Annotated in this window: 215 protein-coding genes, 8 tRNA genes, 1 riboswitch and 1 other annotated feature (2 of these 225 only partly in view); of the genes, 123 read left to right on the forward strand and 100 right to left on the reverse strand. The window is 40.9% G+C overall.

The features are described 5' to 3' along the window. Positions 1 to 25: the 3' portion of a tRNA/rRNA methyltransferase gene (locus M1E86_RS04810; protein ID WP_426099267.1), read on the forward strand. It extends 1,070 nt beyond the left edge of the window; the window shows 25 of its 1,095 coding nt (coding positions 1,071–1,095); its start codon lies beyond the left edge, outside the window; the stop codon is at positions 23 to 25. Between the two features lie 107 nt (positions 26 to 132). Here M1E86_RS04810 and emrB read toward each other — a convergent pair whose 3' ends face one another. The 11 genes from emrB to nrdH all read right to left on the reverse strand — a co-directional run bounded on the left by emrB (position 133) and on the right by nrdH (position 13,567). Then, complete coding sequence (gene emrB / locus M1E86_RS04815; RefSeq protein ID WP_125894240.1) at positions 133 to 1,668, reverse strand: multidrug efflux MFS transporter permease subunit EmrB; 1,536 nt, start codon at positions 1,666 to 1,668, stop codon at positions 133 to 135. 14 nt (positions 1,669 to 1,682) lie between these two features. Next, the gene (gene emrA / locus M1E86_RS04820; protein ID WP_213914218.1) at positions 1,683 to 2,864 is read right to left on the reverse strand and encodes a multidrug efflux MFS transporter periplasmic adaptor subunit EmrA; all 1,182 of its coding nucleotides are present in this window, start codon (positions 2,862 to 2,864) and stop codon (positions 1,683 to 1,685) included. Between the two features lie 216 nt (positions 2,865 to 3,080). Beyond that, complete coding sequence (gene mprA, locus M1E86_RS04825; RefSeq protein ID WP_125894236.1) at positions 3,081 to 3,596, reverse strand: transcriptional repressor MprA; 516 nt, start codon at positions 3,594 to 3,596, stop codon at positions 3,081 to 3,083. 654 nt (positions 3,597 to 4,250) lie between these two features. Continuing rightward, positions 4,251 to 5,450, reverse strand: coding sequence for an MFS transporter (locus M1E86_RS04830; RefSeq protein WP_213914219.1), 1,200 nt, complete (start codon positions 5,448 to 5,450; stop codon positions 4,251 to 4,253). 130 nt (positions 5,451 to 5,580) lie between these two features. Next, positions 5,581 to 6,576: a glycine betaine/L-proline ABC transporter substrate-binding protein ProX gene (gene proX, locus M1E86_RS04835; protein WP_102138282.1), complete on the reverse strand. Its 996-nt coding sequence runs from the start codon at positions 6,574 to 6,576 to the stop codon at positions 5,581 to 5,583. Positions 6,577 to 6,678: 102 nt separating this feature from the next. After that, the gene (gene proW / locus M1E86_RS04840) at positions 6,679 to 7,854 is read right to left on the reverse strand and encodes a glycine betaine/L-proline ABC transporter permease ProW (protein WP_125894232.1); all 1,176 of its coding nucleotides are present in this window, start codon (positions 7,852 to 7,854) and stop codon (positions 6,679 to 6,681) included. Next, complete coding sequence (gene proV, locus M1E86_RS04845) at positions 7,847 to 9,046, reverse strand: glycine betaine/L-proline ABC transporter ATP-binding protein ProV (RefSeq protein ID WP_213914220.1); 1,200 nt, start codon at positions 9,044 to 9,046, stop codon at positions 7,847 to 7,849. Before proV ends, proW begins: the two co-directional genes overlap by 8 nt. 742 nt (positions 9,047 to 9,788) lie before the next feature. Further along, positions 9,789 to 10,760, reverse strand: coding sequence for a class 1b ribonucleoside-diphosphate reductase subunit beta (gene nrdF / locus M1E86_RS04850; RefSeq protein WP_125894228.1), 972 nt, complete (start codon positions 10,758 to 10,760; stop codon positions 9,789 to 9,791). A gap of 13 nt (positions 10,761 to 10,773) precedes the next feature. Continuing rightward, the gene (gene nrdE / locus M1E86_RS04855) at positions 10,774 to 12,906 is read right to left on the reverse strand and encodes a class 1b ribonucleoside-diphosphate reductase subunit alpha (protein WP_213914221.1); all 2,133 of its coding nucleotides are present in this window, start codon (positions 12,904 to 12,906) and stop codon (positions 10,774 to 10,776) included. A gap of 11 nt (positions 12,907 to 12,917) precedes the next feature. Further along, the gene (gene nrdI, locus M1E86_RS04860) at positions 12,918 to 13,331 is read right to left on the reverse strand and encodes a class Ib ribonucleoside-diphosphate reductase assembly flavoprotein NrdI (protein WP_125894224.1); all 414 of its coding nucleotides are present in this window, start codon (positions 13,329 to 13,331) and stop codon (positions 12,918 to 12,920) included. Positions 13,332 to 13,339: 8 nt separating this feature from the next. Further along, the gene (gene nrdH / locus M1E86_RS04865) at positions 13,340 to 13,567 is read right to left on the reverse strand and encodes a glutaredoxin-like protein NrdH (protein WP_125894222.1); all 228 of its coding nucleotides are present in this window, start codon (positions 13,565 to 13,567) and stop codon (positions 13,340 to 13,342) included. A 288-nt stretch (positions 13,568 to 13,855) separates the two neighbouring features. On the opposite strand from nrdH, the gene M1E86_RS04870 reads away from it, so the two are divergent. Together M1E86_RS04870 and cspE are read left to right on the forward strand one after the other, a co-directional pair. Further along, positions 13,856 to 14,314 (forward strand): methylated-DNA--[protein]-cysteine S-methyltransferase, encoded by a 459-nt coding sequence (locus M1E86_RS04870; protein ID WP_125894220.1) that lies wholly within the window; start codon positions 13,856 to 13,858, stop codon positions 14,312 to 14,314. Between the two features lie 216 nt (positions 14,315 to 14,530). Then, positions 14,531 to 14,740, forward strand: coding sequence for a transcription antiterminator/RNA stability regulator CspE (gene cspE, locus M1E86_RS04875; RefSeq protein WP_004257099.1), 210 nt, complete (start codon positions 14,531 to 14,533; stop codon positions 14,738 to 14,740). Positions 14,741 to 14,873: 133 nt separating this feature from the next. Here cspE and lipA read toward each other — a convergent pair whose 3' ends face one another. From lipA to rsfS, 9 genes are all read right to left on the reverse strand, one after another. Then, positions 14,874 to 15,839: a lipoyl synthase gene (gene lipA, locus M1E86_RS04880; protein WP_213914222.1), complete on the reverse strand. Its 966-nt coding sequence runs from the start codon at positions 15,837 to 15,839 to the stop codon at positions 14,874 to 14,876. 122 nt (positions 15,840 to 15,961) lie between these two features. Further along, positions 15,962 to 16,591 carry a lipoyl(octanoyl) transferase LipB gene (gene lipB / locus M1E86_RS04885; RefSeq protein WP_125894217.1) on the reverse strand — a complete coding sequence of 210 codons (630 nt, stop codon included), beginning with the start codon at positions 16,589 to 16,591 and terminating at the stop codon, positions 15,962 to 15,964. 229 nt (positions 16,592 to 16,820) lie between these two features. Then, positions 16,821 to 17,084: a DUF493 family protein YbeD gene (gene ybeD, locus M1E86_RS04890; protein ID WP_125894215.1), complete on the reverse strand. Its 264-nt coding sequence runs from the start codon at positions 17,082 to 17,084 to the stop codon at positions 16,821 to 16,823. A 154-nt stretch (positions 17,085 to 17,238) separates the two neighbouring features. Continuing rightward, positions 17,239 to 18,450 (reverse strand): D-alanyl-D-alanine carboxypeptidase DacA, encoded by a 1,212-nt coding sequence (gene dacA / locus M1E86_RS04895; protein ID WP_213914223.1) that lies wholly within the window; start codon positions 18,448 to 18,450, stop codon positions 17,239 to 17,241. Between the two features lie 172 nt (positions 18,451 to 18,622). Further along, positions 18,623 to 19,597 (reverse strand): endolytic peptidoglycan transglycosylase RlpA, encoded by a 975-nt coding sequence (gene rlpA, locus M1E86_RS04900; protein ID WP_213914224.1) that lies wholly within the window; start codon positions 19,595 to 19,597, stop codon positions 18,623 to 18,625. Positions 19,598 to 19,610: 13 nt separating this feature from the next. Beyond that, positions 19,611 to 20,723, reverse strand: a complete 1,113-nt coding sequence (gene mrdB / locus M1E86_RS04905; protein WP_213914225.1) for a peptidoglycan glycosyltransferase MrdB — start codon at positions 20,721 to 20,723, stop codon at positions 19,611 to 19,613. Positions 20,724 to 20,760: 37 nt separating this feature from the next. After that, complete coding sequence (gene mrdA / locus M1E86_RS04910) at positions 20,761 to 22,650, reverse strand: peptidoglycan DD-transpeptidase MrdA (RefSeq protein WP_125894207.1); 1,890 nt, start codon at positions 22,648 to 22,650, stop codon at positions 20,761 to 20,763. A gap of 32 nt (positions 22,651 to 22,682) precedes the next feature. Further along, positions 22,683 to 23,153 carry a 23S rRNA (pseudouridine(1915)-N(3))-methyltransferase RlmH gene (gene rlmH / locus M1E86_RS04915; protein ID WP_004908925.1) on the reverse strand — a complete coding sequence of 157 codons (471 nt, stop codon included), beginning with the start codon at positions 23,151 to 23,153 and terminating at the stop codon, positions 22,683 to 22,685. A 2-nt stretch (positions 23,154 to 23,155) separates the two neighbouring features. Further along, entirely contained in the window at positions 23,156 to 23,482 is a 327-nt protein-coding gene (gene rsfS / locus M1E86_RS04920; RefSeq protein WP_080641496.1) for a ribosome silencing factor, read from the reverse strand. A gap of 263 nt (positions 23,483 to 23,745) precedes the next feature. Between rsfS and M1E86_RS04925 the strand changes: the two genes are divergently transcribed. Beyond that, the gene (locus tag M1E86_RS04925; RefSeq protein WP_213914226.1) at positions 23,746 to 24,468 is read left to right on the forward strand and encodes a YbgA family protein; all 723 of its coding nucleotides are present in this window, start codon (positions 23,746 to 23,748) and stop codon (positions 24,466 to 24,468) included. Here M1E86_RS04925 and nadD read toward each other — a convergent pair. Genes nadD through leuS form a run of 4 tightly spaced genes read right to left on the reverse strand, consistent with a single transcriptional unit; the run spans position 24,459 to position 29,300 of the window. Then, the gene (gene nadD / locus M1E86_RS04930) at positions 24,459 to 25,124 is read right to left on the reverse strand and encodes a nicotinate-nucleotide adenylyltransferase (protein WP_125894203.1); all 666 of its coding nucleotides are present in this window, start codon (positions 25,122 to 25,124) and stop codon (positions 24,459 to 24,461) included. The two genes, M1E86_RS04925 and nadD, sit on opposite strands and share 10 nt — an antisense overlap. Further along, the gene (gene holA / locus M1E86_RS04935; RefSeq protein WP_213914227.1) at positions 25,117 to 26,148 is read right to left on the reverse strand and encodes a DNA polymerase III subunit delta; all 1,032 of its coding nucleotides are present in this window, start codon (positions 26,146 to 26,148) and stop codon (positions 25,117 to 25,119) included. The genes nadD and holA overlap by 8 nt, the downstream gene beginning before the upstream one ends. Beyond that, a complete protein-coding gene (gene lptE / locus M1E86_RS04940) occupies positions 26,148 to 26,687 on the reverse strand; it encodes an LPS assembly lipoprotein LptE (RefSeq protein ID WP_036957952.1) in 540 nt (179 codons plus the stop codon). The genes holA and lptE overlap by 1 nt, the downstream gene beginning before the upstream one ends. Before the next feature lie 30 nt (positions 26,688 to 26,717). Next, positions 26,718 to 29,300 (reverse strand): leucine--tRNA ligase, encoded by a 2,583-nt coding sequence (leuS, locus tag M1E86_RS04945; RefSeq protein WP_213914245.1) that lies wholly within the window; start codon positions 29,298 to 29,300, stop codon positions 26,718 to 26,720. Positions 29,301 to 29,752: 452 nt separating this feature from the next. On the opposite strand from leuS, the gene M1E86_RS04950 reads away from it, so the two are divergent. After that, on the forward strand, positions 29,753 to 30,163 hold the full coding sequence (locus M1E86_RS04950; RefSeq protein WP_125894199.1) for a GFA family protein: 411 nt from the start codon (positions 29,753 to 29,755) through the stop codon (positions 30,161 to 30,163). 76 nt (positions 30,164 to 30,239) lie between these two features. Here M1E86_RS04950 and M1E86_RS04955 read toward each other — a convergent pair whose 3' ends face one another. The 4 genes from M1E86_RS04955 to M1E86_RS04970 all read right to left on the reverse strand — a co-directional run bounded on the left by M1E86_RS04955 (position 30,240) and on the right by M1E86_RS04970 (position 33,393). Beyond that, positions 30,240 to 30,965: an amino acid ABC transporter ATP-binding protein gene (locus tag M1E86_RS04955; protein WP_004257041.1), complete on the reverse strand. Its 726-nt coding sequence runs from the start codon at positions 30,963 to 30,965 to the stop codon at positions 30,240 to 30,242. After that, positions 30,962 to 31,639 (reverse strand): glutamate/aspartate ABC transporter permease GltK, encoded by a 678-nt coding sequence (gene gltK, locus M1E86_RS04960; RefSeq protein WP_109913215.1) that lies wholly within the window; start codon positions 31,637 to 31,639, stop codon positions 30,962 to 30,964. The genes M1E86_RS04955 and gltK overlap by 4 nt, the downstream gene beginning before the upstream one ends. 4 nt (positions 31,640 to 31,643) lie before the next feature. Next, positions 31,644 to 32,384: an amino acid ABC transporter permease gene (locus M1E86_RS04965; protein WP_102138300.1), complete on the reverse strand. Its 741-nt coding sequence runs from the start codon at positions 32,382 to 32,384 to the stop codon at positions 31,644 to 31,646. A 115-nt stretch (positions 32,385 to 32,499) separates the two neighbouring features. Continuing rightward, on the reverse strand, positions 32,500 to 33,393 hold the full coding sequence (locus M1E86_RS04970; RefSeq protein ID WP_213914229.1) for an amino acid ABC transporter substrate-binding protein: 894 nt from the start codon (positions 33,391 to 33,393) through the stop codon (positions 32,500 to 32,502). Between the two features lie 584 nt (positions 33,394 to 33,977). Between M1E86_RS04970 and M1E86_RS04975 the strand changes: the two genes are divergently transcribed. From M1E86_RS04975 to M1E86_RS04995, 5 genes are all read left to right on the forward strand, one after another. Next, the gene (locus tag M1E86_RS04975) at positions 33,978 to 34,388 is read left to right on the forward strand and encodes a metal resistance protein (protein ID WP_125894265.1); all 411 of its coding nucleotides are present in this window, start codon (positions 33,978 to 33,980) and stop codon (positions 34,386 to 34,388) included. A gap of 48 nt (positions 34,389 to 34,436) precedes the next feature. Next, positions 34,437 to 36,509 carry a protein-disulfide reductase DsbD family protein gene (locus M1E86_RS04980; RefSeq protein ID WP_426099268.1) on the forward strand — a complete coding sequence of 691 codons (2,073 nt, stop codon included), beginning with the start codon at positions 34,437 to 34,439 and terminating at the stop codon, positions 36,507 to 36,509. Further along, on the forward strand, positions 36,506 to 37,237 hold the full coding sequence (locus tag M1E86_RS04985; protein WP_125894190.1) for a DsbA family protein: 732 nt from the start codon (positions 36,506 to 36,508) through the stop codon (positions 37,235 to 37,237). Before M1E86_RS04980 ends, M1E86_RS04985 begins: the two co-directional genes overlap by 4 nt. 283 nt (positions 37,238 to 37,520) lie before the next feature. Further along, entirely contained in the window at positions 37,521 to 38,021 is a 501-nt protein-coding gene (locus M1E86_RS04990; protein ID WP_213914231.1) for a redoxin domain-containing protein, read from the forward strand. A 115-nt stretch (positions 38,022 to 38,136) separates the two neighbouring features. Next, on the forward strand, positions 38,137 to 38,658 hold the full coding sequence (locus tag M1E86_RS04995) for a protein K (RefSeq protein ID WP_213914232.1): 522 nt from the start codon (positions 38,137 to 38,139) through the stop codon (positions 38,656 to 38,658). A 48-nt stretch (positions 38,659 to 38,706) separates the two neighbouring features. Here the strand turns inward: M1E86_RS04995 and M1E86_RS05000 are convergent, their stop codons facing one another. Further along, a complete protein-coding gene (locus M1E86_RS05000; protein ID WP_125894184.1) occupies positions 38,707 to 39,420 on the reverse strand; it encodes an NUDIX hydrolase in 714 nt (237 codons plus the stop codon). A gap of 150 nt (positions 39,421 to 39,570) precedes the next feature. On the opposite strand from M1E86_RS05000, the gene M1E86_RS05005 reads away from it, so the two are divergent. Together M1E86_RS05005 and M1E86_RS05010 are read left to right on the forward strand one after the other, a co-directional pair. Next, the gene (locus M1E86_RS05005; RefSeq protein ID WP_166266301.1) at positions 39,571 to 40,590 is read left to right on the forward strand and encodes an SPFH domain-containing protein; all 1,020 of its coding nucleotides are present in this window, start codon (positions 39,571 to 39,573) and stop codon (positions 40,588 to 40,590) included. Continuing rightward, a complete protein-coding gene (locus M1E86_RS05010) occupies positions 40,590 to 41,513 on the forward strand; it encodes a sugar kinase (protein WP_125894180.1) in 924 nt (307 codons plus the stop codon). The genes M1E86_RS05005 and M1E86_RS05010 overlap by 1 nt, the downstream gene beginning before the upstream one ends. A 47-nt stretch (positions 41,514 to 41,560) precedes the next feature. Here M1E86_RS05010 and lnt read toward each other — a convergent pair whose 3' ends face one another. The 5 genes from lnt to miaB form a co-directional block, all read right to left on the reverse strand. Beyond that, positions 41,561 to 43,090 carry an apolipoprotein N-acyltransferase gene (gene lnt, locus M1E86_RS05015; protein WP_213914233.1) on the reverse strand — a complete coding sequence of 510 codons (1,530 nt, stop codon included), beginning with the start codon at positions 43,088 to 43,090 and terminating at the stop codon, positions 41,561 to 41,563. Further along, the gene (gene corC / locus M1E86_RS05020; RefSeq protein WP_125894263.1) at positions 43,090 to 43,974 is read right to left on the reverse strand and encodes a CNNM family magnesium/cobalt transport protein CorC; all 885 of its coding nucleotides are present in this window, start codon (positions 43,972 to 43,974) and stop codon (positions 43,090 to 43,092) included. The genes lnt and corC overlap by 1 nt, the downstream gene beginning before the upstream one ends. 491 nt (positions 43,975 to 44,465) lie before the next feature. Further along, complete coding sequence (gene ybeY / locus M1E86_RS05025) at positions 44,466 to 44,939, reverse strand: rRNA maturation RNase YbeY (protein WP_213914234.1); 474 nt, start codon at positions 44,937 to 44,939, stop codon at positions 44,466 to 44,468. Beyond that, positions 44,940 to 45,992 carry a PhoH family protein gene (locus M1E86_RS05030; protein WP_125894261.1) on the reverse strand — a complete coding sequence of 351 codons (1,053 nt, stop codon included), beginning with the start codon at positions 45,990 to 45,992 and terminating at the stop codon, positions 44,940 to 44,942. Positions 45,993 to 46,031: 39 nt separating this feature from the next. Beyond that, positions 46,032 to 47,462 (reverse strand): tRNA (N6-isopentenyl adenosine(37)-C2)-methylthiotransferase MiaB, encoded by a 1,431-nt coding sequence (gene miaB, locus M1E86_RS05035; RefSeq protein WP_213914235.1) that lies wholly within the window; start codon positions 47,460 to 47,462, stop codon positions 46,032 to 46,034. A gap of 461 nt (positions 47,463 to 47,923) precedes the next feature. On the opposite strand from miaB, the gene ubiF reads away from it, so the two are divergent. After that, a complete protein-coding gene (gene ubiF, locus M1E86_RS05040) occupies positions 47,924 to 49,111 on the forward strand; it encodes a 3-demethoxyubiquinol 3-hydroxylase (protein ID WP_213914236.1) in 1,188 nt (395 codons plus the stop codon). 70 nt (positions 49,112 to 49,181) lie between these two features. Here the strand turns inward: ubiF and M1E86_RS05045 are convergent, their stop codons facing one another. The 10 genes from M1E86_RS05045 to nagB form a co-directional block, all read right to left on the reverse strand. Then, a complete protein-coding gene (locus M1E86_RS05045; protein WP_248468419.1) occupies positions 49,182 to 50,525 on the reverse strand; it encodes a dicarboxylate/amino acid:cation symporter in 1,344 nt (447 codons plus the stop codon). A 586-nt stretch (positions 50,526 to 51,111) separates the two neighbouring features. Continuing rightward, positions 51,112 to 51,186: transfer RNA gene (locus tag M1E86_RS05050), tRNA-Gln, on the reverse strand. A gap of 11 nt (positions 51,187 to 51,197) precedes the next feature. Beyond that, positions 51,198 to 51,274: transfer RNA gene (locus M1E86_RS05055), tRNA-Met, on the reverse strand. Between the two features lie 46 nt (positions 51,275 to 51,320). Continuing rightward, positions 51,321 to 51,395: transfer RNA gene (locus M1E86_RS05060), tRNA-Gln, on the reverse strand. A 32-nt stretch (positions 51,396 to 51,427) separates the two neighbouring features. After that, positions 51,428 to 51,502 (reverse strand) — tRNA-Gln (locus M1E86_RS05065). 31 nt (positions 51,503 to 51,533) lie between these two features. Beyond that, positions 51,534 to 51,618 (reverse strand) — tRNA-Leu (locus M1E86_RS05070). Between the two features lie 7 nt (positions 51,619 to 51,625). Continuing rightward, positions 51,626 to 51,702: transfer RNA gene (locus M1E86_RS05075), tRNA-Met, on the reverse strand. 370 nt (positions 51,703 to 52,072) lie between these two features. Further along, positions 52,073 to 53,296 (reverse strand): DNA-binding transcriptional regulator NagC, encoded by a 1,224-nt coding sequence (nagC, locus tag M1E86_RS05080; RefSeq protein WP_213914238.1) that lies wholly within the window; start codon positions 53,294 to 53,296, stop codon positions 52,073 to 52,075. A gap of 11 nt (positions 53,297 to 53,307) precedes the next feature. Then, complete coding sequence (gene nagA, locus M1E86_RS05085) at positions 53,308 to 54,471, reverse strand: N-acetylglucosamine-6-phosphate deacetylase (protein WP_213914239.1); 1,164 nt, start codon at positions 54,469 to 54,471, stop codon at positions 53,308 to 53,310. A 74-nt stretch (positions 54,472 to 54,545) separates the two neighbouring features. Beyond that, positions 54,546 to 55,349, reverse strand: coding sequence for a glucosamine-6-phosphate deaminase (gene nagB, locus M1E86_RS05090; RefSeq protein ID WP_004909001.1), 804 nt, complete (start codon positions 55,347 to 55,349; stop codon positions 54,546 to 54,548). Between the two features lie 416 nt (positions 55,350 to 55,765). Between nagB and nagE the strand changes: the two genes are divergently transcribed. The 5 genes from nagE (at position 55,766) to glnS (ending at position 62,119) form a co-directional block, all read left to right on the forward strand. Next, positions 55,766 to 57,793: an N-acetylglucosamine-specific PTS transporter subunit IIBC gene (gene nagE, locus M1E86_RS05095; protein ID WP_213914240.1), complete on the forward strand. Its 2,028-nt coding sequence runs from the start codon at positions 55,766 to 55,768 to the stop codon at positions 57,791 to 57,793. A 271-nt stretch (positions 57,794 to 58,064) separates the two neighbouring features. Continuing rightward, on the forward strand, positions 58,065 to 58,172 hold the full coding sequence (locus tag M1E86_RS05100) for a colicin E3-like toxin immunity protein (RefSeq protein WP_213914241.1): 108 nt from the start codon (positions 58,065 to 58,067) through the stop codon (positions 58,170 to 58,172). Between the two features lie 275 nt (positions 58,173 to 58,447). Further along, positions 58,448 to 59,254 (forward strand): sel1 repeat family protein, encoded by an 807-nt coding sequence (locus M1E86_RS05105; RefSeq protein ID WP_426099269.1) that lies wholly within the window; start codon positions 58,448 to 58,450, stop codon positions 59,252 to 59,254. Between the two features lie 211 nt (positions 59,255 to 59,465). Then, entirely contained in the window at positions 59,466 to 60,281 is an 816-nt protein-coding gene (locus tag M1E86_RS05110; protein ID WP_213914248.1) for a sulfite exporter TauE/SafE family protein, read from the forward strand. Positions 60,282 to 60,451: 170 nt separating this feature from the next. Beyond that, positions 60,452 to 62,119, forward strand: a complete 1,668-nt coding sequence (gene glnS / locus M1E86_RS05115; protein WP_148099020.1) for a glutamine--tRNA ligase — start codon at positions 60,452 to 60,454, stop codon at positions 62,117 to 62,119. Positions 62,120 to 62,340: 221 nt separating this feature from the next. On the opposite strand, the gene M1E86_RS05120 is transcribed toward glnS, so the two are convergent. The 7 genes from M1E86_RS05120 to kdpF form a co-directional block, all read right to left on the reverse strand. Beyond that, positions 62,341 to 62,730, reverse strand: a complete 390-nt coding sequence (locus tag M1E86_RS05120; RefSeq protein WP_125894257.1) for a DUF5329 family protein — start codon at positions 62,728 to 62,730, stop codon at positions 62,341 to 62,343. Positions 62,731 to 62,833: 103 nt separating this feature from the next. After that, positions 62,834 to 63,523, reverse strand: a complete 690-nt coding sequence (gene kdpE, locus M1E86_RS05125; RefSeq protein WP_213914249.1) for a two-component system response regulator KdpE — start codon at positions 63,521 to 63,523, stop codon at positions 62,834 to 62,836. An 11-nt stretch (positions 63,524 to 63,534) separates the two neighbouring features. Then, positions 63,535 to 66,222 (reverse strand): two-component system sensor histidine kinase KdpD, encoded by a 2,688-nt coding sequence (gene kdpD, locus M1E86_RS05130; RefSeq protein WP_213914242.1) that lies wholly within the window; start codon positions 66,220 to 66,222, stop codon positions 63,535 to 63,537. Between the two features lie 8 nt (positions 66,223 to 66,230). Then, entirely contained in the window at positions 66,231 to 66,824 is a 594-nt protein-coding gene (kdpC, locus tag M1E86_RS05135) for a potassium-transporting ATPase subunit KdpC (RefSeq protein WP_125894154.1), read from the reverse strand. A gap of 10 nt (positions 66,825 to 66,834) precedes the next feature. After that, complete coding sequence (gene kdpB, locus M1E86_RS05140; protein WP_213914243.1) at positions 66,835 to 68,898, reverse strand: potassium-transporting ATPase subunit KdpB; 2,064 nt, start codon at positions 68,896 to 68,898, stop codon at positions 66,835 to 66,837. Positions 68,899 to 68,911: 13 nt separating this feature from the next. Then, on the reverse strand, positions 68,912 to 70,615 hold the full coding sequence (kdpA, locus tag M1E86_RS05145) for a potassium-transporting ATPase subunit KdpA (protein ID WP_125894149.1): 1,704 nt from the start codon (positions 70,613 to 70,615) through the stop codon (positions 68,912 to 68,914). Position 70,616: 1 nt separating this feature from the next. Beyond that, positions 70,617 to 70,706 carry a K(+)-transporting ATPase subunit F gene (gene kdpF, locus M1E86_RS05150; RefSeq protein ID WP_125894147.1) on the reverse strand — a complete coding sequence of 30 codons (90 nt, stop codon included), beginning with the start codon at positions 70,704 to 70,706 and terminating at the stop codon, positions 70,617 to 70,619. A gap of 440 nt (positions 70,707 to 71,146) precedes the next feature. On the opposite strand from kdpF, the gene M1E86_RS05155 reads away from it, so the two are divergent. The 21 genes from M1E86_RS05155 to M1E86_RS05255 all read left to right on the forward strand — a co-directional run bounded on the left by M1E86_RS05155 (position 71,147) and on the right by M1E86_RS05255 (position 90,381). Then, the gene (locus tag M1E86_RS05155) at positions 71,147 to 71,353 is read left to right on the forward strand and encodes a YbfA family protein (RefSeq protein WP_036957942.1); all 207 of its coding nucleotides are present in this window, start codon (positions 71,147 to 71,149) and stop codon (positions 71,351 to 71,353) included. Positions 71,354 to 71,584: 231 nt separating this feature from the next. Further along, positions 71,585 to 72,328 (forward strand): type 2 GTP cyclohydrolase I, encoded by a 744-nt coding sequence (locus M1E86_RS05160; protein ID WP_125894146.1) that lies wholly within the window; start codon positions 71,585 to 71,587, stop codon positions 72,326 to 72,328. A gap of 1,049 nt (positions 72,329 to 73,377) precedes the next feature. Further along, on the forward strand, positions 73,378 to 73,896 hold the full coding sequence (locus M1E86_RS05165; RefSeq protein WP_004246976.1) for an Hcp family type VI secretion system effector: 519 nt from the start codon (positions 73,378 to 73,380) through the stop codon (positions 73,894 to 73,896). Positions 73,897 to 73,965: 69 nt separating this feature from the next. Beyond that, positions 73,966 to 76,074: a type VI secretion system Vgr family protein gene (locus M1E86_RS05170; protein WP_426099270.1), complete on the forward strand. Its 2,109-nt coding sequence runs from the start codon at positions 73,966 to 73,968 to the stop codon at positions 76,072 to 76,074. Next, positions 76,067 to 77,014 (forward strand): DUF4123 domain-containing protein, encoded by a 948-nt coding sequence (locus M1E86_RS05175; RefSeq protein WP_319862037.1) that lies wholly within the window; start codon positions 76,067 to 76,069, stop codon positions 77,012 to 77,014. The genes M1E86_RS05170 and M1E86_RS05175 overlap by 8 nt, the downstream gene beginning before the upstream one ends. A 129-nt stretch (positions 77,015 to 77,143) precedes the next feature. Beyond that, positions 77,144 to 77,413, forward strand: coding sequence for a PAAR domain-containing protein (locus tag M1E86_RS05180; RefSeq protein ID WP_213913229.1), 270 nt, complete (start codon positions 77,144 to 77,146; stop codon positions 77,411 to 77,413). A 238-nt stretch (positions 77,414 to 77,651) separates the two neighbouring features. Then, positions 77,652 to 79,274, forward strand: coding sequence for a hypothetical protein (locus M1E86_RS05185; RefSeq protein WP_426099271.1), 1,623 nt, complete (start codon positions 77,652 to 77,654; stop codon positions 79,272 to 79,274). After that, on the forward strand, positions 79,243 to 80,157 hold the full coding sequence (locus M1E86_RS05190) for a hypothetical protein (RefSeq protein ID WP_213914670.1): 915 nt from the start codon (positions 79,243 to 79,245) through the stop codon (positions 80,155 to 80,157). Before M1E86_RS05185 ends, M1E86_RS05190 begins: the two co-directional genes overlap by 32 nt. A gap of 299 nt (positions 80,158 to 80,456) precedes the next feature. Then, the gene (locus M1E86_RS05195) at positions 80,457 to 80,957 is read left to right on the forward strand and encodes a hypothetical protein (RefSeq protein ID WP_213914669.1); all 501 of its coding nucleotides are present in this window, start codon (positions 80,457 to 80,459) and stop codon (positions 80,955 to 80,957) included. A gap of 86 nt (positions 80,958 to 81,043) precedes the next feature. Continuing rightward, positions 81,044 to 81,526, forward strand: a complete 483-nt coding sequence (locus tag M1E86_RS05200; RefSeq protein WP_213914668.1) for a hypothetical protein — start codon at positions 81,044 to 81,046, stop codon at positions 81,524 to 81,526. A 24-nt stretch (positions 81,527 to 81,550) separates the two neighbouring features. After that, positions 81,551 to 81,790 (forward strand): hypothetical protein, encoded by a 240-nt coding sequence (locus M1E86_RS05205; RefSeq protein WP_426099272.1) that lies wholly within the window; start codon positions 81,551 to 81,553, stop codon positions 81,788 to 81,790. Continuing rightward, positions 81,787 to 82,698 (forward strand): hypothetical protein, encoded by a 912-nt coding sequence (locus M1E86_RS05210; RefSeq protein WP_213914667.1) that lies wholly within the window; start codon positions 81,787 to 81,789, stop codon positions 82,696 to 82,698. Before M1E86_RS05205 ends, M1E86_RS05210 begins: the two co-directional genes overlap by 4 nt. Then, entirely contained in the window at positions 82,691 to 82,960 is a 270-nt protein-coding gene (locus M1E86_RS05215; protein WP_213914666.1) for a PAAR domain-containing protein, read from the forward strand. The genes M1E86_RS05210 and M1E86_RS05215 overlap by 8 nt, the downstream gene beginning before the upstream one ends. Positions 82,961 to 83,164: 204 nt before the next feature. Beyond that, a complete protein-coding gene (locus tag M1E86_RS05220; protein WP_185746872.1) occupies positions 83,165 to 83,419 on the forward strand; it encodes a hypothetical protein in 255 nt (84 codons plus the stop codon). Beyond that, on the forward strand, positions 83,412 to 84,359 hold the full coding sequence (locus tag M1E86_RS05225; protein WP_426099273.1) for a DUF4123 domain-containing protein: 948 nt from the start codon (positions 83,412 to 83,414) through the stop codon (positions 84,357 to 84,359). The genes M1E86_RS05220 and M1E86_RS05225 overlap by 8 nt, the downstream gene beginning before the upstream one ends. Before the next feature lie 11 nt (positions 84,360 to 84,370). Next, a complete protein-coding gene (locus M1E86_RS05230) occupies positions 84,371 to 86,257 on the forward strand; it encodes a hypothetical protein (RefSeq protein ID WP_426099274.1) in 1,887 nt (628 codons plus the stop codon). 70 nt (positions 86,258 to 86,327) lie between these two features. Next, positions 86,328 to 87,173: a hypothetical protein gene (locus tag M1E86_RS05235; RefSeq protein ID WP_285316247.1), complete on the forward strand. Its 846-nt coding sequence runs from the start codon at positions 86,328 to 86,330 to the stop codon at positions 87,171 to 87,173. A gap of 11 nt (positions 87,174 to 87,184) precedes the next feature. Beyond that, complete coding sequence (locus M1E86_RS05240) at positions 87,185 to 87,454, forward strand: type VI secretion system PAAR protein (protein ID WP_213913423.1); 270 nt, start codon at positions 87,185 to 87,187, stop codon at positions 87,452 to 87,454. Between the two features lie 117 nt (positions 87,455 to 87,571). After that, entirely contained in the window at positions 87,572 to 88,168 is a 597-nt protein-coding gene (locus tag M1E86_RS05245) for a LemA family protein (protein ID WP_213913424.1), read from the forward strand. Continuing rightward, the gene (locus M1E86_RS05250; protein ID WP_213913425.1) at positions 88,165 to 89,358 is read left to right on the forward strand and encodes a TPM domain-containing protein; all 1,194 of its coding nucleotides are present in this window, start codon (positions 88,165 to 88,167) and stop codon (positions 89,356 to 89,358) included. Before M1E86_RS05245 ends, M1E86_RS05250 begins: the two co-directional genes overlap by 4 nt. Positions 89,359 to 89,898: 540 nt before the next feature. Beyond that, positions 89,899 to 90,381: a hypothetical protein gene (locus M1E86_RS05255; RefSeq protein ID WP_125895160.1), complete on the forward strand. Its 483-nt coding sequence runs from the start codon at positions 89,899 to 89,901 to the stop codon at positions 90,379 to 90,381. 207 nt (positions 90,382 to 90,588) lie between these two features. Here M1E86_RS05255 and M1E86_RS05260 read toward each other — a convergent pair whose 3' ends face one another. Continuing rightward, positions 90,589 to 91,722, reverse strand: coding sequence for a multidrug effflux MFS transporter (locus M1E86_RS05260; RefSeq protein ID WP_125895162.1), 1,134 nt, complete (start codon positions 91,720 to 91,722; stop codon positions 90,589 to 90,591). A gap of 130 nt (positions 91,723 to 91,852) precedes the next feature. On the opposite strand from M1E86_RS05260, the gene M1E86_RS05265 reads away from it, so the two are divergent. Beyond that, a complete protein-coding gene (locus M1E86_RS05265) occupies positions 91,853 to 92,614 on the forward strand; it encodes an AraC family transcriptional regulator (RefSeq protein ID WP_213913426.1) in 762 nt (253 codons plus the stop codon). Between the two features lie 81 nt (positions 92,615 to 92,695). Here M1E86_RS05265 and M1E86_RS05270 read toward each other — a convergent pair whose 3' ends face one another. Next, entirely contained in the window at positions 92,696 to 93,982 is a 1,287-nt protein-coding gene (locus M1E86_RS05270; RefSeq protein WP_004909058.1) for a citrate synthase, read from the reverse strand. A gap of 671 nt (positions 93,983 to 94,653) precedes the next feature. On the opposite strand from M1E86_RS05270, the gene sdhC reads away from it, so the two are divergent. The 21 genes from sdhC to M1E86_RS05375 all read left to right on the forward strand — a co-directional run bounded on the left by sdhC (position 94,654) and on the right by M1E86_RS05375 (position 114,552). Next, positions 94,654 to 95,043 carry a succinate dehydrogenase cytochrome b556 subunit gene (sdhC, locus tag M1E86_RS05275; RefSeq protein WP_004909059.1) on the forward strand — a complete coding sequence of 130 codons (390 nt, stop codon included), beginning with the start codon at positions 94,654 to 94,656 and terminating at the stop codon, positions 95,041 to 95,043. Then, positions 95,037 to 95,381 carry a succinate dehydrogenase membrane anchor subunit gene (sdhD, locus tag M1E86_RS05280; protein ID WP_004256832.1) on the forward strand — a complete coding sequence of 115 codons (345 nt, stop codon included), beginning with the start codon at positions 95,037 to 95,039 and terminating at the stop codon, positions 95,379 to 95,381. The genes sdhC and sdhD overlap by 7 nt, the downstream gene beginning before the upstream one ends. After that, the gene (gene sdhA, locus M1E86_RS05285; RefSeq protein WP_125895166.1) at positions 95,382 to 97,148 is read left to right on the forward strand and encodes a succinate dehydrogenase flavoprotein subunit; all 1,767 of its coding nucleotides are present in this window, start codon (positions 95,382 to 95,384) and stop codon (positions 97,146 to 97,148) included. Between the two features lie 35 nt (positions 97,149 to 97,183). Next, positions 97,184 to 97,900 carry a succinate dehydrogenase iron-sulfur subunit gene (locus tag M1E86_RS05290; protein WP_004256824.1) on the forward strand — a complete coding sequence of 239 codons (717 nt, stop codon included), beginning with the start codon at positions 97,184 to 97,186 and terminating at the stop codon, positions 97,898 to 97,900. Positions 97,901 to 98,396: 496 nt separating this feature from the next. Then, on the forward strand, positions 98,397 to 101,210 hold the full coding sequence (gene sucA, locus M1E86_RS05295; RefSeq protein ID WP_213913427.1) for a 2-oxoglutarate dehydrogenase E1 component: 2,814 nt from the start codon (positions 98,397 to 98,399) through the stop codon (positions 101,208 to 101,210). A 14-nt stretch (positions 101,211 to 101,224) separates the two neighbouring features. Then, a complete protein-coding gene (odhB, locus tag M1E86_RS05300; RefSeq protein ID WP_102138330.1) occupies positions 101,225 to 102,436 on the forward strand; it encodes a 2-oxoglutarate dehydrogenase complex dihydrolipoyllysine-residue succinyltransferase in 1,212 nt (403 codons plus the stop codon). 132 nt (positions 102,437 to 102,568) lie between these two features. Beyond that, positions 102,569 to 103,735 carry an ADP-forming succinate--CoA ligase subunit beta gene (gene sucC / locus M1E86_RS05305; protein WP_004909077.1) on the forward strand — a complete coding sequence of 389 codons (1,167 nt, stop codon included), beginning with the start codon at positions 102,569 to 102,571 and terminating at the stop codon, positions 103,733 to 103,735. Then, a complete protein-coding gene (gene sucD / locus M1E86_RS05310) occupies positions 103,735 to 104,607 on the forward strand; it encodes a succinate--CoA ligase subunit alpha (RefSeq protein ID WP_125895170.1) in 873 nt (290 codons plus the stop codon). Before sucC ends, sucD begins: the two co-directional genes overlap by 1 nt. An 843-nt stretch (positions 104,608 to 105,450) precedes the next feature. Further along, complete coding sequence (gene cydA / locus M1E86_RS05315; protein WP_213913428.1) at positions 105,451 to 107,019, forward strand: cytochrome ubiquinol oxidase subunit I; 1,569 nt, start codon at positions 105,451 to 105,453, stop codon at positions 107,017 to 107,019. A gap of 13 nt (positions 107,020 to 107,032) precedes the next feature. Then, the gene (gene cydB, locus M1E86_RS05320; protein WP_213913429.1) at positions 107,033 to 108,172 is read left to right on the forward strand and encodes a cytochrome d ubiquinol oxidase subunit II; all 1,140 of its coding nucleotides are present in this window, start codon (positions 107,033 to 107,035) and stop codon (positions 108,170 to 108,172) included. 11 nt (positions 108,173 to 108,183) lie between these two features. Further along, a complete protein-coding gene (cydX, locus tag M1E86_RS05325; protein WP_004909083.1) occupies positions 108,184 to 108,297 on the forward strand; it encodes a cytochrome bd-I oxidase subunit CydX in 114 nt (37 codons plus the stop codon). Positions 108,298 to 108,302: 5 nt separating this feature from the next. Continuing rightward, positions 108,303 to 108,590: a cyd operon protein YbgE gene (gene ybgE / locus M1E86_RS05330; RefSeq protein WP_004256791.1), complete on the forward strand. Its 288-nt coding sequence runs from the start codon at positions 108,303 to 108,305 to the stop codon at positions 108,588 to 108,590. A gap of 134 nt (positions 108,591 to 108,724) precedes the next feature. Continuing rightward, positions 108,725 to 109,120, forward strand: a complete 396-nt coding sequence (gene ybgC, locus M1E86_RS05335) for a tol-pal system-associated acyl-CoA thioesterase (RefSeq protein ID WP_004256789.1) — start codon at positions 108,725 to 108,727, stop codon at positions 109,118 to 109,120. After that, positions 109,117 to 109,800 (forward strand): Tol-Pal system protein TolQ, encoded by a 684-nt coding sequence (tolQ, locus tag M1E86_RS05340; protein WP_004256787.1) that lies wholly within the window; start codon positions 109,117 to 109,119, stop codon positions 109,798 to 109,800. The genes ybgC and tolQ overlap by 4 nt, the downstream gene beginning before the upstream one ends. 17 nt (positions 109,801 to 109,817) lie before the next feature. Next, positions 109,818 to 110,240, forward strand: a complete 423-nt coding sequence (gene tolR, locus M1E86_RS05345) for a colicin uptake protein TolR (protein WP_102138335.1) — start codon at positions 109,818 to 109,820, stop codon at positions 110,238 to 110,240. Between the two features lie 51 nt (positions 110,241 to 110,291). After that, on the forward strand, positions 110,292 to 111,386 hold the full coding sequence (gene tolA / locus M1E86_RS05350; RefSeq protein ID WP_213913430.1) for a cell envelope integrity protein TolA: 1,095 nt from the start codon (positions 110,292 to 110,294) through the stop codon (positions 111,384 to 111,386). Positions 111,387 to 111,532: 146 nt separating this feature from the next. Then, positions 111,533 to 112,825 (forward strand): Tol-Pal system beta propeller repeat protein TolB, encoded by a 1,293-nt coding sequence (gene tolB / locus M1E86_RS05355; protein WP_426099275.1) that lies wholly within the window; start codon positions 111,533 to 111,535, stop codon positions 112,823 to 112,825. Between the two features lie 44 nt (positions 112,826 to 112,869). Beyond that, positions 112,870 to 113,367 (forward strand): peptidoglycan-associated lipoprotein Pal, encoded by a 498-nt coding sequence (gene pal, locus M1E86_RS05360; RefSeq protein WP_047756402.1) that lies wholly within the window; start codon positions 112,870 to 112,872, stop codon positions 113,365 to 113,367. Between the two features lie 22 nt (positions 113,368 to 113,389). After that, positions 113,390 to 114,172, forward strand: coding sequence for a cell division protein CpoB (gene cpoB / locus M1E86_RS05365; RefSeq protein ID WP_125895179.1), 783 nt, complete (start codon positions 113,390 to 113,392; stop codon positions 114,170 to 114,172). Positions 114,173 to 114,368: 196 nt separating this feature from the next. After that, positions 114,369 to 114,444: transfer RNA gene (locus tag M1E86_RS05370), tRNA-Lys, on the forward strand. A 32-nt stretch (positions 114,445 to 114,476) separates the two neighbouring features. Further along, a tRNA-Lys gene (locus M1E86_RS05375) sits at positions 114,477 to 114,552 on the forward strand. 984 nt (positions 114,553 to 115,536) lie between these two features. Here the strand turns inward: M1E86_RS05375 and M1E86_RS05380 are convergent. Continuing rightward, positions 115,537 to 116,406 carry an aminoglycoside 6-adenylyltransferase gene (locus M1E86_RS05380; protein ID WP_213913432.1) on the reverse strand — a complete coding sequence of 290 codons (870 nt, stop codon included), beginning with the start codon at positions 116,404 to 116,406 and terminating at the stop codon, positions 115,537 to 115,539. Positions 116,407 to 116,657: 251 nt separating this feature from the next. Here M1E86_RS05380 and nadA point away from each other — a divergent pair, with 251 nt between their 5' ends. The 4 genes from nadA to M1E86_RS05400 all read left to right on the forward strand — a co-directional run bounded on the left by nadA (position 116,658) and on the right by M1E86_RS05400 (position 121,043). Beyond that, positions 116,658 to 117,698, forward strand: coding sequence for a quinolinate synthase NadA (gene nadA / locus M1E86_RS05385; RefSeq protein ID WP_125893434.1), 1,041 nt, complete (start codon positions 116,658 to 116,660; stop codon positions 117,696 to 117,698). 66 nt (positions 117,699 to 117,764) lie between these two features. Then, positions 117,765 to 118,487 (forward strand): nicotinamide riboside transporter PnuC, encoded by a 723-nt coding sequence (gene pnuC, locus M1E86_RS05390; RefSeq protein ID WP_213913433.1) that lies wholly within the window; start codon positions 117,765 to 117,767, stop codon positions 118,485 to 118,487. Between the two features lie 353 nt (positions 118,488 to 118,840). Next, the gene (aroG, locus tag M1E86_RS05395; RefSeq protein ID WP_213913434.1) at positions 118,841 to 119,896 is read left to right on the forward strand and encodes a 3-deoxy-7-phosphoheptulonate synthase AroG; all 1,056 of its coding nucleotides are present in this window, start codon (positions 118,841 to 118,843) and stop codon (positions 119,894 to 119,896) included. A gap of 202 nt (positions 119,897 to 120,098) precedes the next feature. After that, positions 120,099 to 121,043: a hypothetical protein gene (locus tag M1E86_RS05400; RefSeq protein ID WP_213913435.1), complete on the forward strand. Its 945-nt coding sequence runs from the start codon at positions 120,099 to 120,101 to the stop codon at positions 121,041 to 121,043. A 47-nt stretch (positions 121,044 to 121,090) separates the two neighbouring features. Here the strand turns inward: M1E86_RS05400 and M1E86_RS05405 are convergent, their stop codons facing one another. The 5 genes from M1E86_RS05405 to modE form a co-directional block, all read right to left on the reverse strand. Continuing rightward, complete coding sequence (locus tag M1E86_RS05405; protein ID WP_213913436.1) at positions 121,091 to 121,837, reverse strand: hypothetical protein; 747 nt, start codon at positions 121,835 to 121,837, stop codon at positions 121,091 to 121,093. A 160-nt stretch (positions 121,838 to 121,997) separates the two neighbouring features. Next, positions 121,998 to 122,750 (reverse strand): 2,3-diphosphoglycerate-dependent phosphoglycerate mutase, encoded by a 753-nt coding sequence (gpmA, locus tag M1E86_RS05410; protein ID WP_125893426.1) that lies wholly within the window; start codon positions 122,748 to 122,750, stop codon positions 121,998 to 122,000. A 177-nt stretch (positions 122,751 to 122,927) separates the two neighbouring features. Beyond that, positions 122,928 to 123,758: a CPBP family intramembrane glutamic endopeptidase gene (locus tag M1E86_RS05415; protein WP_125893424.1), complete on the reverse strand. Its 831-nt coding sequence runs from the start codon at positions 123,756 to 123,758 to the stop codon at positions 122,928 to 122,930. Between the two features lie 204 nt (positions 123,759 to 123,962). Then, on the reverse strand, positions 123,963 to 125,432 hold the full coding sequence (modF, locus tag M1E86_RS05420; RefSeq protein ID WP_213913437.1) for a molybdate ABC transporter ATP-binding protein ModF: 1,470 nt from the start codon (positions 125,430 to 125,432) through the stop codon (positions 123,963 to 123,965). A gap of 138 nt (positions 125,433 to 125,570) precedes the next feature. Next, entirely contained in the window at positions 125,571 to 126,359 is a 789-nt protein-coding gene (gene modE, locus M1E86_RS05425; RefSeq protein ID WP_213913438.1) for a molybdenum-dependent transcriptional regulator, read from the reverse strand. A 218-nt stretch (positions 126,360 to 126,577) separates the two neighbouring features. Between modE and M1E86_RS05430 the strand changes: the two genes are divergently transcribed. Next, positions 126,578 to 126,730, forward strand: coding sequence for an AcrZ family multidrug efflux pump-associated protein (locus tag M1E86_RS05430; protein ID WP_004909125.1), 153 nt, complete (start codon positions 126,578 to 126,580; stop codon positions 126,728 to 126,730). Positions 126,731 to 126,812: 82 nt separating this feature from the next. Here M1E86_RS05430 and M1E86_RS05435 read toward each other — a convergent pair whose 3' ends face one another. Next, positions 126,813 to 127,847: an ElaD/SseL family deubiquitinase gene (locus tag M1E86_RS05435; protein WP_213913439.1), complete on the reverse strand. Its 1,035-nt coding sequence runs from the start codon at positions 127,845 to 127,847 to the stop codon at positions 126,813 to 126,815. A 274-nt stretch (positions 127,848 to 128,121) separates the two neighbouring features. On the opposite strand from M1E86_RS05435, the gene modA reads away from it, so the two are divergent. The 3 genes from modA to modC are packed head-to-tail and all read left to right on the forward strand — an operon-like array spanning position 128,122 to position 130,682. Further along, positions 128,122 to 128,898, forward strand: a complete 777-nt coding sequence (gene modA / locus M1E86_RS05440) for a molybdate ABC transporter substrate-binding protein (RefSeq protein ID WP_420793951.1) — start codon at positions 128,122 to 128,124, stop codon at positions 128,896 to 128,898. A 25-nt stretch (positions 128,899 to 128,923) separates the two neighbouring features. Next, the gene (gene modB / locus M1E86_RS05445; RefSeq protein ID WP_004256724.1) at positions 128,924 to 129,613 is read left to right on the forward strand and encodes a molybdate ABC transporter permease subunit; all 690 of its coding nucleotides are present in this window, start codon (positions 128,924 to 128,926) and stop codon (positions 129,611 to 129,613) included. Position 129,614: 1 nt separating this feature from the next. After that, a complete protein-coding gene (modC, locus tag M1E86_RS05450; RefSeq protein ID WP_213913440.1) occupies positions 129,615 to 130,682 on the forward strand; it encodes a molybdenum ABC transporter ATP-binding protein ModC in 1,068 nt (355 codons plus the stop codon). Positions 130,683 to 130,814: 132 nt separating this feature from the next. Here modC and M1E86_RS05455 read toward each other — a convergent pair whose 3' ends face one another. Next, entirely contained in the window at positions 130,815 to 131,633 is an 819-nt protein-coding gene (locus M1E86_RS05455; RefSeq protein ID WP_125893412.1) for a pyridoxal phosphatase, read from the reverse strand. A 300-nt stretch (positions 131,634 to 131,933) separates the two neighbouring features. Between M1E86_RS05455 and pgl the strand changes: the two genes are divergently transcribed. Then, positions 131,934 to 132,914 carry a 6-phosphogluconolactonase gene (gene pgl / locus M1E86_RS05460; protein ID WP_213913441.1) on the forward strand — a complete coding sequence of 327 codons (981 nt, stop codon included), beginning with the start codon at positions 131,934 to 131,936 and terminating at the stop codon, positions 132,912 to 132,914. A gap of 180 nt (positions 132,915 to 133,094) precedes the next feature. Here the strand turns inward: pgl and bioA are convergent, their stop codons facing one another. Continuing rightward, the gene (bioA, locus tag M1E86_RS05465) at positions 133,095 to 134,363 is read right to left on the reverse strand and encodes an adenosylmethionine--8-amino-7-oxononanoate transaminase (RefSeq protein ID WP_213913442.1); all 1,269 of its coding nucleotides are present in this window, start codon (positions 134,361 to 134,363) and stop codon (positions 133,095 to 133,097) included. Between the two features lie 93 nt (positions 134,364 to 134,456). Between bioA and bioB the strand changes: the two genes are divergently transcribed. The 5 genes from bioB (at position 134,457) to uvrB (ending at position 140,729) form a co-directional block, all read left to right on the forward strand. Further along, on the forward strand, positions 134,457 to 135,494 hold the full coding sequence (gene bioB, locus M1E86_RS05470; RefSeq protein WP_213913443.1) for a biotin synthase BioB: 1,038 nt from the start codon (positions 134,457 to 134,459) through the stop codon (positions 135,492 to 135,494). After that, a complete protein-coding gene (bioF, locus tag M1E86_RS05475; RefSeq protein ID WP_213913444.1) occupies positions 135,494 to 136,651 on the forward strand; it encodes an 8-amino-7-oxononanoate synthase in 1,158 nt (385 codons plus the stop codon). Before bioB ends, bioF begins: the two co-directional genes overlap by 1 nt. After that, positions 136,629 to 137,414 carry a malonyl-ACP O-methyltransferase BioC gene (gene bioC, locus M1E86_RS05480; RefSeq protein WP_426099276.1) on the forward strand — a complete coding sequence of 262 codons (786 nt, stop codon included), beginning with the start codon at positions 136,629 to 136,631 and terminating at the stop codon, positions 137,412 to 137,414. The genes bioF and bioC overlap by 23 nt, the downstream gene beginning before the upstream one ends. Beyond that, positions 137,407 to 138,084 carry a dethiobiotin synthase gene (bioD, locus tag M1E86_RS05485; protein ID WP_125893400.1) on the forward strand — a complete coding sequence of 226 codons (678 nt, stop codon included), beginning with the start codon at positions 137,407 to 137,409 and terminating at the stop codon, positions 138,082 to 138,084. The genes bioC and bioD overlap by 8 nt, the downstream gene beginning before the upstream one ends. 626 nt (positions 138,085 to 138,710) lie before the next feature. Then, the gene (uvrB, locus tag M1E86_RS05490) at positions 138,711 to 140,729 is read left to right on the forward strand and encodes an excinuclease ABC subunit UvrB (protein ID WP_426099277.1); all 2,019 of its coding nucleotides are present in this window, start codon (positions 138,711 to 138,713) and stop codon (positions 140,727 to 140,729) included. A gap of 225 nt (positions 140,730 to 140,954) precedes the next feature. Here the strand turns inward: uvrB and M1E86_RS05495 are convergent, their stop codons facing one another. Continuing rightward, positions 140,955 to 141,863, reverse strand: a complete 909-nt coding sequence (locus tag M1E86_RS05495) for a gluconeogenesis factor YvcK family protein (protein WP_426099278.1) — start codon at positions 141,861 to 141,863, stop codon at positions 140,955 to 140,957. Positions 141,864 to 142,155: 292 nt separating this feature from the next. Here M1E86_RS05495 and M1E86_RS05500 point away from each other — a divergent pair, with 292 nt between their 5' ends. From M1E86_RS05500 to M1E86_RS05535, 8 genes are all read left to right on the forward strand, one after another. Then, on the forward strand, positions 142,156 to 142,653 hold the full coding sequence (locus M1E86_RS05500; RefSeq protein WP_125893394.1) for an RNA polymerase sigma factor: 498 nt from the start codon (positions 142,156 to 142,158) through the stop codon (positions 142,651 to 142,653). 2 nt (positions 142,654 to 142,655) lie between these two features. Then, the gene (locus M1E86_RS05505; protein WP_213913446.1) at positions 142,656 to 143,597 is read left to right on the forward strand and encodes a FecR family protein; all 942 of its coding nucleotides are present in this window, start codon (positions 142,656 to 142,658) and stop codon (positions 143,595 to 143,597) included. A 135-nt stretch (positions 143,598 to 143,732) separates the two neighbouring features. Next, the gene (locus M1E86_RS05510; RefSeq protein WP_213913447.1) at positions 143,733 to 146,399 is read left to right on the forward strand and encodes a TonB-dependent hemoglobin/transferrin/lactoferrin family receptor; all 2,667 of its coding nucleotides are present in this window, start codon (positions 143,733 to 143,735) and stop codon (positions 146,397 to 146,399) included. 431 nt (positions 146,400 to 146,830) lie between these two features. Then, positions 146,831 to 146,970: riboswitch (molybdenum cofactor riboswitch) on the forward strand. Beyond that, positions 146,960 to 147,940 (forward strand): GTP 3',8-cyclase MoaA, encoded by a 981-nt coding sequence (gene moaA, locus M1E86_RS05515; RefSeq protein WP_125893389.1) that lies wholly within the window; start codon positions 146,960 to 146,962, stop codon positions 147,938 to 147,940. It overlaps the preceding riboswitch by 11 nt. A gap of 25 nt (positions 147,941 to 147,965) precedes the next feature. After that, on the forward strand, positions 147,966 to 148,442 hold the full coding sequence (gene moaC, locus M1E86_RS05520; RefSeq protein ID WP_125893387.1) for a cyclic pyranopterin monophosphate synthase MoaC: 477 nt from the start codon (positions 147,966 to 147,968) through the stop codon (positions 148,440 to 148,442). Further along, entirely contained in the window at positions 148,442 to 148,687 is a 246-nt protein-coding gene (moaD, locus tag M1E86_RS05525; RefSeq protein ID WP_213913448.1) for a molybdopterin synthase sulfur carrier subunit, read from the forward strand. The genes moaC and moaD overlap by 1 nt, the downstream gene beginning before the upstream one ends. 1 nt (position 148,688) lies before the next feature. After that, a complete protein-coding gene (gene moaE, locus M1E86_RS05530) occupies positions 148,689 to 149,141 on the forward strand; it encodes a molybdopterin synthase catalytic subunit MoaE (RefSeq protein WP_102138368.1) in 453 nt (150 codons plus the stop codon). Positions 149,142 to 149,274: 133 nt separating this feature from the next. Next, positions 149,275 to 149,982: a Bax inhibitor-1/YccA family protein gene (locus tag M1E86_RS05535; RefSeq protein WP_004256664.1), complete on the forward strand. Its 708-nt coding sequence runs from the start codon at positions 149,275 to 149,277 to the stop codon at positions 149,980 to 149,982. A gap of 190 nt (positions 149,983 to 150,172) precedes the next feature. Here the strand turns inward: M1E86_RS05535 and M1E86_RS05540 are convergent, their stop codons facing one another. From M1E86_RS05540 to cecR, 5 genes are all read right to left on the reverse strand, one after another. Continuing rightward, positions 150,173 to 151,279, reverse strand: a complete 1,107-nt coding sequence (locus M1E86_RS05540; RefSeq protein WP_125893385.1) for an ABC transporter permease — start codon at positions 151,277 to 151,279, stop codon at positions 150,173 to 150,175. Between the two features lie 9 nt (positions 151,280 to 151,288). Further along, on the reverse strand, positions 151,289 to 152,428 hold the full coding sequence (locus M1E86_RS05545) for an ABC transporter permease (protein ID WP_213913449.1): 1,140 nt from the start codon (positions 152,426 to 152,428) through the stop codon (positions 151,289 to 151,291). Next, entirely contained in the window at positions 152,425 to 154,164 is a 1,740-nt protein-coding gene (locus M1E86_RS05550; RefSeq protein ID WP_213913450.1) for an ATP-binding cassette domain-containing protein, read from the reverse strand. The genes M1E86_RS05545 and M1E86_RS05550 overlap by 4 nt, the downstream gene beginning before the upstream one ends. A gap of 9 nt (positions 154,165 to 154,173) precedes the next feature. After that, on the reverse strand, positions 154,174 to 155,169 hold the full coding sequence (gene hlyD, locus M1E86_RS05555; RefSeq protein WP_426099279.1) for a secretion protein HlyD: 996 nt from the start codon (positions 155,167 to 155,169) through the stop codon (positions 154,174 to 154,176). Positions 155,170 to 155,321: 152 nt separating this feature from the next. Next, the gene (cecR, locus tag M1E86_RS05560; protein ID WP_125893377.1) at positions 155,322 to 156,020 is read right to left on the reverse strand and encodes a transcriptional regulator CecR; all 699 of its coding nucleotides are present in this window, start codon (positions 156,018 to 156,020) and stop codon (positions 155,322 to 155,324) included. 282 nt (positions 156,021 to 156,302) lie between these two features. Here cecR and rhlE point away from each other — a divergent pair, with 282 nt between their 5' ends. From rhlE to M1E86_RS05575, 3 genes are all read left to right on the forward strand, one after another. Continuing rightward, on the forward strand, positions 156,303 to 157,643 hold the full coding sequence (rhlE, locus tag M1E86_RS05565) for an ATP-dependent RNA helicase RhlE (protein ID WP_125893376.1): 1,341 nt from the start codon (positions 156,303 to 156,305) through the stop codon (positions 157,641 to 157,643). 167 nt (positions 157,644 to 157,810) lie between these two features. Further along, a complete protein-coding gene (gene dusC / locus M1E86_RS05570) occupies positions 157,811 to 158,752 on the forward strand; it encodes a tRNA dihydrouridine(16) synthase DusC (protein ID WP_125893374.1) in 942 nt (313 codons plus the stop codon). Positions 158,753 to 158,913: 161 nt separating this feature from the next. Further along, entirely contained in the window at positions 158,914 to 159,162 is a 249-nt protein-coding gene (locus M1E86_RS05575; RefSeq protein WP_125893372.1) for a GlsB/YeaQ/YmgE family stress response membrane protein, read from the forward strand. A gap of 80 nt (positions 159,163 to 159,242) precedes the next feature. Here M1E86_RS05575 and sseA read toward each other — a convergent pair whose 3' ends face one another. Both sseA and M1E86_RS05585 read right to left on the reverse strand, forming a co-directional pair. Beyond that, on the reverse strand, positions 159,243 to 160,082 hold the full coding sequence (gene sseA / locus M1E86_RS05580) for a 3-mercaptopyruvate sulfurtransferase (RefSeq protein ID WP_213913452.1): 840 nt from the start codon (positions 160,080 to 160,082) through the stop codon (positions 159,243 to 159,245). Between the two features lie 38 nt (positions 160,083 to 160,120). Next, complete coding sequence (locus M1E86_RS05585; RefSeq protein WP_004256593.1) at positions 160,121 to 160,282, reverse strand: hypothetical protein; 162 nt, start codon at positions 160,280 to 160,282, stop codon at positions 160,121 to 160,123. 257 nt (positions 160,283 to 160,539) lie between these two features. Between M1E86_RS05585 and dinG the strand changes: the two genes are divergently transcribed. Beyond that, positions 160,540 to 162,648, forward strand: a complete 2,109-nt coding sequence (gene dinG / locus M1E86_RS05590) for an ATP-dependent DNA helicase DinG (protein WP_213913453.1) — start codon at positions 160,540 to 160,542, stop codon at positions 162,646 to 162,648. A 140-nt stretch (positions 162,649 to 162,788) separates the two neighbouring features. Here dinG and dps read toward each other — a convergent pair whose 3' ends face one another. Both dps and rhtA read right to left on the reverse strand, forming a co-directional pair. Continuing rightward, positions 162,789 to 163,292, reverse strand: a complete 504-nt coding sequence (gene dps, locus M1E86_RS05595) for a DNA starvation/stationary phase protection protein Dps (protein WP_426099280.1) — start codon at positions 163,290 to 163,292, stop codon at positions 162,789 to 162,791. A gap of 324 nt (positions 163,293 to 163,616) precedes the next feature. Beyond that, positions 163,617 to 164,504: a threonine/homoserine exporter RhtA gene (rhtA, locus tag M1E86_RS05600; RefSeq protein WP_125893366.1), complete on the reverse strand. Its 888-nt coding sequence runs from the start codon at positions 164,502 to 164,504 to the stop codon at positions 163,617 to 163,619. A 323-nt stretch (positions 164,505 to 164,827) separates the two neighbouring features. Between rhtA and M1E86_RS05605 the strand changes: the two genes are divergently transcribed. The 3 genes from M1E86_RS05605 to M1E86_RS05615 all read left to right on the forward strand — a co-directional run bounded on the left by M1E86_RS05605 (position 164,828) and on the right by M1E86_RS05615 (position 167,728). After that, positions 164,828 to 165,403, forward strand: coding sequence for a TIGR00730 family Rossman fold protein (locus M1E86_RS05605; protein WP_426099281.1), 576 nt, complete (start codon positions 164,828 to 164,830; stop codon positions 165,401 to 165,403). 33 nt (positions 165,404 to 165,436) lie between these two features. Then, positions 165,437 to 165,895, forward strand: a complete 459-nt coding sequence (locus M1E86_RS05610; RefSeq protein WP_213913504.1) for a GNAT family N-acetyltransferase — start codon at positions 165,437 to 165,439, stop codon at positions 165,893 to 165,895. A gap of 234 nt (positions 165,896 to 166,129) precedes the next feature. Then, a complete protein-coding gene (locus tag M1E86_RS05615; RefSeq protein ID WP_125893362.1) occupies positions 166,130 to 167,728 on the forward strand; it encodes an ABC-F family ATPase in 1,599 nt (532 codons plus the stop codon). Between the two features lie 66 nt (positions 167,729 to 167,794). Here the strand turns inward: M1E86_RS05615 and M1E86_RS05620 are convergent, their stop codons facing one another. The 3 genes from M1E86_RS05620 to moeA form a co-directional block, all read right to left on the reverse strand. Further along, positions 167,795 to 168,130 (reverse strand): zinc ribbon domain-containing protein YjdM, encoded by a 336-nt coding sequence (locus M1E86_RS05620; RefSeq protein WP_004909208.1) that lies wholly within the window; start codon positions 168,128 to 168,130, stop codon positions 167,795 to 167,797. A gap of 208 nt (positions 168,131 to 168,338) precedes the next feature. Further along, positions 168,339 to 169,091, reverse strand: coding sequence for a molybdopterin-synthase adenylyltransferase MoeB (gene moeB, locus M1E86_RS05625; RefSeq protein WP_213913454.1), 753 nt, complete (start codon positions 169,089 to 169,091; stop codon positions 168,339 to 168,341). Between the two features lie 5 nt (positions 169,092 to 169,096). After that, entirely contained in the window at positions 169,097 to 170,338 is a 1,242-nt protein-coding gene (moeA, locus tag M1E86_RS05630) for a molybdopterin molybdotransferase MoeA (RefSeq protein ID WP_125893358.1), read from the reverse strand. A 449-nt stretch (positions 170,339 to 170,787) separates the two neighbouring features. Here moeA and folE point away from each other — a divergent pair, with 449 nt between their 5' ends. Next, entirely contained in the window at positions 170,788 to 171,447 is a 660-nt protein-coding gene (gene folE, locus M1E86_RS05635) for a GTP cyclohydrolase I FolE (RefSeq protein ID WP_004256561.1), read from the forward strand. A 3-nt stretch (positions 171,448 to 171,450) separates the two neighbouring features. Then, positions 171,451 to 172,596 carry a DUF418 domain-containing protein YeiB gene (gene yeiB / locus M1E86_RS05640; protein ID WP_213913455.1) on the forward strand — a complete coding sequence of 382 codons (1,146 nt, stop codon included), beginning with the start codon at positions 171,451 to 171,453 and terminating at the stop codon, positions 172,594 to 172,596. A 20-nt stretch (positions 172,597 to 172,616) separates the two neighbouring features. Here yeiB and sanA read toward each other — a convergent pair whose 3' ends face one another. Continuing rightward, positions 172,617 to 173,321: an outer membrane permeability protein SanA gene (gene sanA, locus M1E86_RS05645; RefSeq protein ID WP_125893354.1), complete on the reverse strand. Its 705-nt coding sequence runs from the start codon at positions 173,319 to 173,321 to the stop codon at positions 172,617 to 172,619. A gap of 367 nt (positions 173,322 to 173,688) precedes the next feature. Between sanA and M1E86_RS05650 the strand changes: the two genes are divergently transcribed. From M1E86_RS05650 to M1E86_RS05670, 5 genes are all read left to right on the forward strand, one after another. After that, a complete protein-coding gene (locus M1E86_RS05650; protein WP_213913456.1) occupies positions 173,689 to 174,384 on the forward strand; it encodes a carbohydrate-binding family 9-like protein in 696 nt (231 codons plus the stop codon). A gap of 167 nt (positions 174,385 to 174,551) precedes the next feature. Further along, positions 174,552 to 175,469, forward strand: a complete 918-nt coding sequence (gene murQ / locus M1E86_RS05655) for an N-acetylmuramic acid 6-phosphate etherase (RefSeq protein WP_213913457.1) — start codon at positions 174,552 to 174,554, stop codon at positions 175,467 to 175,469. A 60-nt stretch (positions 175,470 to 175,529) separates the two neighbouring features. Then, positions 175,530 to 176,891: a PTS transporter subunit EIIC gene (locus M1E86_RS05660; RefSeq protein ID WP_213913458.1), complete on the forward strand. Its 1,362-nt coding sequence runs from the start codon at positions 175,530 to 175,532 to the stop codon at positions 176,889 to 176,891. Between the two features lie 15 nt (positions 176,892 to 176,906). Next, positions 176,907 to 177,752 carry a MurR/RpiR family transcriptional regulator gene (locus M1E86_RS05665; RefSeq protein ID WP_213913459.1) on the forward strand — a complete coding sequence of 282 codons (846 nt, stop codon included), beginning with the start codon at positions 176,907 to 176,909 and terminating at the stop codon, positions 177,750 to 177,752. Continuing rightward, positions 177,752 to 178,534 carry a sulfite exporter TauE/SafE family protein gene (locus M1E86_RS05670; RefSeq protein WP_213913460.1) on the forward strand — a complete coding sequence of 261 codons (783 nt, stop codon included), beginning with the start codon at positions 177,752 to 177,754 and terminating at the stop codon, positions 178,532 to 178,534. The genes M1E86_RS05665 and M1E86_RS05670 overlap by 1 nt, the downstream gene beginning before the upstream one ends. 66 nt (positions 178,535 to 178,600) lie before the next feature. Here the strand turns inward: M1E86_RS05670 and M1E86_RS05675 are convergent, their stop codons facing one another. After that, entirely contained in the window at positions 178,601 to 179,482 is an 882-nt protein-coding gene (locus tag M1E86_RS05675) for a rhomboid family intramembrane serine protease (RefSeq protein WP_213913461.1), read from the reverse strand. A 161-nt stretch (positions 179,483 to 179,643) separates the two neighbouring features. Further along, positions 179,644 to 181,341 (reverse strand): NAD-dependent malic enzyme, encoded by a 1,698-nt coding sequence (locus tag M1E86_RS05680; protein ID WP_102138392.1) that lies wholly within the window; start codon positions 181,339 to 181,341, stop codon positions 179,644 to 179,646. 425 nt (positions 181,342 to 181,766) lie between these two features. Here M1E86_RS05680 and M1E86_RS05685 point away from each other — a divergent pair, with 425 nt between their 5' ends. The 10 genes from M1E86_RS05685 (at position 181,767) to M1E86_RS05730 (ending at position 187,774) form a co-directional block, all read left to right on the forward strand. Continuing rightward, positions 181,767 to 182,390 carry a hypothetical protein gene (locus tag M1E86_RS05685; RefSeq protein ID WP_213913462.1) on the forward strand — a complete coding sequence of 208 codons (624 nt, stop codon included), beginning with the start codon at positions 181,767 to 181,769 and terminating at the stop codon, positions 182,388 to 182,390. Between the two features lie 59 nt (positions 182,391 to 182,449). Beyond that, entirely contained in the window at positions 182,450 to 183,148 is a 699-nt protein-coding gene (locus M1E86_RS05690) for a hypothetical protein (RefSeq protein WP_213913463.1), read from the forward strand. Positions 183,149 to 183,291: 143 nt separating this feature from the next. After that, on the forward strand, positions 183,292 to 183,675 hold the full coding sequence (locus M1E86_RS05695) for a hypothetical protein (RefSeq protein ID WP_213913464.1): 384 nt from the start codon (positions 183,292 to 183,294) through the stop codon (positions 183,673 to 183,675). Beyond that, positions 183,668 to 184,042, forward strand: coding sequence for a hypothetical protein (locus M1E86_RS05700; RefSeq protein WP_213913465.1), 375 nt, complete (start codon positions 183,668 to 183,670; stop codon positions 184,040 to 184,042). Before M1E86_RS05695 ends, M1E86_RS05700 begins: the two co-directional genes overlap by 8 nt. Further along, entirely contained in the window at positions 184,035 to 184,178 is a 144-nt protein-coding gene (locus tag M1E86_RS05705; protein WP_213913466.1) for a hypothetical protein, read from the forward strand. Before M1E86_RS05700 ends, M1E86_RS05705 begins: the two co-directional genes overlap by 8 nt. Positions 184,179 to 184,209: 31 nt before the next feature. Next, positions 184,210 to 184,932, forward strand: coding sequence for a hypothetical protein (locus M1E86_RS05710; RefSeq protein ID WP_426099282.1), 723 nt, complete (start codon positions 184,210 to 184,212; stop codon positions 184,930 to 184,932). 8 nt (positions 184,933 to 184,940) lie between these two features. Further along, positions 184,941 to 185,165, forward strand: a complete 225-nt coding sequence (locus tag M1E86_RS05715; protein ID WP_213913467.1) for a hypothetical protein — start codon at positions 184,941 to 184,943, stop codon at positions 185,163 to 185,165. Between the two features lie 28 nt (positions 185,166 to 185,193). Then, positions 185,194 to 186,318 carry a serine protease gene (locus M1E86_RS05720; protein WP_213913468.1) on the forward strand — a complete coding sequence of 375 codons (1,125 nt, stop codon included), beginning with the start codon at positions 185,194 to 185,196 and terminating at the stop codon, positions 186,316 to 186,318. Between the two features lie 153 nt (positions 186,319 to 186,471). Beyond that, on the forward strand, positions 186,472 to 187,140 hold the full coding sequence (locus M1E86_RS05725) for a hypothetical protein (protein WP_213913469.1): 669 nt from the start codon (positions 186,472 to 186,474) through the stop codon (positions 187,138 to 187,140). Continuing rightward, complete coding sequence (locus M1E86_RS05730; RefSeq protein WP_213913470.1) at positions 187,127 to 187,774, forward strand: hypothetical protein; 648 nt, start codon at positions 187,127 to 187,129, stop codon at positions 187,772 to 187,774. The genes M1E86_RS05725 and M1E86_RS05730 overlap by 14 nt, the downstream gene beginning before the upstream one ends. Before the next feature lie 157 nt (positions 187,775 to 187,931). Here the strand turns inward: M1E86_RS05730 and cdd are convergent, their stop codons facing one another. The 4 genes from cdd to metG all read right to left on the reverse strand — a co-directional run bounded on the left by cdd (position 187,932) and on the right by metG (position 192,359). Further along, positions 187,932 to 188,819, reverse strand: coding sequence for a cytidine deaminase (cdd, locus tag M1E86_RS05735; protein ID WP_004256516.1), 888 nt, complete (start codon positions 188,817 to 188,819; stop codon positions 187,932 to 187,934). Positions 188,820 to 189,025: 206 nt separating this feature from the next. Next, a complete protein-coding gene (locus tag M1E86_RS05740) occupies positions 189,026 to 189,721 on the reverse strand; it encodes a CidB/LrgB family autolysis modulator (RefSeq protein WP_102138398.1) in 696 nt (231 codons plus the stop codon). Continuing rightward, positions 189,721 to 190,188: a CidA/LrgA family protein gene (locus M1E86_RS05745; protein WP_125893324.1), complete on the reverse strand. Its 468-nt coding sequence runs from the start codon at positions 190,186 to 190,188 to the stop codon at positions 189,721 to 189,723. Before M1E86_RS05745 ends, M1E86_RS05740 begins: the two co-directional genes overlap by 1 nt. Positions 190,189 to 190,331: 143 nt before the next feature. Beyond that, positions 190,332 to 192,359 (reverse strand): methionine--tRNA ligase, encoded by a 2,028-nt coding sequence (gene metG / locus M1E86_RS05750; RefSeq protein ID WP_213913471.1) that lies wholly within the window; start codon positions 192,357 to 192,359, stop codon positions 190,332 to 190,334. A 259-nt stretch (positions 192,360 to 192,618) separates the two neighbouring features. On the opposite strand from metG, the gene apbC reads away from it, so the two are divergent. The 6 genes from apbC to asmA all read left to right on the forward strand — a co-directional run bounded on the left by apbC (position 192,619) and on the right by asmA (position 198,966). Next, complete coding sequence (apbC, locus tag M1E86_RS05755) at positions 192,619 to 193,731, forward strand: iron-sulfur cluster carrier protein ApbC (protein WP_102138401.1); 1,113 nt, start codon at positions 192,619 to 192,621, stop codon at positions 193,729 to 193,731. Between the two features lie 223 nt (positions 193,732 to 193,954). Then, a complete protein-coding gene (locus tag M1E86_RS05760; RefSeq protein ID WP_125893320.1) occupies positions 193,955 to 194,515 on the forward strand; it encodes a LemA family protein in 561 nt (186 codons plus the stop codon). A gap of 86 nt (positions 194,516 to 194,601) precedes the next feature. Beyond that, the gene (htpX, locus tag M1E86_RS05765; RefSeq protein WP_213913472.1) at positions 194,602 to 195,558 is read left to right on the forward strand and encodes a zinc metalloprotease HtpX; all 957 of its coding nucleotides are present in this window, start codon (positions 194,602 to 194,604) and stop codon (positions 195,556 to 195,558) included. A 178-nt stretch (positions 195,559 to 195,736) separates the two neighbouring features. Next, on the forward strand, positions 195,737 to 196,381 hold the full coding sequence (udk, locus tag M1E86_RS05770) for a uridine kinase (RefSeq protein ID WP_125893316.1): 645 nt from the start codon (positions 195,737 to 195,739) through the stop codon (positions 196,379 to 196,381). Between the two features lie 38 nt (positions 196,382 to 196,419). Next, positions 196,420 to 197,001, forward strand: a complete 582-nt coding sequence (gene dcd, locus M1E86_RS05775; RefSeq protein ID WP_004909269.1) for a dCTP deaminase — start codon at positions 196,420 to 196,422, stop codon at positions 196,999 to 197,001. 126 nt (positions 197,002 to 197,127) lie between these two features. Then, the gene (gene asmA, locus M1E86_RS05780) at positions 197,128 to 198,966 is read left to right on the forward strand and encodes an outer membrane assembly protein AsmA (protein ID WP_426099283.1); all 1,839 of its coding nucleotides are present in this window, start codon (positions 197,128 to 197,130) and stop codon (positions 198,964 to 198,966) included. 71 nt (positions 198,967 to 199,037) lie between these two features. Here the strand turns inward: asmA and M1E86_RS05785 are convergent, their stop codons facing one another. Continuing rightward, positions 199,038 to 199,589 carry a hypothetical protein gene (locus M1E86_RS05785; RefSeq protein ID WP_213913474.1) on the reverse strand — a complete coding sequence of 184 codons (552 nt, stop codon included), beginning with the start codon at positions 199,587 to 199,589 and terminating at the stop codon, positions 199,038 to 199,040. A gap of 184 nt (positions 199,590 to 199,773) precedes the next feature. Beyond that, a complete protein-coding gene (locus M1E86_RS05790) occupies positions 199,774 to 201,357 on the reverse strand; it encodes a TerC family protein (protein ID WP_213913475.1) in 1,584 nt (527 codons plus the stop codon). Between the two features lie 242 nt (positions 201,358 to 201,599). Here M1E86_RS05790 and gndA point away from each other — a divergent pair, with 242 nt between their 5' ends. Both gndA and M1E86_RS05800 read left to right on the forward strand, forming a co-directional pair. Continuing rightward, positions 201,600 to 203,006 carry an NADP-dependent phosphogluconate dehydrogenase gene (gene gndA, locus M1E86_RS05795; RefSeq protein WP_125893308.1) on the forward strand — a complete coding sequence of 469 codons (1,407 nt, stop codon included), beginning with the start codon at positions 201,600 to 201,602 and terminating at the stop codon, positions 203,004 to 203,006. Positions 203,007 to 203,196: 190 nt separating this feature from the next. Beyond that, positions 203,197 to 204,378, forward strand: coding sequence for a multidrug effflux MFS transporter (locus M1E86_RS05800; protein ID WP_213913476.1), 1,182 nt, complete (start codon positions 203,197 to 203,199; stop codon positions 204,376 to 204,378). Positions 204,379 to 204,466: 88 nt separating this feature from the next. Here M1E86_RS05800 and M1E86_RS05805 read toward each other — a convergent pair whose 3' ends face one another. Both M1E86_RS05805 and M1E86_RS05810 read right to left on the reverse strand, forming a co-directional pair. Further along, positions 204,467 to 207,610, reverse strand: coding sequence for a M66 family metalloprotease (locus tag M1E86_RS05805; protein WP_213913477.1), 3,144 nt, complete (start codon positions 207,608 to 207,610; stop codon positions 204,467 to 204,469). Between the two features lie 321 nt (positions 207,611 to 207,931). Beyond that, entirely contained in the window at positions 207,932 to 208,429 is a 498-nt protein-coding gene (locus M1E86_RS05810; RefSeq protein WP_213913478.1) for a YbaK/prolyl-tRNA synthetase associated domain-containing protein, read from the reverse strand. Positions 208,430 to 208,761: 332 nt separating this feature from the next. On the opposite strand from M1E86_RS05810, the gene M1E86_RS05815 reads away from it, so the two are divergent. Both M1E86_RS05815 and M1E86_RS05820 read left to right on the forward strand, forming a co-directional pair. Further along, positions 208,762 to 210,939 carry a TonB-dependent receptor gene (locus M1E86_RS05815; RefSeq protein ID WP_213913479.1) on the forward strand — a complete coding sequence of 726 codons (2,178 nt, stop codon included), beginning with the start codon at positions 208,762 to 208,764 and terminating at the stop codon, positions 210,937 to 210,939. A gap of 62 nt (positions 210,940 to 211,001) precedes the next feature. Beyond that, positions 211,002 to 211,988: an ABC transporter substrate-binding protein gene (locus tag M1E86_RS05820; protein WP_213913480.1), complete on the forward strand. Its 987-nt coding sequence runs from the start codon at positions 211,002 to 211,004 to the stop codon at positions 211,986 to 211,988. A gap of 33 nt (positions 211,989 to 212,021) precedes the next feature. Here the strand turns inward: M1E86_RS05820 and hisIE are convergent, their stop codons facing one another. The 8 genes from hisIE to hisG are packed head-to-tail and all read right to left on the reverse strand — an operon-like array spanning position 212,022 to position 219,098. Next, positions 212,022 to 212,633 (reverse strand): bifunctional phosphoribosyl-AMP cyclohydrolase/phosphoribosyl-ATP diphosphatase HisIE, encoded by a 612-nt coding sequence (gene hisIE, locus M1E86_RS05825; protein ID WP_213913481.1) that lies wholly within the window; start codon positions 212,631 to 212,633, stop codon positions 212,022 to 212,024. After that, positions 212,627 to 213,403 carry an imidazole glycerol phosphate synthase subunit HisF gene (gene hisF, locus M1E86_RS05830; RefSeq protein ID WP_213913482.1) on the reverse strand — a complete coding sequence of 259 codons (777 nt, stop codon included), beginning with the start codon at positions 213,401 to 213,403 and terminating at the stop codon, positions 212,627 to 212,629. The genes hisIE and hisF overlap by 7 nt, the downstream gene beginning before the upstream one ends. Then, entirely contained in the window at positions 213,385 to 214,122 is a 738-nt protein-coding gene (gene hisA / locus M1E86_RS05835) for a 1-(5-phosphoribosyl)-5-[(5-phosphoribosylamino)methylideneamino]imidazole-4-carboxamide isomerase (RefSeq protein ID WP_213913483.1), read from the reverse strand. Before hisA ends, hisF begins: the two co-directional genes overlap by 19 nt. Before the next feature lie 5 nt (positions 214,123 to 214,127). Further along, complete coding sequence (gene hisH / locus M1E86_RS05840) at positions 214,128 to 214,721, reverse strand: imidazole glycerol phosphate synthase subunit HisH (RefSeq protein WP_125893288.1); 594 nt, start codon at positions 214,719 to 214,721, stop codon at positions 214,128 to 214,130. Beyond that, positions 214,721 to 215,788 (reverse strand): bifunctional histidinol-phosphatase/imidazoleglycerol-phosphate dehydratase HisB, encoded by a 1,068-nt coding sequence (gene hisB / locus M1E86_RS05845; protein WP_125893286.1) that lies wholly within the window; start codon positions 215,786 to 215,788, stop codon positions 214,721 to 214,723. The genes hisH and hisB overlap by 1 nt, the downstream gene beginning before the upstream one ends. A 13-nt stretch (positions 215,789 to 215,801) precedes the next feature. Then, the gene (gene hisC, locus M1E86_RS05850) at positions 215,802 to 216,872 is read right to left on the reverse strand and encodes a histidinol-phosphate transaminase (RefSeq protein ID WP_213913484.1); all 1,071 of its coding nucleotides are present in this window, start codon (positions 216,870 to 216,872) and stop codon (positions 215,802 to 215,804) included. Between the two features lie 3 nt (positions 216,873 to 216,875). Then, positions 216,876 to 218,192: a histidinol dehydrogenase gene (gene hisD / locus M1E86_RS05855; RefSeq protein WP_125893282.1), complete on the reverse strand. Its 1,317-nt coding sequence runs from the start codon at positions 218,190 to 218,192 to the stop codon at positions 216,876 to 216,878. A 6-nt stretch (positions 218,193 to 218,198) separates the two neighbouring features. Then, positions 218,199 to 219,098: an ATP phosphoribosyltransferase gene (hisG, locus tag M1E86_RS05860; protein ID WP_004256451.1), complete on the reverse strand. Its 900-nt coding sequence runs from the start codon at positions 219,096 to 219,098 to the stop codon at positions 218,199 to 218,201. 53 nt (positions 219,099 to 219,151) lie between these two features. Beyond that, positions 219,152 to 219,279 (reverse strand) — a sequence feature (His leader region). 268 nt (positions 219,280 to 219,547) lie between these two features. Here hisG and M1E86_RS05865 point away from each other — a divergent pair. Continuing rightward, complete coding sequence (locus tag M1E86_RS05865) at positions 219,548 to 220,375, forward strand: SDR family oxidoreductase (protein ID WP_213913485.1); 828 nt, start codon at positions 219,548 to 219,550, stop codon at positions 220,373 to 220,375. On the opposite strand, the gene M1E86_RS05870 is transcribed toward M1E86_RS05865, so the two are convergent. Then, positions 220,376 to 220,999, reverse strand: a complete 624-nt coding sequence (locus tag M1E86_RS05870; RefSeq protein ID WP_213913486.1) for a glutathione S-transferase family protein — start codon at positions 220,997 to 220,999, stop codon at positions 220,376 to 220,378. Between the two features lie 218 nt (positions 221,000 to 221,217). Between M1E86_RS05870 and M1E86_RS05875 the strand changes: the two genes are divergently transcribed. Then, the gene (locus M1E86_RS05875; RefSeq protein WP_213913487.1) at positions 221,218 to 222,423 is read left to right on the forward strand and encodes a serine hydrolase; all 1,206 of its coding nucleotides are present in this window, start codon (positions 221,218 to 221,220) and stop codon (positions 222,421 to 222,423) included. Between the two features lie 82 nt (positions 222,424 to 222,505). Here the strand turns inward: M1E86_RS05875 and M1E86_RS05880 are convergent, their stop codons facing one another. From M1E86_RS05880 to ybjG, 3 genes are all read right to left on the reverse strand, one after another. Then, positions 222,506 to 223,873 carry an L-serine ammonia-lyase gene (locus tag M1E86_RS05880; RefSeq protein ID WP_213913488.1) on the reverse strand — a complete coding sequence of 456 codons (1,368 nt, stop codon included), beginning with the start codon at positions 223,871 to 223,873 and terminating at the stop codon, positions 222,506 to 222,508. Between the two features lie 75 nt (positions 223,874 to 223,948). Next, complete coding sequence (locus M1E86_RS05885) at positions 223,949 to 225,265, reverse strand: serine/threonine transporter (protein ID WP_004256437.1); 1,317 nt, start codon at positions 225,263 to 225,265, stop codon at positions 223,949 to 223,951. An 852-nt stretch (positions 225,266 to 226,117) separates the two neighbouring features. Further along, positions 226,118 to 226,726: an undecaprenyl-diphosphate phosphatase gene (gene ybjG, locus M1E86_RS05890; protein ID WP_125893272.1), complete on the reverse strand. Its 609-nt coding sequence runs from the start codon at positions 226,724 to 226,726 to the stop codon at positions 226,118 to 226,120. A gap of 196 nt (positions 226,727 to 226,922) precedes the next feature. Between ybjG and M1E86_RS05895 the strand changes: the two genes are divergently transcribed. Beyond that, complete coding sequence (locus M1E86_RS05895) at positions 226,923 to 227,351, forward strand: secondary thiamine-phosphate synthase enzyme YjbQ (protein ID WP_426099284.1); 429 nt, start codon at positions 226,923 to 226,925, stop codon at positions 227,349 to 227,351. A 246-nt stretch (positions 227,352 to 227,597) separates the two neighbouring features. On the opposite strand, the gene M1E86_RS05900 is transcribed toward M1E86_RS05895, so the two are convergent. After that, on the reverse strand, positions 227,598 to 227,861 hold the full coding sequence (locus M1E86_RS05900) for a GrxA family glutaredoxin (protein ID WP_004256424.1): 264 nt from the start codon (positions 227,859 to 227,861) through the stop codon (positions 227,598 to 227,600). A gap of 160 nt (positions 227,862 to 228,021) precedes the next feature. Here M1E86_RS05900 and M1E86_RS05905 point away from each other — a divergent pair, with 160 nt between their 5' ends. The 3 genes from M1E86_RS05905 to rlmC all read left to right on the forward strand — a co-directional run bounded on the left by M1E86_RS05905 (position 228,022) and on the right by rlmC (position 230,145). Further along, positions 228,022 to 228,348, forward strand: a complete 327-nt coding sequence (locus tag M1E86_RS05905; RefSeq protein WP_213913489.1) for a YbjC family protein — start codon at positions 228,022 to 228,024, stop codon at positions 228,346 to 228,348. Positions 228,349 to 228,487: 139 nt separating this feature from the next. Then, a complete protein-coding gene (locus M1E86_RS05910) occupies positions 228,488 to 229,003 on the forward strand; it encodes a YbjN domain-containing protein (protein WP_125893266.1) in 516 nt (171 codons plus the stop codon). Positions 229,004 to 229,011: 8 nt separating this feature from the next. Beyond that, entirely contained in the window at positions 229,012 to 230,145 is a 1,134-nt protein-coding gene (gene rlmC, locus M1E86_RS05915) for a 23S rRNA (uracil(747)-C(5))-methyltransferase RlmC (RefSeq protein ID WP_213913490.1), read from the forward strand. Positions 230,146 to 230,207: 62 nt separating this feature from the next. Here the strand turns inward: rlmC and artM are convergent, their stop codons facing one another. After that, on the reverse strand, positions 230,208 to 230,686 hold the 3' portion of the coding sequence (gene artM / locus M1E86_RS05920) for an arginine ABC transporter permease ArtM (RefSeq protein WP_125893262.1). Its footprint extends 190 nt past the window's final position; 479 of the gene's 669 nt are visible here — the last part of the coding sequence; its start codon lies off the right edge, out of view; its stop codon occupies positions 230,208 to 230,210.

Genomic DNA, 230,686 nt, shown 5'->3' on the forward strand with positions numbered 1-230,686 from the left:
GTGGCAGCAGAACCAAGTTAAATAATACTTTTTCGTTATAAGATATCTAAAGCCATACATAAAAGGATGTGTTTCCTGCTATGTATGGCTTTTTGATATCTCTCATCAAGACGACTTAGTGGGATGGCCTCATTAATGAGCACCACCGTCTTTTGAACCCGCCCCAAATGGTGGCTTAGCGAACCAGACAATAACCATCAGTAGGATAAAGATCCCAGCTGAGAGCCAAAATATCTCATTGGCTGACATGATCAGCCCTTGGTCAGTAATGGTTTTAGCTAGGTAGGCTGCACTTTGCTGCTCATTCATACCCATTTTTGCCAGTTCACTGTACATCTGTTGGGCATTTGGGTTGTATGGGTTAACAAACTCAGCAAGGTTTTCGTGGTGCATTGACTCTCTTTGGGTCCACATGGTTGTGGTTATCGATGTCCCGATCGCTCCAGCTAAGGTACGTGTAAAGTTGGACAAACTTGATGCAGAGGCCATTTTTTCTGGTGGTAAGCCAGATAACGTAATGGTTGTTAAAGGCATAAAGAAGCAAGCGATGGCTAAGCCCTGCACAAATTGTGGCCAAGCGGCTTCAGCAAAACTCATTCCAGGTTCGAAAGTATAAGCACGCCAATAGTAACAAACGGCATAGATAATAAAGCTGAATGTAACTAAATAACGCATATCAATTCGGTTACCAAAGCGGCCTATAATTGGCGTAATCAGTAGCGGTAATAACCCTACAGGAGCAGAGGCTAACCCAGCCCAGGTTGCTGTATAACCATAAACCTCTTGCAGCAATTGTGGCAGTAAGACAATCGTCCCAAAATAGAGCATGTAAGCCAGACTTAGGGACAAACAGCCAATCGTAAAGTTGCGTTCTTTAAACAGGGACAAGTCGATGACAGGATGGTCGTCTGTGAGCTCCCAAACAATTAAAAAGGCAATTGCGACAACGGCAATAACGGTTAGGACGATAATTTCAGTCGAATTAAACCAATCCAACTCTTTGCCTTGGTCAAGCATGATTTGTAACGCACCAATACCGACAACCAAGAGTACTAAACCAATAGTATCAATACGCTGAATAGATATTTTAGTTTCACGGCCTTTTAAGGTATGCATGATGGCAAAAATAATCGCAATACTAAATGGTACATTGATAAAAAATATCCAGCCCCAATGGTAGTTATCACTAATATAGCCACCAAGAATAGGCCCACAAATCGGGGCAATCACGATAGTCATTGACCAAAGCGCGAGTGCCATATTGCGTTTAGCGGGAGGGTAATTATTAAGCAGCAGACTCTGGGACAAAGGAATGAGCGGCCCTGCAACTAAACCTTGTAAAACACGGAATAAGATCAACATCTCTAAGCTGCCGGAAATACCGCACAACCATGAAGTTAAAGCGAATAAGCCTGTAGACCATAAAAATAGCCTGACTTCACCAATCCTACGCGCTAACCAACCAGTAACAGGGATGGAGATGGCATTGGCAACACCAAAAGAGGTTATTACCCATGTCCCTTGTGAGTTGGATGCTCCTAAGTTTCCAGCAATGGTCGGAATAGCTACGTTAGCAATTGTGGAATCAAGAACTTGCATAAATGTTGCCAACGAAAGGGCAATCGTCATCCAGGCGAGTTTTGATCCCGTTAAAGGTGCTGTCGTCACGATTGCACCTCCACCTATTGATTTCCTAGGTTATTATTAATTATCTCAGTAACTATTTTGTCGACAGGAGACATATCCACCGCTAGTGCAGCGGTATGGTAAGCGGGGGTGTCGCGCATCCCTTTAGAAAGTACTTTGCCGTTTTTATCTAACGTATCAACCGTCACTTCGGTGGATAAACCGATACGTAGTGGATGCTCTTCAAGCTGAGTTTCATCTAAGGCAATACGTACAGGAAGGCGCTGGACGACCTTGATCCAGTTACCACTGGCATTTTGTGCAGGTAATAAAGAGAATGCGCTACCTGTTCCCATATCAAGTCCCACAACAGTGCCGTTGAATACGATATCTTTACCGTAAAAATCAGTCGTGACCTTCGCTGACTGGCCGATTCGCATATCTGCAAGTTGTGTTTCTTTAAAGTTCGCATCAATCCACATTCCCTTGGAAGGGACGATGGCCATTAACGGTGTTGAAGGGGTGATTTGTGAGCCCACTTGTACACTGCGACGAGAAACATAGCCATCAACAGGGCTAACAATTTTAGTTCGTTGTAAGGTCAGCCAAGCATTTCTAACTTGGGTCGCTGCTTGTTCTACAGCCGGTTGTTTTTCAATTGAGCTATTTAAAACGATGGCTTGATTCGCATTATACTGTTCTATTGCCATGTCTAACGCAGCTTTTGCACTGACAACGGCTTCTCTAGCGTGTTGCAGTTCTTCTTTACCAATAACATGGCTGCTGCCTAACACTTCTCGACGTTTTAAATCATTCTGTAAGCGGTTTAATTCAGAACGTTTTACCTGAATATTGGCTTGGAGTTGGCGGCTATTAACCATGTGCTGGCGGGTCTGACGCACGCTATTTGCTAATTCTGTTTTTGCTTTATCGAGGGTTAACTCGGCATCTCGTGGGTCGAGTTCAACCAAAACGGTACCACTGGTTACAAAATCGGTATTATCCACATTGACCGTCATGACGCTCCCGGAAACTTGGGATTGTATTTGCACCTGATTCCCCGCGACATAAGCGTTGTCTGTTGACTCATAGTGGCGAAGAACGAGATACCAGTAGACCCCCCAGCCAACGCCTATAATAATAAACAATAGCGTCAAAAAGATAAGCGCATTTTTGCGTTGTCTTTTTTTATTTGGTTGGTGAGTTTGCGTTTGTTGCATTTCCTCAGGGGAACTCATACTCGTATTTCTCCATTTTTATGGATAAGGATCACGGTTGTTTCCAGTAGTTAGGTGTTAACCACTGGAAACTGAGACTACAAATGATTTTGCTGTTTGATGGGATATCGTAAAGCATAAGGGTGAAAGGATAATGATATATTATTGGGTGAAAAGTTTTTTTTCACCGTTGAGCTTAAGAATGGCTCAAATACATTAACCTTACAAAAATAATGGTTAATCTTTTATAGTATCCAGTTTTGTCAGTAATTTACGCATCAGCGTATTAAGTTGTTGTTTTTCATCAATATCTAAAACAGACCAAATATCAATTAATGCGCTGTGTTGAGGTGGTAATAGACCATTTAAAAATTCAGCCCCTTTTTCTGTGAGGTGTAGATGAAGGCAACGTCTATCATTGTGACTCTCTTTGCGTTCAATCCAACCATTTTTTTCCAGTTCATCTGCAATGCGTGTCGCATTGGTTCGAGAGGAACCAAGGGCAGCACTGAGTTCAGATGGCTGAATACTGCGGGAGTCTTTTGTATCAAGGATCATGAGCGCCATAAATAGTGTTTCATTAATACCTTGGGACCTTAACATATTATTTCGCGCTTCAAGTAATTTCCCATGAACATGCATACATAGGCGTGTTAAAAGAATTTCTTGATACGGAATAGGGTTTTCATGTGAATCTTGCTGTTCTACACGAGTATTGAGTAACTCTTCAGTAGGTGTAAATGAACTTTCCATTATTGGGATACCTTATTAGTTTCAGTTGGTAAGATTACAACTGTCATCAACCATCTAAATGGTATATTAAAAGATAGAATTAGCAATTGTACTTAATTAATATCGCCGATTTTATTTTGATAATGATACATGATTCATAAATTTTATGAATGTAATTTACCTATTCTAGTATAGCGTACTAACTATTTTATACTGATAGCGTCACTTTTGGTTGCAAAATAACCAATTTAACACTCAATTAAAGGCTAATTTCAATCATATGAAACAATATATAATCACATGACATTAACTCAATACCATTTTTTTTGTTACCCAATAATTACAACTTAGATAGATACACTTAGCTAATAGGTATAACTACCTATTTTTGTGTAATTAAAACATTATTTGACGTAACAGTAATTTGAGATCTTAACAGTTATACTACCTTTTTATAGAGTCATTGTATTTGTTTAACTGTGTCATTCACTAATATTTACTTTGTTTACTATTACAGTTGATAACTATTAGTTCTATGATAAATGGTTTACTTGTTCAACATATTGGTAGATAAGATTGAGGCTCATCACTTTAATGTATTATGATTTTTTATATATTAAGGAGAGCTCAAAAAATCGTTATCTAAAAAGAGATTGATATCAGTATGAGTAGCAACTAGTCATCAGTTATGGTGATGATGGGATCAAAACGAATACCAATAGCCCAAATGATTAAACTTAGGGTCGTCAAAATTGCCCCTGCAACAGCTACGCCTTCCCAACCTGCATGTTCATAGGCATAACCTGAAAGCAGGGAGCCGAGTGCTCCGCCTATGAAATAACTCGTCATATAGCCGGCCGTTAGGCGATTGCGCGCTTCGGGTAATATACGATATAACGTACTCTGGCTCGTGACATGGACGGCTTGCACCGCAAGGTCTAGCACCAAAACTCCGATGATAAAGGCGACGAGAGAATATTTAGCTAAACCGATGGGTATCCAGGACAATAGTAATAAAACTAGTCCGATTGTTGTGATGATTTTTCCTTTTCCTTTATCGACAAGATGCCCTGCTTGGGAAGCCATGAGTGCACCTGCGGCACCGACTAGGCCAAATAAGCCAATAGTCCCTTCAGAATAGTTGAATGGTGGGCTGGCTAACAAAAAAGCCATTGCTGTCCATAACAAACCAAAATTGGCAAATGATAATGCACCGAGCGAAGCGCGTACCGCAAGTACTGGGGTTCCAAAAAATAGTCGGCCAATAGAGCAAATCAGCTGAAAATAGTTTAGGTTGGTTTTTTGATGGTAACGAGGGAGTTTAATTGCTAGAACAATCATTAACAGCATCAATAATGCAAAAGCCACCCAATAGATAGCACGCCAACCACCGACCATAGCAACAGCGCCTGAAACGGTTCTTGCAAGTAGAATTCCCAGTAATAACCCACTCATGATCATTCCTACCGCTTTACCGCGTTTATGTGGCTTAGCAATAGATGCAGCGAGTGGGATCAGGACCTGTGCGACAACAGAAAACAGCCCTGTCAGGGCGGTACCTAAAAGGATTTGCCAAACATTATTTGAAAGCGCTGTAATTAATAACCCTAATGCCGAAAGAAAGGTCATGGTTAAAATTAAACGCTTACGTTCAAACAAGTCGCCCAAAGGGACTAAAAAAAGTAAACCTGCCGCATAGCCCAGCTGGGCCGCAGTGACAATAAACCCAGCCATATTCGTGGTTAAATTAAACTGCCCCGCAATAGTGTCTAAAAGCGGTTGAGCATAGTAATTACTGGCAACGACGAGACCTGTGGCAATGGCCATTAAAATAGTGAGGCCTGTTGTTAGCTCTGCAGTTTGGGTCTGTTTCATGAGGATTACCTATTATTAGCTAGGCGACTACTATAAACAAAATTTATTACCTTGGTTTATTTCTTTTTGTCATTGATACAAAAAAGCCACCGGCTAGGGTGGCTAAGGTTATTAATTGGGTTGTTTGTTCTTATTTAGCGGCTGCTTGGGCTTCCTTTACCCAACCATCAAAAGTGGATTGGTGAGCTTTGATCCAAGCATTTGTGTGGCGCTGAATGTCTGATTGTGATGCTTCACCGTTATGCATTCTTAAATTCTGCGCATTAATATCGGCAATAGGCAGCTTCATTACTTCAAATAATTTTGCTGCAGCAGGGTTATCCGCAGCCCATTTTTTATTGGCGACGATATGCATGGTATTCGGTGGGAAACCATAGTTTTTTCCGTTAGGTAATGCGGTATCTGTTTTTTCACCATTTGGCATTGAAGAGAATGGTACTTCTAACCAGACCACGTCACGACCCGGCTTGAGGACATCACTTATCCAGTAAGGCGTCCAAGTATAATATAAAATAGGCTTACCTTCTTTATATCGGGTAATGGTATCCGCCATCATCGCGGCGTAGTTACCTTGGTTATGGTCGACCGTTTTTTCTAGGTCATAAGCTTTTAAGTGGTTATTAATCGCAGCTTCACAGCCCCAACCTGGGTTACATCCCGTTAAATCCGCTTTACCATTACCATTTGAATCGAAGAGTTTAGCAATTTTAGGGTCTTTGAGTTGCTCAACATTGGTAATGTTGTATTTCTCAGCCGTTTTTTTGTCAATAAGGTAGCCTTGGGCCGCATTGACAACATAGTTGCCTTGGCGGTAGAACACATTATCACCGCCAGCGGCGTCATATTGCGCATTATGTAAAGGAACCCAGCTGGTGGCTAAGTAAGTTGCATCACCGTTCGCAATAGAGGCGTAAGCCACGTTATAGTCGACCTCTTTGATAGGTTGAACATCATAGCCGAGCTCTTCAAGGGCTTTCGCCACAATCAGTGTTTGGAACGTTTCCTCACTGATCGTACTTTGAACAGGGTTAATTTTTATCCCTTTGCCCGGTAGGTCGTCAGCACTTGCTAATGGGACGGTAAATATGGCTGTTAGTGCAGATGCAAGAATGATTTTATGTTTCATTATATTGTTCCCTCTGTTTTTTCGCAGCGAGCTTGGCTTTAAAGTTAAGAGCCAAGTTAGGTGCCACGTGAATGGCACTCAGGTGAATGGAGGATGTTTTGATTAATGGTTTTTTTTACAAAATGGGCGCATAACTAACCCAATAGGGCCTTTTTGATACCAACGACATGATGTTTTGCCGCGCGTATCTTGCCCCAAAGATTGGGTAAAACGGTCTAAAATGATAGCTAGGATAACAATACCGACCCCTCCGACAGATGCGAGACCCATATCAAGGCGACCAATACCCCGTAAGACCATTTGGCCTAAGCCTCCGACGGCGATCATTGATGCGATAACAACCATCGACAGCGCTAACATTAAGGTTTGGTTTACCCCGGCCATAATGGTTGGCATTGCCAGTGGCAATTGCACTTTAAATAGCATTTGGCGGGGACTTGCACCGAATGACTCAGCGGCTTCAATTAAGTCAGCTGGGACTTGTTTGATCCCTAAAATGGTTAAACGAATGATTGGCGGTAGAGCAAATATTATGGTGACGACGACACCAGGCACATTACCGATACCAAATAACATAACAATCGGGACTAAATAGACAAATGCGGGTGTGGTTTGCATCGCATCAAGTAATGGGCGAATAACTTTAGCGGCTCTATCACTACGCGCTAGCCAAATACCTAACGGTAGTCCTATCACAATACAAAATAGTAAAGACGTGAGGACCAGAGAGAGTGTCACCATGGCTTCCGACCAAGCCCCAATTGCTCCGATGACTATCATCGAAATAAATGTGGCCACACCCATTGCACGTCCTGCTAATTGCCAAGCGAGTAACGCGAAAATGATAATGGCAACGGGGGACGGAAGTGAGGTAAGAAATTGTTCAAACCCACTCAAAATGAAATCAATAGGGGCTCGTATCCCTTGGAATACCGGACGAAAGTTGAGGACAACCCAGTCAATTGCATGCGCAACCCATGAATCAAGGGGGATCAGTGTGTGCTGGAAGGGATCCATAATATTAAACTGGTCAGGTATGATGCTATCTGTTGGGGCGGCATCAAGCCAATCACTCGAACTGGTATCAGCAGGTGTTGTTGTGTCCGATGCATTGCCCCAAGGATCATCCGCAGAGGTATTTGTCTCGCTAGAGCTTGTTGCTGCCCATGGGTCATCAGCTGGTGTATTTTCAGTACCTTGTGTTGGTGTATCAGTGACTTCAGTATCAGCCCATGGATCTTGTTGGTTCGTCGTTGTTTCTTGATTTTGCTTACTCATTTGGTGTCTCCTTATCCAGCGCTTGTAACAGCATTCCTTTTGAAATCACGCCCAAATACCGGTTTTTTTCGTTAATAACCGGAACGGCGCAAGGGGCCTGTGCTACTGTAGAAATAACTTCATTTAAGGATGTATCACCTTGAATGGGTTCGATATCAGTTAAAATTGCGGCTTCAATACCTGCTTTTTCATGAAGCGCTTTCTCTAAGGATTCAACAGAAACCACACCAGCAAAAGTATGTCCTCGAGAGATTAAATAACCGTGATAGCGATCTTCATCGTTGAGGACTTTTAGCGCGGAACGGGGACCAAAACCCGGTGCGATGTGCAATAGAGCATTTGGCCGTCTGCGTGCGATGTCCTTAGCACTGAAAACTTGGCTGATATCTACACCGCGGAAAAAGGTCTTAACGTAGTCATTCGCGGGGTTATTGAGTATCTCATCAGGTGTGCCGACCTGAACGACAACGCCTCCTTGCATAATGGCAATGCGGTCACCAATTCTCATGGCTTCATCAAGATCATGGGAAATAAAGACAATCGTGCGTTGTTTGTCCCCTTGCAAGGAGAGCAGTTCATCTTGCATTTCAGTACGGATTAATGGGTCGAGAGCTGAGAATGCTTCATCCATTAACAGAATATCAGGATCATTGGCGAGTGCTCTGGCTAACCCGATACGTTGGCGCATCCCGCCAGATAGCTCATCTGGATATGAATTTGCCCATTTTTCAAGGTTAACTTGCTCAAGCGCATTCATGGCTTTCTTATGGCGCTCTTCTTTTGGGATACCAGAAAGTTCCATGCCAAAAGCAGTGTTATCGATAACGCTCATATGTGGCATCAATGCAAAGGATTGAAACACCATACTAATTTTTGTTCGCCTAACTTCGCGCAGTGCTTTGTCAGAGATATTGGAAATATCGTCTCCATCTATCATGACTTGCCCGCTAGTCGGTTCTATCAGGCGATTGAGGAGGCGCACCAAGGTCGATTTCCCTGAGCCAGAAAGTCCCATGACAACAAAGATTTCGCCTTCTTCAATCGTCAGATTAACATCTTGAACACCTACGGTAAGGCCTGTTTTTTCAAAGATATCATCTTTATTCATACCTGATTCTAATAGCTTAAATGCTTGATCAGGGTTATCCCCAAATATTTTATATAAATTTTTAACTTGTAATTTTATTGCCATATATTATTTACCCAATTTTCAATCAACAAGGAAGATAAATTACCTATATTGAATGTGATGAATTCTATAGTGATAGTTAACACTATGTTTCCTAACTATGCTTTCTAACTATGATTATCCTTTGAAAATTATTAGGGCAGAGATTCCTATATTTAGTTTAATGGGCTAGTTAATTATGGATTAAATTCAAATTCCTCCGTTTGAGTTATTAGTAAAATTTGCAAGCAATAAACCCTAGCATAATAAAATCAGCTGACAACCCTAGGTTAAGTATAATTAATCAAAAAATTAGAGAGGAATAATGATTTTATTCGTGTAAATAAAATCGATATCTAAGCTATATACTAATGACCTCTATAATATTCATGTTAATGTTAACTTGCTGGTGAGATTGAATTTATTTAAAAATAATTTACATTTAATTTATCAATGTGGGGATTACATGTTCTGTTCTATTTTTAGGTGAAACAGATGCTAGGTTGATAGGTGAAAAAAAAAGAAATTAACAGTGAATACATTAATTAAATTTATCTAAAATGAGGTGAAACTTGATTGAATTGAGAAATAAGGCCAGGTTAACTCATTAAAAATGAACAATTGAACAGATATACATATAAAAAACGAACGAAATTGTTCGTTTGTTGAACTAAAAAATACCATGATAAATAATTTCGTTATAATTCATCATGGTATGATTTTTATTGTGAGTTATTTTTATTGATAAACCAAATTAACGATTTGGTTAAAAATCCCAGTCATCATCTTCGGTACTGACTGCTTTACCAATAATATAAGATGAACCTGACCCTGAAAAGAAATCATGATTTTCATTTGCATCAGGAGATAATGCCGATAATATCGCGGCACTCACATCGGTCACAGTATCTGGAAATAAGGCTTCATAACCTAAGTTCATTAATGCTTTATTTGCATTGTAATGAAGGAATTTTTTGACATCTTCCGACCACCCTACAGAGTCATAAAGTTCTTGGGTATATCTCACTTCATTTTCATATAAATCGAATAATAATGAAAATGTGAAATCCTTAATTTCTTTTTGGGCATTCTCATCATATTGTGTTAATGATTTTTGGAATTTATAACCAATATAATAGCCATGTATAGCTTCATCTCGAATAATTAAACGTATAAGATCGGCGGTATTAGTTAACTTCCCTCTACTTGACCAATACATCGGTAAATAGAAGCCTGAATAAAATAGGAATGACTCTAAAAAGACGCTAGCGACCTTTTTCTTTAAAGGGTGTGAATCACAATAGTAAGATAGGATGATCTTCGCTTTATTTTGCAATGCAATGTTTTCTTCACTCCAGCGGTATGCATCATCGACATCAATCGTTGAACAAAGTGTTGAAAATATTGAGCTATAAGAGCGTGCATGTACGGCTTCCATAAAACTAATATTTGATAAAACCGCTTCTTCATGAGGTGTTTGAGCATCTGGCATTAAACAAGGCGCACCAACCGTATTTTGAATGGTATCTAGTAGAGTGAGGCCAGTAAATACACGTATAGTCAGCTGTTTTTCTGCAGCAGTTAGGGTATTCCAAGAAGGAATATCATTAGATAATGGCACTTTTTCTGGAAGCCAGAAATTACTGGTTAATCGGTTCCATACTTCTAAGTCTTTATCATCCTGAATGCGGTTCCAATTAATGGCTTTTACTGGTGTGTTAGATGTGCTGGTGGTCATAAATATTTTCCTATTACAAAGTGCAAGATACGCAGCCTTCGACCTCTGTTCCTTCGAGGGCGGTTTGGCGTAATCGGATGTAATACAATGTCTTAATTCCTTTTCGCCAAGCATATATTTGCGCTCGGTTAATATCTCGTGTAGTGGCATCATCTTTAAAAAAGAGTGTCAGAGATAAACCTTGGTCAACGTGCTGAGTTGCCATGGCGTAAGTATCAATAATTTTTTCAGGACCGATTTGGTAAGCATCTTGGTAATATTCTAAGTTCTCATTCGTCATAAAAGGAGCAGGGTAATAAACACGACCAATTTTACCTTCTTTACGAATTTCAATTCGTGAAACAATGGGGTGGATGCTTGATGTTGAATTATTGATGTATGAGATAGACCCTGTAGGCGGGATCGCTTGCAAGTTCTGGTTATAAATCCCATAGGTAATGACAGACTGTTTTAAGGCCTGCCAATCTTCACGAGTTGGAATTTCGATACCCGAACGCCGGAATAATTCCTGAACGGTTTGTGTTTTTGGTAGCCAAATATTGTTGATATATTTATCAAAATAATCACCAGAGGCATAAGTTGAATGTTCAAAACCAACAAATGCAGTTTTTCTTTCAATAGCTAATTGATTGGATGTTTTTAATGCGTAATAGGTGACGGCATAAAAATAGATATTGGTGAAATCGAGCGCTTCTTCTGAGCCGTAATAGATATGCTCCCTTGCCAAGTAGCCATGTAAATTCATTTGCCCTAATCCAATCGCATGTGATTGCCGGTTACCTTCAGCAATGGAAGGGACAGAACGAATATCACTCATATCTGAAACCGCACTCAATGCTCTAACAGCAGCAGCTATTGATTGTGCGAAATTTGGTGAATCCATCGTTTTAGCGATATTCATGGAGCCTAAATTACAGCTAATATCTTTACCAATTTGTTGATAGCTTAAATCGTCTTCATAAACACTTGGGCGATTAACTTGCAGTATTTCTGAGCACAGATTGCTCATATTAATGCGCCCTGCGATAGGGTTAGCTCGGTTGGCCGTATCTTCAAATAAAATATACGGATATCCAGATTCAAACTGGATCTCAGCTAAAGTTTGGAAAAACTCACGCGCATTAATTTTGTATTTTTTTATCCCTTTGTTATTGACCATTTCATGGTATTTGTCTGTAACACTAATCTCAGACATAGGGACACCATAGATGCGCTCAATATCATAAGGGGAGAACAAATACATGTCCTGGTTATCTTTCGCTAGTTGGAAAGTGATATCAGGGATCACGACCCCTAAAGATAGTGTTTTAATCCGTATTTTTTCATCCGCATTTTCACGCTTAGTGTCAAGAAAACGCATAATATCAGGGTGATGAGCGTTCAAATAGACTGCACCAGCACCTTGCCTAGCACCGAGTTGGTTCGCATAAGAAAATGCGTCTTCCAACATTTTCATGACAGGAACAACCCCAGAAGATTGGTTTTCAATCAATTTTATTGGGGCGCCTTGCTCGCGTAAATTAGTCATCAGAAAGGCGACACCACCCCCGCGTTTGGATAACTGCAAAGCGGAATTTACTGAGCGACCAATGGATTCCATGTTATCTTCGATTCTTAAAAGAAAACAAGAAATTAGCTCACCGCGTTGTTTTTTTCCGCAGTTCAGGAAAGTGGGCGTTGCAGGTTGAAAACGACCCGTAATAATTTCATCGACATATAACTTAGCAAGGGACTCATCTCCTTGAGCAAGTGTTAAGGCAACCATACAGACGCGATCTTCATAGCGTTCGAGATAGCGTTTGCCATCAAAAGTTTTCAGTGTATAGCTAGTGTAATATTTAAAGGCACCTAGGAATGTTTGAAAACGGAATTTGTGAGCGTATGCCTGTTTAAATAATGCTTTGATAAATTCAAAGTCATATTGTTCTAATACACTTTCTTCGTAATAATTTTCTTGTACTAAAAAGTCTAATTTTTCTTTTAAATCATGGAAAAATACGGTGTTTTGGTTCACATGCTGTCGAAAATAGTGGTGAGCCGCTTCTTTGTCCTTATCAAATTGAATACGGCCTTCGTTATCATATAAATTTAACATTGCATTGAGTGCATGATAATCGACATCTGATGTATTTTGCATTTTATCCATTTGAAATAACTCTAGTTGTTTGTACGTTGCCAAAATGTTTTTAGGCCTCGTTGAACGGATTGAACATCTTTATCAGTACCAAGAAGTTCAAAACGATATAGGTAGGGGACATGGCATTTTTGCGCGATGATATCTCCAGCGATCGCATAGGCATCACCAAAATTGGTATTACCCGCGGCAATAACACCACGGATAAGTGCGCGATTGACGTCAATATTAAGAAATTGGATCACTTCTTTTGGAACGGCACCTTTTGTTCCGCCACCACCGTAGGTCGGTAGTAATAAAACATACGGCTTTGTTGCAATTAGGCTACTTTCATGATTGCCAATAGGTAGCCGTGTTGCAGGGACATCTAGCTTTTCAATAAAGCGATGACAATTTTCTGAGCGACTTGAAAAATAGATGAGTGATTCCGTTTCCATGACGTCACCTAAGCGGCTAATAGGCTAATCATGTCTGGCCGAAAACCCGCCCAATGTTTGTCACCCGCAATAACGACAGGGACTTGCTGATAGCCTAATTTTTTTACAAGTTCAAGGGCTTGACTATCTTCAGTAAGGTCAATTATTTGGTAGGGAATCGCTTTGCGATCTAAGGCTTGATAAGTAGCATTACACTGAACGCAGTTAGGTTTACTATAAATGGTAATCTCAGCCATGTTATTTACCTTTTGAATGTTTATTAGCATTAAAAATAAGATATGCGATACACAAATACTATATATGGATTTTAAATTTATCAACCATACAATATGTAGTGAATATGAAATGTTGAATGATAATTATTCTAATTGTTGGCTAGGTGGTTATTAACATTGAAAATAAAAAAATAGTGTATTAGATGATTCAAAGAGACACTCTAAGAAAAAAGATCATTGCAAAGTGGAAATAATTTACTCTATAACTGTATATACAATCAGGTAATTGAGTCCTTTTGAGGAGATACTATGTACCATCAATATTTAGCAACCCCGGATAAATTTCCTAAACCGTGGATCCATATTACGGCTGATGATGACGGAGTAACTAGCCTCTATTTTGTTGATGAAAAAACAGAAAAAGAAACGAAGAATGATCATTCCAAGCTTTGCGTGAAAGAATTAAAGGAATATTTTAATCACAAAAGAACCGCGTTTACGGTTGCATTAAACCCACAGGGAACAGAATTTCAGAAAAAAGTCTGGAAACACCTTTGTGGGATCCCTTATGGGGAGCGATGGAGTTATAAAGATTTGGCCTTAAAGCTAGGATCCGTTAATTATTGCCGTGCAGTCGGTATGGCAAACTCCCGTAATCCAATCTCATTAATTGTTCCTTGTCATCGAGTTCTTGGACACGATGGGAAATTAGTGGGATATACAGGGGGCTTAGATATTAAAGATTGGTTACTGTTGCATGAGAAGTAAAATCTAAATAATTAACTATAAGTAATACTATTAGTTGTGATAATTACTATTGTTAAGAATTATTATCGAAATTAGAGCCTATTCTGTCGATAAATAATATTTTTTTACCTTTTTAGTCCATTTTCGTGATCTAGGTTGTAGACAAGTAACTGAGAAATCTGATGTACTGAGCTCGATACAGATGGTGTGTCTATTTTATTTTAAAGGTAATATTTGATGTCTAAAGTTAAAGGTAACGTTAAGTGGTTCAACGAATCTAAAGGTTTTGGTTTTATCACTCCAGAAGATGGTAGCAAAGATGTATTTGTTCACTTTTCTGCGATTATGGGCGATGGTTTTAAAACCTTAGCTGAAGGCCAAAAAGTAGAATTTGAAATTACTGAAGGTGCTAAAGGCCCATCTGCTGCTAACGTTATTCCTCTGTAATTTTTATAATTACGATTAAAACGAACAGCTGAAAACTCGCCCTAGCTATCTAGGGCGAGTTTTTTTATCTATAAAAAATAAAAAAGGCCTGATATAAACCAGACCTTTTCATCTATAAATTAACCCGTTGAGACTATTTAACTTCTTCACCTTTAGCTTGTAAATCAGCGTGGTAAGAAGAGCGAACGAATGGGCCACAAGCCGCGTGAGTGAAGCCCATAGCCATGGCTTCTTCTTTCATTTCATCGAACTCAGCAGGGCTGACATAGCGTTTGACGGGTAAGTGATGGCGACTTGGTTGTAAGTATTGGCCTAGTGTAAGCATCGTTACACCATGGCGACGTAAATCGCGCATAACTTCAATGATCTCTTCATTGGTTTCACCAAGACCGACCATTAACCCAGATTTAGTTGGGATGTCGGGGTGCGCTTCTTTAAATTTTTCGAGTAATTTTAAAGACCATTCATAGTTAGCACCTGGACGAACTTGGCGGTAAACACGCGGCACGTTTTCAAGGTTATGGTTAAACACATCTGGCGGTGTTGCGGTTAAAATCTCTAACGCGCGATCCATACGACCGCGGAAATCAGGAACCAGTGTTTCAATTTTAATTGATGGGCTTTTTTCACGAATAGCACGAATGCAATCAGCAAAATGTTGTGCTCCGCCATCACGTAGGTCATCACGGTCAACTGATGTGATGACAACATAGCGTAATGCCATATCTTTAATTGTTTGCGCTAATTTTTCAGGTTCGTTTGCATCCGGTGCATTGGGTCGACCATGGGCCACATCACAGAATGGGCAACGGCGGGTACAAATAGCGCCCAAAATCATAAAGGTCGCAGTACCGTGGTTAAAACACTCAGAAAGGTTAGGGCATGAAGCCTCTTCACACACAGAGTGTAAGCCATTTTTACGCATGGCGGCTTTAATACCTTGAATACGAGTGGAATCAGCCGGCAGCCTAATTTTCATCCAGTCAGGTTTACGTAGAATCTCTTCTCGTTCAGTCACAACGTTTTTGACAGGGATCAGCGCCATTTTGTCGGCGTCACGATATTTAATTCCGCGTTCTATCTGAATTGGTTTACTCATAATATGACGGTTCCAGTTATCTTTTATGCTGATGGATAAGTGATAATTCTAAATAAAACTAAATGGAGGCTGTTATCCATTCATTAAAATAATTTTTAAAATTGTTAAAAATTATAGCATTATTATTGAACAATATGAAATCCCAGTGTGTCACAGAATTGGCGAATTAGCACAGGCTGAACATCAGAAACTGACACTTTGGGAGCAAGGTCACTCACCTGAGTCATTTTTAATTCGCTGTAACCACAAGGGTTAATGCGGTTAAAGGGTTCAAGATCCATATCAATATTTAATGCGAGACCATGAAAAGAACAACCTTGCCGTATGCGTAATCCGAGGGAGCAAATTTTATCGCCATTAACATAGACACCAGGAGCATCAGGGCGAGGATACGCTGCAATATTAAAATGGGCAAGGGTATTTACGACGGTATTTTCTAGTGCGCTGACGAGTTCTCTGACACCAATTTTATTGCGTTTTAAGTCAAGCATCACGTACATCACTTGCTGTCCTGGGCCATGGTAGGTGACTTGGCCACCTCTATCACTTTGAATGACTGGAATATCCCCAGGCGCCAGAACGTGTTCTGCTTTTCCGGCTTGGCCTTGAGTAAATACGCGAGGATGTTCAACCAGCCATATTTCATCATGAGTTTCAGGCGTACGGTGTTCAGTGAAATGGTGCATCGCATCAGAAACAGTTTGATAAGGAGCAAGGCCGAGTTGGCGTATGGTTATACATCTATCTGACAAAATTTAGGTGTCCACGTTGTCTTTATCGTTGCGGGCAGTATAACGCCTATGTTTGCCATACTTCAAGCTAACATCGTATCTGGTACTTGCATAAAATGTGATTCAAATTGGAATCAAATGTTATTTAGGTGTAAATGTAATCCACGCTAAAGTAGAGGAACAAAACGAAAAAAGGCCGAATAGCAACAGACTATTCGGCCTTTGATGTGGGTCTTTAATACAGTTTTGATTAAAGCACTACTTTCACTAACTCTAATGCACCTAACTCAGTATACAAGGTTTCAACTTGTTCAATATGAGTTGCATTAATAGTAATAGAAACTGAGTGATAATTGCCTTTGCTACTTGGTTTTACGTCTGGGCTATAGTCACCTGGCGCATGGCGCTGTACCACTTCAACCACTTGATCAACCAGTTCAGGCTGTGCCAAGCCCATTACTTTGTAGGTTAATGGACATGGGAACTCAAGCAGTTCACCTAATTTCGTTTTCATGGGCACTCCTAATTTTTAAATTGGGCTGCTGGCTGAAAAAGATTGGCTGGTATTATTAAACCAGCCAATGAGAAGTATTCATCCAACAAACATTTCGATACTTACTATATTTCAATATTTACTATATGAGGGCGACTTGTTTTAGTTTCAAGTCTTAACCAAACCAGCGATGAAAGAGTAACTTGATGTAGTCAATTAATCGGCTGAAGAAACCACCTTCTTCAACATCTTTTAACACCGCTAGAGGGTGTTGTTCGATGATTTTGCCATCAAGCTGAAAGCTAATTGTTCCGACTTGTTGGCCTTTGGTTAACGGGGCTTCGAGCTCAGCTGTCGATAATTCATAGCTAGCTTTTAAATCTTTTAAGCGGCCACGTGGGATTGTGAGGTATAAATCTTCTGTGACACCTAATTTTACTTCATTTTCATCACCAAACCAGACTGGCACACTGGCAAAGTCAACATTGGCTTGTAATGGCTTAACGGTTTCATAAAAACGGAAGCCATAAGTGAGTAATTTTTTGCTCTCTGCATCACGGCCTTTGCTGCTTTTACCCCCCATAACAACGGAGATCAGGCGCATGTCGCCTTCGGTTGCTGATGCGACAAGGTTGTAGCCCGCGGCATTAGTATGGCCTGTTTTGATGCCATCAACAGCTAAGCTCTTATCCCACAGCAGCCCATTGCGATTTGTTTGGCGGATATTGTTAAAGGTAAATTCTTTCTCTTTATAGATAGCGTATTCTTCAGGTACATCACGCACTAGCGCTTGGCCAATAAGGGCCATATCACGGGCTGAGCTGTACTGACCATCCGCATCTAAACCATGAACCGTTTCAAAATGGGTGTTTTTTAGCCCTAATTTGTTCACGTAGCCATTCATTAATTGTACAAAGTTGGTTTGGTCACCTGCAATATAGTCGGCCATTGCAACACAAGCATCGTTACCTGATTGCAAATTAATACCCCGAGTTAACTGGGATACGCTAACGCGATCGCCAGGTTTTAAGAACATCAATGATGAGCCTTTAAATATTGGGTTACCCGTCGCCCACGCATCATTTCCAACCGTGACAATATCATTTTCACCAATTTTGCCTGACTTAATTGCCTGACCGATAACATAGCTGGTCATCATTTTAGTCAAACTCGCAGGGTCGCGACGTTGGTCTGCATTACTTTCAGCAAGAACTTTGCCTGAATTATAATCAATTAATATATAAGCTTCTGCATCAATCGCAGGTGCAGCAGGAATTGATGGGGTCGGGAAAGTTTCATTAGCATTTGCAATATTAGCAGTCATAAGAAGGAGTGAGGAGCCCAGCACTGTATGACGCACGATGCGTGATGGAGCGACATTATTCATGGTTTTACCATTACATCCGAAATTCGGTTAACACAAGGAGGCGCAGTTTAGCAAAAGAAAGGGGTAAGAAAAAAGTGACTTTTGCGCTGCACCAATGATTTTTTTGTCAGTTCAATATTGCCTGAATTTAGGTTGCTCCAAATAGACGTGAGCGACCTAAGTTAGCATCGTTTTATGGCGCAACGACCATTGACGATTGATTTTTTTCAGACTGTAAACGGCCTTGAACCTCAACAGCTTGCTGTCTTGTACTAAATGGCCCTAATTGTACTCGGAAAATACCGTTGTAGGGTTGTAACCGTCCAGGGACATTAAATTGCGTTTTCAATTCATTCAGCATGTTTTGTGCATTAGTTTGGTTACTAATCGCACCAGCTTGAACGAGAAAACCACGTTCTGGCACCGGTTCTTCAGCGGTAGTTGTAGCTGGCGGCGGTGTAGGGGTTTGCAGGTTCATATCTGGCATAGTAGGCTGCATTGGCTCTTTTGGCTGCTGAACGGGCAATGTATTTTCTGGCGTTGGCAAGTTCTCCATTACAGGGGTACCCATTGGGCCAGAACCTAATTGTGGGCGCCCTGGTAATGCATAACTTTGTTTCACAAAATTAGAACCTACGGTCCCAGGACCTGACAAGGTACCATCTTGGGCAACTTGAATAGCATCAATTTTAATTTTTGTCGTCGGCATTAAATTCAGGCGGTCAGCGGTCGCTCTTGATACTGCAATACTTTTACCCGGGACATAAGGGCCGCGGTCATTAACACGCACGACCATCATGCGACCATTCATCATGTTAGTGATACGAACATAACTTGGGATAGGCAAAGTAGGATGAGCGGCAGTTAATTCCACAGGGTTAATACGTTCACCTATCGCTGTCATATTGCCGGCAGACTCCGCACCATAAATGGATGCATAGCCTACTTGGCTAAATTGTGATGGGTCACGCACAATTTGGTATTGTTGGCCATTACGTGAGTAATCATTATTTGCGGTTGGATGATACGGCTCATAATGAGGCTCTGCACCTAATACATCTTGAGTGGGTACATTGGTTGGCACTTGGGCTGGTTGTTTAACATTTTCTGTCACACAGCCACTAAGTAGCGCGGCTGTGACGCCAAGCATTATCCATTGTAAACGCATACTAAGCCTCATCTTATAAACTTTTAGAAAGGAATTTTCGGTGTGTATGTATCGACATGATAATACCGAATCCAGCCATTAAAACAATCAAAGCGGATCCCCCGTAGCTCACTAAAGGGAGGGGAACACCAACCACAGGTAATATACCACTGACCATACCGATATTCACAAATACATAGACAAAAAGGATTAATATCAAACCACCAACCATAACCCGGCCAAATGTATTTTGTGCGCTAGCAGCAATATAAAGTCCGCGAATAATCAGTAAAAGATATAGGCCAAGTAAAATAAGCACCCCGACTAAGCCAAGTTCCTCTGCTAACACGGCAAAAATAAAGTCGGTATGTCTTTCTGGCAAAAATTCAAGCTGTGATTGTGTGCCATGTAGCCAACCTTTCCCCACTAACCCACCAGAACCAATCGCAATTTTTGACTGGATAATATGGTAACCAGCCCCTAATGGGTCAGTTTCTGGGTCTAATAACATCATGACGCGGGCTCTTTGGTAGCCATGCATCAAAAAGAACCACAGCAATGGAATAAAGGCAGCGAGAGCAATGGCTGCGACAGCAATAAGCCGCCAGCTCATCCCAGCAAGGAACAAAACAAACAAGCCGGAAGCGGCAACTAAAATTGAGGTACCAAGATCTGGCTGTGCAGCCACTAATAGTGTCGGTACAAAAATCAAGACGAGTGCGATTAAGGTGTTTTTGAATGAAGGAGGGCATAGGTCTCGGTTCATGAAGCGAGCGACCATTAAAGGGACGGCAATTTTTGCAATTTCAGAGGGCTGAAACCGAATAAACCCCAAGTCTAACCAGCGCTGAGCCCCTTTACTTATTTGCCCGAACACATCAACAAAAACCAATAAAATAACGCAAAAGATAAACAGGTGAGGTGCCCAGTTTTCATACATTCTAGGGGGGATCTGCGCCATCACGATCATGACGATGAAGCCTGATGCTATCTGCCCCAATTTGCGTTCCATCATTTCAGGATCTTGACCGCTAGCACTCCACATAATAAATGCGCTGTATGCAAGCAACGCGATAATAATCAGAAGCATAGGCACATCTATATGCAGACGTGTGGATAACGAAATCTTTTTCTTATCGTCTGTCATATTCTTTATAGCCCATGGTTATTCATTAGATTGTGCATCAGCGATCTTCTCCTGGATTGGTTGCTGACACCGGGACATCAGTGCTGTTATCACCAAGAAGAACGTGGTCAAATATTTGCCGCACAATGTCGCCGACTGCAGGGCCCACGCCCCCGTTTTCTAAAATAATCGCAACAGCGATAGTGGGTTTATCATACGGAGCGTAAGCAATCATCAACTTATGGTCGCGTAAGTGTTCAGCAAGTTTACTGGCATTATAGGTTTCATAACTGAAGACTTGCGCGGTACCCGATTTGGCCGCAGCTTTATACGGCGTACCAATGAAACTGCGGCGGCCCGTACCATTTGGTGCGTTGGCAACACCGTACATGCCATGCTTAGCTAATTCCCAAAAACCTGAATTCACGTCGCCAATTTGCTTGGTTTCTTTATCTTCATAAGGCACCATGGCATTACCCAATTTTGTGCCGTAGAGCAAATGAGGTGTTTTAACTTGGCCATCATTAATTAATGTCATCAATGCTTTTGACATTTGAATTGGCGTTGCGGTCCAATAGCCTTGTCCAATCCCTACAGGAATGGTATCGCCTTGGTACCAAGGTTTTTTATAGCGTTTTTGTTTCCATTCACGGGTCGGCATGATCCCTGAGCGTTCTTCAGCAAGGTCAATTCCTGTATAATCGCCAAAGCCAAACCGGCTCATCCACTCAGAAATACGGTCAATCCCCATGTCATAGGCGACTTGGTAGAAGAAGGTATCCGCAGATTCAATAATCGATTTTGATACGTTGAGTTTGCCGTGTCCCCAGCGCTTCCAGTCACGATAACGTTTTTCTGAACCGGGTAATTGCCACCAACCAGGGTCAAAAATGGTGGTGTTGGGCGTGATCACCTTTTCACTTAACGCAGCGACAGAAATAAACGGTTTTACTGTCGATGCAGGGGGATAAAGCCCTTGAGTTGTTCGGTTAATCAATGGCCTATCAGGGTTATTCAATAATGCTTGATAATCTTTATTGGAGATACCGTTAACAAACAAGTTAGAGTCATAACTTGGATTCGACACCAGAGCCAAAATTTCCCCATTACGTGGGTCAGTGACGACGACGGCTGCACGGCTGGTGGTTAACAGCTTTTCGATATAAATTTGCAGTTCGAGATCAATGGTGAGGTAGATATCTCGACCTGCTTGCGGTGGTTGCTCATGAAGTTGGCGAATAACACGCCCGCGGCTATTCACTTCAACTTCTTCGTAGCCTGTTTTACCGTGTAAAATATCTTCATAATAGCGTTCGATACCTAATTTACCGATATCGTGACTAGCGGCATAGTTGGGTAATAAACCTTCTTTATCAAGACGTTCAACATCTTTATCATTGATTTTTGCCACATAGCCAATCACATGGGTTAATGCAGAGCCGTATGGGTAAGAACGACGTTGGTAGCTTTTGACCTCTAAACCAGGAAAACGATATTGATTAACAGCAAAACGCGCGACTTGGACTTCGTTAAGCTGTGTTTTTAGTGCAATAGAGGTAAACCGGCGTGAGCGCTTACGCTCTTTTTCAAAGTTGGTGATGTCTTCGTCAGTTAAATCGACCACACTACGAAGATTATCTAAGGTTTCTTGTAGGTTACTGACTTTTTCCGGCACGATTTCTAGCTGATAAAACGTGCGATTAAGAGCGAGTTGGGTTCCTCGGCGATCATAGATAATCCCGCGGCTTGGTGCGATAGGTACTAATTTGATCCGGTTATCATTTGACCGCGTTTGGTAATCTTCGTGGCGGACAATTTGCAAATGATACAAATTGGTCACAAGAATAGACGTTAAAATGACAATCACACCGAAGGCGATAAGCGCTCGGCGGATAAACAAAACTGATTCAGCGGTATGGTCGCGAAAAGGGGTGCGTTGTGTTTTCATCCCATTGCCATTTTGAACATATTTAAACCTGACTATTCCCTGTGATAAGGGTGGTTAGTCGTAATACTCCATGCGCGATACAGACTTTCGGCAACAAGGACACGAACCAGTGGATGGGGAAGCGTAAGTGGTGAAAGTGACCAGCTTTGCTCCGCGGCCGCTTTGCAAGCGGGTGCAAGACCTTCGGGACCACCGATTAATAAACTGACATTACGGCCATCTTGTTTCCATTTATCGAGCTGTACGGCAAGTTTTGGAGTGTCCCAACGATCGCCTGGAATATCCAGAGTAACGATGCGATTTCCTTTGCCTACCGCAGCGAGCATTAATTCGCCTTCTTTTTCTAGAATGCGTTTTATATCTGCATTTTTTCCACGTTTCCCTGCTGGAATTTCCGTTAATTCAAAGGGCATATCTTTAGGAAAACGGTGGAGGTAATCCATAAAGCCGGTCTGGACCCAGTCCGGCATTTTTGTTCCAACGGCGATGAGCTGTAATTTCAAACTCAGCTCCAGAGCTTTTCTAATTCATACATACGACGACTTTCATCTTGCATTATATGAACAATGGCATCGCCAAGGTCGACGACAATCCAATCAGAAATACCTTGCCCTTCAACACCTAATGGCATTAAACCATTTTTGCGGCAAGCTTCGATTAATCTGTCAGCAACTGACATCAAATGGCGGCTTGATGTCCCTGTACAGATGATCATCTGATCAGTAATACTTGATTTCCCTTGAACATCGATAGTAATGATATCTTCTGCTTTAGCATCATCAAGCTGATCGATAATAAATTGTTGGAGTTCAGTTCCTTGCAAAAGGTTCACCTTTTATTCAAATAAACAGAATATCACGTTAAACACTGTTTGTAGTTTGTCGATAAAATAATCGCTGATAATGAATCAAAAACATTAACAGCCTTGCTATTTTACCCTAGATTTTAAGAAAAATCGGCTAAATTCTTTTTTATTCATTGTGGAGTGAAATTTATAGGGATATCCGTACATTTGAGCAAGAAGTTTGTGCTAACTTTACAAAATAGCGCTAAAAACTGTTCCCCAGATAAATATTTTAGGATGAGATACGTATTGTGCAAATAATTAAACCAAAAGTTTTTATATTTGAAGGGATTAATCACCTGCCTGCTAATATTTATCGGCAAGTGAGCTCTACGGTTGAATTTGTAACGAGTTTTTCCCATGAGGACGTGCAGGACAAAGTTAATGGTATTATCTGCTCTCAGCCGCAATTCAGTGAATTACAAGGGCTATTCCCTGCAAGCATTCCGATATTAACCGATGATAAACTACAAAATGTTGCGTTCTGGGACTGCTTTTTGACGAAATTATATACGATACAAAGATTAAATGGCTTATATCGCGTGTTAACACATCACAATATTATTCAATTTCATAGTTGCCACAAATATCTCATTATGGCGTATTCCCCAGTTGGCTATCAGTATACCGGGCGCTTAGTGGCAAGTATTAAAAGCAATACCGATCTTGAGTGTTTTTTTAATCAATATAAAGCCTGTTTAATGGAAATATTGGCAACGGTACCTTCAAGAAACATTGAAGTTAATGCGCTAAGTCATATGCAAGGCTATTTTAAACACAAAGCTACGAAAGATGAGAAAAAACGCTTATTGTGGCTGATTAATGACTACTTAGCGGGGAATTTACCGTTAAACCGGCCGTTAGCGATGATGAAACAGTTGCTTGTTCAATACCCAGACAACTATTTAATAGAGCAAGTCATTTTTGAACCATACCCTAATTGCAGTTCAATAAGAGAGATCCCTTATTGCTGATAAAGGTGTTGTTGATGAATATATTGCAGAACCGCATCTGGAATTAAATCCTGACACGAGTCACCGGAGCTTAATTTTTCACGGATTTCGGTTGCAGAGATATTTACCAATGGGGTATCCCCAATAAAAATATACCCATTCGCTATTTGGTTTAAGGTAATAGGGTCTGTTGTTTGATGCTCTAACAGCCAATTTTGCATTTTAGGGTCGGCAAACTGCGTGGCATACCCCGGTCGGGAACAAACCAATAAATGGCAGTTATCAAGAATGCGATCCCAACCGTGCCATTTATTAATCGACAATAAGGAATCTTGGCCAATAATAAACGCCAGGGGTTTTTCTGGCCCAATTTCTTGGCGTAATTCAATTAGCGTTTCTATTGTATAAGAAGGGCTATTTTTCGCTAATTCACGGGTGTCGATAGTAAACAACGGCAGGTTTTGAATCGCAAGTTTCACCATTTCTAAACGTTGTGATGGCGTCGCTTCGGGTTGTGGGCGATGGGGGGGGACGTGGTTAGGTAACAAGAGAACTTTTTCGAGACCAACCTGTTGGGCAAGGGCTTGCACTGGGCGTAAATGGCCAAAGTGAATAGGGTCGAATGTCCCTCCGAATAGCGCTAGCAAGTTATGTTGTTTTGGAAAAGAATTACTCATGAATAAAGTTCTCTGCAAATGCTTTACCACATAATAGCATAGACAGTGACTGTAGGTCAGGCCATGGGGAATGGCTAAAATCTTGTTTAATATTGATTTCTGCTTGCGTTAATAACATTAATGCAGATTGCAATTGATGCAGTGTTAAACGTTGTAAAGCTTCCGTGAGCACACCTCGGCGGTTTTGCCACACTTTGTGTTGATCAAATAATGTCTTTAGCGCGGTGGTTGCAGATTGGCGTTTTAATGTAATAAGCAACATGAGATCACGTTGGATTGAACGCAATAAAATAACAGGCTCGACATCTTCTTGTCGCAACTGCTCTAAAATATGCCATGAACGGCGGGATTTACCAGCCAATAGGGCATCAACCCAATGGTAGGGGGTAAAATGCGCAGAATCATTAACGGCACTTTCGACCCGAGGGTAGGTGAGTTTACCGTCTGGATAAAGAAGAGACAGCCGCTCAAGTGCTTGCGCCAAACCAAGTAAATTGCCCTCATAGCAGTAACAAAGTAGCTGGTTAGCTTCAGTTTCTAACGAAAGCCGCATACTGTAGGCGCGTTTAGAAACCCATTGTGGTAACCGCTGATATTCAGGAGTTAGGCAGCTGATATAAATAGCATCTTGGCTAATTGCTTTAAACCAAGCACTGTTTTCTTGTGCTTTAGTGAGCTTATGACCGCGTAACACAAGAAGGAGATCTGAATGCAGTAGTTGTGCTAGTTGGTTCAGCTTTTCTGCCATGGCGGCGTTAGGGCCATTTTCAGGTAATAACAGAGTCAGAGTTTGGCGGCTTGCAAATAGGCTGAGGGCTTGGCAGAGGCTAAAAATTTCATCCCAATCGGTATTTTGTTCAAGAGAAAACGAAAAATGCTCTTCAAAGCCTTGCTCTTGTGCGGCTTTTCGGATGGCATCTTGGCTTTCTTGAAGAAGAAGGGGCTCATTGCCCCAAATTAAATAGCGGCCTCTTAGAGACTCTTGTAACGAAGAGGCCAGCTGTTCAGGGTAAATACGCGTCATTATGGTTGAGTATTCGTATCAGCCGCTTGGTTTTTTGCTTTTTCAAGCTCTGCTGAATGAACAAGCAATAATTTACGCACGATATTACGTGCAGCTTGTTCTTGCATTTCTTGTCTAACAATTTCTTTTTCTGCATCTTTTGCAAGTGCTTCTAAAGGGTTGTCGAAGAAAGTGCGTTCAACACGGCTTTGTAATGGATAGATAGCACCATCAGGCATTAACACTTGCACATTCATTACCAGTGTTAATTGTTTCTCTGCTGCTTTACCATCTTGATAAACGGATACAGTTTCAGTGTTTTCATTAGAACTCAGAACTTTCAAAATGGGAACACCGGCTCTTCCAGTTTCGAGAATGGTCACATTATTGAGCCGCAGTTGCTCCCTAAGCGCTCTTGTGAGGTAGCTATATGGGTCACTTGAACTTAGCTGCAAAGTTCTCAGTTCCTCAGGAATTTGAGTTGTTCCTTGAAGACGAAAACCGCAACCTGCGGTGACTAGCACCGCCAGGCTCAAAAATAAAGTTATCAGATAACGCACCTGGCCTCCTTATCAGCCAACAACCTAATATTAACCTACAACAAGGTTTAGCAATTTGCCTGGGACATAGATTACTTTGCGGATGCTAACACCTTCAAGGTATTTCGCTACGCTTGGCTCATTTTTTGCCATGTCTAGGACAAACTCTTGGGTTGCATCAGCCGGAACGGTGATACGGCCGCGAACCTTACCATTAACTTGAACGACAACCAGCTTGGTATCGTCAATCATGGCTTTTTCATCAGCAACAGGCCACTGTGCAAAGTCAATGTCTGTTTGGTGACCGAGCGCTTTCCACATTTCAAAGCAAGCATGTGGAATGATTGGTGATAACATTAATGTGATAGCTTCAAGAGACTCTTGGACTAATGCACGGTCTTGTTCAGTTTCTTGTGGTGCACGAACTAATTTGTTTAAGAATTCCATGATGGCTGCAATCGCGGTATTAAATGCATAACGACGACTGAAATCATCAGAGACTTTAGCAATTGTCTTGTGCAGATCACGACGTAAGTCTTTCTGTTCTGGTGTCAGTGCGCTGATATCTAAAGGCGAGGTCGCACCTTTTTGAGAATGTTCATGCACTAAACGCCAAACACGACGAACGAAACGGTTAGCACCTTCAACGCTAGACTCTTGCCACTCAAGGGTTAACTCAGGTGGCGCTGCAAACATCATAAACAGACGAACAGTATCGGCACCGTATTTCTCGACCATCAATTGTGGGTCAATACCGTTGTTTTTCGACTTAGACATTTTGCTCATACCGGTATACACCAGTTCATGACCTTCACTGTCTACGGCTTTAGTAATACGGTTTTTATCGTCACGTTCAACAATAGCATCTGCCGGGGAGACCCAAACACGTTGGCCATCGCTGCCGGTGTAATAAAATGCATCAGCAAGCACCATGCCTTGGCACAGTAGGCGTTTTGCTGGTTCATCGGAATTCACTAACCCTGCATCACGCATCAACTTATGGAAGAAGCGGAAATACATTAAGTGCATGATAGCGTGCTCGATACCACCGATATATTGGTCAACTGGTAACCAGTAGTTCGCTGCCTCTGGGTCTAACATGCCTTCGTCATATTGTGGGCAGGTATAACGAGCATAGTACCAAGATGATTCCATAAAGGTATCGAAAGTATCGGTTTCACGTAGTGCAGGTTGACCATTAATGGTCATTTTTGCCCACTCAGGATCAGCTTTAATTGGGCTGGTAATGCCGTTCATTACGACATCTTCTGGCAGAATGACAGGTAATTGGTCTTCAGGAACAGGCACGACAGTACCATCTTCCAATGTTGCCATTGGGATTGGTGCGCCCCAGTAACGTTGACGTGAAACGCCCCAGTCACGTAAGCGATAGTTTACTTTACGTTGGCCTGCGCCCAGAGAAACGAGTTTATCTGAAATCGCATTAAAACCAGCTTGGTGGTCTAATCCACTGAATTCACCTGAGTTAATCAGGGAATTCTTCTCGGTCATCGCTTCTTGGGATAAATCAGGTTCATTGCCATCAGCATCGGCAATAACAGGTTTGATGGGTAAGTTGTATTTGTGGGCGAATTCCCAGTCACGTTGGTCATGGGCTGGAACGGCCATAACCGCACCCGTACCGTATTCCATTAAAACAAAGTTAGCGACCCAAATTGGCAGTTTTTCTTGGGTTAATGGATGAATAACGAATAAGCCCGTAGCCATCCCTTTTTTATCCATGGTTGCCATATCTGCTTCTGCAGTTTTGGTGTTACGGCACTCATCAATAAATTGGGCTAATTCAGGGTTATTTGCCGCAGCTTCTCTCGCCAGAGGGTGACCAGCTGCGACAGCGACATAAGTTGCCCCCATAAAGGTATCAGGGCGAGTGGTGTAAACCGTTAAGGTTTCATCACGGTCTGCAACATTGAAAGTGATCTCAGTCCCTTCGGAACGGCCGATCCAGTTGCGCTGCATGGTTTTAACTTGCTCTGGCCAGTCATCTAATTTGTCGAGGTCGTTGAGCAATTCTTCTGCGTAGTCGGTAATTTTAATAAACCATTGTGGGATTTCTTTGCGCTCAACAGGAGTGTCACAACGCCAGCAGCAGCCATCAACCACTTGTTCATTCGCTAAAACAGTTAAGTCGTGAGGGCACCAGTTCACCGCAGACGTTTTTTTGTATACTAAACCTTTTTCATACAGTTTAGTGAAGAACCATTGTTCCCAACGGTAATATTCAGGGGTACAAGTCGTGACTTCGCGATCCCAATCGTAACCGAAACCGAGCATTTTCAGCTGGTTTTTCATGTAATCGATATTGGCATAAGTCCATGGCGCAGGAGCGGTATTATTTTTAACCGCAGCACCTTCAGCAGGTAGGCCAAACGCATCCCAACCAATGGGTTGGAGAACGTTTTTCCCCAACAAGCGTTGGTAACGAGAGATAACGTCACCCATGGTGTAGTTACGTACGTGGCCCATGTGTAGTCGACCAGAAGGGTAAGGTAGCATGGACAGGCAGTAGTATTTTTCTTTGCTGTTGTCTTCAGTCACTTTGAAAGTTGCTTTTTCATCCCAGTGACGCTGTACTTTAGGCTCTATATCTTCTGGACGATATTGTTCTTGCATGGCACCGATAATCCTATGGTGAGTAAAGGCTACATTAAGTAGCATTAATGTCTTTCTTAAATTAGATCCGCATAGCATAACGGATCATACCCGAAAACAACAATGCCTTATCACAACAATCGTTGATTAGCTGAACCGATAGGGGAAGCTGGATCTTGTTTTTGGGGGGCGAAGTTAGAATTTTACATTCCAATGACCATCAAACTTAACCAAAAAACAGCAAGATTGGTAGTGTTTTGCACAAAAAAAAACGAAACTATCAAATATTTTATAGTGCCGTTTTTAATTGTGGAAGGCATGTATCCAATGAACATCAATTGGGCTTTTAATTTTTATTTGTGCCTTATTAAAAATGGAAAAGGCACAAAATCATTAAGCGGGTGAGTGGACCTTTGCTTTATAGTGGCTGCTATTAATTTATCTGACAACAATTATACAATTGTGGAATTGTTATGGAAAAAAGAGCGCAATGCCACTGTGGTGCAGTGAAGTTTAAGGTTGTATTAACAGATGGACTCAATACAAAAAGACGCTGTAATTGCTCTTTTTGTCGAATGCGTGGAGCTATTGCAGTTTCAGCCCCTTTGTTAGGGATCACTATAATAGAAGGGGCTGACAAACTCACCGAGTATCGTTTCAATACCCAGAAAGCGGTTCACTTTTTTTGCTCTGTATGTGGTATTTATACTTTTCATCAGCGCCGTTCTAATCCTGAGCAATATGGTGTGAATGTTGCGTGTCTTGAAGGTATCTCTCCATTTGATTTTGCAGAGGTTGATGTTATGGATGGCGTGAATCACCCCAAAGATGGCGGGGGAGGCGTTATTGGGAAGCTTATTTATAAAAAAGTAAATGAAAAATAGTGCAGTTAATGGTGAATGATTTTAATCAGGAAAGTGGCAGAAAACCTGATAGTTCTCTGCCAAATAATAAATAAACTTAATGCAAGATTTTCGCTAAGAAATCTTTTGCACGATCAGATTGCGGGTTTGCAAAAAAGTCTTCTTTTTTACTGTCTTCAACAATCTTCCCTTCATCCATAAAAATCACGCGGTTAGCCACTTTCTTGGCGAATCCCATTTCATGGGTCACCACCATCATGGTCATGCCTTCATTGGCTAATTCAACCATAACGTCAAGAACTTCGTTGATCATTTCTGGGTCTAGCGCTGAAGTAGGCTCATCAAATAGCATTGCGATGGGGTCCATACACAGTGCGCGAGCGATAGCGACACGTTGCTGTTGCCCACCTGAAAGTTGAGCCGGAAATTTATTGGCATGGCTAGATAAACCTACACGCTCCAATAATTTCAAACCTTTTGCTTCCGCTTCTTTTTTATCGCGGTTTAATACTTTAACTTGCGCTAATGTCAGGTTTTCAATGATCGACAAATGAGGAAATAGCTCAAAGTGTTGGAACACCATCCCAACTTTAGAGCGAAGCTTTGCAAGGTCAGTTTTTTTGTTATTAACTTGAATGTCATTCACAAAAATCTCACCCTGCTGAATTGGTTCTAAACCATTCACTGTTTTTATTAATGTGGATTTACCAGAACCAGATGGCCCGCACACCACCACAACCTCACCTTTTTTAACTTCAGTTGTGCAGTCTGTAAGCACCTGAAATTGGCCATACCATTTGGATACATTTTTCAGGGTTATCATGAAACAGTCCTTTTCTTAAGATAATTCACTAACATAGAAGCGCCAAAACTGATAATAAAGTACACCAGACCCGCAAACAGAACCATCTCTACTTGTGTTCCATCACGCTCGCCTATATTGGTGGCGGTACGGAAGAAGTCGGTCAAACTGAGCACATACACGAGAGAGGAGTCCTGAAACAGTACAATCCCTTGAGTTAACAACAAAGGCACCATGGCTTTAAAGGCTTGCGGTAATACGACGAGCCGCATGGTTTGCATATTTGTCATTCCCAAGGCTAACGCAGCGGAGGCTTGTCCTCGAGAAATACTTTGAATACCAGCACGAATGATTTCAGAGTAATAGGCCGCTTCAAAAAGAGAGAAGGCTATCATTGCAGAAATTAAACGAATATCATTTTTTGGTGATAAGCCTAGAACATTTTGTAATAAGCTAGGCACAATTAAGTAGAACCACAGTAAAACCATGACTAATGGTATGGAGCGAAATGTATTCACATACAGAGCTGCAAACCAGCTAATGGGTTTGAATGTGGATAACCGCATCACAGCAAGGACAGTACCCCACAAAATCCCCACCACTATCGCGGTCAGTGTAATTTTCGCGGTGACAATAAAGCCATCGATTAAAAAGGGCATACTCGGAGCAATTGAGCTCCAATCAAATTCATACATCATTTTACCGCCCTCCAATGGTGCCAGGTAAGCGAACTTTGCGCTCTAATAACGTCATTAAAATCATAATAATGACGTTAATTCCGACATAAGCTAACGTAATTGCGGTAAAGGATTCCCATGCGTGAGCGGAGTAGTCCAATAGTTTCCCTGCTTGTGCCGCCATATCAACTAAGCCAATGGTTGACGCAATGGCTGAGTTTTTGACTAAGTTCAGCATTTCTGACGTCATGGGGGGCAAAATGACTCGATAGGCGTTGGGTAATAAAACGTAGCGATAGGTTTGTGGCAAAGTGAGCCCCATTGCGAGAGCAGCGCTTTTTTGTCCTCTAGGTAGTGATTGAATGGCTGCACGTACTTGCTCGGTCATTCGCGCTGCAGTGAATAACCCAAGGCAAAGCATTGAAGATATAAAGAATTGATAGTTAGGATCTAAATCCATTTTAAACCAATCCCCGATTGAGCGAGGAAGCAGTTCGGGGATCACCAAATACCAAGTAAAAAATTGCACAATAAGCGGTACGTTGCGAAATAGCTCTACGTAGGCGGTTCCTAAAAAGGCTAAAAAACGGTTAGGTACGGTACGTAAAATACCGAAAAATGAGCCAACTAAGAATGCGATAATCCATGCGCAAATGGAAAGCGTGACAGTGACTTCGAGGCCAGATATTAACCACCCTAAATAGGTGGTATTCCCAAACGGGGCTTCCTGAAGGAAAATCCCCCAATTCCAATTAATAGACATAATATTGACTTCCTGTGGGCAATGAAATTCCCGAATACTGTCGTAAAAGAGGATGCAAGGCGGGGAACGACCGCCTTGCAATTCTTACTTCAGTAATACCCTGTTTGTCTTTTTATTAGTTTAATGCTTTGTCATTCGGTTCTTTAAATAAGGCTTTCATTTCATCGGACAAAGTAAATTTCAGGTTCAGATTTTTCGGTGGAATAGGTTGGTTGAACCAGCGGTCAAAGGATTTCTCAGCGGCACCTGAGGTTTGTGCATTCGCAATGGTTTCATCGATAAGCACTTTAAATTGAGGGTCGTCTTTACGTAACATACAGCCATAAGCTTCTTCAGTTTGTGGCTTGCCGACGATTTCCCAGATCTCTGGTTTTTTCGCTTTTGCTCTCTCACCCGCTAACAATGCGTCATCCATCATAAAGGCGACAGCACGACCAGATTCCAAAGTACGGAACGAGTCACCATGGTCTTTCGCGCTGATAATGCGCATTTTCATATTTTTTTCATCATTTAACTGATTCAACAGAATTTCAGATGTCGTACCTGAGGTCACGACGACATTTTTACCCGCTAAGTCAGCAAAGTCTTTTACACCAGAGTCACCTTTGGTGAGTAAGCGCGTCCCAACCACAAAGATAGTGTTAGAGAAAGCGGCTTGTTTTTGTCTTTCTACGTTATTGGTTGTTGAGCCACACTCAAAATCAAATGTGCCATTTTGCAGGAGTGGAATACGGTTTTGTGATGTAATTGGAATGAGTTTGACCTGCAGATCAGGCATGTTTAATTTTTTCTTCACTGCATCAACAATGGCATTTGAATAATCCTGCGAGTAACCAACCACTTTCTGGCTATTGTCATAGTAAGAAAAAGGTACGGATGATTCACGATGACCAACAACTATTACACCGTTGTCTTTGATTTTTTTCAGAGTGCCGTTTAATTCTTCTGCTTGGACTGCGCAGGTTGCACCTAAAATCATCATCGATAATACAAGTTTACTTATACGCATAATTACAACTCCTTTAGAACATCGGTGTAAGCCCGCTGTAATTTTAAGGGGCTATCGCGAGATAACGCCTGAATTACTGTGGTTTTGTTGTGTTGTGTTTGCAAATATTTCGCTGATTTAGATAACACCGCGATTATCCGCTATATGTTTTATTCTTGTTAAAAAGTAATTAAAATTGTTAATTAATGAAAACAAATTGTTTCAATTTCGGGAGCTGTCTCGCATATTATTTGGGTAATTTTTGAGTTACCGCACTAACATGGTGGTTTGCTATCTAAAATTGTTTGAAACTGATAATCACGCACTATTAAAGTGCAATTTATCTTCGTATCATGGCATACATTGGATTAAGCAATTTACGTGCCGAGTTTTGATGGAGTTGCATGTTTACTGATCTGAAATGGAATAATATTTGTAAAGTTAGCTGATGGTACTTGTACGGAATATTTTGCTGTGTAAGATGTAACCTCTATTTAACTTATAGATAGATGGGGTAATGGTATTAGCCAAAGACTGGTTTTTATCGTTATGGTTATCAAAGTCGCATAATGAGTGTTATTTCAGGAAGTTATACAAAGATGCGCATGAACAGGCATTTAAGATTAGGTAAAGGATTAGTGTTATTCGCCTGTCTGATGGTATTGGTTTGTATAAATCAACGCGCCGTCGGAGAGCGTCTGTTCGCCAATTTTTTTGTGCCGGATGTACTCGCGCAAGCACAAATTAATACGGGAATTAACCTTTCTTACATCAGTGAATTCCAAGTAAATCAAAGTGATAGCGGCAGTGCGCAGCTTTCCAGTTGTGAGCTGAGTGCTAAGTCATTGATGACTTTGCTACCTGCTGTTCTTGAACCTCTCTTCTTCATGTTTCTTTCTTTAGCGGCATTAACGTTATTTTGTACTAATCTATTTATATCTAGAGCAAATAATGAAGAGAAACATGCCCCTCCAAGAGTCAGACGACACTTACAGTTTTGTAATCTTCGGAATTAGCGCACAACGAATAGGGACTTGTTTGTGTAATTTATTCTGGAGGAAGCAATGCGTTTTTTAATTAATTCATTTTTTATATTTTTTGCACTATTTTCGAGCAGTTTATATGCTGCGGATACGGGGTGGTTGCAACCTGCGAATACGGAGTGGATGAGTGATAATACCCCGCAGCATGCGCAGGTCAGGTTATTAAGTTCGGCACAGGAAAATGGCAAAGTCGACATTTTGCTAGATGTAAAGCTTGATGAAGGCTGGAAAACCTATTGGCGCTCGCCTGGTGAAGGCGGAGTTGCGCCTGAAATTGTGTGGTCGTCACCTGTTGAATCAACGGATTGGCAATGGCCAACGCCGGGTCGCTTTGATGTTGCGGGCGTTTCAACTCAAGGCTACATGGGGGATATTGTTTTCCCCATTACAGTCACAAGTAATGAAAAGTTGGATAAACTTGAAGGTACGTTAACATTATCAACGTGCAGTAATGTTTGTATTTTAACAGATTACCCGTTTGAGCTCGATTTAACAGAACCTGTTCCAGCTGACTTTACTTGGGCGTTTAATCAAGCCAAAGGTGCGGTTCCACCATCAAGTGGTTTAGTTGAGCAAACTAAAGTTGGTTTTGCGAATGATAAGCTAATCATTGAATTGCAAAAAAGCACAGGAACCGCGTGGGAGCAACCGAATATTTTCACTGATGTGGTTGAAGGGGCGGCATTAGGCGTGCCTGTAATAGAAACATCAGGTAACCATTTAACAGCAACAATAGATGTCAGCGATGATTGGGGTAGCGATTCTCCTGATTTAACTGGAAAAACCATTTCTTTTGTTGTTGCAGATGGCGATATTTCACAGCAAGTTAGCCATCAAGTTAGCCCATTTACCGGCACGGTAGCGTCTAAAGTGAGCAGTGCTTCTTTATGGCAGGTGATGCTATTTGCTCTTTTAGGGGGCTTGATCCTTAATCTAATGCCGTGCGTACTTCCGGTGTTAGCAATGAAACTTGGTTCTGTTTTGATGGTGCCTAATGGTGAGCAAAAGACCATTCGCCGCCAGTTTTTATTGTCCTCTCTCGGTATTCTAGTTTCCTTTTGGTTACTGGCGCTCTTGATGACGTTATTACGAGTCGGTCAACAAGCAGTTGGCTGGGGAATTCAGTTCCAAAACCCGTGGTTTATCGGCTTTATGGTGCTGGTAACGGCGTTATTTACGGCGAATTTATTTGGCTTATTTGAAATCAATCTCGGCAGTAAGGCCAATACACGCTTGGCGACAGCAGGCGGTCATGGTAACAGTGGCCATTTTTGGCAAGGGGTATTTGCGACATTACTGGCAACGCCTTGCTCTGCACCATTTTTGGGCACAGCCGTGGCATTTGCATTGGCAGCACCAATGGAAGAGTTGTGGTTGATCTTCACGGCATTAGGTGTCGGAATGAGTTTACCGTGGCTACTGATCGCGGCTTTTCCGGTTATCTCTCGTTTACTACCAAAGCCTGGTATGTGGATGCTGAAGCTGCGTGCTGTACTTGGGTTAATGATGCTGATATCCAGCTTATGGTTAATTAGCTTATTAATACCGCATTTTGGTGTCACCACATCGACCGCAATTGCTGTTGTTTTCTTAGTGTTATTGGTGGTCTTTATCGCGATAAAACGGGGTATTAGGGCGGCAATCTTACCATTGATATTATTTGCTGTTTTTGCTGGTGGGTTTGTCTGGATGACACAAGAACAGCATTCCGGTAGCCGCTCTCTCGTTAAAGATACCGTGAATTGGCAGCCGTTAACTGAACAGGCAATTACTGACGCGTTAGCGGATAATAAACGGGTATTTATTGATGTCACCGCGGAATGGTGCGTAACCTGTAAGGCAAATAAATACAATGTACTGCTAAGGGATGATATCCAACAACTGCTCAGTGAACCTGATGTGGTTGCTTTACGTGGGGATTGGACCAAACCTTCACCTGAAATTACAGCATTTTTACAAAAACGTGGGCAGGTCGCTGTTCCATTCAATCAAATTTATGGCCCTAACTTGGCCGAAGGCGAAGTACTGTCAACGATACTTGATCGTGAATCGCTAATATCCATTATGAATCAGGCCAAAGGAGCCACAAAATGAAAAAAACAATTTTAGCTGTCTTATTTTCATCACTAATGATGGGAACAGTAGCACAGGCGGCACCTTTGAGTGCAGACCAAGAAGCACAAGTGCGTAAATTAGTGCGTGATACTTTAGTTGAAAACCCTGAAATTTTAGAAGAAGCCATTGTTGCCCTGCAAGCGAAACAAGGGGAAAGACAACAAGCTCAGATGAAAGAAACGTTAAAAGCGGAGCAGGATGCTCTGTTTAATGACCCAACCAGCCCACTTATCGGTAAAAAAGATGCGAAGCTCGTCTTAGTTAACTTTACGGATTTCAACTGCCCATTCTGTAAGCGTTTCGACCCTCAACTGATGGATATTGTGAAAAAATACCCTAATGATGTGGCTGTGGTAATCAAATATTTACCATTTAAAGGCCAAACATCAATGGATTCAGCTCAGTTAAGCATGACGTTATGGCAAGAAAACCCGAAAGCATTTGAAGCTCTACACCACAAATTTATGCAAAAACAGGGCATGCTATCAGATGCAAATATCAAAGATGCCCTCAAAGCCACTGGTAATGATAAGCTGAAAGCGAGTGATAAGAGCCGTGATGGTATTCGCACCAATATGATGTTGGCAGAGAAATTGGGTGTGAATGGAACGCCAGCAACATTGGTGGGGGATGAGTTGATCCCTGGCGCTATCGATGCGCAGCAGTTTGAAGAGATAGTGAAGGAGCAGCTCGCTAAGCTCAAATAATCCTCGTTATCCTCGTCATACTTCGCGCTGTGGCGTTGTTGGCTGCTCTCGACTACGTGAGTCACATACTTGTGTATGCTCCTCACGATAGTCTCGTTTGCCGCCTAGCCACAACACGAATTATTTAGAGGATAAAGTTAAGCTAAAGATTTACTTAGAAAAGTATTAGCGAATTAGGAAAGAAAGCATTTTAACTTAATAACAAAGCATTAATTTCGATTAAATGCTTTGTTTTCCTATACGTTAAATTTGGGCTATTTGAAAACTAAGTGGTTAAAAACGTATGTCTAGACTAAAAAAGTGGTCTAAAGAAATTATTGTTTTGGCAATTATTTTATTTATTGCTTTTACAGTGATGGATTTATGGCGCAAGCCACAAACCCTTGCACCTGTATTATTGGAACAGCACACGCTAGTGAATGGTGAGAGCGTTTCACTAGCTGAGTTAAGCAAAGAAAAACCAATATTGGTTTATTTCTGGGCGACGTGGTGTGGGGTATGTAATTTGACTTCGCCAACGGTATCAGAATTAAGCCAATCAGGTATGCCAATTATTTCAGTAGCGATGCGCTCAGGTGAAACATCTCGCTTAATCAAGGGAATGGAAAACAAAGAATTAACGTTTCCTGTGATTAACGATACCAGCGGTCAGCTTTCCAATGCGGTCGGGGTCAGTGCGACGCCCACCTTTATGGTGATTGATAACGGCGAATTAGTCAGCTTTACATCGGGTTGGACTAGCTCTTACGGCTTAAAAATGCGTATGTGGTTTGCATCGTTTTAATTTTGCTATATCCCCTTTAGATAAAAAAGGGGACTTTTCTGCCTATAAGTTTAATTTATCATTATGGTAAACTCATTCGGCTATATAAATAATAAAATAGGTGAGTGGGATGGTTATGTTTAAAAAAGTAGTTGGATTATTTTTAGGGGCGGTATTAATCACAGGATGCTCCCCTGAGGTGGAAGAAAAAACAACAACGAAACAACCGTCAGAAACGATAAAAAATTCAAAAATAGACCAGCGCTATGATGAAATAAAAGCCAACTCGACAGAAGATAAAATCAATGCATTTAATGCAAAAGGGGATGATGACCCAACGATGTTACGGGGCATTTTTCTGTCTGATATGGCTAAATCTCTACCTATGTTGATTGATGATGTAACTCTATTGACGGAAGTGACTGCTAAAAATGGCATGTTATTTTACCAATACACGATCAAAGGGATCCCTGACAATATATTGGAAGGTGATAGCTGGCAGCAAAATATGCGTGAGATTTTAAACCGCAACTACTGTGATAAAAATGCAGGTATGGATATTCTGCATGAAATGTTCCCCGAAGGCATTACACATAATTATCATAAGTCGAACAAACTCATTTTTACCTATATTGTGACTCCAGCTATTTGCCAATAGCATTCATTAAAGTGCCTGATAATATTTATTTATCAGGTATATCAATTACTAAAATTCTAAATTACGAATAAAACGGTAATCCGCGGATTGTGGTTTTAAACGATACAAATTAGCGGGACGGCCGCGCTCGTGGCGTTTTTCTCCAGTATCAATCAACAAATCTGCTTGTTCGAGCCGACGTCTGAACGATTTGTTTTGCAAAGGTTTGCCAATCAAAACTTCATGGACATGTTGCAGCTCAGCTAAGGTAAAAACGTCAGGAAGTGCGAAACCTGGCACGATTGAGTAGAGTGATTTTTGCTTTAGACGCTCTCTTGCTTGTTGATAGAGTTTGAAGTGGTCGAATGCAAGAGAAAGCTGATCTATCTCATCAATAGAGACCCACCTGACAGAATCCACCGTATCAATATGCGCTTCGCAGGATTGGTAAGCAATTAACGCCGTATAACAAACAGTGACAGACCAGCCTCGAGGATCCCGTTGATGGTTGCCTTCAGTACAAAGCTGCTCAACATAGGGTGGGATAACCCCTGTTTTTTCTTTCAGCTTACGTAACACCGTCTCTTCTAAATTTTTATCATTTATTTCATCAATAAAACCACCCGGCAACCCCCACTTTCCTTTTTCTGGAAAATTAGCGCGCTCGACAAGTAATACTTTCAGCGTGTTTTCATGATAGGTAAATACTACAGCGTCGACAGTGATAAGCGGCGATAGAAATTTTTTTCTATCGTAGTGAGCTAAAAATTCTTTTTCATTCATTTGGTTATCACTCAAAGTCTGATTGGCATTGATGAATAAACTATACGCTAAAAAACAGTTAATGTCATTAAGACAATTATTGCTTGACTAATTAATGTCTATAGGACAATAATTAATTAAAGTCATAAAGACAATAATGAGGAGCACACTATGATTAACTTTAAATATTTCAAAGCAGATTCATCGACTTTTGTTATTCAATCCGTGAATGGGAAAGTGCGTAAGCAAGGTAAAGGGCTCAGTTTTTGGTATAACTCCGATAAAACCTCCATTGCGGCGCTTCCATTGAATGCACAAGAAGCCCCATTTATTTTTAATTTACAAACAGCTGATTTCCAAAGTTTACGTATTCAGGGGCAAATTTCTTTTCAGGTAAAACAGCCCGAAAAAACAGCGGACGTCTTAAATTTTAACTTATCTAAGGACGGGAAAAGTTACGCTTCAGAAGACCCCCTTAAATTAAATGATCGAGTCGTACGAGCGGCTCAAACGGTGATCCAAGCCAAAATACAAACCACTTCACTGCGGGATGCATTGTTAATTAGTCAATCATTAGTTGTTTTGGTAAGCCAGCAACTCGCCGTGCAGGCGGTCATTGAGTCTCTGGGGATTGAAATCTTGGATGTTTCTATCTCAGCCATTGCACCGTTACCTGAAACGCTTAAAGCATTAGAAGCACAAGCGAGAGAATCCATACTGAAAGAGGCTGATGATGCCATTTATGCAAGACGTAAATTTTCTGTCGAACAAGAACGCACAATCAAAGAAGCGGAATTAGAAACCGACTTATCTGTTCAAGCCAAAGAACAGCAAATTGAAGAGGCGCGCCTTGATAATGAGCGGAAAATATTGCGAGAGCGAGCAGAAATCGAGCAAGAGGAGTTAATCGCACAGGTGAACGCAGAAGCAAAACGCAATGAATTGGTTGCGCTTAGTGTTGAAAACCAACGCATACAGTCGGACGCCGATGCTTACTCTATTGAATCTAAAATGAAAGCCTATAGTCAATTACCGGTTGAAAACTTAAAAGCATTAGCGTTAGCAAAAATGGGACCAGAACAATTGATGGCGATGGCATTCGAATCATTAGCACAAAATGCCGGTAAGATTGGTGAGCTCAATATATCGCCTGATTTATTTGGCCAGCTAATGAAGAAAGGGGGTAAATAATGCAAAGGAATAATGACGTACGTTTTGTCTTAGTAATGCGTAAAACACGTTTGCAGGAATTGATTGAGCGCTTTAATACTTGGCCTCAAGCCAAATTTTACTTGGAACACAACCATGTAGAGGTGAGTGACTACTTAAATGAACATGACTTATATCAACGCCAACTAATACAAGCCGAATCGATATTGAAATCATTAGGTAGGTTTCAATTATTGGAGAGAAAATTATTGCCCAGTTACCAATTTTCTAAACACGATATTGTTATCGTGATTGGCCAAGATGGTTTAGTGGCGAACACCTTGAAGTACTTAAACGGACAACCGGTTATCGCTATTAATCCAGATCCTGAAAGGTGGGATGGTCAGTTGCTTCCTTTTGAAATAGGACAATTGCAGGAAGTGGTGATGAATACCTTAAAAGGAAAAATAGCGCAAAAAAAGGTGACATTCGCACAGGCAACGACCAATGACGGGCAATCCTTACTCGCGGTGAACGATTTATTCATTGGTCCGAAAAGCCACACGTCGGCACGTTATTTGTTAAATTGGAATGGAGAGCAAGAGTTTCAATCATCCTCTGGCATTATTATATCCACAGGACTTGGGTCAACAGGGTGGTTTCAATCTATTTTAGCGGGAGCACAGGCAATTATGGGGGGACATAATCATCCGTTGGCAAAAGGGTTTGGCTGGGGAGAAAGTAAATTACAGTTTAGTGTTAGGGAGCCATTTTTAAGTAAAACAACAGGAACGAAATGGGTATTTGGCACGATTGAGCCAGGGAGCCCGTTAGCCATTGAATCATTAATGCCCCATAACGGTGTTATTTTTTCCGATGGTATCGAAGATGATTTCTTACAATTCAACTCAGGTTGTATTGTGACAGTGAAAATTGCGGATCTACAAGGGTTACTGGTTGCTTAGCGGGTTACCCCACCTCATTGATAGCGACTGAGGTGGGGTCAATATCGTTATTTTTGACGGCGATTCAGAGCAAAACCAAGAATACCAAATATAACGACTACTCCCCACATCGGATAATGGCTCCAACGTGCGTAAGGTGTCAGTCCAGTTGTTGGTGTGACTTCAGTAGCAAGCGTCGCTGCTTTAAATTGTGGCAGCATATCTTGTATTGAGCCATCTGCACTGATCACCGCAGTTATCCCGTTATTGGTGGAACGTAATAATGGGCGTCCCAATTCTAATGAACGCATACGCGCCATTTGGAAATGCTGCCATGGGCCGATAGATTGACCAAACCATGCATCATTGGAGACGGTAAGTAAGTAATCGCTATCAGGTTTAAAATTATCCCTGACCTGTGTACCTAAAATAATTTCATAGCAAATAGCGGCAGTTAGATGAATATTACCAACCGCTAATTGCGCTTGCTCATAATCGCCACGGCTAAAACCTGACATTGGCAAATTAAAGAACGGTGCGATAGGGCGCAGCAAATCTTCTAAAGGTACATATTCACCAAATGGCACTAAATGGTGTTTGTTATAGCGGTTTTTAGATGGGTACAAGTACGGGTTTTTATCGCCTAATACAATGATTGTATTATAAAAAGTATATTCACCATCTATCGGGCGTGCATCCACAATTCCAGTAATTAATTGGGTATTCGACTCTGCCAATAATTGGTCGAGAGATTTAAGCCACGTTTGGTTATCGAGCTCAACAGAAGGGACCGCTGATTCAGGCCAAATAATCAAAGACGCTTTGCCGATATAAGGGCGAGAGAGCGCCATATAGGTGTCTTTGGTTTTTTGTAAGAAGCTGGCTTCCCACTTCATTGATTGGGGAATGTTGCCTTGAACCAATGCCACTTCCATTTTCTTGCCTTCAAGGGGGGTAAACCACTGTACATTTTTGGCGATTAATGGGGCAAAAATGAAGGCAGCTGCAACGGCGAGCGCGATAAAGCTGCGGCGTAGGATAGCGAGTACTAACAGACCACTAATGCTAAATAAAAGCAATGTGATCATTTCTACCCCAAATACAGGGGCGAGTGCTTTCATCGGCCCATCAATCTGGCTATAACCAAATTGTAGCCATGGGAAGCCAGTTAATACCCAACCCCGCAGAAATTCAGTGACTTGCCAGAGCGCTGGCGCCATAAAAACGAAACGCCAAATATTAGCTTTAGGGGCAAGCTTAGCCAGTAAACCACCAAAAAGGCCAGTATAAAGCGCGAGGTAAGCGGCTAATAAAATAACAATAAATACGTTTACAGGGCCCGGCATGCCACCAAAATCGGCAATACTGACGTAAACCCAGTTAACCCCACTACCGAATAAGCCAAATCCCCAAGCGAAGCCAATAGCAAAAGATTGTTTGGCTGTACGCTGCAAGGTCAGTAGTTGGAGGAAAAGGATAGAAAGCAGCGCGGCAGGCCAGATGTCGAAAGGCGAAAAAGCCAGTGTTCCACTGGCTCCGAAAATTAAAGCCAGCAATAACCGCAACCGCTGGCTTTGATAAATAGACGTTGAGTTCATTAAGTCTGTTCTTCTTCCAAAGTTGGAACTGGTGCGTCGTCTGGAATTTTCACGTGAAGCAGAAGGATCCTACGGCTGTCAGCCATCGCAACTTTAAATTGGTAGTTGTCTATCGTGATGATTTCACCACGAGAAGGCAGGTGTCCAAAGGCTTGCATAACGAGGCCACCGACGGTATCGACTTCATCGTCACTAAAATGAGTCCCAAAGGCTTCATTAAAATCTTCAATCTGTGTAAGGGCTCGGACAGAATAAGAATGACGGCTGAGTTGACGAATATCAACATCGTCTTGGTCGTCATATTCGTCTTCAATTTCGCCTACGATGAGCTCTAAAATATCTTCAATGGTCACTAGACCAGAGACGCCACCAAACTCATCGATCACGATAGCCATATGATAGCGTTGAGAGCGGAATTCTTTGAGTAGTCTGTCTACTCGCTTACTTTCAGGGACAACAACCGCTTGGCGTAATACCTTATCAATACTAAAAGGCTCTGCGTCGGTACGCATAAATGGCAGTAAATCTTTTGCCATCAATAACCCTTCGATATGGTCTTTGTCTTCACTAATAACAGGGAAGCGTGAGTGAGCAGAGTCAATAATGACATCAAGGCACTCATCAAGCGTTTGATTACGTTTTAAGGTAACAATTTGGGAACGCGGGATCATAATGTCGCGTACGCGCTGATCCGCAATATCCATTACCCCTTCAAGCATTTCGCGGGTATCAGGATCGATCAAATCGTTTTGTTCAGAGTCGCGGATTAATTCGACTAAATCATCACGATTTTTAGGTTCACCATGGAATAGGTGATTTAACAGTGCAAAGAACCCTTTCTTAGGACCAGGGTTATCGCTACTCGAAGAGTTATCGTCGCTCATGGCGGTTAATTTAATATTCCTCAAAAAAATACTCGTCATACTTCGAACTGCAGCGTTGTTGGCTGCACTCACTTACCCTAGTCACATACTTATGTATGCTCCTAGGGATAAGCCTCGCTGGCCGCCTAGCTGCAATTCGAATTATTTAGAGTATTTACTCGTCGTATCTCGAACTGCAGCGTTGTTGGCTGCACTACTTACCCTAGTCACATACTTGTGTATGCTCCTAGGGATAAGCCTCGCTGGCCGCCTAGCTGCAATTCGAATTATTTAGAGTATTCACTCGTCGTATCTCGAACTGCAGCGTTGTTGGCTGTACTTGGTACCAAAAGTAGGCCAAGTTAAAGTATTTGGAGCTTAGGTTAGTTAATAAAAACAGCTTACTGGATTCTTTTTAGCATAAAATTGACGGTTTATCTGCAAAATAACCGTCAATTTTTTGTAAAGTAATGCTTTCTATCAGAAAGGCATTTCAAAAAATTATAGTTAGGTCACTCTTTTTCTGCAAGATATGGGTCTTCATAGCCCAATTCAGCCAGAATTTCGGTTTCTAAACCTTCCATTTCTTCTGCTTCATCATCTTCAATATGATCATAGCCTAAAAGATGAAGGCAACCGTGAACAACCATGTGTGCCCAGTGTTCTTCTGCCGTTTTTTGTTGCTCAACCGCTTCTTGTTCAACGACTTGGCGACAAATAATTAAATCACCGAGCAAAGGAAGCTCAATTTCAGGTGGGGCTTCAAAGGGGAATGACAACACGTTAGTCGGTTTGTCTTTACCGCGATAGGTTAAGTTCAAGTGATGGCTTTCAGGTTCATCAACTACCCGAATAGTGACTTCACTTTGTGCTTGAAATTTCGGCAACACCGCGGTTAACCAACGCTGAAACTCGTCTTCCGAAGGCAAACCATCAGGGTTTTCACACGCAATTTGTAAATCGAGAATAATTTCGATGTCACTCATTTATGGGTTTTCCTGCTTTTCAAATTGCTTTTGTTGTTCTTTTTCTTCACGTAATTGTTGGCGACGTTTATTATCTTGTTCTTCCCATGCTTCATAAGCCATGACGACTTTTGCAACGACGGGATGGCGAACCACGTCTTCGCTGTGGAAGAAATTAAAGCTTAAATCATCCACTTCAGAAAGCACTTCAATGGCATGACGTAACCCTGATTTACTACCGCGAGGTAAGTCAACCTGAGTAATATCACCCGTCACAACCGCTTTGGAATTAAAGCCAATACGTGTTAAAAACATTTTCATCTGTTCGATGGTGGTGTTTTGGCTCTCATCTAAAATAATAAACGCATCATTCAAGGTACGACCACGCATATAGGCGAGCGGTGCAACTTCGATAACATTACGTTCAATGAGTTTTTCAACTTTTTCAAAGCCCAACATTTCAAATAGCGCATCATAAAGTGGACGTAGGTAAGGGTCGACTTTTTGGCTGAGATCCCCAGGCAAAAAACCCAGTTTCTCGCCTGCTTCAACCGCTGGACGGGTAAGCAAAATACGACGAACTTCTTGGCGCTCTAACGCATCAACAGCCGCTGCGACTGCTAAGTAGGTTTTACCCGTTCCGGCGGGGCCAATTCCAAATGTAATATCATGGTCTAAAATATTGGCGATATATTGCGCTTGATTTGGGGTGCGTGGTTTGATCACACCACGTTTAGTTTTAATATTCACCGCCTTGCCATAGTCAGGCACGCTATCGGCAGATTGCTCTAAAACGCGGCTATCCATAATGGCTAAGTGAATATTTTCAGGGTCGATATCAGGGGTCACACCGCGCACGGGTGCGGTATCGACATACAGTTGACGCAAAATTTTGCTCGCCGCTTGAACATTCAGTGGCTTACCCGATAACTTAAAACGGTTATCACGGCGATTAATTTCGATAGCAAGGCGGCGTTCTAGCTGCTTGATATTATCGTCAAATGGCCCGCAGAGGCTCATTAAACGCTGGTTATCTGCGGGTTCTAGAAAGATTTCTTGTGTTGCGATTTGCAAATTTTTTGTCTCGGTCACTGAATATCCTATGGTTGCGGCTTAGGGTTGAAAGCTACCAACACCTAGCTCATCTTCTTTACGGGTACGTGCAATAACAGATTCTGGCGATTCATGAACGCGAAGACCCATTTGGTCTTCTGTACGAATGACTTTACCGCGTAATGAGTTGGTATAGACATCCACAATTTCGACATCCACAAATTTACCGATCATATCCGGTGTGCCTTCAAAGTTTACCACACGGTTATTTTCAGTACGTCCAGATAGCTCCATAACGTTTTTACGGGATGTTCCTTCAACTAAGATACGTTGAACGGTTCCCACCATTTGGCGGCTGAAGCTTAGTGCCTGCTGATTAATACGCTGTTGCAGTAAGTATAGACGCTGTTTTTTCTCATCTTCAGTTACATCGTCAGGTAAATCTGCAGCGGGTGTGCCAGGACGTGCGGAGTAGACAAAGCTGTAGCTCATGTCAAAATTCACGTCTGCAATGAGTTTCATTGTTTTTTCGAAGTCATCGGTTGTTTCACCGGGGAAGCCCACGATAAAGTCCGAACTGATCAGAATACCAGGGCGTGCTTCACGCAGTTTGCGAATAATGGCTTTGTATTCAAGTGCGGTGTGCGCACGTTTCATCATTGTTAGAATGCGGTCTGAGCCACTTTGCACGGGGAGATGCAAGAAGCTGACTAATTCAGGGGTATCGCGGTAGACTTCGATGATGTCGTCAGTAAATTCAATTGGGTGGCTAGTGGTAAAGCGCACACGGTCGATACCATCAATTGCAGCGACTAAACGCAATAATTCTGCAAATGAGCAAATTTCACCATCAAAGGTTTCACCGCGGTAGGCATTCACGTTTTGGCCAAGCAAATTAACTTCACGTACACCTTGTGCCGCTAACTGCGCGATTTCAAACAAGATATCATCACAAGGGCGACTAACTTCTTCACCTCGGGTGTAAGGTACTACACAGAAGGTGCAGTACTTGTTACAGCCTTCCATTATCGAAACGAAAGCCGTTGGTCCTTCGGCACGAGGTTCAGGTAAACGGTCAAACTTTTCAATTTCAGGGAAGCTGATATCGATAACTGGGCTACGAGTGCCTTGAACTTGGTTAATCATCTCAGGCAAACGGTGCAAAGTTTGCGGGCCGAAAACGATGTCAACACTTGGTGCACGTTGGCGAATAAAATCCCCTTCTTGTGAAGCGACACAGCCGCCTACACCAATAATAATGTCAGGGTTTTTGTCTTTAAAAAACTTCCAACGACCAAGTTGATGGAAGACTTTTTCTTGTGCTTTTTCACGAATTGAACAGGTATTAAGCAGTAATAAATCGGCTTCTTCTGCAATTTCAGTGAGTTGATAACCATGGGTATTTTCTAATAAAGATACCATTTTGGATGAGTCATACTCATTCATCTGGCAACCCCAAGTTTTAATGTATAGCTTTTTATTCGTCGACATGTCGTATATCCGGTGTTTTCGAAGCGGCTAGTGTAATGGACTCCGAAACGCGTTGTAAATCCAAAGTCCTACCCTTTATATTTGGGAAGTCGCATGCATTTTGATTAAGGACATCATTGTATGATGGGATAAATGCAAAGATATTTAAAATAATATCACCACACGAAATCTAAGGGCAGGCAATTTGCCTATTGTTTTAAAATTAGCACGTATTGTATTCATTTGCGGCATCAGTGACCAGAGGATGTTGCGAAATTGTGGTTGTTTTTTGTGCAAATCAAAATGTTTTCAGCAAAATACACTATTTGTAAGGTTATAAAGAAGAGAGAAACGCATGAGCTCTAAGCCTTCAATACCTATATTTCCTGTGACAGCCATCATTTTTCGGTACAATACCTTTATTAACGTGGTCACTGTTATCAAACGATAACCTTTATTAAACAATAAATAGTAGCGAACGTATGAATAAATTAATCGAATCTTATGATGTTGTCGTCGTTGGCGCAGGGATGACTGGCGCGGCAGCAGCATTGGGCTTTGCTCAAGAAGGCATGCGAGTCGCTTTGCTTGAAAAAGCACAACCTGCGGCCTTTGACTCACAAAGTGCTCCTGATGTTCGTATTTCTGCGATTAGCCGCGCTTCTGTTGAATTGTTGGAACAATTAGGGGCTTGGCAACATGTGAAAGCAATGCGGAGTGCGCCATATCGCCAGTTAGAAACATGGGAAGAACCCGATAGCAATGTGGTTTTCGATGCTCAAAGCCTTGGGTTGCCTGAACTCGGTTTTATGGTAGAAAACCGTGTGTTACAACTTGCATTGTGGCAAGAATGTGAAAAATACAGCAATCTAGACCTTGTCTGTCCTGCGAGACTTATCAATTTATATCAATCTAAGCAGCAAAAAGAGTGGATGTTGGCATTAGATGATGGCCGAACTTTACAAGCTAAGCTTGTGGTCGGCGCTGATGGCGCTAATTCGCAAGTCCGTAAAATGGCAGGAATTGGTAGCCGCGGCTGGCAGTATCGCCAATCATGTATGTTGATTAGTATTCAAACACAGCAGCCTCAGCAAGACAAAACATGGCAGCAGTTTTTTCCGTCAGGGCCGAGGGCATTTTTACCTCTGTATGATAATTGGGCCTCATTAGTCTGGTATGACAGTCCCGCAAAGATCAGACGTTTACAAGGTATGTCAATGGAACAATTGACGGGAGCGGTTTCTGAAGCTTTTCCTGAACGCTTAGGGCCGATCACTGCGATAGCTTCCGGGGCGTTTCCACTGACCCGTCACCACGCAAGTCGCTATGTAATGGATGGGCTGGCACTGATTGGCGATGCCGCTCATACTATCAACCCTTTAGCGGGGCAGGGAGTGAATTTAGGCTATCGAGATGTTGATGCATTGCTCAAAGAAGTGACTTACGCGCGTGAATACATACAACCATGGAATTCCATTGATGTATTGAAACGTTATCAACGCCGTCGTTTACCTGATAATTTAATCATGCAAGCTGGAATGGATGTGTTCTATATGGCATTTAGTGAAAAGTTACCGGGATTGAAAATAGTTAGGAATCTTGGGTTGATGGCGGCACAGCGCGCCGGAGAAGCAAAAAAACTGGCTCTGAAGTATGCGTTAGGGTTATAGAACTTATCTTAGATATATAAATAGGCCGCAAAATTAGAGGCCTATTTATAATTAAATGAAGAAGTTAGCGCTATTTATTATTAGCTAAATCAATTGGCTGAATGTGACTTATATCTGTATTGATGCTGTCGTCTTCAGTAATCACTGAATCTATTGTTTCATTTTTTGCTGAAAACGCATGAGCCAGTTTTTCTGTGTCGAGTTCTTTTTCCCAACGTGCAACAACGATACACGCACATGCGTTACCGACTAAGTTAGTTAAAGCGCGGCACTCAGACATAAATCGGTCGATACCTAAAATAAGCGCCATGCCTGCAACAGGAACGCTTGGTACCACCATCAAAGTGGCTGCTAAGGTAATAAAACCTGCACCCGTTACACCAGCTGCCCCCTTTGAGCTTATCATGGCAACTAGCAGCAATGAAATTTGTTCCCAGATAGTCAGCTCAATATTGGTGGCTTGGGCAATAAATAATGCGGCCATCGTCATGTAGATGTTGGTACCATCAAGGTTGAATGAATAACCAGTAGGGATCACTAAGCCTACAACAGATTTTTCACACCCCGCATGCTCCATTTTTCGCATTAAACTTGGTAATGCGGCCTCAGAAGAAGAAGTCCCTAATACTAACCAGAGTTCATCTTTGATGTACTTAATCAGTTCAATGATTGAGAAACCGTTATATTTGGCTACCGCTCCCAACACCAGTAAGACAAATAGCAGTGATGTTATATAGAAAGTCATAATCAGCATCATTAAATTGCCGATAGAGGATATTCCATATTTACCAATGGTAAATGCCATTGCACCGAATGCCCCGATAGGGGCGAGTTTCATTAGCATCGCCACCATTTTGAACACAGGTTCAGAAAAGTTTTGCAGTAACTTAACGATAGGCTCGCCGTGTTTACCCGTTGCAGCTAGCGCTAACCCAAAAATAACTGCAATAAACAGAACTTGCAGAATATTTCCATTAACTAATGGGCTGATGACGGTATCAGGGATGATATTCATCAAAAAGCTGACAATCGAGGATTCGTGTGCTTTTTCAACGTAGGTGGCAACTTTGCTGCTATCCAAAGTCGCTGGATCAATATTAAGCCCCGAACCTGGACGAATGATATTCGCGATGATAAGACCGATGATGAGAGCAATTGTCGAGAAAGTGATAAAGTAGAGCATTGCTTTACCTGCGACACTTCCCACGGCCTTCATGTTTGACATCCCTGATATACCGGTGACAACAGTTAAGAAGATAACTGGTGCGATAATCATTTTAACGATTTTGATGAATGCATCACCAAGCGGTTTTAGTGACTCACCAATGTCTGGAAAAAAGTGACCAAGTGCTATACCCAGAACGATGGCTACTATCACTTGAACATATAATATTTTATATATTGGTTGCTTTATCATGTTTCGCATAAATTTTCTCTGTAAAAATGTTGCGTTTGGCAATTTATAATTATTAGGTTTAAAACTTTTATTAGAGTTTTTGAGAGCTAATTTAGTTGGAATGGAGGAAGGGGCTGAATTCATTAGTACCAGTGAGTGATAATAATTTGACTGGTAATAATCATACCTAACTACAATTCCATGGAAGGTTACCACTTTAAGTGGTTATATAAAAATGATTGAAGTCACATATTTGATATAAAAGTTACCCAAACGTAAATTTTATAGGGTAAATGTTGCTCTAAGATCACTTTTAGCGATTAAGTTGCTACTTATTTAGTAGTGTTGGGATTAAATAAATAAAGATATCGCAAAAAATAATCCGTTAAGCTAAAAAACAGAGGTGAAAATATAGAAAACAGTGGAAATGGATCCCCTGTTTATTAAAAATCGAACGTGTCTGCTGTTTTTTTTATTTTTGTTTCATTTATCAATAAAAGTGATAAATGAAATTAGAGGTAGGGTTTTATACATAAATACGTTATGCCTAAATGCACTACGGGGTGTTAAGGGAAATCTAATTTATGGGGGATTAAAGAGAGAATGGCTGGGGTACCAGGATTCGAACCTGGGAATGCCAGGATCAAAACCTGGTGCCTTACCGCTTGGCGATACCCCAACAAAAAGAAATGGTAGCTACGACGGGATTCGAACCTGTGACCCCAACATTATGAGTGTTGTGCTCTAACCAGCTGAGCTACATAGCCATTATTATTTCTTTGGAATGATTGTTGCAACAAGAAGGGAAGTAGATGGCTGGGGTACCAGGATTCGAACCTGGGAATGCCAGGATCAAAACCTGGTGCCTTACCGCTTGGCGATACCCCATCCGGGAAATTCTACTATTGATTGTATTAAGATGGCTGGGGTACCAGGATTCGAACCTGGGAATGCCAGGATCAAAACCTGGTGCCTTACCGCTTGGCGATACCCCAATCTTAAATTCAATACTACCGAGAAGGAAAATGGTGCGGGAGACAAGACTTGAACTTGCACACCTTGCGGCGCCAGAACCTAAATCTGGTGCGTCTACCAATTTCGCCACTCCCGCAAAATAATGGTGGCTATGACGGGATTCGAACCTGTGACCCCAACATTATGAGTGTTGTGCTCTAACCAGCTGAGCTACATAGCCATCTTTTTTTGCATTACCTTCGTCGGCGTTGCGGGGCGCATTATGCTAATTACAGACCCGACAGTCAACAGCTTTTTGCACTATTTTTTAGAAAACGTGACTGTTTGTTTGTTGAATAATCATTTTGTCGATAAAGCCAGCAAAAAACAAGCCCGTATTTGAAAAAAATCACTTTTTGTCTTACCTGTTAGATAAATGTAATTTGGTGACGCGTGAAGTCATACAGTGAAAGAACGCAAAAATTTGTAACAGGAACAAAGGAGGGAGAAGACGACGCGATAGAAAAATAGCTTATGAAACGAAACGTTCAGATTGTCGCTAATAAAAAAGCAGGTATCTCGACCTGCTTTAAAGAGAACAACGGTAAAAATTAGCTTTCAAACAGTTTTTGTAATAATTCACCATTGAGCATTGCCCGTTTAGTGAGTGCGAAAGCGCCTATCGCAGAGTTATGAACTAACTGTGACGTGACGATGGGGAGATTCTCCCTAAACCCTTTTAAGGCTTGTGTGTCAATGCAGCTTTGAATCGCGGGTAACAGAATTTGTTCTGCTTCCGTGATATCGCCTGCAATGACGACTTTTTCAGGGTTAAACAAGTTTATTGAGATAGCAATCGCTTTACCAATTTGACGGCCAACATGCTGAATAACTTCATTGGCAAGTGGGTCTCCTGTATTGGCGGCTTGGCAAATATGGGAAATCGTACAATTTTCCAATGTAAGGGAGCTTGAATAGCCTTGTTCTAAACGTTGTTTTACACGAGCTTCAATCGCTTGGTTTGAGGCAATGGTTTCTAAACAACCAAAATTGCCACAGTGACAAAGTTCACCGAGTGGGTCAACTTGGATATGGCCGATTTCCCCGAGGTTACCTCGGTGGTTGAGCAATATCTCTTTATTGATGACCAAACCTGCCCCTGCCCCCCTGTGAATACGGACGAGGAGTGAGTCTTCGCAATCACGGGTTGCACCAAAGTAGCTCTCAGCGAGCGCTAGGCTGCGAATATCGTGCCCTGCATAACACGTTATTCTAAAGTGCGCTTGTAAATTATCGATGAGATGCCAATTGTCAACTTTGATATGTGGCATGTAGTAGACAATTCCACTATTTGGGTTAACTAACCCAGGGAGAATAATCGAAATTGCGATTAACTCTTTTAAGCGTTTTTGATTATGTTCGATAAAATCTTCAAGGGCGGAAATCAGCTTTTGTTCTACCGCTTGCTGAGAAGGTTCCGTGATAGGGTAATGAGCATCGATAATCATTTTGCCACCTAAGTCGTATAAGGCGATGGTGGCATCATAGCGGCCTAAACGAACGCCAATGGTGTGAAAATTTTTGTGTTCGGAGACAATCGATATGGCACGTCGGCCCCCAGTGGAGGCCTGTTGGTCAACTTCTTTAATTAAGCCACGTTCGAGTAGTTGGCGAGTGATTTTAGTGACACTGGCTGGGGCAAGTTGGCTTTGCTCCGCGATTTGAATTCTTGATATCGGGCCATGTTGGTCAATCAAACTATAGACGACAGCGCTATTGAGTTGTTTGACGAGATCAATATTACCAATTTGCTTCAGCGAGTGGCTTTGATTCATTAGCTAGTTACTCATTTTTTGTAGACTTCTGCTCCGTTAACATAGGTTGCGAGGACGTCGAAGTCGTGGTTAAACGCGGTTAAATTCGCAATTTTACCCGGAGCGATAGACCCTAACGTCTCATCAACTCCAATGGCTCTTGCGGGGTAGAGCGTTGCCATTCTCAGTGTTTCATCTAATGGAATACCCACGTACTCTACACTGTTTCTTACTGCTTCTATCATTGTTAGTGATGAGCCGCTGAGTGTGCCATTTTCATCTACACATAATCCATCGCGGTAGTATATGGTTTTACCTGCGAAGATAAAATGATCCATTTCACCAGTTTGAGGATCTATTCCTGCGGGCGCGGTGGCATCAGTCACTAAAATTAATTTATCACCTTTTAAGTGTTTGCTATTACGGATATTTGCCCATTGGACATGTAAGCCATCCGCAATAATTCCGGCGTAAACTTCAGGGGTGTCATAAATAGCCCCTACTAAACCCGGGCCACGGCCTGAAATATATGGCATGGCGTTAAAAAGGTGCGTTGAAAAGCGGATTCCGGCTTTAAAACCTAGTTTGGCTTCCTCGTAAGTTGCATTTGAGTGCCCAGCTGAAATCACAATCCCTGCATCTTTCAATTGATGAATATAATTAACTTCAACCATTTCAGGTGCTAATGTGATTTTCGTTATCGCATCTGCATGGGCGGCTAAATAATCAATCATCTGCGCGGATGGTTGGCGGATAAATTCAGGGTTATGTGTGCCTTTTTTAATAACATTAATATATGGGCCTTCTAAATGGAGCCCGAGAGCTTGGTTCTTGTGGTCTTTTAAATACTCGGTCATGACCTCAATACCATGCTTCATTAATTCGTCAGAGCACGTAATCAGCGTTGGCAAATAACTGGTACATCCCGTGCGTTCATTGGCTTTTTGCATGATATCCAAATTCTTTAATGTGACATTTTCTTTATTATCATTGAATTGGACACCACCACAGCCGTTGACTTGCAGGTCAATAAACCCAGCGGACAAGATTGCACCTTGTAGGTCATGCTGTGAAATATGGGAAGGTAATTCAGAGACAGGACAAACATCTTTGATGATTTCACCATCGACGATGACCGCATGGTTATCCAGTCTTTCATGACCTGTATAAATAATGCAATTTGTTAATGCATACATGGCTTAAACTCCTGACCTCTGGAAGGTGGGTCACCGATCAGCCTTCGCTGACCGGGTGATTGATAAATATAATATTAGTTAAACTTTTCAATAATTTCAGATTCTAGCTGTTTGAAATATTTAAGCGTTTTGACTTTTAATTCGAGTGTTGCGGGTTCATCACAGACGACCAGTGCTTTTGGATGCATTTGCACGCAGCTTACTGTCCACATATGGTTGATTGAACCTTCTACCGCAGCATGAACTGCATTGGCTTTATTTGCACCTGTCGCGAGTACCATTAACTCTTCAGCATCCATTAATGTGGCAACTCCCACAGTTAAAGCGAATTTTGGTACTTGGTTGATATCGTTATCAAAAAAACGTGAGTTAGCTTGGCGTGTTTCGGGCGTTAATGTCTTAATGCGAGTACGAGAGTTCAGTGAAGACCCCGGTTCATTGAAAGCAATATGACCGTCGTTACCTACGCCGCCCATAAATAAATTAATTTTGCCGTAAGATTTAATTTTATCTTCATAACGTTGGCATTCTGCATCAACATCAGGGGCATTGCCATTCAGTAAATTAATATTTTGCGCTTGAATATCGATGTGGTTAAAGAAATTCTCATGCATAAATGTGTGATAGCTTTGAGGATGATTAGCTGGAATACCAATATATTCATCCATATTAAATGTGACCACATGCTTAAAACTGACTTTTCCTGCGTTATATAAAGCAATCAGTGCCTTATAAGTTGCAAGAGGGGTGCCACCTGTTGGTAGCCCAAGAACGAAAGGGCGATCAGCAGTAGGGTTGAATGCGTTGATTTTATCAGCGATATACTGTGCGGACCAAATGCCGACATCATGCGCATTGTTAAGTGGAATTAGCCTCATGTCTTAATTACCTCTAATAAGTCTGTGAAATCTTTCATATATATATGTATCCCTGATGTTATTCATTAGATATAGGAATACTCGTTATACTTCAAATTTATTGTGCATTATCACTTGCTTGACCTGCTGTTTTTGTTTCAGTTCATGCATTCAAGTGTGCTGAGAATATACAGGTTAATAGCATAAAAAAGTTATTTTTAATCATAAAATAAGTTTTCAATAATAGCTAGTAATTTAGTCATATCAGTAACTCTTTCGTTGATATTTATCACAAATCGAACCTATTTATTTTGCATCGCGAAACAATTAATTTAGACTATGAAATTGATACTCTCAATAACCTAAATTATGATTTAGGTGTGTGAACAAGAAGATCCCGTAAATGGGACAAAAATAGGGCGATAAAGGGGGAGTTTGTGAATATTCTTAGCTACTTACAGCGGATTGGTAGGGCACTTATGGTGCCAGTTGCGGTACTACCAGCTGCAGCAATCCTGATGGGGATTGGCTATTGGATTGACCCAGATGGTTGGGGAGCCAATAGTGCAATCGCGGCGTTACTGATTAAATCGGGCGCGGCTATTATTGATAATATGTCCGTGCTATTTGCTATTGGTGTTGCTTATGGGATGTCAAAAGATAAAGACGGTGCTGCTGCACTGACCGGTTTTGTTGGCTTTTTAGTCGTGACAACACTGTGTTCGCCTGCATCTTATTCCATGATCATGAATGTTCCGTTGGAAAGCGTTCCTGCGGCATTCGGTAAAATAAATAACCAGTTCGTGGGTATCTTAGTTGGGGTACTGTCTGCAGAATTGTACAACCGCTACAGTGGCGTAGAGCTACCAAAAGCATTGTCTTTCTTTAGCGGCCGTCGCCTTGTACCCATTCTGACATCATTCTTAATGATCATCTTAGCCTTCATACTGATGTATGTGTGGCCAGTGGTCTATAACGGTTTAGTCTCTTTCGGTGAAAGCATTAAAGACTTAGGCTCTGTGGGCGCGGGGATTTACGCATTTTTCAACCGTTTATTAATTCCTGTGGGTCTCCACCATGCACTTAACTCAGTGTTCTGGTTTGACGTTGCAGGGATCAATGATATTCCAAACTTCTTAGGCGGTGCTAAGTCAATTGAAGCAGGCCTTGCAACAGTAGGTATTACGGGTCGTTATCAAGCGGGCTTCTTCCCAATCATGATGTTTGGTTTACCTGGTGCGGCATTAGCGATTTACCACTGTGCACGTCCAGAAAATAAGGCAAAAGTTGCTGGTATTATGATTGCCGGTGCGTTCGCGGCATTCTTCACCGGTATCACTGAGCCGCTTGAATTCTCCTTCATGTTCGTGGCACCGATTCTGTACGTAGTCCACGCATTGTTAACCGGTATCTCGGTTTATATCGCAGCAACAATGGAATGGATCTCAGGGTTCGGCTTCAGCGCAGGTTTAGTCGATATGTTATTGCAATCACGTAACCCATTAGCCGTTCAGTGGTATATGTTGATTGTCCAAGGCCTAATCTTCTTCTGCATTTATTATGTCATTTTCCGTTTCATGATCCGCAAATTCAACCTGTTAACCCCAGGCCGTGAAGAGAGTGCAGGGGATGAAACTATTGATGGTTATGACGAAAGCATTAGCCCTGCCGATAGCAGTGATAGTGATATTCAAAAAGAAGCTCGCCAATATGTTGCAGCGGTGGGTGGTAGCGACAACATCGTCAGTATTGATGCCTGTATCACTCGTTTACGTTTAGGTGTTAAAGATTCAGCGATTGTTAATGACGCCATGACAAAACGTTTAGGGGCTTCAGGTGTTATCCGCTTAAGCAAACAAAATGTGCAAGTGATTGTCGGTACACGTGCTGAATTAGTGGCAAAAGCAATGACTGAAGTGATTGCAAAAGGCCCAATTGCAGGTTCTGCGCCAGTTGCAGCGGCAGAAGAGAAAAAAGCCACAGAGCCTGCGAAAGCTAAAGGCAATGTGATTTTATCTCTGGTTGCGCCAGTGAGTGGTCAAGTTTTCTCACTTGACGATGTGCCAGATGAAGCGTTCTCTAGCCGTATTGTGGGCGATGGTATTGCCATCAAACCAACAAGCAGTGAAGTGTTAGCGCCGGCATCAGGTACGGTGGTGAAAATTTTCGAAACTAATCATGCATTCTGCCTTGAAACAGAAAATGGTGTCGAACTCATTGTTCATATGGGGATTGATACTGTTGCACTGAAAGGCGAAGGTTGTGCACGTTTAGTGGAAGAAGGAGCTGAAGTAACCGCTGGCACACCAATTCTGAACCTCGACCTTGCGTTCCTTGAGGCCAATGCTAAATCAATGATTAGCCCAGTTATCATCAGCAATATTGATGACTTCGCTGGTGTCGAGATTTTAGTTGAAGGCGATGTGAAAGCAGGCGAAACGGTTATTTATAATGTTCTGAAATAATTTAGTTTAATATTATAAGTGAGTAAGAGGGTGGCTTAGGCCACCCTTTTTTTATGGTGGTTAAATAAGAAAAAGATAATCATACAGGGTATAACAAATAATGATAATCACTATCAATTGAGTTTGGTTTATAAAGAAAATATAATTAATTGTTAGCTTTGTGGGGAGGTGTTTTTTCTAAAATACGCGAATAATTAAAATTAAAGCGCCTAAAATAATTATAAAAAAGTATCTATAAGGAGAAAGGAATGGGATTAAAAATTCATTTGGTTTGATAAATAAACCAAATGAATATGTTGGTGAAGAGTATTCTCTTGGCTTAGGGGATGATGGTAGCATTATAGAAAAACTATTAACCCTGAAGGAAATATTATTATAATGGTTGTTTTGATGTGCTTTTTGATTGGGTCTCTAATCTTCAAAAGCATATAAAAAATAAAGTTAAATATTAATAAATATGATTATCAAGTTTTATTAGATTATCGAGAAGAATGGTAATTATCTATATTTATAAATTATTAGTAAATAATTTAATTTACTTGTTTTATACAAATTAATATTTATCTAAAACAAAAACATAAGGAATATGTAATATGACTGAATTAGTGAAATACTTATAACTTCACTCTCGACTTATGATTTAGGAGAAATTTCGTGAGGTTGATTTCATGGTTTATCGTTATAGGAGCGTTCATAATAGGGACTCCAACTTGGGGAGGAAATACAAATCCTCCTTTAATTCCAACTGTAAGAGATCGTCTATATACCATTGGGTATAATGAAACAGAACTACGTTATGACCCTGACCTACCTAAAAAAGTTTCTTATCCTGCAAACCAACAGCAAGTGCTTGAGTTATATCATCGGGCATTAAAAAATAATAATGAAGATGATAATTATGTCTTGTTTTCTTTTTTCAGAATTGGTTGCACCGATTTTAAGCATTTACATAATGTGAAAGCTGCAAAAGAAGAGTGTGCACTGGCAAATTTCTTTTTGAAGAGAGTATTAAAAATTAATTCTAATAATGGGTTAGCTCTGTTATTTACAGGGGTAAACTATCAGCATGGTAATGGGGGGGAAATAAATATGCCAGAAGCAATTTCATATTATGAACGAGCTTACCACCTTCATGGTAATAAGGTACTTGTCGCAGTAAAAAATCTTTCGACGATTTATTTACATGGACTCGGCGGGATCCCTCAGGACTTTAAGAAAGCTAAATACTATTTAGAAATGGCCGCAAGAGATAACCCAAAGGGGCAAGATGCATATTACCTCAAGAATTTTGATACATATGTTGATTTACTCAAAATATCAAATGAAGGTGATAAATGTAAGCAACAAAACCCGAATAACCGTATCTGGGTAAAAGAATGTAATGATAAAGTAGAAAAGAAAATAGAAGCGTACTTAAAAAAACATAGAGGAAATCAGAAAGAGAAAGATGCGATTGGTTAATTTACCAAAATTTTATTTTATGACTAATATGCAAGGTAGTTATGAATAATACGTTAAAAATAGCGTGTAAAAAACACGCTATTTTTCGTATTAAAAAATTGCATTTATTAATAACATTGGCGAAATCTCAAACAAGGTTGTCAAGTTTGCATAAGCAAGGCGCTTTTTTCATCGATAAGATAACTTTTCAATGACTCATGAGGACTTATCTGTGGATTGGCTACTGTGTTTATTTGGATTCATTTCAGGAATAACAACGGCATTATTCGGCTTCGGTGGCGGTTTTATTACGGTTCCACTGTTATATGCCTTGATTACCTTAGTGTGGGGGCCACAAAGCGATGCAGGAACTGTGGCAATGCAGATTGCGGTGGCAACTTCAACCTGCGTGATGATTTTTTCATCAACGTTATCAAGTCGCGCTCATTATTTAAAAGGGAATCTCAGCTGGCCAATTATACGTCCTTTTATTATTCCAATTTCAATTGGTGGCATATTTGGGGCAATTGTTGCGCTATCCGTAGATAGTGCATTAATTCGTTGGATATTCATCGGTTATCTCATTATCACTATTCTAGATTGTTTTATACGTCCTGGTTTTATGAAAACAGGATCTATAGGTATACAAGCCTCCCGTGGTGGTATTTTTGCCGATACCCCGATTGGAGTGGTGATTGGTGCGGTGGCGGCATTTTTAGGTGTTGGTGGCAGTGTGATGACAGTTCCTTTAATGCGACGTAGAGGTGCGAGTATGATCCAAGCTGCTGCCTTTGCGAACCCATTGACATTACCAATGGCAATCACGGGGACATTAACTTATTTTTATTTCGCCATTGATAAACACATTGACCTCGGAGCAGGCTTTCTGGGGATGATCTATATTAAAGGGGCATTAATTCTCATTGTGACATCGTGGTTAGGGATCCGTTTTGCTTCTTTATTAATGCCTTACCTGAGCGATAAACGTCATGCTCAAAGTTATCCGTTACTGTTACTCATTGTTTTGACTGTTATGTTACTGGCTTAAAAATAGCGTATATCGGCGGGTAAAGATGGGCTTTTTGCCCTAAATTCTTCCAGATCATCGCTTTTGCTGCACTTGGCGCAATCAAACGGTTGTTTCCTGATTGATTATGGTAGAATATATTCAGATACTACACGCTTTTAGCGCGCTTTTGGCATTGAGGAATGATGACAATGAATGAGGCAGATGCTCGCCCAACAAATTTTATCCGTCAGATCATAGATGAAGATCTGGCGACTGGAAAACACACGTCAGTGCATACGCGTTTTCCACCTGAACCGAATGGCTATTTACATATTGGTCATGCTAAATCAATCTGCTTGAATTTTGGCATTGCCAAGGATTATCAGGGCCAATGTAACTTACGTTTTGATGATACAAACCCTGTAAAAGAAGATGTCGAATACGTTAACTCAATTCAAGAAGACGTTAAATGGCTTGGTTTTGAGTGGAGCGGCGATGTTCGTTATTCCTCTGACTACTTTGATACCTTGTATCAATACGCGATCGAGCTGATCAAAAAAGGCTTAGCTTATGTTGATGAGCTCAGCCCAGACGAAATTCGCGAATATCGTGGGACACTCAAAGAGCCCGGTAAAAATAGCCCATACCGTGAGCGCCTAATTGAAGACAACTTAGCATTATTCGAAAAAATGCGTGCGGGTGGCTTCGAAGAAGGAAAAGCGTGTTTACGTGCGAAAATCGATATGGCATCCCCATTTATGGTGATGCGTGACCCAGTTTTATATCGTATTAAATTTGCGGAACATCACCAATCTGGCAACAAATGGTGTATTTATCCAATGTATGACTTCACGCATTGTATTTCTGATGCATTAGAAGGGATTACGCATTCATTATGTACGCTAGAGTTCCAAGATAACCGTCGTTTATATGATTGGGTATTAGATAATATCACCATTGATTGCCATCCACGTCAGTACGAGTTTTCTCGTCTGAATTTGGAATACACGGTGATGTCTAAGCGTAAATTGAACCAACTAGTCACCGAAAAACATGTTAATGGTTGGGATGACCCACGTATGTTAACCATTTCGGGTTTACGTCGTCGTGGTTATACCGCAGCCTCAATTCGTGAATTTTGCCAACGTATCGGCGTGACTAAACAAGACAATAACGTTGAAATGGCCGCTTTAGAGTCTTGTATTCGTGATGACCTGAATGAGTCAGCACCACGTGCGATGGCGGTTATCGACCCAGTTCGTGTGGTGATTGAAAACATGCCTGCTGGCGAAGAGATTTTAACAGCGCCAAACCATCCAAATAAACCGGAGATGGGTACGCGCCAAGTACCATTTAGCAATGAAATCTATATTGACCGTGCAGACTTTCGTGAAGAAGCGAATCGCCAATATAAGCGCTTAGTATTAGGCAAAGAAGTTCGTTTGCGTAATGCATACATTATTAAGGCAGAGCGTGTTGAAAAAGACGCTGATGGTAATATCACAACTATTTACTGTAGTTATGATGCAGGCACACTGAATAAAGACCCGGCAGATGGCCGTAAAGTCAAAGGCGTTATTCATTGGGTTAGCGTCGCTCATGCATTACCAGCAGAAATTCGTCTGTATGACCGTTTATTTACAGTACCAAACCCTGGTGCAGAAGATGATTTCTTATCAGTTATCAACCCGGAGTCACTGGTTATTCGCCAAGGTTTTGTTGAGCCAAGCCTGAAAAATGCAGAGGCAGAAAAGGCGTATCAGTTTGAGCGTGAAGGCTATTTCTGTGCTGACAGCCGTTTAAGCAGCGAAGATCATTTAGTGTTTAATCGTACTGTGGGGTTGCGTGATACTTGGGCTAAGCTCGAGTCTAACTAAAATCCTCGTTATCCTTCGCGCTGTAGGTGTGTTAGCTTCACCCACTAGCCCTAGTCACATACTTATGTATACTCCTAGGGTCTAGCGGTCTTGCTGCTTTCCTACAACACGAATGAGCCCCTGATAAATGAATTATTTAGAGGGCTGTTCGAGAGCATTAGAACAAAAAAAGCCGTGATATTTCTAATTAATATCACGGCTTTTTCTATGGGTAATACGACTTATTGAGGTTTGTTATCCACTTTTTCTTTTAATAATTCATGCAAATATTTATTGGCTGAGATCACATTTCCTTGTGCATCTTTGACTTGATACTCTTCACCAGTAATGGATGATTTTGAAGCAACGTTATCAATAAATTGTTCTGCAGTATTGAGGCGTTTCTCTGTTTTACGTAGTTTTAATCGCAAGTGAGACTCAGCATCGACAGCGGAATACTCAGTGCCATTACGAGTAAAAGTAAGATCCTGCTGTTTACCAAGTGCTGCTAATAATGATTCAGTACGAATTTTTTCTTCAGGACTCAATGCAAGGGCTTGAGTGGTTACAAAAACACTTAAAAAAAGCACTAATGCAGATGAAAAACGATTTGATAGTTGGGTGGTAAGCATTTGCACGAATTTCTCTCCATAGAAATAAAGGTGAAGAAATTATAAGCAGACTTTTAATTTAAACTATCGGTAAGATTCTTAGAATTCAATTCTTAATAGTCGATTAAGGCATAAAGCGATAACCAATCCCTGTTTCGGTTAATAGGTGAATTGGGCGTGCTGGGTCATTCTCCAACTTTTGCCGTAGATGGCCCATGTAGATGCGTAAGTAATGATTATGTTCCACATAATTAGGCCCCCACACTTGTAGTAATAAATGCCGTTGAGTCAATACTTTGCCACTATTAGCCACCAGTTCACTGAGTAAACGGAACTCAATCGGGGTAAGGTGGAGCTCTTCACCTTGCTTGGTAACAATTCGATTAATAAAATCGATAGTGATATCCCCAAACTGGCATTTTGAGTTTTCTTGAGTTACTTTGCCAAAACGCCGTAAAGCGACTCTAACACGAGCCAGTAATTCACTAATACCAAAGGGTTTTGTCAGGTAATCATCAGCGCCGGCATCCAATGCAGCCACCTTTTGCGACTCCTCTTCGCGAGCGGATAAAATAATGATAGGGATACTGCTCCACTGGCGTAGTTCACGAATTAAATTGAGTCCATCGCCATCAGGTAAGCCAAGGTCTAAAATCAATAAATCAGGTTGTCGCGTACCGGACTCAATGAGGCCGCGTTGATAGTTTTCCGCCTCAAAGACTTTCCAGCCTTCACCTTCCAGCGCCAAGCGAACAAAGCGACGAATTTCTTTTTCATCTTCAACAACTAGAATTTGATGGCTAGTGCTCACAATATGCTAATCCTTTATGTTTCTACTTCGATATCAGGTAGTTGCTTTAGAGGTAAGACAAAGTGGAAACTGGCTCCACCTTTATTATTATTCTGCGCCCAAATTTCCCCTTCATGTAATTGAATTATAGCACGGCAAATAGCGAGCCCTAAGCCAACCCCTGGGATCGCTGACTCTTTTTGCGCCCGAGAAAATTTGTCGAAAATATTTTTTTCTTGCCCATTTGGGATCCCATTGCTGGCATCCCATATTTCAATATGAATTTTTTGCCCTTCAACGGCAGCTCGAATACCAATCGGGGTATCGTTATGGCTGTATTTTACGGCATTTTCTAATAGATTGATTAGAACCCGTTCAATCAAATTAGCATCGCAATAAAGTAATAAATCGGCTGGAATATCAATTTCTAAAGGGTGACTGTGTAAGGTGTAATCTAAGGTTCTAACGGCACTACTGGTAATTTCTTGTAGTGATTCCCATGCTAAATTGGGTTGAATACTACCCGATTGCAAGCGAGCCATATCCAATAAATTATTCACTAAACGCGAAGTGCTAAGTACTTGTTGGCGCATTTGGTTGACTTGCTCTGTTAATGGCGAGTTTTCCGCCGATAAATTCAACATTAAAATTTCGGTTTGACCGAATAAAACGGTGAGCGGTGTTTTTAGGTCATGAGAAAGTGCAGCAAGTAACGAGTTTCTCAGTTGTTCACGTTCAATATCTAATTTGGCAGACTCAGCTTGTTTGGTCAGCTGTAGACGAGCAAGAGCACTCGCAATCAGCCCCGTAAAGGTTTGCAGCATACGCTGTTGCTCAGGGATCAATAATTGGCGCATATTTTTTGGCTCAATCGCAAGAACAGCAAGGGTTTGATCTGCCGTGGTGATCGGTTGTAATTGATAAGGAACACTTGGCAAAGTATCCGTACCAGCACCAGCAGGTTGGCGCTTATCAAAACTCCACTTAGCAATGGCTTTATCAATTTGCATTGCAGTATAGCCATCACATTGCAACGGTGTTAATTGGCCATCCTCATCAGGTAATAATAAGCAACTTTTGGCTTGGAAGGCATTATTGAGAAAATGGTACCCTGTTTTTCCAATATCATCTGTGGTAATGGCTTGGCCTAATTCTTTTGTCATTTCATATAAATGACGTGTCCGTTGTTCTCGATACCGAGCGATACGTGCTTGGTATCGCATACCCGCAGTTAAATTCCCCACAACAACCCCAACAATTAGCATCACCGTAAAAGTGACTAAATATTGCATGTCCATGATCGCAAGGGAAAAATGAGGTTGAACAAAGAACAGGTCAAAACTGATCACGTTGACCAGCGCGGCAAAGACAGAGGGCCGTCGACCATAAAATAATGCAATTAACACGACACCTAATAGATAGAGTGTCACGAGGTTGGCTTTATCGAGGGCCAATAAAAAGGTACGTGAAAATAAAGTGATAGCGGCGCACATCACAATAGCCATTAAATAGCCATTCATATCCGATCGCCATTTTTCAGAGAATGGTTTTCTTTCCGGCTCTTTATCCCACTCACTTTGCTCTTCAAGTGCGACGATCACTAAATCTAGATCAGGGCCGAGCTTACCAAGACGATCGGCAAACCCGGGACGTAAATTGAGCTTAAACCATTTGTTTGCTTTATTACGCCGACCAATTAATATTTTCCCTAAATTATGTTCTCGTGCATAACGTAATATGGCTTTTTCTTCTGAAGGATCGGATAACGTGGCCGTTTCTGCCCCTAAGTCTTGAGCAAGGCGTAACGCTTTTAAGATAGCTCTGCGCTGGGTTTCAGGTAGCTGATGAAGTGAAGGGGTTTCAACATAAACAGCATGCCAGACACTGCCAAATTTTGCGGCAAGTCGCGCGGCTGTACGGACTAATTTTTCATTTCCCGTATTATGGCCAATGCATAGCAAGAGTCCATCGCGAGTGTGCCAAACAGGTGCTTGGCCTTTACCGTCGCGAAATTCACGCATCTGGTCATCAACCCGGTCGGCAGTACGGCGAAGAGCGAGTTCACGAAGTGCAATTAAATTTCCTTTACGGAAAAAATGTTCAATGGCGCGTTCGGCTTGTCCTGGGATATAAACTTTGCCTTCTTTAAGGCGCTGTCGTAGGTCGTCAGGAGGAAGGTCGACTAATACCACCTCGTCTGCAGCATCAAAAATATGATCTGGAACCGTTTCACGTACACGAATACCTGTAATGCTTCCCACAATATCATTCAGGCTTTCAATATGTTGAACGTTGATGGTTGTCAACACATCAATACCAGCATCTAATAATTCTTCGACATCTTGCCAGCGTTTAGGGTGACGGCTGCCATTAGGGTTACTAAATGCTAACTCATCCATTAAAATTATGGCTGGATGCCTAGCAATTGCGGCGTCAATATCGAAGCTGTTTAGACGACGACCGTGATGAATAATACGTCTGGGGGGCAATAGTGAAAGGCCGTCAAGTAGCGCGGCCGTTTCTTCTCTTTCATGGGTTTCTACTACGCCAATCAGCACATCTAGCCCTTGTGCTCTGAGTCTTTGTGCTTCTTGGAGCATGGCATATGTTTTTCCAACACCCGCACAGGCCCCGAAAAAAATCTTTAATTTGCCACGTCCAATTTCATTGGCTTTGACCAAGAGTTCATCGGGGTTAGGGCGGATAGGTTCCTGATTGTTCATCATAGCCCCTAGTGAGTTTGACTATTTATTTGTTGTTGATATTCATCAAGTGCTAAGTTCAGTTTTAGCACATTAATGACGGGTTCGCCTAAAAAGGATAACAATGTCTGTTCAGTATGCGTTTCTATCAATAATTTTACCGCATCCAATGGAATTTGCCTGCTTTTTGCAATGCGTGGCGTTTGGTACAACGCGGCATCAACGGAAATATTGGGGTCTAAGCCACTGGCAGACGATGTGAGTAAATCGGCTGGAATGGCATGACTGGCATCGGGATTTTCTGCGCGCAGTTGTTCACTGCGTTCAGTCATAACTTGTTGTAATAATGGGTTGCTGACCGCTAAATTACTTCCACCAGAAGCTAATGTATTGTAGGGGCTATCAATAGTTGAGGAGGGGCGACCGTGAAAATAGCGGGCGTCATCCACATTTTGCCCGATCAAGGCTGAGCCAACAATGTGTTCATCTTGAGTGAGCAAAGAGCCGTTAGCCTGCCATGGAAAGAAAACATGGGCGAGGCCGGTTACCATTAATGGGTAGGCTATACCAGTAAAAAGTGTGAGTATTAATAGCATAATAATCGATGAACGGATCATATTCATAATCAATTCCTTATATCCCAAAGAGACTAATAAATAGGTCAATGAGCTTGATCCCAATAAATGGCACGATCAGCCCGCCTAAACCATAAATGCCTAAGTTACGTTGCAATAATGATTGTGAGCTCATTGGGCGATAATTAACCCCTTTAATTGCTAGAGGGATCAGGAAAATAATAATTAATGCATTAAAGATCACTGCGGAAAGAATTGCAGAGGCCGGTGAGTGCAAATGCATTACATTTAATGCGTTAAGTTGTGGCCATGTTACGGCGAAGGCCGCAGGAATAATCGCAAAGTATTTAGCAATATCATTGGCAATACTGAAGGTAGTTAATGAGCCTCGGGTCATCAGCATCTGTTTACCAATGTGCACCACTTCAATCAGCTTGGTTGGGTTAGAATCTAAATCCACCATATTACCGGCTTCTTTTGCTGCTTGGGTGCCTGAATTCATTGCCACCGCAACATCCGCTTGCGCGAGTGCCGGTGCATCGTTGGTGCCGTCACCAGTCATGGCAACCAAGCGACCTTCAGATTGATATTGGCGGATCAACGCGAGTTTGGCTTCAGGAGTGGCCTCTGCAAGGAAATCATCCACTCCTGCTTCGGCTGCAATTGCGGCGGCTGTTAAGTGGTTATCCCCCGTGATCATCACGGTTTTGATGCCCATACTGCGCATTTGGGCAAAGCGTTCTTTCATACCCCCTTTGACGATATCTTTTAATGCAACGACACCTAAAACCGTTTTATTATCAACCACCACAAGTGGCGTTTCACCTAAATGGGCCACTTTTTCGACCAGTTGATCCGCTTCAACAGGAAATTTACCGTGGTTAGCTTCGATATAACGGCGGATGGCATCTGCAGAGCCCTTGCGGATCATTCGCTCGCCAATATTGACACCACTCATACGTGTCATCGCGGAGAAAGGAACAAAGGTTGCATTCAGGGCGTGAATATCTCTTTCGCGTAAATTAAACTTTTGTTTTGCTAGCACTACAATGCTGCGGCCTTCGGGTGTTTCATCGGCTAGGGAAGATAATTGCGCGGCATCAGCTAGTTGCTGCTCAGTGATACCCGTTAGCGGTAAAAATTCGGAGGCTTGGCGGTTGCCCAGTGTAATCGTCCCCGTTTTATCGAGTAATAGAACGTCAACGTCTCCTGCTGCTTCCACAGCACGACCGCTGGTGGCTATTACATTTGCCCCTAACATGCGGCTCATCCCTGCCACACCGATGGATGAAAGCAAGCCGCCAATGGTCGTTGGAATTAAACAGACTAATAGGGCAATCAATACTAAAATAGAAACCGCCTCGCCAGCACCTGCATAATCTGCGGCAAAAAGGGTAAAAGGGTACAATGTTGCACAAACGAGGACAAAAATTATCGTGAGTGCAGTTAACAAAATAGTTAACGCAATCTCATTGGGCGTTTTACGGCGTTGCGCACCTTCAACCATGGAAATCATTCTATCTAAGAAGGTTTCACCGGGGTTAACGGTACACTCCACGATCAGCCAATCGGAAAGTACGCGAGTTCCTCCTGTTACAGAGGAAAAATCACCACCGGATTCACGGATCACAGGGGCGGATTCCCCTGTGATTGCGCTTTCATCCACCGAAGCACCACCTTCGATGACTTCACCGTCACAAGGAATGGTTTCTCCTGCGCGGATCAACACAATATCACCTTTACGTAACTGGTCTGAACTCACTATTTCTTGACTTGCCTCCAGTGAGGGGGAAGCTAAACGTGTTGCGCTGCTTTGTTGTTTAACACCTTTTAAGCTTTGGGCTTGTGCTTTGCTTCGTCCTTCAGCGAGCGCTTCCGCAAAGTTAGCGAAAATAACCGTAAACCATAGCCAAAGTGTGATCATTCCACTGAACCAAGCACTGCCTTGCGTGTAATCCATTACCATGGCTAACCAGAGAAACGTGGTGATAATACTGCCAATAAAAACTACAAACATCACAGGGTTACGCCATTGTGCTTGTGGTGTACATTTCTTGATAGATTCAAAAATAGATTGTTTGATTAGCTTATTATCGAATAATTTAATATTTTTATTGTTCATATTTTCCTCCTCATCATCCCGCAAAACCAATGTGTAATTGTTCAGCAATTGGACCTAAAGCAAGGGCTGGTACAAAGGTCAGGGCACCAATGAGAAGCACAGTGAAAATCAGTAACCCAATGAATAAAGGGCCTGTTGTGGGTAAAGTAGCGTGGCTTTGGGCTTGTGGTTTTTTATTGGCCATAGAACCCGCGATCGCTAAAACAGGAAGAATGACACCAAAGCGACCGATAAACATTGCTATCGCAAGTAGCACATTGTAATACGGGGTATTTGTGCTGAGACCTGCAAAAGCGCTACCATTATTATTAGCAGCAGAAGAAAAAGCATATAACACTTCACTAAACCCATGAGCGCCTGGATTTAAAATCCCAGCACGCCCAACTTCAGTCATTAATGAAATAGTTGTACCTAGTAGCACTAAGGTTGGGGTGACCAAAATCGCCAATGCGACCATTTTCATTTCGCGCACTTCGATTTTTTTACCGAGGTATTCAGGGGTCCGGCCAATCATCAGGCCTGCAAGGAACACGGCAAGTAGCACAAATAGCAACATACCGTATAAACCGGAGCCGACACCACCAAATACGACCTCACCAATTTGCATTAACCACATTGGTACCATGCCGCCCATCGCGGTAAAGGAGTCATGCATTGCATTAACCGCACCACAAGATGCCGCGGTAGTAACGACGGCAAATAAAGCGGAGCCAACGATCCCGAAGCGACTCTCTTTTCCTTCCATATTGGCGGAACTCGTTGCGTGTAGCTCGGTTAAAAACGGGTTTCCTACATATTCCGCTTTAACCACGACGATGGCTGCAACCACAAAAATGATCCCCATAACCCAGAGTAAGGTATGACCTTGTTTGTTGTTGCCGACAACACGACCAAAAGCAAAGCAAAGGGCGGTAGGAATGAGGAAAATAGCTAGCATTTGCACAAAATTACTGAGTGCCGTTGGGTTTTCAAAGGGGTGTGATGAGTTAGAGCCAAAAAATCCACCACCATTTGTGCCGAGCAATTTTATCGCTTCCTGCGAAGCAACGGGCCCCATCGGCAATAATTGCTCACTGCTATCTAAAGGATGAATAAGTAAATAATTAGAAAAATTTTGAATAACGCCTTGGCTGACAAAAAATAGTGCAAAAATAATCGCTAGAGGGAAAAGTAAATACACCGTAATTCGGTAAATATCTAACCATGCATTGCCAACCGTTTTACTACCATGGCGTGAAAATGCACGAATAATTGCGAAGGCAACGGCAAGTCCTGTAGCTGCAGATAGAAAGTTTTGCACTGTCAGTCCAGCCATTTGGCTTAAATAGCTTAATGTATTTTCACCACTATAGGCTTGCCAGTTTGTATTAGTAATAAAACTCACTGCGGTATTGAAGGCTAAATCCCAGCTCATTCCCTCAAAATGTTGTGGATTAAGCGGTAAATAGCCTTGATTCATTAAAATAGCGAATAATAAAATAAAACCTAAAATATTAAATAATACAATCGCTAAGGCGTATTGTTGCCAATTCATCTCAGCCATGTGTCTTCCTGGCTGTTTAACACCGGTTAAACGCCAAAGTAGGGATTCACTTGATGCTAATCGACGGGGAATGTCATTGTCGATTAACCGAGCGATCCCATTACCTAAAGGTTTTGCTAAGATGAATAGGATCAGCAAAAAACTACCTAAAAATAGCAATGTGGTCGTCGTCATATCAGAAATCCTCCGCGTTAAGCAGGGCATAAATCAGATACGCTAGCAGTAAAATGACAAGAACTGCCCCAGTAATGGAAAGTAATGACACGGTGTTTTCTCCTTATTATTTCCATGTGATAAGGCTAAAGGGTTCGCTGTAAAGAAGCTGATAAAAAGCATGGGCTGGGTGTAAAAAAAGTATAAAAATAACGATTTATTCGCTTGGAAGAGCGGGCGGTTGTTTATGAAATGAATTGCCTGTTGTTAATTAGTTGTGATTTTTATGTTCAAATAAAACACCACTTGGTTAAATTATGTAGTAAAAATACGGAATGGTCAGTTTTTTTAGTCATATTTACATTTTAAGTGGTCAGATGAGTGGTTTTATTACACAATTTGCAGTATTCTAATCACAGTCAATATATTTCATATTATCTGCTCGGTTTTAGTCGCTCTTTACTACTGTGTTAATGAAAAATGTGTATTAATGGGGAATGATAGGGCAAAGCTAGGATCGGCAAATAAAGTGGCAACTGAAGGAGGATGTCGATGTCCACATATCGCGAATATTCCCGTAATCAGGTACTTGCACGCCGCACTGCAGCTGTAACAGCTGGCATTATTGCGTTTCCGGTTATGGTTTTTTATCCAAAAAGAGCAAAATTTTATAGCCATTTACATAAGGTTTGGGCTAAGACCAGCGATAAACCCGTTTGGCTAGAACGCTCAGAGACAACGCTGGAAAGTCATCGCTAATTTAAAACTTAGTGTCCAGTCATAACCCCTGCAATGTCGAGTTGTGGGGGTTTTGTTTTTTATCTTCCATTCTTTATTTAATCGCCAGTTATTTTTCATGGGCAATAGACCTGATTTGCTCTAAATAATACAGAAAAAAATCATGTTTCCGTTTATGCTTATTGATTATCAGTTAATTACCTTCAAACTGGTGGGTAAACCGTTTAGCTGTGCAGTAAAAAGGACAATATAATGCATAACTTAAGATTAGAAGAAATCATTAATGATGAATTGAAAGTTAGTGAGTTCCAAGATTTTGCACCGAATGGATTGCAAGTTGAAGGGCGGCCACATGTACATAAAATCATCACCGGTGTGACAGCTTGCCAAGCTTTGCTAGATGTCGCTGTTGAAAAGAAAGCCGATGCCATCATTGTTCATCATGGCTATTTTTGGAAAAATGAGCCAGCGATCATCAAAGGGATGAAAAAGAATCGCTTAAAAACATTATTAGCGAATGATATCAACCTGTATGGTTATCACCTCCCATTAGATGCGCATCACCAATTAGGTAATAATACCCAGCTTGCTTATATTATGGGGGTGCAGGTGAATGGCCAAATTGACCCGTTAATGCCATTTGGTTTTTTTGATCAACCCATTACACCTTCAGAATTAACGTCTCGCTTAGAAACTCGCCTTGGCCGTAAAGTTCTTCATTGTGGTGATAATGCAAAAGAAGAAATTCGCCAAATTGCATGGTGTACAGGTGGAGGGCAAGGTTTCATCCTACAAGCGGCGGAATTTGGCGTAGATGCTTTTGTAACAGGGGAAGTTTCTGAGCAAACCATTCATATAGCAAGGGAAATGGGGATCCATTTCTACAGCGCAGGGCATCATGCAACGGAGCGTTATGGGATCAAAGCACTGACTCAGTGGCTCGTAGATGAACATGGGTTAGATGCGGAGTTTGTTGATATCGATAACCCAGCCTAATTTTCGTCATATTTTGTGTTGCGGCGGTGTTGGCTTCTCTCGGCTACTTGGGTCACATACTTGTGTATGCTCCCCAAGCTATCCTCTTTTGCCGCCTAGCCGCAACTCAAACTATTTAGAAAATTGAATTTTCGTTCTATCCGAGCGGCGGCGGAGTTGGTTTCTCTCGGCTACTTGGGTCACATACTTATGTATGCTCCCCAAGCTATCCTCTTTTGCCGCCTAGCCGCAACTCAAACTATTTAGAAAATTGAATTTTCGTTCTATTCGAGCGGCGGCGGTGTTGGCTTCTCTCGGCTACTTGGGTCACATACTTGTGTATGCTCCCCAAGCTATCCTCTTTTGCCGCCTAGCCGCAACACAAACTATTTAGAAAATTGAATTTTCGTTCTATTCGAGCGGCGGCGGAGTTGGCTTCTCTCGGCTACTTGGGTCACATACTTGTGTATGCTCCCCAAGCTATCCTCTTTTGCCGCCTAGCCGTAACTCAAACTATTTAGAAAATTGAATTTTCGTTCTATTCGAGCGGCGGCGGTGTTGGTTTCACCTATAGTCAGTTGTTCTTTGTGTGAAAATTACTTATCAATATTATTCACTTTAAAATAAAAATAATCAGATTAATACACTGTTAATTTAAGACGGTGATCTCACTGAAATTGAAGTCAGTTGACGATATTCATTTTAATTATTTTAAATCAATACATTACATCAAGCCTATCGGCTGTAATATTTAGTAACATAGTTTATTTCTATGTACATTAGAACTTACTGGGCTTATCGTGCTTTAGTCCATTTTTCACTCGATGATTATTCTACTTTCGTTTGTTTTTGGTGTTTTTGTTAGCATTATATAGCGATATTTCAACCAGTTTACGCTAAGTCACTTATCCTAGAGAGATACGTAAGTAGTACGTGTATTTACACGCTATTCATCTGCTTTTATCATCCTTAACTCAAATCTTACCGTGCGCACGGGCTGAGATGACGGAAATTAATCGATAATTATGTCGACTTAACCCAATTTGTCATTCTTGATAAAGGATATCGCTATGCCAACTCCATGTTATATTTCCATTGAAGGAAAAACCCAAGGCAACATCACTGCCGGTGCATTTACTGCGGATTCTGTGGGCAACATCTATGTACAAGGTCATGAAGACCAAATGTTAGTGCAAGAGTTTTCTCACGTCGTGACTGTGCCGACTGACCCACAATCCGGCCAGCCTTCCGGCCAACGTGCGCACAAGCCGTTCCGTTTTACCGTGGCGTTAAATAAAGCGGTTCCGCTGCTGTATAACGCATTAGCGTCTGGCGAAATGTTGCCGAAAGTGGAACTGAAATGGTACCGCACATCCGTTGAAGGCAAGCAAGAGCATTTCTTCACCACTACCCTGACCGATGCAACCATCGTCAATATCGATTGCCAAATGCCACACTGCCAAGACCCGGCAAAAGCGGATTTCACGCAGTTAATCGAAGTCTCTCTGTCTTACCGTAAAATTGACTGGGAACACACCGTTGCAGGCACATCCGGTGCCGATGACTGGCGTGCGCCGCTCGAAGCATAAGTTTGAATTTAGCGAGCCTTTCGAGGCTCGTTTGCGTTTTTCGCTTTTTCTCCTATAGAGGAAATTCCCATGTCTTGGACAGACCCCAATAAAAACAAACGACTCGGCAGCCCCGAAAATAACCCGCTTATTCACGGTGGCGGATACACGGGCGGCAGAACTTATGCACAGGACCAAGCCTTGCAAGAAGCCCATGGTCAGCTGCTAGACCGTATTATGAATGGCGAAATGGGGACGGGATTGGTATTCACTTGCACAATTGGTGGGTTACCCGAAGACACGTTTCAAGTGACCCAGTTTGATTTGCAAGAAGGGCTTTCCCAACTCTTTTCATTGTCGATTCAGGCAGTCAGTCCGTTACCCGAGATTGATTTTCAAACGGTATTGGGTGTGGCCTCCTCGCTGACCGTAAAACGAGATGGAAAAGTTCTTCGCACAGTACAAGGCATTTTAGCCGGGGCAGAGCAAGGCAATACCGATGGGGTTAAAACCTGGTATCACTTTGTGATACGCCCTGAAATGTGGGTGATGACGCTTAAGCAGGACAGCCGCATTTTCCAAAATATGACGGTGCCGAACATTCTTGAGACGCTATTGAGCGAGTCTCACATTAAATTTGATAAGCAGTTTTACCACCCCGAAGAGCATCTGAAACGCGAGTACATCACTCAAAAGCGCGAAACGATGTATGAATTCTGGTGTCGGCTTGCTGCTGAAGAAGGGATTAATTACTGGTTCGAAGAAGGCCCTCAACTGTTTTACAGTGACCGCCACTTAGGCATGAAAGCGGGTGTTTCGCTCACCTATAATCCGCAATCTGAAACGGATATCACCGACAGTACCGCCACCACATGGCGTTACGCTGAACAGTTGTGCAGCGATATCCGTGTGGATAAAGACTACAACCAACTCCGCCCCTCTTACCCACTGAGCCACCAAGTTACCGGCGAAGTCCATCAACAACATGAAGTGTTTGAAAGCTATGGTCGCTTTCAAGAAGATGCGCAAGGGCAGCCCTTCAACCAAATTCGTTACGAGCAATCACAAAACCAGCGGCAAGTAGGAACGGCTACGACGAACTGCATTGAGTTAGCACCGGGGCGTATTTTTACCTTGTCTAACCATCCTAGCCCTCGAATGAATACGACGTGGCAGGTGGTGAGTGTCTCCCATCATGGCGTGCAACCCCTTGCCGATAACAGTGGCGGTGAAGGGACTCAGATGAGTAACCAGCTGTCCTTTGTGCCTAGCACCCAAGAGTGGCGACCGCCCTATCGGTATAAACCTACAGCGGATGGGGATGAGCTGGCTACCGTTGTCGGGCCGCCGGGTGAAGAAATTTATACCAATGCGCAAGGCGCTGTGACCGTCTATTTCCATTGGGACAGGCGCGGCAAACCTGACCATAGCGCGTCTTGTTGGGTGCGAGTCGCCCACGGTTGGAACGGCGATGGCTTTGGGTTTATGTCCATCCCCAGAATTGGGCAGGAAGTGATTATTTCCTATCTTAACAATGATATAGATAAACCGATTATTACGGGCTGTACCTATAATGGCCGTAATCGTCCCCCTATTGATTTACCGAAACACAAAACACGCACGACATTTCGCACCAAAACCCACAAAGGGGATGGGTTCAATGAGCTGCGTTTTGAAGATGAAGCAGGCCAAGAAGAAATCTATCTGCATGCGCAAAAGAATTTGGCCATCAATGTGCTGAACTCACGGGGTGAACGGATTAATTACGACCGGACAACCAGTATTGGTCATAACGATGAACTGGTTGTTGCCAGTAATCGGACCGTGACGGTTGAAGGTAATCAAGCGCACAAAACAACCGGTAACTACCAAGACAAAGTTGAGGGAGACCACCACCTTTCGGTTGAGGGCGACCTAGTTGAGGCAATACAAGGTGTGGTCAGCGTGAATGCACAAGGGGATATCACCTTACAAAGCAGCAGTAAAATCACGTTAAAAGTGGGCGGAAGCTTTGTTATCGTTCACAGCGGTGGCGTGGATATTAAAGGACCTGCGATAAACTTAAATTCAGGAGGAAGCCCTGGGGATATCCTGCAAGCGACTAACCCTGCGGTACTCAAAGCGGCGGCGAGCAGTGGCGCGGCCTTTGTGGCGCATTGTCCCATGAAGGAAGGGCAAGAGGAGGCGGAAAATGGTTAAACCTGAAACGTGCTATGCCATTATCGATGCGGCTTCCGAGCCTGATGTTTTTAATTTGCTTGCAGAACATGAACCGCCGGCGAGTTGCCTATACAGTGAGCCAATTCAACCGGAGATTGTGTCATTAGCGCCCTATTTAGTGGAAGTCACCGAAGAAGTGCAACGCTGGTTAAGTACGCGAGAGACGCCTTGGGGAATTTATGTTTATACGCACGCAACCATGCGTGAGTTACGTCAGCATCTGCGCAAATACTTGATGGTGATGATACCGGGACAAGAAAAGCCGGTCTTTTGGCGTTTTTATGACCCTCGCAATGTGTGGGATGTGCTTGGAACCTTTGATAATTGGCGTTTGCATGTGTTTTTAGGTCCTATCACGAAACTGAAGACATTGTTATGGGGAGAGGAAACCGCTTCCCGCTTTGAGCGTGAGCGCCGCGGATTTCCGGATAATGCGAAGCTTGGGGGCAAGCTGATGCGTTTTACTGATGCAGAAATGAAATTATTATCTCAACAAAAAATAGCGTTATTAACAGCGAAAATGGCACTTTTTTTTGTTCGAGCAACTGAAAAATATCAGACCCAAAAAGAACATGAAACGATTGAAAGTTTAATCTTGCAAACTATCTGTAATCCCAAAATACGTTCATTAAAATATTTTACGTCAGATTTGTGTCATGAAAAAACATGGGCATTTTACTTTGAGTATGCAAAAAGGATCGTAGATATTTGTTATGAACACGATATCAATCACGAAAAATCAATAAGTCTATTTTGTTATCTTCTTGTTTATTACGAAATATATGATGTGGATTCTCTTCCTTCGGAATGGCGTGTGATTTTATCAATACCGGATGCAATGGACTTTTATAAACTTGAAAAGTTATCGATGATGTTAATAAATACCATTCCAGATTTTTATCGGCAGTACAGTGCCTAAGGAGATTGTAGTGCCTAACCGGCTATTACCAATAAAACTAGTTAGTCCTGAGGGACTCATATTTCACTACTATCCCTACTTATCCATTATTAATGGAAAAGTGACGATTGTTCGATAAGGAACTAATTTATGCCCAAAATTATTCTCATGGGTGATTCCGATACAGGCCATGGCAAGTATGGCCCTACCCAAGTAATTACAGGTTCATCAACAGTAAAAGTCGATGGCAAGGCAGTGGCTCGGCAAGGAGATGCGTTAGCGCCCCATGGTGGGCATTCAAGAACTATCGTTGGTGGTTCAAGTAGTGTATTTATTGATGGCAAATCTGCGGCTCGAACTGGCGATCCGGTAAGCTGCGGCGGTGTATTAATGGGTAACTCGTCGGTAACGATTGGTTAATTGATAGAAACGAATATAACCTTCAGGGATTTAATTTTTTATCTAGCATAGTCACCAACATTTTTAATGTCTTTATCTCGGCAGAGGTTTATTTTTTTATAATACCGAAACGTGACATTTCTAAACTGGGGCTACTGCGGAAGCTTGCTTAAGCACTCTTATATTAAGTTAAAACTAATATTTAACTTATGTATTTACAGTCTACCTTGTAATACCTAAAGCTAAGTAAGGGATTATGATGTCTTCATCTGAAAATAAACAGTCAAGTGTATTTGCGAATATTTGCCAATCATGCAATATCCCCACAAACTGCACTTTAGAAGCCACAATAAATTTTGATGGGAAAACTGAAATATACCGTCAAGAACAACATTTTTTTAGGCGATTTACTTATCTAATAGAACCTAAAAAAGGTAAAACGGTTCCATTAAAGTTAATGGCTACACCAAAAGGTTGTATTTCGCATAATCCTAACTGCCCTATTGGGAACGTATTTAATGAAAATGGTTCACTCTATGGGGATTTTTCCCCACAGAAAGTATTTGATGATGTCCTTGTTTATACCAAAAGAACATCTGAGTTTTCTTTCGGGGAAAATAATCCAATATCTATGCTTGATAGTTTTATTTATCGAAAAGGTTTCACTGATGACCCTCGTTATCGTCAAAGGTATGGTATGAGATTATCAGAATGTGGAGCGGCGCCATTTCTGACCGTTCCCAATGCCATAAAATTACTCCAGGTGACACTGAACCCAGTGACTCATGGTACTGCTTTACTTTTTAAAGAAGGAAAAAAGCATCTAGCATCCGCTCAATTTGATCTTATTTTATACCGTGAATTTAAAGTTAGTGTTGAGATCGGCCTTGAATCTGCATTAGAGGAAAAGAGTAACGAAGCTCGAAAAGCTGAACAAACAGCAAATAATGTAGCGAGAGGATACAGACCAACGCACAGTGGCTGGACTAAACACACAAAAAAATACGGTATTAAAACTGGATTAGGTATTAAAGGTGAGATCACTAGTATTATAGGTGATGAAACAGTCGCCTTTAACACAGAGCTTAAAAAAGAGTTTCTTACAAATAAGAATAAGCTCAACTTAACAAATAGTATTGATACTGCATTTAATAAAATCAATTCTGTATTAAGCTCAGGAAATAGAGTGCAATATCCCTTGGTTTCAACTGAATTCTGCTATCCAGTACTAAAAATAGAAGGCGGAATAAAAACACATCAATCTTCAAATTATGGTGTTATTACTCAAGGGAATGTTTCGGTTGGGTTTGCGCCTCTATTTGGTTTTCAAATTACTGTAGACCTATTAACCGCTTTTGCTACCTATGCACATGTTGATTTTGTTGTTAACAATGCACGAGAATTCCTCGAGAAAAATGAAGAAGCTGTTAAGGAAGGCAACGAAGGTGCTTATGCCAAAATGGTGCTTGAACTCACGTTTAGCTGTGGATTACATGGTAACTTTAAATTTAAAACTGATGATGAAGGTGAGTTTGAGTCTGACGGACGAGATATTGAAATTCAAGGTGAATTAATCGGTAATGCGCACATAGAAGCAGGTATTAACTATTGGGGAATACAAGGTTTTTTTGAAGCTGGTGCTGAAATTGCGGCTAAACTAAATATCGCTTTTGACAAAGAAAAGGGGGACGATTTAACGGTTGTTATTTATCACGAAGGCATTAAAGCAAAAGTTTATACTAACTATAGTATGGGTGCACAAAATAAACCTATAGAAAGTGATACGCCCCCAATACAGATAAAACCTGGTGGCTATAAAGAATGGATAATTTATGAGGCTTTGAATAAAGATGAATCAGATTGGCGTTTTACCTTGGGCTAAAATTATATTTTTTTTGTTTGGAATGGTGGGCGTTATGAGTAGTTCAAATGCAGAAGAAAAAATGAAAACAAACTATATCGTTAGCTTTAATACTAATGATGCTTTGTGTTTTATAAAAATTAACGACATGTTGGTTATTGATAATGTAGGAATGACCGACAATAGTTTTACTACTGGAAAAACTATTAGTTCATACCTACAAAATGGTAAAAACACGCTGAGTGTTACAATGCTAAATAACTCATTAACTGATAGCGATAAATTAACTAGTAACATGTGGTGTTCAGCTACAGTTAAAAAAACAATTGATGACAAGCCAAGTTTTGGAATTAAATTAATTGTTGATACTAATGGGGAAATTAAAATAAACCCAGATTTTTATCCTAGTAAAATCGAGTTTTTTGGTGATAGCCCTCGCTCTAATAATGCTGAAAAAAATATGATAGAGGCAACTAAGTCCTTTGTTGCAAAAGACTTACCTGAATGGAACTGGACGAAAGGGCAACCAGTATCGAATGCAGATATACCTCAAATCAAAAATTTTTATGAATCACTTCAGAATTCATTTAAAAACCAAAATTTAGATGAGATATATAAAAAAACAGAAGGAATGTGGGGTTCACTTGCAATAGAACAAGGTAGTACACCACAAAAAATGTGGGAATCAATGCCATTTAAACGTTTTTTTAATGAGGGCTATAAATCAGTTCCTATAAATTGGGATGGGTTTAAACTTAATTCATATATGGACGGTAGAATTTTTCGTTTTGAAAAAGGATATGGCCGAGCTTCTCCACTAAAAATAGAAAATTCAAATGGTGATTTTTTCATCACGACACCTTATTTATCAATAATTGATGGTAAAGTAACGGTTGTTAAATAAAATATATTGCCCCTGTAAATAATTCTGTGTATTTGTCTTTCATTTAAATATGACCGTCTAGGCGGTCATCAAACGGAATAATAAAACGGCTCATTGCTTGTTTCCAATTTATCTATAATCGATGGTAAGGTAACCGTTATTAAATAATACATATTTAGCCTGTAAATAATTTTGTGCAAGTTACTTATGCAACTACATATCTCCTCCAAAGCAATCTGTAAAGGGGATTTGGAGAAATACATCAAAGGTTTTAATGATGGAAAGCTAACGATTACTAACAAGCTTACAGAATTAAAATAATGAAAATTGAAAATAATCAAGGAAATGAATTATTGCGTATTTTAATGAAGTATATTCCTATAGATTGGAGGCGATGTAGCTTGGGGTATAAAAAAGCATTTGTTGACCCGACTAATATTATCGATGGAGAAATGTATATGATTGACACTATCAATGAGCTACCTTCAACTCATTTTCGTCCTATCGATGAACGCAGCCATCAAGATTTTATTGCTATCTTAAAAGCTGCTGTCGAGTCTTATCATGGGAAAATTGATTGGGTTTTAATCGGTAGACAAAAAACAGATACACCAGAATATAATTGGGGAGTAGAGCCTGCAATACTTCGAGAGCAATCAGTTATTAATGAGTCTAAAAAATTAAACCTAACGGCTAAAAAATATTTAGCCCAAAAAATGCCTGAGCTAGGGCCAATTGCCTATGCGGATTTAATTAATCTTGCTAAACATGTCGATAAGTATTTAAAAAAATATTATTTACCTTTAAAGCGTCATTCATAAACTCTACTGAGGAAAATAATGTAAACTACCAATAAATGAATATTGTTTAGGATGTTATATTGGAGATAGTTTAATAGGGAATGCAAATGTCTATGGTTCATAATCGATTCAGTTTAATTGCTATCATCATCGGAGCTTTTAGCATTCTTGTAATACTTGTTAATCAAAGCGTCGAACGTGAATATATCCAATCCAAACCTAAGTTAGAGCAGATTGTTCATGAAAAGGTAAGTAGTATAAAAAAAGCGACAATGGATGCAATTAAAGGAAAAGCGTATCAAGCCCCTACCGTAGATCCTGCCAATGAACAGCGACAGCTTTTATTAGATAAAATTGAATTATCCAAACAAGTTAGTATAACGCTCAGTGTATTTGGTATTATTTTTGCTGCTATTTCATTTATTCGCCATGAAAACAAAAACTCAGCCAGAATAGCATTAGCACTAAATGGGAGTGTTCTCGCTATTTCTCTTCTATTGTATGCTGCCGCAGGTATAGCCAGCATTGTTGCTGTTTTACTTGTCATTTGGTTTATAGGTAACTTTTTTGACATTTTTAGTATTTGTTAGCTTCTTAAGGAAAGTGTCTTAATTTTGTTGTGCAAAACAGCAAAATACGTAGCAACCACGGTACTGCGTGATGGAGAGCTTGTGCTGAGCTTTCAAGTCGAAGCGGGTATTTTTGCAAGGGATCCTCTGGGGCAATCTATTCCATCCATTTATTGGTACTACTTGGTGGATCGTCTGAAAGGCGAAATTGCGCCATTGCGTTACCGAAACGGTGATCCTAATGATAAACTTTATGGCTGTATTGATGAGGAAGGCACCGAATGACGAGTTTATATACGGCAACAAAGCACCCGGAGCAATTAGAAACCACACCATTAATTGCACAAAGTCATCATTACGATGATCCATTGGAGCCTCAAAAACTGGTATTTTTAGATGCGGTCAATCAACAGCGTTGTGTGATCAACTCTCCACAACGTAATAGCCAGCTCACTAATACGATCCCATTTTTTATCGTGCTTTTAGTAATGGCCTTTTACACACTGTTTGGTTTTATTGAAAACCATAAATCGAATTATTTTACCCTTCAAGATAATTCTAACTATTTCAATAAAAAATATGGTGTCGATAACTTACCAGCAGGGTTATCAAACTATTTACCATATATGAAAGTTAAGGAAATAAGTATCGGAACATATCTAATCGATTACTATACTGATAAAATTTATAGAAATGATGATCTTAAGGTATTGATGATTATCGGCTGGCTAATTTTTTTCCCCGGTTTTTTATGGTTATTGGGTTATCTCTCTTTCTTCACACCTCCGGTTTACCTTATTGCGGATAGGCAACGAGGAATATTGTATAGCTATGGGATGGGGAAGGTACGTTTAACACGCTATGAAGATGCAGAATTCGGCTATGCAGGTAAAATGCTGGCGATTAAACTGTATGGCATTGATGAAAAAACAGGGCAATTGAAAACGATCCTCTATCGCCCGAATGTCTCACATTACTCCAGTTTCCTGACCAGCACCGACAGTGAAAACCATCGTTTTATCACGTTTCTCAATGCCTATATGCAACAAGGGCGAGATGCGGTTTCGCCTGTCGATTACCAAGCCCGCAAACCCTTTTTATTTTTTGGTAAGAACCCATTTCCTGCTGATTTTGAGCAACAGGTCGAACAGATTTTAGCAAAGCTTGATCAGGAGAAAAAACGCAATGCGTAGTCTTGTGAACGGCAGAAAAATTATCTTAAAAAATGATATGACGAATACCGGAGGCACGGTGTTGACGGCCTCTTCTCTCGCCAAGCAAACCCAAGGAGTCGCCTGTGTGGGCGACTCTGTTTATTGTCCTTCATGTAAAAAAACAGGGACTATCGTTGAAGGCGATAGCTTAATGAAGATCAATGGTATTCCTGTTGCATTAGAAGGTCACAAAGTCGCTTGTGGATGTTCTGGGGGCTGTGTGCTTGTTGCTGTAGGCTAAATGTTAATGTGTTTTAACTTGCTCATATAGCTCGCATATCAGTATCACGTGTTGCTGCTTTACTTTGGTTACTCGTTAGTGAGATAAAACTAACCGTTTAATCAAGCGCACAAAACAACCGGTAACTACCAAGACAAAGTTGAGGGAGACCACCACCTTTCGGTTGAGGGCGACCTAGTTGAGGCAATACAAGGTGTGGTCAGCGTGAATGCACAAGGGGATATCACCTTACAAAGCAGCAGTAAAATCACGTTAAAAGTGGGCGGAAGCTTTGTTGTCGTTCACAGCGGTGGCGTGGATATTAAAGGACCTGCGATAAACTTAAATTCAGGAGGAAGCCCTGGGGATATCCTGCAAGCGACTAACCCTGCGGTACTCAAAGCGGCGGCGAGCAGTGGCGCGGCCTTTGTGGCACATTGCCCTATGAAAGAAGGGCAAGAGGAGGCGGAAAATGGTTAAACCTGAAACGTGCTATGCCATTATTGATGCGGCTTCCGAGCCTGATGTCTTTAATTTGTTTGCCGAGCACGAACCGCCGGCGAGTTGCTTATACAGCGAACCGATTCAACCTGAAATTGTGTCATTAGCGCCCTATTTAGTGGAAGTGACCGAAGAGGTGCAACGCTGGTTAAGTACGCGAGAGACGCCTTGGGGAATTTATGTTTATACGCACGCAACCATGCGTGAGTTACGTCAGCATCTGCGCAAATACTTGATGGTGATGATACCGGGACAAGAAAAGCCGGTCTTTTGGCGTTTTTATGACCCTCGCAATGTGTGGGATGTGCTTGGAACCTTTGATAATTGGCGTTTGCATGTATTTTTAGGTCCCATTACGAAACTGAAGACATTGTTATGGGGAGAGGAAACCGCTTCCCGCTTTGAGCGTGAGCGCCGCGGATTTCCGGATAATGCGAAGCTTGGGGGCAAGCTGATGCGTTTTACTGATGCAGAAATGAAATTATTATCTCAACAAAAAATAGCGTTATTAACAGCGAAAATGGCACTTTTTTTTGTTCGAGCAACTGAAAAATATCAGACCCAAAAAGAACATGAAACGATTGAAAGTTTAATCTTGCAAACTATCTGTAATCCCAAAATACGTTCATTAAAATATTTTACGTCAGATTTGTGTCATGAAAAAACATGGGCATTTTACTTTGAGTATGCAAAAAGGATCGTAGATATTTGTTATGAACACGATATCAATCACGAAAAATCAATAAGTCTATTTTGTTATCTTCTTGTCTATTACGAAATATATGATGTGGATTCTCTTCCTTCGGAATGGCGTGTGATTTTATCAATACCGGATGCAATGGACTTTTATAAAATTGAAAAGTTATCGATGATGTTAATAAATACCATTCCAGATTTTTATCGGCAGTACAGTGCGTAAGGAGGTTGCCAGTGTCTAAAGAATATCCAGAGGTCGTTTGTGATTGTAAATTACCTGATGATTGCACACTTGAAGTCGAGATTGAATTTGGTCAACAAAAAGAAACTTATCGCCAAAATGGGATTAAAAAAGATTTTTTTCATATTATCGAATTTAAAGGTAAAAATAGTTTTCTAGCGGCAGAGCTTTCTGATTTTAATAATATTTTCAACATTGAAAAAAATCCTGAATCGTTTTTACCTGAAATCTCAGTGCCTTTTAAGGTAAAGACCTGTTCGAAGGTATGTGTCTCTAATAATCCTGAGTGCCCCATTGGAAATGTCTATGGTGATGTTGCCTATGACTTTGGGCAATCAACATCTTATAACAATAAAGTGGCACAAGTACCTCAAGGTGTAAAACCGATTGGGGAAGTCAAGAATACGTTTGTGGGTAAAGTCACGCCAGCTAAGGCATTAGATATTCCGTTAGTTTACACAAAACAATTTCGTCAATTTGGTGCAGAGGTGATGAATCCGTTTACGGTGTTGGCTGATTTATTCGTTGATTTATGGAATGATTTGGATGATGAATACGCCGTTAGTAGATTGAAGCATACCCAAGAATATCGATTATCGATTGCAGAATGTGGGCACAAACCGTTTGAGCCCAAAATGTATAATGCCTCAATCAACAATAATATTTTGTTAAATGCAGGGGCTTTCGTGTATCAAAAATTTGGTTCGAGGTCGGTTTTTGATACAAAGTTCTATTTAATTTTACAGCAAAAAACCAAAATTGATTTAACGATTGCGTTCAATGAAAAAACAACAGGTCAAAATGATGTTGCGAGAAAAAAATTAACTGCACAAAAGAACCAAGCGTTGGGCCATAACGGCTCAAAGCCTCACAGTGGCTGGACAAAATCAGGTACAGAACTGACAACCTCAAGTATTAAATTTGAAGGCTCGATTTCAAAAATATTGGGGATGGACAGTAAAAAATGGAGTGCTGAACTGAAACATGAATACACACAATTAAAAAAGAAAAAAGAGCTTTCTTTGCTTGAAAAAGTAAATAAAGGCGTCGATAGTTTTAATCGATTATTATCGACCGCTCCAGATAAAAGCCCAAGTAAGTACAAACAACAAGAATATGAATTGGCAAAATTTGAGCTTATTTATCCGACAATCAAAGTCAGTGGTAGCCGAGAAATTGCATTAACAAAAAATAATCAAGTCATGCCTAAATACGATGTGTATTTACGTGGCGACCCGTTTTTTGGTTTCAAATTCACATTTGACATGATACAGGCTTTCGCTGCTTATTTTGGTATCAACACTATTGTCACCGTTATTCGAGAAAGGGGGACACAGAGTGAAGGGAAGGTCAATAGAGGGGAAGATGGTGCATTTATTGGTGCCCAGCTTGATTTAACCTTTAATCTGTCTTTAAACTGCGGCGTAAAATATAAGACAGAGAGTGATGGAATTACAAAATTTGATGAAAAAAGTAGTGATGTCCACTTATCGTTCACAATGAGCTGTGTAACGAACATCCGCGGAGGTTTTCGTTATTATGGTATCTCAGGCTTTTTTAAAGCGGAAGCAAAAGTAACCGCAATTGTAAAAGCCGCTTGGGTTCCAAATGGAAATGGTGAGATTGTTTTTTACCATGAGGGAATAAAGGCTTATGCGAGTGTTGAATATGGTGTAGGGATCGGAAAAAAAGAAACAGAAGAGAATAATGACGCTGATAAATTTGGTCATTCAAAAAAGAATATCAAAGTCGAAGAATCAACCAAGCCACTAGATAAGGAGTGGATTATTCATGAACCGTTATCCAAAGAGAAATCAGAGTATCGTTGGTCTATTTTCTCACCATCTAACGAAAGCTATGGAGTATCAGAGATCTGGTAAGCGTCTTTCGTTGAAAAATGTATTGCATATAACGAGTATTATAATGGTATTAGGTTTTAGTGGAGTCAGTATGGCAAAAAATACAATGGATGAAATTTATTTGATTAATTTATCCTCTAATAATGCAGGTTGCGGTATAAAAATTAATGATATGCTTATTATGGATAATGAAAATGCTACTGAAGGGATGTATTCTGCAGGCCAAAATATATCGAGTATACTAACCAATGAACTAAATACATTAAGTTTAATTATGTATAATGATTCTGTTCTAGCAGAAGAAGAAAAACTAACACCGGAAATGTGGTGTGAAGTGGAACTAAATAAGTTATCCGAAAATGGTAATAGCACATTTATATCAGGTATTAAATTAGCTGGAAATAACGATGGGAAAATAATTATTTCCGATAAATATAAACATAATATGGATCAAGTTTATTTCGGTGGCTCCAATAGAAAAAGTGAAGGAAGTATGCTAGAAGCAAAAAACCAATTTAATTTACAAGGGCTCCCCAAATGGCAATGGGAAAAAGCAACGCCTGTAACGGAATCCGATATTCCTAAGGTTCAAGCGTTTTATTTAGAGCTACAACAAGCCTTTGCTGATAAAAATCTCAACAAATTAAAATCAATGGGTAAAATATCATGGGATGAGTTTGCTTATGCAGATAATAGTTCCCCTGATCTATTTTGGAACTCTCTAGAATTTAAAGAAATGCTAGATGAAGGATATAAGCCAGCTAAAATAGATTGGAGTCGCTATATATTCAGTACTTATGAAGATAAACGAATATTCCGTTATGAAATTGGTTTTAGCCGACTGTCACCAATAAAATTAGTTAGCCCTGAAGGTCGAACATTTCACTACAATCCCTATTTATCCATTATTGATGGAAAAGTCACGATTGTTCGATAAGGAATTAATTTATGCCAAACATTATTCTTATTGGTGATTCTGATACAGGCCATGGTAAACATGGCCCAACCCAAGTGATTACAGGTTCACCAACAGTAAAAGTCGATGGTAAGGCGGTTGCTCGGCAAGGGGATGCGTTAGCGCCTCACGGTGGGCATTCAAGAACTATCGTTGGTGGTTCAAGTCGTGTATTTATTGATGGTAAACCTGCGGCCAGAACAGGTGATACAGTAAGTTGCGGTGGCGTATTAATGGGTAATTCAACGGTAAAAATTGGTTAGAAAATACGATGTTATGACGGATAATGATTGAGTTCGCTAGGATTGATGATAGTAAAGAAATTAGTGCTACACCAGATAGTCAATATTAACATTAAGTGGTTAATATAAGGATATTTAATGCGCAAGTTAGCGATCGGTTTGGTATTAGTGATAGTTGTAATTTTTACTCTGTTAGTTAATTCCTACAATACAATCCAAAAAAATGATGAGTTAGTCTCTGCGGCAGCGTCAGAATTATTAAACCAATATCAGCGTCGATTTGATTTGATCCCTAATCTGGTCAATACAGTTAAGGGATATTCAAGTCATGAAAGCAATGTGTTACAAGAAATTGTAAAGGCGAGAGCGTCTGTCGGAAAAATTAATGCGGATAGTCGCGTGTTTGATGATCCTGAAATTTCTGCGAGCTATCAAAAAGCTCAAGATAATTTAGGGCAATCTCTATCACGTCTGTTAGTCATTTCAGAAAATTACCCTGAATTGAAAGCAAACTCACTCTATCAAGACCTGATGGTACAGTTGGAGGGGGCTGAAAATCGTATTTCAGTTGCAAGAGGGCGATATATCGAAGCAGTACGAAATTATAATACTCAAATCAGGCTGTTCCCTTATAACTTCATTGCGAAATTTATGGGGTACGATAAAAAAATTAATTTTAACGTTGAGAATGTGCATGAAATCAAAAAAACACCAATGGTGGATTTTAGCTCATGATACGCAATATTTTATTTTTATTCTCTTTACTATTATTGAGTGTCATTGCGAGCGCATCAGTGAATAATATACCTCCATTGAAAATGGATCGGGTCATTGATCGTGCAAATTTATTGACGGCGCAGCAATTTAAAACGCTAAACAATTTATTGATTAATTTTGAAAATAATCGAAATGATGGTTCACAATTTGTTGTTTATATCGTTCCGACTACTGGGAGTGAAAATATCGAAATTTTCGCAAATCGTGTTTTTAATCAATGGGGGATAGGTAAAAAGGGGCTTGATAATGGATTATTGCTTGTTGTGGCAATAAGTGACCGCAGTGTTCGCTTTGAAGTCGGGTACGGCTATGAGGAGACATTTACCGATGTTCTTGCTGGGCGAATTATTCGAAAAAATATGTTGCCGTATTTTAGAGCAGAAAACTATTATAAGGGTATTGAGCAAGGGATTATAAATGCCATTCATGTAGCTAATGATAGACCAATAAGCTCAACGAATTCTCTGATAGATCTTATTCCCCTTAAAATATTACAAACACATTTTATTTTAATTTATATGGTAATATTAGGGCTAATTTATTGTTTTCAGCTTGTATTTTCAACGAAAAAACTGAAAAGAAAAATTAATCACGTGATAGCACAGTCAGGTAAAAAAAAGAAAGATTCAGAAAAGCGGGGATATAAGTTAGGTGCAAATCAGCTAAAACGGTTAAAAAATTATCTGAATTACTCATTCTATTTTCCAACATCATTTTCGCTGTATTTCCCTGTAGTGTTTTGTTCAGTCGTTGTCATTTTTTATACACAAATAATTTTTAATGGTATTGTTAACCCTTTTATCTTGTTACTGATGGTGGTGTTATCATTATTCTTTAACCTTATTTCATTAACCGTGCTGTTTATTGGCATTAATATCTTATTTCCGATTTATCGACAGCAGAGAAAAGAATGGAAAGCGATTTGTGAGTTCAGTCGATTGGGTTCGCCTTTTTATCAACCTTCATATTCAGTAAACACATCCCATAAACACGCTTCTAATTTTACTTCCAGTCACGATTTCAGTTCATCGAGTACATCGAGCTCATCAAGTTCATCAAGCTCATCAAGTTCATCAAGTTCATCAAGTTCATCAAGCGGTGGGGGAGGCGGCTCTAGCGGGGGTGGCGGTGCTTCTGGCCATTGGTAAAGTATCTGGACTTGGCTTTTTAATAAGTTTTATATTGCTGTTAAGGAGGGGGAACTCATATTAAAACTAAATAAAGGATATGAACCTGCTGGAATCGATTGGAGTAGATACACATTTAGTTCATATGAAGATAATCGTACTTTCCGTTATGAAATTAATTTTAGTCGGCTATCACCAATAAAATTAGTTATTCCTGAAAGTCGAGCATTTCACTATAATTTCTACCTGTCGATTATCGATGGAAAAGTCATCATAGTTCGATAATAAAGGGGGGATTAACGATTAGTTCCCAAACAAAGTTTATTTTGTTAAAAAACTAATAATAGGACAGAATTGACCTACTGTTATGTTTTTATTGGGATGGCTTATCCTCATAATCGTTCTCGCTGTCAAGTTAGCGATAAATTTTGGGCGAATTGTCTAAATGGATTATTCAGACTTGTTTTAAATGTGGTATTTAAGATAGTAAAGTCAGTCTGGAGATATTATTTTTCACTCTGCTATCATTGGCAGCTAATTTAATAAGGAACATTAATTACTATGTCTATGGTTCATAACCGATTCAGCTTGATTGCTACCATCATTGGCGCGTTTAGCATTCTTGTCATACTTGCTAGTCAAAGCTTTGAACGCGAATACGCTCAATCTAAACCTAAGATAGAGCAAATAGTTCATGAAAAGGTAAGCAGCATTAAAAAAGCAACAATTGATGCCATTAAAGGAAAAAAATATCAGGAGCCACCTGTAGACGAAGCCAAAGAACAGCGACAGATTTTGCTCGATAAAATTGAATTAGCAAAACAGCTCAGTATCACTCTTGGCGTATTTGGGATTATTTTTGCAGCCATTTCATTTATCCGTGGTGAGAATAAAAATTCAGGTCGGATAGCTTTGGCGCTCAATGGCAGTGTACTGGCTATCTCACTTTTATTATACGCAGCGACAGGCTTAGCCGGTATTGTTGCGGTTTTACTTGTTATTTGGTTAATTGGTAACTTTTTTGATATTTTTAGCATTTGTTAACTAGGTTTTGAATGCTTGTTTATCCTGAGGCTACGGTTAATTTATATTCTATAAAAAGCACTTTTAAGGTTATTGTGGGGACACGGTAACGTTACTCCTCTAAAAACTGAAGAAAAGTTATCCGTGTCTCTGAATTATGGGTCGACCATAGGCTCAAACAGGCATTTTTGAACTGATAGCGACATAAAAGGGGTTCTCTAAATCTATTTAGTGTACTTGGCTACTCCATCTTAGTGATGCAAAAACCAATACTAAACCCGAAACAGTGAGTACTAAGCCTAAGTGTTGGCTCCAGCCAGCGACCATTAGACCGATGGCGAGTCCGATGTAGTAAAATAAACCTAAAATTGCGCCAGCGGTGCCTTTTCTGTCACCATAACGGTTTAATGCATGGGCAAGTATGTTCGGGATCGCAATTCCGTAACCAATAACGACTCCGATAACGGGTAAAACGAACCAAATTGAATCCATTAGCACAAAAACCAAACAGCCACTCACTAAGGAAATCGCGCTAGACAGTTTTACAAGCTGCTCAGATGTGTGTTTTTTAGCCAATAAATAGCGATTTGCTATCGAACCTAAACCAACCCCAAGCGCTAATAATATCCCAGTTAATCCAAACTGTTGTTGAGTGAGCATTAATTGTTCAAAACTGAATGGAGCCAGCTGATAATAGCTAAATAAATTAATGTTGAAAAATGCTATCAAGATCACATTTCTAGCAATTTCTTTATCAGCGATCATGCGTAAAAATGTCTCAGTAAATGAGACTTGGGTCACGTTTTCAGGCTTGGTCTCAGGTAAACGACAGGCTGACCAGAGAAAAAGCACCACTGCTAAAATAGCTAAGCCGATAAAAACAGTTCGATAACCGCCAAAACTGACGAGTCCAGCACCCGATAACATTCCCAAGGCGGGACTGATTGCCAAAGCAACACCCATGATAGAAAAAACTTTCGCTAATTCATGGCCTTGGTAGCTATCACGCATAGCGGTTTGTGTACCGATTGAACCGACGGCAGCACCAAATGCGGATAACATTCTCATTAATAATAATAAATAAAAATGTGTGACGAATAACGCGCCAATAGACGCAATACCGTAAATTAATAAACCCGCCAAAATAGTCGGGCGACGCCCTAAGGTGTCACACATACGTCCCCAAAACACCACGCCCAATGCAAAAGCAAAGAAATAAAGCGACAGTGTTTGTGAAGCTTGTTCCGCATTTACTGAGAAAGCGCTGGCAATATCAGTGAGAGCGGGGCTGTATATGGTTTCCACAATTTGAGGAAACATCATTAAGGCAACAGCAAGCCATAATGAAAGAGGATGTTTCATACTTTTTCCTACCAATCTACTAAAAAGAAAGGGTCTAATCAGACACAACGATTCAATGGCAGGCAGTTTAGTGTTATTTTTATTGTCTTATTACAATAATAAAGACTATAAATATCAAAAAAGAGACATTATGGCTTGGTTAAATCAAACAGATGAGTTTCAAACGCATTGGTACAGCGCCCCAGTATTGGGCATTGCAGCAAAAATGGGGCAGCATGACTCTGGTTTTCATAAACATGAAATGGGACAACTTTTGTTTACACAACAAGGGTGTATACGAATTTCACTGGAAAATCGCCTCTCTTTGCTTCCTCCTGGTCGGGTGGCTTGGATCCCACCATTTGTCCTTCATCGGGCACAAATGCAGGCATCCGTGGGGTATCGTTCGGTTTATTTATCAGAAGAATATGCCAAAGAAATTGGAAACGATGTGGTTATTTTGAATATTTCCCCATTGCTAAGGGAAGTGTTAGAACGTATTGCGATTGCGCCGTTTGAGAGTGATTGGCTGCGGGGGCGTTTGGCCAACTTATTACCGGTATTTATCGATGAACTACAAAGTGCAGCTTTAGAGCCAACACTGTTGCCATTACCGCAAGATAGACGCTTTAAAGGGATTGATATCGAGCAATTACCACCGAATTTAAATCAGTTAGCGCAGACTATCGGTGCGAGTGAGAAAACAATCACGCGTATTTTCCTGAAAGAAACAGGCATGACATTTCAAACATGGCGACAACAATGGCGGTTTATTAAAGCGATTGAATTACTCGCACAAGAAAAACCTTATCACTATATTACTCAAGAACTTGGTCTGACAAGTGATAGCGCGTTTATTAGTTTTTTCCGAAAAATGAGCGGGATGACACCAAGGGAATATCAACAGCAGTAAGCTGAATGATCCTCGTAAAAAAGAAAAAGCCCCGAAAATTCGAGGCTTTAGCATATGTAGGGGTTCAGATTTAATTAAATATTATTTTTTTGCTAATTCAGAGTTGAATTCACGTTTGTCATAGCCGGTATATAGCTGGCGAGGGCGGGCAATTTTCAGGCCGTCATCGTGCATTTCATTCCAATGTGCAATCCAGCCAATGGTACGTGCGATGGCGAAGATAACTGTGAACATTGAAGATGGAATACCCATTGCTTTCAAGATGATACCTGAGTAGAAGTCAACGTTCGGGTACAGTTTTTTCTCAATGAAATACGGGTCGTTCAATGCGATGCGTTCTAGCTCCATTGCAACTTCCAGCAGGCTGTCATTCAAGCCCAGTTCGTTCAGAACTTCATGGCAAGTTTCACGCATTACGGTTGCACGTGGGTCGTGGTTCTTATAAACACGGTGACCGAAGCCCATTAAGCGGAAAGAGTCATTTTTGTCTTTAGCGCGCTCGATAAATGCTGGGATGTGCTCAACGGTTTGGATCTCTTCCAACATACGTAAGCAAGCTTCGTTAGCCCCACCGTGAGCAGGCCCCCACAGTGAAGCAATACCTGCCGCGATACAAGCAAATGGGTTTGCACCGGATGAACCTGCAGTACGAACTGTCGATGTTGAGGCGTTTTGCTCGTGGTCAGCGTGCAGAATCAAAATACGATCCATTGCGCGCTCTAAAACAGGATTAACTGTGTATTCTTCACATGGTGTCGAGAACATCATATGCAAGAAATTACCCGCGTATGACAGGTCATTACGTGGATAAACAAAAGGTTGGCCAATTGAATATTTGTAACACATCGCTGCGACTGTTGGCATTTTCGACAGCAGACGATAAGCCGTAATTTCACGATGGCGAGGGTTATTAACATCCAATGCATCGTGATAGAAGGCTGCTAGTGCGCCAGTAACACCACATAATACAGCCATTGGGTGTGAGTCACGGCGGAAACCATTAAGCATGCGAGTAATTTGCTCATGGATCATGGTATGGCGAGTCACCGTATTTTTAAATACGTCATATTGTTCTTGAGTTGGTGCTTCACCGTATAGCAGGATATAACAAACTTCGAGATAAGAGGCTTCAGTGGCGAGTTGATCGATAGGGAAACCACGGTGCAACAGGATGCCTTGATCACCATCGATATAGGTGATTTTTGATTCACAGGATGCAGTAGAAGTAAAACCAGGGTCGTAGGTAAAAAACCCTTTAGAACCTAAAGTTCGGACATCGATAACGTCTTGACCAATCGTTGGGCTTAAAATATCTAGGTCAATATCACCCTTACTACCAGTCGTTAGCTTAGCTTTGTTATCAGCCATTACGGTCTCCTTAGCGCTTGATAATCGACACCCAACAACCCAGAAGCCCAGCGTTATACTGTGTCTTCGTGCATTGTTCTACCGGTATGCTTTGGAAATCAGCTCGCTATCACATAAAACCTGAAATCTGAGACCGACGACAATGTAGTTAGGTTGTTTATGAGTGTGTAGATGTTATGTTCTTTTTGTTGTTTTCCCTACAATATCATTATTTGTGGTAAGAGGAACAACTTTCATAACTTTTGTTATTAATACCCATCATAGTTCAAATTGAAGAGTATTTAACATTGCAACATTCACGTTTTTTTCTTTTACGATGAAGTGTCAACAGCACCGTTAAGATAATTCTGCCAGACCTATATGTAAGATAAATGTTGAATCATTGTCAAATAAGATAAGCACATTTATACAAAATGTTTAAATCGTGATCCCTCTCACTGTTCGGGCTAAATGTCTCCAAACATTTTGTGTGGGAATTGTAATGGCATTGTGAAGACTTTATACTAGCGGCAGGTCTCCGGATTACCCTGTAGTAGGAGTTCCCAGCGTGATCAGTATGCAACTTTATTTAAACATGATGGATTAGAGTTTGTGTTAAGTTGCATTTTGTACCCCTGTCGCTGTCTGATTTCCACCCCAGGTCCGGAGGATGGAAAATAATAAAGAGCTGTGTGGGCAAAATTGTGAAAAAACAAAGACCTGTCAACCTTGATTTGCAGACGATTCATTTCCCGATCACTGCAATATCTTCGATCTTGCACCGTGTCTCTGGCGTCATTACTCTCATCGCAGTTGGTATTCTGCTTTGGTTGTTAGGGACATCTCTCTCCTCTCCAGAAGGTTTTCAATACGCGTCTGAAATAATGACTGGCTTTTTTGCTAAGTTCATTCTTTGGGGCATCTTGACAGCTTTGGCTTACCACATCTGTGGTGGTATTCGTCATATGCTAATGGATTTCGGTTGTGTTGATGAAACGCTTGCTGCTGGTAACTCATCTGCAAAAATTACATTTGTCATTACCGTGATTTTAGCAATTCTGGCGGGGATTTTAGTATGGTAAGTAATGCTTCTGCTTTAGGCCGTACTGGTATCCAGGACTGGCTATTAATCCGTGGTTCTGCGATTGTTATCGCGCTCTACGTACTCTACATTGTTGGTTTTGTTGCTATTAACGACATTACCTATGACGTCTGGCGTGGCTTTTTTGCTTCTTCTGTGACGAAAGTATTCACTATCCTCACGTTGTTCTCGATTCTTGTTCATGCGTGGATTGGCATGTGGCAAGTGCTGACTGACTACGTTAAACCTTTAGCAATTCGTTTAGTATTGCAACTGGCTATCGTTGTAGGTCTGTTGGCTTATTTAATTTACGGAACAATTGTTGTGTGGGGTGCATAAATGAATCTGCCAATCAGAGAGTTTGACGCTATTGTTATCGGTGCGGGTGGCGCAGGTATGCGCGCAGCACTTCAAATTTCACAGATGGGCCTATCTTGTGCGCTTCTGTCAAAAGTTTTTCCAACCCGTTCTCATACTGTATCAGCGCAAGGTGGTATCACGGTTGCTTTAGGTAACACGCATCCTGATAACTGGGAATGGCACATGTATGACACTGTTAAAGGTTCCGACTACATCGGTGACCAAGACGCTATCGAATATATGTGTCAAACAGGGCCAGAGGCTATCCTCGAATTAGAACATATGGGGTTGCCATTCTCTCGCCTTGATGATGGAAGTATTTATCAACGTCCATTTGGTGGTCAGTCTAAAAACTTCGGTGGTGAGCAAGCTGCGCGTACTGCAGCCGCAGCTGACCGTACTGGCCATGCACTGTTACATACCTTGTATCAACAGAACTTAAAAAACCATACAACCATTTTTTCTGAATGGTATGCCCTTGATTTAGTTAAAAACCAAGACGGCGATATTGTAGGTTGTACTGCAATTTGTATGGAAACCGGCGAACTGGTTTATTTCAAAGCGAAAGCAACTATTTTAGCAACGGGTGGTGCGGGTCGTATTTACCAATCAACCACTAATGCGCACATCAATACGGGTGATGGCGTGGGAATGGCTGCTCGTGCAGGTGTACCACTACAAGATATGGAAATGTGGCAATTCCACCCTACGGGGATCGCTGGCGCGGGTGTTCTCGTGACAGAAGGTTGCCGTGGTGAAGGTGGTTACCTGTTGAATAAAGACGGCGAGCGTTTCATGGAGCGTTATGCGCCGAACGCGAAAGACCTTGCGGGTCGTGACGTTGTTGCGCGTTCAATCATGATTGAAATTCGTGAAGGTCGTGGTTGTGATGGCCCATGGGGTCCACATGCTAAACTGAAATTGGACCACTTAGGAAAAGAAGTTCTGGAATCTCGTTTACCGGGTATCCTTGAGTTATCTCGTACCTTTGCTCACGTTGACCCAATCAAAGAGCCAATCCCTGTTATCCCGACTTGCCACTACATGATGGGCGGTATTCCGACTAAAGTTACAGGCCAAGCCATTCGTTATAACGAAAAAGGTGAAGATGAAGTCATTCCTGGCTTGTTTGCAGTCGGCGAAATTGCCTGTGTGTCAGTACACGGCGCTAACCGATTAGGCGGTAATTCACTGCTCGACTTAGTGGTATTTGGTCGCTCAGCGGGTCTGCATCTGAAAGAATCCATCATGGAGCAAGGTTCAATGCGTGATGCATCTGAATCTGATATTGATGCAGCAATGACACGTTTTAACCGTTGGGAAGGTGCTCGCACGGGTGAAGATCCAACTGAAATCCGTAAAGCACTGCAAACCTGCATGCAGCATAACTTCTCGGTATTCCGTGAAGGTGATGCAATGGCGAAAGGTTTAGAAGAGCTGAAAGTGATCCGTGAGCGTTTGCAAAATGCACGCCTTGATGATACTTCGACTGAGTTTAATACGCAGCGTATCGAATGTTTAGAACTGGATAACCTGATGGAAACGGCTTATGCAACGGCACAAGCTGCAAACTTCCGTACAGAAAGTCGTGGTGCGCATAGCCGCTTTGACTACCCTGAGCGAGATGATGCGAATTGGTTATGTCACTCATTATATTTACCGCAATCTGAAACGATGACGCGTCGTGAAGTCAACATGCAGCCAAAATTGCGTGAAGCCTTCCCACCGAAAATTCGTACCTACTAATGCGTGGTGTTAATCCAGTTGCGGAGAAATAAACTATGAAATTACAATTTTCGATTTATCGCTACAATCCTGATGTGGACAACGCACCACGTATGCAAGATTACACGCTAGAAGTTCCTGAAGGGCGTGACATGATGTTACTGGATGCGTTAATCCAAATCAAAGAGCAAGACCCAACACTCTCTTTCCGTCGTTCTTGTCGTGAAGGGGTATGTGGTTCCGATGGCCTGAATATGAACGGTAAAAACGGGTTGGCGTGTATTACGCCATTATCCGCGTTAATCCGTGGTGGGAAGAAAATTGTCATTCGTCCATTACCGGGTCTGCCTGTTGTGCGTGACCTGATTATCGATATGACTCAGTTCTATACCCAATACGAAAAAATTCGTCCATATTTGATTAATGATAACAAAAATCCACCAGCGCGTGAGAATTTACAAACTCCTGCACAACGTGAAAAACTCGATGGTTTATATGAGTGTATTTTGTGTGCTTGTTGTTCGACTTCTTGCCCATCGTTCTGGTGGAATCCAGACAAGTTTATCGGGCCTGCAGGCTTGTTGGCAGCGTATCGCTTCTTAATTGATAGCCGCGATACTGAAACTGATTCACGATTAGATGATCTGAACGACGCTTTTAGTGTCTTCCGCTGTCATAGCATCATGAATTGTGTCAATGTATGCCCTAAAGGGCTAAATCCAACGAAAGCTATCGGTCATATTAAATCTATGTTGCTAAAACATAGCGCTTAATTATGAATATTTAACCCACAGTGCTTAGGTGCTGTGGGTTAAAATAGGAATAGCACAAAATAAAAACATAAGTTAAAAGAATCGCGTAAAGTAAAAACAATATTAGGAGTTTAATGCGCGGAAGCTCACAAAAGCGCGAAAACGAAATACCAACAAAGAGCATCAGAAAGTAACATTGTCACCCATAAAAAGTAGTACTTATTAAAACGTTGTCATTACAAAAGCGTAAAAAAGTGAAAGCAAAGAAAGTAACAGTAACAAGTAGAAAAAATAGCCAACTGCAAAAGATGAAGACGACAGCCCACGCATAGGGGCCTTTAAAAACCGCAGCCAGTTTTTAAAGGTTCCTTAAAAGGGAAACCCTTACTGATAAAGGGCCTCCCAAAGAGAGAACATGCATAAAGCACGTCCAAGAGAACCTTTATCGAGGTCGCTTAAATGCGGCAATTAGTTAACCACGGCGAAAACTAAAGCTTTAAAAGCTTAAGGGATCACAATGCAGAACGGCGTAATGAAGGACTGGCTGGATTCAAGCTTTCTGGCAGGCGCGAACCAGACTTATATAGAACAGCTCTATGAAGATTATCTGACTGACCCTAACTCTGTCGATGCCGAGTGGAAAGCAATTTTTGAGCAACTTCCTGGTGCAGCACTCGGCACTAGCGGTGAGCAATTCCACTCCCAAGCGCGCGATTACTTCCGCCGCTTAGCAAAAGACTCTACACGTTATCACACCTCTGTTAGCGATCCAGCTATCGACGCAAAACAAGTTAAAGTTTTGCAATTAATCAATGCGTTCCGCTTCCGCGGGCACCAAAATGCGAATCTTGATCCGTTAGGTCTTTGGAAACGTGAATCTGTTCCAGATTTAGACCCAGCATTCCATAACCTGACGAAAGAAGACTTCAACGAAACCTTCAACGTGGGTTCATTTGCGATTGGCAAAGAAACCATGAAGCTGAGTGAGCTATATGACCACCTGAAACGTATTTATTGCGGTTCTATCGGTGCAGAATATATGCATATCACTAATACAGAAGAAAAACGTTGGATCCAACAGCGCCTTGAGTCTGTTGACGTTTCTAAAATCTTCTCAGTAGAAGAGAAGAAACGCTTCTTAGCAGAATTAACAGCAGCTGAGGGGCTTGAGCGTTACATCGGGGCTAAATTCCCAGGTGCAAAACGTTTCTCATTGGAAGGTGGTGATTCACTGATCCCAATGTTGAAAGATTTAATCCACCACGCAGGCAAACAAGATACCCGTGAAGTTGTTTTGGGAATGGCTCACCGTGGTCGTTTAAACGTTCTTGTTAATATCTTAGGTAAAAAACCGGGCGAATTATTTGATGAGTTCGCGGGCAAACATAAAGACCACTCTAGTGCGGGTGACGTTAAATATCACCAAGGTTTCTCCTCTGACTTTGAAACCGCAGGCTCTCGTGTTCACTTAGCATTAGCATTTAACCCGTCTCACCTTGAAATTGTTAGCCCAGTAGTTATTGGTTCCGTACGTGCACGCCGTGACCGCCTGGACGAAGGCCGCAGTAACATGGTTCTGCCAATTACCATTCATGGTGACTCAGCAGTCACTGGCCAAGGCGTTGTGCAAGAAACATTGAACATGTCTCAAGCTCGTGGTTATGAAGTTGGTGGTACTGTACGTATCGTGATTAACAACCAAATTGGTTTCACAACTTCAAATCCGAAAGACACCCGTTCTACAGAGTACTGTACAGACGTTGTGAAGATGGTACAGGCACCAATTTTCCACGTGAATGCGGATGATCCAGAAGCCGTGGCATTTGTAACGCGTTTGGCATTGGATTTCCGTAATACGTTCAAGCGTGATGTCATGATTGATTTAGTGTGTTATCGCCGCCATGGCCATAACGAAGCGGATGAGCCAAGTGCAACTCAGCCAGTGATGTATCAAAAAATCAAACAGCATCCAACGCCACGTAAAATTTATGCAGACCGTTTAATTGCTGAAAACGTATTAAGTGCCAATGATGTCACTGAAATGGTTAATCTGTATCGTGATGCATTAGATGCGGGTGACTGTGTGGTTGAAGAATACCGTGAAATGGGCCTGAACTCATACACGTGGGCTCCATATTTAAACCATGAATGGGATGAGTCGTATAAATCAACTGTTGATATCAAACGCCTAACTGAGCTAGCAACCAAAGTTAGCACAATCCCTGAAGGTGTGGTTGCGCAATCACGCGTTGAGAAAATCTACGCAGACCGTGCCGAAATGGCGAAAGGTGAAAAATTACTCGACTGGGGCGCTGCTGAAACTTTAGCGTATGCAACGTTAGTTGATGAAGGTATTCCAGTGCGTTTATCGGGTGAAGACGCGGGTCGTGGTACATTCTTCCACCGTCATGCCGTTGTTCACAACCAAACGAATGGCTCAGTTTACGTTCCGCTGCAAAATATCCATAACGGTCAAGGCGTCTTTAATGTTTGGGACTCTGTTCTGACTGAAAACGCGGTATTAGCATTCGAATATGGCTATGCCACTACTGAGCCTCGTGCACTGACTATTTGGGAAGCACAATTCGGTGACTTCGCTAACTGTGCGCAAGTGGTTATCGACCAATTTATTAGCTCTGGTGAGCAAAAATGGGGTCGTATGTGTGGTCTGGTAATGCTACTGCCTCATGGTTATGAAGGTCAGGGGCCAGAGCACTCATCTGCACGTTTAGAACGTTACCTGCAACTGTGTGCTGACCAAAACATGCAAGTGTGTGTGCCGTCAACACCGGCTCAGGTTTATCACATGTTACGTCGCCAAGCCTTACGTGGCATGCGTCGTCCTCTGATTGTGATGTCACCAAAATCTCTGCTACGTCATCCATTAGCGGTCTCTAGCATGGAAGAATTGGCAAACGGTAAGTTTGAGCCAGTTATCGGTGAAATCGATGAAATCAATCCGAAAAATGTGAAACGCGTCATTCTGTGTTCAGGGAAAGTCTATTACGATCTGTTAGAACAACGTCGTAAAAATGAACAAACTGACGTTGCTATCGTGCGTATCGAGCAGTTATATCCGTTCCCACACGAAGACATCCAAAAAGCGTTGGCGCAATTTACTGATGTAAAAGACTTTGTATGGTGTCAAGAAGAGCCATTAAACCAAGGTGCTTGGTATTGCAGTCAACATAATTTCCGTGAAGCTATCCCAGCAGGGGCAACTTTACGTTATGCAGGTCGAGCTGCTTCTTCATCTCCAGCAGTTGGCTATACGTCCGTACACCAGGAACAACAAAAAGCCCTGGTTAATGACGCTTTGAACATTGAATAATTAAAGGATAGAAAATGAGTAGCGTAGAAATTCTTGTTCCCGATCTTCCTGAGTCCGTTGCAGATGCTACGGTTGCCACATGGCATAAAAAACCAGGTGACAGTGTTCAGCGTGACGAAGTACTGGTTGAGATCGAAACAGATAAAGTCGTATTAGAAGTTCCTGCAAGTGAAGCTGGTGTATTAGAAGCTATCGTTGAAGATGAAGGTGCAACGGTGTTGTCTAAGCAGTTACTGGGGCGCATTCGTTTAGGCGATAGCACAGGTATTCCTGCTGAAGTAAAAGAAGCACAAGAATCAACACCTGCCCAACGTCAAACTGCAAGCTTAGAAACAGAAAGCAACGATGCGCTGACGCCAGCTATTCGTCGTTTAATTGCTGAGCATGACTTAAACCCTGCAGATATCAAAGGTACGGGTGTTGGTGGTCGTTTAACGCGTGAAGATGTTGAAAAACATTTAGCTGCAAATAAATCTGCGGCGCCAGCGGCGAAAGCACCAGCGGCTCCACAAGCGCCTTTAGCACACCGTAGCGAAAAACGTGTTCCAATGACGCGTTTACGTAAACGTATTGCTGAGCGCCTGTTAGAAGCGAAAAACACCACTGCAATGTTGACGACCTTTAACGAAGTCAATATGCAACCAATCAAAGACTTACGTAAACAATATGGCGAAGTATTCGAAAAACGTCATGGTGTTCGTTTAGGCTTTATGTCTTTCTATGTGAAAGCTGCGGTTGAAGCACTGAAGCGCTACCCAGAAGTGAATGCTTCTATTGATGGCGATGATGTGGTTTACCATAACTATTTCGATATCAGCATTGCGGTTTCAACACCACGTGGTCTGGTAACGCCAGTTCTGCGTGATGTCGATGCAATGAGTATGGCGGATATCGAGAAAAAAATTAAAGAACTGGCTGTTAAAGGTCGTGACGGTAAATTAACTGTCGAAGACTTAAGTGGTGGTAACTTCACTATCACTAATGGTGGCGTATTCGGTTCTCTGATGTCTACACCTATCATTAACCCACCACAGAGCGCGATTTTAGGCATGCATGCCATTAAAGACCGCCCTATGGCTGTAAATGGTAAGGTAGAGATTCTTCCTATGATGTATTTAGCACTGTCTTACGACCACCGTTTAATCGATGGTAGTGAGTCAGTTGGCTTCTTAGTCGCTATCAAAGATATGCTGGAAGATCCAACTCGTTTACTGCTGGACGTATAGCAACATAACAGGGCAGGATACAACTTGCCCGGTCTGAAGTAACCGATGCAACCCGTTCGCGGGTTGCTAAATCAGTAACAATTGCAGGAGGCGAATAAACGCCTCTTCAGACTCAATTATGGATAGAACATCATGAATTTACACGAGTACCAGGCAAAACAGTTGTTTGCACGTTATGGGATGCCTGCACCGACAGGTTATGCCTGTTCATCAGTCGCTGAAACCGTCGATGCTGCTAAAAAAATTGGCGACGGCCCATGGGTAATTAAATGCCAAGTTCACGCAGGTGGACGCGGTAAAGCTGGCGGCGTAAAAGTCACTAGTGATATCAATGAAGTTAAAGCGTTTGCAGAACACTGGTTAGGTAAAAACTTAGTCACTTATCAAACAGATGCAAATGGCCAACCGGTTAACCAAATTTTGGTTGAAACGGCAACTGATATTGCGAAAGAACTCTATTTAGGTGCGGTTGTAGATCGTAGTACTCGTCGCGTTGTATTCATGGCATCTACCGAAGGTGGCGTGGAAATTGAGAAAGTCGCAGAAGAGACTCCAGAGTTAATTCACAAAGCGATTATCGACCCACTGACTGGCCCAATGCCTTTCCAAGGTCGTGAGTTAGCATTTAAATTAGGCTTAACTGGCAAACAAGTTAGCCAATTCGCGAAAATTTTCATGGGTCTGGCTACATTATTCTTAGAACGCGATTTAGCATTAGCGGAAATCAACCCATTGGTTATCAGTACTGCAGGTGATTTAGTTTGCTTAGATGGTAAATTAGGTATCGATAGCAACGCGTTATATCGTCAGCCAGAAATTCGTGAACTGCGTGATGAATCACAAGAAGATGCACGTGAAGCACAAGCTGCTCAGTGGGAACTGAATTACGTAGCATTAGACGGTAATATCGGTTGTATGGTTAACGGTGCGGGCCTTGCTATGGGTACTATGGACATCGTTAAACTACACGGTGGTGCACCGGCTAACTTCTTAGATGTTGGCGGCGGCGCAACAAAAGAGCGTGTAACTGAAGCATTTAAAATCATTCTTTCTGATGAAAACGTGAAAGCGGTTTTTGTTAACATCTTTGGTGGTATCGTTCGCTGCGACCTGATTGCAGACGGCATCATTGGTGCAGTTGAAGAAGTTGGCGTAAATGTACCAGTCGTTGTGCGTTTAGAAGGTAATAATGCAGAGTTAGGTGCTAAAAAACTGGCAGATAGCGGCTTGAACATTATCGCTGCAAACAGCCTGACAGATGCAGCTAAGAAAGCAGTAGCAGCAGCGGAGGCTAAATAATGTCTATTTTAATCGATAAAAACACTAAAGTAATTTGCCAAGGTTTCACTGGTGGTCAAGGTACATTCCATTCAGAACAAGCGATTGCTTATGGCACGCAAATGGTCGGTGGTGTAACACCAGGTAAAGGTGGCACTGTTCACTTAGGTTTACCTGTATTTAACACCGTTCGTGAAGCCGTAGAAGCTACGGGCGCAACAGCCTCTGTTATTTATGTTCCAGCACCATTTTGTAAAGATTCTATCTTAGAAGCTATTGATGCTGGCATCAAACTGATCATCACTATTACTGAAGGTATTCCAACACTGGATATGCTGACAGTTAAAGTGAAATTAGACGAAGCAGGCGTTCGTATGATTGGTCCTAACTGCCCAGGTGTTATCACGCCGGGTGAATGTAAAATTGGTATCCAACCAGGCCATATCCATATGCCAGGTAAAGTCGGTATCGTTTCACGTTCAGGTACGTTGACTTATGAAGCTGTTAAACAAACAACAGATGCAGGCTTAGGTCAATCAACTTGCGTAGGTATCGGTGGTGACCCAATTCCAGGTTCAAACTTCATTGATATTCTGAAGTTGTTCCAAGAGGATCCACAAACTGAAGCTATCGTGATGATCGGTGAAATCGGTGGTAACGCAGAAGAAGAAGCGGCTGATTATATTAAAAAGCATGTGACTAAGCCTGTTGTCGGTTATATTGCTGGTGTTACTGCACCAAAAGGCAAACGTATGGGCCACGCAGGTGCAATCATTGCAGGCGGTAAAGGGACTGCAGATGAGAAATTTGCTGCACTAGAAGCTGCTGGCGTGAAAACCGTTCGCAGCCTTGCAGACATCGGTGATGCAGTCAAATCACTGTTGAACAAATAAGTAATTCGCTAGGTAACTAGCAAGAGTAAGAGACGAAAGCCCGTGCTCAGTGAGCGCGGGTTTTTTTATCTCTTTAAAAAATTATCCAAATAATTTTTATAGGGTTATGCGGTTTTTTGAAAAGTATGCCTATACTTAAAAATACGTTCTATAGGCTTATATGAAGGCAAATAGATTATAAAAAGGCAATTTAGGTAAGCATGGGCGATGTTAATCGCACTTTATGCAAAAAAGAGAGAAATTGCGGCATATCAATATTTAAAATATTGTCGGTTATTCAATTTGGCCAATATAACAGTTTTGTTGAGAAAAACGGCTATATTAATAAAATTCATAATAAGTTTAAAATAAGATACTATTACAAATTAAATATTCTTTTTTCGAGTCGTTAATTCAATGATTATATTTTTTGTTAATCTTTAGAAAAATTAAGAACATTTATGTCATTATCAATAACAGCAATTTAACAAGTAAATAACCATTAATTGACTGACAGGTATAGCAATTAACAACAGGAAAAAAATTGACGCAAATCAATTCATTGCCTCTGGCTTTATTTGTTCAAATTGCTTAAATTGGTGCTCGATCAAATACTCGATTTTCTATTAAAGGGTATAATTATTGATGTAAATTCAGAATTCAAATCTGAATCACGTAAAAGAAGTTTATTGTGTGTGAAGATAAGCGTACTATTATTATAGTAACGTTTGTTCTTTTAATTTTGTTAATTTTTTGTTGTTTTGAGGCATTTTTTGCTGGTAGTTAAGAGGCTTTCTAAGTATTTAAAACTGGAAGCTGGGTTGCCGCAAGTCGGTGTCTTCCTGCTAGGAGCAAGGAGTCAAGATGTTTGATATTGTCGAACTGTCACGATTACAGTTTGCCTTAACTGCGATGTATCACTTCCTGTTCGTACCATTAACGCTAGGTATGGCGTTTTTGCTTGCGATCATGGAAACGGTATATGTACTGTCAGGCAAGCAAATTTATAAAGATATGACTAAGTTCTGGGGTAAGTTATTTGGTATTAACTTTGCTCTGGGTGTTGCAACGGGTCTGACCATGGAGTTCCAATTCGGTACTAACTGGTCTTACTACGCGCACTATGTTGGAGATATCTTCGGTGCACCTCTTGCAATCGAAGGTCTGATGGCGTTCTTCTTAGAATCAACGTTCGTCGGTTTATTCTTCTTTGGTTGGGATCGTTTAAGCAAAAAACAACACCTAGCTGTAACATGGTTAGTTGCTTTAGGTTCTAACTTCTCTGCTTTGTGGATCTTAGTTGCGAACGGTTGGATGCAAAACCCAATCGCTGCTGATTTCAACTTTGAAACAATGCGTATGGAAATGGTTAGCTTCTCAGAGCTAGTCTTAAACCCAGTTGCGCAGGTTAAGTTCGTCCACACAGTTGCTGCGGGTTATTGTACCGGTGCAATGTTTGTCCTTGGTATTAGCTCTTACTACCTACTTAAAGGTCGTGATGTTGCTTTTGCTAAACGTTCTTTTGCAATTGCTGCAAGCTTTGGTATTGCTGCCGTACTGTCTGTTATCGTTCTTGGTGATGAATCAGGTTACGAAATGGGGGACGTTCAAAAAACCAAATTGGCTGCTGTTGAAGCAGAGTGGGAAACCCATGCTCCACCAGCTGCGTTTAACTTAATCGCTTGGCCGGACACTGAAAAGCAAGAAAATAAATTTGCTATCTCGATTCCTTGGGCGATGGGTATTATTACAACCCGTTCAATCGATACGCCTGTATTAGGTCTGAAAGACTTAATGAAACAACACGAAGTTCGTATTCGTAACGGTATGATTGCATACGGTCAGTTACAAGAGCTTCTTGCAGGTAATAAAGACCCTGAACTGCGCTCAGCATTTGAAATAAACAAAAAAGATCTTGGTTATGGTCTTCTGTTAAAACAATATGCACCAAATGTTGTTGATGCAACTGAAGCTCAAATCCAAAAAGCAGTGAAAGATAGTATTCCTAACGTTGGGCCTCTGTTCTGGGCATTCCGTATCATGGTTGGCGTTGGCTTCCTGTTACTGTTGATTATTGGCTGGGCATTCCTGTCAGTAGTTCGTAACCGTATTGGTCAAAATAAACTGTTGCTACGTATTGCACTATTCGGTATTCCACTACCATGGATTGCAATTGAATCAGGTTGGTTTGTTGCAGAGTATGGTCGCCAGCCATGGGCAATCGGTGAAGTGTTACCTGTTTCGGTTGCACACTCCAACTTGACGACTCATGACCTGATCTTCTCTATGGTATTGATTTGTGGTCTGTACACACTGTTCTTAATTGCAGAAATGTTCTTAATGTTCAAATTCGCTCGTAAAGGGCCTAGTAGCCTGAAAACCGGTCGCTACCACTTTGAACAGAAAAACACTTCTACACACGACGTTCAGTAAATAGGAGCCACTTATGTTTGATTATGAAGTTCTTCGATTTGTGTGGTGGATCCTTATCGGTGTATTACTGATTGGGTTTGCTGTCACGGATGGCTTTGACATGGGCGTTGGCTTCTTATTACCTATTTTAGGTAAAACAGATACTGAACGCCGTATCATGATTAACGCCGTTGCACCGCACTGGGATGGTAACCAAGTTTGGTTAATCACAGCGGGTGGTGCGATGTTTGCTGCATGGCCTCAGGTTTATGCTGCATCATTCTCCGGTTTCTATATCGCGATGATTTTAGTGCTAGCAGCATTGTTCTTCCGTCCGGTTGGTTTCGATTACCGTTCAAAACTGGAGAACCAAAAATGGCGTAATATGTGGGACTGGGGTCTGTTTATTGGTGGTTTCGTTCCACCATTAGTTATCGGTGTTGCGTTTGGTAACCTGTTATTAGGTGTTCCACTGCAAATTGATAACCAACAGTATTTGACCTACACGGGTAACCTGTTTGGTCTGCTAAACCCATATGGCCTGTTGGCGGGTGTCGTTGGTTTAATGATGATTGTTACCCAAGGTGCAACTTATCTGCAAATGCGTACCACTGGCGAACTGTATCTACGTGTGCGTAAAGCAACCTATATCTGTGCGTTAGTCACATTGTTAACATTTGCAGGTGCGGGTGTTTGGTTAGTCATGGGCATTGATGGTTATGTTATCACTTCAACTATTGATACTATGGCTGTGTCAAACCCACTGAACAAAACAGTCGCTGTTGAATCAGGTGCTTGGTTGACTAATTTTAATACTTACCCAATCTTGTGGGCATTGCCTGCTCTGGGTGTAGGATTACCGTTAATCACAATGCTGTTTAGTAAAGCAGACAAAAATGGTTGGGCGTTTGTGAGTTCTTCATTAACTATCGCTTGTATCATTTTAACCTGTGGTGTAGCAATGTTCCCATTCATCATGCCTTCAAGCATCATGCCAAACGCAAGTTTGACCATGTGGGATGCAACATCTAGCTTGTTCACACTGCAAGTAATGACTGTTGTTGCTATTATCTTTGTACCAATCGTACTGGCATACACCGCATGGTGTTACTACAAAATGTTCGGTCGTTTGGACAAAAACTTCATCGAAGGCAACAAGCACTCACTGTATTAAGGAGCATAACTATGTGGTATTTCGCCTGGATCCTCGGCACGCTGTTAGCTTGTAGTTTTGCAGTGATTGCAGCATTAGCGTTAGAGCACTCTGAAGACTCTAAAGCCGCTAAAGATGGTGAGTAATAAAAATGCTGGTGGATAAAACCTATCAGCTATTGGATAAGGGGCCGATAAGGGCCCTTATCCTTATTTTAGCTTTAGTTACTGCAGGTGCAGTCATGTGGGATCCAACCCTATTTGCTGCAAAAACCAGTTCATTTCAAATATGGCAAGGGCTGTTGTTAATATGGGCAACGTGTACCGCGATGATTTTTGGTGTGGGTTTTAAACCTAAAAAAGTTATCTTTCGTGCAATTTTTCATCCATTGCCTGCTGCCATCATTCTTATTTGGGGACTTTTTCAGGTCTTTAGATAATTCTAATTGCTAATTATGGGTCAATGGACCCATAATTATTTTTGATATCTTTACTTTCAAAGTGATTCCAAACTGGCACTGTCTTGCGTATAGTGGCACCGTTAATTAATTTAACCTAAGACGGAGTGATTGTTATGTTATTTCGCTGGCCTGTTCGCGTGTATTATGAAGATACAGATGCGGGCGGTGTTGTTTATCATGCACGCTATTTAGCCTTTTTTGAGCGAGCAAGAACTGAGATGCTGCGAAATAAAGGTATCAATCAACAAAGTATGCTTGCTGAGAACCTTGGCTTCGTTGTGCGAAGCATGACAATTGATTTTGTTAAAGGGGCGAAGCTGGATGACCTGCTGGAAGTTGAAACACAAATTATTGAAATGAAACGTGCTTCACTCACTTTTCAGCAAAGGTTAGTTGATTCGCAAGGTAACCTGCTTTGTGGGGCTAATGCCCTTATTGCTTGTGTGGACACATCAAAAATGAAGCCGATTGCGCTTCCTAAGTCTATTGTCGCGGAGTTTAAACAGTGACTGACATGAATATCCTGGATTTATTCCTTAAAGCGAGCCTTTTGGTTCAGCTCATTATGTTCGTTTTGATCGGTTTTTCTATCGCATCATGGGCGATCATTATTCAAAGAACAAAAATTTTAAATGCGGCAACGCGTGAAGCGGAAGCATTTGAAGATAAGTTCTGGTCAGGTATCGAGCTATCGCGCTTATATAAAGAAAGCCAAGCTCGCCGTGATGAATTAAGTGGTGCCGAACAGATTTTCCACTCTGGTTTTAAAGAGTTCGTTCGTTTACACCAAGCGAATATTCATGCACCCGATGCGGTCGTAACAGGCGCTTCTCGTGCAATGCGTATTTCAATGAATCGTGAGCTTGAATCAGTTGAAGCGCACATCCCATTTTTAGGTACTGTAGGTTCAATTAGCCCATATATTGGTTTATTTGGTACCGTTTGGGGGATTATGCATGCGTTTATTGCATTGGGTGCGGTAAAACAAGCAACATTACAAATGGTTGCACCGGGTATTGCCGAAGCACTTATTGCAACCGCAATAGGCTTATTTGCAGCGATCCCTGCCGTTATGGCATTCAACCGTTTGAACTTACGTGTTAGCAAATTAGAGCAAAACTACGATAACTTTATGGAAGAGTTTTTGGCCATCTTGCATCGTCAAGCCTTCTCTGCTGATAAGAAATAAGACGGGGAGATAAGCGAATGGCGCGCACAAGTCGCAGACGTGAGCTGAAATCCGAAATCAACATAGTTCCATTACTGGACGTATTGTTGGTACTGTTGCTGATATTTATGGCAACAGCACCGATTATTTCTCAAAGTGTGGAAGTTGAGCTGCCGGATGCAACAGATACACAAACCGTATCATCAAGTGATAACCCACCGATTATTTTAGAAGTGTCGGGGGTTGGCCAATATAATATGCGTCTTGATGGTGAGGTTTTAGAATTGCTACCACCAGAGCAAATTGCGGCAGAGGCAAAATCTCAATTAGAGAAAAACCCCAAAGCAGTTTTCTTGATTGGTGGAGCAAAAGAAGTCCCTTATGAAGAAGTGATTAAGGCGCTGAATATATTACACAGCGCAGGGATAAAATCGGTTGGCTTGATGACTCAGCCTATTTAGGCTGGGTTATTGTCGTTTGAATAAGTCACAATTCTTTTTTTGGATACCAGAGTGGGAAAGACAAAAGAGAAAAAAGATAACTTAAATCGATCATTAGTGATGTCAATCGTATTGCACATCCTATTGATTGGGTTGATTGTTATAGGCTCTTTAGTTTCCGTCGTCAAACTTGGTGGTGGCGGGGAAGAGGGAACTGTCATCGATGCGGTGATGGTTGACCCGGGCGTGGTTGTTGAGCAATATGAAGAAATGCAAAGGCAGCAAAATAACGTCAGACAAGCGGCGAAAGAGCGCAAAGAGCAGGAACAAAAGCAAGAGGCTGAGCTCAGAGAGCAGCAAGAAAAGGAACAAAAGCGTCTTCAGCAACTTGAAGAAGAGCGTATAAAGACTGAACGGGCAACGGCAGAGCAACAAAAGCAAGCCGAAGAACAACAGAAAATAGCATTAGAAGCGGCTAAAAAAGCGAAGGAAGAGCAAAAAATAGCCGAAGAAGCTGCCGCGAAAGCGAAAGCAGAAAAAGAAAAATTAATTAAAGAGCAAGCCGCTGAAAAGGCGAAAGCTGAGGCACAAGCTCAGAAAGAAGCAGAAGCGGCGAAAGCCAAAGCCGAAAAAGAAGCCAAGGAAAAAGCAGAAAAGGACGCGAAAGTAAAAGCTGAGAAAGAAGCGAAAGCTAAAGCGGAAAAAGAAGCCAAAGAAAAAGCAGATAAAGAAGCGAAAGCCAAAGCGGCAAAAGCTAAGGCTGAGGCAGCAAAAAATGCCGCTTCCGTTGACGATTTACTCGGCGATTTAACTGCATCAGGCCCTAGCAAGCAAGGTGGCGAAGCTGCAGCTGGAAAAGGCGGCGGTAAAAAATCGGGCGCATCCAATGCGGATGTGGACAGCTATGCGGGCAAGGTAAAAGCGGCTATCCAAAGTAAGTTTTATGATTCGGATACTTTCCGTGGGCGTACTTGTGAACTTCAATTGAAGCTTGCACCTGATGGGCTATTAGTGAGTATTACACCAAAAAATAGTCCAGCTAATGACGCAGCGCTTTGTGATGCAGCAATCCGAGCAGCAAAACTTGCAACGATGCCTAAGCCACCTAGCAGAGAAGTCTATGATACATTTAATAAAGCAGGTAGCACAGTCGTGTTTAAGCCTTGATTTTCAATAACTCAGAGCAGTCTGTATTGATATTATTAAGGCAATAGCATAAATAGTTTGTGTGGTATCTAGTTTTGTTATTATACCTTTGTTAAAATTCAGCGAATTATTGCGGTAGTAAATAATCCGCAGTAAGGGAGATAAGAATGAAGCAGGCTTTTAAAGTAGTTTTAGGGTTCCTAATGCTATGGGCGACAGTGGCTCAGGCTGAAATACGTATTGAGATCACTGAAGGTGTTAACTCAGCTCAACCTATTGGTGTTGTGCCGTTTAAATGGTCAGGTGCTGGTGCGCCACCACAAGAAGTTGGCCAAATAGTGGGCGCTGATTTGCGTAATAGCGGGAAATTTAACCCTATCGAACCAAGCCGTATGCCTCAACAACCGGGTACCGCTTCTGAAGTGATCCCTGAAGCGTGGACTGCATTAGGTATTAATGCAGTTGTTGTAGGGCAGGTTCAGCCTGCAGCCGATGGTAGCTTTGTTGTTAGCTATCAGTTAGTCGATGTCGCAGCTAACCCAGGGGCTGTTTTATCTCAGAACCAATATAAAGTAACCAAAGAATGGCTACGCTATGCAGCGCATACTGCAAGTGACGAAGTCTTTGAAAAATTGACAGGTATTCGTGGCGCATTCCGTACACGTATTGCTTATATTGTTGTCAACAAAGGCAGCCAGTATCCATATGAATTACGTGTTTCTGACTATGACGGTTTTAACCAGTTTACGGTTCACCGTTCACCAGAACCTTTGATGTCGCCAGCTTGGTCACCAGATGGTGAGAAACTGGCTTACGTTACATTTGAAAGCGGTAGTTCAGCACTTGTCATTCAAACCTTATCGACAGGAGCAGTTCGTCAGGTCGCATCATTCCCTCGTCACAATGGGGCACCTGCATTCTCTCCGGATGGGACTAAATTGGCATTTGCATTGTCTAAAACTGGCAGCTTGAACTTATATGTAATGGACTTAGCAAGTGGGCAAATTCGTCAGGTAACCGATGGTCGTAGTAACAATACGGAACCAAGTTGGATGCCAGATGGCCAAACTTTAGTCTATACTTCAGATCAGGCGGGACGTCCGCAGATTTATAAAATCAATATTAATGGTGGCAGCCCTGAGCGTGTATCCTGGGAAGGAACACAAAATCAGGATGCTGATGTTAGCCCGGATGGCACTTTCTTAGTGATGGTCAGCTCCGGCGGCGGTCAGCAACATGTCGCCAAACAAGATCTGGCAACGAACAACGTTGAGTTTTTAACGAAAACGTTCCTAGATGAAACGCCGAGTATCGCACCTAACGGCACTATGGTAATTTATAGCTCCTCTCAAGGCTTGGGGACTATATTGCAGCTAGTTTCGACCGACGGGCGTTTCAAAGCGCGTCTTCCGGCTACCGATGGACAGGTTAAGTTCCCTGCCTGGTCGCCGTATCTGTGATGCATAATAATAATGTGTGGCAAAAAATATTAAGGATCAAAACGATGCAACTGAATAAAGTGCTTAAAGGGCTGATGATCGCGTTACCAATCATGGCAGTCGCAGCTTGTAGCTCTAACAAAAACAATGACCAAGATGGCGTAGATACTTCTACTAACCAAACTAACACTGGTCTGTCTGCGGAAGAGCTGGCACGTCAGCAAATGGAACAGCTGCAACAAAACAACACTGTTTACTTTGGTTTTGACAAATACAACGTATCTCCAGAGTACGCTGACATGTTAGATGCGCACGCAGCATTCCTGCGTAGCAACCCATCTGTACGTGTTGTTGTTGAAGGTCATGCGGATGAGCGTGGTACTCCAGAATACAACATCGCGCTGGGCGAGCGTCGTGCTAATGCAGTTAAAATGTACCTGCAAAGCAAAGGTGTTTCTGGTGACCAAGTTTCACTGGTTTCTTACGGTAAAGAAAAACCAGCTGTGTTAGGTCACACTGAAGCAGACTACGCGAAAAACCGTCGTGCAGTCATTGCATACTAATAGATAAGCGAAATTATCTATTATGAACAGTAACTTCAGACACTTACTAGTCGGTCTGTCGTTATTGGTTGGCGTAGCGGCCCCTTGGGCCGCTATTGCCCAAGCGCCAATCAACAATGTCGGATCTGGTTCAACAACAGACCGCCTTACCCAACTTGAGACAGCAGTTAGCTCTCAAGGTCAAATTCTGTATCAAATCCAACAGCAACTCGCTGACAACCAACGCGACATCGATATGTTGCGCGGTCAGATTCAAGAAAGTGAATACAAATTGAATCAAGTCATTGAGCGTCAGAAAGATTTATACATGCAATTAGACAATGCAGGTGGTGGTAACTCAGCAGCTTCAGGCGATACAACAACGACTGGAACGAATGCATCGTCTTCCTCAACAACACCTGCGGCAGCGGCCAATACGGGTGGGAATGAGAAAGATGATTACAATGCCGCAGTCAAACTAGCTATGGAAAGCAAATCCAAAGCTCAAATTGACCAAGCAATAGGGGCATTACAAGGTTTTATTAAAGCCTACCCTAAGTCTGGGTATCAATCTAACGCCAATTATTGGTTGGGGCAGTTAAACTACAACAAAGGTAGCAAAGACGATGCTGCTTTTTATTTCGCCACTGTAGTTAAGCAATATCCTAAATCCCAAAAAAGCAGCGAAGCCTTATATAAAGTTGGGCTGATCATGCAAGATAAAGGACAAAAAGATAAAGCGAAAGCTGTTTACCAACAGGTATTGAAACAATATCCAAACAGTGCTGGTTCAAAATTAGCCGAAAAAAAACTGAGTACACTTTAATTTATAGCCCCGAAGCAATATTACCGAATATTTCGGGGTTATCAGTATGATAAGTGCGCATTTAAACTTTTTTTTAAAAAAAATCGTTGCACCCTCGTCAGAAATCAGTAATATAGGCCGCCGTTGAGACGAGAATGTAGTTAGCCAAAAATCTCGAGATACAGAAAGAAATTTAGTTAGAAATATTGTTTTAGATGGGTCGTTAGCTCAGTCGGTAGAGCAGTTGACTTTTAATCAATTGGTCGCAGGTTCGAATCCTGCACGACCCACCATCTAAACAATACAAAATCAGAAATTCCAAGATGGGTCGTTAGCTCAGTCGGTAGAGCAGTTGACTTTTAATCAATTGGTCGCAGGTTCGAATCCTGCACGACCCACCATCTCAAAGTCGTAAATTCGAATACACCCCTAATCAAGTAAGCACTCAGTCGCTAAGCCATGCCTCGACAAGCTGGTTGCAGGTTCAGCCCGTAGGGTAAATCCGAAGGATTTAAATCCTGCACGACCCACCATCTTAAGCCATTCCCAAACAAACAATCCAAATCAATAATCACCTAAGTAAGCACTCAGTCGCTAAGCCATACCTCGACAAGCTGGTTGCAGGTTCAGCCCGTAGGGTAAATCCGAAGGATTTAAATCCTGCACGACCCACCATCTTAAGCCATTCCCAAACAAACAATCCAAACCAATAATCACCTAAGTAAGCACTCAGTCGCTAAGCCATACCTCGACAAGCTGGTTGCAGGTTCAGCCCGTAGGGTAAATCCGAAGGATTTAAATCCTGCACGACCCACCATCTTAAGCCATTCCCAAACAAACAATACAAACCAATAATCACCTAAGTAAGCACTCAGTCGCTAAGCCATGCCTCGACAAGCTGGTTGCAGGTTCAGCCCGTAGGGTAAATCCGAAGGATTTAAATCCTGCACGACCCACCATCTTAAGCCATTCCCAAACAAACAATCCAAATCAATAATCACTTAAGCAAACACTCAGTCGCTAAGCCATGCCTCGACAAGCTGGTTGCAGGTTTAGCCCGTAGGGTAAATCCGAAGGATTTAAATCCTGCACGACCCACCATCTTAAGCAAACAATCCAAATCAATAATCACCTAAGCTAACACTCAGTCGTTAATCTATACCTCGACAAGCTGGTTGAAGGTTTAGCCCGTAGGGTAAATCCGAAGGATTTAAATCCTGCACGACCCACCATCTTAAAATATCTAAAAAATAAACGGACTGAAGAACCTAACGTCTATATTGGCGTAGAGCACGGACGAAAAAAGCGTGTTTAGGTTGAAGGGAATTAAAATACATATGTAACTAAAAACACAGCACTCCTTTGCTGTATTTTAAATGGATCACTTAAAATATTTCAGGTATTAATCCATTGTCCTGCAAAATACCAATAAGTAATTCTTGCATATTCTCTGCCATCGCCTGCATGTTATCGAAGCCTTGAAGGCTAGCGACCTCGGTAGTGGCCTCATTAAAGTAACGCATTAAGCATTGAAGAGACAGTGCGGCACTTTGTGCGGTTCCACAATTAAAGATAATTTCTAGCGCTTCGATATATTCCTTAGGCATCCATTCATGGTAGTTACGTCCTTTATACCAAACATCATTATTTTGCATGGCGACTAGACGCTCTATCATGGTCAAAAAATACTGTTTCATATCAGCACTTCTTGACCATGCGACCCATAATTCATCTCGAGTTAAAGCTACCGTGACCTGATGAGCTTCATGCCAAAAGTCAGAGACAACTTCAGTAAATTGCTCCGCAGTGAATTGAGGTGGTGTGAGTACTTGTTGATTAATACTTTCAGGTAAGTTTTCGGTGATCCCTGTTTTATCGAGTAATACAGCAAAACCACGAGAAAAAGTGGCATCTAAACCTTCCTGCTTCATCTTAGATAATCGCTCAGGTTCAGCAAAAGTAAAATCTACTTTACGACCCTCTTTAAAAATGACCAAACAGGTTGGCCAATCAGGCGCATCTTCTTCAAGATTTAGCAAATGAAGAGCAACTAAAGGTTCACCAAACTGATTAATCCAAGACTTCTGCTTAAATATTTCAGTTGTACCATGGCCAATCAATTCAATATCAATATCTGAATAGCTATCAGCGTCTTGTTCCCGAGCGCGAGACCCCGTCAATATGACCGCTTCAATTCTTGGATCGAGTAATGAAATAGAGATAATTTTATTTATTAAAGATGCAGGTGATTCCATAACTGGCCTATTAAGTATAACAATGGCTGCTACGATACCGATAAAGGCATATAAAAGCGAAGGTTTAAACGTAAAAAGTGTAAGAAAGCCGAAATATGAGCTCAAAAGGTCATTCGATAGGTAAAAAGAAAGGAGACTTATTAAGCTAAGTGGGGTATCTTGTTTAGTATATAAAACAAAATGTGCGTAAACTTGCGGTTTTAAACTTATATAAGGTGATAAAATCGCGTTTTGCTAAACAGAGGCAACCAATGAGCGTGTTTATCGATTTTGACCAGTCAGTTTATCCATTCCCAGCAAAACCAGCACGATTAAGCTCGGATGAAAGCGCTTTTTATCGGCAGAAGATTAAGTCGCTTTTGGTTGAGAAAAATGCGGTAATCGTTGCACACTACTATACCGACCCTGAAATTCAAGCATTAGCTGAAGAAACGGGAGGCTGCGTTGCAGACTCTCTGGAAATGGCGCGTTTTGGGGCTAAACATTCAGCATCTACATTAGTTGTTGCTGGAGTGAAATTTATGGGCGAAACCGCAAAAATTCTCAGCCCAGAAAAGCAAGTATTAATGCCAACATTAGAAGCCCAATGTTCTCTGGATATAGGCTGTCCTGAAGAGGCGTTTATTCGTTTTTGTGATGAGCACCCTGATAGGACTGTTGTGGTGTATGCGAATACATCAGCAGCAGTAAAAGCGCGGGCTGATTGGGTAGTGACATCCAGTATTGCTGTTGAGTTAATCGAGCACCTTGACAGCTTGGGTGAAAAAATCATTTGGGCACCAGACCGTCATCTTGGGCGTTATGTTCAACAGCAAACAGGTGCTGATATTCTTTGTTGGGAAGGGGCTTGTATTGTTCATGATGAGTTTAAAACCCAATCATTAGAAAAAATGAAAGCGTTGTACCCCGAAGCTGCGGTATTGGTTCACCCTGAGTCACCACAAGCGATTGTCGACCTTGCGGATGCGGTGGGTTCTACAAGCCAGTTAATTAAAGCCGCACAAAATTTACCTAACCCATCGATGATAGTGGCGACGGATAAAGGTATTTTTTACAAAATGCAGCAAGCTTGCCCGGATAAGACGCTTTACATCGCTCCGACAGCGGGTGAGGGCGCAACATGTCGAACTTGTGCACATTGCCCTTGGATGGCAATGAATGGCTTAAAAGCGATTGCTGAAGCTTTAGAAGGGAGTGCCCAAGGCCACCAAATTCAAGTTAGTGAAATATTACGAGAAAAAGCATTACGGCCATTAAATAAGATGCTAGATTTCGCAGAGAGTCTAAAATAATAAAATACCCTTTAAATGAAGTACTGAGCAATACAAGATTAACGATCACTTATAAAGGATTTTGGGATGGATTTCTTTAGTACAGCCAATACGTTAGTGCAGATCCCACTCTGGGGTTCAGTTTATGATTTGTCTTACATTGAAGCGGTGGGGACGGTTGCTGGTTTACTTTGTATTTTGCTTGCTAGCTTAGAAAAAACGATTAATTACCTGTTTGGGCTAATTAATGTTTCTCTCTTCGCAGTTATTTTTTTTCAAATTCAGCTGTATGCAAACTTATTGCTACAAATATTTTTCTTCGTTGCCAATATCTATGGTTGGTATGCATGGAGCAGAGTCTCCAGTTCGCAACAAGCAGAGCTAAAAATTCGTTGGTTAAGCTTACCAAAGGCCGCTATCACACTCGTTATTTCAGTCATCGCTATTATTTATCTGACATTTAATATTGATGCGGTATTTGGTGTGCTGGCGAGATGGGCTGTCGAGTTATTAAACCTATTTGGTGCCAACCTTGCGATGCCTACGATAGAACCTGACGCATTCCCATTCTGGGATTCAGCAATGACCATTCTTTCTGTTGTCGCAATGATTTTAATGACGCGTAAGTATGTTGAAAACTGGTTATTGTGGGTCATTATTAACGTCATCAGTATTGTGATTTTCTTTATTCAAGGCGTTTATGCCATGTCATTAGAATACTTAATTTTATTAGGTATCGCCCTAAATGGCTCTAGACTTTGGATAAAATCAGCAAAAGAAAACGGCTCTTTGCCTATTTCCCGTACTTAGAGAGAAAAAATCGACTAAAACAGCGAAAGTGACATTATCGTCATTTAGCTGTTTTAGCTATTATTTGCTCTGTAAAATGCTATTCTTGCTGACTTATTGTGCTGAATTTCAACATTTCACCTCATTTTATAATTGGCGACTAATAAACTCCTGGTTTTATCGTGCGCTTGGCTGTTTACAGATGTCTGTTGAACGGTTAGATTAAAATTTCGATGCTAATTATCTTTTATCCTTTGGGTACAGCGAAGAAACTCAGCTGTCTACTCTGCGCTTTGTTCGAGCGAAACTAACGTGGATAAATTTGGCATGTAAATCAACTACAGTAAAAAATAATAAACATTGGATATACGGGTATGAATTATCAGAACGATGACGTCAGAATAAAACAAATTAAAGAATTATTACCACCAATTGCTCTGCTCGAAAAATTTCCAGCAACCGACAAAGCTGCGTTTACCGTTCATGAAGCACGCCTGGCAATCCACAATATTTTAGCCGGTAAAGATGACCGTTTAGTGGTCGTCATTGGCCCTTGTTCAATTCATGATACTAAAGCGGCTTTAGAATATGCTGAGCGCTTGGGTAAATTACGTGAGGAATTAAAAGGCTCATTGGAAATCGTGATGCGGGTGTATTTTGAAAAGCCGCGCACAACAGTAGGCTGGAAAGGGCTAATTAATGATCCTAAAATGGATTGTAGCTTTGATATTAACGAAGGTTTACGTATTGCTCGTGAATTATTGCTGACAATCAATAACCAAGGCTTACCAACTGCGGGTGAGTTCTTAGATGTCATCAGCCCACAATACGTGGCAGATTTGATGAGTTGGGGGGCAATCGGTGCTCGAACCACTGAATCACAAATTCACCGTGAGCTAGCGTCTGGTTTATCTTGCCCTGTTGGTTTTAAAAATGGTACAGATGGCACAATTAAAATTGCCATTGATGCAATTAACTCTGCGCGTTCAGCCCACTGTTTCTTGTCAGTGACCAAGTGGGGACACTCTGCGATAGTGAACACCAGCGGAAACCCAGATTGCCATATTATTTTACGTGGTGGTAAAGAACCAAATTACAGTGCTAAGCACGTGAAAGAAGTCCGTGAAGGGCTAGAGAAAGCAGGGCTTGTGCCTAGCATCATGATTGATTTTAGCCATGCGAATAGCTGTAAAAAATTCGAAAAACAAATGGAAGTAGCAACGGATGTTAGCGAGCAAATTAGCCAAGGCGACCGCTCGATTACAGGAATTATGATTGAAAGTAATCTTATTGAAGGTAACCAAAACCTCGAATCTGATGAGCCACTCGTTTACGGTAAAAGCGTGACGGATGCGTGTATTGGTTGGAGTGATACTGAAAAAGTATTACGTCAATTATCGGATGCAGTAATTGCCCGCCGTAATAAATAATTTAATAATAATAAATATATCAAGCCAGATATTTTAATATCTGGCTTTTTTTATATATATACAGCACGATGGAGTTTTATATTTTTTATTATACAAAAAATAAATTAGTTTTTTATTCTAAGCTGCATTATTATTTTTTTGTCATTTTTATTAATGGTATTCTTTAAAGTTAGTTAAGTTTTAATATAAAGGAGTATATAAAATGGTATTAACTGATAAATCAAGAATTAATTATGAAATCAATCTTAGAGTACTTTCTGCTAAGCTGAAGAAAGATGCTGAAATAATGCAAGAAAGTATTATGAACGCTAGGGAAGAGCTAGAGGAAGACACGAAAAAACTGATTAATGATTTGGATGTTAGCATTGCAGCTGGCTGGGGAAGTGAGAAAGATAGAATAGATTCATTTAAATATGCTGATTCGTTAAATGAATATCTAAACAAAAGAGCTAGTGAATATAAGGATAATATTAAGTTATCTGAGTTAATAGATGAGTACATTGAAAACCCAGATAAAAGAACGGCTATCTTAGCGAAAATCCGTCCTCTTGCGGAAAAGGTGAGTCAATTAAATGATGCACCCATTTTGTCTCGAAATGATTATCCAACAATGGATTCAGCAATTTGGTACGACTTGAAAGCAAATATCTCTAGACCTAGATTAAATAATGACTTCAAGTATGAAGTTGAAAACATATTTAATTTAATGAATGCAGAAATAGATTACAATAACGATTATATTTCTAATAATATTTATAGCTATATGGAAGATATTCGATATATTCGTGAAGGGATTTCTTGTATGGAGGCATCTATTTTAGAGTATGAGGCAGATTATGCAGCGGCGGAGAATTTATTTCACAGTGTTGAATATTATAATGATTTCATATCAAGTTTAAAAAATGAAGTTAAAGAAAATAAAAGAATAGTTTCTATTATTAATGAAGCTATTAAAGAATATGGAGTTGAAAATCCAAATAGTACAATTCATTTAAGTGGGAACAGTGGTTTTTCTCCAGTGGATATTTTAGGGGAATGGACCGTTTCATTCATCGATAACAACTTTATTAGTATAGGATCTCCAAGTGAAGTGAATATTATTAACCTTACTCCACCTGCACTGCCTAGTATACCTTACGCATATTAATCATAATGGCTGCAGGCTTGTAAGCCAGCAGCCATTTTATCAACCAGTTACTGATTTTGGGGAATTTGGCGAAGGAAGGTATCCAATTTTGTTTTTTCTTCCGGTGTTGCATTCGCTGGTGTTGCCGTTAATTGTAGTACTCCATTATCGGTCTGAACATCAAAGTGTACTTTACCTTTCTCGCCTTTAACATATTTCACCTCTTTTAATGGAATACGATAGCAGTAGGCAAAAATATTTGGGCGAATATAGAAATAGGAATCTTTAGTCGCTAAATAGACACCATCACTCGCTTTTTTGCCAAAGTAACCAAGAAAAATGGTGAAAACAAAGAGGAACATCCCCAAACTTTGGCTCAATATAATAAAAGTGACACTGATTAAACCAAGTGCAACGACTAAAATACGGTTATTGCGTTTGTTAAACTCAACGCGTTGGTCAAATTGAACATTTAAAGAGGTATCAAATTGGGTTAACTGGTGATAACGCCAACGGATCGCAGAGAAAATCATGCCCATGGTAAACACAATGGTGATTGGCATTAATGCGAGGCTACTTAATACGGCAAGAACAATGGATAACCTAGGTTTATAAGTCATCACCATCATACTAATAATTTGTACTGGAAAACTGACACAAGCAATGATCATTAAGGTTTTCATCAGTTCGGCATTAGCAGCACCATTTGAACCATCAACGACGAGTTCACCGCCTTGGATCATATATAACAGAGAACCTAATATACTGGCACTAAGTACAAGACCAACCCAAACATACATATTAAATTTATTCATTTTACTGTTTTATCAACCTTTCAATCTGTTTTCCCTATGATAATCGGTTATTGTGATTTCTTACACCTTGAGTTAATGAATTTTGTGGGAAAGGAAGATAATCATAACAAAAAAGGGCTAAGCTTTCGCTTAACCCTCTATTGATAATAACCGTAAGTGCTTACTTCGCTTTACCTTGGTTTGCTACAGCAGCTTGTTTAGCTGCGATTTCATCTTGGTTACCTAAATAGTAACGTTTGATTGGTTTCATGTTTTCATCGAATTCATAAACCATTGGAACCGCAGTTGGGATATTCAGGTTTAGAATTTCATCTTCACCCATGTTATCTAAATATTTAACTAAGGCGCGTAAAGAGTTACCGTGAGCTGCAATGATGACTTTTTCACCGCTAGCAACGCGAGGTTTAATCACTTCTTCCCAATAAGGGATAACACGTTCGATCGTAGTTGCTAAGCTTTCAGTGACAGGTAGCTCTTTTTCTGACAGTTTCGCATAGCGAGGGTCATGGCCAGGGAAACGCTCATCATCTTTAGTCAATTCAGGAGGGGTGATGGCAAAACCACGACGCCATAATTTAACTTGTTCGTCACCGTATTTTGCCGCAGTTTCTGATTTGTCCAAACCTTGCAGTGCACCGTAATGGCGTTCATTCAGTTTCCAGCTTTTTTCAACAGGCAACCATTGTTGTTCAACTTGATCAAGGATATTCCATAAAGTATGGATAGCGCGTTTCAGAACGGAAGTATAAGCAAAATCAAAAACAAAACCTTCGTCTTTTAGCAGTTGGCCTGCAATTTTTGCTTCTTCGCGGCCTTTATCAGACAGTTCTACATCAGTCCAACCGGTGAAGCGGTTCTCTTTGTTCCACTCACTTTCACCGTGTCTTACTAAAACCAGTTTAGTTACAGCCATAGCTAAAACTCCTATCAGTACACTCAAATTAAAAATGAATTATTGCTGACCTACATTATAGGGATAGTCAACTCGAACGCCAGTAGCAACTTACGTTTTATCTAAACCAAATCAAAAAAGTCACGATCAAAGAAACTTTCATGTGAAACTCAGTTTAAAATTCGTTGACTTGCCTTTTTATTGACTCATCACCATTTTTACAGGATAAGTAAAAAATAACAGATGCCCCAAATTTAACCCGAAGTGAATCGATACAGCAAGCCATAATTTACCGCTCCACATCCAAGCTAGGCCATAAATCAAACCCGCTAACGTAGCGAAAAGAATTAGCAACGGCCCACCTGCAAAATGCACGGCGCCAAATAATAGCGAAGCAATCACTAATGCGAGGTATGGGGATTTAAACCAAAGGGTTAAACGTTGCTGAAAATAACCTCGAAATAGTGCTTCTTCCGCTAAGGAAACAAAAAATAGATTACAGAGCACAAAAGCAGGTAACCAACTTGGAAAATGCCATTCAAAGGCTAATCCACCGGCGGCTGTCGCAATCAGTAATAAAAGTGGCACAGAAACAACCAGCAGAGCCCACTGAACTTTAGTTGCATGTTTGGCTGGCCGGCAAACAAATAATGTGGGTAAGCAGGCGAGTAAAATAAAAGGAACCAGTGCTTTATCAAAATTAAAATACATTGTGAAAGGAGCACTATGTTCCCCTACGGTAACTTTATCGAGATATCTCAGGTTATTAAACCCAGGGAATAAGTGAATAAATAACCCAATCGTACATGTTAGTAAGGTGATTTCACTGATAATTTTGATGGATAGATAGTGTTGGAAACGCAAACGAATAATGGCAATTATTGTAATACAAATCAATAACAGAATTGCTTGCCAATCAATAAGCTGTGTAAGTGCTGCGGTAATAATTGTGCAGACGAGTAAAAAAAGTGCAATTAAACGATGTGTTGCAAGCGCTGTGAGTGAAGAGGCTAACATTAACCAAGCCATAAAAATACCCATTAAGATGCCTAAATTATTAGAAGGGGCGCAGTGTAATGGTTTTGTGTGAACTTTCTAATTTAAAATAATCAAAAAAGTGACAAATCAAATAAAATCAATTAATTGTAAACATGTGATTTCGTCGCTATCTATTAAACAGTAGATTGAATTTGCCAATAGTTTTATCGTATCTATTGGCAAATAAGTTAAAAATTAAAGTTCTTCAATATCGTAACGGTATGTCCCATTGTCAGGGACAAAAGTGAGCCGATGTGTAATACAAGCAGGAGCGTCTTCTTGATGATGGCTGACAAACAAGAGCTGTGTGTTACCTTGGCTTAGCATGACATCAATAAACCGCAGAACTAACAACCTATTAAGGCCATCGAGCCCTTGCAATGGCTCATCTAAAATTAGCATGGCAGGGTGTTTAACCAGAGCTCTGGCTATTAGAACTAAGCGCTGTTGCCCCCACGAAAGACTGTGGAAAGGGTTCTGAGCTATTTGCGTTGAAAAACCTAACAAAGCTAACCATTCATACGCTAATTGGATTTGGCGGTCGGAAGGGGTTTGGTACAAGCCAATAGAATCATGAAAACCGGAAATAATCACATTGAGTACGCTGGTTGCGACACGGTATTCTTGGTGAATGCTATTGCTGACGTAACCAATATGACGCTTGATATCCCATATGGTTTCTCCTGTTCCACGACGGTGACCAAATAAGGTTAAGTCATTACTATAACCTTGAGGGTGATCCCCTGTGATCAGGCTCAGTAACGTTGATTTTCCAGCCCCATTTTCACCGATAATTTGCCAGTGTTCGTTTGGGTTTACCTGCCAATTTAAACCGTGCAATATCGGTTTGTCATTGTAGCTAACAGTTCCATTTTTCAAAATAATACGAGGTGTCGTGTCATCCAGTTTTTCGTCTGTGGTGGGGTCCTCTGTTTCAGGGATGGAAAGCCGCTTAATTTTCTCGCTGTGTTGTAATTGCGTTATTAGCGTGTTAGCGAGTACTGACTCTCTATCTCCTGCCATGGTTAACTTGCAGTCAGCGACGACACCGATGTTTTCAATAAAGTCTGGGAGCTCATCGAAGCGGTTTAGAACTAATATTAAAGTTAAGCCTTTTTCAGACAAACTGGATAGCAGCTCGCTAAGATGGCCTCTGGAATAGACATCTAGACCATCAAATGGCTCATCGAGGATCAGTAGGTCAGGGTTGCCCATTAATGTTTGGCATAATAGTACCTTGCGTGTTTCTCCTGTGGATAGGTATTTAAACCGACGAGACAACAAGTCACTGATACCGAAGCGAGCGGCAAGCTCGAGGCAATATTCATTGTCTTTATGGTTAAATTGGATGATTTCAGCGGCGGTATACCCTGTGTCATCTTCATCATCACTGAGCAGATCAGTGTTATTGCGCTGCCACTCTTCATTGATGATTTTTTGTAATTGTTCAAATGATAGACGAACCGGAGAGGTGAATGTATTTTTTACTACGCCAGAAAGTGGTGGGAGCTCATTGGAAAGTACCCGAGAAAGTGAGGATTTACCGCTACCATTGGCACCAATAAACGCCCAATTTTCCCCTTTTTCGATATTAAGTTGTTGAATGTCTAAAGTTTGTATTTCACTGAGCTTAAAGTTGCCATGTTGTATTGTTATTGTGCCCATCAAGCTTCCTTATCATGATTATTTACCGAGTCATCTATCACAAATAATCAGGATTGAAGCTAAAGTCAACAACAGAACGATATGATAAGGAAAAAAGGTGAATGCTTACTTACTTTTATTGTAAGTAAGCAAGGCAAACTAACAAAGTGTGGCAACAATTACTTGGTCCGCATTGAATAATGCGGTAACGCTATTATTCACTTTCAACGATTGATTATCAATTTCACTGTTTGGCATGGTTGAACATAATGTTTCACCACCTGTGAGTGTCACAATCACTTCACTGTTCTCATCACCCCGCTCTAAGGTGGTAATTTTCCCTTCAAGATGGTTATCAAAGCCTGTTGGGTTAGGCTGTTTAGTAATTTTGACCCAAGGTGCTTTAATTAATGCGAGCACTTCTTTACCTTCCGTTAACCCTAAACGGTTAGCACTCTGCTCTGTTAGTGCGGCATTAATCACCGTACTGTTATCTGACAAGCGAATTTGCACATGTTGCTGAACTTGCATGTGGTCGCGTGCAATTAAAGTCCCAAAAAACTGGTTGCGGGCACTAGTTTGCAGTGAAAAACGCGAAATAGCTGCTAATAAGCTGTCTAAAGGGAGATTATCTTCTTTGAGTACATCAAAGGCTTTTTGCTGAATTTGTGCTAGTAGATCATATAGTTGAAGTAATCGCTCACCATAGTGAGTGAGTGTTGTACCGCCACCGCCTTTACCCCCAGTTGCACGGTCAACAAGGATATCATCAGTAAGCTGATTCATTTCATTGATGGCATCCCAAGCACTTTTATAGCTGATCCCTGCAAGTTTGGCACCTTGGCTGATTGACCCTGTCGCTTTAATTTGTTTTAGTAGCGCGATACGGCGAGGATCAGCAAATAAACTGCCCTGTAGTTTCAATGTGAGTAAAATTTCGGCCTGCATAAATTCCTCCCTTCCGGTGTGGCTGGTGATGACAGACGTAAAAAGCACGTTTAGTATGTCGTTAGTATAATATTTTGTCTAAAATAGTCTCCATTATAACGTAATTGTGCGTTATTATTTTGATTTGATTTATACTCAATATATTGAGAGTCAAGTTTTCCCTCGTCAGCGTATCTTGTAGGCTGGTGGGTACAGTATCACTGAAGAGGTTTTTTCCTATGTTTGAACTAATTAAAAGTTTGGGTTTTGCCCTGATGATGGTTCCTGTCGTGATGTTTTTGATCATGGGCTTGATTTATGGTCTTGGTGCGTTCTTTAACTTACTGTCTAAAGCGCACGTACCTCATCATCACAATACTGAGAATAAGTAACGTTTAGCGAATACTATTCGAATTAATTATAGACCCCTTGATGGTAAATGCTGTCAGGGGGTTTTTCATATAGCAGTGGGCATTATAATGATAGATATTTGCTATCATGGTAATTTGAATATAGCTGTCTGCGGTTTTGAATATTAAACTCTTTTTGTTCAGCCATCGTCTTTTTTATAAAATTTTCTTGAAATTCTTTTAATGTATCATAAGGATCTTGCTGATTATTTTCAGTGAGTTGCTTAATAGCTTCAACAACAAATAATCCACATCCGTTAGGGACTTGTTGTTGGATATTCCCTTCAATATAGGTTATATCTTTTTCTATGATACCTGCCTTTTCTGCGGCTTTTGCTATTTCATTAGTAATTTCAAGGCTGACATTTTGGTATGAATTAAAGACGACACATTTCATATCTTGCTTATGTTCTGGCTGATAGAACACAGCTAAGATCCAATGATTATCATTGATATTGATAGGAAATAACTCACATTTATCTAATGTTTTGTTATTTAAAATTTTTTGTTCAATTACATCGGCTAATAAATTGTAGCCATTTTGCATAAGTCCTATTGAGCAATTGATGGTCATGTTTGATGGCAACGTTGGGTTATTTTTATTGCTTGCATCAATCTCATCACTTGTTGTCATCCTGTTATTATCCCAAAGAGTGGATCCCTTGGGTTCATTTTTCATCAATAGTTTTGTTAAACTAATTTTATCAATAACTTTTTCTATTGCAGATCCGACAATATAGAGGAGTTTAGAAGGGGTCGTTAGTTTCGAGTCTGTTAGGTGTTTTTTGATTTTTGTATTAAGGTGTAATTGATATAATTTTTTGCTCGTTTCTTGTATTTCTTTATCTATACCTTTCTTTGCGGGCAGCTTTCCACTAAATAAATCAAACAGAATATTTTCTGCTTTTCTTCCTTCGCTGTCGTGCCGTAGAGCGATATTGTGTAGTAAATCAATGCTCTCTAAGTTCCCATTACCCGCTGATTCTGCTAAAGAATCTAACGTTTCAGGTGCTATTTTTTTATCAAACAACCCATTAAATTGTTCGACTGTTAACTCGGCCATAAGATGAGTAGTTAGTTTTGCTGGAAGCATCACCATATCATTACCTTTGCTATGTGGTTTATAAAAATGGAATGAAATACTGAAATGTGCACAATTTGTGCCGATAAAGTTACAAAGGATATAAATTGTTCTCTATATAAAAACGATTTTACGGGTAGGGAATTTTTCATCATTCGTGAGATTTTAGAGATAAGATGCAACAAAATTGCATCATTTCTTGCGCCAGCACACTTTTATCACGAGTTTGACTTTAAGTTATCGCTGTGTCCTGTTATATATAACGTGTCGATAAATACTAGGGTAGATAAAAATGAAAAAAGGTTTGGTATCACTTCTTGCTGGCGCAACATTGACGTTAACGATGGCTAGCAATAGCTTTGCAGCTGATAAAATTACGGTTTTTGCAGCGGCTTCTTTGACAAATGCATTGAACGAAATTTCAGAGCAGTATAAGAAAGACACAAAAGTTGACGTTGTTGCTTCTTATGCGTCTTCTTCAACATTAGCGCGTCAAATTGAGCAAGGTGCACCCGCTAACTTGTTCATTTCTGCTGATCAGCAATGGATGGATTACGCTATCGATAAAAAGTTGATGGTGGAAGATACGCGCTATACATTATTAGGTAATGAGTTGGTGCTAATCGCACCGAAAGATGCAAAAATCGATAAAGTTGAAATTAATAAACAAACGGACTGGAAAAAACTGTTAGACGGTGGCCGTTTAGCTGTTGGTGACCCTGACCACGTTCCAGTTGGTATCTATGCAAAAGAGGCATTAAGCAACTTAGGTGCATGGGAAACGGTTAATCCACTATTAGCACGTACAAATAACGTGCGTAGCGGTATGGCATTAGTTGAACGCCAAGAAGCCCCTTTAGGGATTGTTTATGGTTCTGATGCCGTGGCAAGTCAAAAAGTGAAGGTTGTTGGTATTTTCCCAGCGGATACTCATAAACCTGTTGAATACCCAATGGCGATTGTTAAAGATCAAGATAACCAAGCAACGCGTGATTATTATGAATACTTAAAAACTCCAGCGGCTTCAGAAGTATTCAAACGCTACGGTTTTGAACCTCGTACTCAATAAACGTTAAGAGAGCATTTTTTTGCAGATGTTAAGTCCTTATGAATGGGAAGCGATTTACCTAAGCCTAAAAGTATCCAGTGTGGCAGTCATTTTTAGTTTGCCATTAGGTATTTTAGTAGCATGGGTGCTAGTTCGCTGTAATTTTCCTGGAAAAACACTGCTCGATAGTATTATCCATCTACCACTGGTGCTGCCGCCAGTGGTCGTGGGTTATTTACTGTTGATCAGTATGGGTAAACGCGGTTTTATCGGTGAGTGGTTATATAACTGGTTTGGCTTTAGTTTTACTTTTAGTTGGCGTGGTGCTGCACTTGCATCTGCGGTGGTTGCATTTCCACTGATGGTGCGTGCTATCCGTCTAGCGCTTGAGGCTGTTGACCAAAAATTAGAACTAGCCGCGAGGACACTAGGCGCAACACCGCTACGTGTCTTTTTTACGATCACTATTCCGCTTTCTCTTCCCGGTATTATTGTCGGAACGGTATTAGCATTTGCACGCTCACTGGGTGAATTTGGTGCAACAATCACGTTTGTATCGAATATACCTGGTGAAACACAAACCATCCCATTAGCGATGTACACCTTAATTGAAACGCCGGGAGCTGAGGTAGACGCGGCACGCTTATGTGTGATCGCAATTATTTTAGCCTTGATTTCATTATTGATTTCAGAGTGGCTCACCCGTTGGGGTAAAAAGCGTTTGGGGGTGGCTTAGCATGTTAGAACTCGATTTTTCTCAAAAACTAGGGGACTTACAGCTTGAAGTCACAACACAATTGCCAACGGAAAGTATTACCGCGGTTTTTGGGCTTTCAGGTGCAGGTAAAACCTCGCTTATCAATGTGATAGGTGGGTTAACAAAACCCAATACAGGGCGCGTTGTTTTAAATGGTCGCACATTGGTGGATATCGAAAAAGGCATTTGTTTACCGCCTGAGCAGCGCCATATCGGCTATGTATTTCAAGATGCACGGTTATTTCCTCATTATCGAGTGAAAAACAATTTGCGTTATGGCATGTCCCCCGTAATGAAAGACCGCTTTGATGATATTGTGGGCTTACTTGGTATAGAAAAACTGCTCAATCGTTATCCCATCACACTATCTGGCGGTGAAAAACAGCGTGTCGCTATTGGGCGAGCGCTATTGACAGCCCCTGAGATTTTGCTGATGGATGAGCCGTTAGCCTCTTTAGATTTACCTCGAAAACGCGAATTATTGCCCTACCTAGAGAAACTGTCCCAAGACGTTAAAATCCCCATTTTGTATGTCAGTCATAGCTTGGATGAGATTTTACGTCTGGCTGACAAAGTCATTGTGATGGCGCAAGGAAAAGTTAAAGCGTTTGGCGCCTTGGAAGAGGTTTGGGCAAGTAGTGCATTGCGCCCTTGGTTACAGCAAGAAACACTGAGCAGTGTGGTCAGTGCAACCGTACATAGTCAGCACCCTGATTATGAGATGACCGCCGTGACTGTTGGTCATCAAAAACTGTGGATCCCTCGAGTTGACGCACAACAAGGCACTAACGTTCGGATACGTATTGATGCATCGGATGTATCTTTGGTACTCGAAAAGCCACAAGTGAGCAGCATTCGCAATATTTTAGCCGCAGAAGTAGTTGAATGGATTGAAGATGCTGAACAAGTGGATGTGAAACTCGATTTAGGCGAAGAACATTATTTATGGGCGCGGATCACTCGCTGGGCAAGGGATGAGCTTTCTATTCGCAAAGGGCGTAAAGTCTACGCGCAGGTGAAGGCGGTGTCGCTTTCTCGCCACCTCTAAATCCCCGTTATAGCTCATGCTACCGCGTTGTTGGCTACATTCAGCTGTAGTATAAACTACCTCGAGGGTTAACATTTTATCAAAACAAAAAGGAAAGCTGAGCTTTCCTTGAATTGATAATTAATGAGTAGATTACAGAACGTATTTGCGGATAACTTCAGCAATACCCGGCTCTGTGTTGATGCGAGTGACTAATTTAGCCTGCTGTTTGATTTCATCCACGGCATTGCCCATTGCGACACCGAGACCAGCGGTGGTTAGCATGCTTAAATCATTGAAATTATCTCCAAAAGCGACAACATCATTCATTGTCATCCCTTGAGATTCAACCCATTCCTTTAAGCGTTGGCCTTTGCTATTGCCTTTGCGACCGACATCCACTTGATCTGCCCAAGACCATTCACAATCTAAACCAAAGTCATTTTCAATTTCGCTAACGACCTGATGGAGCTGATCAATATTTGGTGAGCTAACGGCAAATTTCCAAATAAAATCATAATCATGCATCACATTTGCATAGTCTTCTACGAACTCGATAGTAGGACGCTGTGCAGCAGGTAATGATTCCGCCCAATTAAGTGTACGCTGGATTCCCTCTGTTTTTGCGTTGTATAACATAGCGTTATCAACATACATTAAATGCTGAATATCCGTTCCACGCAGCTTGTCGATCATTTGCGTGACGGAATCGAGGGTCATAGGGTCTGATTTTAGAACTTTTTTACCTAAATAGTCGTATAGGTAGGTTCCGTTACAGCAAATGGCGGGGGTATCAAGATCTAAAGTTTGATAAAACGGGTGAATCGCAACATGATGGCGGCCAGTGACGATGATCACTTTAACGCCTTGGCGACGTGCTTCTTGTAAGGCGGCTAAAGATTCTGGCAGAATTTTCTTTTGGTGATCAAGCAGTGTTCCATCAAGATCGAGCGCAATAACGCGGTATGACATAAACGGCTCCACGTGATTTAGTAATGACCTATCTGCCTAAAGAGGCAGAGATAGGCAGAGGATGAATTTTTAATAGTAACGAGAAATTATTGCTATAAAAATAGTCAACTTGATATGATTTATCATCATAACGTTAACTGAACCGTTTTAGTATCATTATTATTTTTTCTTGATACGATATATAACAGCCGCAATGGCGCTATTTACCCAACGTAATTTGCCTTATATAGAGTATAGTGCAGTCAATATAGTGGACGATAGATACGGTTTTGTATATTTATCATGAATTAAGGAGTCAGGATGGATCAGGTTGTTTATATTGCTAGTCCCGAGAGTCAGCAAATTCACGTGTGGTCGATGAATGAGGTAGGGGAGCTTACTCTTCTGCAAACGGTAAATACACCAGGCCAAGTGCAGCCTATGGTACTGAGCCATGATAAAAAACACCTTTATATTGGTGTACGCCCAAATTTCCGTGTTGTAACCTATGAGATTGAAAAAAAAGGGTTACTACGTTTAAAAGCGGAGACATCAATTCCTGGTACACCGGTTCATTTATCCCTTGATAATACTGGCAAATATCTATTTGTTCCTTCATACCATCAACATAACTTATCAGTGTTAACCATTAATGAAGAAGGCGTTCCAGATCGCGTTGTTCAGGTGATTGAAGGCTTACGTAATCCACATTCTTCCCATGTTGATGTGGATAATCAACAGCTTTGGGTTCCTTGCTTGGGCGAAGACCATATCCGTTTATTCAATTTACATGAAAATGGTTATTTAACTGAAGCCACCGCAGATCAGATTACCACGGCTGCGCAATCGGGTCCTCGTCACTTAGCCTTCCATCCAACTGAAAAAGTTATTTATTGTGTGAATGAGCTAGATTCAACGGTAGGCGTGTATCGTAAATTTACTCGCTATCGTAACATGCAAACTTTGGCAAATTACCCATTAGGTAACGAAAGCCAGCGCTGGGCTGCCGATATCCATATTACGCCAGATGGCCGCCATTTATATGTTAGTGAGCGCTCAGAAAGCTACCTTAGCCACTATCTGGTTTCTGATGACGGTTGCGAGCTAACATTAGAAGCACGCTACCCAACAGAGACTCACCCAAGGGGCTTTAGTATTGATGCGACAGGCCGCTTTTTAATTTCGAGCGGGCAAAAGTCAGACCATATTTCAGTCTCTGAAATTGACCCGATTACGGGGAAATTGCGTTTGTTAGCACGTTATGGGGTAGGGAAAGGTCCTATGTGGATCACTATCCTTTAATCTTCGTCATACTTCGAGCTATAGCGGTGTTGGCTTCACTCGGCTACTTGGGTCACATACTTGTGTATGCTCCCCAAGATATCCTCGATTGCCGCCTTGCTATAACTCGAATTATTTAGAAGATTCTCTAGTTAAAAATTCAGTAAAAAATCGACTTAGATTAAGATTGAATTTATTGCGTTATCTCAACACGTTTGCCATTGTATTTGTCACTTTACTGAGTTGCTCGGGGGTGATGATATATGGTGGCATCACATAAATCAGTTTGCCGAATGGGCGAACCCAAACGCCATTTTCTACAAATACTTTTTGCAAAGCCGCTGTGTTGACAGGCTGCTTCATTTCAACCACGCCAATTGCACCAAGAACGCGCACATCTGCCACGCTTGGATGGGAGATTAAAGGCATCAGTTCAGCTTTAAGTTGCTGTTCGATAGTGGCAATTGTTTTCTGCCAAGGGCTATTGAGCAATAAACTCAAACTGGTATCCGCCACCGCACAGGCAAGAGGATTTCCCATAAAGGTTGGGCCATGCATAAAACAACCCGCTTCCCCATTGCTAATGGTTTCTGCCACATGGCGGGTTGTAATTGTTGCCGAAAGGGTCATATAACCACCGGTTAATGCTTTACCCAAACACATAATGTCGGGTGATATATCAGCATGCTCACAAGCGAATAGTTTCCCTGTACGACCAAAACCAGTCGCAATTTCATCAGCAATCAATAGCAAACCATACTGGTCGCACAAATGGCGGACTCCCTTTAAATATTCAGGGTGATAGATACGCATGCCACCAGCCCCTTGAACGATCGGTTCAAGGATGATCGCCGCAATTTCATCGCTATTCTCAGCAAGTTGTACCTCAAGAGGGTGCAAATCGGCGCTGTGCCATTCGTCGTAAAAACCACTCTGAGGCGCTTCCACAAAAATATGCGGGGGTAAATACCCCTTATATAGGCCATGCATTGAATTATCAGGGTCACAAACGGCCATTGCACCGAAAGTATCACCGTGATACCCATGGCGTAATGTGAGGATGCGCTGACGTTTTTCCCCTTTGGCTTGCCAATATTGCAATGCCATTTTCAGAGCAACTTCAACCGCCACAGAGCCGGAATCGGCAAGAAATACACATTCTAGCGGCTCTGGTGTGATAGAAACCAATTGCTTACATAGGTTCACAGCAGGTGGGTGGGTGATCCCACCAAACATCACATGGGACATTTTCGCTAATTGCGTTGTTACCGCTTGGTTTAATACAGGATGATTGTAACCATGAATAGCAGCCCACCATGAAGACATACCATCAATTAATTTTTTTCCATCGGCCATGATTAGCTCAGCGCCATGGGCTTCAACTATCGGATAAGCCGGAATTGGCTGGCTCATCGAGGTATAAGGGTGCCAAATATGTTTGGCATCAAACTGAATATCTACATTATCCATTTTCTATCTTCGTCAACTTTTTTAGATCATTTTAGTTGACATGATAATCGCAATATTTAAACTGGCAACAACTTTTTCAACTGGAGAGTTTCCGTGAGCCAATTAAAACAGTGGACAATAAAACAAGCTAATGAACTGTTTTCAATGCCTTTTTTCGAGTTATTATTTCAGGCACAGCAAATTCATCGCCAAAATTTCGACCCGCAGCAAGTGCAAGTGAGCACGTTGTTATCAATTAAAACTGGGGCTTGCCCTGAAGATTGCAAGTATTGTGCGCAAAGTGCGCGCTATAAAACAGGGCTAGAAACTGAAAAGTTAATGGAAGTTCAGCAAGTTCTGGAATCCGCGAAAAAAGCCAAGCAAGCAGGCTCAACGCGTTTTTGTATGGGGGCTGCGTGGCGTAATCCGAAAGAACGCGATATGCCTTATCTTGAGATGATGGTAAAAGAAGTGAAGTCATTAGGGATGGAAACCTGTATGACGTTAGGGATGATTGATAATGCCCAAGCACAGCGTTTAGCAGAAGCAGGGTTAGATTATTATAACCATAACCTTGATACTTCTCCTGAGTATTACGGCAATATTATTACCACTCGCAGTTATCAAGACCGTTTGAATACACTCGAAAATGTCCGAGATGCAGGGATCAAAGTCTGCTCTGGTGGGATTTTAGGTTTAGGCGAAAAAATCAGTGACCGAGCGGCATTATTAGTGCAATTGGCAAATTTACCAAAGCCACCAGAAAGTGTGCCGATCAACATGTTGATGAAAGTTGAAGGAACCCCAATGGCGGATAACGAAGATGTCGATGCATTTGATTTTATTCGCACGATTGCCGTTGCACGTATCATGATGCCAACGTCATACGTTAGGCTATCGGCAGGTCGTGAATATATGAATGAGCAAACTCAGGCATTGTGCTTTATGGCCGGTGCAAACTCCGTATTCTATGGGTGTAAATTGCTGACGACGCCGAACCCAGATGAAAATAAAGACTTGGCACTATTTAGAAAACTGAATATTAACCCTGAGCGTATTGAAACCGACGAAGGGGATAACCATCACGCCGCTAAGTTAGCTGAAACGCTGTTAACCGCTGATAACCCTCAATTTTATAACGCAGCAGTATAATGAGTTGGCAATCATTTATACAAAACCAGATAGCGCAGCGTAAGCAGGCTTCTATCTGGCGTCAACGGCAGTGTATTGATAGTGCCAATGGTCGTTCGCTTTTTCTAGCTGGAAAAGAATTTCTTAATTTTTCATCCAATGATTATTTGGGATTAGCCCATCATCCTCAAGTGGTTGCCGCGTGGCAACGTGGGGCTGATGAATATGGTGTGGGAAGTGGGGGATCGGGGCATATTACCGGGTTCACCAAAGCACATGATAAATTAGAGCAAGCGCTCGCTGATTGGTTAGGCTACCCGAAAGCCTTATTGTTTATTTCAGGTTTTGCTGCGAACCATGCGGTGATCACGGCATTAATGACGGCAAATGATCGTATTTTAGCAGATAAGCTCAGCCACGCATCGATAATGGAGGCCTCGATTCATTCGGGGGCTCAATTAAGGCGCTTTCAGCATAATAACCCTCTATCACTAAATAAGTTACTTCAAAAACCCGTTGTAGGAAAAACGCTTGTCATCACGGAAGGGGTTTTTAGTATGGATGGCGATAGCGCCCCCCTTCAACAATTGCAGGAAATCGCTAGAAATCAGCAAGCTTGGTTGATGGTTGATGATGCTCACGGTGTTGGCGTTACCGGAGAGCAAGGCCGTGGCAGCTGTTTTGCGAGCGGAATTAAACCTGAAATTTTAGTCGTCACCTTTGGCAAAGCATTTGGTTTAAGTGGCGCAGCGGTACTGTGTGATGAGCCTACGGCGGACTTTTTTGTACAATCCGCACGTCATTTAATTTATAGCACGTCAATGCCACCTGCTCAGGCTGTCGCGCTGCTAGCAGCCGTTGAGCAAATTAAACAAGCGGATGAATTGCGCGCTGATCTCAATCAACATATTGAATATTTTAGAAAAAATGCTGAATTCTCAGGAATGAGATTGGCTAATTCAAAGACGGCTATTCAGCCACTAATTGTTGGTGAAAACCAAGCGAGCCAACAGTTAGCCAATTTTTTACGCAGAAAAAACATTTGGGTGCAAGCGATCCGACCGCCAACGGTTCCTCCAGGGAGTGCTAGGTTACGGATCACGTTAAGCGCTGCACACCAACGTCAAGATATCGATCAATTATTGGAGGCTTTACATGACTTTATCGCTCAGTCGTGAAAAGTATAAAATTGCAGCGGCATTTGGCCGCGCAGCTAAGAGTTATGATTCTGTGGCAAGTTATCAACGATCAACAGGAACACAGCTCCTTGGCCAACTGACTTCGGTTTTAAACCATTCATCATCAACAGCGCCATTGGATATTTTAGATGCTGGGTGCGGTACGGGGTATTTTAGTCATAAGCTGAAAGAGAAGGGACATCGTGTCACGGCGTTAGATCTGTCTGCGGGAATGCTCGAAATGGCGAAAACGAAAGCTGTTGCCGATCATTATTTATGTGCTGATATAGAGTCTATTCCGTTAGCTCCACAAACCTTCGATGTGGTTTTTTCAAATTTGTCGGTTCAATGGTGCCGAGATCTCAATAAAGCATTAAGTGAATTATATCGAGTGACAAAACCGGGGGGAGTTGTGGTATTTACAACACTTGCAGAGGATTCTCTCGCTGAATTATCCTCAGCTTGGTATTCACTTGACGGATATTCGCATGTGAATACCTTTCTCAGTGCTCAGCAGATACAAAATAGTTGTCAGTCATGGAGAAATGAACTTACTTTACAAAAAGATACGCTCTATTTCTCTGGGTTGACAGAATTACTACATTCACTTAAAGGCATTGGTGCGACACATTTAACCACGGGGCGTAAAGCCGGCTTGATGACGCGCCAACGTTTGCAACAACTCGCCTTAGCTTACCCAATAAAAGCGCAAGGCTTACCTTTAACTTATCATACGGTGTTTGGAGTGATTTATCGTGACTAAAGTGTATTTTGTAACCGGAACAGATACCGAAGTCGGAAAAACGGTGGTGAGCTGTGCTTTGTTGCAAGCTGCAGGGAAACAAGGTTGGAAAACAGTGGGTTATAAACCTGTCGCATCAGGAAGTGAACGCACGGCAGAGGGGCTACGTAATAGTGATGCGTTATTATTACAAGCCAATAGCCAGGTTAAATTACCCTATGAGGCGATTAACCCGATCGTATTTGAGGCGCCAACTTCACCGCATATTATCAGTGAAGAATTAAATCAACCTATTGAATTTTCAGTGATAAATAAAGGTTTGGCTTATTTGAAGTCCCAAGCAGATTGGCTATTAGTGGAAGGTGCTGGTGGCTGGTATACCCCGTTATCCAGAGAAAAAACTTATGCAGATTGGGTGATTGAACAGCAGTTACCCGTTATTTTGGTCGTTGGGGTTAAGTTAGGTTGTATAAATCATGCACTGTTAACCATGGAATCTATCAAAGCTTCAGGTTTATCAGTGGTAGGCTGGGTAGCCAATGAAGTTGAACCTGCAGGCGTTTTCCAATCGCAATATTTGTCGACACTTAATCGAATGATTAAAGCACCTTGTTTAGGCGTGATCCCGCACCAAAAAATACTGAGTGGTCAATTAGGACGCTATTTGGATCTTTCTTTATTAACTATTTGATTATATCAAAATAGACATGTTTTCCCCAAGCAACGTGAATGGCTTGGGGTTGATCGATTGTTAAAAAAAGATCCGATCTTTTTTAACGTTCTCAACTTAAATACTGTCAAGTTTTTCAGTAAAAATACCACTCAGATCTGAATAAAAAATATAAAATCTGTTTTTCATCGCGGTTACTACGTAAAAATTTTTTCATTAAACTGCCATCTTTTTGTCATTTAGCTTTCATTGAACAAATCTTCAAGATCTCGTGAATCCATGAGCCGAAAGGGCTTCAAGAGTTATCCACCATTTCTGTGGATAACCTTGTGCATTAACGTTATAAAATAAGTTCTATGCTAGGTGGCAAGCGGCTTTGACTTTATTTGATGTGATTCTGGACTTTAAATTAATCTATAATAAATACAAATGGTTAAATAAAATCAAGACTTCAATTAGTATTTGAGATACGGCATAAAAAGGCAATAGCATAAAATATAAAGTTTCAAAAAGGTCAAGTACTTTTTTGGGGATAACATTTTTATAAACATATCAGAACGGAGAATAACAGAAAATTTAGCTTCAATACTTGAAGCTGGTTTTTTATCCAGTATCATAATGGAAGAAACTAGTTAAGGGGCGTTAATATGAGTAAGGATTTTAAGCTGTATTCTGATTTCCAGCCGAGAGGGGACCAGCCGGAAGCCATCCATAAACTAAGGGAAGGGCTACAAGATGGACTCGCTCATCAAACTCTATTAGGTGTAACCGGCTCCGGTAAGACGTTCACGATTGCCAACGTTATCGCGCAAGAGAACCGCCCTACCATGTTAATGGCGCATAATAAAACCTTAGCCGCACAGCTTTATAGCGAAATGAAAGCTTTCTTTCCAGACAACGCGGTGGAATATTTCGTTTCTTACTATGACTATTATCAGCCTGAAGCATACGTCCCAAGCTCAGATACTTTTATTGAAAAAGATGCCTCTGTAAACGAACACATTGAGCAAATGCGCCTATCTGCGACCAAAGCCTTACTCGAACGCCGAGATGTGATTGTGGTGGCTTCTGTGTCCGCTATTTACGGTTTGGGTGACCCAGATAGCTACTTAAAAATGATGTTGCACCTCACCGATGGCATGATCATCGACCAACGCTCAATTTTAAGGCGTTTAGCGGACTTGCAATATTCGCGTAATGACCAAGCTTTTACACGAGGGACTTTCCGTGTCCGTGGTGAGGTCATCGATATTTTTCCTGCAGAATCAGACGAATATGCCTTACGTGTTGAGTTATTTGATGACGAAGTTGAACGGTTGTCATTATTTGACCCATTGACAGGGCAAATACAGCATCGTGTTCCTCGCTTTACCGTTTATCCAAAAACGCACTATGTCACACCAAGAGAACGTATTCTTGAAGCCATGGAACAGATTAAGGTTGAATTGGCAGATAGGCGAAAAGTCTTACTGGAAAACAATAAATTACTTGAAGAACAACGCATTACTCAACGAACACAATTTGACTTAGAAATGATGAATGAGCTCGGTTATTGTTCAGGAATCGAAAACTATTCACGCTACTTATCCGGTCGTGCTCCCGGCGAGCCACCGCCGACATTATTTGATTATTTGCCTGCAGATGGCTTATTGGTGGTGGATGAGTCCCACGTTACCATTCCGCAAATAGGTGCGATGTATAAAGGGGATCGTTCAAGAAAAGAGACCTTAGTGGAATATGGGTTTCGTCTCCCTTCTGCATTAGATAACCGTCCAATGCGCTTTGAAGAATTCGAGGCTTTAGCACCGCAAACTATTTACGTGTCGGCAACACCGGGTAACTATGAGCTCGATAAGTCAGGCAATGAAGTGATTGAACAAGTTGTTAGGCCAACAGGCTTACTTGACCCAATTATTGAAGTTCGCCCAGTTTCGACACAAGTGGATGATTTACTTTCTGAAATTCGTATACGTGTGCAGAAAAATGAACGTGTATTAGTCACCACATTAACTAAACGCATGGCAGAGGATTTAACGGAATATCTTGAAGAGCACGGGGAGCGAGTACGCTATCTTCACTCCGATATCGATACCGTTGAGCGCGTGGAAATTATTCGCGACCTGCGATTGGGTGAGTTTGATGTATTAGTCGGGATCAACTTGTTAAGAGAAGGTTTAGACATGCCAGAGGTATCGCTGGTGGCTATTTTGGATGCGGACAAAGAAGGTTTCTTGCGTTCAGAACGTTCGCTAATTCAAACCATAGGGCGTGCGGCTCGTAACTTAAATGGTAAGGCAATCCTCTATGGAGACAGGATCACCAACTCCATGCAAAAAGCGATCACAGAAACAGAACGTCGCCGAGCGAAACAAATGGCGTTCAATGAAGAACATGGCATCATTCCACAAGGTTTGAATAAGAAAATCGGTGATATCCTACAGATTGGCCATAAAGTGGGCGGTAAAGGAAAAAGCCGTACGAAAGACAATGGCAAAAATAATAACTCGGTTGATATCCAATCACTGTCGACAAAAGAGTTGGAGCAACGGATTTTGCAGCTTGAAGCGCAAATGTATAAGCATGCTCAAGACCTTGAATTTGAAGCGGCAGCGCGAGTCCGAGATGAATTGCAGGAGATACGCTCCCAGTTTATCGCTAATTCCTAATTTTCATCATTTTCTTCATACTTCACGCTGTAGGGGGTTGGTTTCGTTCAGTCACTCGGGTCACATATTTATGTATGCTCCCCGAGCTGCCTTCACTTGCCGCCTACCCACAACGCAAAGTATTTTGAAAATAGATTTAGTGGAAATATGGGAAACATGGGAAACATAGGGCTAATTTTAGGGAAGGTTTTCCGCTGCGGGTATTTAGCAGCGGAATAAGAAAAATTATAGCAAGTTGATGGTTTCTTCGATGGCTTGTAGTAACAGCTTTCTATCATGGCGATAGGGAATATCGTCAGCTTCGAGTACCCGTTGGATTATTTTACGCTCAGGGCTGATATTGCTTGTTTGTGTGCGAGGACCTAAGATCAACGCATCTATTTTTTGGCAGCCAATATAATGTTCCATCATTTTTAGTTTTTCAGGCAAAGACAGTTTTGCAGCTGGGGAACTGATTTCTTTTGCTAAATTGCCAATATAAATCATTGGGGCTTTACATTCGCGCAGTGCAGCCGCAATTTCATCCAAAAGCAGTAATGGCATTAAACTGGTAAAAAAACTGCCAGGGCCGATAATAATTAAATCTGCTTGGTGGATGGCTTGTAAGGCTTCTTTCGTTGCCTTGACGGTCGGGTACAAACGTAACACTTGTGGGATTTCATGTAAGGCATCAACATTCACCTCACCGTATACTTCATTGCCCATTTCATCGATAGCCATTAAATCAACAGGAGACTCCGACATTGGGATCAACTGCGCATCAACTTTTAGCATATTGCGGATAAGATTTATGGCTTCTAGCGGGCGTACACTTAGGTGGTCTAATGATTTTAACATTAAATTACCTAAATTATGGCCTGAAAGTTCGCCATTACCGCTGAAACGGTATTCAAACATCGCTGAAGCAATAGATGGCTCAGTAATTAGCTGATTCAAACAGTTACGCATATCTCCCCAAGCGATCCCGCCTTCGGAACGACGAATACGACCTGTAGAGCCTCCATTATCGGTTGTGGTGACAATACCCGTTAAACGAGAACCTAAAGAAGAAAGTGAAGACATCACGCGACCAAGTCCATGCCCGCCCCCAAGAGCGACAACATGCCTAAGATCCGCCAGACTGCAATTCGGCATAGTGTTCCTATATCAGTTAATTTCCAGTACTTATAAAAGCAAGTAAACCAGCGAGTTACGAAATGTGTTTTTTACACTAAAGCCCGTTTTATAGCGACTAAAATAAATTGGGCGTTAATCTATCATAAAACATCATTCTTAGCTTAAGTACTGTGACAAAAAACAATAAAAGAGAGGATTCTGTATTGATGTTGCCCTTAGACGGAAAAATACGCGCGAGAGTTTTCATTTTAAATTATTATCTATATTATGTAAATAATTCTCATTTTCATTGTTTATTTTGTGGATCAATATGTCTGATTCAGAATTACAGCGTCTGTTTGCTCGCCATTCGTCGTCGTTATGCCGTTATCTGAACATCTACCTTAAAGACCATAGTTTAAGTATGGATATCACGCAGGAAAGCTTTGCTCGGTTGGCCGAGTTGATGAAAAATCCCGCCATTCAAGATTTTGAGGCTTATTTGTATCGAATTGCGAAAAACCTGATGGTCGACCATTTCCGCCTACAGAAAAAACAACGATTAATGGCGATCAGTGACCAACAGTGGGAAGAGATCCCATCGCGGGTGAAAGGCCTTGAAGCTACCGTTATTTATGATCAACAACTAGAACAAATTCAGAAAATTATTCAAACTTTGCCATTCAGGACTCAGGAGATATTTCGCTTGCATCGAGAAGAAGGATTAACCCAAACGGAAGTGGCGCAGCATTTAAATATTTCATTAAGTACAGTCGAAAAACATTTAGCCAATGCATTGGCAATGCTAATTCATAAATGGAGAGACTAGTCATGAAGCCATCTGATAGTCCATCTGAAATTGAAAACAAAGCCGCAATGTGGGTTGTGAAAACAACGCATCGCGAGTTGACGCCGCAAGAGAATGAAGCATTTCAGTCTTGGCTCAATGCGTCAGAACAACATGTATCAGCTTACTACCGTGCTCGGCAATTATGGGCACTAACGGCGAGTAAACCGCGACAACAAACAGCAGAAAATCAACAGGCAATGAAAAAAAAGAGACGCCCTCGCTATGTTGGTTTATCGATCGCCGCGGCTGTGCTAGTGAGTGTGTTATCCATGTCAATTTGGTATTTTCAATATACACAGCAAGTGGATTACTATGCGAAAACCGGTGAAATACAGCATATCACCTTACCGGATGGTAGCCGTGTAGATCTCGACAGTGGCGCACAGTTGCAATTAGCGTTTAACTCGCAGTACCGGCAAGTCAATTTGTTACGGGGGCGTGCTTACTTCACCGTCGCACCCAAAACGAGTACGGAACCAAGGCCTTTTCAGGTTATGGCGAAAAATGGCATAACTCAGGCGCTTGGCACTGAATTTTCAGTTGATAATGAAAATAGCGAAGTGGCGGTCAGTGTTTACCAACACAGTGTAAAGGTGTCGCTATTATCAGGGCAGGAAATGGTTATTCCAGCAGGAAACGCCACACAATATCAGTCAGAGATAACACCTATGACTCCTATGGTTAACTCGCATTCTACAGTATGGCGCGAAGGGCAAATTATTTTTCAACAGAAAACATTTTCAGAAGTTATCGCTGCAATAAATCGTTACCGAGACAAGCAAATTATTTTGTTGGCTGATAAACGAGCAGATCACATTAGTGGTGTATTACAAATTAGCACGCTCGATAGTGGGCTAACGCATCTGGCATCATCGTACAATCTATCTGTTTATGAAATTCCATTTTTTACTTTAATTTATTGATTATAAATAATTAATATTGATGTAGATAAATAATGAATAATTTTTATAAAAATTTATTTACGGGTTTTCCTAATCCCTACGTCTTAACCTAAGTGATTATGATTTTTATTACCATTATCATTTTAGGGATGGGAAATGACTCAAAAAAAGCACCACTATAAAAAAGCAACACTTTGTGTTCACCTTGCATTATTTACGTTACCTGCATTTTCGTTCTTTAATCTAGCACAGGCAAACCCAGCGGTAGCGCCTACACAACAAGAAGTCGCCTTTTCTGTTGCAGCGGGCTCGCTTGAAAACAGCTTGCTTCAGTTCGCCCAGCAAGCAAAGGTAGAAATTATTATTCAGAGCCGAGAAATTAATGGTCTACAAAGTCAGGGCTTGAAGGGGAGCTTTACGCCACAGGAGGGGCTACGCCGATTAATCGGTTCAAACCCTGTGCAATATCAGTGGCAAAATAACCGGATTACTATTGAGCGTATTGCGCCTGCTACCAGTGATCCAGTGATTGAGTTAGACAATATTACCGTCACAGCAAGCCAGATCCAGCAAGGGGACTGGGTATATAACAGTCCATCGTCCGTCAGTGTGATCAGTAAAAAACAAATTGATGACCGCCCACCAAAGCACATAGCCGATGTGCTAGAACTCACGACAGGCGTCTATTCGAGTGTTAGCCAGCAAGACCCTTCCTTATCTGTGAATATCCGAGGGATACAGGATTATGGTCGCGTGAATATGAATATCGATGGTATGCGGCAAAACTTTCAAAAAAGTGGCCACGGGCAGCGCAATGGTTCTATGTATATCGATTCAGAACTGCTTTCTGGAGTGGAAATACAGAAGGGCAATACGAGTGGAATGGGGAGTGGTGGAACCTTAGGGGGAGTAGCGACATTCAATACGGTCAACGCGTCTGATTTTTTATCAAAAGATAAAACCTTTGGAGGAAAATTGCATGCGAGTACAGGGTCAAATAATACGCACTTTATTGGTAGCAGTGTGCTGGCATTAGGGAATGAAAAAGCGGATTTACTGTTTGCGGCAAGTGAACGGCGTCTTGGGGATTATAAACCGGGAACTCACGGTAATATTGGTAATATACGTGTCAACAATGGAGCCGGACATTACGATGAACTTGCGAACCAATTAAAGCACACTCGCATTAATGACAGTAATTACAGAATGACCTCTTATCTGGCAAAAGCCGGTTGGAATATCAGTGATGAGCAGCGTTTGCAATTTAATTACTTAGAAACCAAAGTGGCCACGCCAAATGCAGGAACATTAACGAACTTAGGTGGTACATGGCCCTACAAGTTAGGGTGGAAAAGTAGCGGTTTCAGTGATGTAACCGCCAAAAATTATTCTCTTGATTACACCCAATTTAGCGATAACCCATGGAGCACTGAGTTAAAGGGAAAAGTGTATTTTGTTGATACAAAAGACAACACAGACACCTATTCCACAAGCCAAATTTATAATAATGGCTACCAGATGGACACGCGAGTCAAAACGGTAGGGGTACAGCTTGAAAACCATTCAGAAGTTGAATTTAACCATAACAATGTATTAAAAGCACATTATGGTTTGGAAACCTTTCAAGACAAAGCGAGTAGTAGTTCAACACGTGAAGCGGCGAGTGGCGTGACACCGGATGGAAAGCGTTCATTGAGCTCGTTATTTACTAATTTAACCTATGAATACGATGATTGGTTAACATTAGAGGGGGGAATGCGTTATGACCATTATTCTCTCAAAGGACAAACCAGTATGCGTTATGGCGTACTTCCTTATACTAAAGATAATCCATGTACAGGAAGACGGTTACGTGATTGCAAAGTTGTTATGACGACTGAGAGTTGGGACGTTGATAACTCAGAAGGGGCATTTTCACCCCATATTCGTTTAGCGGTACGTCCTAATCTTGAGTGGATGGAATTATTTACCAGCTATGGGCGATCATGGCGCCCGCCTGCCATTACAGAAACGTTAACCACAGGAAGTGCTCACAGTAGTTCGACCCAATTCCCGAACCCGTATTTAAAACCTGAGCGTTCAAATGCTTGGGAGGTGGGAATGAACATCAATTATCCGCAATTGTTCATTGAAGAAGACCGATTTGTCGCGAAAATTGCCTATTTTGATACCCGAGTGGATAACTACATTAATTTAGCGATTGACCGTAAAAAACCCGGAATGGTTAGCCCTAATATTGGTAATGCCGCATACAGCAATAACTTGGTTGCAACCCGTTTTAGAGGGTTTGAATACCAACTGAATTATGATGCAGGTTTTGTGTATGCAGACCTGACCTTTACCCACATGATCGGCAAAAATAAATTCTGTTCACGGCCCGCATGGTTAGGTGGCGTATTGAAGTATGGCGAAGACGTTGGTCCCGGTAACTGGTATGTTGAGCCAAATGAGGCATCAAATAACCATGTGGATTGTGATAGCAGCGCCATTTTCAGTAGTGCTGCGAACTTACCCGGTGACCGTGGTTCCTTTACATTAGGAGGGCGAGCGTTTGATAGAAAACTCGATGGGGGAATGGTCATTCGCTTTACACCTGGTTTTCAAGACTATTCAACGGGCTCTAATTCCCCTTACTTAGCCGATTGGCCTAAATATACACTGATTGATTTGTATGCAAGTTATGCATTAACCGACAATTTAACGATCCGAGGAAATGTCGAGAACTTGACCAATCGAGCGTATGTCGTTAGTTACGGGGAAAGTTTGGCGAATACCTTAGGCCGAGGACGAACGGTATCGGGAGGGATAGAGTACCGTTTCTAAATACACGTCAAACTTTACGCTGTGGCGTTTTGGTTAATAAATTTTGCGCCTTATTATTTATTTTTAATTGATATGCCAATTATTTAATTTGAAAAAACGGTTTTGATAAGCGTTAAGTGTTGGTATTTACAACGTAAACAATTAGATGGGGAGCTTGCTCCCCATTTTAGATCTATATCAATAAATGTTTAATTAAATAGTTAGAGATGTTAATCAATTAACATGAAATTATGCGTTTTATAGGGAGTCAAAACAGAAAATTGTCAGTGATAATAATAGCTTCGGTGAACTCATGGTATCTTTTGTAAGTCGTTGTATATAATGATATATATCGAATTGCGATTCGCTTTTTCAATTTCTATCGGCTAGAATCCTTACATAAATTAAGTGAACAGAGTGACGTATTTTATAGTTTAAAATCAGTAACTCGGTTCCAAATAAAACTCCTAGCCTTTGCGTCTAAGTTTGAACGACTGAATATGATGCACTGGCCGTGGCCTAGAGCCACCAGGGTGCAAGATAGAAATGTCTGCATCTCCCGTACTTGGAAAGGTGTGATTATGCAGCAACTTGTCGATCAATTTGACCGGAAATTTTACTATCTTCGGCTCTCTATAACAGATGTTTGCAACTTTCGTTGCACATACTGCCTACCCGATGGCTACAAGCCAAGCGGTCGTCATGAATTCTTAACATTAGATGAAATTCGTCGTATCAGTGCGGCATTCGCAGAATTAGGCACAGAAAAAGTGCGTATTACGGGCGGAGAGCCAACTATGCGCAAAGACTTCAGTGATATTATTGCTACCATCAATGAAAATGAATCAATCAAAAAAATAGCCGTGACAACTAACGGCTATCGTATGGCGAGAGACGTGCAAGAATGGAAAGCAGCAGGGCTGAGCGCGATTAATGTGAGTGTTGATAGCTTAGATCCACGTCAATTTGCCGCCATCACAGGGCAAGACAAATTCTTTCAGGTGATGAAAGGCATTGATGCTGCTTTTGAAGCTGGCTTTGAGAAAGTAAAAGTCAATGCCGTGCTCATGAAAAATGTCAATGACATTGCGTTGAAGTCATTCCTAAATTGGATCAAACATCGCCCAATTCAATTACGTTTTATTGAACTCATGGAAACTGGTGATGGTAGTGATATCTTCCAACGTTTTCATATTTCAGGCGAAACTATTCGCGAACGTCTAATTGAAGATGGTTGGTACATGCTTCCTCGTTCTCGTAGTGATGGGCCAGCGCAAGTCTTTAGTCATCCAGATTACCAAGGCGAAATCGGGCTTATCATGCCGTATGAAAAAGATTTTTGCCAAAGTTGTAACCGTTTACGCGTTTCCTCATTAGGAAATCTGCATTTATGTTTATTTGGTGAAAATGGCATTCCGCTTCGTGATTTATTGGGCGCAGATGACCAAAACGAAGCGTTAAAAGCCCGTATTCAGCGAGGCTTGCACCATAAACGAGAAACCCATTTTCTGCATATGGGTGATAGCGGAATTACACCAAATTTATCCGTAATAGGCGGCTAATCCTTTTTTGATTTCAGGAGAAAATATGTCCCAACTGACTCACCTCAATGCGTCGGGCGAGGCGCATATGGTTGATGTTTCAGCCAAAGCTGAAACTGTCCGTGAAGCTCGCGCAGAAGCTTATGTCACTATGAACCCAGCAACCCTAACGATGATCGTTGACGGTAGCCACCATAAAGGGGATGTGTTCGCCACAGCGCGTATTGCGGGTATTCAAGCGGCAAAAAACACCTGGCAGCTTATCCCATTATGTCACCCACTATTGTTAACTAAAGTTGAAGTGATCCTGAAAGCGGAACCTGAACATCACCGTGTTCGTATTGAAACGTGTTGCCGGCTAACAGGAAAGACAGGGGTCGAAATGGAAGCGTTAACCGCTGCATCTGTTGCTGCTTTGACGATTTATGACATGTGTAAAGCGGTACAAAAAGATATGGTGATTGGCCCTGTTCGTTTGTTAGAAAAGACAGGCGGTAAGTCTGGACATTTTAAGGTGGAATAATGATCACAGTATTATTTTTTGCTCAAGTCCGTGAGCTAGTTGGAACGGATCGCTTAGAACTTACAGAGACTTACCAAAAAGTGGAAGATTTACGTCAAGCTCTTTCACAAAAAGGCGATCGCTGGGCGTTGGCACTTGAAGATGGCAAATTACTTGTCGCTGTTAATCAATCATTTGTTTCACTAGACCACCCACTCTCAGAAGGGGATGAAGTGGCCTTTTTCCCTCCGGTCACAGGGGGGTAATATGGAAAACACTCATATTGCAGTACAAACAGAAAATTTTAGTGTTGGTGAACAATATCAATGGCTTGCACAGTGTGATAGTGATGGCGCTGTTGTGACTTTCACAGGAAAAGTGCGTAACCATAATTTAGGGGACAGTGTTGCGGCATTAACGCTCGAGCACTACCCAGGAATGACCGAAAAAGCCTTAGCAAATATAGTTGTAGAAGCAAAAGAACGTTGGCCATTGCAGCGAGTCAGTGTGATCCACCGCATTGGTACCTTACAACCAGGTGAAGAAATTGTTTTTGTTGGGGTCACGAGTGCCCATCGTAATGCTGCATTTCAAGCGGCTGAATTTATTATGGATTATTTAAAGACTAAAGCTCCATTTTGGAAAAAAGAAACCTTACCTGAAAATGAACGTTGGGTGGAGGCGAAAGAAACTGATGAAGCGTCTGCAAACCGCTGGTAATCGCATTTTTTCCGCTAAAAAATACGAATTTGCTGAATGGTATTGTCAAAAGAATGTGTTAGACTTTGGTTAATTTCTCCGATTGCAGTATTTTTACTGCGTCGATTTTTCTTTTAGCGAAAGGGTAACCATCATGGGTCAGTTTGATCAACGTAATGATTCTCTTGTCCAGGGTGCCAATACTGGCGTTCAGGCATTTATGTCGCAAGTATACGGCTGGATGACAGTCGGTCTACTGCTGACAGCTTTTGTTGCATGGTATTCAGTTAGCAGTGGTTTGTATTACACCATTGCAACCAATAAAATCCTCTTTTTTGGAATGATTATTGCTGAACTTGGTTTAGTGATGGGGATTTCATTTTTGCTGCAAAAAATTAGTGGCATGGCGGCAACGGGCATGTTTATGCTCTATTCATTGCTCACCGGCTTAACAATTTCAGTTATTCTTGCTGCGTATACTGGTGAGTCCGTTGCGGGCACATTTGTCATTACCGCGGTGATGTTTGGTGCATTAAGTTTTTACGGCTATACCACTAAGCGTAGCTTAACAGGTATGGGTAACTTCCTGTTTATGGCACTGATTGGTATTGTAGTCGCTTCTTTGGTTAACATCTGGCTGCAAAGCACCATGATGTATTGGGTGATCACATACGGTGGTGTTTTACTGTTTGCTGCTTTAACCGCTTATGACACTCAAAAACTGAAAGAAATGGGTTCACAAATTGATGAAGACGACAGAGAAACAATGCGTAAATACTCTATTATGGGGGCACTGTCTCTGTATTTAGACTTCATTAACCTGTTCTTAATGTTACTGCGTATTTTCGGTGACCGCCGCTAAATTCAGTGACTCTCCTCATAACGCGATAAAATGAGGGGATAGAAGCCGTTAAAAATGAAGACCCTTGTTACTTTGGTAACAAGGGTCTTTTGATCTAAATGCTACCCTAAAATATGATTTGGATATTAGTAGATTGCTTGCTATTCAAAGCATTAATTATACTTCTAAAGCGGAATATGATTTCTTTTTATCACGCTATTTTCTTCCTAAACAAATAATAAGCCACTGAGCTGGTTATTATCGTAATGATAAATAATGGCCATAAACTGTGGAAGATAACTGAAAAATCGGCATTTTTTAAGTAGATCTGTTTGGTGATTTCAGTGAAATGGCGAATTGGGTTAATCCAAGTAATTTGTTGCAGCCAAACTGGCATATTCTCGACGGGGGAAATGTACCCCGATAACAGCACCGCTGGCATCATAAATACAAATACTCCAATGAACGCTTGTTGCTGAGTTGAGCACAACGCTGAAATGAGTAACCCAAACCCCACCAAGGACAATCCATAGAATAACATGGTGGCATAAAAGAGGAGTAGGGAGCCCGCAAAAGGAATTTGATAGCAAAAGATCCCAATAACGAGAACCAAACTTGCCTGTGCAGTCGCTACTATCAATGCAGGCACCGCCTTACCAATAAATATTTGCCAAGTGGTCAGGGGAGAAACCAGCAATTGGTCCAGGGTGCCTTGTTCTCTTTCCCTCGCGATAGAAAGGGACGTCACAATCAATACCCCGATTGTGGTTATCAAAGCGACCAATGAGGGCACAATAAACCATTTATAATCTAAATTTGGGTTGTACCAATTACGAACGATTAATTCACTGTTGTTTGGCAGAGTCTGTGATTGTATTAGCTCGTGTTGGTACTGAGTGACAATTTGTGCTACATAGTTTGCGGCAATTTGCGCACTATTTGAATTACGTCCATCAAGGAGTAACAGCATATTAGCGTTATGGTGGCTGGCAATATCAGCACTAAAGTTTTGCCCAAAACGGACAACCAGCAGAGCCTTGCGGTTATCCAGCGTTTCACGAATTTCATGTTCATTCTTCAATAATAACACCTGAGAAAACGCACTGGCTTTGGCGAGACGTTGAGTCAACTCGATAGAATGTTCACCACTGTCTTGGTCAAAAATTGCAATGGTGGTGTTAGTGACCTCAAGCGTGGCTGCTAGGGGAAATAAAATCATCTGAAATATCACGGGTAAAATCAAAATAGCCCGTGTTTGTGGTTCTTGAAGCAATGACTGAAGCTCTTTCATAATTAAGGTGTATAGGCGATAAAACATAACTTCACCTCAATCCAAACGACGGCGAGTTTTTAGTGCCGTCAGTCCAATAAATAGTATTGCAGAAGCGATTAGTAACAGGAAATCTATCAATAAAACAATATAGATATCACCCGCAAGAAAGAGAGTTTGTAAGCTGCTGACAAAGTAGCGGGCAGGGATAAAATAAGTCACAGCTTGAATAATGGCTGGCATACTATCAATTTCAAAAATAAACCCAGATAGCATAATGGCAGGTAAGAAGGCGGCATTCAGAGCAACCATCGCTGCATTAAATTGGTTACGAGTAATTGTTGAAATTAATAACCCCATCCCCAATGCCGTTGCCAAATAAAGGCTAGTAATGACAAATAATATTAATAGAGAGCCGCGATAAGGTACTCCTAAGACAAAAGTGGTGACAAACATGCATAACACCATCACAAAAGACCCAAGCACTTGGTAAGGCAATAATTTTGAAAGTAATAATTCAGTTTTAGTGATTTGGGTTGAAAGCAATGCTTCCATCGTGCCACGTTCCCATTCTCTTGCGATAACCAAAGAGGTCAAAATAGCACCAACTACAGTAATAATGATACTAATTGCCCCTGGAATAATAAAATGCTGACTAATTGCAGCTTCATTAAACCAATAGCGCATATTGAGCTCGATTAATGGGTCCGTTGGGTAGCCTTGATTTTCCCCTTGCTGCACCAGCCACGTTTGCCACACACCTTGGGTATAAGCTTGCACAAAGTTGGCTGTATTCGGTTCGCTGCCATCAGTAATGACTTGAATTGCGGCATGACCTTGTTTTTGCAGCAATTGGGCTGAAAAATTGACAGGAATGACGACAATACCGCGAATTTCACCCGCTTGCATTTTATCGATTAATAAATGGCGGTTATTACTAATAGTTGCATCGATAAATGGCGAACCCGTGAAGGTATCAACTAATTCACGAGCTTGCGAACTTTGTTGCTCAAGTAAAATACCGACACGCAATTTACTTGAGTCTAAATTGATACCATAACCAAAAATAAATAATAACATCAATGGAATAAGTACAGCGATAAGAGCGCTGCTAGGATCCCGCACAATTTGTTTACTTTCTTTCCAGCAGAGTGCTTTAAGCCTACGCCATGAAAAATAAGAAGCGGTGTAAGTCATTGTGCCTCCTGTTGCTTATCATAATTCATGATGAGCTCAATAAATGCATCTTCCATGGATGGGTCAGGGTTTTCAGCACTTGCAACTTGCTGTTTCAGTTCATCAGGAGTTCCCGCCGCAATAATTTTTCCATGGTAAACCAGCCCGATACGGTCACAATATTCTGCCTCATCCATAAAGTGAGTCGTGACCATAACGGTAACGCCTTTATCAACCATTCCGTTGATATGTAGCCAAAATTCCCGACGAGTTAGTGGGTCAACGCCTGAGGTTGGTTCATCTAAAAATAAGATATCAGGCTCATGCATCAACGAGCAGGCGAGGGCTAAACGTTGTTTATAACCCAGAGGAAGGGATTCAGTAACCTGATTGATAATCGGTTTGAAATTAAAAGCCTCAACCATTTCGTGGATTTTTTGGGCTTGTTGCTGATGGTGTAACCCATAAACACCTGAAAAGAATTTCAGGTTTTGTCCCACCTTCAGGTTGCCGTACAGCGAGAATTTTTGTGCCATATAGCCAAGGTGCTGTCTGACTTTGTTTGAACTCGTTTTTAAATCCATCCCAAGAACGAGTGCTTGCCCATCAGTGGGTTTCATTAGCGCACACATCATTTTAAAAGTTGTCGATTTTCCCGCACCATTTGGCCCCAATAAACCAAAAATCTCTCCGCGTTTAACTTGGAAATTTACGCTGTCAGTTGCGGCAAACTGGCCAAATTTTTTGGTTAAATTACGTGCTTCTATGACAGTTTCTTCAGGATTAGGTGGAATTTGCGGTACGATAGCGGCTAATTCCGAACGGTGAGATGGACCCCCACCTAATAAGTCAATAAATGCATCTTCGAAACGAGGCTGCGCCTCAATGAGTTTCCCATCTGCCATATTTAATGCGGTTAACAAATTTGTCTGTGATGCATTCGGCTTCAAAATTAAACGAATATATTGGCCTTGGATCACACCATCGGTGGTTTCTGGTAATACGAGTGCGTTTTGTAATATAGTGCGTTTTTGTGTGGCTGGTACATCAAGTAAAAACGAGCGTCCCGCCATTTTTTCAGTTAATAGCTCGGGTTTGCCTGCATAAAGCTGTTTGCCTTTATTTAATAGCAGCACATTTTTACATTGCTGAGCTTCATCTAAATAGGAAGTACTCCAAAGAATTAGCATTCCATCATCAGCAAGAGTATGAACCATTTGCCATAGTTCGCGTCGAGCGATGGGGTCAACACCGACACCAGGTTCGTCGAGTAAAAGAACCTTGGGTTTTCCTAATAATGTACAGGCCAATCCGAGTTTTTGCTTCATTCCTCCCGATAATTTACCAGCTAGTCTATCGGTAAAAGGGGCTAGGCTGGTGAATGAAAGCAATTGCTGATAGGTTTTTTTGCGTTCTTCGCCGAGTACCCCACGCAAATCTGCGTACAAATTTAAATTTTCTTGTACGGTCAGATCTTCATATAAACCAAATTTTTGGGGCATATAGCCAAGACTAGCTCGCATAGCAATACTGTCGTCGATGGGGTCGAGCCCCATCACGCTAATTTTTCCTGCATCTGGCTTTAATAGCCCTGCAATCATGCGCATTAAGGTTGTTTTTCCTGCGCCATCAGGGCCGACAAGGCCAGTTACAGATCCCCCATGAATATCGATTGTTAAGCTTTCAACGGCAGGTGTATCCAAGCCCGCAAAAGTTTTTTCAACGTTGGATAGGTGAATACTGTAATCATCACTCATAGCAAACTCTTACTGTTTATTATCAGTGAACTGAATAGTCACAGGCATACCTTGGCGTAACGCATCATCTGCATCATTGACGACGATACGTAATCGATAGACTAAATCGGTTCGTAAATCCGGTGTTTGTACGCTTTTAGGCGTAAATTCGGCGGTAGGGGAAACAAACCCGATGGTACCATGGTAGGGTTGATTTGGACGGCTATCGGTATACAGTAAAACTTCTCTACCGGGGATGGCATCACCAAGGTGTGGCTCGCTAACATAGGCTCTGACCCAAACAGGGTTTGTTAAAGTGACGCTAAATACGGTATTACCTGTACCGATGATTGTGCCCGGTTCTATTGCTCGGGTTAAAATAGTCCCAGAGGAAGGCGCAATTAAAACGGTGTCTTGTAAGTCGAGTTCAGCTTGAGCGACAGCCGCTTCGGCTTGTAACCATTCGCCTCGAGCGGCAGCTATCTCTTCTTGACGAAAGCCGCTTTGGTATTGATTCAGCTTATCTTTTGCTGCTTGAAGGGCTGCAAATGCTTGGTTTCTATTGTTCTTTGCGTTATCTAAATCATTAGCTGAAATAACGCGGGAGGCAGCCAGCCCTTGCTGACGTTTATAGAAGTTGTCGGCATATTGCCAAGCCGCTTGTTTTTGAGCCACTTCAGCTTCAACTTGCGCAACCTCTTGAGTACGGTAACCACTTTCTTTTAAAGCAAGTTGTGCTTTGGCTGTGTCGCGCATCCCTTTGGCTTTATTTAATGCGTTAATGTAGGGAGAGTCATCCAGTTGACCAAGTTGCTCGCCTGCAATAATTTTTGCACCTTCATCAACACTTAGGGATTTGAGCTTACCTGACACTCGAAAACCGAGATTTACCGTGCGCACATCAACATTGCCGTAGAGTGTTAATGTCTTGTCCTGCTGTGATTGATAGTAGTAATAACCGCCAATTGCAGCACCGATTAATATGAGAATAATGAAAACAACAACAGAACGGTTTTTATTGCTCATAGCTAACCTTACTTAAAGAATCCACGAGATGAAAACAAATTTGTTGTTAGAGGCTGCTGTTTTTAATGGAGAAGTGTGGCACCAGCTGCAATAAAATCACCAACCTCTAGTTATTATCAATGTGAATGAATCACTTTAATTATTTTATCATATCACTTTTCATATTGTTTGCGATGGCGCAAGCCCGCTAATAATATATTTGTATGTTCAATAAGAACTTGATTAATAATTTTAAATTCATTTTCATTAATATGTTTCCAGCCGGTTTGACGTAATAATGTTTCCCGAGCAATACGAAATGAAAGTGTTTCGCCAAGGATCGCGTGTGTGTGAATCAGTGTTGTTAAATGGTTGGGATCCGCACCAATGTAAATGGCAATCAAACGGTTTAGACGCGAATGTATTGGGCCTAAAGCCTGCTCGTGGATGATGGTGTAGGCTTCGGTTGGGTTGAGTTGTTCGCGGGCTAAGATGCGAGAAAAACTTAAATTTTTCTTTTCCAACTGAAAGTGATTATAGGCAATGACTGTTTTTTGGAGTAAATCAAGTGCATCATCAGTGACTTGAACTGATAAAGGTTGATTTAGAAAGTTGTCAATTTCTTGAAAAACATCATAGAAATCGTCCCGGATTGTTTTTGTTATAAGCTGAGCTACAGCTAAGTAAAGTCCTTCTTTTGAGCCAAAGTAATAAGAAATTGCGGCAATGTTTTGCCCTGATGCCTGTGCGATTTTGCGTGTGGTAGCGCCATCAAGCCCTTGTTCTCCATATACATCAGCAGCAGTGAGAAGCAATTGCATTTTCGCATTTTCTCCACGTAATGTTGACGATGAACTTGTATTCATAACCATTCCTTTAAAAATTCAGAATTAAATAACATCTAATTAGCTCTTAATGGCTTTTCGTGTTTATAAAAAGTAAAAAACGACATCTCATAGTATCATGTAAGTATATATACTATACGAATGAGATTTTATATTAATTTATTAACCAAACTAAATTAATATATTTATCATCAGCAAATAATGTTAGAATTTTACACAGTGTCGCACGGCAGTTTGCGCTTTTCTTCTGACTCACTTCCCCATAACTGCCACATTCAATTTGAAGCGGTGAAGCCCGGAGTAATTAATTTGACTACATTTTCAGACCTCGCGTTAAACGAGGAAATCTTGCTTGCCATTAATGAATTAGGCTATGAAAGCCCTACGCCTATTCAACAACAAGCTATTCCAGCTGTGCTTGCAGGAAATGACCTTCTAGCTAGCGCCCAAACCGGTACGGGTAAAACAGCGGGTTTTACATTGCCAATTTTACAAAAGCTTATTACAACTCCTCGAGCAGGGAAGGATCGCAAGCCTATTCGTGCGTTAATTTTGACGCCAACTAGGGAACTTGCAGCGCAAGTTGCTGAAAATGTAAAAGAATATAGCCGTCATTTACGTATTCGTTCTTTTGTCGTCTTTGGTGGGGTAAGTATTAATCCACAGATGATGAAGTTACGTGGTGGCGTTGATATCTTAATTGCAACTCCGGGGCGCTTATTAGATTTAGCGCACCAAAATGCGGTAGATCTTTCTCAAGTCGAAGTTTTCGTACTTGATGAAGCTGACCGTATGTTAGATATGGGGTTCATTCATGATATTCGTAGAGTGATTAATAAGTTACCCAAAAAGCGCCAAAACTTATTATTCTCAGCAACATTTTCTGACGAAATCAAACAACTGGCGAATAAACTACTTAATAACCCAGTGACTATTGAAGTTGCTCCGCGAAACTCAGCCTCTGAGCAAATCACCCAGTATGTACATCTGGTTGATAAAAAACGAAAAGCAGAGTTACTTTCGTTTATGATTGGCCGTGAAAATTGGCAACAAGTCCTCGTCTTTACACGTACAAAACATGGCGCAAACCGTCTTGCTGAGCATTTAAATAAAGATGGCGTTAAAGCTGCGGCTATTCATGGCAACAAGAGCCAAGGGGCACGTACTCGTGCACTAGCTGACTTTAAATCTGGAGATATTCGTGTTTTAGTGGCAACGGATATTGCAGCTCGTGGTCTTGATATTGAACAGCTTCCTTATGTGGTGAATTTTGAGCTACCTAATGTAGCAGAAGATTATGTTCACCGTATTGGCCGTACAGGCCGTGCAGAATCAACTGGGATGGCCGTTTCCTTAGTATGTATCGATGAGGCTAAGTTACTCAAGGATATTGAGAAATTATTGAAAAAAACGATCCCATTGATGGCGATTGAAGGCTATGAGCCCGACCCATCCATCAAAGCGGAGCCTATTCAAAAAACACCACAACGGAATGAACGTCGTTCAGGCGGTTCTGCTGGTGATAGGAATCAAGGCAAAGCGCCTCGTCGTAGCAGTGCCCCATCGTCAAAGTCGAGTTCAGTGAAAGGGGCAAGTTCTCCATGGAAAAACGCCCAGAAAAAAGTCAAACAAGGACGTAGTGACAGTTAACCTCCCATAATCTTGTCGCTCTTTTTAATGTTAATAGCATTGACTAGACTAACTTGAAGATCATTTCAAGCTAGTCTCTTGTCACTCCTACCTTAGAATTTTTCCTGCTTATCAATTAAATAAACGGTATGATAAGCAGGAATTATTACGTTTTTTGTGAGTCACTTATGCGCGTTTTATTAGCTCCTATGGAGGGGGTTTTAGATCCTCTAGTTCGTTGTTTACTAAGTGAAGTTAATGACTATGACCTGTGCATAACAGAGTTTGTTCGTGTGGTTGATACCCTTTTACCCGCAAAAACATTTTACCGTTTATGCCCTGAGCTAAAACATGGGAGCCGTACTCCTTCAGGGACATTAGTCCGTGTACAGCTGTTAGGGCAGCATCCTCAGTGGTTAGCAGAAAATGCAAACCGAGCGGTCGAATTAGGCTCTTGGGGGGTTGATTTAAATTGTGGTTGTCCATCAAAAACAGTCAATGGCCATGGTGGTGGTGCGACGTTATTGAAACAACCTGATTTGATTTATCGAGCTGCTAAATCAATGCGTGAAGCGGTTCCAAAAGAATTACCTATTTCGGTTAAAGTCCGTTTAGGGTGGGATAGCTCTGAATTTGCTTATGAAATTGCAGATGCGGTTCAACAGGCAGGGGCAACAGAACTCACTGTTCACGGTAGAACGAAAGAAGACGGTTATAAAGCAGAATGTATTAATTGGTCCGCTATTGGAGAGATCCGCCGTAAATTATCGATTCCAGTGATTGCTAATGGGGAAATTTGGGACTATGCGAGCGCACTGCGCTGCCTTGAAATTACAGGATGTGATGCCGTGATGATTGGCCGTGGCGCATTAAATACGCCAAACCTTAGCCGAGTGGTTAAATGTAATGAATCTAAAATGCCTTGGGAGCAAGTTGGTAGGCTGTTATTAAAATATACAGAACTTGAAAAACAAGGAGATACTGGTCATTACCATGCTGCTCGAATCAAGCAATGGCTAGGTTATTTACGCAAAGAATATCATCAGGCAGATGAACTCTTTTCTCAGGTTAGATCATTAAAAAATGCCCAACAGATTTCGCAAGTGATAACTGAAATAGTGAACAATTGATTATGAATAATGTTAATAAGCCAAATTTTATATTTGCGAAATTAACTTATAGGGTCTTTACTTAATTGGTGTAAGAACGATTTAATTTATTTAAAGCTTATACTGTTGTCTGAGAATATTTTGATGTATATAGTGAAATTACCTAGTCTGGGAGGCGTAAGATGGGCGTAATTGCTTGGATTATTTTTGGTCTAATTGCCGGTGTTTTAGCTAAATGGCTGATGCCAGGTACTTACCACATGGGGTTCATTATGACCACCGTGTTGGGAATTGTTGGTGCTGTTGTGGGTGGTTACATCAGCACTTTCTTTGGTAAAGGAAAAGTTGATGGTTTCAACTTTGGGAGCTTTGTTGTCGCGGTTATCGGAGCCATAGTCGTGCTGTTCTTAGCTGGGCTATTTGGTAAATAGCTATTTTCTCTACTTGATAAATCTTTATTCTATAAGCCACTTGAATCTCAAGTGGCTTATATTTTTATGGCAAAGGTAGGTTACGACTCAATTGGCAGGCCGTTATCTTGCCCCCATTGGGCCCATGAACCATCATACAAACGTACGTTTTGGTTACCTAATAATGTTAATGCCATTAATACCACCGCAGCGGTCATTCCTGAACCACAGGTCGTTACAGAAGGAGCATGGATATCCACACCTTGCTTAGTAAAGATAGCTTTAAGTTGTTCTGGTGATTTGAATTCACCTTTTTCAACGAGAAGATCCCATGGGACATTTTTGCTCCCAGGAATATGCCCCATACGCAATCCCGGACGAGGTTCTGGCGCTTGGGCGAGAAAGCGTGGCTCAGCACGAGCATCAATAATTTGAACCTTGCCTTGATTAACAATATCAAGAACTTGTTCTTGATTCAGCGCGTTCGCGTCTTTACGTGTTGCATGGAATTGCTTCGGAGCCGGTGGAGTGACTTCCCCAGACTGAACATCAAAGCCTGCCGCTTTCCAAGCATCGATGCCACCAGCTAGAATTTTAACGTTTTTGCAGCCCATAGTGGTAAATGTCCACCATGCCCTTGGAGATGAAAATAAATTATTTTGCGAATAAATAATAACTTGGGTGTCATTGCCAATACCCATAGCACTAACTGCTTGGCTAAAAACATTAGCACTTGGCAGCATATGGGGCAAATCACAGCTTTTGTCTGCAATTTCATCTTGATGAAAGAACTGAGCATTAGGAATATGCTCTGCTAAATATTGTTGGCGGCAATCATAAGGTGCTGTCGGTGGGGGAGAAGAAGCATCAAGTACAATGATATTGTCATCAAATAGATGTGAATTTAACCATTGTGGGGTGACGAAATAATCGTTGTACATAAGCTATCTCCATCCTGGGTTGATAAATTATTTTAAAATTACTGAATTTGATTGGGTGCTGGCAGTGCTGAAGGGGATTGCGGCTGCCCTTGTTCAAGGGGAGTTGTTGAACGTGTATAAATGTTCATACCCGCTAAAACAATACCGCCTACAGAACCAAAAGCACATAATGCGCAAAGTGCGATAACAACCTTTTTCATTTTTTATAGCCTGCCTAGTGATAAAAACCCAAATAGTATATGAACTCAAAGTATAACCGGATGAGTGTTGCAAACAAGTTAAAAGCTATTTTTTCTGTTGCATAATGGGCGTTTTGCAAAAAGCTTCCCAATTTTTATGTATAATGGGTATTAATACAGTAGTTTTGCGAAGCGGTTGGCAAAAGCATCTTTTTCATATTTCGTTCTGTTGTCGGCTTCGTTATTTTTCATCTTAACTTTGGTCACCTGCACAATTTATGTCCCTGTCAAAGAAAACTAAAGAACAAATAACTCAGTGGTATAAAGGGTTGTCCGTACAAATTGATGGGTTTGTTTCCCGAGCCCCACAGCGGGAGATGATCGCGCAAGTCGCAAAAAATCTAGCTGATGATGATGGTCGCCATTTGGTCATAGAGGCCCCTACAGGGGTGGGGAAAACGCTATCTTATTTAATACCGGGGATTGCCGTTGGTAGGGAAGAAGGCAAAACCTTAGTAGTCAGTACGGCAAATGTGGCGCTACAAGACCAAATTTATAGTAAAGATTTACCGTTATTAAGCAAAATTATTCCTGATCTAAAATATACGGGGGCATTTGGGCGTGCTCGTTATGTTTGTCCGCGCAATTTAGAAGCTATTTGTGCAGCAGAAGGCGAACAAATTGATTTAATGTTATTGGTGGAAGATAAAACAGAAATAGCGAATAGTGAAGAGCGGGCAATTTGTCAGCAACTGAGGCATGATTTTCAGAGCTTTGCATGGGACGGGTTAAGGGATCACCACAAACGTGCATTTAGTGATAGTTTATGGCGTAAAGTTAGTACTGATAAAATGAATTGTCTGGGGCGTAATTGCCAATTTTATCAGCGGTGTCCATTTTTTATTGCTAGGCGGGAAATCGAAGATGCCGATGTGGTGGTTGCTAACCATGCATTGGTTATGGCTGCAATGGAGAGTGAGTCGGTTTTGCCGGACCCAAAAAATTTATTATTAGTGCTTGATGAAGGCCACCATGTCCCAGACGTTGCGAGGGATGCCCTTGAAGTGGAAGGCGAGATTACGTTAGTGCAATTAACGGCACAGCTTGATAGCTTTATTCAGCATGTTGGGCAATATATGGGGCAATTTCGTCCCGTGAAGCCACCAAAGCTAGCTAATCCTGAGCGGTTACAGCAGCACGCAGAAAAATTGCGTGAAACATTTCGCGATTTTTCATTATTAGCGAATGCATTATTACCAGAGACATCAAAAGAAACTGAATATTTATTTCCGCTTGGAGTATTGCCTGAAGCTATGCAACTGAGCTGTCAAGCCTTGTTTAAGCAAACTGATGCATTACAGGGACTGGCGGAAGCCATCTTAAATGATTTGACGGAACAAACTGCGAAGCAAGATATTGTCCGCTTACATCGCTCCATTATTGTGACTAGTAGGGCAATGGGGTACTTTGAAAACATGTCGAAACTTTGGCGGTTGGCGGCATTAGAGCAAAGTTCAGGTGCCCCTGTGTCAAAATGGTTAAGTCGGCGTTATGAGAAAAACCAATCGCGTTTCTTTATGCATTGCGCAGGGATCCGAGTAAGTGAACAGTTACAACATTTGTTATGGCGTAACGTGCCTCATATTGTCATTACCTCGGCAACACTGAGATCGTTGAACAGTTATTCACGTTTTATGGAACTTACTGGGTTATCCGAAAAAAGTGATGACCGCTTTGTGACATTGTCTTCTCCTTTTAACCATGTTGAGCAAGGAAAAATTATTATTCCTAAAATGGAATATGAGCCAACTATTAATAATGAAGCTGAACACTTAGCAGAAATGGCGGTATTTTTCCGCGAGCAATTCACTCAAAATACTCACCGCGGAGTACTGGTTTTATTTAGTAGCCAAAGAGCGATGGAAGGTTTTCTTGAGCACGTAAAAGATTTACGTTTACAGCTTTTAGTTCAAGGAGATCAACCTCGTTACCGATTAGTTGAAACTCATTGTGAAAGAATTAACCAAGGGCAAGCTAGTGCCTTAATTGGTTTACAATCGTTTGCAGAGGGGTTAGACCTAAAAGGGGAATATTTAACTCAGGTCCATATTCATAAAATTGCATTTCCACCAGTAACAAACCCGGTAATCATCACCGAAGGGGATTGGTTGAAATCGTTGAAGAGATACCCATTTGAAGTACAAAGTTTACCAAGCGCTTCATTTAATTTAATACAGCAAGCTGGCAGGCTAATACGTAGTCATGAGTGTTATGGTGAAATTATTATTTATGATAAACGTTTGCTAACTAAAAATTATGGTAAAAGGCTATTAAATGCATTACCTGTATTTCCGATAGAACAACCCGAAATACCTAAAAAACAGTAAATAATAATCATTAAGTTAACGTGTTTTATTTTTAAGTGACTTAATTGCAATAAAGGTTTGATTTATTGTTAATTATCATAAAATAAAATGGCCACTTTTCAGTGGCCACTGGTCAATTATAATTGACTCTATTTACGACATTACTCAATATTCGCTTCTAAAAACCAGAGGAATTTATCCATATCGCGGGAAGCCGCAGTAAACATATCTGCAGTGTCTTCGTCTTCTACTTCATCGATGGCTCTACGGATATCATTCGCGACAACCGCATAACGGTCTGCTAATGCTTTCAAATGGTCTTGTACACTGTGAATATTAATTGGGTAAGCTTCTAATGATGTGAAGCAGTTAACCTCTTGGGTTGTACCAATAGCAACACCACCCAATTGAACAGCACGTTCAGCGAATTCATCTAAGTGTTCTACTAACGTAGTCCTAAAGCCATCTAACATTTCATGTACAGCGATAAAATTGCGGCCGCGCATATTCCAGTGGGCTTGTTTAGTCATTAGAGAGAGATCGGTAAAATGGACCACCATAACATTAAGAATTCCAATGGTTTCCAATTTTACACTGTCTTCCATATCATTACGGGTATATAAAAGTTCAGTTGAAGATGCTTTAAATAATTTAGCTGTGCTCATGATTCATCCTCTCTTAAATATGAATTTGTCTAGTAACCTCATCTGTGAATAAATATAAAACAATCTAACGGCTTTGTCATAATGTAATAAACGATTAGTATAATAGGTCTATTCGATATATTTTATTAACTGTTGTTTTATTGTGGATCTTGAATACTGATTATTTTTAGCAATAAGTGCTATAACCAAAATTAGATAATAAAATAAAAATAAAAAATGATTATTTCAAATTGATGAATAAATCTTTACACGAAAAAAGGTTAATAAATATCAACATGTCGAATTTATTAACCTAATCGGTCTTCTTTGTTATAGATTTCGTGGCTAGGTCACTTTTTCGATTTTTGACTTTGGCACCGCTGTAGAGGTGGAACCAATAGAAGCACAAACAATACATAATAATGCTAACCATTGAGTCATCGTTAAGTGCTCATTTAGGAAAACAATTCCTAAAAATGCGCCCATACAAGGTTCAAGGCTCATCAATGTACCAAAAGTTCGGGCAGGCAAACGCGTTAGCGCGATCATTTCTAATGTATAAGGAAATGCGGTTGATAAAATCGCGACTGCTAGTGCAATGGGTAAAATTGAGGGATCAAACATCACTTCTACCCCGGTTTGCATTAAGCCGATCGGGAAGAAAATCATCGCAGAAATAAATGAACCGATAGCCACGGTGGCCGCACCATAGCCGGCTCCCGCTCGTTGGCCAAATATAATATACAATCCCCAACAGACACCAGCTCCGAGAGCATAGATGGCACCGAGTGTATCAATGGACTCAATATTATCGCCAATTGGAAGCAAAAATAGTAACCCAACGATAACAAGGGCTATCCACAAAAAATCAATTGGACGGCGGGAGGAGAACATTGCAACAGCTAAAGGGCCAGTGAACTCTAGTGCAACGGCTATTCCTAATGGAATGCGCTCAAGGGAAAGGTAAAATAAATAATTCATCGTACCTAGGGATAAGCCGTAGGCTAGCAGTGGAACTAACGAGCTTCTTCTGAATTTTAAACGCCAAGGTTTAAAAATAACAAATAATATAATCGTAGCAAGCAATAAACGTAAACCAGTAACACCGGGAGCGCCGATAACAGGAAATAAAGTTTTAGCTAAAGAAGCTCCGCTTTGAATAGAGGTCATAGCAAGCAGTAATAACCCTATAGGTAATAGCGGAAACGCGCTCTTTTTAGTGTCGGCAGACATAAATAAGTAAACCTCGGAAAACGTAACTTAATTGATAATAAATATTTAGAAAATAATTATTCAGTGATGAAAAATAATTTCTTAAAGATTATCTCATAAAACAGCACGGCTTTATATTTGTTTATGGTTTAGCTATATAGAATAAGGGGGTAAATGTGCTCTATTGGTTGCCAACATGTTGGTTTAGGTGAATAGCAGTGCTATAAACATGAATTAGTCTCATTTTATTATGGCGAAGAGTGAAGCTTGAGCTTCTTTATTAGGCTCGTATAATTTAGTGCTCTAACTAAAAAGTCACAATAAAAATGGAAAATGAGGAACAAATGGAAAAAATTAAAAGTATTGCAGTGTATTGTGGTTCCAGTATGGGAAAAAATAAGGTCTATCAACAAAAAGCCATTGAGTTTGCTAAAGAAATGGTTAAACGTGATATCACGTTAGTCTATGGTGGAGCGAGTGTGGGGATTATGGGAATGGTTGCTGATACCGTATTGTCATTAGGTGGTAAGGCGATTGGTGTGATCCCATCATTGCTAGAAGAACGTGAAATTTCTCATAAGAATTTAACTGAGCTGTATAAAGTTGAAACGATGCATCAGCGTAAAAGTAAAATGATTGAACTTGCCGATGCTTTTGTCGCTTTACCTGGCGGTTATGGCACGCTTGAAGAGTACGCAGAAGTCTTTACTTGGAGCCAAATTGGTTTACATACTAAGCCATGTGCGTTGTTTAATATTAATAATTATTGGCAACCATTGATAGATATGACAAATAAAATGGCGGATGAAGGTTTCCTACATGAGAAATATCGTCATATGGCGATTGTGAATGATTCTTCCGCTGAGTTATTAGAAAGTTTTGAATCTTATGTTGCCCCACCAATTAAAACCTACGACTAGCGTTAATATCAAAATCACAGAGAGGAATGCATGCTGATAAGGGAAGCTATTAAAAGTGATATAGAATCCATTTTATCGCTTTACCAAATTTTGTTTTCGGAAATGGCACTGCTTGACCCTGAGCGCTTACAACCTGCAGAGCAGGCTGGGGAATTTATTGAAAATGCGATTATCGATGATAAATTTTATTTGTTAGTTGCTGTATTTAACGGTGAGATTAAAGGTTTTTGCATCGCGCAACAACAAGTTTCAGATCCTTATAACTGCATTGTTCCTCGAAATTTTGGTTATATTTTTGACTTAGTGGTTGACCCCAATTTCCGTGGTGAAAAAGCAGGACAAAAATTACTCGATGGCATGAAAGCATGGGCGAAGAGTAGGCAGTTTAGCCACTTGGAGCTGTCGGTATTAGCGCAAAATCGTAAAGCCATTAAGTTTTATGAACGAGAAGGGCTAACAGAAATCAGCCGTACTATGGGGATCACGCTTTAGTTTGGCATTTAGTCAGCCTTTCCTTCCGTGTTAATCAATTTGCTGAAAACAGCACAAGATCTAAGCGGCGTAATATGGCATAATGCGCCGCTATTTATACCTGTCGTACTCTAATGACCATGCATGGAATGTATTTCGCTGCTCAAATCACTATTTTGGGTTGTTTTGCACGCCGCAGTCATGGGCCTCTAATCATCGCAGGCTATTTTACACCGTTTAATTTAAGGCATAGCAGTGTTAACAACGAACAATATCACTATGCAGTTTGGCAGTAAGCCACTGTTTGAAAACATTTCAGTTAAATTTGGCACAGGCAACCGTTATGGTTTGATCGGCGCAAATGGCGCGGGTAAATCCACATTTATGAAGATCTTAGGGGGAGATTTAACCCCTACAGCTGGAAATGTGAGCACGACTGATCCAAATGAGCGTATTGGTAAACTTCGCCAAGATCAGTTCGCATTTGAAGAATTTACCGTACTTGATACCGTGATTATGGGTCATAGCGAGCTGTGGGACGTCAAACAAGAGCGCGATAGAATCTACGCCTTACCTGAAATGAGCGAAGAAGACGGCTACCGAGTGGCTGATCTCGAGGTCGCTTATGGTGAAATGGACGGTTATAGCGCGGAAGCTCGTGCCGGTGAATTATTGTTGGGTGTAGGTATTCCTGTCGAACAACACTATGGGCCGATGAGTGAAGTTGCACCTGGCTGGAAACTGCGTGTACTGTTGGCACAAGCCCTATTTTCTGACCCAGATATTTTATTACTCGATGAGCCGACGAACAACTTGGATATCGATACGATTCGTTGGTTAGAGCAAGTGCTGAACGATCGTAACTGCACGATGATCATTATTTCCCATGATAGGCACTTTTTGAATACCGTATGTACGCACATGGCTGACCTAGATTACGGTGAATTGCGTTTATTCACAGGTAACTATGATGAATATATGATTGCGGCAACCCAAGCGCGTGAGCGCCTATTATCGGATAACGCGAAGAAAAAAGCGCAAATTGCTGAATTACAGTCTTTCGTTAGCCGCTTTAGCGCGAATGCCTCTAAGTCGAAACAAGCGACTTCTCGTGCACGTCAAATTGATAAAATTCAATTGGATGAGGTGAAAGCGTCTAGCCGTCAAAACCCATTCATTCGTTTTGAACAAGAGAAAAAATTGTTCCGAAATGCACTTGAATTAGAAGCAGTGACCAATGGTTATGATCAAGGGCCATTATTCAAAAACGTCAATTTATTATTGGAAGTTGGCGAAAAAATGGCGGTTATTGGTGCTAATGGTATCGGTAAAACGACATTCTTAAAAACGTTGGTGGGCGAGCAGCCTGCAACGAGCGGAATGGTTAAATGGTCAGAAAACAGTAACATTGGTTACTATGCCCAAGACCACGCAGAAGATTTTGAAACAGATTTAACCGTGTTTGACTGGATGAGTCAGTGGAAAAATGAAGGGGATGACGAGCAAGCGGTGCGCAGTATTTTAGGCCGTTTACTGTTTTCTCAAGATGACATTAAAAAGAAAGTTAAAGTGTTATCCGGTGGTGAACAAGGGCGTATGTTATTTGGCAAGTTAATGATGCAACAGCCAAACATTTTGATTATGGATGAACCAACCAACCACTTGGATATGGAATCCATCGAGTCATTAAACTTAGCCCTCGAATTATACAAAGGAACGTTAATTTTCGTTTCCCATGACCGTGAGTTTGTTAGCTCGTTAGCGAGCCGTATTTTAGAAATCAAAGAAGATAAAGTAATTGATTTCAAAGGTAGTTATGATGAATACCTGACAAGCCAAGGTGTCGTTCTTTAAATCTGGTTTTTGGATGAAAAACAAAAAGCCCTCAATTTTGAGGGCTTTTTAATGGGCGAAGTAAACTTAGTTTTTCTTCACAAACTCAGATTTCAATTTCATTTGACCGAAACCATCAATCTTACAGTCGATATTGTGGTCGCCCTCGACCAAACGGATACCTTTAACGCGGGTACCGATTTTTAGCATTGAAGAGCTACCTTTGACTTTGAGATCTTTAATCACGGTGATGGTATCGCCATCAGCTAGCAGGTTGCCATTGGCATCTTTTACAATCAATTCATCAATATCAGCTACAGGCTCGGCATCATTCCATTCATGCGCGCACTCAGGGCAGATATACATATCGTTATCAGTATAGGTGTATTCAGACTGGCATTTCGGGCAAGGAGGGAATTGCATATTCATACTCTCAGTAACTTTATCAAAAGAATAAACAGTGGTGATATTTAAACCATCAAGCACCACAAAAGAGAGATAGTATAAGGTGAAAGGACAATTAAATTATTTTTTCAGATTATTCTTAATTTTGATATGGTGAAAATAGGTAAAAGGCGAGAAAACCTCGCCTGAATGATGAAAAAAGTCAACTTGCTCGAAAATTTAGCCGTTAGCCTTTAGCACAGACTTCACAATGGGGGTCTTTGCTAAGTTTAAATTGGCGAAAATCCATGGTCATTGCATCAAATAACAATACTTTTCCTGAGTTAACTTTCCCATAATTAGCTAATAATTTAATGGTTTCCATCGCTTCTAGCGTACCAATGGTACCCACTAAAGGGGACATAACCCCTGCTTCCACACAAGTTAAGTTATTTTCACCAAATAAACGGCTTAAACAGTGATAACAAGGGGTGCTTTCTTCATAAGTGAAAACAGATAATTGCCCTTCCATACGGATGGCTGCACCTGAAACCAATGGTTTTTTCCGTGGTAAACATAAGCGATTGAGCTGTTCACGAATGGCGACGTTATCGGTGCAGTCTAAGATCACATCATGATGTGCGATTAATTCATCAAGTTGCACATCATCTAGCTGTGCATTGACGGTGTCAATTTGAATATGTGGGTTAATGGCAGCAAGCTGTGTTTTCGCAGAATCAACTTTTGGTATATCAATGGTTGCATCACGATGCAACACTTGCCGTTGCAAGTTAGATAATGACACGGTGTCGAAATCCACCAATGTCAGGTGACCGACACCCGCAGCGGCAAGGTATTGCGTTGCTGCGCAGCCTAAACCGCCGAGGCCAATAACCAGCACTTTACCAGCTTTAAGTTTTTCTTGCCCATCGAAATCAAACCCACGGAGGATGATTTGACGGTTATACCGCAACATTTCCAGATCGCTAAGCTCTTGCACAGTTATTATTCACTTTTTAATAAATAGTTAAACATTTCGACTTCAACCATTTCACCGGCTTCAACACGCCCACGCTCTCGTTCAAGGACAATAAAGCAGTTAGCTAAACTAAATGAACTAAACACGTGTGAGCCTTGGTGGCCCGTTGTGGCGACTTGCAACTGCCCTTGTTCATTGGTACTTAGAATGCCACGTTGAAAATCTAAACGTCCTGGGCTTTTCTTCAACGCAGTAGTAACTGGAACCTTAAAGCGTAACGGAGCGCGCCATTGGCTGTGCCCTGAAAGGCGAGCAATCAGCGGTTGAACCAATTGGTAGAAGGTGAGCGCCGCGGAAACAGGGTTCCCCGGTAGACCACAAAACCAAGCGTCACTCAGCTTGCCAAATGCAAAGGGTTTTCCTGGTTTTATAGCTAACTTCCAAAAACCAATGGTGCCTAATTCATCCAAAATTTGTTTGGTATAGTCGGCTTCACCCACGGAAACGCCACCACTACTGATCACTAAATCAGCGTGTTGGTTAGCTTCGATAAAGGTTTGTTTGAGTTTTTCTGGCGAGTCCGGTATCACACCTAAATCGAGTACTTCGCAGTTAAGTTTTTCCAGCATCAGACGGACGGTAAAGCGGTTAGTATCATAAATTTGCCCATCTGCTAAAGGAAGGCCAACCGCTTGCAGTTCATCACCCGTTGAAAAAACGGCAACTTTAAGGCGACGATATACGGTGACATCTGCAATACCTAGTGAAGCAATTAAAGGCAACTGAGCGGTCGTTAATAAAGTGCCAGTAGAGAATACCGCACTACCTTGGGCAATATCTTCTCCTGCTTTACGAATATTACTGCCTTGTTTAATGGGCTGGGTGAATACAATACCTTGTTCAGTTTGCTCTGTAGACTCTTGCATCACAACGGTGTCCACACCTTGAGGAATGGGTGCGCCTGTCATAATACGCACGCAGCAACCTGCTTTGAGTTCGCCTTCCATTGGGTTGCCCGCAAAAGATTTACCCGCTACAGGCATTGGTGTTTTACCATCCCAGTCGGCAAAACGTAAGCCATAACCATCCATCGCAGAATTATCAAATGGCGGAACATTGATAGGGGAAATTAGGTCTGTCGCAATGATGCGCTGTGCAGAGGAGGTCAGTGGAATGATTTCGGTATCTGTGACGGTTTTCGTTTGAGATAGTAATTTTTCCAATGCAACATCTAGAGAAATCAAATCGTTAGTATGACACTGATCCATAAATAATGACCCTCATTATTGTTATCTGCCTTGAGGCTTTAAAATGTGTTCGTAATGCATATTATGGCAGAAATCCATTAATGGGTGAATGAATAGAAATTGATTACAGATAGCTTTTGGTCAGATTTAACCAAGAAGGTGGCATTATTACAGGCAAAATTATGCACAGAATGGTTAATGCTTAGGTTATTTATTGTGTTACTTATTGGCGGGTTATTGGTTTCTCACCATTCAAGGTTAAAGGATTGATAAAAAATGTGCTACAAATCACGTTATATAAGGTGTAAAACCGTTTAAAGAAAGCATTCATTGGGTGAATGAATTGCAGGGTTAAATGCAATTATTTCACGGCAATTATCTATGTTGTACTGGATTATCTGTACCTGCTGTTTTAGAGTACCGCACACCTGCATTTTATAAAAATAGTTATACCATTTGTGGAGGATCACATGTCATCTCTGAGTAAAGAGGCCGAATTAGTTCATGCCGCGCTGGAGGCTAGAGGCTTAGAAACGCCTTTACGTATCCAGCCAAAGTCAGGCGACGAACGTAAGAAACTGATTGAAGGGCACATGACAGAGATCATGACGCTGCTAAATTTGGATTTAACCGATGACAGTTTAGCTGATACCCCTCGTCGTATCGCAAAAATGTATGTTGATGAAATTTTTTCAGGACTTGATTACGCAAACTTTCCAAAAATCACTTTAATTGAAAATAAAATGAAAGTGGATGAAATGGTCACGGTGCGTGATATTACGCTCACAAGTACCTGTGAACACCATTTTGTTACGATTGATGGAAAGGCTACGGTTGCCTATATTCCAAAAGACAAAGTGATTGGTTTATCGAAAATTAATCGCATTGTGCAATTTTTCTCACAGCGCCCACAAGTGCAAGAACGCTTAACGCAACAAATTTTGGTTGCTTTGCAAACATTATTAGGAACAACAAATGTGGCAGTTTGTATAGATGCGGTGCATTATTGCGTTAAAGCACGTGGTATTCGCGACGCGACAAGTGCAACAACAACAACGTCACTTGGTGGGTTATTTAAATCAAGCCAAAATACACGGCAAGAATTTTTGCGTGCAGTTCGTCACTTATAATTTATGACAACAACGACACCGTCAAGCCGCATTGACCAACTTGACGCTGTTCGTGGTATAGCAATTTTAGGTATTCTGCTAATGAATATCTTTGCATTTGCTTTACCACAAGCAGCGTATTTAAACCCTTATTATACCAATACAACATCCGATTCAGAGGCCTATCTCTGGGGTGTTTTCAATGTCCTTTTTCAAGGTAAAGTTCTCGCGATTTTTTCAATCCTATTTGGAGCAACACTTGCTTTATTACAGTCTCGCTCTCTTCGTTGGAACCGGTGCCGTTTATCTGTTTTAGCCCTATTCGGGGTGATCCATGGGGTTGGATTTTGGGATGGTGATATTCTGTTGGCTTATGCATTAACCGGCTTGTTGGTAACCTATTTGCTTAATCAATATGATGATGGTTTTTTATTGAAAATAGCACTATCAATCTATTTGATTGGGTTAGTTATCTTGCTCATGTTGGGGAGTAGCGTGGACCCTTCCGGTTTTTGGCAAGCCTCGGATGAGCAACTGGCATTTGAATATGCGATGCATACCTCGGGGGGAATGGATGGCGTGCTTTATCGTGCGTCAGAGATGCTAAAAATGGTTGAAATGTTGGTTATCCAATATGGCTGGCAATTAGCGGCATTGATGATTATTGGCGCACTATTAATGAAAAATGGTTGGTTGCAAGGGCAATTTAGCGCTCAACACTATCGTAAAACAGCCTACATATTTATCTTGCCATCGATATTAGTCCAAATATTTTCGCTATACATGCAAAGCCAATTTAATTGGAGTTATTTTTCAACGTCGATCATTGGTTACATTATTAATGAGCTAGTTATTCCATTCCAATCTTTAGGATATATCGCTTTGGTATATGGTTTTTGGGAAAAAATCACAAATAGCAAGGTAATCCATGGACTGCAATATGTGGGGCGGGTGGCGCTGAGTAATTATATTTTGCAAACGCTAATTTGCACCACACTGTTTTACCAATTAGGCTATTTTGGTCAATTTACACGGTTTGAATTAATTGTCTTGGTTCCCATTATTTGGGGAATAAATATATTGTTTTCTTATTATTGGTTGATATTTTTCAGGCAAGGCCCACTTGAATGGTGTTGGCGCAAATTAACAGTGAAGTTAATAGGTAGATGAGTATTCATCTACCTATATATCTACTTCAATTTATTGACTTCATCCGGTGAAACCGCCGGATAGCCTTTAATTCCAGCAGGCATTTTAATCGGGGCTGGGATTGATTCTTGTTCACCTAAAAATTTAGGTTCCCGTTTTAAGATATATAAATCTGCTAAAGCGCCTAGCCGTGCAAACACTTCACGTACTCTCACTTTATACATCCCAGAAGGTGTCGGAACCGCTAAACATTGTGCATCAATGCCTTTATGTTTGGCGATAAAGACCGCTCGTTCACAATGAAAACGCTGGGTAATAATCGTAAAATTATCGGTATCAAACACTTTTTTCGTGCGTACTACGGAGTCTAATGTCCTAAAACCAGCAAAATCGAGCACAATTTTAGAGGCTGGAACCCCTTCTTTAATTAAATCTTTGCGCATGTTGATTGGCTCATTGTAATTATGAGCCCCATTATCACCACTGAGGAGCAAATATTTCACTTTTCCACTGTGGTATGCCTCAGCCGCACCTTTAATGCGATAGGTATAATAGAGATTATTAACTCCAGAGGCATAATATTTGGATGTACCAAGTACCATCCCGACATCGCGCGCAGGCAATTTTTCTACATCTTCATAGATATAGGGGGCGGTATCCCAGCTTATCCAGCGATCAAGCAACATTATGGTCGTAAATGCGATCCCTGCAAGAATAATAAGACCAAAAAACAGACGTTTCCTCATGTCCTAGCCTTGATAATAAAGAGTCATAATCCGAAATTGTTAGCCTCAGTAGGCCTGTGTCTCTAGGCTACTTGACTTAAATTAGTGACGCAAGTCGCGTAACGTAAAGTCATGTCAATGTCTACACACTAATCAAAGTTGACTAATATTAAGCCTAATAATTGAATCAAAATTAATCAGACATTGGATGAAAAAGATAAATCACGTTCTCATCAAAGAGTGAGTAGCTTCACATCATGGTAGTTTTTATGGAATGAAGCTATATATTATGAAATTTTAATTCTATATTTTTATTTTGAAGTGAAATATTGTTTCTTTGATGGTTTTTTGTGGATAGCAGATCTTTAATTAGATAGGTGAGGAAAGTATGAAACTAACGACATTATTAGCCGTGAGCGCTGTATTTGTTACCGCGGGTGTGGCGGCGAAAGAGTACCAAATCAATCATACCGCTCAGTTAAAATCACTCGATGATGCGACTAAAAGTACGGAAGTTTGGGAAAAAGCAGAGGTATTAACCGATTTTACTTACCCATGGGAAAAGGAAGCAGCTCCTAAAACAGATTTTCGCGCTTTATGGAGTGATGACGCATTATATTTCCGCTTTATTGCAGACGATAAAGATATTCAGTTAGGTGATAACCCAGATAAAGACCAAGCGGTGTTAGATTCTGACCGAGTCGAACTCTTTTTTGCGACTAGCCCTGAATTAAAACCTTATTACACGGCTGAAATGGACCCGAAAGGGCGTACTTTCGATGCAAAAGCTAATTATTACCGTGAAGTTGATCCAAGTTGGAACTGGGAGACATTACAAACCGTGGGTGAAATAACGCCAAATGGTTATGTATTAACGGGAAAAATTGATTTGGATGAATTTACCAAACTCAATTTATGGCAAGACGCGGACAAGCAGACACTAATGTGTGCCATTTTGCGTGGAGAGTTCAGCGCGGGTGAACCTAAGCAAGTGCGTAAATGGATTAGCTGGATCAAACCTGATTCCGTTAAACCTGATTTTCACATCCCATCCGCCTTCGGAACCTGTAAGTTCGTAAAATAGGGCTATCGCCGGTGGCTTTCGTCACCGGTATTTTTCAATACAAACCTATTATTGTGAGAAAGATCATAACCCGCAATTAAGTTGTACAAAATTGCAGTGATTTAAATTGAAATAAAAATTCATTTAATGTATTTTTTAATGAAATTAAATTTCATGGGGGAGTTTGAATGTCTCTAGCCGAAAATACTCTGAGTGACTGTCTACTGAATGAATTCAATCAGGAAACGCAGCAGTTTTCACGTTTGGATACGCTATCGATGGTGAACGTCATTAACCAAGCTGATAGCACGGTTGCAGGTGCCATTCAGGCTGTGCTACCTGCGATTGCTCAAGTGGTTGACGCTGTTGCTGAGTGCTTAAAGCAAGGTGGACGTTTGTTTTACATTGGCGCGGGTACTAGCGGTAGGTTAGCCGTATTAGATAGTGCAGAATGTCCACCCACATTTGGTACTTCACCTGAAATGGTGCAATCGATTATTGCGGGTGGCCAAGATGCCATGCTAAACGCGGTTGAAAATATTGAGGATTCAGTAGAGTCAGCGATTGAAGAGCTAAAAAAACGCCAACTCTGTGCCAAAGATGTCGTGGTGGGTATTGCAGCCAGCGGACGCACACCATTTACCTTAGCAGGTATTGAATATGCCAATGAAATCGGTGCGTTAACGGTGGCGATTACTACGCGAGGCCGAGGGCTAGTCAGCGAAGTAGCTAAATTGGCGATTGCCCCCGATGTTGGCCCTGAAGTGTTATCAGGTTCGACTCGCATGAAAAGCGGTACTGCGCAAAAAATGATTTTAGGCATGTTAAGTACTTGTGTGATGGGGAGATTAGGTCGTATTCATACTAATTTAATGGTTGATGTTGTTGCGAGTAATATCAAATTACTGCGCCGCGCAGAACGGATTGTAAGTGAGGTCTGCGGTATTGATGAACACACCGCAGCAGGGTTATTGGCACAAGTGGATTATCATCCACGACGCGCAATTTTAATGCATGAGTTACAAATCAACGCACAGCAAGCGACGGACATCGTTCAACAGCATCCAAATACCACATTGGACAGCATGTTAGATACACACCGTTAATAAATGGGGATAGCGTGATGGAAAGCTAGCATATAGCTTAGCCAACACCGGGGGAATAATATGGCTAATAAGATAGAACATCTGGATGTACTCGCCAGAGAAATAGAAAAATATGCGGGCGGCTTTGATAACGTGGCAACATTAACGCATTGTATGACGCGTATCCGTTTAGTTTTAAAAGATAATAGCAAATTCGATGCTGAGGCCTTGAAGCAAATTGAAGGCGTAAAAGGCGTGATTTTCAATGGTGAACAACAACAAGTGATTGTTGGGATGGGCACGGCAGCGAAAGTCTTTTCGGTGATGAACAAACGAATGCAAGGTAGCACCTCTACAGCAACAGAGAGCGTAGCACCGGCAGAGAAAAAAGTGTTTTCAATTCGTCGTACTTTAAATACGTTAGCGGCTATATTTGTCCCAACCATTCCTGCGCTGATTGGTTGTGGTTTGATTATGGGGTTAATCAATATCGTCCGCTTGGTTGCTCCGGGTGTTGTCGACCAATTCCCTGAGTTATTTAAGTTATTAAAATTGATTGGTAGCGCAGTCTTTGTTTATCTTTCAATTATGATTGGGGTGAATACCGCGAAAGAGCTTGGTGCTTCCACCTCAATTGGTGCGGTCATGGCTGGGCTACTTTCGATGCCAGGTTTAGCGGATATCACCTTATTTGGTTCGAAATTAGTCCCAGGTAGTGGGGGGATTTTTGCGGTACTGATGGTAGTCGTTTTCTCTTCTAAATTTGAAGTGTGGTTTAGAAGTATCATTAAAGAAAGCCTAGATCTTATCGTGACGCCATTTGTGACCATTTTAGTCTCTGCGATGGTCGCAATTGTGGTGTTCCAACCTGCGGGGCATTACTTAAACCAAATTTTAGCGCAAGGCGTTTCTGTTGCGCTGTTAAACAGCGGTGGTGCCGCCGTGGCGACGGGCGGTATTTTAGGCGGCAGTTTCTTATTCTTATTATTAACGGGTTTACACCAAGGCTTGATCCCAATTCATGCTGAAATTTTACAAACCTTTGGCCTGAATTACTTGTTCCCAATTTTAGCTATGGGTGGAATGGGGCAAGTGGGTTCATGTTTCTGGGTTTATTTAAAAACCAAAAACCAACGTTTGAAGAAAACCTTAGTCGGTGCGTTACCTGTGGGTATTTTTGGTGTCGGCGAACCGTTATTATTCGGTGTGTCATTACCATTAGGAAAACCATTCATTGCCGGTTGTATTGGTGGCGCGGCTGGCGGGGCATTAATGGCATTCTTCCATGTCGGGATCATCATTCCTTTTGGTACTGCTGGGTTATCATTAATTCCATTAGTGGGTGATGGCCAAATCTTGGATTTCTTAATTGCAGTTGCGGGTGCATGGATTGTCGGGTTCATTGCCAGTATGATAATAGGCTTCACTGATCCAGAAAAATAATTAGAAGGAAAAGCCATGTCGACACTGACGGTAAAACTGGAAAGCTTGCAGACACGCGGTAAAGGCACAGAACAACGTATTGCCACATTTTTGCTGGATAACCGCGAAAGTCTTATCGCGATGAATGCAGCGGAATTGGCACAGGCGGCTGGGGTCAGTAGTGCATCTGTTATCCGCTTTTCACGCCAAATGGGGTACCGTGGCTATCCTGAATTTAAAGTCGATTATTTGTCGGATGAGAAGCAACACAAAGCAGAAAGTTTATACGGTAATCTGAGTCGTCACGATGATACTTCTCAGATTATCGCCAAAACAGGGCAAATGTTTATTTCGGCTATTGAAAAATCACTGGATTTACTTGAGCCCTCTGTCGTAGATACCATCGCGCAAAAAATGTTTCAGGCCAAACGTATCGTGCTGTTTGGTGTCGGGTCTTCAGCCATTGTCGCCAGCGATATTTTCCATAAATTAGTTCGCATTAATAAACACGCACTGTTTAGTTATGATTTGCATGTTCAGCTAAGTTACTCGGCAAACTTAGGGCCGGAGGACCTTGCTATTGCAGTAACGGCGCGTGGAAACACTCAAGAAATCAATAGCATGCTTCGTGCTGCAAAAGAAACAGGTTGCTCGACAGTCGCACTGACACGTTTTGGTCAAGATGAAGCAATAAAGTTAGCGGACTTCGCCTTGCCTTATTTTTATGATGAGCAACATTCCCAATTAGGCATCATCACCCCCCAAGTGTTACAGATGATTACTTTCGATACATTATTTTTTAAATACCTCACGTTAGCAGATAGTGATGCAAATGAAGCATTACAAAAAGGGCGACGCGCACTGATACAAGGCAAGAGTTAATGATTGTAACGGAGTTAGCGATAGGTGCACTTATTGGGCTGATTATTAGCACAACGGGTGTCGGTGGTGGTGTGATTGTATTACCGATACTGACCTATTTTTTTGGGCTAAATGCACTAGCGGCAGTCGCCACGGCCAATTTCCTTTCGATGCTAATGAAGGTTTCTTCTTCTTATATGCATTTTCGCTTAGGCAATATCCCCTTTAAAGGTGCACTCATTGTATTAGCGATTATGTTGCCGAGCACCTTTCTCTCAAGTCTGTTTGTGACATGGCTGGGGGGATTACCGGGGTATGAAAAACAAGTCGAGTGGGGTATTAACCTGTTAGTGGCTGCTGCCATTATATTTTCGCTCTATTTATTTGTTCAGCGAATGTTTTTTGTTTCGATCATCAAACAAGAAGCGGCAAAAGGAGATCAGCTAAAATCCATGGCTGTGCCAGCTGTTCTAGCGGGTGTTGTACTTGGTGCAACTGGAGTTGGTGGTGGGGTGGTTGTTCTCCCAATGTTGTTGCGCTATATGCAACTGAATATTAAGCAAGCAATTGGCACATCGATTTTTGTAACAACTGTGTTGTCTGGTTCCTCTGCTTTAGCTTATGCGCAAGATGGCTATACAGATTTAAAACTGGCGCTGATATTGTGTGCAGGAGCATTGATTGTGATGCCATTAGCTAAATATTTACTGATCCGTTTATCTGAACGCACCTTTCAATACATTACATTGTTATTAATCACCTGCAGTGCGGTAATGATGACAATGAATTTATTCACTTTCTAGATTTACGCGTCCTATTATTGACGGTATCAATAATAGGACTGCTCTCTTACCAAAAAACGGTATTTTTTATCGCTGATTAAGTTCTTTTGCCATTTCTTGGTAAATAAACTGGCGCTCATAGTTTAGGTCTTCGTCTTGTAAGGAAGAAAACTGGCTGAGTGTCATGGCCAGTAAGGTGGCAGCTATAAGTACAATTAAGACACTAGACAGCAGTTTTACCCGAAATGTTGCTTGTGGCGCAAGCACAAAAGCACCGCTAATAACCGCACCAAGTACAGCGCCACCAATATGAGCAGCGTTATCAATACCTGACTGCAAACCATTGATGAGAGTTAGCGCAATCATCCCAATAATATTATATAGCGGGCGTTTTAATTGGTTGCGTTCTTCAAGAGAGAGACTCGGGTTATTAATTCTTTTTAATAAATCAATTACAGAAGCGGTAGCTAACCCCATAATAGCGCCAGATGCGCCAATACCCACGGTAATATATACCGTGTTATCAGGTAAATATAAACTATTCCACGCATTCATTGATGCTCGGTTCGCTACTGCATTAATGGCTTCACTGTATTGCCAATAAGCACTAAAAAATGCCGCGCCAATACCTGAAAATAGGTATATCGCGAGCATCCTAAATTTTCCATAGGTACGTTCGCATTCAATCCCAATAACAAACAAAGCCAACGTATTCAAAGCAAGGTGCATACCACCTGAGTGCAATACCATACTGACTGGATAGCGCCACCAATCCCCCGTTAATGAAAGTTGGTAAACATTGGCACCGAATAGCAATAAATTATTCTCTTGGGAATCGAGTGGGGCGGCATAATTGAGCTGGTAAAAATAAACAACAATATTTAGCACTACAATAAAAAGTGTTAGAGCTATTGCCCATAGGGAAAACTTAGGTTTCTGTGGAATAGCAGCATTGAGGTCGCCAGTCATGTCAATATCCTATTAATCAGCCATGGCCGTTATCTTAAATAAGTGATTTGTTTAGCGCAATTTATCATTATCTGAGAAAACAGACATTCGTTTTTCGGGAGCTATAAAAAACAAAAAAGGAGCTCTAAAGAGCCCCTTTCAATCAATACCGTTATGACAAATTAAAACGAAGTACGTTTATAAGTACGGTACTCAGGCTTCCAGAAATTACGTTCAATGGCTTCATCAAGAGCGCTATCCGATGTGACGGTTGCCACACCTTGAACTTGTGCTTCTTTGGCCACTTGTTTAGCAATAATGCGAGAAACATCTTGGATATCAGATAGCAGAGGCAATAGCGCACCTTCACCATTTTTAGCAAGAGGTGAACAGCTGGCGAGAGCGCGGCTGGCGGCCATTAACATGCCATCAGTAACGCGTTTAGCACCAGAGGCGATCACACCAAGACCGATACCCGGGAAGATATAGGAGTTGTTACATTGTGCAATTGGGAACACTTGCTCTTTGTAAGATACTGGGCTAAATGGACTTCCTGTTGCGACCAATGCTTTTCCATCAGTCCAATTGATAATATCTTCAGGGCGAGCTTCAACACGTGACGTTGGGTTCGATAATGGCATCACGATAGGGCGTTCACAGTGTTTATGCATCTCTTTAATGATTTCTTCTGTGAATAACCCAGCTTGGCCAGACACACCAATCAATATGGTTGGTTTGGCATTGCGTACGACATCTAACAGTGAAATTGAGTCACTGTTAACATCCCAGCTGGCTAAATTCTCACTGTTTTGCGTTAACTTAGCTTGGAAATCGAGTAAATTAGGCAGTTTATCGGTTAATAAACCAAAGCGGTCAACCATATAAATGCGTGAACGCGCTTCTTCGTCGCTCAAACCTTCGGATTTCATCTGGGCGATGATTTGCTCTGCAATACCGCAACCTGCGGAACCGGCACCCAAGAAAGTCACGCGTTGGTCGCTTAGCTTACTGCCTGCAGCATGGCTGGCGGCAATTAAGCTACCTAATGCAACGGATGCAGTGCCTTGAATATCATCATTAAAACAGCAAAGCTCATCACGGTAGCGGGTTAATAAAGGCATCGCATTTTTCTGGGCGAAGTCTTCAAATTGCAGTAATACGTTTGGCCAACGGCGTTTTACTGCTTGAACAAATTCATCAAGGAATTCGTTGTATTCATCACCAGTAATACGTGGGTGGCGCCATCCCATATATAGAGGGTCATTCAGACGCTGTGGGTTGTTGGTTCCTACATCAATAACAATAGGCAAAGTATAAGCAGGGCTGATACCCCCACAAGCGGTATAGAGAGAGAGTTTCCCAATTGGGATACCCATACCGCCGATACCTTGGTCACCAAGGCCTAAAATACGTTCGCCATCGGTAACAACAATCACTTTCACATTTTGTTTGGTGGCGTTTTGTAGCATGTCGTCGATGTATTCACGGTTTGGATAAGAAATAAATAAACCACGTGCACGACGATAAATGTCAGAGAAATGCTCACAAGCTTCACCCACGGTTGGGGTATAGATAATTGGCATTACTTCTGTCAGGTGGGCATCTATAAGGCGATAAAATAAGGTTTCGTTGGTATCTTGAATATTTCGCAAATAAATGTGTTTATCAATATCTGATTTAAAATCAATTAATTGGCGGTAGGCACGTTCAACTTGTTCTTCGATGGTTTCAACTTGTTCAGGAAGTAAACCATGCAAGTTAAAATTTGCACGCTCTTCTTCGGTGAAGGCGCTTCCTTTATTCAGCAAAGGGAATTCAAGCAAAATTGGGCCAGCGTAGGGTATATAGAGAGGGCGTTTTGTTTCGTACTCATGTTCCATGAAATATCACTCTTCGAACGATTAATCAACAAAGTCAGGGTAGATCCTAAGCTAAACAGCAAATATGTACAGTAAATAATGATAAAAAAGCGTTAAAAAATTTACTGAAAAATATTGTGCATATGATAAGGAGTTTATGCGCGGAAGGGAATGAAAGCCGATAACGGCATACGCATTACGGTAGGTAGATCACGCTTAGGCAAATAATGAATGTCTCATCGTTATTTTTACGTTTTCAAACGTTAGTTTAGCTTTTCTGCGGGTTCAATTTTTTCATGTTTTTTCTTATTTTTAGTCAGTTACAGAGAGAAAAAACGGATTCAATGAAAGTTAAATTATATTTTTAAATATCATATATTGCTGCAAGTTTTAAATTTATATAAGTTAAATTTTATTTTATATTTCATTTTTCACTAAGGAGTTTTATGAATTTAATTAATGGGGTGTTAAGAAATAAGCGTATTTATATATTAATTATTATGGCATTTCTAGGAGGAATGAATCATTCAAGAGCAGACTATAACCCAATCGAAACACTAAGGAATATTGACAGCTATTTCTATGAAAACAAATATGGTTCATCAATTTTTGGTCGAGTTATAACAGATTATTTTTATTTGGTGATGAAAGAAAAAAACAAAAAAATTAATAAAACATTGATAGACAAAATAAATTATGACCATGCATTAGAAATGCTTCAAGTATTGAAGCGAAAAGCGAAGAAACAGAGTACAGGTGAAAAAGTCTCTCATGATATGACTTATAAAGAAGCAGATGAAATACACTATCTGGTCATGTTACGTAATAAAATACCCGAAGAAGCTTGGGTTTTAGGTGTGGTATTTTCTGTATTAGATGAAAAAGAAAAAGAATTTTATTGGCAAAAAATTATGGCAGCTTCTGGAGACCGTGGCCATGAATTATCGGTAATATACAGTTTGATGAAAGTGATATTAGAAAAGGAAAAGAAGGCGACTAAGAAACAAAAAGTTATTATTAATAAATGGTATGAACGTATGAGTAAAATATTGGCTTCTGCTAAATCATAGTTTTCATTTAAATGGTTTTTATAATTAAATGTTATATAAGTATCAAGGTGTCAATTATTATGAAATTATATTTTTGTTTAATTCTACCGTTATTATTATTTTCCTGCATTGTTAATGGCGAGAACCGCCCCGGTTTTGTTTGTGGGCAGTTTAATCGGAATATTATCGAAGTTCCTAGTAAGTATGTTTTTCCATTTGCTGAATATGAAGGGTATAGCTATTTTGACCCAAGGTTTGTTGAAAATAAAGAAGGATGTGATGCTAATTTTAGAATTCTGCCAATGAGGATGTCATGGCCAGACTTAAAACCATTTAGTGAAGTCAGTCATGATGTTAAAATGATAGAAGTCTATGTTGAGCCATTAAATAGTGACCCTGAAAAATATTTCAGTCATAAAAAAAATATATACCTAAATATGGGAAGGCTTAAAAGAAAGGGTGAACTATATTATGATGAGGAATTAGAACTTTATTTTAATGAGGTTTCTATTGAGTTTAAACATATTAATGGTAATAAAGTGGATGTCAATATAATAAAGTATGGTTACTATTGGGATGAAGATAATGGTGAAGTCAATGTTTTAATGGAGTGTTCATGGAGACAGTTAGATGATAGTTATCGGCGTTGTAAATTATTATCATTAATGCCTGAATTTGGTCTTAAATATAGTGTTGCATTTGAATTTTCAAATCTTGTTAATTGGGACGCTATTCAAGACAAGGTCAGACTATTTTTATCTGAATATATTAAAAATTAGGAACTAAAAATATGAATGGTCGTGATCGTAGGCAGGGAGACTTAGAATTAATATCAATAGATTTATCTAATGTTGCCCGAATTTTAATAGTTAGTAAAAATCCAGAGCTTATGTATGGTTAGTTTATTTTAATAGGTGTAAGTATGAGATTTGAACTAATAATTAGTTATATAATTAAATTTACAGTTAATTGTCTTATGCTATTAAGCGCAATAAATAGTTACGCTGATAATCGTCCAGGTTTTGTCTGTGGGCAGTTTAATGGCACGGTTATAGAAGTTCCTGAAAAGTATGCTTTTTCATTTGCTGAATATGAAGGGTATAGCTATTTTGATCCAAGGTTTATTGAAAATAAAGAAGGATGTGATGCTAATTTTAGAGAATTAACATTAATAACGCATTGGCCTTATATGACAAGTGTTGATTTTAAAAAAAAATCTCCATTTTGGAATGGAAGAAAAAACAATAAAAATTATATTGAGGCCAATTGGAAAGAAAGATTACTCATTGACACAAAAAATGAGTAATTATTTAAATGCATCATATTTAGGAAAGAGAAGTCATATATTATATGACGATGATTCCGAACTTCAATATGTTGACTATTTTGATGAATATAATGTATCTGAAAAACTATATAGTGGAAAAAGAACTCAAAAGAAAAGATCTTTTTTTTGGTTCGAAAAAGAAAATGAAGTTATTGCTATCTTAGAATGCTTATGGCTACCATTGGAAAATAAATATTCAAGTTGTAATATGAGTTTTTCAATATTAGAAAAAGGTATACTTGCAGAGATTAAATTTGGTTTTGATAAGTATAATCAATGGAGGGATATAATGAATGAAGTTAAGGTTTTTGTCTTCGGTTTTATTAAGGATGAATATTATGAGTAAAGGTATGGCTAGTTTTTCAATTAATTATAATGATATCGCAAGTTTAAATGTTATTTTATTAGAAAGTAAATTTGCAAATTCCATGGGCGAAGAAAATGTTTCAAGTATACCTAGTGAGGATATTTTTATAATTTAAAATATATTGATTTATTTAAACAGGTGCAAGTATGAAATTTGAAATGATAATTAATTATCTAATTAAATTTACAGTTAATTGTCTTGTTTTAATGATTTCCATAAATAGTTTCACTGATAATCGCCCCGGTTTTGTCTGTGGGCAGTTTAATAAGAATATTATAGAAGTTCCTGGCGAGTATGTTTTTCCATTTGCTGAATATGAAGGGTATAGCTATTTTGACCCAAGGTTTATTGAAAATAAAAAAGGGTGTGAGGCTAATTTTAGAGTGCTGCCAATGCGAATGTCTTGGTCTGATTTGAAACCATCTAATGAGGTAAGTAATGATGTTAAAATTATAGAAGTTTATGCTGAACCATTAAAAGGAAACCCTGAAAAATATTTGAGTTATAGAAAACACGTGTATTTAGATATGGGGTACCTCAAAAGAAAGGGGGAGTTATATTATGATGAAGAGTTGGATCTTTATTTTACTGAAGTGACTGTAACAATACGAAGAAGTATTGGTCATAAAGATGATATGTATTTTAATAAAAAAGGATATTATTGGAAGGAAATTAATAATGAAGTGATTTTTTTAATTGAGTGTGAATGGTTACCAATTGATGAGAAGTATCATAAGTGTTTTCAATATTTTTTGATTCCAGAAATAGGAACTAAGGTTAAATTTTATTTTGATGCTAAAGAATTATCTAATAGCAATATAATGAGGGAAAAAATACGCATTTTTTTACTCGACCATGTTAAAAATTAGGAGATAATATGAGAACTCAAGAAATTAGAAAGGGTGATTTAAAGTTAACTCGTAGTGATGTTTCTAATGCAATTAAAATTTTATACGTAACCAAAGAACCAAAGTTGATGTATGAATATTTGGAAAGTAAAGGAGACCGATATGCTAAATTAGCTAATAGTGTGGTTAAAGGTGATTCTCTTTCAGGTGCTTTTGCGCTTAATTATTTAGATGAAGCTATTTTAGCAAGATGAGTTTATAATTGAGCGTATTCGCTATGATATGGCAATAGCTTATGTTCAAACCCTAAAAAATAGATTTGAAGATGGAAAGGATGTAATCTATGGTGATATAAATCACATAGAGGCTAAATTATTTCATAGTAGTGTATTTTCTTATTATAATCTTCCTTCTGATGCATGGACTTTAGAACCTGTATTTTTTGTGTTACCTAGAGAACAAAGAGAAAGTTATTGGCAGAGAGCTTTAAATTCTGTAGGTGATATAGAAAGTGAAACATTATTTAGTATAAATACTAAAGATATAATGTTTAGAGCATTATATGAAGCTCCAGCGCATATGCAGCCTAAAATACATAGTTGGACTAAACGAGTTCTGGATATTGATAATGTAGTAGATGGCGTGGTGGTTACAGCCAAGAAATCTTATCAAAATATTATATCTCATATAGAAGAAGATAATATGGATAGAATAAATACAATTATTTATAATACAGGAAACCCTTTAATTGATAGAGGAACAGAGCGTTTTTCATTTTGGGATTATCCTTCACAACATTTAGAATCATTTCAAGTACAAACAGATTGGCGTGGCCAAACGGAATTTACACATAAAAATCTATTGTCTGAATATTATTTAGAAAGACCTGACTATATATTACCAGAAACAGGATTATTTGATTCACCATCAGTTAATTATCAACCAGATGTTGCTCATTATGATCGTATGATTGATGATTTAAGGGGAAATATGCCATCAATAAACAACAAGCCAACACCTCCAATTAAGTATCCACATAATATGGTAGATAAATCGATATTGGAAAGCACTTATCTAAAATCCGAGCCGAATAGGCAATTAGCACCGCTTACAACAAATTTGCTGGATAGTTCAAAGTTTGAAAATAATGAAGCACCAACAAATTATTATCTAGAACGCCCGAGTGTTGTTCTTCCGGGAACTTCCGGATTTAAAGACTTCCCTACAGATACCATAAGAAATAACCATCATTTTGAAAATATGATTGGCCAGTTAAGAGACAATATGTCATCAATGAACAATTCAATGGACTCATTTGATGATAAATACTCAATACCCTCAATGCCAAGTATACCTGAATTTAGTTATAGTGGTTATTCTTCTGGAGGATCTTTTAGTTTTAATTAATATTTAAAAAGTCCGCTTATAATAAAATAAATTATTTCAGTTATTAGTAATCTAATGGTGATTGCTGATGTTTTTTTGTATGTGGGCAATGTTTTTTTACATAATTGTTTTTAATATTATTGGTTTCTAACTTTATGAATAACAAGGATGTATATGAATTATAAATTAATATTTTTGCTTTCAGTTTTTCTTCTCAGTGCTTGCCAAAATCCTCAAGGAAATAATGTAAAATATAATAAAAAGAATATAATTAGTTTTTGTGAAACAAAAGGTGTTAAAACGCCACGTCTTTTCTTTATGCTACAGATGTTATACTTTTCTGAATCTAAGGATTTAATATTTGATAGAAAAAAATTAGTCATTTTTAAGGGTGAAAAAGATAATAACCCAATGTTAGAATTTTTAAAGTATCCAAAAGAAGCATTTATTAAAAAATTAAGCCATGAACAGGCAATGGTTTTTTATCGCGAGAATTTGAATGAGATGGGAATGCCATACAATGCTTGGATTTTGGCAGATGTTCTGGATGTTGTTAATGAGAGAAACCGAGAGACACTATGGCAACAGTTTGTTTTTGTGATGAATAACAACGATCCTGAGAAAGAAGCTAAATTATTCATAATGCTCTGGTATGCAATGGTAAGGGAAGCCGCTAAACCATTATCAGACAAGCAAATTAAAAGTAAAAAATGGCTGGAAAAAATGAGGCGGATTACTTTAGTTAAAAATATAGAAAAAGAATTAGACTTTATGTTTGAAGAAATGATTAATGATTCAATGAATTTTAATAAGAATAAAAGGAGTTCTAATGATGGTTTCTAAATCTATTATTCCTAAATTAATTTTTATAATTTTATCATGTTTAATTCTCATAAATAAAGGTTACTCTTTTAATGAAAAATATAACCCTCAAAAGGTAAATGATTCAAGTGATAAATATTTCAGTATTTTTATTTATCTAGAAAAAGAGTTTTTAAATAATTATATGAAGGCACAGGGTGAATCATTCACCAGTGAAAAACGGAGTCGGTATCAAAAAGAAGTCAAATTAGCATACGGACGAATTATGAAAAATCGCAAAGAAAGTGATAACATCCCAATTGGTGATATTACACATCAAGAATTTATTAAAATAAAAAAAGAAGCGATGTTAAATTCAGGAATTCCTTATGAAGGTTGGTTGTTTAAAGATGTATTTGAAGTATTATCTATAGATAAACAGAATAAAATTATAGGGAAACTATTAAATAGCTTTTCTAATAAATCACTTAATGGTGAATCAGCGTTATTTGCTAGCATTTGGCTAGACATGAAAGAAGAAGCCGCGCAATCTGCATCGATAAAACAGCAACAAAGCCAAGCTTGGCTAGAAAAAATGCGAAAGATCCCTTTAGTTATTACATTAGAAGAGACGATAAATGAAACAGAGAAATTGTTTAATGAATTCACTTACTAGGGCATATATTAATCAAAACTAGTGAGTCCTATTATGGATGGCCACTTTGCAGGTAAATGGTTTTGTGAACAAGATTAAAGTTCTAATAACAACTATACGGTTATTGCTATTTATTCAAGCTCCCAGCAATAACCGTTATATTTAAATAAATATAAAATTAATCCAAATAAGCTAATTCAATATTTTGGCAACCCAGTGCCTGTAATGTATTTTCGGTAACATACCAATGTTTGATAATTGCATCTTGCTTTTCAACAAACTTAGCTTGGTCGATGGCGTGAATATCTTTACCTGCAAGGTTAATCATAATTAAAGCGGCTTGTAGTGGCGGTAAACTTGGGTTAAATGCGGCATTTTCTGCGTAGCGTCCGGTAAACAGTGAGCCATCTTTTAATTGTAACGCAATTCCTGAATGGGATTGGCTATAAGGTGCATGGGATTGGTTTGCAGCCTCAATTGCGGCACTTAATAACCGATCACGGCTTTGGTTTTTATAGCCATGGTCAACAGGGTCGAGTAGTAAAGTAGTAATGTTTAAGTCAGACGGCCCAAATGAGTCGGGTAAATAGTGGTGTAGTACTGCGGGTGTGCGGCCTGGTAAATTCACCATAATTTTACCACCTTCACGTAATTCATTCATAAATTGGCGGCAGTGGCCACAAGGTGTGTAATTTACAGTAATTGAGGTAATCTGCGTTTCACCTTTCATCCAAGAGTGTGTCACTGCACACTGTTCTGCATGGATCACTTGGCCCATTGATACATGGCTAAATTCCATATTGGCACCAAAATACAAGTTACCACTTGCTCCACGTGCGATTGCACCCACGTTAAAATGGGAAATAGGAGTGAGGGCATAGGCAGCAGCAAAAGGTAATAATGCAAAGGCTAACTCAGCGTCGTCTACACTTGTTTCAGCTTTAATCTGTTTAACTTGTTCCGCCGTTAACATGCCTTGAAAATCAGATTTATCAATGATAGGTCTAAGTACTGACTGTAACTTTTCTGGAAGCTCGGCCCAAGCGGCCTTAAATCTTGAATGCATGAGTTACTCTCCCTATTTTAATTGTTTTTATTCTATTCAATAATACGTAGAACTATATGTGATAATTGTCACTATTTTGAATGTAATACATGAAACATATTCTTTTGTTGTGAGATATATCTCATATTTTATCAGTGTGCGTATGAGCAAGAGGCTATTGAACTCCTCTTACCCATATATTTGGTTATTGGCTTAATGAATTAAGCTTAGCTAAAAAGATGTAAAATGACAGGGAATATAAACGGGGCAATAAGTGAGGTGATAACCCCACAGGTCATTAATGCAAGAGAACTATAAGCACCTTCAATGTAATTCACTTCGGCACAGCGGGCAGTGCCTAGGGCGTGGGAAGCGGTTCCCATCGCGAGCCCTCTTGAGGCGTGGGTTCGTACACGCAGTACATCAAATAAGCTATGTCCAAACATGGCGCCTAAGATCCCAACAAACAACACGCAAGCGGCACTAATCGCAGGGATCCCGCCAACAGAATCAGCGACAGCCATCGCAATAGGGGTAGTTACCGATTTAGGTAAAATAGAACCCGCGATATCCGGGGTTGCCCCCAACCATAACGCGATGGCGGCACCGCTAAACATGGCCACTAAACTACCTGCAAAACAAATACTTAATAAAGATTTCCACTGGGCTCGAATTTGGTGCATTTGTTCGTAAAGTGGAAAAGCGAGCGCAACGACTGCGGGTTGTAGTAAATCATTGAGTATTTTGCTACCTGCAAAATAGTGCTCATAAGAAGTATTTGTGACGACCAATAGTGCAATCAATACCGCAATAGTAATTAATAGTGGGTTTAAAATCGGTAACTTAAATGTGGTCGACAACTTACGAGCCAAATAAAACACCACAATAGTCAGCGGCAATGACCACCAAATATGTTCTAACATTATTCATTCCCCTTAGTTTTATCATTATTAATGACCGAAGAAATTGGCTCTTCGGGGGGTAAAGGAACGTCATCAGGTTGAGCCCCAACGACAGGGCGTTCCTTATGAATATAGTTGGAACTGATGGCGACAACGACCATAACGATTAAGGTACTAACCACACAGGAAACGATAATAGGAACCATTTGTTGGCTAATTAATTCATAGTAATTCATTATGCCAACACCAATAGGAACAAACAGGATGGTCATGTTTTTCAACAAAATGCTGCAACCGGGTTGTGCCCACTTCGCGGGGATAATTTGTAACGCAAGCAATATGAATAAAATTAACATGCCGACAATGCTGCCGGGAATGGAGAATGGAAGTAGTGTTGAGATAAGGTTTCCAATAATCAGGCAAAGGTAGAGTATTGCGAAAGCTCGCAAATACTGCCATCCCGTTATCAGTACCTGTTTAAATGACATGAGACTGGTCCTGTAATGTAATATCTATTCATCATACAATTAACTTTATTATTGTGCTACCGATCACAATAAAAAGCCAATAAAAAAGTGGGAAGTATTTAGCTTCCCACTTTTGATGAATAACAGACTAGAGCAAGTATGGGTTATTTAACTTGCATACCGGGTTGTGCGCCACTGTCAGGGCTGAGTAAGAAGATATCTTTACCGCCAGGGCCAGCAGCCATTACCATACCTTCAGAAATACCAAAACGCATTTTACGAGGTGCGAGGTTGGCAACCATCACCGTCAAACGACCTTCTAATGCTTTAGGGTCTGGATAAGCGGAGCGAATACCAGAAAATACTTGGCGCGTTTCACCACCGATATCTAATTGTAATTTCAGCAGTTTGTCTGAACCTTCAACAAAATCAGCTTGCTTGATTAATGCAATTCGCAGGTCAATTTTCGCAAAATCATCAAAAGTGATGGTTTCTTGAATTGGGTCATCGGCAAGTGGCCCTGTAAGTTGCTGTACGGGTTTGATGCTCTCTTTTGAGGCTTCAACCATCGCATCCACTTTTGCCATTTCAATGCGGTTAAATAGCGCTTTGAACGGAGCGACGCTGTGGTTCAATAATGGGGTATTAATCGCATCCCATGACAGTTCACTATTTAAGAAGGCTTCAGCACGCTCAGTGAGGCCGGGTAAAACCGGCTTCAGGTAAGTCATCAGAACACGGAACAAGTTGATGCCCATCGAGCAAATGTCTTGCAGTTCTTGATCTTTACCTTCTTGTTTTGCCACAACCCAAGGGGCTTTTTCATCAACATAGCGGTTTGCGATATCGGCTAATGCCATGATTTCACGGATCGCTTTGTTATATTCACGGTTGTTATAATCCTCACCGATAACTTTAGCTGCATCAATAAATTGTTGGTATAGCTCAGGCTCAGCCAGATTTGCCGATAATTTGCCATCGAAGCGTTTAGCAATAAAGCCCGCATTACGTGATGCCAAGTTAACCACTTTATTGACGATGTCGCTGTTGACGCGCTGGACGAAATCTTCCAAATTGAAATCGATGTCATCAATACGCGAAGACAGTTTTGCTGCGTAGTAATAGCGCAAGCAGTCGGCATCTAAATGATCTAAATATGAACGCGCGGTGATGAATGTTCCGCGAGATTTAGACATTTTTGCACCGTTAACGGTGACATAACCATGCACAAATAGGTTTGTTGGTTTACGGTACTGGCTACCTTCTAACATTGCAGGCCAGAACAGGCTATGGAAGTACACGATATCTTTACCGATAAAGTGGTAAAGGTCTGTTTTCGAGTCTTTATTCCAGAATTCATCGAAATCAAGGTCGCCACGTTTGTCACACAGGTTTTTAAAGGAGCCCATGTAACCGATAGGCGCATCTAACCAGACATAGAAATATTTACCCGGCGCATCTGGAATTTCAAAACCGAAATAAGGTGCATCACGGGTGATATCCCATTGTTGTAGGCCTGATTCGAACCATTCTTGCATTTTATTAGCGACTTGCTCTTGTAGCGCGCCTGAGCGAGTCCACGCTTGAAGCATGTCGCTAAATGCAGGAAGATCAAAGAAAAAGTGTTCTGAATCACGCATGACAGGTGTGGCGCCAGAAATCACTGAACGTGGGTTAATCAGTTCTGTTGGGCTATAGGTTGCACTACAGACTTCACAGTTATCACCGTATTGGTCTTCGGCTTTACATTTTGGACAAGTGCCTTTAACGAAGCGATCCGGTAAAAACATGCCTTTTTCTGGGTCGAAAAGCTGTGAAATAGTGCGGTTTTTAATAAAACCGTTATTTTTCAGTTTCCCATAAATCAGCTCTGATAAAACTTTGTTTTCTTCACTGTGTGTGGAGTGGTAGTTATCATAACTAATGGCGAAACCAGCAAAATCGTTCTGATGCTCTTGGTTCACTGCCGCAATCATCTCTTCTGGCGTTACGCCAAGCTGTTGAGCTTTAAGCATGATTGGAGTTCCGTGCGCATCATCGGCACAGATAAAGTGAACCTCTTTGCCGCGCATTCGCTGATAACGGACCCAAATATCAGCCTGAATGTGTTCCAGGATATGACCAAGATGGATTGAACCGTTAGCATAGGGTAACGCACAGGTTACCAGTAATTTATTCGCGACTTGAGACATAGTAACTTTCTTACTTCCATTATTTGAAAAGGGTCTTTGATGTTAACCGATCAAAACCATCGCTGCTAGGGGTATAAAATATTAATTGGAAATTTGTTTGAAAAAGAATTTTTACCTCTTCGTGGCTTTTCCTATCTCGATATAATAACTTTCTCCCTGTTCTCTGTTATGATTAATCTCAGTCAAAGTATATCCGCCCAATTTTCTGTAACTTATTCTAGGATATACATAGTTCAAAAATATAAATAAAGGAGCCGGGATGAACGATAAATCCCCCGAGCAGAACAAACCAGAACTGCTGACTGAACAAGTCTCCAAAGTTTTGGCTTCATTTACACACCCAACACTGCAACGTAATTTGGTTTCTATCAAAGCGTTACATCATTGTGCAATGTTGGACAACGTGCTGCATGTCGAATTAGTTATGCCATTCGTTTGGAAAGGGCCGTTTCAAACTTTAATTAGTGAAAAAACCGCTGAATTAAAGCAACAAACAGGGGCTCACGCTGTTGAATGGAAACTACGCCACGATATCACCACATTAAAACGTGCAAATGATTTGCCGGGTATTAATGGTGTTCGTAATATCTTAGCCGTCAGTTCGGGTAAAGGTGGTGTTGGTAAATCCAGTACTTCTGTAAACTTAGCGCTCGCACTGGCACAAGAAGGGGCAAAAGTCGGTATCTTGGATGCGGATATTTACGGCCCATCAATTCCAAACATGTTAGGCACAACATTAGAACGCCCAACTTCCCCAGATGGTCAGCACATGGCGCCAATTATGGCCTATGGCTTAGCAACAAACTCCATCGGTTACTTAGTAACGGATGACAACGCCATGGTTTGGCGTGGCCCAATGGCAAGTAAAGCATTAATGCAAATGCTACAGGACACGTTATGGCCTGATTTGGATTACTTAGTTATCGATATGCCACCAGGAACAGGTGACATCCAATTAACACTTTCCCAAAACATCCCTGTAACAGGGGCGGTGGTGGTGACAACACCACAAGATATCGCCTTGGTTGATGCCATGAAAGGTATCGTGATGTTTAAGAAGGTCAATGTCCCAGTATTGGGGGTTGTTGAAAACATGAGCGCGCATATTTGCAGTAATTGTGGCCATGTTGAGCCAATTTTCGGTACCGGTGGTGCTGAGAAATTAGCCGAAAAATACCATACTAAATTATTGGGGCAGGTGCCTCTGCATATCTCTTTACGTGAAGACCTTGACCGTGGCCAGCCTACTGTCATGCGTGATCCAGAAGGTGAATTTGCAGATATCTACCGTGAAATTGCTTCAGGTATTTCAGCCTTGATGTATTGGGAAGGGGACAAGATCCCAACAGAAATTTCTTTCCGTGCAGTTTAACCGATTGCAGTTTAATCCGTTATAAAGCAAAAAGGCTATTTAGTTTTACTACTAGATAGCCTTATTTATTATTGATACTTTTCTTTACTAAACACGTTGACTTTAACCTTCTATTTTTCTTAATTGTTCGCGGAACATTTCTTTATTGAGTCATGTTCGCGTAGAATAGCCACATCTTTTATTTAATCAGTTTTCTTTCTACGGGTAACCCGAAAAGGTGACTATGAAATTTTTAATTTTTATTGTTGTCGTGGTGCTGATCGTTATTTATTTTTATAACCGTATCGTTGCATTGCGAGAAGCTGTTATTTCGAGTGAAACAGAGATTTCAGTTCAATTAGATCGTCGCGGGAAAGTATTTGATAGCTTATTAGCAACAGTTAAAAAATATTTAAGCCATGAAACCGAAGTGTTCAGTAAAATTACTGAGCTACGAACACAAGCACAAAATGCGACAGGGGATAAAGCCCGTGAAGCCGAAGATGCGCTTTCAAAAATGGTGACAAGTGGGGCAATTAATGTCGCAGTTGAAGCTTATCCTGAGCTAAAATCAGATGCCATTATGGCAAATTTACAAGAAGAAATCGTTTCTTCAGAAAATAAATTGTCATTTGCTAAACGTGGTTATAACCGTTCATTAGAAACTTATAATGCGTATATTGCTTCTATGCCCGCAGCGCTAATTGTTGGCATGATTCCTAGCTTAAAAATTTCAAAGGAATATTGGCGTCTTGATGAAGAAACCATTAAGACTGAGGAATCACGTCGTATTAATTTCGATTAAAAATCGCTTAGCCTTTGAAGTGATAAATCATCGGAATGCCTTATGGTGTTCCGATGATTTATGAGCGGTAGATAACAGGTCACATTATGGATTTTAGAAACGTCATTCGTAAAAATAATATTCGCACACGTTTGGTGGTGGCGAGCTATATTTTTTTAATGCTAATTATTGGCTTACTGGCTGATGTTGCAACGCATCCAAATGAACAATTGGATTTAGTCGATAATGCAATGATGTTTGTGACATTTCATGAATTACCTATCGCCACATTGATTGTTTTAGGCTTAACTTTCCTTGGGCTAATTTATATTCATTTTAGAGGCCATAAAATGATGTTAGCAGGGATGAATGCTAGAGAAATTACCCAAGAAAGTGCGAGCAGCCCCCAAGAAAAGCAACTTTTCAATATTATTGAAGAATTAAGTTTAAGTGCCAGTTTAGGCTACATTCCCCGTTTATATATTTTAGAAACGGATGAACCGAATGCTTTCGCCGCAGGGTGGAATAATCGTAATGCCCTTGTGGGGGTGACAAGAGGCTTATTACAGACACTTAATCGGCAAGAGGTTCAAGCCGTTCTTGCTCATGAAGTTGGCCATATTATTCATGGTGATTCGAAATTAACCTTGTATGTTGGCATTCTGGCCAACGTAATTTTAACTGTGACTAATTTATTTAGTCAGATTTTTATTCGTACGGCAGGGCGCAGTCGCAATAATGCGGCGAACAAAGCGCAAATGATCCTATTAGTTCTGAATTTTGTTTTACCGTGGATAACTCAAATCCTCTATTTTTATTTATCTCGTACCCGTGAATATATGGCGGATGCTGCAGCGGTGGATTTGACCTCAGATAACCAAGCCATGATAAGTGCGTTGAAAAAAATCTCAGGTAACCATGAAACCCATGAATATGATGACAGCACGACTGGACAAGCTTACCGAAAAGCCGCTTATATTTTTAATAAAGGGGATTCTGTGTTTTCAACTCATCCCTCGATTGAAAATCGCATTGCAGTATTAGAAGGAAAAAAACAGTTTTAGAGTATAAATGACATTTTGTCCGCTTCGATTTACGGCATTTCCTCTCAAATGGGTGTTTTTTTAGCGAACTTTGTTGAGGTATGCTGGAACAACACGCCATTACCCCCTATAATTCCGCCAACATGACATTTTACTGTTGTGTATTTTCATTTCTAATATTCAACCAGGTTATCATTTTATGACTGACATAGCGCATCACTGTACCATTGTAGGTATATCGGGAGCCTCTGCATCTGGCAAAAGCTTAATTGCAAGCACGTTATACCGTGAGTTAAGGGAACAGGTCGGTGATCATAATATCGGTGTTATTCCAGAAGATTGTTATTACAAAGACCAAACCGATATCCCAATGGAAGAACGCCTTAAGGTAAATTATGACCATCCTAACTCGATGGACCACAGTTTGCTTTATGAACATCTCAAATCACTGAAAAGTGGCAAAGCAGTAGAAATTCCACAATACGACTATGTCGCTCATACACGCAAACAAAAAACCATCACGTTTAAACCAAAAAAAGTCATTATCATTGAAGGTATTTTATTATTAACAGATAAACGTTTACGTGGTGAAATGGATTTTTCTATTTTTGTTGATACACCGCTCGATATTTGTTTGATGCGCCGTATTAAACGTGATGTTAATGAAAGGGGCAGAACGCTTGATTCCGTTATTGACCAATATAATAAAACGGTTCGCCCAATGTTTTTGCAGTTTATTGAGCCATCAAAGCAATATGCCGATATCATTGTACCTCGCGGTGGGAAAAACCGTGTTGCGATTGATATCTTGAAAGCGAAAATTGGCGAATTCTGTCAAGATTAAACCGCGCAGAAATTAAAATAATGAAGGGGGAAACAACCATGCGTCTTTGTGACCGCGATATTATTCAATGGATGGATGATGGTAAGTTAGTGATTAGTCCACGCCCACCAGTTGAACGAATCAATGGTGCAACTGCAGATGTTCGTTTGGGGAATCAATTCCGCGTTTTTCGAGGACACACGGCCGCATTTATTGACCTGAGTGGCCCTAAAGATGAAGTTAATGCCGCATTAGATCGCGTCATGAGTGATGAAATTGTTCTTGATGAAGATGAGCCGTTTTTCCTGCATCCAGGGGAATTAGCACTTGCAGTGACGCTAGAGTCTGTTACGCTCCCTGATAACCTTGTAGGCTGGTTAGATGGGCGCTCTTCATTAGCGAGGTTAGGTTTGATGGTGCATGTCACTGCACACCGAATTGATCCCGGTTGGCATGGGCAAATCGTGCTAGAATTCTACAATTCAGGTAAATTGCCGTTAGCGTTGCGTCCTGGTATGGTGATTGGCGCATTAAGCTTTGAGCCGTTATCCGGCAGTGCGGATCGACCTTATAATAGTCGACAAGATGCTAAATATAAAAACCAACAAGGTGCTGTTGGTAGCCGTATCAGCGAAGACTGATAATCGCTGAACTTTGCGGAAATTGTTACGTTTAATGGATATTAAACAGGTAATTTCCGCCCATTTTCAAGGATAGGTTTGAGTTCATTTTGTGGCGAGCGCAAGCGGAATTTAAGAGAGGGAAGGATGAAACGTTTTTTGACGACACTGATTATTTTACTTGTGGTGATTGTAGCCGGGCTAACAACACTTGTAATGCTAGTGAACCCGAACGATTTTCGTCATTATATTGTTGAACAAGTAGAGAACAAAAGTGGTTATCAACTTGAATTCAACGGTGATATGCGTTGGCATGTATGGCCAACTTTAAGCATTATTACTGGGCCTATTTCCCTTACCGCACCGAATGCCGCTAAGCCTATTCTAAGTGCCGATAATATGCGTTTAGATGTTGAGTTATGGCCACTCATTTCCCATAAGCTTTCTGTTGAGCAAATTGTTATCGATGGCGCTGTTATCCGCAAAACGCCAGATAGCGAAATCCAAACTCACCATAACGCTCCTGTAGCACCTGGCGGAGCACCGGCATCAACGGCTTCACAAGAAAAAAATAGCTGGTTATTAGATATAGAAAAAATTAATATTTCTAATAGTTTAGTTATTTGGCAAACATCTAAAGATGAATTTAACCTGCGGAACATTGATTTATCACTGAAGAAAAGTGATAAAAATCAGGTCGCTGTTAAATTCAGTGGAAATCTAAATAAAAACCAGCAAGAGTTTGCGTTTAATTTACGTGCGGATATCGATTTATCAGATATTAATCAAAAGATTAGCGGAGAGTTAACACAGTTTGACTATAAACTGAGTGGTGTCGATTTGCCAGAAAGTGGTATTGAAGGGCAAATAACCAGTGATTTTCTATACACCAAAGGGAAGGTGGAAAGTGCGAGTTTAAGCAAGCTGGCAATAACGGCCAATCAAAGCGCTTTATCAGGGGATGTCAGTATCCAATTAACCGATACACCGCAAATTGTGATTGAACTAGCCGCAGATAAACTGGATTTAGATAACTTATTAGGCACGACTTCGGTAAATGTTGGTTCAGAAACAGAAACGAATAATAACCGTGTAGGCGTTAAACCTGTTATTTCAGGCTCTAATCCTCAACAGTATGACTTATCAGGGTTAAAGGCTTTTACCGCGAATATTCGCTTAGGGGTAAATCATTTGATTTATCGTGGAATGACAGTAAATGACGTCATTTTTGAAGCGCAGAACCAAACCCCGCGTTTAACTGTTTCAAAATTGCAAGGTAAAGCCTTTGGTGGTGAATTTTCATTACCCGTGACATTTAATTACAGCTCAACGCCTGCCTATGTTTCAGCAAAACCAGATTTAAAAAATATCGACCTAACACCGTTATTAAATGCCTTCAATATGCCACAAAAATTGAGTGGGGTTATTTCGTTAAATGCGGCGTTATCAGGTGTGGGTTATGATGACAATGCAGTGAAAAAACAGTGGCAAGGGCCTGTTAATTTTGAGTTAAGAAATGCAAAATTACAGGGACTGAATATTCCGCTATTAATTCAGCAATCCGTTTCCAGAGTAACCAGCAAGATTAATGCACCAGTCAATTCGGGAAATTTCACGGAAGTTGATTTATTCACTGTGGCCGGTAAATTGAATAAAGGTAATTTGAATATTTCCTCCATGAATGCAACCTCAGCTTTAGTTAATATTAGCGGGCAAGGTCGGATAAATATTCCTAATGAAACCATTAATGTCAATTTAGGGGTGAATATTGCTAATGGCTGGGGTGGGGATTCACGTTTAGTCCAGCAATTGCAAGCAATGACTATTCCACTGCGTATTTATGGTGGTTGGAATAATTTAAAGTACCAATTAGATGTGGAAAAATTACTGCGTGATGAGTTGCGGACACAAGCTAAAGAAGCCATTGGTAATTTCTTAAAGAAAGAAGAAAATAAAGGTCTGAATGATCTATTGAACGTATTGTAATGATCGATGTATCTTTGGTTCATGTCATCATGTAGCCACCTAACATAGGTGGCTTACTTTGTCGTGTTTATTTACTGGTCATCAAATTTGGATGGAGTTTTTTTCCCCTGACTTAAGTCAGATGCTTTTTGTGTATTATCAAGAAGAACTTGCTTATCTCTAATAATATTAAACTGATTGTTTCTTTCTGCCTTACTCATCTTTTCAGTCACTGTTGATAATTTAGTTTCTAGCGTAGTGATTGTTTTCTGCTTTGAACTATTATGTGCGTATGAAGAGCTATTTAACTTATTTTGATAGTTATTGACTGATGTCGTTAGCGCCTTTAGTTCTACCTTTAATTCATTGATTACATTATTTTGGAAAGGAGCAGATATTTTGTCGCTTAGAATTGCGTCCAGTTTTGATTTAATCTTACTTAATCTAGCTGTAACGTTATTATTCAGTTTTGTAATGTCTTTTTTATGAACGGTTTTTTCTGATGTAGTCACAGGACATTCTTGATTATTGTTACTAACGTTGTTAGCGCGTCCACTTATACCTTTCGATGACTTACTTGTATTTTTACTCACATGCTGAGTCATTGTCTGTGTTATGTTTGAATTCTGAATTGGTTTTGGCATGATATTACCTTTATTAAAGTTTGGGTGTATTTAATGCTATGAATTATTCAGTGTTTCAATGTTATTTTCTTTAATAAAACGCTACTGTTTTTATTGTTAACGGGTAAAAGGATAATATTTGCGGTTTTTAGACAAAAAAATACCGGCTCTATAGGCCGGTATTGTAGTAAAGAAATAAAACTAATTAGTCATCTTCATACTCATAACCATCCCCTTCAGGGGCTGGTGGCGTGATTAATACTTTATTGACGCGGTGGCTATTTACTTCTAATGGTTGGAAGATACAACCATTGATGGTGATCTGCTCCCCCACTTCTGGAACGCGTTGTAAGTGTTCCATTAAAAGACCAGCAATCGTTTCGTACTCACGCTTATCATCCAATTCCATCGGTATAAACATGATAAGGTCTTCAAGTGGCATAAATCCGTTGGCTATCCAGGTGCCATCATCCAGTTTTTGAATGTCATGGCGTGAGTCATTTTCTTCATCACCCACTGGCAAGTTACCTGCGATGGTTTCCATTACGTCGGTCAATGTGACAATACCTTCGATAGAGCCAAACTCATCCACCACAAAAGCAAAGTGAGTATGGGCTTTACGGAATTGCTCAAGCGCCTTTAACAGTGATAACCCTTCAGGGAAGATCAACGGCTGGGTAATCAACGCACGCAAGTTTAATGGCTGGCCTTTTAATTGCTGTTTAACCAAATCCATCACATGTACAACACCGACAGGTTCATCGCTGATAGTTTCATCAATGACAACTAAACGTGAGTGTGGGTTCTTCTCCATTAATTGCAGTAAATCTGCAGAAGATTTACTAATGTCGAGATAGTCCACATCATGGCGTGAAGTCATGATGCTTTCAACGTTGCGCTGAGCCATGCCAAGTACGCGAGCAATCATCAAACGTTCTTGGGGATCAAAAACCGACTGATTATCAGCGATAAGGTCAGAAGTATGGGGGTCTAATTCCCCACGCTCACTATTACCGCTAAGAATACGTAATACAGCTTCTGCCGTACGCTCACGTAATGGGCGAGAGCCTGTTAGGAACTTACGACGGTTAAATTGGGCAAATTGGTTTAGGACTTCAATCATGATAGAGAAGCCAATTGCAGCATATAGATAACCTTTAGGAATGGCATAACCAAAACCTTCGGCAACTAAGCTGAAACCAATCATTAATAAGAAGCTTAAACACAGTATGACAATGGTTGGGTGCTGGTTAACAAAGCTTGTTAGCGGCTTACTTGCCCAAATCATTAATACCATCGCAATGGTTACAGCAGCAATCATTACACCGATATGGTCAACCATACCGACAGCGGTGATCACTGAGTCCAATGAGAATACGGCATCAAGAACAATAATTTGTGCAACAACAGCCCAGAAATTCGATGTCTTTCTTTGGGTATTGGCATGTTCGTCTTTCCCCTCCAACCGCTCGTTTAGCTCCATTGTGGCTTTAAACAAGAGGAATAGACCACCCACTAACATGATTAAGTCTCGAGCACTAAAGGCGTGATCAAAGAGAGTTAATATCGGTTTCGTGAGGGTAATGAGCCATGACAGGCTAAATAGAAGCGCAACACGCATAATCAGGGCTAATAAAAGTCCAGTTACACGGGCTCTATCACGCAGCTTTGGCGGGAGCTTATCGGCCAGAATGGCGATGAAGACGAGGTTATCAATACCAAGAACGATTTCTAGAACGATTAGGGTAGCGAGGCCCGCCCAAATCGAAGGATCTGCGATCCATTCCATACAGTTTGTTTTACCTTCTGATATGACGGCTTATACCGACGAGTGAATAATGCGGTTTGTTGAACGAAATATCAATAAAAAATCACGTTAATTGGACAATTCTTGACAAAAATGGCCCTGTATACGTCATCGATTGCATCAATAACTACCATGCAACACAATCCTAGGTTAATATGTGATCCCGTTAACAGAATGTCAGCACGGTCGAGGCTGACTTAGTCCTAATCAGACAGGAGTTGTTCATGTCAAAGCAGCAGATTGGTGTTGTCGGAATGGCAGTCATGGGGCGTAACCTTGCGCTCAATATTGAAAGCCGTGGTTACTCAGTGTCTATCTTTAATCGTTCTAAAGATAAAACAGACGAAGTGATTGCCGAAAATCCAGGGAAAAAATTAGTTCCCAACTATACGATTGAAGAGTTTGTTGACTCTCTGGAAAAACCTCGCCGCATCTTGTTGATGGTAAAAGCGGGTGAAGCAACGGACAAAACCATTGCCTCGCTGACTCCTCATCTGGACAAAGGGGATATCTTAATTGACGGTGGTAATACCTTATTCACTGATACTATCCGTCGTAATCGTGAATTATCCGAGCAAGGCTTTAATTTCATCGGTACTGGTGTTTCAGGTGGTGAAGAAGGTGCACTTAAAGGTCCTTCAATTATGCCTGGTGGCCAAAAAGAAGCTTATGAATTAGTTGCGCCAATCTTAAAAGAAATCGCAGCACAAGCCGAAGGCGAACCTTGCGTGACCTATATTGGTGCAGATGGTGCGGGCCACTATGTGAAAATGGTTCACAATGGTATCGAATATGGTGACATGCAGTTAATTGCAGAAGCCTATTCATTATTAAAAGGTTCACTGAACCTCAGTAACGAAGAATTAGCAGGTATCTTTGCTGAGTGGAACAAAGGTGAACTGAGCAGCTACTTAATTGAAATCACAGCTGATATCTTCAAGAAAAAAGATGAAGAGGGTAAATATCTCGTTGATGTGATCCTCGATGAAGCCGCTAATAAAGGTACTGGTAAATGGACTAGCCAAAGTGCGCTGGATTTAGGCATCCCTCTGACTTTAATTACTGAGTCTGTCTTTGCGCGTTATATTTCTTTCTTAAAAGATCAACGTGTTGCGGCATCTAAGGTATTAACAGGTCCAGTCCTAAAAGCGGTTGAAGGTGATAAAAAAGACTTTATTGAAAAAGTTCGCCGTGCGCTGTATTTAGGTAAAATTGTGTCTTATGCACAAGGCTTCCAACAACTAAAAGCGGCATCAGAAGAGTATAATTGGGATTTAAACTACGGTGAAATCGCAAAAATCTTCCGTGCTGGTTGTATTATTCGTGCGCAGTTCCTGCAAAAAATTACGGACGCCTATAACCAAGATGCGAAAATTGCCAACTTGCTGTTAGCTCCATATTTCAAGCAAATCGCTGACGAATACCAGCAAGCACTGCGTGATGTTGTTTGCTATGGCGTACAAAATGGTATCCCAACACCAACATTCTCCGCCGCTATTTCTTATTATGATAGCTACCGTTCAGCAGTATTGCCTGCAAACTTAATCCAAGCGCAGCGTGACTACTTTGGTGCTCACACTTATAAGCGTACCGATAAAGACGGTGTTTTCCATACTGAGTGGATGGAATAAAATTCGTTATCATTTATTTTTGATAACACAAAAGGCGCTAGGTTTAGCGCCTTTTTTGACTTTGAAGAGCAGTAAAATGTTTAATTTATAATTATAAGTAACTTATTAATTTTGTGGTAATTTTTGATTTATAATCATTGATTATATCGCATGTTTTCTGAACTACATTTATTGAGTCTAGGCATGGTTTATGCGTAATTTTCTTATCTTATTACTTTTATTAGTATTACTTGGTCCATTAGGGATTGATTTATATTTGCCAACAATACCTGATATTGCGAGGGATTTGGGAAGTAGTGAGTCAGTGATTCAGTCTACGATTGCCTTGTTTATTTTAGTTTTGGGGTTAGGGCAGTTAATTTCGGGCCCATTAGTTGATAGATATGGTCGAAAACCTATCGCGATTTTGGGCATCGTGTTGTACATCATTGGTTCAGGTGTTGCTATTGTGGCAACAACACCCACAATATTTATTGCCTCGCGTTTATTACAAGGGGTTGCCGTTTGTTGTACTTCGGTGGTGGCATTTAGTTGTGTTCGTGACCGAATGAATGGCACAGAAGCGGCTCGAGCCTTTGGTTTCTTAAATGGGACATTAAATATTGTTCCCGCGTTAGCGCCACTACTAGGAGGTCTGCTGGCAGAAGCATGGGGCTGGCGGGCACCGTTTTGGTTTCTTGCTTTGTATGCATTGGTCATATTAGCGCTAATTGTGTTTTTGTTACCGGAGACACGTCCAGTTAATTTACCTAAAGCCAAAGTTATTCCGCTGAAAACCTATTGGCGAATTTTGGGAAATCATCAATTTATTATTTTTGCTTTAGTGAACGCAGGCACGATGGGTATGGCATTAACATATGTGTCACTTGCACCAACTGTGCTGATGGGGGATGCCGAATTAACCCCGCTTGAGTTTTCTATAGTATTTGGTGTTAATGGTTTTTGGATCATGTTTGCCAGTTATATCGCTAATTACTTTGTTCATAAAATAGGGCGACCAACCTGTTTATTAGTGGGTAGTTTAATGATGGCACTTGGCTGCTTAGGATTATTGCTAGGTTTTATCGTATTGCCGATAGAAATACAAAGTCATTGGCTTGTTTATATGTTACCTGTCGCTTGTGCTTGTACAGGGCTAGCTTTTATGATGGGAACGGCGACAAGCTATGCTTTAGAACCGTTTGGTAATGAAGCAGGCACCGCATCTGCCTTAGTGGGGTTTGTTCAAATGGCAGGGGGAGCAACTCTCGGACTTTGTGCAATCGGTTTGCCTATCGCGCCAAAAATGTCATTGGCATTAGTTATGTTGGTAGGCTGTTTGTTTGGATTGCTTGCAAGAAAAAAGAGTTTATTTCTTGTTAAATCAATATAGAGTAGGCCGTTTGAAGATTTTATTTTTCGTTATGTAGTATATAGTTATCACTAATTAATTTAGGTAATTAGTGATAACTTAGATGAAATTATGCAATATCACCATTAATCGTTGTTAGGAGCTTATTCTTTTTGATTTCAATTTCTCTAGAATGAACAATTTTATTATCAATATAAAGATTAGCTTTTATAGGATTCAAACTTCGTTCAATATTAATATGAAACTTATTCATCATCTCTTCATTTGAACGGAAGTTATTAAGTTGGTAGTGGCTTATTGTTCCATCTTCAAAAATAACCTCTAAATATGGCATTTGAGTATCTATTTTTTTATCATGACTATAAACCATGCCATAAGAACCATATAAAGAAGGGTAGATATAGCTATCGATTACATCTTTAGGGTCATAGAACCCCATTAAAGTCACAATAGGTACTCCTTGTTTATAGGGAACTTTATAGAGGATTGTTTCATTATTATCTTTTCTCTTCCAATTGTAACCATCTGAAATATAGCAAATTAAATCATTTTTTTTGATTGGTTCAATCTGGTTGTTAATATGAAGCTCACTATCGAAATCTGCGCCTGACTCTATTCTTAAAACGGCATTTTTGTTATTTTCATTTGCTAATGGAACGTTAATTCTTGGGGCGTGATAACCATTTCCATTATAAATAGTAACGTTATTATTTTTTTCTAATAGTGAGCTTAGGTCGTCAATTGTAATATCTGAACCATTTATTGCAGTAAACTCGATGGCATTAAATGGGGAAAGGTCTAAGTATGCATCTACCATTTCCTTTATTTCTGGATCCCATTTTTTATATCCTGTTTTTGATTCAGGACTAAATACATAGCTATTTTCCAATCTATTTTGAATTGCAATGAAAGAGCTGGGCGTATAAGCCGTATAAGCGTTGTAACGAGTATCATAAGCTTCACCTCCACTCATTGCATCATGATTTAATGTACCATCTTGATATGTATTTGGAATAAAATAGTTATTATCTGAATCCCACAGCCAGGTTGAATTTCTTTTATTGGCAGTAGCATGGGAGCCGCCTTCATCTCCTCCATAGTAATCACTTAAGCCAAAATTATGGCCGAATTCATGACTAAGTTCGTTACTATCTGTCCTATTTAAGGTTGCTTTACCTCCACCACCAGACCAGCCGTGGACGACTCTACCATTTTTATACATCCCGACAGAGTTATAGGCAGTTATTTGGGAGGTTGGAACAAAAGAATCAGCATCAGGAGCCGAACTATTGACACCATAATTTGCCATATTAACGCCGTTAGCGTAAAAGTCTTTCGTGATCCACTCTCTCATGCTACCACTATGGCCGCCTCCTTCATCGGGGGCTTTGTCTGTAAAAACTCGACCATCAGGCATAACCACTTTTAATAAATGGATGGGTTCGTAGCGAGAAACGATGAGTTTTTTGACTGGGATCGTTTGATAATACTGACGATTTAGTTCAAATTTATCTAGAAAAAGAAGCGTGTCTCTTGGTGGTGTCAGCAATCCAATATCAAAAGTATTAATGAGTAACTCATTTGGTGCACCTACATCAATATGAGATAACATGCTTTTCTGACCTTGATAAATAAATTCAAGTTTTATCTCAGGATGGATATATTCTTTTGGGATTGTCGTAGACCATGTATTCTCGATATATTCGAAGTTGTTAATAAAATTTTCTTTATTATTTTGATTAATAGGAACCCATTTTTTATCTAAATCATAGGTAAAAAGGATACTTTCACCCGTTTGTAGCTTCAAGGTATTTTTTCCATAATGAATTTGGCTACTATATGATGCATTCGAACTAAATAGTATTTTTTTATTATGAAATGCATCATTTTTATCAAGAGTGAAGTCACGACTCCAATTACCATCACTTGTAGATATTTTTATCGAATTATTGTTTTTTATTAATTGATTGAAGTGCTTTTGCTTTTTGGAAATTTCGATAATCGCTTTATTATTATCTACAGTAATATCGAATTTACTCGGATGTGAATCGTTAATTTTTGATTTGTTATCAGGAACTAAAATATTTTTCCATATTCCATTAGAATTACAATGGAATAGTAATAAACCGTCTTTTTTTAGTTCGTAAACTTTATTTTTAGTTTGGATAAAGGTGGGCTCTTCGGATTCTGATGTAAATATAATTTTTTTAGAGGCGAATTTTTTGTTCTGCATGAGTGTGAGTTTTTTGACTCTATCATAATCCATTTTAGTTATTTTTATGGTGCCATTTTTTTCTAGTATATCTTCAAAGAACTCGGTATCTATTTTTTCTCCATCTATATCTGGTAGATTACCAATTTCATAATCGATAACTGGAAGCGTGTCTGGATGTGCTTTTTTAGGCGGGCTGTAATACTTTATCTTTTTAACGTCATCTTTTGTTAGCCAATACCCATTTTCATCGCATATAAATCGAGTCGCTGATTTTGATGGTAGAGTGACGGTGTTATTACCATAGTTAACTTCAATTTCATTATTATTAGTGTTGTGTAGGGTTACCGTTTTACCGCTATAGTTGATGCTATTATGTAGAATAAACGGTTTTTCTACATGATTAAGCTTTAAGTTTATTCTATCATTATTTAATATTGTTTCATGTAAGTGGTTTTGATTTTGGGATATTTCGATTAATTCACTGTTAGACCTAATGATAAGGTCGAATTTTACTGGCGATTTAAAATCATGAGGCGATAAATTAGTTTCTTTTAGGCTGTTATTGGCTATTTTTGGGAGTTTAGATGGAGGGGATAGTAGCTTGTTTATTATTAGCTCATCATTCTTATCATAAATATTTAATTGAATCTCATTGAATTCAGGGATATGTGCATGAGGTTTAAACATAATTAATGTTTTTCGCTCTTTAACTAATTTAGGCTTGCTATCTCCATCTATATGGAGTTTAGATGGGATAATATTAGCTTGAGCGAAAAATACATTTCCTTTTAACTCCCCCGTTACATCACTCGTGTGTCGGTTATTGTTGAAATAATGTTTGCTTTTTTCATTTTGTAAAAAGGAGAGATTGTCAAACGATTTGTTTATTTCTGATATTAAATGAAAATAATCAATAACGGAATTAAATTCATTTTTGGTGTCTATAAATGAATGGTTTTCTTTAATTGAATGTGAGTAGTTATTTAAGCTATTAATAAATAATAAAGATGAGGTCGGGCTTAAGTTTTTATTTGGCATAAATATGATCTTATCTGTTTTGATTTAGTAGAAGCGGGTAGGACTTATAGTTGATGGTAAAATAAAATATCTTTAAAAAAAAGATGAATTATTTAATAGTTACTCCTAAATGATACGCGAAGTATTGGAAGACACACTATGAGTGAGGAAACTAATTTCATTTGAATTTGTGAGGTTAAAATAAATTATTACTAAACAAGCCAATGATTACTTGGTGTAATGCATATTGACGGCGAATGCATCACCAGAGAAAGCGTTCTGTGGTAAATATAAATAATTGATGGAGGGGGATCCGGTGGAGTCCCCATTTTGTATAAAGGACTAATTATCTTCTGTGCGAATAAACTCAACTAAAGTCGGTGCAGCTATTCTTTGATAATCTTCTGTATTTAAAATAATAGAGCGCTCTAATGTACCTGCATTAAAGGCGAGCTCTTCAAAGCGTTCAAAAAGTAGTGGGTCCGCAATTAATTTTAAATTGGGGTGAAAACTAAAAGGGGGGATTGCCCCGAATACACACTGAGTGAGCTCATCAACTTCCTTTGGGCTTGCTAGGGATGCGCGAGTCCCGCCAATCGCGGTGGCAACCTTATTTAAGTCAGCTTGTTTATCGGCAGGTAAAATTGCCAGTACGTGTTGGCGGATCCCATTTCCTTTTACATGACAGACTAAACCTTTAGCACCTTGACCAAGTTGCGTACCACGTATTTTCGCCACTTCTTCTGATTTACCTGCAGTGGGATGCTCCATCACCCGATATTTGGCATTATTTTTATCAAGTAATTGTGTGAGCTGCAAAAAAATAGAATTTTCAGACACCGTTTTTTCCCTTTAAAACCACATCAATAGCAGGGAATGATATCAAGTTCATTGAGAGATACAACCGTAAAAAGAAATGAATCTAAAATCATACTGTTGGGAAATTTTTTAAATTGCATATCAGATGCTGTTTTTATCTGTATTGTTATCTTAATGCTGCTTTTTTCTATTGGATATTCTGCCTGTTATTTTATTTTTAATAAATTCAACTGATTATAAAAAAATATTTCAATGGGGTAATGAGAATACATATTGTTAAGAATTGAGTTTGATCATTTACGGTGCATTTTATTCTCGGTAATATAAAGTTTTATATAACGAAAATAGATAACATGAAACGTAAAATAAATTTATATGTTCTAATGCCTCTTATTGCAGGGATCGCCCCATCATTTGTTGCAGCACAATCCTCTGAGCAACCTACGAGTTCCAAGCAAGACAAAATGTTGGTGACAGCGGCTTCGGGGGATGTCACAACAGAAGCTCAAGCCGGCGCGGGCTTCTTTACCTCTCAAATAGATTTAGGCCCGTTAGGGGATTTGGATTGGATTGATACTCCCTATTCAACAACAACAATCAGTCGTGAAATGATTGATAATCAGCAAGCGAAAAGTATCAGTGAATTACTTAAATATGCCCCGAGTACTCAAATGCAAGCACGTGGGGGAATGGATGTGGGACGCCCACAAAGCCGTGGGATGCAAGGAAGTGTGGTAGCGAATAGTCGGTTAGATGGCTTGTATGTCGTCTCTACAACGGCATTTCCGGTTGAAATGTTGGATAGAGTGGACATTATTAATAGCCTTACGGGGTCTTTGTACGGTCCTTCTAGCCCTGCGGGTCAATTCAATTTCACGGCAAAACGCCCTGAAGATATTCAGCGATTATCTTTAGGTTATCAAAGTCGCAATGCCTATAGCGGCCATGTTGATCTTGGGGGATATTTTGATACAGATAAGCGCTTTGGTTATCGTTTAAACTTAATGGATGAAGAAGGAACGGGAAATTTAAAGGATAGCACTCTACGTCGTAAGTTGGCTTCTGTTGCCTTTGATTGGAACATTCAACCGGGTACACAGTTACAGCTCAATGCTAGCCACTATAACTTTGTACAAAAAGGGTATGTGGGGAGCTTCAGCTATGGCCCTAAAATTAATTTACCAAAAGCACCGGATCCGCAAGATAAAAACTTAGCTATGCACACCGCGGGGAATGATTTAACCACAGATACAGTGAGTACTCGCTTACTTCATGATTTTAATGAAGATTGGACATTGAATGCCGCAGTCGGATATCAACAAGCAGATAGAGCGATGCGCACGGTGACCAGTATGGTGGTCAACGATAAAGGCGACATTAAGCGTTCACTCCGTGACTCTCCGGCTTCTGGGCGTTTTCGTGTACTTAGTAACTCAGCGACACTTAATGGGCATGTAGACACGGGGGCTATCGGACACGATTTATCATTCGCGACGAATGGCTATATTTGGTCTATTTATAGTGCAAAGGGGGCAGCTACGGCCTATGACCTTGGCTCAACGAATATGTACCACCCATCGTCATTGATAGAACCTGCAAATGGTAAAATTTACACGGGCGGTTCACGCTATAAATCTGCGGAAAATAGTCAACAAAGTATCACTATCGGCGATACCGTTACATTTGACCCACAATGGTCAGCGATGTTTTATCTCAGCCAAAGTTGGATAGAAAGTCGTAATTTTGACAAACAGAACCATAAAACCAGCCAAACTAACGCCAAGGGGTTAAGCCCAAATGCTGCCGTGATGTACAAAATTACTCCACAATTGATGACTTATGTAAGTTATGCAGACTCATTGGAGGAAGGGGATACGGCTCCGATAGGACAAGGCGTTAAAAATGAAGGGCAAACTTTAGACCCATATCGTAGTAAGCAATATGAAGTGGGGGTTAAAGCCGATGTGGCTGATTTAAACCTTGGTGTGGCACTGTTCCATTTAGAGCGGCCATTTGCTTATGTGGATAGCGATAGTGTGTTTCGTGAGCAAGGCAAGCAAGTGAATAGAGGGCTTGAGTTAACCGCCACAGGTCATGTGTGGCAGGGGTTAAACGTTTATAGCGGCATAACATTTTTAGACCCTAAATTGAAAGACACAGGCTCTCCAACCACTCGGGGCAAACGCGTGGTTGGAGTTCCAAAAGTCCAAGCGAATATGCTAGTTGAATATGCGCTGCCAGCTATGCCTGAGTTGGTGTACAGCGCAAATGTGCATTACACCGGTAAACGAGCAGCAAATGATACTAACTCAAGTTGGATTGGTAGCTACACAACGTTAGACTTAGGAACTCGCTATAGTACGAAAATTAGCCAAGTCCCCACCACTATTCGCCTCTCGGTCGATAATGTCACAGACGAACGTTATTGGGCGTCTATTTTCCCATCAGGCAATAACGGCCAAGGTGGCGGTAATAGCGCATTCTTAGGCTCTGGCCGTGAAGTTCGCGCAACTGTCACATTTGATTTTTAATAGCCGAACAATAACTGTAAGGAGCACCCTTCTTTATGATGAAGTAAAGAAGGGGCATTAAGATGAGAAAAATAACGTTCTTACAATCCGTGATTTTGCTTGCCGGGTTACTCGTCAGTAGCTTATTAAATGCAAAAACGGATAACCCCGAGTTGCGTATTGCAACACCATGGCCTGCACAGAACACCATTATTATGATGTTGGGTTATGGTGAGCAAATCGTTGGTACATCAATGATAGCGAAAAAAATTCCACTATTTCGTCAAATGTTACCCAATATTGATAATGTTCCAGTTATCAGTATTAGCAATCAATTAAATCCAGAGCAAATAATTTCATTACGTACGGAATTATTGTTTGTGGCGAAAGGTATGGAAGTCCCTCAACGGGATATACTGGAAAGTGCAGGGGTAAAAGTTGTGGAGTACCCTGCAAATTCATTAAAATCGTTACAAGAAAGGGTGCAAGCCACAGCAAAAGAACTAGGACCAGATGCACAAAATAAAGCGATTGAATATCAACGTTATTTTGACCGTAATATCAGGTTGGTAAATGAACGCTTAGTCGGGTTAACAGAAGCAGAAAAACGCAGTGTGTATCATAGTATGGGAAATACATTATTTACCTCGGGGCGCCCTTCGTTAAATCAAGATTGGATGGATCTAGCGGGAGCCAAAAATGTGGCTGAAATTTGGTTTTCGGATAAAAAAAATAACTCAGGTGAGGTATTACTGGAAACGATTATTGCAGCCAATCCCGATGTAATTGTCGCAATGAATAAAGAAGATGCCAATATCATCCGAACGTCTTCCCAATGGAAAGCCATTAGCGCGGTAAAAAATCAACGGGTGTATGTCAACCCAAAAGGGATGTTTTGGTGGTGCCGTGAAACCTCAGAAGAAGCATTGCAATTTTTATGGTTAGCACAAACGCTTTATCCTGAGCGCTTTGCGGATATCGATATAAAACAAGAGACTGCCGATTTTTACCTGAAATTTTTTGGAATTTCACTGAGTGATGCGCAAATCGAGGCTATTTTGCACCCATAAAATAAACTGCCAGCGAGGCTGGCAGTTTATCGATTACTGATGGCGCTCTTTTAACCGCTTGATTATCGTGCTTAAATCAAGTTCTTGGTCTTGCAGTAATACCATTAAATGGTACATCAAATCAGCGGCTTCATTGGTCAGTTCTGCGCGGTCATTAACGGTTGCCGCCAATGCGGTTTCAACCCCTTCTTCACCCACTTTTTGCGCAATACGTTTAGTACCGCTCGCATATAAACGTGCGGTATAAGAGCTTTCAGGGGAAGCGGTTTTACGCTCTTTGAGTAAGGTTTCTAACTCAAACAAAAAGCCCCAGTCACTTTGTGCAGGCGCGAAGCAGCTTTGTGTGCCGTTATGGCAAGTAGGGCCATCGGGCAGTGCGAGAGCCAGCAGGGTATCGCTGTCACAGTCAGGGTAGATATCCACTAAATTTAAAAAATTATTGGAGGTTTCGCCTTTCGTCCACAAACGTTGTTTTGTGCGAGAGAAAAAGGTGATTTTACGGCTGTCTAAAGTGACTTTTAGTGCTTCAGGGTTCATATACCCAAGCATTAGCACATCACCTGAAACCGCGTGCTGTACGATAACAGGCATCAGTTTATCGACTTTTTGCCATGCCAGTTGGCTACATTGTTCTGTGGTTAACATACTCTAATTTGAACTCCATTTTCGGCTAGGTATTGTTTTAAGTCACCGATATTAATAATTTGTTTATGAAATACAGAAGCGGCAAGCGCGCCATCAACACCTGCGTCAGAGAAGGCATCAAGGAAATGTACTTTTTCACCTGCACCGCCAGAGGCAATTAAGGGTACTTGGCAGACTTCACGGACTTTCTTTAATTGTTGTAGATCATACCCTTGGCGTACACCATCTTGGTTCATCATATTTAACACAATTTCACCCGCACCACGTTGTTGGACTTCTTTTACCCAATCAAGGGTTTTCCATGTGGTTTGTGTGGTGCGTTTTTCATCACCGGTAAATTGGTAAACGAGATATTCGCCTGTGCTTTCATCGAACCAAGTGTCAATACCGACGACGATACATTGTACGCCAAAGCGTTCAGCTAAGCGGCTGATTAATGTTGGGTCAGATAACGCAGGGGAGTTGATGGAAATTTTGTCAGCGCCAAAAGAGAGAATTTGTGCAGCATCATCAACACTTTTAATCCCCCCTGCGACGCAAAAAGGAATATCAATCACTTCAGCGACTTTAGCAACCCAGCTTTTATCTACCACTCGGCCATCAGACGAGGCGGTAATATCATAAAACACCAGTTCGTCAGCGCCTTCTTGGGCGTAGCGTTGTGCTAATGGGACAATATCACCGATGATTTCGTGGTTACGAAATTGGACACCTTTAACCACTTGACCGTCGCGAACGTCCAAACAAGGAATTATGCGTTTTGCCAACATTTGATTGCCTCCGCAACGGTGAATTTACCTTCTAATAATGCACGACCCACAATCACGCCAGCCGCACCAGATGGCGGGATAGCCGCGATATCGTCTAAATCCCCAATGCCGCCCGATGCTTGAAAAGCAATATCAGGGAATTTTTGGCTAATTTCTTGATATAAATTCACATTAGAACCCGTCAATGTTCCATCTTTGGAAATATCCGTACAAAGAACATGTTTTAAACCATAAGGGCGATATATTTCAATGGCTTGTTCTAACGTTAAATTTGAGTTCTCTTGCCAACCGCTAATGGCGATTTCTTTTATGCCTTTGTCATTAATACGTACATCTAAGGCAAGTACGATGGCTTCACCACCATAGGTTTCAAACCAGGTTTTGACCAGATCAGGCTGAGTGACCGCCGTTGAACCAATGACGACACGAGTCGCTCCGGCTTCGAGTAAGGCTTTAACATCTTCTTCAGTGCGAATGCCACCACCAACTTGTACAGGAACACTGACGCCCGCTAATAATTTTTTGAGCAGTGGAATTTGGCGTTTTTGCGGGTCTTTCGCACCCGTTAAATCCACGAGGTGCAGTAATTTTGCCCCTTCTTTTTCATATTGCTGCAAACGTGGGAGTGGGTCATTGCCATAATCAGTTTGCTTGGCGTAATCCCCTTGGTGCAATCGCACCACCGTGCCATCAATTAAATCTAATGCAGGAATGATCATGGTAATTACATCTCCAAAAAGTTTTGAATCAAGCGTGAACCCGCGGTGCCAGAACGTTCTGGGTGAAATTGGACACCATAGAAGTTATCGCAATTCACCGCGCTGCTAAACGGGTTGCCATACTGGGTTTGCGCAATGGTATGACTGGAAATTGGCATCGAATAACTGTGTACAAAATAGAAATAGGCGTTATCTGGGATATCGCGAAACAGTGGGTTTCCTGCTAGCGCTTTGACTTGGTTCCAGCCGCTATGTGGAACAGGAAGCCCATTGGCATCCATTTTTTGTACAGGGCTATCAATTAACCCCAGTAATGGCACCGTAGATTGGCCTTCTTCACTAAAGGAACCGAGTAATTGCATACCTAAACAGATGCCTAATACTGGTTGGGTCAGTGCTTTGATTAACGGCACTAATTCACGTTCAGTCAGCTTTTCCATGGCTGCGCTAGCCGTACCGACACCGGGTAAAAAGACTTTGTCGGCTTGTAAAATGGTGTTGGTATCGCGACTCACTACAGGGTTATAGCCTAGGCGTTTCACCGCATAGGTTACGGAGGCTAAATTTGCGCAGCCGGTATCAAGGATGACAACGTTCATTACAGAACCCCTTTCGAACTAGGTAACGTATCCCCTTCAACACGAATTGCTTGGCGCAGTGTGCGGCCGAACACTTTAAACAAGCTTTCTGCTTTGTGGTGATCGTTTTTCCCTTTGGTTTTCAGGTGTAACGTACAGCCCATTGCATAGGAAAGCGAGCTAAAGAAGTGCTCAATCATTTCTGTGCTTAAGTCACCGACGCGTTGGTATTTAAATTCGGCTTTGTATTCAAGGTGTGGGCGGCCAGAAATATCCAGCGCGCAGCGCGCTTGGCATTCATCCATTGGCAGCACGAAACCAAAACGTGCGATACCGCGTTTATCGCCAAGTGCCACTTTCAGTGCTTCACCTAGTGCAAGGCCGGTGTCTTCCACGGTGTGGTGGTCATCGATAAACAAGTCACCATTGACCTCAATGTTTAACCGGAAACCGCCGTGAGTGGCGATTTGGTCTAACATGTGGTCAAAGAAGCCCACGCCAGTGCTAATTTTGCTGCCACCTTCTTGGTCTAACCACACTTCGACTTGGATATTGGTCTCTTTTGTGACGCGTTTGACCAGTGCATGGCGGTTGCGTTTTGTTAATTGGGCAGTGATGGTTTCCCAGTCAAGTTCAGTTGGGTTATAACGTAACCCTTTGATACCCATATTTTTAGCGAGTTGAATGTCGGTTTCACGGTCACCAATCACATAGCTATTTTCGCTGTCTAGCACGTTGCTATCTAAATAGCGCTCAACCAACTGAAGTTTAGGTTTACGGCAAGCGCAGTTATCTTCAGGCTTATGTGGGCAAATTAATACTTCATCAAATTTAACGCCTTGTGATTCAAATACCTGCATCATTAAATTATGCGGTGGCTCGAAATCTGCAGTTGGAAAGCTATCGGTGCCTAGGCCATCTTGATTGGTTATCATCACTAAGCGGTAATTCGCTTTTTGCAGGGCAAGTAAGCTAGGAATGACCGCCTTTTCAAAGGCGAGTTTACTTAAGCTATCAACTTGGAAGTCGGTTGGCGGCTCGGTAATTAATGTTCCATCACGGTCGATAAATAAAATTTTCTGGCTCATGAGTCATTCCTAATTAGCAAAGTGCTGCAATAGCTTCAATAACACGGGTATTTTCTATTTCTGTCCCAACAGTAATACGCAGGCAATTAATGAGACCGGGTTGTTTGCTCTGGTCACGTAAAATAATGCCTTGGTCCCACAGGGCTTTAAACACTTTATTACCATCGATAAAACGTACCAAAATATAGTTAGTTTCACTTGGATAAACGTGTTCAACCACCGATAAGTCGCGCAAAGCCTCACAAAGTGCAATGCGGTCTTCTGTTATCGTTGTTACGCGGTTTTTCATCGTCTCAATGCCTTGAGGTTCAAGAGCTTGAGCGGCAATCATCGCAACAGGGGTTGATAAAGGGTAAGGGGCGATAACCTTCAAGAGCACTTCAATTACTTCAGGGGACGCTAAGGTAAAACCACAGCGCAAACCGGCTAATGCAAAGGCTTTGGATAAGGTTCTTAAAATAACGAGGTTAGGATATTGCGCTAACCAGCTTGCCACACTGTATTCTGGGCAGAATTCAATATAAGCTTCATCGACAACGACTAATGCACGGCCCGCAGCCATATCTAGCACTTCGCGTAAATCTTTATTGTCGATGATATTGCCTGTTGGGTTATTTGGGCTGCAAATATAAATCAGTTTGGTATTGGATAGATTTTCACGGATCGCATTAACGTTTAATGCCCAGTCTGGCAACGCCATGATTTTCTTTTGTTCAACGCCAAAGGTTTCTGCACTGACGCTATACATGCCATAGGTTGGCGGGCAAAACATCACCGCATCTTTGCCTGGTTCACAAAATGCGCGGATTAACAACTCGATGGACTCATCGGCTCCACGGCAAACGAGTACTTGCTCGGGTTTAACTTTAGCGTAAGCCGCGTAGTTATTGATCACTGCAACCGGTTGGCATTCAGGGTAACGGTTAAGGTTACGTTCACTGAATTGGTAATCAGGTGCAAGCGGATATTCATTGGCATTGAGCCAAACGTCCCCATTTCCCCCTAAACGTCGTGCAGACATATAAGGCGTCATGGTTTTAACATTTTCACGTGCAAGACTGGCGGCATTAAATAGTTGGCTCATGACTTACTCCTGATTTTGTTTTTTTAGTTCGTTAACGCGTAAAGTAACGGCATTTTTGTGAGCCGTGAGTTGCTCTGCTTGAGCTAACGTTTCGATGGTGTCGGCTAAGCCTAATAAACCTTGTTTTGACAGTTTTTGGACTGTCATTCGCTTCATAAAATCCGCGAGCCCAAGGCTTGAATAGGTTGCGGTATATCCATAAGTAGGCAATACGTGGTTGGTGCCTGATGCATAGTCGCCAGCCGACTCTGGCGACCAGTCGCCAACAAACACCGAGCCCGCGCTAGTAATTGCATCTACTAAATCATCTGCATTGCGTGTTTGCAGTATTAAGTGCTCAGGGCCATAACGGTTGCTAATTTCAACGCATTGAGAGATGGAATCAGCGATGATGACACGGCTGGCGCTCAGGGCTTCTCTCGCAATTTCTGCACGTGAAAGTTGGGCTAATTGTTTTTCTGTTTCTTCGATCACGCGTTGGGCAAAGTTTTCATCGTCAGTTAATAAAATGACTTGCGAATCAGGACCATGTTCTGCTTGAGAGAGTAAATCAGAGGCCGTAAACGCGGGGTTTGCTCCGCTATCTGCGATCACTAACACTTCAGAAGGCCCTGCCGGCATATCAATGGCGGCTCCATCATGGCTTTGGCTCACTTGGCGTTTTGCTTCAGTGACATAGGCATTACCAGGGCCAAAAATTTTATCAACCGCAGGAATACTTTGGGTACCAAATGCCATTGCAGCAATCGCTTGCGCACCGCCTACTTGGAAAATATCGCTGATGCCACACAGTTTCGCTGCATACAAAATTTCATCGGCAATAGGTGGGGGCGAACACAAAATAATTTTGCGACAGCCTGCGATATTCGCTGGGGTTCCCAACATCATGACCGTTGATAACAGGGGGGCAGACCCTCCCGGAATATACAAACCGACTGCATCTATTGGGCGCGTGACTTGTTGGCACACGACGCCTGCCTGTGTTTCCACTGTAATCGGAGTGGGCTTTTGAGCCTCGTGAAAACGACGAATGTTGCTAATCGCTGTTTTCATTGCAGTTTTGATTTCATCACCAAGACGAGCCTCTGCTGCGTCAACCGCATTTGCAGGAATACGCACCGTTTCGATTTCAGCTTTATCGAAACGACGGCTCAGTGCTTTGAGGGCGGTGTCACCCTCGTTACGGACTTGGTCAATAATTTGGCTTACCGCAGTACTAATGCTGCCAGAGGCTGCAATCGCAGGGCGCATCAGTAAAGCACTTTGTTGCTCTTGGTTACAAGCCGACCAGCGAACAGGTTGGTTAAATCCCATTTTCATGGCAGCTTACTCCATCATTTTTTCGATTGGTAGAACAAGAATCGAGCTTGCACCTAGCGCTTTTAATTTTTCCATGGTTTCCCAGAACAGCGTCTCGGAGCTCACCATGTGCATAGCGACACGGCTTTGTTCACCCGCTAGCGGTAAAATGGTTGGGCGTTCAGCGCCCGGCAGCAAGGCAATGATCTCTTCCAGTGTTTCACTTGGTGCGTGTAACATAATGTATTTAGATTCGCGCGCTTGGATAACACCTTGGATGCGGGTCATCATACGGTCAATAAGTTGTTGTTTTTCCGGTGACATTTCGCCATCACGTTGAATTAAACAGGCTTTAGAGCGGTAAATGACTTCTACTTCTTTTAGGCCGTTTGCTTCAAGAGTTGCCCCTGTAGAGACGAGGTCACAGATGGCGTCGGAAAGACCAGCGCGCGGAGCGACTTCGACTGAGCCATTTAACAGACATGATTTAAATTGAATGCCTTTCTGGTCGAAATAGCGTTTTAACAAGTGAGGATAGGAAGTTGCAACACGTGAGCCATTTAGGCATTCTGCTCCTGTGTAGTTAAAATCTAATGGTGCGGCTAATGATAGGCGGCATCCACCGAAATCGAGGCGGCGTAGTGTTTTGTATTGAGGGTTTTCACCTTGAGCACGGCGGTTTAATAACTCTTCTTCAAGAACGTTTTCACCGATGATCCCTAAGTCAACGACACCGTCCATGACCAGACCAGGGATATCGTCATCACGAACACGAAGTAAATCAATAGGCATATTTTCTGCATAAGCAATCAAACGTTGTTGTTGTAAATTAATTTTGATTCCACAGCGAGAAAGTAATTCTCTTGATTCTTCACTTAGACGACCTGATTTTTGTATTGCAATACGTAAACGTGATTTATCCAACATGACTTTACCCTTATCCCTTTAAAATTTTTTGTTTAATAACTCTTTGTTCAAGAATAAAAAAACCCTCGGAAGATTATCTTCCGAGGGTTCTCTCAATTCGCATTTCAGCCACCGGAAGATTCGTTGAACGTCTTCCAGCACACATCGCCCGAAAGACTAGTCAGGATGATGGTGGTGATGATGGTTGCGTGAAATACGATTCATAATGTCTTCCGTTCTGTTATTTAAGTGAATGACTAAACATTCATTGTGCTAACTAAATACTCATTGCTATCCAACCTATCCGATTTCCCACTATGAATGCAACCTTTTTTTTAAAAATAACCAATAATAATTAGTTGTTCACTTTTTATAGTGATAAATCCCTCAGAAATTGTATTCGGAAGTTTTATGGTTTTCAGCTACTCTGTGGTTAATTTCAGTCAGTTGAACGATTGGGGAGTTATCATATGAAGAAAGTCACTATCATCGGGTTAGGGTGGGTTGGGCTCCCCCTTGCTCAGGCCTTATTGTCTCAAGGCATTCATGTGGTTGGAACTAAAACAACAGCAGATGGTATTGAAGCCGCTCAAGCGGTAGGAATAGAGTGTTATGCATTGAAATTAACCCCAGAACTTGAGTGCGATGATGATGATTTATCACAATTGATGACTCAAAGTGATGCTATCGTCATTTTGCTTCCACCCTCTAAAATTAATACTGGATACTATGTGACCGCAGTTGAAGCTCTGGTGAATAGCGCAATAGCATTTCAAGTGCCTAAAGTTATTTTCACATCATCTACGGCAGTTTATGGGGAACAAAATGGCGAAATGACTGAGAATAGCCCATTGGATGGCGTGACGGGATCCGCTAAAGCCTTGGTGGCGACAGAGCAGTGGTTGCATCAGTTACCGAACATATCGGTGGATATTCTGCGGTTAGCGGGATTAGTTGGTGAAAAACGACATGCAGGGCGTTTTTTAGCGGGGAAAACCGGGGTGAAAGGGGCAAACCAGCCTGTCAATATGGTACATCAAGATGATGTGATTGATGCCATTTTATTATTGCTCCAGCAGCGGCAAGGGGAGCATATTTATAACCTCTGCGCGCCAATTCACCCAACACGAGCCGAATTTTATACTCATGCAGCGCAATCTATTGGTTTAGTCCCCCCTCAATTTATCGATGAGGAAAATGCGTTAGTGGGGAAAATTATTAACGGTAATAAAATTTGCCAAGAACTTGGATTTGAATACCAGTACCCAAACCCAAGTTTGATGAATATGACCCTGTAATTATTTAATTGGGATCATAACAATTTTTTGGAACGCAGGGCGGGTGGTTAGTTGTTGGTACCAGCGCTCCAAATTGTTAAATTCAGGGCGCTGCGTGACAATTTCATGCCAAGGGTAAAATAGTGGCGCGATGGCAATGTCTGCGATACCAAATTTATCACCACTAAAATAAGCTTGGTTAGCTAATGCATTATCAGCAATGGTTAGTAACCGATTGATATTGCGATAAATAATTTTAGCTTGTTCTGGGTCTCTATCCGCTTCTGGGACACGAACAATTTTGTTCATCATCTGTTTAATGTGGTCGAATAAATTAGCACCACTCCAATCCATCCATTTATCAGCGGCAGCTCGTTCTTGTATGTCTTGTGCGAGTAATAAGTGAGAATGATCAAATTTTTCCGTAAGGTAACGTAAAATCGCATTCGATTCCCACAGTGCAAAGTCATCATCCTGTAGAGTTGGAATTGTGCTGTTTGGATTCATTTTTATATATTCAGGTGTATCTAGCCCACCAAATGGGCCACCCACATCTTTTTGATTGTAAGCGATATTTAATTCTTCTAAGCACCAAAGTACTTTTTTGACATTGGAAGAGTTGACGCGTCCCCAAACAGTTAACATGGCAGTCTCCTAAATTGATTTTTTTGGCATCGGACACGGTTAAGATAGATTAAATCCACTTATAGGCAAATGTTTATTTGTTACTGGTGGCCTCTATGAAATTAAAGTCTTATATTAGGTCTAGTTATCGAATTTTGTCACAGCGATGGGTTCTCGTTTAGTGATGTTGAGTCAATGACAGTAATTTAAATGTGTAGAATTAAGTGAAGGAATAACCGATGAGTAAGAAAATGTTGTCTTTAAAAACCCGTCGAGCTGGTATTGGGTTGAGTCTTTTGGTTGCCGTAACTACCAGTGCTTATGCGGCGCAGACACCGGTTGCTCCTCAAGTCGATGCAAAAGCGTTTGTTCTGATGGATTATAATAGCGGTAAAATTTTAGCTTCAGGGAATCCTGATGAGCGCTTAGATCCCGCCAGTTTAACAAAAATTATGACCAGTTATGTGATTGGCCAGGCCGTCAATGCAGGGAAAATCACGCCACAAGACATGGTCACAGTAGGGGAAGATGCGTGGGCGACGGGTAACCCTGTTCTTAAAGGCTCCTCTTTGATGTTTCTAAAGCCAAAAGACCGTGTTTCTGTATTGGATCTAAATAAAGGGATTGTGATCCAGTCAGGGAATGATGCCAGTATTGCCCTTGCTGATTATGTTGCAGGGAGCCAAGACTCATTTGTGAGTCTAATGAACCAATACGTGCAAAAGATTGGTTTGAAAAACACCCATTTTAAAACGGTTCATGGCCTAGATTCAGAAGGGCAATACAGTACAGCGCGGGATATGGCATTGTTAACGCAAGCCATGATCCGCGATGTGCCTGATGAATACGCGCTGCACAAGGAAAAAGAATTTACCTTTAATAAAATTCGCCAGACTAATCGTAACCGTTTGTTATGGAGCCAAAACCTGAAAGTGGATGGCGTAAAAACTGGGCACACGAGTGGTGCTGGTCATAATTTAGTCGCCTCTGCAACAGAAGGCGATATGCGTTTGATTTCCGTCGTATTGGGGGCACCAAGTGACCGCGTGCGTTTTTCTGAAAGCGAAAAATTACTCACATGGGGTTTCCGCTTCTTTGAAACTGTCACGCCAATTAAGGCTGATGCCACATTGAAAAAGCAGCGTGTCTGGTTTGGTGATACTTCAGAAGTTGATTTAGGTGTTACCGATGATGTTTCTATCACGATCCCTAAAGGGCAGTTACAAAACTTAAAAGTGGATATTCAACTAGCTAATGATTCACTTGAAGCACCATTAGCTAAGAACCAAGCGGTAGGGACGATTAACTTTATTCTTAATGATGAAGTTATCGAGCAGCATCCTTTAGTCGCAAAAAGTGCCGTTGAGGAAGCCGGGTTCTTCGGTCGTATTTGGGATTACATTATGAAAACGATTAGCGGCTGGTGGAGTGCTATTTTCGGTTAATAATGATTAAATTGAAAATGATGTGAACACAAAAATGCCTGCTAATGCAGGCATTTTTATAGCACCTCATTGATAAACAAGACTATTCACAGTGAGCCAATTTAATTGCTAAGCCGCCTTGGGAGGTTTCACGATATTTAGCGTTGATGTCTTTGCCTGTTTCATACATGGTTTCAATGACTTTATCGAGGCAAACCCGTGGGTCACTGACACGTCGAAGTGCCATACGGGCTGCATTGACGGCTTTGACAGAGGCAATAGCGTTGCGTTCAATACAAGGGACCTGTACTTGCCCACCAACAGGGTCACAGGTTAAGCCTAAGTTATGTTCCATAGCAATTTCTGCTGCGATACACACTTGCTCAGGGCTGCCCCCCATTAGCTCGGCTAATCCCGCAGCAGCCATCGAACAAGCTACACCGACTTCCCCTTGGCAGCCTACTTCAGCACCGGAAATTGAGGCATTCATCTTATACAGCGCACCAATTACACCGGACACCAAAAAGTAACGGGTATAGGAGTTTTCATTCACCGGGCGAATGAATTTATCATAGTAAGCTAATACCGCAGGAATAATACCGCAAGCTCCATTCGTTGGCGCTGTCACAACACGACCACCCGCTGCATTTTCTTCGTTAACGGCAAGGGCGTACATATTGATCCAATCAATCACTGCCATTGGGTCCATGTTGGTGTTATCGGTTGTTACGAGTTGACGACGTAACGCAGCAGCTCTACGTGGCACACGTAATGGGCCCGGTAGTAAACCTTCGGTTGTCACCCCACGTTCAATACCAGACTTCATGACATCCCATACGGATGAGAGATATTGATGAATTTCTTCTTTACTACGCAGCGCTAATTCATTTTGCATCATGAGAGCGGAAAGCGATAAACCGGTTTCTTTACAGTGTTTTTGCAGGTCAGCCGCATATTTAAATGGGTAAGGGACTTGAACGACACTTTCGTCAGACTGGCCAAAGTGTTCTTCATCGACGATAAAACCACCACCGATAGAATAATAATTTTTGGTGTAAATAACATCATCACCACTAAATGCCGTAATACTCATTCCATTTTCATGGAGAGGGAGATTGGTCGTATGAAAATTCATCCCCCCTTCAGTAGGGAAATCAACTTCATGTTGCCCATGTGCAAGGGAGAGTCTTTCAGTTTGCTCAACATTACGCATAAAAGCAGGAATAGCGTCAATATCAATGGTGTCCGGTAAGTTACCTGCAAGGCCCATAATAATCGCCATATCCGTTGCATGGCCTTTACCCGTTAAAGAGAGCGAACCATATACATCAACTGCAATTCGTGTTGTGCGAGAGAGTAATTTTTGCTGGATAAGGTCGTCAACAAACTGTTTGCCCGCTTTCATTGGGCCGACAGTATGGGAACTTGAAGGGCCGATGCCAATTTTGAAGATATCAAATACACTAATCATATTCAGTGCTTCCTTTTGTAGAAAGTCATTGAAATTAGGTAGCTTCCGTTGTTGGTCGCTACCTAGTGGCTTCAATTAGAAGAATAACTTATATGTTGCCGCAGAGATAGCGACTAGACCCATAATTACGATAAATACATTACTGATTTTACCTGAGTATTTACGCATTGCAGGTACCTTGCTAATTGCATACATTGGCATCAAGAACAGTAAGATAGCGATAACTGGGCCACCGAGGCTTTCAATAATATCCAGCACACCTGGATTCAATGTTGCCACTAACCAAGTTGTGACTAACATGAAGATAGCAGTACCACGGTTTAACTTGCGAACATCAATTGTTTTACCTTTTGCACGGTAAGCACGTTCGACTAGGCCATTGAAACCTTCGCGAGCACCTAAATAGTGACCAAGGAAGGATTTAATAATTGCAATAAAAGCAATGATTGCAGCGGCATACTTAATGAATGGCTGGTCAAAATAGCCAGACAGGTAGTCAAGAATACTGATATTTTGTGCTTTAGCTTGTGCAAGATCTGCTGAAGATAAGGTAAATACACAGCTTATCACGAAGAACATAACGGTCAGCACCATCAGAATGTGTGCAGAAGCAAGGATCCGTGAACATTTTTGTTCAGCTGCATCACCGTATTCTTCACGTTTTGCAACGGAGAAAGCAGAAATAATTGGCGAGTGGTTAAATGCGAATACCATCACAGGGATTGTCAGCCAAATAGTGACCCAGATGCTTTGTCCACCCGTATTTTTTGTTGCTTCAGTGATTCCTTCCCAAGTTAAAGTATTCAGTACATCACCAGACCAATGTGGGATCATATACAGTGAGAATGCAACCAATACGGCGATAAATGGAAACACTAACATGCTCATGACTTTGACGATGTATTTTTCGCCGAATGCCACAATCGCCATTACTCCGCCTACAAGGATCAAGGCAAGTAACCAGCGTGGTGGTGCGCCAACGCCCAATAATTCGGTTAAGAATTTATTGACGTTATTGGTGATGGAAACACCATAAACAAGAAGAATAGGGTAAATAGCAAAGAAGTAGAGTAGGGTGATCCAGTTTCCTGCTGTGCGACCAAAATGTTCTTCTACAACTTCAGTGATATCACCATCAGGTTTTGAACCAGACAGAACGAAGCGTGTTAACCCACGGTGAGCAAAAAATGTCATTGGGAAGGCTAATACCAGCATCAGTAAAACAGGTAATAAACCACTCATACCTGCATTGATTGGCAAAAACAATACCCCAGCACCGATAGCTGTACCATATAAACCCAGCATCCATACTGTGTCAGTTTTGCGCCAAGCACTACTATTTACTGTTTGCGAGGCTGTTTTGTCGATGGAACCAACTTTTGTTGCATCCATAATAGTCTCCGAAAATATAAGTCAAAAAAAAATCATTTAGCGTAACGACAAATGCATTACGAACTTTAATCTTTTGGTACGAACAATTATCCAATAACCATTGTTTTCTTTTGCGTAACAAACTGATTGAAAATAAAACTCATATTAGGTCTAAATTTATTTTCAATCAGTTTTGCATTTTTATCATAAAATTTTAAATGTGGATTTTGAGGGTGTGAATGTATAGTTTACCAGAATAAAATGCCGTGATCATCATCTCAAAAGAGAAATATCTCCTTAGATTGCGATAGATAATCATATTTTATAAAATTGTTAATAAAATTTGTGTTAGGTTTGCTTTTTTTATAAGTAAGATACAAGGTAAATAAGTTTAAATTTTCTTGGTTTTCAACAGAATTAAATTCTGCTGAAAAAATATTATTATATTAATGATTGAAATTGAGCTGGTTAAAACATCATCCATATCAATATAAATATTGAGCTTTACTGTAATCATAGTACAAATGAAACGTTAAGATTTAATTATAACCCATTGATAATGAATGAAATATTTTTATTTTTCAGATTGGTTCATTGCGTGACTAATTAGTTTAAAAACTAGAGGAAAGATAACTATATATTAATTATTTTACGTTTTTTTTGTGCTTATATTTGCCACTTTTTTTGCAACGAAAAAAATAATTAAAATAGGTAACAAGATATTTGTTAACTGATTGTTTTAATAATTTCATTGATAACTTCAAAAAAGTTTTAATCATGAGAGTGGAAATAAACAGAAACTTTGATTTAGCGCAATTTTTATAATGCTAAAAATACTGGCATTAATTAATGCCAGTATTTGAATATACATTATTATGGTTGAAACCAACCTTTACGAATAAGAGAGGCAAAAATAAAACTATATAGCCGAGTGATAGGTAATTGAATTTTATACGCACCAACAGACCAGAGGATTTGAGCTAAACCACATGCGACAATCGCAAGTATAAAGGCGCCAGCCATATCTAGAGGCCAGTGAACGCCGAGGTAAATACGCGACCAAGCAATGACAATAGCGGGGATCATCATGACAAGCCCTACCCAAGTCCTTAGCCAGAACAGGAATGCGAAAGCGAATGTAAAGACAATTGTACCATGGTTGCTCGGGAATGAAGGCGTGGCTTCATGCTCGGAGAAATTAGTGCCAATTCCCATGACAAATGGGCGGTCATGAGGTGCAAAATAGCCCACTAACCATGAAATTGTTAAGCCAATGACGATGGCAATGGCTGCTTTACAGGCAAAGGTACGTTGGCGAGTCATATTTGGCTGGGCGCCCCAAAACCAACAAGCAACAGTAAATAGTGGAAATAATAGGATTAAGCGTTTCGCAATTACGTTTGCTACAGCAATGGTTCCACTTGCGGTTTCTGGAGTAGCATTGATCAAGTTGAATAGATCAAGGTTAAGTTGTTCCAGCACAGTTTAGTACCTCGGACAGATAGTTAGTAAGACAGAATAGATATAAAAGGAAGATTAAAGTGTCTTAATGAGCAGGTAAAGTCCCTTTGTCTTATTATTGAAAGCTTTGTGCGACAAATTTACTTGCGGTTTAACTATTACTCAATAATTATTGAGTGCAGTAACAGATTTAGATAAGTAAAAGGGAGAGAAGGTGATGTGGTGGCAAAAAGAGATACAACTTAACGCAAAAGCGAGAGGATTTCATTTAGTAACAGAAGAGATTCTCAAACAGCTTCCTGAACTTAGCTTAATTAAGATTGGTTTAGCCAATATTTTTATTCAACATACATCGGCATCTTTAACGATCAATGAAAATGCAGATTACACTGTCAGAGAAGACTTCGAGAGTTTTTTTAATCATGCAGTTCCTGAAAATGATCCTTATTATAAGCATGATTATGAAGGCAGCGATGATATGCCCGCGCACCTAAAAAGCAGTTTATTGGGTGTAAGTTTGACTATTCCGATTACGAAAGGGCGTTTAAATTTGGGAACGTGGCAAGGGATTTATTTATGTGAGCACCGAAACTATGGTGGAAAGCGTAGATTGGTCATTACATTGCAAGGCGAACCCAGTCGTTAGAAACAAAAAACCCGATAGCATGAAAACAAACAGTTGGCTATCGGGCTCCTCAATATGGGGACATCAAAGAAAAGCAGTGGCATTAATTAAGACCTCGTCTAAAAAAGAAAGTTCTTACTTAGATGAAAAAAGTGCAATATTTTTATTAAATTTGGCTTAAATAGCACAAAAAGAACAAGCAGAGCGTTAACACTTATAAATAAGTGAACAACTTTGCTTGTTGGGATGTAAAATGGATGTGACTAACTACTTGTATAAATTCAAATTTTCTTTAGCGTAAGCTTCGAAATCTGTGCATCCACCGATGTGTTGCTCATCAATGAATATTTGTGGAACGGTTTCAACAGGTTTACCGACAGTTTTAGATAAATCTTCTTTAGAAATACCTTCCGCTTGAATATCAACATAACGGTAGTCAAAATCTTCACGCTCATTTTTCAATTTCTCAGCGAGTTCTTTTGCACGAACACAGTATGGGCAGCCAGGACGACCAAAAATAACAGTATACATAGTATCTCCTTTTTATCTTGAGCTCAGATTCTAATTGCAATGCTCAATACTATGCCTACATAAATTATGAAATAAAAGTCGAATTTTCCTGTTATACCTATAGGTATGTCATATAATTCACAGTTTGATAAAGAGTCTCAATAATGAGAGGAGAAAAAGAATGGGTCATAAACCTCAATCTAAAGGGACAATGCGTTCATTGGCAGATATGCCAAAGCCCATTATCGTGTTAGAAGGTGTGGGCATCATTCTGCTTATCATTGTTTTGTTAGCACTCAATGACTATATTACACTGCCAGAGCCTTTAATGCAGTCAGGGGTGGTCGTGAGCATGATTATGGTCGGTATTGGTTGTTTGGTGCCTGCAATGATCAATATTGTCTGGCGAGCAATTCATGGTCTCAGTTTTTTGGGTATTGATCATAAACAGCCAGAAAAGAGTGCATCTAAAAAATTAGACTCTGCAGATAATAAACCTGATGAGTAAGTAGATTAAGCGCAGTTTTACTGGTGTTTCGCCCTACAATATGTGAGAATTATTCGTTTTTTTCGTTAGGGGAAAATGTGCCAAAACCCTAACAAATCGATATTGCACGACTATTTTGAGTTGAAGAAGGTTACTACCCATGGATTCTATTTGTTACCCTGACATCACTAAGTTACGTGAATGGCTAGACCAACTCAAAACCTCTTATTTCGAGTGTGATTCCTGCTCTGCATTACATTTACCCCATATGCAAAATATAGACGGTATTTTTGATGCAAAGCTCGATATTTTAAATAATGTTTTGGTGTTATCTGCATTAGCTGAGCTTAAACCGACAGCGATTGTGACGTTAGTGGCGAATATCAGCCAAATCAATGCCAGCTCATTAACGGCAAAAGTTTTCCTTGAAATAAATAATGAAAACTTGCCTAAATTGATTGTCAGCCAATCATTTTCATTAGAAGCAGGGATGACGTATCGTCAATTCGGCCATTTTTTACAGCAAGCAGAAGATCAAATTTCAGCCATTGTATTTGAAATCTTTAGCAATAATTTGCTGTATGCCAATCAGGATGATTTCAGCGAAGATGATGACAATGTTGATGAAGACTCTGAACATTCCCTTGACGACAAACCTTCAGTCATTCTCCACTAAGTTTTTCTATGCATTGTGAAAAATATGCCACAGGGCAGTGCCATTCATGCCAATGGCTAACATTAACGCCTGAACAGCAAATTACCGAAAAGCAGAGCCAACTACAGGCTCTTTTGCCGGCTATTGATATTTCTCTATTTCAGCCTCCAGTGACAGGGCCGCAAACGGCTTTTCGCAATAAAGCCAAAATGGTGGTCAGTGGTAGTGTTGAAAAACCTGTTTTGGGTATTGTTGGGCGAGATGGACAGGGCGTTGACTTGACTAACTGTCCTTTATACCCAGCTGAGTTTTCTGACGTATTTGCATCTTTAATTCCTTTTATCGCAAAGGCTGGCCTGACACCTTATAACATTGAGCGCAAACGCGGTGAATTAAAATACCTATTATTAACCCAAAGTCATTACTCTGGGAAATTCATGCTGCGCTTTGTTTTGCGCTCAGAGAAAAAAATTGAACAGCTAAAAAATGCACTCCCGTGGTTACAGGAACAGTTACCACAGCTTGGGGTGATTACTGCAAATATTCAGCCAGTGCATATGGCAATACTCGAGGGTGAAGATGAAATTTTCTTAACGGAGCAACGCACGCTACGTGAAGAGTTTAACCAAGTCCCCTTGTTTATTCGCCCGCAAGGTTTTTTCCAAACGAACCCTATCGTGGCTGCAAAATTATACCAAACAGCAAGAGAATGGGTGAAAGAGCTACATATCGATAGCTTATGGGATTTATTTTGTGGTGTTGGCGGTTTTGGGTTGCACTGTGCTGAAAAAAACACTCGCTTAACCGGGATCGAAATCAGTGCTCCAGCGATTGCCAGCGCACAGCAATCAGCGGATGAACTTGGATTAAAGCATGTTGAGTTTAACGCACTGGATTCAACGGGTTTTGCCACGGCACATCAGGATATCCCGCAGCTTATTTTAGTCAATCCGCCACGCCGAGGAATAGGTAAAGAATTATGCGATTACCTTTCTCGTATGCAGCCTGAATATATCCTGTATTCCAGCTGTAATGCGCAAACAATGGCGCAAGATTTACAGTTGTTAACGGGGTATCATGTATGTAAGGTGCAGTTGTTTGATTTGTTCCCTCATACGTCGCATTATGAGGTGTTGACCTTATTAAAACGGATAACTAATTAGTCAATTGCATAAAAAAGCTTGGTTTTTATACCAAGCTTTTTTACGTTTAGGCGAGAAAAAAGTTAGCCTCTGTGCTCAAATTCCAACGCTTTGCGTTCAATTAAACGCATTAAAATAGTTAAGATTGCATTGACCACTAAATAAATAATCCCTGCCGCAACAAATGCTGTCACATCCCATGTTTGACCAAAGATAAGCTGGCTGTATCCCATGACATCTAGCATGGTAATGGTACTGGCCAGTGAAGTACTTTTGAAAATTAATACCACTTCGTTGGAATAGGACGATAATGAGCGTTTGAAGGCATAAGGTAAAATGATCCGCATGGTTTGCATTTTGCTCATCCCAAGGGCTTGGCACGATTGCCATTGGCCTGATGGAATGGCTTTAACTGCGCCGTGGAATAACAACGTGGAGTAAGCTGCGCTATTTAAGGCTAAAGCGACCATTGCACAGACCCAGGGTGTGGAAATAATCTCCCACAACATAGGATAATCTTGCAAAGATTTAAATTGGCTTGGGCCATTATAAATTAAGAAAA

This window comes from Providencia sp. PROV200, from assembly GCF_049901995.1.
Lineage (GTDB): Bacteria > Pseudomonadota > Gammaproteobacteria > Enterobacterales > Enterobacteriaceae > Providencia > Providencia rettgeri_E.

Excerpts from the sequence above, each read along its gene's own strand:
- M1E86_RS05000 (WP_125894184.1), bottom strand. The coding sequence starts at position 39,420 with ATGAATGAAAAAGAATTTTTAGCTCACTACGATAGAAAAAAATTTCTA.
- lnt (WP_213914233.1), bottom strand. The coding sequence starts at position 43,090 with ATGAACTCAACGTCTATTTATCAAAGCCAGCGGTTGCGGTTATTGCTG.
- holA (WP_213914227.1), bottom strand. The coding sequence starts at position 26,148 with ATGACGCGTATTTACCCTGAACAGCTGGCCTCTTCGTTACAAGAGTCT.
- ybgE (WP_004256791.1), top strand. The coding sequence starts at position 108,303 with ATGCTGGTGGATAAAACCTATCAGCTATTGGATAAGGGGCCGATAAGG.
- M1E86_RS05700 (WP_213913465.1), top strand. The coding sequence starts at position 183,668 with ATGAGTAATTATTTAAATGCATCATATTTAGGAAAGAGAAGTCATATA.
- M1E86_RS04995 (WP_213914232.1), top strand. The coding sequence starts at position 38,137 with ATGTTTAAAAAAGTAGTTGGATTATTTTTAGGGGCGGTATTAATCACA.
- dps (WP_426099280.1), bottom strand. The coding sequence starts at position 163,292 with ATGAGCACAGCTAAATTATTTAAAGCATCTTCAACTGAACTTTTATAT.
- apbC (WP_102138401.1), top strand. The coding sequence starts at position 192,619 with ATGAACGATAAATCCCCCGAGCAGAACAAACCAGAACTGCTGACTGAA.
- nagB (WP_004909001.1), bottom strand. The coding sequence starts at position 55,349 with ATGAGGCTAATTCCACTTAACAATGCGCATGATGTCGGCATTTGGTCC.
- M1E86_RS05255 (WP_125895160.1), top strand. The coding sequence starts at position 89,899 with ATGTCTATGGTTCATAACCGATTCAGCTTGATTGCTACCATCATTGGC.
- dusC (WP_125893374.1), top strand. The coding sequence starts at position 157,811 with ATGCGCGTTTTATTAGCTCCTATGGAGGGGGTTTTAGATCCTCTAGTT.
- sucC (WP_004909077.1), top strand. The coding sequence starts at position 102,569 with ATGAATTTACACGAGTACCAGGCAAAACAGTTGTTTGCACGTTATGGG.
- M1E86_RS05665 (WP_213913459.1), top strand. The coding sequence starts at position 176,907 with ATGTCGACACTGACGGTAAAACTGGAAAGCTTGCAGACACGCGGTAAA.
- miaB (WP_213914235.1), bottom strand. The coding sequence starts at position 47,462 with ATGTCGACGAATAAAAAGCTATACATTAAAACTTGGGGTTGCCAGATG.
- M1E86_RS04975 (WP_125894265.1), top strand. The coding sequence starts at position 33,978 with ATGAACAGGCATTTAAGATTAGGTAAAGGATTAGTGTTATTCGCCTGT.
- udk (WP_125893316.1), top strand. The coding sequence starts at position 195,737 with ATGACTGACATAGCGCATCACTGTACCATTGTAGGTATATCGGGAGCC.
- M1E86_RS04970 (WP_213914229.1), bottom strand. The coding sequence starts at position 33,393 with ATGCGTATAAGTAAACTTGTATTATCGATGATGATTTTAGGTGCAACC.
- M1E86_RS05650 (WP_213913456.1), top strand. The coding sequence starts at position 173,689 with ATGAAACTAACGACATTATTAGCCGTGAGCGCTGTATTTGTTACCGCG.
- M1E86_RS05885 (WP_004256437.1), bottom strand. The coding sequence starts at position 225,265 with ATGGATGCAACAAAAGTTGGTTCCATCGACAAAACAGCCTCGCAAACA.
- nadA (WP_125893434.1), top strand. The coding sequence starts at position 116,658 with ATGAGCGTGTTTATCGATTTTGACCAGTCAGTTTATCCATTCCCAGCA.
- nagA (WP_213914239.1), bottom strand. The coding sequence starts at position 54,471 with ATGTATGCATTAACAAATTGCATTATTTATACAGGTCATGAAAGACTG.
- sucA (WP_213913427.1), top strand. The coding sequence starts at position 98,397 with ATGCAGAACGGCGTAATGAAGGACTGGCTGGATTCAAGCTTTCTGGCA.
- nrdF (WP_125894228.1), bottom strand. The coding sequence starts at position 10,760 with ATGACCACCAGCACATCTAACACACCAGTAAAAGCCATTAATTGGAAC.
- M1E86_RS05260 (WP_125895162.1), bottom strand. The coding sequence starts at position 91,722 with ATGAAACATCCTCTTTCATTATGGCTTGCTGTTGCCTTAATGATGTTT.
- M1E86_RS05675 (WP_213913461.1), bottom strand. The coding sequence starts at position 179,482 with ATGACTGGCGACCTCAATGCTGCTATTCCACAGAAACCTAAGTTTTCC.
- kdpC (WP_125894154.1), bottom strand. The coding sequence starts at position 66,824 with ATGAATATGATCCGTTCATCGATTATTATGCTATTAATACTCACACTT.
- sanA (WP_125893354.1), bottom strand. The coding sequence starts at position 173,321 with ATGAGGAAACGTCTGTTTTTTGGTCTTATTATTCTTGCAGGGATCGCA.
- modA (WP_420793951.1), top strand. The coding sequence starts at position 128,122 with ATGAAAAAAGGTTTGGTATCACTTCTTGCTGGCGCAACATTGACGTTA.
- M1E86_RS05165 (WP_004246976.1), top strand. The coding sequence starts at position 73,378 with ATGCCAACTCCATGTTATATTTCCATTGAAGGAAAAACCCAAGGCAAC.
- sseA (WP_213913452.1), bottom strand. The coding sequence starts at position 160,082 with ATGTACAACGATTATTTCGTCACCCCACAATGGTTAAATTCACATCTA.
- M1E86_RS05250 (WP_213913425.1), top strand. The coding sequence starts at position 88,165 with ATGATACGCAATATTTTATTTTTATTCTCTTTACTATTATTGAGTGTC.
- M1E86_RS05680 (WP_102138392.1), bottom strand. The coding sequence starts at position 181,341 with ATGGAACATGAGTACGAAACAAAACGCCCTCTCTATATACCCTACGCT.
- metG (WP_213913471.1), bottom strand. The coding sequence starts at position 192,359 with ATGTCTCAAGTCGCGAATAAATTACTGGTAACCTGTGCGTTACCCTAT.
- gltK (WP_109913215.1), bottom strand. The coding sequence starts at position 31,639 with ATGTATGAATTTGATTGGAGCTCAATTGCTCCGAGTATGCCCTTTTTA.
- moaC (WP_125893387.1), top strand. The coding sequence starts at position 147,966 with ATGTCCCAACTGACTCACCTCAATGCGTCGGGCGAGGCGCATATGGTT.
- M1E86_RS05865 (WP_213913485.1), top strand. The coding sequence starts at position 219,548 with ATGAAGAAAGTCACTATCATCGGGTTAGGGTGGGTTGGGCTCCCCCTT.
- ybeY (WP_213914234.1), bottom strand. The coding sequence starts at position 44,939 with ATGAGTGACATCGAAATTATTCTCGATTTACAAATTGCGTGTGAAAAC.
- proW (WP_125894232.1), bottom strand. The coding sequence starts at position 7,854 with ATGAGTAAGCAAAATCAAGAAACAACGACGAACCAACAAGATCCATGG.
- hisH (WP_125893288.1), bottom strand. The coding sequence starts at position 214,721 with ATGAACGTTGTCATCCTTGATACCGGCTGCGCAAATTTAGCCTCCGTA.
- hisG (WP_004256451.1), bottom strand. The coding sequence starts at position 219,098 with ATGTTGGATAAATCACGTTTACGTATTGCAATACAAAAATCAGGTCGT.
- M1E86_RS05895 (WP_426099284.1), top strand. The coding sequence starts at position 226,923 with ATGTGGTGGCAAAAAGAGATACAACTTAACGCAAAAGCGAGAGGATTT.
- nagC (WP_213914238.1), bottom strand. The coding sequence starts at position 53,296 with ATGAATCAAAGCCACTCGCTGAAGCAAATTGGTAATATTGATCTCGTC.
- M1E86_RS05270 (WP_004909058.1), bottom strand. The coding sequence starts at position 93,982 with ATGGCTGATAACAAAGCTAAGCTAACGACTGGTAGTAAGGGTGATATT.
- moeA (WP_125893358.1), bottom strand. The coding sequence starts at position 170,338 with ATGGATCAGTGTCATACTAACGATTTGATTTCTCTAGATGTTGCATTG.
- tolB (WP_426099275.1), top strand. The coding sequence starts at position 111,533 with ATGAAGCAGGCTTTTAAAGTAGTTTTAGGGTTCCTAATGCTATGGGCG.
- pgl (WP_213913441.1), top strand. The coding sequence starts at position 131,934 with ATGGATCAGGTTGTTTATATTGCTAGTCCCGAGAGTCAGCAAATTCAC.
- M1E86_RS05725 (WP_213913469.1), top strand. The coding sequence starts at position 186,472 with ATGAATTATAAATTAATATTTTTGCTTTCAGTTTTTCTTCTCAGTGCT.
- M1E86_RS05540 (WP_125893385.1), bottom strand. The coding sequence starts at position 151,279 with ATGTTTTATCGCCTATACACCTTAATTATGAAAGAGCTTCAGTCATTG.
- moaD (WP_213913448.1), top strand. The coding sequence starts at position 148,442 with ATGATCACAGTATTATTTTTTGCTCAAGTCCGTGAGCTAGTTGGAACG.
- M1E86_RS05510 (WP_213913447.1), top strand. The coding sequence starts at position 143,733 with ATGACTCAAAAAAAGCACCACTATAAAAAAGCAACACTTTGTGTTCAC.
- M1E86_RS05010 (WP_125894180.1), top strand. The coding sequence starts at position 40,590 with ATGCAAAGGAATAATGACGTACGTTTTGTCTTAGTAATGCGTAAAACA.
- M1E86_RS05505 (WP_213913446.1), top strand. The coding sequence starts at position 142,656 with ATGAAGCCATCTGATAGTCCATCTGAAATTGAAAACAAAGCCGCAATG.
- moaE (WP_102138368.1), top strand. The coding sequence starts at position 148,689 with ATGGAAAACACTCATATTGCAGTACAAACAGAAAATTTTAGTGTTGGT.
- hisB (WP_125893286.1), bottom strand. The coding sequence starts at position 215,788 with ATGAGCCAGAAAATTTTATTTATCGACCGTGATGGAACATTAATTACC.
- rlpA (WP_213914224.1), bottom strand. The coding sequence starts at position 19,597 with ATGCGTTTACAATGGATAATGCTTGGCGTCACAGCCGCGCTACTTAGT.
- M1E86_RS05605 (WP_426099281.1), top strand. The coding sequence starts at position 164,828 with ATGGAAAAAATTAAAAGTATTGCAGTGTATTGTGGTTCCAGTATGGGA.
- M1E86_RS05745 (WP_125893324.1), bottom strand. The coding sequence starts at position 190,188 with ATGTCATTTAAACAGGTACTGATAACGGGATGGCAGTATTTGCGAGCT.
- M1E86_RS05550 (WP_213913450.1), bottom strand. The coding sequence starts at position 154,164 with ATGAGTGATGATTACAGTATTCACCTATCCAACGTTGAAAAAACTTTT.
- yeiB (WP_213913455.1), top strand. The coding sequence starts at position 171,451 with ATGACAACAACGACACCGTCAAGCCGCATTGACCAACTTGACGCTGTT.
- gndA (WP_125893308.1), top strand. The coding sequence starts at position 201,600 with ATGTCAAAGCAGCAGATTGGTGTTGTCGGAATGGCAGTCATGGGGCGT.
- M1E86_RS05415 (WP_125893424.1), bottom strand. The coding sequence starts at position 123,758 with ATGGCTTGGTTAATGTTAGCCTCTTCACTCACAGCGCTTGCAACACAT.
- M1E86_RS04965 (WP_102138300.1), bottom strand. The coding sequence starts at position 32,384 with ATGTCTATTAATTGGAATTGGGGGATTTTCCTTCAGGAAGCCCCGTTT.
- hisIE (WP_213913481.1), bottom strand. The coding sequence starts at position 212,633 with ATGTTAACCACAGAACAATGTAGCCAACTGGCATGGCAAAAAGTCGAT.
- folE (WP_004256561.1), top strand. The coding sequence starts at position 170,788 with ATGTCATCTCTGAGTAAAGAGGCCGAATTAGTTCATGCCGCGCTGGAG.
- M1E86_RS05430 (WP_004909125.1), top strand. The coding sequence starts at position 126,578 with ATGTTTGAACTAATTAAAAGTTTGGGTTTTGCCCTGATGATGGTTCCT.
- ybgC (WP_004256789.1), top strand. The coding sequence starts at position 108,725 with ATGTTATTTCGCTGGCCTGTTCGCGTGTATTATGAAGATACAGATGCG.
- M1E86_RS05720 (WP_213913468.1), top strand. The coding sequence starts at position 185,194 with ATGGCAATAGCTTATGTTCAAACCCTAAAAAATAGATTTGAAGATGGA.
- sdhA (WP_125895166.1), top strand. The coding sequence starts at position 95,382 with ATGAATCTGCCAATCAGAGAGTTTGACGCTATTGTTATCGGTGCGGGT.
- M1E86_RS04985 (WP_125894190.1), top strand. The coding sequence starts at position 36,506 with ATGAAAAAAACAATTTTAGCTGTCTTATTTTCATCACTAATGATGGGA.
- M1E86_RS05685 (WP_213913462.1), top strand. The coding sequence starts at position 181,767 with ATGAATTTAATTAATGGGGTGTTAAGAAATAAGCGTATTTATATATTA.
- dinG (WP_213913453.1), top strand. The coding sequence starts at position 160,540 with ATGTCCCTGTCAAAGAAAACTAAAGAACAAATAACTCAGTGGTATAAA.
- M1E86_RS05195 (WP_213914669.1), top strand. The coding sequence starts at position 80,457 with ATGAAAATTGAAAATAATCAAGGAAATGAATTATTGCGTATTTTAATG.
- cpoB (WP_125895179.1), top strand. The coding sequence starts at position 113,390 with ATGAACAGTAACTTCAGACACTTACTAGTCGGTCTGTCGTTATTGGTT.
- murQ (WP_213913457.1), top strand. The coding sequence starts at position 174,552 with ATGTCTCTAGCCGAAAATACTCTGAGTGACTGTCTACTGAATGAATTC.
- M1E86_RS05240 (WP_213913423.1), top strand. The coding sequence starts at position 87,185 with ATGCCAAACATTATTCTTATTGGTGATTCTGATACAGGCCATGGTAAA.
- pal (WP_047756402.1), top strand. The coding sequence starts at position 112,870 with ATGCAACTGAATAAAGTGCTTAAAGGGCTGATGATCGCGTTACCAATC.
- M1E86_RS05730 (WP_213913470.1), top strand. The coding sequence starts at position 187,127 with ATGATGGTTTCTAAATCTATTATTCCTAAATTAATTTTTATAATTTTA.
- kdpD (WP_213914242.1), bottom strand. The coding sequence starts at position 66,222 with ATGAACAATCAGGAACCTATCCGCCCTAACCCCGATGAACTCTTGGTC.
- M1E86_RS04980 (WP_426099268.1), top strand. The coding sequence starts at position 34,437 with ATGCGTTTTTTAATTAATTCATTTTTTATATTTTTTGCACTATTTTCG.
- M1E86_RS04830 (WP_213914219.1), bottom strand. The coding sequence starts at position 5,450 with ATGAAACAGACCCAAACTGCAGAGCTAACAACAGGCCTCACTATTTTA.
- M1E86_RS05910 (WP_125893266.1), top strand. The coding sequence starts at position 228,488 with ATGGATTCTATTTGTTACCCTGACATCACTAAGTTACGTGAATGGCTA.
- M1E86_RS05455 (WP_125893412.1), bottom strand. The coding sequence starts at position 131,633 with ATGTCATACCGCGTTATTGCGCTCGATCTTGATGGAACACTGCTTGAT.
- ubiF (WP_213914236.1), top strand. The coding sequence starts at position 47,924 with ATGAATAAATTAATCGAATCTTATGATGTTGTCGTCGTTGGCGCAGGG.
- M1E86_RS05535 (WP_004256664.1), top strand. The coding sequence starts at position 149,275 with ATGGGTCAGTTTGATCAACGTAATGATTCTCTTGTCCAGGGTGCCAAT.
- bioF (WP_213913444.1), top strand. The coding sequence starts at position 135,494 with ATGAGTTGGCAATCATTTATACAAAACCAGATAGCGCAGCGTAAGCAG.
- modE (WP_213913438.1), bottom strand. The coding sequence starts at position 126,359 with ATGCAGGCCGAAATTTTACTCACATTGAAACTACAGGGCAGTTTATTT.
- M1E86_RS05705 (WP_213913466.1), top strand. The coding sequence starts at position 184,035 with ATGAGTAAAGGTATGGCTAGTTTTTCAATTAATTATAATGATATCGCA.
- dacA (WP_213914223.1), bottom strand. The coding sequence starts at position 18,450 with ATGAATAATGTCGCTCCATCACGCATCGTGCGTCATACAGTGCTGGGC.
- proV (WP_213914220.1), bottom strand. The coding sequence starts at position 9,046 with ATGGCAATAAAATTACAAGTTAAAAATTTATATAAAATATTTGGGGAT.
- cspE (WP_004257099.1), top strand. The coding sequence starts at position 14,531 with ATGTCTAAAGTTAAAGGTAACGTTAAGTGGTTCAACGAATCTAAAGGT.
- M1E86_RS05155 (WP_036957942.1), top strand. The coding sequence starts at position 71,147 with ATGTCCACATATCGCGAATATTCCCGTAATCAGGTACTTGCACGCCGC.
- glnS (WP_148099020.1), top strand. The coding sequence starts at position 60,452 with ATGAATGAGGCAGATGCTCGCCCAACAAATTTTATCCGTCAGATCATA.
- M1E86_RS05180 (WP_213913229.1), top strand. The coding sequence starts at position 77,144 with ATGCCCAAAATTATTCTCATGGGTGATTCCGATACAGGCCATGGCAAG.
- modC (WP_213913440.1), top strand. The coding sequence starts at position 129,615 with ATGTTAGAACTCGATTTTTCTCAAAAACTAGGGGACTTACAGCTTGAA.
- hisD (WP_125893282.1), bottom strand. The coding sequence starts at position 218,192 with ATGAAAATGGGATTTAACCAACCTGTTCGCTGGTCGGCTTGTAACCAA.
- M1E86_RS05690 (WP_213913463.1), top strand. The coding sequence starts at position 182,450 with ATGAAATTATATTTTTGTTTAATTCTACCGTTATTATTATTTTCCTGC.
- M1E86_RS04955 (WP_004257041.1), bottom strand. The coding sequence starts at position 30,965 with ATGATAACCCTGAAAAATGTATCCAAATGGTATGGCCAATTTCAGGTG.
- M1E86_RS05790 (WP_213913475.1), bottom strand. The coding sequence starts at position 201,357 with ATGGAATGGATCGCAGATCCTTCGATTTGGGCGGGCCTCGCTACCCTA.
- M1E86_RS05575 (WP_125893372.1), top strand. The coding sequence starts at position 158,914 with ATGGGCGTAATTGCTTGGATTATTTTTGGTCTAATTGCCGGTGTTTTA.
- M1E86_RS05160 (WP_125894146.1), top strand. The coding sequence starts at position 71,585 with ATGCATAACTTAAGATTAGAAGAAATCATTAATGATGAATTGAAAGTT.
- M1E86_RS05785 (WP_213913474.1), bottom strand. The coding sequence starts at position 199,589 with ATGCCAAAACCAATTCAGAATTCAAACATAACACAGACAATGACTCAG.
- M1E86_RS05170 (WP_426099270.1), top strand. The coding sequence starts at position 73,966 with ATGTCTTGGACAGACCCCAATAAAAACAAACGACTCGGCAGCCCCGAA.
- htpX (WP_213913472.1), top strand. The coding sequence starts at position 194,602 with ATGGATTTTAGAAACGTCATTCGTAAAAATAATATTCGCACACGTTTG.
- cecR (WP_125893377.1), bottom strand. The coding sequence starts at position 156,020 with ATGGTTATGAATACAAGTTCATCGTCAACATTACGTGGAGAAAATGCG.
- M1E86_RS05380 (WP_213913432.1), bottom strand. The coding sequence starts at position 116,406 with ATGGAATCACCTGCATCTTTAATAAATAAAATTATCTCTATTTCATTA.
- M1E86_RS05800 (WP_213913476.1), top strand. The coding sequence starts at position 203,197 with ATGCGTAATTTTCTTATCTTATTACTTTTATTAGTATTACTTGGTCCA.
- M1E86_RS05235 (WP_285316247.1), top strand. The coding sequence starts at position 86,328 with ATGGCAAAAAATACAATGGATGAAATTTATTTGATTAATTTATCCTCT.
- uvrB (WP_426099277.1), top strand. The coding sequence starts at position 138,711 with ATGAGTAAGGATTTTAAGCTGTATTCTGATTTCCAGCCGAGAGGGGAC.
- M1E86_RS05710 (WP_426099282.1), top strand. The coding sequence starts at position 184,210 with ATGAAATTTGAAATGATAATTAATTATCTAATTAAATTTACAGTTAAT.
- M1E86_RS05405 (WP_213913436.1), bottom strand. The coding sequence starts at position 121,837 with ATGAATAAATTTAATATGTATGTTTGGGTTGGTCTTGTACTTAGTGCC.
- M1E86_RS05670 (WP_213913460.1), top strand. The coding sequence starts at position 177,752 with ATGATTGTAACGGAGTTAGCGATAGGTGCACTTATTGGGCTGATTATT.
- hisC (WP_213913484.1), bottom strand. The coding sequence starts at position 216,872 with ATGAGCCAACTATTTAATGCCGCCAGTCTTGCACGTGAAAATGTTAAA.
- M1E86_RS05185 (WP_426099271.1), top strand. The coding sequence starts at position 77,652 with ATGTCTTCATCTGAAAATAAACAGTCAAGTGTATTTGCGAATATTTGC.
- hisA (WP_213913483.1), bottom strand. The coding sequence starts at position 214,122 with ATGATCATTCCTGCATTAGATTTAATTGATGGCACGGTGGTGCGATTG.
- cydA (WP_213913428.1), top strand. The coding sequence starts at position 105,451 with ATGTTTGATATTGTCGAACTGTCACGATTACAGTTTGCCTTAACTGCG.
- modF (WP_213913437.1), bottom strand. The coding sequence starts at position 125,432 with ATGGGCACAATAACAATACAACATGGCAACTTTAAGCTCAGTGAAATA.
- M1E86_RS05200 (WP_213914668.1), top strand. The coding sequence starts at position 81,044 with ATGTCTATGGTTCATAATCGATTCAGTTTAATTGCTATCATCATCGGA.
- sucD (WP_125895170.1), top strand. The coding sequence starts at position 103,735 with ATGTCTATTTTAATCGATAAAAACACTAAAGTAATTTGCCAAGGTTTC.
- M1E86_RS05500 (WP_125893394.1), top strand. The coding sequence starts at position 142,156 with ATGTCTGATTCAGAATTACAGCGTCTGTTTGCTCGCCATTCGTCGTCG.
- M1E86_RS05815 (WP_213913479.1), top strand. The coding sequence starts at position 208,762 with ATGAAACGTAAAATAAATTTATATGTTCTAATGCCTCTTATTGCAGGG.
- dcd (WP_004909269.1), top strand. The coding sequence starts at position 196,420 with ATGCGTCTTTGTGACCGCGATATTATTCAATGGATGGATGATGGTAAG.
- M1E86_RS05620 (WP_004909208.1), bottom strand. The coding sequence starts at position 168,130 with ATGCAATTCCCTCCTTGCCCGAAATGCCAGTCTGAATACACCTATACT.
- asmA (WP_426099283.1), top strand. The coding sequence starts at position 197,128 with ATGAAACGTTTTTTGACGACACTGATTATTTTACTTGTGGTGATTGTA.
- sdhD (WP_004256832.1), top strand. The coding sequence starts at position 95,037 with ATGGTAAGTAATGCTTCTGCTTTAGGCCGTACTGGTATCCAGGACTGG.
- nrdE (WP_213914221.1), bottom strand. The coding sequence starts at position 12,906 with ATGGATAAAATGCAAAATACATCAGATGTCGATTATCATGCACTCAAT.
- M1E86_RS05005 (WP_166266301.1), top strand. The coding sequence starts at position 39,571 with ATGATTAACTTTAAATATTTCAAAGCAGATTCATCGACTTTTGTTATT.
- odhB (WP_102138330.1), top strand. The coding sequence starts at position 101,225 with ATGAGTAGCGTAGAAATTCTTGTTCCCGATCTTCCTGAGTCCGTTGCA.
- kdpA (WP_125894149.1), bottom strand. The coding sequence starts at position 70,615 with ATGACGACGACCACATTGCTATTTTTAGGTAGTTTTTTGCTGATCCTA.
- M1E86_RS05400 (WP_213913435.1), top strand. The coding sequence starts at position 120,099 with ATGGTATTAACTGATAAATCAAGAATTAATTATGAAATCAATCTTAGA.
- mrdB (WP_213914225.1), bottom strand. The coding sequence starts at position 20,723 with ATGACAGACGATAAGAAAAAGATTTCGTTATCCACACGTCTGCATATA.
- M1E86_RS05875 (WP_213913487.1), top strand. The coding sequence starts at position 221,218 with ATGAGTAAGAAAATGTTGTCTTTAAAAACCCGTCGAGCTGGTATTGGG.
- M1E86_RS04870 (WP_125894220.1), top strand. The coding sequence starts at position 13,856 with ATGTACCATCAATATTTAGCAACCCCGGATAAATTTCCTAAACCGTGG.
- bioC (WP_426099276.1), top strand. The coding sequence starts at position 136,629 with ATGACTTTATCGCTCAGTCGTGAAAAGTATAAAATTGCAGCGGCATTT.
- mprA (WP_125894236.1), bottom strand. The coding sequence starts at position 3,596 with ATGGAAAGTTCATTTACACCTACTGAAGAGTTACTCAATACTCGTGTA.
- rhtA (WP_125893366.1), bottom strand. The coding sequence starts at position 164,504 with ATGTCTGCCGACACTAAAAAGAGCGCGTTTCCGCTATTACCTATAGGG.
- M1E86_RS05245 (WP_213913424.1), top strand. The coding sequence starts at position 87,572 with ATGCGCAAGTTAGCGATCGGTTTGGTATTAGTGATAGTTGTAATTTTT.
- aroG (WP_213913434.1), top strand. The coding sequence starts at position 118,841 with ATGAATTATCAGAACGATGACGTCAGAATAAAACAAATTAAAGAATTA.
- bioA (WP_213913442.1), bottom strand. The coding sequence starts at position 134,363 with ATGGATAATGTAGATATTCAGTTTGATGCCAAACATATTTGGCACCCT.
- mrdA (WP_125894207.1), bottom strand. The coding sequence starts at position 22,650 with ATGAAAACACAACGCACCCCTTTTCGCGACCATACCGCTGAATCAGTT.
- nrdI (WP_125894224.1), bottom strand. The coding sequence starts at position 13,331 with ATGGAAACGGAATCACTCATCTATTTTTCAAGTCGCTCAGAAAATTGT.
- nadD (WP_125894203.1), bottom strand. The coding sequence starts at position 25,124 with ATGAGTAATTCTTTTCCAAAACAACATAACTTGCTAGCGCTATTCGGA.
- lipA (WP_213914222.1), bottom strand. The coding sequence starts at position 15,839 with ATGAGTAAACCAATTCAGATAGAACGCGGAATTAAATATCGTGACGCC.
- M1E86_RS05905 (WP_213913489.1), top strand. The coding sequence starts at position 228,022 with ATGGGTCATAAACCTCAATCTAAAGGGACAATGCGTTCATTGGCAGAT.
- cdd (WP_004256516.1), bottom strand. The coding sequence starts at position 188,819 with ATGCATTCAAGATTTAAGGCCGCTTGGGCCGAGCTTCCAGAAAAGTTA.
- M1E86_RS05820 (WP_213913480.1), top strand. The coding sequence starts at position 211,002 with ATGAGAAAAATAACGTTCTTACAATCCGTGATTTTGCTTGCCGGGTTA.
- corC (WP_125894263.1), bottom strand. The coding sequence starts at position 43,974 with ATGAGCGACGATAACTCTTCGAGTAGCGATAACCCTGGTCCTAAGAAA.
- M1E86_RS05495 (WP_426099278.1), bottom strand. The coding sequence starts at position 141,863 with ATGCCGAATTGCAGTCTGGCGGATCTTAGGCATGTTGTCGCTCTTGGG.
- leuS (WP_213914245.1), bottom strand. The coding sequence starts at position 29,300 with ATGCAAGAACAATATCGTCCAGAAGATATAGAGCCTAAAGTACAGCGT.
- M1E86_RS05435 (WP_213913439.1), bottom strand. The coding sequence starts at position 127,847 with ATGGTGATGCTTCCAGCAAAACTAACTACTCATCTTATGGCCGAGTTA.
- M1E86_RS05190 (WP_213914670.1), top strand. The coding sequence starts at position 79,243 with ATGAATCAGATTGGCGTTTTACCTTGGGCTAAAATTATATTTTTTTTG.
- tolR (WP_102138335.1), top strand. The coding sequence starts at position 109,818 with ATGGCGCGCACAAGTCGCAGACGTGAGCTGAAATCCGAAATCAACATA.
- M1E86_RS05715 (WP_213913467.1), top strand. The coding sequence starts at position 184,941 with ATGAGAACTCAAGAAATTAGAAAGGGTGATTTAAAGTTAACTCGTAGT.
- M1E86_RS05290 (WP_004256824.1), top strand. The coding sequence starts at position 97,184 with ATGAAATTACAATTTTCGATTTATCGCTACAATCCTGATGTGGACAAC.
- gpmA (WP_125893426.1), bottom strand. The coding sequence starts at position 122,750 with ATGGCTGTAACTAAACTGGTTTTAGTAAGACACGGTGAAAGTGAGTGG.
- M1E86_RS05880 (WP_213913488.1), bottom strand. The coding sequence starts at position 223,873 with ATGATTAGTGTATTTGATATCTTCAAAATTGGCATCGGCCCTTCAAGT.
- M1E86_RS05265 (WP_213913426.1), top strand. The coding sequence starts at position 91,853 with ATGGCTTGGTTAAATCAAACAGATGAGTTTCAAACGCATTGGTACAGC.
- M1E86_RS05740 (WP_102138398.1), bottom strand. The coding sequence starts at position 189,721 with ATGTTAGAACATATTTGGTGGTCATTGCCGCTGACTATTGTGGTGTTT.
- M1E86_RS05900 (WP_004256424.1), bottom strand. The coding sequence starts at position 227,861 with ATGTATACTGTTATTTTTGGTCGTCCTGGCTGCCCATACTGTGTTCGT.
- kdpB (WP_213914243.1), bottom strand. The coding sequence starts at position 68,898 with ATGAACAATAAAAATATTAAATTATTCGATAATAAGCTAATCAAACAA.
- M1E86_RS04950 (WP_125894199.1), top strand. The coding sequence starts at position 29,753 with ATGGAAAAAAGAGCGCAATGCCACTGTGGTGCAGTGAAGTTTAAGGTT.
- M1E86_RS05120 (WP_125894257.1), bottom strand. The coding sequence starts at position 62,730 with ATGCTTACCACCCAACTATCAAATCGTTTTTCATCTGCATTAGTGCTT.
- M1E86_RS05805 (WP_213913477.1), bottom strand. The coding sequence starts at position 207,610 with ATGCCAAATAAAAACTTAAGCCCGACCTCATCTTTATTATTTATTAAT.
- cydX (WP_004909083.1), top strand. The coding sequence starts at position 108,184 with ATGTGGTATTTCGCCTGGATCCTCGGCACGCTGTTAGCTTGTAGTTTT.
- rlmC (WP_213913490.1), top strand. The coding sequence starts at position 229,012 with ATGCATTGTGAAAAATATGCCACAGGGCAGTGCCATTCATGCCAATGG.
- modB (WP_004256724.1), top strand. The coding sequence starts at position 128,924 with ATGTTAAGTCCTTATGAATGGGAAGCGATTTACCTAAGCCTAAAAGTA.
- moaA (WP_125893389.1), top strand. The coding sequence starts at position 146,960 with ATGCAGCAACTTGTCGATCAATTTGACCGGAAATTTTACTATCTTCGG.
- M1E86_RS05660 (WP_213913458.1), top strand. The coding sequence starts at position 175,530 with ATGGCTAATAAGATAGAACATCTGGATGTACTCGCCAGAGAAATAGAA.
- emrA (WP_213914218.1), bottom strand. The coding sequence starts at position 2,864 with ATGAGTTCCCCTGAGGAAATGCAACAAACGCAAACTCACCAACCAAAT.
- proX (WP_102138282.1), bottom strand. The coding sequence starts at position 6,576 with ATGAAACATAAAATCATTCTTGCATCTGCACTAACAGCCATATTTACC.
- M1E86_RS05760 (WP_125893320.1), top strand. The coding sequence starts at position 193,955 with ATGAAATTTTTAATTTTTATTGTTGTCGTGGTGCTGATCGTTATTTAT.
- M1E86_RS05870 (WP_213913486.1), bottom strand. The coding sequence starts at position 220,999 with ATGTTAACTGTTTGGGGACGCGTCAACTCTTCCAATGTCAAAAAAGTA.
- nrdH (WP_125894222.1), bottom strand. The coding sequence starts at position 13,567 with ATGGCTGAGATTACCATTTATAGTAAACCTAACTGCGTTCAGTGTAAT.
- M1E86_RS05210 (WP_213914667.1), top strand. The coding sequence starts at position 81,787 with ATGACGAGTTTATATACGGCAACAAAGCACCCGGAGCAATTAGAAACC.
- M1E86_RS04990 (WP_213914231.1), top strand. The coding sequence starts at position 37,521 with ATGTCTAGACTAAAAAAGTGGTCTAAAGAAATTATTGTTTTGGCAATT.
- M1E86_RS05215 (WP_213914666.1), top strand. The coding sequence starts at position 82,691 with ATGCGTAGTCTTGTGAACGGCAGAAAAATTATCTTAAAAAATGATATG.
- hisF (WP_213913482.1), bottom strand. The coding sequence starts at position 213,403 with ATGTTGGCAAAACGCATAATTCCTTGTTTGGACGTTCGCGACGGTCAA.
- M1E86_RS05175 (WP_319862037.1), top strand. The coding sequence starts at position 76,067 with ATGGTTAAACCTGAAACGTGCTATGCCATTATCGATGCGGCTTCCGAG.
- M1E86_RS05225 (WP_426099273.1), top strand. The coding sequence starts at position 83,412 with ATGGTTAAACCTGAAACGTGCTATGCCATTATTGATGCGGCTTCCGAG.
- ybeD (WP_125894215.1), bottom strand. The coding sequence starts at position 17,084 with ATGAAAACGAAATTAGGTGAACTGCTTGAGTTCCCATGTCCATTAACC.
- M1E86_RS05545 (WP_213913449.1), bottom strand. The coding sequence starts at position 152,428 with ATGACTTACACCGCTTCTTATTTTTCATGGCGTAGGCTTAAAGCACTC.
- pnuC (WP_213913433.1), top strand. The coding sequence starts at position 117,765 with ATGGATTTCTTTAGTACAGCCAATACGTTAGTGCAGATCCCACTCTGG.
- hlyD (WP_426099279.1), bottom strand. The coding sequence starts at position 155,169 with ATGAGCAATAAAAACCGTTCTGTTGTTGTTTTCATTATTCTCATATTA.
- cydB (WP_213913429.1), top strand. The coding sequence starts at position 107,033 with ATGTTTGATTATGAAGTTCTTCGATTTGTGTGGTGGATCCTTATCGGT.
- M1E86_RS05695 (WP_213913464.1), top strand. The coding sequence starts at position 183,292 with ATGAGATTTGAACTAATAATTAGTTATATAATTAAATTTACAGTTAAT.
- M1E86_RS05585 (WP_004256593.1), bottom strand. The coding sequence starts at position 160,282 with ATGAAAAAGGTTGTTATCGCACTTTGCGCATTATGTGCTTTTGGTTCT.